279 protein-coding genes, 6 pseudogenes and 2 other annotated features (1 of these 287 cut by a window edge) are annotated in these 227,798 nt (G+C 35.2%); of the genes and pseudogenes, 48 read left to right on the top strand and 237 right to left on the bottom strand.

The window, feature by feature from the left end; all coding sequences use genetic code 11:
- Nucleotides 1-157 precede the first annotated feature (157 nt).
- Nucleotides 158-673: a hypothetical protein gene (locus tag J2Z26_RS11620; RefSeq protein ID WP_193538854.1), complete on the top strand. Its 516-nt coding sequence runs from the start codon at nt 158-160 to the stop codon at nt 671-673.
- 251 nt (nt 674-924) lie between these two features.
- Here J2Z26_RS11620 and J2Z26_RS11615 read toward each other — a convergent pair whose 3' ends face one another.
- The 31 genes from J2Z26_RS11615 to J2Z26_RS11470 all read right to left on the bottom strand — a co-directional run bounded on the left by J2Z26_RS11615 (nt 925) and on the right by J2Z26_RS11470 (nt 20,986).
- On the bottom strand, nt 925-1,206 hold the full coding sequence (locus J2Z26_RS11615) for a hypothetical protein (protein WP_193538856.1): 282 nt from the start codon (nt 1,204-1,206) through the stop codon (nt 925-927).
- 53 nt (nt 1,207-1,259) lie between these two features.
- Complete coding sequence (locus tag J2Z26_RS11610) at nt 1,260-1,487, bottom strand: hypothetical protein (RefSeq protein WP_193538858.1); 228 nt, start codon at nt 1,485-1,487, stop codon at nt 1,260-1,262.
- Between the two features lie 49 nt (nt 1,488-1,536).
- Entirely contained in the window at nt 1,537-1,719 is a 183-nt protein-coding gene (locus tag J2Z26_RS11605; protein WP_193538860.1) for a hypothetical protein, read from the bottom strand.
- Between the two features lie 177 nt (nt 1,720-1,896).
- A complete protein-coding gene (locus J2Z26_RS11600; protein WP_193538862.1) occupies nt 1,897-3,408 on the bottom strand; it encodes a malate:quinone oxidoreductase in 1,512 nt (503 codons plus the stop codon).
- 589 nt (nt 3,409-3,997) lie between these two features.
- Complete coding sequence (locus J2Z26_RS11595) at nt 3,998-4,387, bottom strand: VOC family protein (protein ID WP_193538864.1); 390 nt, start codon at nt 4,385-4,387, stop codon at nt 3,998-4,000.
- Between the two features lie 75 nt (nt 4,388-4,462).
- On the bottom strand, nt 4,463-5,437 hold the full coding sequence (locus J2Z26_RS11590; protein ID WP_193538866.1) for an alpha/beta hydrolase family protein: 975 nt from the start codon (nt 5,435-5,437) through the stop codon (nt 4,463-4,465).
- A gap of 143 nt (nt 5,438-5,580) precedes the next feature.
- Nucleotides 5,581-6,036, bottom strand: coding sequence for a GNAT family N-acetyltransferase (locus tag J2Z26_RS11585; protein WP_193538867.1), 456 nt, complete (start codon nt 6,034-6,036; stop codon nt 5,581-5,583).
- Between the two features lie 138 nt (nt 6,037-6,174).
- Nucleotides 6,175-6,618, bottom strand: a complete 444-nt coding sequence (locus J2Z26_RS11580) for a DUF3888 domain-containing protein (RefSeq protein ID WP_193538869.1) — start codon at nt 6,616-6,618, stop codon at nt 6,175-6,177.
- A 101-nt stretch (nt 6,619-6,719) separates the two neighbouring features.
- Entirely contained in the window at nt 6,720-7,550 is an 831-nt protein-coding gene (locus tag J2Z26_RS11575; protein ID WP_193539721.1) for a cupin domain-containing protein, read from the bottom strand.
- A gap of 249 nt (nt 7,551-7,799) precedes the next feature.
- Nucleotides 7,800-8,204, bottom strand: coding sequence for a hypothetical protein (locus J2Z26_RS11570; RefSeq protein ID WP_193538871.1), 405 nt, complete (start codon nt 8,202-8,204; stop codon nt 7,800-7,802).
- A gap of 126 nt (nt 8,205-8,330) precedes the next feature.
- The gene (locus J2Z26_RS11565; protein WP_193538873.1) at nt 8,331-8,801 is read right to left on the bottom strand and encodes a GyrI-like domain-containing protein; all 471 of its coding nucleotides are present in this window, start codon (nt 8,799-8,801) and stop codon (nt 8,331-8,333) included.
- 26 nt (nt 8,802-8,827) lie between these two features.
- The gene (locus tag J2Z26_RS11560) at nt 8,828-9,133 is read right to left on the bottom strand and encodes a hypothetical protein (protein WP_193538875.1); all 306 of its coding nucleotides are present in this window, start codon (nt 9,131-9,133) and stop codon (nt 8,828-8,830) included.
- Between the two features lie 60 nt (nt 9,134-9,193).
- On the bottom strand, nt 9,194-9,754 hold the full coding sequence (locus J2Z26_RS11555; protein ID WP_193538877.1) for an AAA family ATPase: 561 nt from the start codon (nt 9,752-9,754) through the stop codon (nt 9,194-9,196).
- Nucleotides 9,755-9,797: 43 nt separating this feature from the next.
- Entirely contained in the window at nt 9,798-10,559 is a 762-nt protein-coding gene (locus J2Z26_RS11550) for a GNAT family N-acetyltransferase (protein ID WP_193538879.1), read from the bottom strand.
- 137 nt (nt 10,560-10,696) lie between these two features.
- Nucleotides 10,697-11,383: an SRPBCC domain-containing protein gene (locus J2Z26_RS11545; RefSeq protein ID WP_193538881.1), complete on the bottom strand. Its 687-nt coding sequence runs from the start codon at nt 11,381-11,383 to the stop codon at nt 10,697-10,699.
- Nucleotides 11,370-11,696 (bottom strand): metalloregulator ArsR/SmtB family transcription factor, encoded by a 327-nt coding sequence (locus J2Z26_RS11540; protein WP_193538883.1) that lies wholly within the window; start codon nt 11,694-11,696, stop codon nt 11,370-11,372. Before J2Z26_RS11540 ends, J2Z26_RS11545 begins: the two co-directional genes overlap by 14 nt.
- Nucleotides 11,697-11,864: 168 nt before the next feature.
- The gene (locus J2Z26_RS11535; protein ID WP_193539722.1) at nt 11,865-12,662 is read right to left on the bottom strand and encodes a phosphotransferase; all 798 of its coding nucleotides are present in this window, start codon (nt 12,660-12,662) and stop codon (nt 11,865-11,867) included.
- 72 nt (nt 12,663-12,734) lie between these two features.
- Nucleotides 12,735-13,238: a DNA topology modulation protein gene (locus J2Z26_RS11530; protein WP_193538885.1), complete on the bottom strand. Its 504-nt coding sequence runs from the start codon at nt 13,236-13,238 to the stop codon at nt 12,735-12,737.
- Between the two features lie 100 nt (nt 13,239-13,338).
- Nucleotides 13,339-14,151, bottom strand: a complete 813-nt coding sequence (locus tag J2Z26_RS11525) for a PP2C family serine/threonine-protein phosphatase (RefSeq protein ID WP_193538887.1) — start codon at nt 14,149-14,151, stop codon at nt 13,339-13,341.
- Entirely contained in the window at nt 14,144-14,596 is a 453-nt protein-coding gene (locus J2Z26_RS11520) for an HIT family protein (protein WP_193538888.1), read from the bottom strand. Before J2Z26_RS11520 ends, J2Z26_RS11525 begins: the two co-directional genes overlap by 8 nt.
- 64 nt (nt 14,597-14,660) lie before the next feature.
- Nucleotides 14,661-14,890, bottom strand: a binding site (T-box leader).
- A 160-nt stretch (nt 14,891-15,050) separates the two neighbouring features.
- Complete coding sequence (locus tag J2Z26_RS11515; RefSeq protein ID WP_193538890.1) at nt 15,051-15,830, bottom strand: class I SAM-dependent methyltransferase; 780 nt, start codon at nt 15,828-15,830, stop codon at nt 15,051-15,053.
- 196 nt (nt 15,831-16,026) lie between these two features.
- Nucleotides 16,027-16,404 (bottom strand): hypothetical protein, encoded by a 378-nt coding sequence (locus tag J2Z26_RS11510; RefSeq protein WP_193538892.1) that lies wholly within the window; start codon nt 16,402-16,404, stop codon nt 16,027-16,029.
- A 189-nt stretch (nt 16,405-16,593) separates the two neighbouring features.
- Nucleotides 16,594-16,950: a hypothetical protein gene (locus tag J2Z26_RS11505; RefSeq protein ID WP_193538893.1), complete on the bottom strand. Its 357-nt coding sequence runs from the start codon at nt 16,948-16,950 to the stop codon at nt 16,594-16,596.
- A 105-nt stretch (nt 16,951-17,055) separates the two neighbouring features.
- Nucleotides 17,056-17,250, bottom strand: a complete 195-nt coding sequence (locus tag J2Z26_RS11500; protein WP_193538895.1) for a DUF3951 domain-containing protein — start codon at nt 17,248-17,250, stop codon at nt 17,056-17,058.
- A 73-nt stretch (nt 17,251-17,323) separates the two neighbouring features.
- Entirely contained in the window at nt 17,324-18,304 is a 981-nt protein-coding gene (locus J2Z26_RS11495; protein ID WP_193538897.1) for a DUF2268 domain-containing putative Zn-dependent protease, read from the bottom strand.
- Between the two features lie 47 nt (nt 18,305-18,351).
- On the bottom strand, nt 18,352-18,477 hold the full coding sequence (locus tag J2Z26_RS22300; protein ID WP_264467123.1) for a hypothetical protein: 126 nt from the start codon (nt 18,475-18,477) through the stop codon (nt 18,352-18,354).
- 261 nt (nt 18,478-18,738) lie between these two features.
- Nucleotides 18,739-19,197 (bottom strand): hypothetical protein, encoded by a 459-nt coding sequence (locus J2Z26_RS11490; protein WP_193538899.1) that lies wholly within the window; start codon nt 19,195-19,197, stop codon nt 18,739-18,741.
- Nucleotides 19,198-19,378: 181 nt separating this feature from the next.
- Nucleotides 19,379-19,777, bottom strand: coding sequence for a hypothetical protein (locus J2Z26_RS11485; RefSeq protein ID WP_193538901.1), 399 nt, complete (start codon nt 19,775-19,777; stop codon nt 19,379-19,381).
- Between the two features lie 46 nt (nt 19,778-19,823).
- On the bottom strand, nt 19,824-20,075 hold the full coding sequence (locus J2Z26_RS11480) for a hypothetical protein (RefSeq protein ID WP_193538903.1): 252 nt from the start codon (nt 20,073-20,075) through the stop codon (nt 19,824-19,826).
- Nucleotides 20,076-20,152: 77 nt separating this feature from the next.
- Entirely contained in the window at nt 20,153-20,647 is a 495-nt protein-coding gene (locus J2Z26_RS11475; protein WP_193538905.1) for a hypothetical protein, read from the bottom strand.
- 81 nt (nt 20,648-20,728) lie between these two features.
- Complete coding sequence (locus J2Z26_RS11470; protein ID WP_193538907.1) at nt 20,729-20,986, bottom strand: hypothetical protein; 258 nt, start codon at nt 20,984-20,986, stop codon at nt 20,729-20,731.
- A 118-nt stretch (nt 20,987-21,104) separates the two neighbouring features.
- Here J2Z26_RS11470 and J2Z26_RS11465 point away from each other — a divergent pair, with 118 nt between their 5' ends.
- Nucleotides 21,105-21,284, top strand: coding sequence for a hypothetical protein (locus J2Z26_RS11465; protein ID WP_193468586.1), 180 nt, complete (start codon nt 21,105-21,107; stop codon nt 21,282-21,284).
- Nucleotides 21,285-21,807: 523 nt separating this feature from the next.
- Here the strand turns inward: J2Z26_RS11465 and J2Z26_RS11460 are convergent.
- From J2Z26_RS11460 to J2Z26_RS11320, 29 genes are all read right to left on the bottom strand, one after another.
- Nucleotides 21,808-22,563, bottom strand: coding sequence for a hypothetical protein (locus tag J2Z26_RS11460; protein WP_193538909.1), 756 nt, complete (start codon nt 22,561-22,563; stop codon nt 21,808-21,810).
- Between the two features lie 289 nt (nt 22,564-22,852).
- Complete coding sequence (locus J2Z26_RS11455; RefSeq protein WP_193538911.1) at nt 22,853-23,149, bottom strand: hypothetical protein; 297 nt, start codon at nt 23,147-23,149, stop codon at nt 22,853-22,855.
- Between the two features lie 81 nt (nt 23,150-23,230).
- The gene (locus tag J2Z26_RS11450) at nt 23,231-24,019 is read right to left on the bottom strand and encodes an NUDIX domain-containing protein (RefSeq protein WP_193538913.1); all 789 of its coding nucleotides are present in this window, start codon (nt 24,017-24,019) and stop codon (nt 23,231-23,233) included.
- Between the two features lie 210 nt (nt 24,020-24,229).
- Entirely contained in the window at nt 24,230-24,727 is a 498-nt protein-coding gene (locus J2Z26_RS11445; protein WP_193538915.1) for a DUF4825 domain-containing protein, read from the bottom strand.
- Nucleotides 24,728-24,852: 125 nt separating this feature from the next.
- Nucleotides 24,853-25,113, bottom strand: coding sequence for a hypothetical protein (locus J2Z26_RS11440; RefSeq protein ID WP_193538917.1), 261 nt, complete (start codon nt 25,111-25,113; stop codon nt 24,853-24,855).
- A 297-nt stretch (nt 25,114-25,410) separates the two neighbouring features.
- Nucleotides 25,411-25,905, bottom strand: a complete 495-nt coding sequence (locus J2Z26_RS11435) for a DUF3267 domain-containing protein (protein ID WP_193539723.1) — start codon at nt 25,903-25,905, stop codon at nt 25,411-25,413.
- A 223-nt stretch (nt 25,906-26,128) separates the two neighbouring features.
- Nucleotides 26,129-26,557, bottom strand: coding sequence for an RDD family protein (locus J2Z26_RS11430; protein WP_193538919.1), 429 nt, complete (start codon nt 26,555-26,557; stop codon nt 26,129-26,131).
- A gap of 53 nt (nt 26,558-26,610) precedes the next feature.
- Complete coding sequence (locus tag J2Z26_RS11425) at nt 26,611-26,862, bottom strand: hypothetical protein (protein ID WP_193538921.1); 252 nt, start codon at nt 26,860-26,862, stop codon at nt 26,611-26,613.
- Nucleotides 26,863-26,954: 92 nt separating this feature from the next.
- Entirely contained in the window at nt 26,955-27,332 is a 378-nt protein-coding gene (locus J2Z26_RS11420; RefSeq protein WP_193538923.1) for a hypothetical protein, read from the bottom strand.
- Between the two features lie 115 nt (nt 27,333-27,447).
- Nucleotides 27,448-27,648, bottom strand: a complete 201-nt coding sequence (locus tag J2Z26_RS11415) for a DUF6366 family protein (protein ID WP_193538925.1) — start codon at nt 27,646-27,648, stop codon at nt 27,448-27,450.
- 125 nt (nt 27,649-27,773) lie between these two features.
- Nucleotides 27,774-28,142: a hypothetical protein gene (locus J2Z26_RS11410; RefSeq protein ID WP_193538927.1), complete on the bottom strand. Its 369-nt coding sequence runs from the start codon at nt 28,140-28,142 to the stop codon at nt 27,774-27,776.
- 54 nt (nt 28,143-28,196) lie between these two features.
- Nucleotides 28,197-28,334, bottom strand: a complete 138-nt coding sequence (locus tag J2Z26_RS11405; RefSeq protein ID WP_193538929.1) for a hypothetical protein — start codon at nt 28,332-28,334, stop codon at nt 28,197-28,199.
- Nucleotides 28,335-28,765: 431 nt separating this feature from the next.
- Complete coding sequence (locus J2Z26_RS11400) at nt 28,766-29,701, bottom strand: GNAT family N-acetyltransferase (RefSeq protein ID WP_193539724.1); 936 nt, start codon at nt 29,699-29,701, stop codon at nt 28,766-28,768.
- Nucleotides 29,702-29,752: 51 nt separating this feature from the next.
- Nucleotides 29,753-30,628 carry a GNAT family N-acetyltransferase gene (locus J2Z26_RS11395; RefSeq protein WP_193538931.1) on the bottom strand — a complete coding sequence of 292 codons (876 nt, stop codon included), beginning with the start codon at nt 30,626-30,628 and terminating at the stop codon, nt 29,753-29,755.
- A 206-nt stretch (nt 30,629-30,834) separates the two neighbouring features.
- A complete protein-coding gene (locus J2Z26_RS11390; protein ID WP_193538933.1) occupies nt 30,835-31,017 on the bottom strand; it encodes a hypothetical protein in 183 nt (60 codons plus the stop codon).
- 134 nt (nt 31,018-31,151) lie between these two features.
- Entirely contained in the window at nt 31,152-31,673 is a 522-nt protein-coding gene (locus J2Z26_RS11385; RefSeq protein ID WP_193538935.1) for an NUDIX hydrolase, read from the bottom strand.
- A gap of 169 nt (nt 31,674-31,842) precedes the next feature.
- Nucleotides 31,843-32,367, bottom strand: a complete 525-nt coding sequence (locus J2Z26_RS11380; RefSeq protein ID WP_319638088.1) for a dihydrofolate reductase family protein — start codon at nt 32,365-32,367, stop codon at nt 31,843-31,845.
- 159 nt (nt 32,368-32,526) lie between these two features.
- Nucleotides 32,527-33,126, bottom strand: a complete 600-nt coding sequence (locus J2Z26_RS11375) for a hypothetical protein (RefSeq protein ID WP_193538936.1) — start codon at nt 33,124-33,126, stop codon at nt 32,527-32,529.
- 147 nt (nt 33,127-33,273) lie between these two features.
- Nucleotides 33,274-33,714 carry a hypothetical protein gene (locus tag J2Z26_RS11370; protein WP_193538938.1) on the bottom strand — a complete coding sequence of 147 codons (441 nt, stop codon included), beginning with the start codon at nt 33,712-33,714 and terminating at the stop codon, nt 33,274-33,276.
- Nucleotides 33,715-34,157: 443 nt separating this feature from the next.
- A complete protein-coding gene (locus J2Z26_RS11365; protein WP_193538940.1) occupies nt 34,158-34,574 on the bottom strand; it encodes a hypothetical protein in 417 nt (138 codons plus the stop codon).
- Nucleotides 34,575-34,762: 188 nt separating this feature from the next.
- Complete coding sequence (locus tag J2Z26_RS11360; protein ID WP_193538942.1) at nt 34,763-34,975, bottom strand: hypothetical protein; 213 nt, start codon at nt 34,973-34,975, stop codon at nt 34,763-34,765.
- Nucleotides 34,976-35,091: 116 nt separating this feature from the next.
- Nucleotides 35,092-35,517 (bottom strand): hypothetical protein, encoded by a 426-nt coding sequence (locus tag J2Z26_RS11355; protein WP_193538944.1) that lies wholly within the window; start codon nt 35,515-35,517, stop codon nt 35,092-35,094.
- 158 nt (nt 35,518-35,675) lie between these two features.
- Nucleotides 35,676-35,852, bottom strand: coding sequence for a serine kinase (locus J2Z26_RS11350; RefSeq protein WP_193538946.1), 177 nt, complete (start codon nt 35,850-35,852; stop codon nt 35,676-35,678).
- A 529-nt stretch (nt 35,853-36,381) separates the two neighbouring features.
- Nucleotides 36,382-37,092: an alpha/beta fold hydrolase gene (locus J2Z26_RS11345; protein WP_193538948.1), complete on the bottom strand. Its 711-nt coding sequence runs from the start codon at nt 37,090-37,092 to the stop codon at nt 36,382-36,384.
- 39 nt (nt 37,093-37,131) lie between these two features.
- Nucleotides 37,132-37,557 carry a GNAT family N-acetyltransferase gene (locus tag J2Z26_RS11340; protein ID WP_193538950.1) on the bottom strand — a complete coding sequence of 142 codons (426 nt, stop codon included), beginning with the start codon at nt 37,555-37,557 and terminating at the stop codon, nt 37,132-37,134.
- 225 nt (nt 37,558-37,782) lie between these two features.
- Complete coding sequence (locus tag J2Z26_RS11335; RefSeq protein WP_193538952.1) at nt 37,783-38,211, bottom strand: NUDIX hydrolase; 429 nt, start codon at nt 38,209-38,211, stop codon at nt 37,783-37,785.
- A gap of 39 nt (nt 38,212-38,250) precedes the next feature.
- Nucleotides 38,251-38,718: a GNAT family N-acetyltransferase gene (locus J2Z26_RS11330; protein ID WP_193538954.1), complete on the bottom strand. Its 468-nt coding sequence runs from the start codon at nt 38,716-38,718 to the stop codon at nt 38,251-38,253.
- 266 nt (nt 38,719-38,984) lie between these two features.
- The gene (locus tag J2Z26_RS11325) at nt 38,985-39,497 is read right to left on the bottom strand and encodes a GNAT family N-acetyltransferase (RefSeq protein WP_319638089.1); all 513 of its coding nucleotides are present in this window, start codon (nt 39,495-39,497) and stop codon (nt 38,985-38,987) included.
- Between the two features lie 154 nt (nt 39,498-39,651).
- Nucleotides 39,652-40,194, bottom strand: coding sequence for a ribonuclease FAU-1 family protein (locus J2Z26_RS11320; RefSeq protein WP_193538957.1), 543 nt, complete (start codon nt 40,192-40,194; stop codon nt 39,652-39,654).
- A 395-nt stretch (nt 40,195-40,589) separates the two neighbouring features.
- On the opposite strand from J2Z26_RS11320, the pseudogene J2Z26_RS22515 reads away from it, so the two are divergent.
- A pseudogene (locus J2Z26_RS22515) lies at nt 40,590-41,742 on the top strand (IS110 family RNA-guided transposase).
- A 325-nt stretch (nt 41,743-42,067) separates the two neighbouring features.
- Here J2Z26_RS22515 and J2Z26_RS11310 read toward each other — a convergent pair.
- A pseudogene (locus tag J2Z26_RS11310) lies at nt 42,068-42,295 on the bottom strand (helix-hairpin-helix domain-containing protein).
- A gap of 178 nt (nt 42,296-42,473) precedes the next feature.
- Between J2Z26_RS11310 and J2Z26_RS11305 the strand changes: the two are divergent.
- From J2Z26_RS11305 to J2Z26_RS11290, 4 genes are all read left to right on the top strand, one after another.
- Entirely contained in the window at nt 42,474-43,964 is a 1,491-nt protein-coding gene (locus J2Z26_RS11305; RefSeq protein WP_193538959.1) for a spore germination protein, read from the top strand.
- Nucleotides 43,965-43,978: 14 nt separating this feature from the next.
- The gene (locus J2Z26_RS11300; RefSeq protein ID WP_193538961.1) at nt 43,979-45,064 is read left to right on the top strand and encodes a GerAB/ArcD/ProY family transporter; all 1,086 of its coding nucleotides are present in this window, start codon (nt 43,979-43,981) and stop codon (nt 45,062-45,064) included.
- On the top strand, nt 45,061-46,152 hold the full coding sequence (locus J2Z26_RS11295) for a Ger(x)C family spore germination protein (protein WP_193538963.1): 1,092 nt from the start codon (nt 45,061-45,063) through the stop codon (nt 46,150-46,152). The genes J2Z26_RS11300 and J2Z26_RS11295 overlap by 4 nt, the downstream gene beginning before the upstream one ends.
- 359 nt (nt 46,153-46,511) lie before the next feature.
- Complete coding sequence (locus tag J2Z26_RS11290; RefSeq protein ID WP_193538965.1) at nt 46,512-46,691, top strand: hypothetical protein; 180 nt, start codon at nt 46,512-46,514, stop codon at nt 46,689-46,691.
- Nucleotides 46,692-46,894: 203 nt separating this feature from the next.
- On the opposite strand, the gene J2Z26_RS11285 is transcribed toward J2Z26_RS11290, so the two are convergent.
- From J2Z26_RS11285 to J2Z26_RS11250, 8 genes are all read right to left on the bottom strand, one after another.
- A complete protein-coding gene (locus J2Z26_RS11285) occupies nt 46,895-47,065 on the bottom strand; it encodes a hypothetical protein (RefSeq protein WP_193538967.1) in 171 nt (56 codons plus the stop codon).
- A gap of 160 nt (nt 47,066-47,225) precedes the next feature.
- Nucleotides 47,226-47,654: a protein-tyrosine phosphatase family protein gene (locus J2Z26_RS11280; protein ID WP_193538969.1), complete on the bottom strand. Its 429-nt coding sequence runs from the start codon at nt 47,652-47,654 to the stop codon at nt 47,226-47,228.
- Between the two features lie 47 nt (nt 47,655-47,701).
- Nucleotides 47,702-49,474, bottom strand: a complete 1,773-nt coding sequence (gene arsA / locus J2Z26_RS11275) for an arsenical pump-driving ATPase (RefSeq protein ID WP_193538971.1) — start codon at nt 49,472-49,474, stop codon at nt 47,702-47,704.
- Nucleotides 49,475-49,489: 15 nt separating this feature from the next.
- Nucleotides 49,490-49,855, bottom strand: a complete 366-nt coding sequence (gene arsD / locus J2Z26_RS11270) for an arsenite efflux transporter metallochaperone ArsD (RefSeq protein WP_193538973.1) — start codon at nt 49,853-49,855, stop codon at nt 49,490-49,492.
- Between the two features lie 99 nt (nt 49,856-49,954).
- Nucleotides 49,955-50,374 carry an arsenate reductase (thioredoxin) gene (arsC, locus tag J2Z26_RS11265; protein ID WP_193538975.1) on the bottom strand — a complete coding sequence of 140 codons (420 nt, stop codon included), beginning with the start codon at nt 50,372-50,374 and terminating at the stop codon, nt 49,955-49,957.
- 21 nt (nt 50,375-50,395) lie between these two features.
- Nucleotides 50,396-51,694, bottom strand: a complete 1,299-nt coding sequence (locus J2Z26_RS11260) for an arsenic transporter (protein WP_193538977.1) — start codon at nt 51,692-51,694, stop codon at nt 50,396-50,398.
- Between the two features lie 15 nt (nt 51,695-51,709).
- Nucleotides 51,710-52,054 carry an ArsR/SmtB family transcription factor gene (locus J2Z26_RS11255; protein WP_193538979.1) on the bottom strand — a complete coding sequence of 115 codons (345 nt, stop codon included), beginning with the start codon at nt 52,052-52,054 and terminating at the stop codon, nt 51,710-51,712.
- 184 nt (nt 52,055-52,238) lie between these two features.
- Nucleotides 52,239-53,741, bottom strand: a complete 1,503-nt coding sequence (locus tag J2Z26_RS11250) for an aminotransferase class V-fold PLP-dependent enzyme (RefSeq protein ID WP_193538981.1) — start codon at nt 53,739-53,741, stop codon at nt 52,239-52,241.
- A gap of 147 nt (nt 53,742-53,888) precedes the next feature.
- Here J2Z26_RS11250 and J2Z26_RS11245 point away from each other — a divergent pair, with 147 nt between their 5' ends.
- Nucleotides 53,889-54,071, top strand: a complete 183-nt coding sequence (locus J2Z26_RS11245) for a hypothetical protein (RefSeq protein ID WP_209794348.1) — start codon at nt 53,889-53,891, stop codon at nt 54,069-54,071.
- 13 nt (nt 54,072-54,084) lie between these two features.
- Here J2Z26_RS11245 and J2Z26_RS11240 read toward each other — a convergent pair whose 3' ends face one another.
- Together J2Z26_RS11240 and J2Z26_RS11235 are read right to left on the bottom strand one after the other, a co-directional pair.
- On the bottom strand, nt 54,085-54,306 hold the full coding sequence (locus J2Z26_RS11240; RefSeq protein WP_193538987.1) for a hypothetical protein: 222 nt from the start codon (nt 54,304-54,306) through the stop codon (nt 54,085-54,087).
- The gene (locus J2Z26_RS11235; protein WP_193538989.1) at nt 54,303-54,632 is read right to left on the bottom strand and encodes a hypothetical protein; all 330 of its coding nucleotides are present in this window, start codon (nt 54,630-54,632) and stop codon (nt 54,303-54,305) included. The genes J2Z26_RS11240 and J2Z26_RS11235 overlap by 4 nt, the downstream gene beginning before the upstream one ends.
- A 182-nt stretch (nt 54,633-54,814) precedes the next feature.
- On the opposite strand from J2Z26_RS11235, the gene J2Z26_RS11230 reads away from it, so the two are divergent.
- The gene (locus J2Z26_RS11230; protein WP_193538991.1) at nt 54,815-55,864 is read left to right on the top strand and encodes a M42 family metallopeptidase; all 1,050 of its coding nucleotides are present in this window, start codon (nt 54,815-54,817) and stop codon (nt 55,862-55,864) included.
- Between the two features lie 108 nt (nt 55,865-55,972).
- Here J2Z26_RS11230 and J2Z26_RS11225 read toward each other — a convergent pair whose 3' ends face one another.
- Nucleotides 55,973-56,155, bottom strand: a complete 183-nt coding sequence (locus J2Z26_RS11225) for a hypothetical protein (protein WP_193538993.1) — start codon at nt 56,153-56,155, stop codon at nt 55,973-55,975.
- Between the two features lie 297 nt (nt 56,156-56,452).
- Complete coding sequence (locus J2Z26_RS11220) at nt 56,453-56,644, bottom strand: DUF4177 domain-containing protein (protein ID WP_193538996.1); 192 nt, start codon at nt 56,642-56,644, stop codon at nt 56,453-56,455.
- Between the two features lie 141 nt (nt 56,645-56,785).
- Between J2Z26_RS11220 and J2Z26_RS11215 the strand changes: the two genes are divergently transcribed.
- Complete coding sequence (locus tag J2Z26_RS11215; RefSeq protein WP_193538998.1) at nt 56,786-57,262, top strand: GNAT family N-acetyltransferase; 477 nt, start codon at nt 56,786-56,788, stop codon at nt 57,260-57,262.
- A 244-nt stretch (nt 57,263-57,506) separates the two neighbouring features.
- Complete coding sequence (locus J2Z26_RS11210; RefSeq protein WP_193539000.1) at nt 57,507-58,106, top strand: YdcF family protein; 600 nt, start codon at nt 57,507-57,509, stop codon at nt 58,104-58,106.
- A gap of 120 nt (nt 58,107-58,226) precedes the next feature.
- Here the strand turns inward: J2Z26_RS11210 and J2Z26_RS11205 are convergent, their stop codons facing one another.
- The 3 genes from J2Z26_RS11205 to J2Z26_RS11195 form a co-directional block, all read right to left on the bottom strand.
- The gene (locus tag J2Z26_RS11205) at nt 58,227-58,652 is read right to left on the bottom strand and encodes a hypothetical protein (protein ID WP_193539003.1); all 426 of its coding nucleotides are present in this window, start codon (nt 58,650-58,652) and stop codon (nt 58,227-58,229) included.
- 93 nt (nt 58,653-58,745) lie between these two features.
- Nucleotides 58,746-59,417, bottom strand: coding sequence for an HAD family hydrolase (locus tag J2Z26_RS11200; protein WP_193539005.1), 672 nt, complete (start codon nt 59,415-59,417; stop codon nt 58,746-58,748).
- Nucleotides 59,418-59,973: 556 nt separating this feature from the next.
- On the bottom strand, nt 59,974-60,696 hold the full coding sequence (locus J2Z26_RS11195; protein ID WP_227413829.1) for a toast rack family protein: 723 nt from the start codon (nt 60,694-60,696) through the stop codon (nt 59,974-59,976).
- A 363-nt stretch (nt 60,697-61,059) separates the two neighbouring features.
- On the opposite strand from J2Z26_RS11195, the gene J2Z26_RS11190 reads away from it, so the two are divergent.
- Entirely contained in the window at nt 61,060-62,979 is a 1,920-nt protein-coding gene (locus J2Z26_RS11190; protein ID WP_193539007.1) for a DUF294 nucleotidyltransferase-like domain-containing protein, read from the top strand.
- 1 nt (nt 62,980) lies between these two features.
- Nucleotides 62,981-63,685: a 3'-5' exonuclease gene (locus J2Z26_RS11185; RefSeq protein ID WP_193539009.1), complete on the top strand. Its 705-nt coding sequence runs from the start codon at nt 62,981-62,983 to the stop codon at nt 63,683-63,685.
- Nucleotides 63,686-63,717: 32 nt separating this feature from the next.
- Here the strand turns inward: J2Z26_RS11185 and J2Z26_RS11180 are convergent, their stop codons facing one another.
- The 20 genes from J2Z26_RS11180 to J2Z26_RS11085 form a co-directional block, all read right to left on the bottom strand.
- On the bottom strand, nt 63,718-63,981 hold the full coding sequence (locus J2Z26_RS11180; protein WP_193539012.1) for a DUF2087 domain-containing protein: 264 nt from the start codon (nt 63,979-63,981) through the stop codon (nt 63,718-63,720).
- Between the two features lie 109 nt (nt 63,982-64,090).
- Entirely contained in the window at nt 64,091-64,711 is a 621-nt protein-coding gene (locus J2Z26_RS11175; protein ID WP_193539014.1) for a CAP domain-containing protein, read from the bottom strand.
- Nucleotides 64,712-64,907: 196 nt separating this feature from the next.
- Nucleotides 64,908-65,474: a DUF4256 domain-containing protein gene (locus tag J2Z26_RS11170; protein ID WP_193539016.1), complete on the bottom strand. Its 567-nt coding sequence runs from the start codon at nt 65,472-65,474 to the stop codon at nt 64,908-64,910.
- Nucleotides 65,475-65,533: 59 nt separating this feature from the next.
- Complete coding sequence (locus J2Z26_RS11165; protein ID WP_193539018.1) at nt 65,534-66,376, bottom strand: hypothetical protein; 843 nt, start codon at nt 66,374-66,376, stop codon at nt 65,534-65,536.
- Nucleotides 66,377-66,393: 17 nt separating this feature from the next.
- Nucleotides 66,394-66,927, bottom strand: coding sequence for a histidine phosphatase family protein (locus tag J2Z26_RS11160; protein WP_193539020.1), 534 nt, complete (start codon nt 66,925-66,927; stop codon nt 66,394-66,396).
- Nucleotides 66,928-67,131: 204 nt separating this feature from the next.
- On the bottom strand, nt 67,132-67,299 hold the full coding sequence (locus tag J2Z26_RS11155; protein WP_193539021.1) for a hypothetical protein: 168 nt from the start codon (nt 67,297-67,299) through the stop codon (nt 67,132-67,134).
- Between the two features lie 58 nt (nt 67,300-67,357).
- Complete coding sequence (locus J2Z26_RS11150) at nt 67,358-67,708, bottom strand: ASCH domain-containing protein (RefSeq protein WP_193539023.1); 351 nt, start codon at nt 67,706-67,708, stop codon at nt 67,358-67,360.
- A gap of 47 nt (nt 67,709-67,755) precedes the next feature.
- Nucleotides 67,756-68,211, bottom strand: coding sequence for an NUDIX hydrolase (locus J2Z26_RS11145; protein WP_193539026.1), 456 nt, complete (start codon nt 68,209-68,211; stop codon nt 67,756-67,758).
- A 210-nt stretch (nt 68,212-68,421) separates the two neighbouring features.
- Nucleotides 68,422-69,003, bottom strand: a complete 582-nt coding sequence (locus J2Z26_RS11140; RefSeq protein WP_193539028.1) for a GNAT family N-acetyltransferase — start codon at nt 69,001-69,003, stop codon at nt 68,422-68,424.
- A gap of 91 nt (nt 69,004-69,094) precedes the next feature.
- Nucleotides 69,095-69,373, bottom strand: coding sequence for a hypothetical protein (locus J2Z26_RS11135; protein ID WP_193539030.1), 279 nt, complete (start codon nt 69,371-69,373; stop codon nt 69,095-69,097).
- Between the two features lie 31 nt (nt 69,374-69,404).
- Nucleotides 69,405-69,920, bottom strand: coding sequence for an AAA family ATPase (locus J2Z26_RS11130; protein ID WP_193539727.1), 516 nt, complete (start codon nt 69,918-69,920; stop codon nt 69,405-69,407).
- A gap of 52 nt (nt 69,921-69,972) precedes the next feature.
- The gene (locus J2Z26_RS11125; protein WP_193539032.1) at nt 69,973-70,143 is read right to left on the bottom strand and encodes a hypothetical protein; all 171 of its coding nucleotides are present in this window, start codon (nt 70,141-70,143) and stop codon (nt 69,973-69,975) included.
- Nucleotides 70,144-70,560 carry an NUDIX domain-containing protein gene (locus J2Z26_RS11120; protein ID WP_227413830.1) on the bottom strand — a complete coding sequence of 139 codons (417 nt, stop codon included), beginning with the start codon at nt 70,558-70,560 and terminating at the stop codon, nt 70,144-70,146.
- A gap of 89 nt (nt 70,561-70,649) precedes the next feature.
- The gene (locus J2Z26_RS11115) at nt 70,650-71,276 is read right to left on the bottom strand and encodes a hypothetical protein (RefSeq protein ID WP_193539035.1); all 627 of its coding nucleotides are present in this window, start codon (nt 71,274-71,276) and stop codon (nt 70,650-70,652) included.
- A 54-nt stretch (nt 71,277-71,330) separates the two neighbouring features.
- Nucleotides 71,331-72,137, bottom strand: a complete 807-nt coding sequence (locus J2Z26_RS11110) for a serine hydrolase domain-containing protein (RefSeq protein ID WP_193539037.1) — start codon at nt 72,135-72,137, stop codon at nt 71,331-71,333.
- A gap of 97 nt (nt 72,138-72,234) precedes the next feature.
- Entirely contained in the window at nt 72,235-72,981 is a 747-nt protein-coding gene (locus J2Z26_RS11105; protein ID WP_193539039.1) for a hypothetical protein, read from the bottom strand.
- Nucleotides 72,982-73,050: 69 nt separating this feature from the next.
- On the bottom strand, nt 73,051-73,569 hold the full coding sequence (locus J2Z26_RS11100; RefSeq protein WP_209794346.1) for a hypothetical protein: 519 nt from the start codon (nt 73,567-73,569) through the stop codon (nt 73,051-73,053).
- Between the two features lie 86 nt (nt 73,570-73,655).
- Nucleotides 73,656-74,072, bottom strand: coding sequence for a hypothetical protein (locus J2Z26_RS11095; protein WP_193539043.1), 417 nt, complete (start codon nt 74,070-74,072; stop codon nt 73,656-73,658).
- Nucleotides 74,073-74,101: 29 nt separating this feature from the next.
- Entirely contained in the window at nt 74,102-74,500 is a 399-nt protein-coding gene (locus J2Z26_RS11090; RefSeq protein WP_193539045.1) for an NUDIX domain-containing protein, read from the bottom strand.
- Nucleotides 74,501-74,605: 105 nt separating this feature from the next.
- A complete protein-coding gene (locus J2Z26_RS11085; RefSeq protein WP_193539047.1) occupies nt 74,606-75,337 on the bottom strand; it encodes a class I SAM-dependent methyltransferase in 732 nt (243 codons plus the stop codon).
- Nucleotides 75,338-75,691: 354 nt separating this feature from the next.
- Here J2Z26_RS11085 and J2Z26_RS11080 point away from each other — a divergent pair, with 354 nt between their 5' ends.
- Entirely contained in the window at nt 75,692-75,916 is a 225-nt protein-coding gene (locus tag J2Z26_RS11080; RefSeq protein WP_193539048.1) for a hypothetical protein, read from the top strand.
- On the opposite strand, the gene J2Z26_RS11075 is transcribed toward J2Z26_RS11080, so the two are convergent.
- From J2Z26_RS11075 to J2Z26_RS11015, 13 genes are all read right to left on the bottom strand, one after another.
- Entirely contained in the window at nt 75,917-76,249 is a 333-nt protein-coding gene (locus J2Z26_RS11075) for a hypothetical protein (protein WP_193539050.1), read from the bottom strand.
- Nucleotides 76,250-76,487: 238 nt separating this feature from the next.
- Nucleotides 76,488-77,189 (bottom strand): class I SAM-dependent methyltransferase, encoded by a 702-nt coding sequence (locus J2Z26_RS11070; protein ID WP_193539052.1) that lies wholly within the window; start codon nt 77,187-77,189, stop codon nt 76,488-76,490.
- A 456-nt stretch (nt 77,190-77,645) separates the two neighbouring features.
- The gene (locus J2Z26_RS11065) at nt 77,646-78,065 is read right to left on the bottom strand and encodes a YhfM domain-containing protein (protein WP_193539054.1); all 420 of its coding nucleotides are present in this window, start codon (nt 78,063-78,065) and stop codon (nt 77,646-77,648) included.
- A 460-nt stretch (nt 78,066-78,525) separates the two neighbouring features.
- Nucleotides 78,526-79,164, bottom strand: coding sequence for a hypothetical protein (locus J2Z26_RS11060; RefSeq protein ID WP_193539056.1), 639 nt, complete (start codon nt 79,162-79,164; stop codon nt 78,526-78,528).
- 68 nt (nt 79,165-79,232) lie between these two features.
- A complete protein-coding gene (locus J2Z26_RS11055) occupies nt 79,233-79,763 on the bottom strand; it encodes a hypothetical protein (protein ID WP_193539058.1) in 531 nt (176 codons plus the stop codon).
- Between the two features lie 341 nt (nt 79,764-80,104).
- Nucleotides 80,105-81,160: an iron-containing alcohol dehydrogenase family protein gene (locus tag J2Z26_RS11050; RefSeq protein ID WP_193539060.1), complete on the bottom strand. Its 1,056-nt coding sequence runs from the start codon at nt 81,158-81,160 to the stop codon at nt 80,105-80,107.
- On the bottom strand, nt 81,160-81,810 hold the full coding sequence (locus tag J2Z26_RS11045) for an MtnX-like HAD-IB family phosphatase (RefSeq protein ID WP_193539062.1): 651 nt from the start codon (nt 81,808-81,810) through the stop codon (nt 81,160-81,162). The genes J2Z26_RS11050 and J2Z26_RS11045 overlap by 1 nt, the downstream gene beginning before the upstream one ends.
- 242 nt (nt 81,811-82,052) lie before the next feature.
- Nucleotides 82,053-82,364, bottom strand: coding sequence for a hypothetical protein (locus tag J2Z26_RS11040; RefSeq protein WP_193539063.1), 312 nt, complete (start codon nt 82,362-82,364; stop codon nt 82,053-82,055).
- Between the two features lie 96 nt (nt 82,365-82,460).
- Nucleotides 82,461-83,084 (bottom strand): hypothetical protein, encoded by a 624-nt coding sequence (locus J2Z26_RS11035; protein ID WP_193539065.1) that lies wholly within the window; start codon nt 83,082-83,084, stop codon nt 82,461-82,463.
- Between the two features lie 173 nt (nt 83,085-83,257).
- Entirely contained in the window at nt 83,258-83,731 is a 474-nt protein-coding gene (locus J2Z26_RS11030; RefSeq protein WP_193539067.1) for a DinB family protein, read from the bottom strand.
- 146 nt (nt 83,732-83,877) lie between these two features.
- Complete coding sequence (gene clpP / locus J2Z26_RS11025; RefSeq protein ID WP_193539069.1) at nt 83,878-84,459, bottom strand: ATP-dependent Clp endopeptidase proteolytic subunit ClpP; 582 nt, start codon at nt 84,457-84,459, stop codon at nt 83,878-83,880.
- Nucleotides 84,460-84,493: 34 nt separating this feature from the next.
- Nucleotides 84,494-85,198 carry a sigma factor-like helix-turn-helix DNA-binding protein gene (locus J2Z26_RS11020; protein ID WP_193539071.1) on the bottom strand — a complete coding sequence of 235 codons (705 nt, stop codon included), beginning with the start codon at nt 85,196-85,198 and terminating at the stop codon, nt 84,494-84,496.
- Between the two features lie 157 nt (nt 85,199-85,355).
- Nucleotides 85,356-87,377 carry a prolyl oligopeptidase family serine peptidase gene (locus J2Z26_RS11015; RefSeq protein ID WP_193539073.1) on the bottom strand — a complete coding sequence of 674 codons (2,022 nt, stop codon included), beginning with the start codon at nt 87,375-87,377 and terminating at the stop codon, nt 85,356-85,358.
- A 252-nt stretch (nt 87,378-87,629) separates the two neighbouring features.
- Here J2Z26_RS11015 and J2Z26_RS11010 point away from each other — a divergent pair, with 252 nt between their 5' ends.
- From J2Z26_RS11010 to J2Z26_RS11000, 3 genes are all read left to right on the top strand, one after another.
- Entirely contained in the window at nt 87,630-88,925 is a 1,296-nt protein-coding gene (locus J2Z26_RS11010) for an MFS transporter (protein ID WP_193539075.1), read from the top strand.
- A 165-nt stretch (nt 88,926-89,090) separates the two neighbouring features.
- On the top strand, nt 89,091-90,905 hold the full coding sequence (gene pepF / locus J2Z26_RS11005; RefSeq protein WP_193539077.1) for an oligoendopeptidase F: 1,815 nt from the start codon (nt 89,091-89,093) through the stop codon (nt 90,903-90,905).
- Between the two features lie 241 nt (nt 90,906-91,146).
- Nucleotides 91,147-91,587 carry a cell wall hydrolase gene (locus tag J2Z26_RS11000; RefSeq protein WP_193539079.1) on the top strand — a complete coding sequence of 147 codons (441 nt, stop codon included), beginning with the start codon at nt 91,147-91,149 and terminating at the stop codon, nt 91,585-91,587.
- Between the two features lie 50 nt (nt 91,588-91,637).
- Here the strand turns inward: J2Z26_RS11000 and J2Z26_RS10995 are convergent, their stop codons facing one another.
- Both J2Z26_RS10995 and J2Z26_RS10990 read right to left on the bottom strand, forming a co-directional pair.
- Nucleotides 91,638-92,375: an HAD family hydrolase gene (locus tag J2Z26_RS10995; RefSeq protein WP_209794341.1), complete on the bottom strand. Its 738-nt coding sequence runs from the start codon at nt 92,373-92,375 to the stop codon at nt 91,638-91,640.
- 168 nt (nt 92,376-92,543) lie between these two features.
- On the bottom strand, nt 92,544-92,951 hold the full coding sequence (locus J2Z26_RS10990) for a DUF4181 domain-containing protein (RefSeq protein WP_227413866.1): 408 nt from the start codon (nt 92,949-92,951) through the stop codon (nt 92,544-92,546).
- 140 nt (nt 92,952-93,091) lie between these two features.
- On the opposite strand from J2Z26_RS10990, the gene J2Z26_RS22295 reads away from it, so the two are divergent.
- Nucleotides 93,092-93,223 carry a hypothetical protein gene (locus J2Z26_RS22295; RefSeq protein ID WP_267912254.1) on the top strand — a complete coding sequence of 44 codons (132 nt, stop codon included), beginning with the start codon at nt 93,092-93,094 and terminating at the stop codon, nt 93,221-93,223.
- Between the two features lie 94 nt (nt 93,224-93,317).
- On the opposite strand, the gene J2Z26_RS10985 is transcribed toward J2Z26_RS22295, so the two are convergent.
- Complete coding sequence (locus J2Z26_RS10985; protein ID WP_193539082.1) at nt 93,318-93,581, bottom strand: hypothetical protein; 264 nt, start codon at nt 93,579-93,581, stop codon at nt 93,318-93,320.
- 301 nt (nt 93,582-93,882) lie between these two features.
- Between J2Z26_RS10985 and J2Z26_RS10980 the strand changes: the two genes are divergently transcribed.
- Nucleotides 93,883-95,259 (top strand): MFS transporter, encoded by a 1,377-nt coding sequence (locus J2Z26_RS10980; RefSeq protein WP_193539084.1) that lies wholly within the window; start codon nt 93,883-93,885, stop codon nt 95,257-95,259.
- 86 nt (nt 95,260-95,345) lie between these two features.
- Here the strand turns inward: J2Z26_RS10980 and J2Z26_RS10975 are convergent, their stop codons facing one another.
- Together J2Z26_RS10975 and J2Z26_RS10970 are read right to left on the bottom strand one after the other, a co-directional pair.
- Nucleotides 95,346-96,167, bottom strand: a complete 822-nt coding sequence (locus J2Z26_RS10975) for a serine/threonine-protein kinase (RefSeq protein ID WP_193539086.1) — start codon at nt 96,165-96,167, stop codon at nt 95,346-95,348.
- Between the two features lie 42 nt (nt 96,168-96,209).
- A complete protein-coding gene (locus tag J2Z26_RS10970; RefSeq protein ID WP_193539729.1) occupies nt 96,210-96,743 on the bottom strand; it encodes a GNAT family N-acetyltransferase in 534 nt (177 codons plus the stop codon).
- Between the two features lie 626 nt (nt 96,744-97,369).
- Here J2Z26_RS10970 and J2Z26_RS10965 point away from each other — a divergent pair.
- On the top strand, nt 97,370-97,756 hold the full coding sequence (locus J2Z26_RS10965) for a hypothetical protein (protein WP_193539088.1): 387 nt from the start codon (nt 97,370-97,372) through the stop codon (nt 97,754-97,756).
- A 62-nt stretch (nt 97,757-97,818) separates the two neighbouring features.
- Here J2Z26_RS10965 and J2Z26_RS10960 read toward each other — a convergent pair whose 3' ends face one another.
- Nucleotides 97,819-98,358: a DinB family protein gene (locus J2Z26_RS10960; protein WP_193539090.1), complete on the bottom strand. Its 540-nt coding sequence runs from the start codon at nt 98,356-98,358 to the stop codon at nt 97,819-97,821.
- 161 nt (nt 98,359-98,519) lie between these two features.
- Here J2Z26_RS10960 and J2Z26_RS10955 point away from each other — a divergent pair, with 161 nt between their 5' ends.
- Complete coding sequence (locus J2Z26_RS10955) at nt 98,520-98,690, top strand: DUF3896 family protein (protein WP_193539092.1); 171 nt, start codon at nt 98,520-98,522, stop codon at nt 98,688-98,690.
- A 96-nt stretch (nt 98,691-98,786) separates the two neighbouring features.
- Here the strand turns inward: J2Z26_RS10955 and J2Z26_RS10950 are convergent, their stop codons facing one another.
- Nucleotides 98,787-99,962, bottom strand: coding sequence for an LL-diaminopimelate aminotransferase (locus tag J2Z26_RS10950; RefSeq protein ID WP_193539094.1), 1,176 nt, complete (start codon nt 99,960-99,962; stop codon nt 98,787-98,789).
- A 144-nt stretch (nt 99,963-100,106) separates the two neighbouring features.
- Here J2Z26_RS10950 and J2Z26_RS10945 point away from each other — a divergent pair, with 144 nt between their 5' ends.
- A complete protein-coding gene (locus tag J2Z26_RS10945) occupies nt 100,107-100,616 on the top strand; it encodes a hypothetical protein (protein WP_193539095.1) in 510 nt (169 codons plus the stop codon).
- Here J2Z26_RS10945 and J2Z26_RS10940 read toward each other — a convergent pair whose 3' ends face one another.
- Entirely contained in the window at nt 100,617-102,548 is a 1,932-nt protein-coding gene (locus J2Z26_RS10940) for an endonuclease MutS2 (RefSeq protein WP_193539097.1), read from the bottom strand.
- 534 nt (nt 102,549-103,082) lie between these two features.
- Here J2Z26_RS10940 and J2Z26_RS10935 point away from each other — a divergent pair.
- Nucleotides 103,083-103,523: a cupredoxin domain-containing protein gene (locus tag J2Z26_RS10935; protein ID WP_193539099.1), complete on the top strand. Its 441-nt coding sequence runs from the start codon at nt 103,083-103,085 to the stop codon at nt 103,521-103,523.
- Between the two features lie 40 nt (nt 103,524-103,563).
- Here the strand turns inward: J2Z26_RS10935 and J2Z26_RS10930 are convergent, their stop codons facing one another.
- Nucleotides 103,564-103,776: a cold-shock protein gene (locus tag J2Z26_RS10930; protein ID WP_193468798.1), complete on the bottom strand. Its 213-nt coding sequence runs from the start codon at nt 103,774-103,776 to the stop codon at nt 103,564-103,566.
- 330 nt (nt 103,777-104,106) lie between these two features.
- Here J2Z26_RS10930 and J2Z26_RS10925 point away from each other — a divergent pair, with 330 nt between their 5' ends.
- Nucleotides 104,107-104,817 (top strand): hypothetical protein, encoded by a 711-nt coding sequence (locus J2Z26_RS10925; protein ID WP_193539101.1) that lies wholly within the window; start codon nt 104,107-104,109, stop codon nt 104,815-104,817.
- A 360-nt stretch (nt 104,818-105,177) separates the two neighbouring features.
- Here J2Z26_RS10925 and J2Z26_RS10920 read toward each other — a convergent pair whose 3' ends face one another.
- Nucleotides 105,178-105,375 (bottom strand): DUF6501 family protein, encoded by a 198-nt coding sequence (locus tag J2Z26_RS10920; protein ID WP_193539103.1) that lies wholly within the window; start codon nt 105,373-105,375, stop codon nt 105,178-105,180.
- Nucleotides 105,376-105,585: 210 nt separating this feature from the next.
- Between J2Z26_RS10920 and J2Z26_RS10915 the strand changes: the two genes are divergently transcribed.
- Complete coding sequence (locus J2Z26_RS10915) at nt 105,586-106,035, top strand: PNPOx family protein (RefSeq protein WP_193539106.1); 450 nt, start codon at nt 105,586-105,588, stop codon at nt 106,033-106,035.
- A gap of 37 nt (nt 106,036-106,072) precedes the next feature.
- Here the strand turns inward: J2Z26_RS10915 and J2Z26_RS10910 are convergent, their stop codons facing one another.
- The 17 genes from J2Z26_RS10910 to J2Z26_RS10835 all read right to left on the bottom strand — a co-directional run bounded on the left by J2Z26_RS10910 (nt 106,073) and on the right by J2Z26_RS10835 (nt 124,411).
- Nucleotides 106,073-107,692, bottom strand: a complete 1,620-nt coding sequence (locus J2Z26_RS10910) for a thiamine pyrophosphate-binding protein (RefSeq protein ID WP_193539108.1) — start codon at nt 107,690-107,692, stop codon at nt 106,073-106,075.
- A 107-nt stretch (nt 107,693-107,799) separates the two neighbouring features.
- Entirely contained in the window at nt 107,800-108,069 is a 270-nt protein-coding gene (locus tag J2Z26_RS10905; protein ID WP_193539110.1) for a Parvovirus coat protein VP1-like protein, read from the bottom strand.
- A gap of 91 nt (nt 108,070-108,160) precedes the next feature.
- Entirely contained in the window at nt 108,161-108,562 is a 402-nt protein-coding gene (locus J2Z26_RS10900) for a hypothetical protein (protein WP_227413831.1), read from the bottom strand.
- A 99-nt stretch (nt 108,563-108,661) separates the two neighbouring features.
- A complete protein-coding gene (locus J2Z26_RS10895; RefSeq protein ID WP_193539112.1) occupies nt 108,662-109,279 on the bottom strand; it encodes a TetR/AcrR family transcriptional regulator in 618 nt (205 codons plus the stop codon).
- Nucleotides 109,239-110,519, bottom strand: a complete 1,281-nt coding sequence (locus tag J2Z26_RS10890; RefSeq protein ID WP_193539114.1) for an MFS transporter — start codon at nt 110,517-110,519, stop codon at nt 109,239-109,241. The genes J2Z26_RS10895 and J2Z26_RS10890 overlap by 41 nt, the downstream gene beginning before the upstream one ends.
- 126 nt (nt 110,520-110,645) lie before the next feature.
- On the bottom strand, nt 110,646-111,173 hold the full coding sequence (locus J2Z26_RS10885; protein ID WP_193539116.1) for a hypothetical protein: 528 nt from the start codon (nt 111,171-111,173) through the stop codon (nt 110,646-110,648).
- Between the two features lie 379 nt (nt 111,174-111,552).
- Nucleotides 111,553-111,681: a hypothetical protein gene (locus J2Z26_RS22290; protein ID WP_264467125.1), complete on the bottom strand. Its 129-nt coding sequence runs from the start codon at nt 111,679-111,681 to the stop codon at nt 111,553-111,555.
- 19 nt (nt 111,682-111,700) lie between these two features.
- Nucleotides 111,701-111,916: a hypothetical protein gene (locus J2Z26_RS10880; protein ID WP_193539118.1), complete on the bottom strand. Its 216-nt coding sequence runs from the start codon at nt 111,914-111,916 to the stop codon at nt 111,701-111,703.
- 140 nt (nt 111,917-112,056) lie between these two features.
- On the bottom strand, nt 112,057-113,244 hold the full coding sequence (locus J2Z26_RS10875; RefSeq protein ID WP_193539120.1) for an MFS transporter: 1,188 nt from the start codon (nt 113,242-113,244) through the stop codon (nt 112,057-112,059).
- A 145-nt stretch (nt 113,245-113,389) separates the two neighbouring features.
- Nucleotides 113,390-115,306: a vWA domain-containing protein gene (locus J2Z26_RS10870; RefSeq protein ID WP_193539122.1), complete on the bottom strand. Its 1,917-nt coding sequence runs from the start codon at nt 115,304-115,306 to the stop codon at nt 113,390-113,392.
- A gap of 7 nt (nt 115,307-115,313) precedes the next feature.
- Nucleotides 115,314-116,204, bottom strand: a complete 891-nt coding sequence (locus tag J2Z26_RS10865) for an ATP-binding protein (protein ID WP_193539124.1) — start codon at nt 116,202-116,204, stop codon at nt 115,314-115,316.
- A 114-nt stretch (nt 116,205-116,318) separates the two neighbouring features.
- Nucleotides 116,319-117,545, bottom strand: coding sequence for a DHH family phosphoesterase (locus J2Z26_RS10860; RefSeq protein WP_193539126.1), 1,227 nt, complete (start codon nt 117,543-117,545; stop codon nt 116,319-116,321).
- Between the two features lie 796 nt (nt 117,546-118,341).
- The gene (locus J2Z26_RS10855) at nt 118,342-119,556 is read right to left on the bottom strand and encodes an MFS transporter (protein ID WP_193539128.1); all 1,215 of its coding nucleotides are present in this window, start codon (nt 119,554-119,556) and stop codon (nt 118,342-118,344) included.
- 142 nt (nt 119,557-119,698) lie between these two features.
- A complete protein-coding gene (gene pepF / locus J2Z26_RS10850; RefSeq protein WP_193539130.1) occupies nt 119,699-121,510 on the bottom strand; it encodes an oligoendopeptidase F in 1,812 nt (603 codons plus the stop codon).
- A gap of 67 nt (nt 121,511-121,577) precedes the next feature.
- Nucleotides 121,578-121,904 carry a hypothetical protein gene (locus J2Z26_RS10845; RefSeq protein ID WP_193539132.1) on the bottom strand — a complete coding sequence of 109 codons (327 nt, stop codon included), beginning with the start codon at nt 121,902-121,904 and terminating at the stop codon, nt 121,578-121,580.
- A 42-nt stretch (nt 121,905-121,946) separates the two neighbouring features.
- A complete protein-coding gene (gene argS / locus J2Z26_RS10840) occupies nt 121,947-123,638 on the bottom strand; it encodes an arginine--tRNA ligase (RefSeq protein WP_193539134.1) in 1,692 nt (563 codons plus the stop codon).
- A gap of 46 nt (nt 123,639-123,684) precedes the next feature.
- Nucleotides 123,685-123,885 (bottom strand) — a binding site (T-box leader).
- A gap of 64 nt (nt 123,886-123,949) precedes the next feature.
- Nucleotides 123,950-124,411, bottom strand: a complete 462-nt coding sequence (locus J2Z26_RS10835) for an NUDIX domain-containing protein (RefSeq protein WP_193539136.1) — start codon at nt 124,409-124,411, stop codon at nt 123,950-123,952.
- Between the two features lie 120 nt (nt 124,412-124,531).
- On the opposite strand from J2Z26_RS10835, the gene J2Z26_RS10830 reads away from it, so the two are divergent.
- Nucleotides 124,532-125,899 carry an MATE family efflux transporter gene (locus J2Z26_RS10830; protein WP_193539138.1) on the top strand — a complete coding sequence of 456 codons (1,368 nt, stop codon included), beginning with the start codon at nt 124,532-124,534 and terminating at the stop codon, nt 125,897-125,899.
- A gap of 181 nt (nt 125,900-126,080) precedes the next feature.
- Here J2Z26_RS10830 and J2Z26_RS10825 read toward each other — a convergent pair whose 3' ends face one another.
- Nucleotides 126,081-126,281 carry a hypothetical protein gene (locus J2Z26_RS10825; protein ID WP_193539140.1) on the bottom strand — a complete coding sequence of 67 codons (201 nt, stop codon included), beginning with the start codon at nt 126,279-126,281 and terminating at the stop codon, nt 126,081-126,083.
- A 576-nt stretch (nt 126,282-126,857) separates the two neighbouring features.
- Nucleotides 126,858-127,691, bottom strand: coding sequence for a deoxyribonuclease IV (locus J2Z26_RS10820; RefSeq protein WP_193539142.1), 834 nt, complete (start codon nt 127,689-127,691; stop codon nt 126,858-126,860).
- 102 nt (nt 127,692-127,793) lie between these two features.
- Here J2Z26_RS10820 and J2Z26_RS10815 point away from each other — a divergent pair, with 102 nt between their 5' ends.
- Entirely contained in the window at nt 127,794-127,946 is a 153-nt protein-coding gene (locus J2Z26_RS10815) for a hypothetical protein (RefSeq protein ID WP_209794340.1), read from the top strand.
- Nucleotides 127,947-127,969: 23 nt separating this feature from the next.
- Here J2Z26_RS10815 and J2Z26_RS10810 read toward each other — a convergent pair whose 3' ends face one another.
- The 6 genes from J2Z26_RS10810 to J2Z26_RS10785 all read right to left on the bottom strand — a co-directional run bounded on the left by J2Z26_RS10810 (nt 127,970) and on the right by J2Z26_RS10785 (nt 134,559).
- Complete coding sequence (locus J2Z26_RS10810; protein WP_193539146.1) at nt 127,970-128,830, bottom strand: GNAT family N-acetyltransferase; 861 nt, start codon at nt 128,828-128,830, stop codon at nt 127,970-127,972.
- Nucleotide 128,831: 1 nt separating this feature from the next.
- Nucleotides 128,832-129,908 carry an undecaprenyldiphospho-muramoylpentapeptide beta-N-acetylglucosaminyltransferase gene (locus J2Z26_RS10805; protein ID WP_193539148.1) on the bottom strand — a complete coding sequence of 359 codons (1,077 nt, stop codon included), beginning with the start codon at nt 129,906-129,908 and terminating at the stop codon, nt 128,832-128,834.
- A gap of 19 nt (nt 129,909-129,927) precedes the next feature.
- Nucleotides 129,928-130,683 carry a class I SAM-dependent methyltransferase gene (locus J2Z26_RS10800; protein ID WP_319638094.1) on the bottom strand — a complete coding sequence of 252 codons (756 nt, stop codon included), beginning with the start codon at nt 130,681-130,683 and terminating at the stop codon, nt 129,928-129,930.
- Nucleotides 130,684-130,764: 81 nt separating this feature from the next.
- On the bottom strand, nt 130,765-133,113 hold the full coding sequence (locus J2Z26_RS10795) for an FdhF/YdeP family oxidoreductase (RefSeq protein ID WP_193539153.1): 2,349 nt from the start codon (nt 133,111-133,113) through the stop codon (nt 130,765-130,767).
- An 87-nt stretch (nt 133,114-133,200) separates the two neighbouring features.
- Complete coding sequence (locus J2Z26_RS10790; RefSeq protein WP_193539155.1) at nt 133,201-133,824, bottom strand: TVP38/TMEM64 family protein; 624 nt, start codon at nt 133,822-133,824, stop codon at nt 133,201-133,203.
- Nucleotides 133,825-133,842: 18 nt separating this feature from the next.
- Nucleotides 133,843-134,559 carry an endonuclease/exonuclease/phosphatase family protein gene (locus J2Z26_RS10785; protein WP_193539157.1) on the bottom strand — a complete coding sequence of 239 codons (717 nt, stop codon included), beginning with the start codon at nt 134,557-134,559 and terminating at the stop codon, nt 133,843-133,845.
- 109 nt (nt 134,560-134,668) lie between these two features.
- Between J2Z26_RS10785 and J2Z26_RS10780 the strand changes: the two genes are divergently transcribed.
- The gene (locus J2Z26_RS10780; protein WP_193539159.1) at nt 134,669-136,249 is read left to right on the top strand and encodes an alkaline phosphatase family protein; all 1,581 of its coding nucleotides are present in this window, start codon (nt 134,669-134,671) and stop codon (nt 136,247-136,249) included.
- Nucleotides 136,250-136,281: 32 nt separating this feature from the next.
- Here J2Z26_RS10780 and J2Z26_RS10775 read toward each other — a convergent pair whose 3' ends face one another.
- The 5 genes from J2Z26_RS10775 to J2Z26_RS10755 all read right to left on the bottom strand — a co-directional run bounded on the left by J2Z26_RS10775 (nt 136,282) and on the right by J2Z26_RS10755 (nt 138,910).
- The gene (locus tag J2Z26_RS10775; protein WP_193539161.1) at nt 136,282-136,461 is read right to left on the bottom strand and encodes a hypothetical protein; all 180 of its coding nucleotides are present in this window, start codon (nt 136,459-136,461) and stop codon (nt 136,282-136,284) included.
- A 128-nt stretch (nt 136,462-136,589) separates the two neighbouring features.
- Complete coding sequence (locus tag J2Z26_RS10770; RefSeq protein WP_227413832.1) at nt 136,590-136,859, bottom strand: hypothetical protein; 270 nt, start codon at nt 136,857-136,859, stop codon at nt 136,590-136,592.
- Between the two features lie 96 nt (nt 136,860-136,955).
- On the bottom strand, nt 136,956-137,771 hold the full coding sequence (locus tag J2Z26_RS10765) for a TerC family protein (protein ID WP_193539165.1): 816 nt from the start codon (nt 137,769-137,771) through the stop codon (nt 136,956-136,958).
- A gap of 111 nt (nt 137,772-137,882) precedes the next feature.
- Nucleotides 137,883-138,542, bottom strand: a complete 660-nt coding sequence (gene bshB2 / locus J2Z26_RS10760; RefSeq protein WP_193539167.1) for a bacillithiol biosynthesis deacetylase BshB2 — start codon at nt 138,540-138,542, stop codon at nt 137,883-137,885.
- 23 nt (nt 138,543-138,565) lie between these two features.
- Nucleotides 138,566-138,910 carry a YojF family protein gene (locus J2Z26_RS10755; RefSeq protein WP_406565567.1) on the bottom strand — a complete coding sequence of 115 codons (345 nt, stop codon included), beginning with the start codon at nt 138,908-138,910 and terminating at the stop codon, nt 138,566-138,568.
- A gap of 468 nt (nt 138,911-139,378) precedes the next feature.
- Between J2Z26_RS10755 and J2Z26_RS10750 the strand changes: the two genes are divergently transcribed.
- Nucleotides 139,379-139,612 (top strand): hypothetical protein, encoded by a 234-nt coding sequence (locus J2Z26_RS10750; protein ID WP_193539171.1) that lies wholly within the window; start codon nt 139,379-139,381, stop codon nt 139,610-139,612.
- 43 nt (nt 139,613-139,655) lie between these two features.
- Here J2Z26_RS10750 and mutM read toward each other — a convergent pair whose 3' ends face one another.
- Nucleotides 139,656-140,465 carry a DNA-formamidopyrimidine glycosylase gene (mutM, locus tag J2Z26_RS10745; protein WP_193539173.1) on the bottom strand — a complete coding sequence of 270 codons (810 nt, stop codon included), beginning with the start codon at nt 140,463-140,465 and terminating at the stop codon, nt 139,656-139,658.
- A gap of 128 nt (nt 140,466-140,593) precedes the next feature.
- Here mutM and J2Z26_RS10740 point away from each other — a divergent pair, with 128 nt between their 5' ends.
- Entirely contained in the window at nt 140,594-140,803 is a 210-nt protein-coding gene (locus J2Z26_RS10740) for a heavy-metal-associated domain-containing protein (RefSeq protein ID WP_193539175.1), read from the top strand.
- A gap of 45 nt (nt 140,804-140,848) precedes the next feature.
- Here J2Z26_RS10740 and J2Z26_RS10735 read toward each other — a convergent pair whose 3' ends face one another.
- The gene (locus J2Z26_RS10735; protein WP_193539177.1) at nt 140,849-141,337 is read right to left on the bottom strand and encodes a spore coat protein; all 489 of its coding nucleotides are present in this window, start codon (nt 141,335-141,337) and stop codon (nt 140,849-140,851) included.
- Between the two features lie 115 nt (nt 141,338-141,452).
- Here J2Z26_RS10735 and J2Z26_RS10730 point away from each other — a divergent pair, with 115 nt between their 5' ends.
- Complete coding sequence (locus tag J2Z26_RS10730; protein WP_193539179.1) at nt 141,453-142,262, top strand: EcsC family protein; 810 nt, start codon at nt 141,453-141,455, stop codon at nt 142,260-142,262.
- 242 nt (nt 142,263-142,504) lie between these two features.
- On the opposite strand, the gene J2Z26_RS10725 is transcribed toward J2Z26_RS10730, so the two are convergent.
- Entirely contained in the window at nt 142,505-142,660 is a 156-nt protein-coding gene (locus J2Z26_RS10725; RefSeq protein ID WP_193539181.1) for a hypothetical protein, read from the bottom strand.
- Between the two features lie 149 nt (nt 142,661-142,809).
- Here J2Z26_RS10725 and J2Z26_RS10720 point away from each other — a divergent pair, with 149 nt between their 5' ends.
- Nucleotides 142,810-143,367, top strand: coding sequence for a hypothetical protein (locus J2Z26_RS10720; protein ID WP_193539183.1), 558 nt, complete (start codon nt 142,810-142,812; stop codon nt 143,365-143,367).
- Between the two features lie 29 nt (nt 143,368-143,396).
- On the opposite strand, the gene J2Z26_RS10715 is transcribed toward J2Z26_RS10720, so the two are convergent.
- The 9 genes from J2Z26_RS10715 to deoD all read right to left on the bottom strand — a co-directional run bounded on the left by J2Z26_RS10715 (nt 143,397) and on the right by deoD (nt 150,923).
- Entirely contained in the window at nt 143,397-143,636 is a 240-nt protein-coding gene (locus J2Z26_RS10715; protein WP_193539184.1) for a hypothetical protein, read from the bottom strand.
- Nucleotides 143,637-143,741: 105 nt separating this feature from the next.
- Entirely contained in the window at nt 143,742-143,936 is a 195-nt protein-coding gene (locus J2Z26_RS10710; RefSeq protein WP_193539186.1) for a hypothetical protein, read from the bottom strand.
- A complete protein-coding gene (locus tag J2Z26_RS10705; protein ID WP_193539187.1) occupies nt 143,929-144,465 on the bottom strand; it encodes a QcrA and Rieske domain-containing protein in 537 nt (178 codons plus the stop codon). Before J2Z26_RS10705 ends, J2Z26_RS10710 begins: the two co-directional genes overlap by 8 nt.
- A 32-nt stretch (nt 144,466-144,497) precedes the next feature.
- Nucleotides 144,498-145,040: a 4Fe-4S dicluster domain-containing protein gene (locus tag J2Z26_RS10700; RefSeq protein WP_193539188.1), complete on the bottom strand. Its 543-nt coding sequence runs from the start codon at nt 145,038-145,040 to the stop codon at nt 144,498-144,500.
- Nucleotides 145,041-145,063: 23 nt separating this feature from the next.
- Nucleotides 145,064-147,187 carry a formate dehydrogenase subunit alpha gene (fdhF, locus tag J2Z26_RS10695; RefSeq protein WP_193539189.1) on the bottom strand — a complete coding sequence of 708 codons (2,124 nt, stop codon included), beginning with the start codon at nt 147,185-147,187 and terminating at the stop codon, nt 145,064-145,066.
- Between the two features lie 16 nt (nt 147,188-147,203).
- Nucleotides 147,204-148,361, bottom strand: a complete 1,158-nt coding sequence (locus J2Z26_RS10690; RefSeq protein WP_193539190.1) for an MFS transporter — start codon at nt 148,359-148,361, stop codon at nt 147,204-147,206.
- A gap of 202 nt (nt 148,362-148,563) precedes the next feature.
- Nucleotides 148,564-148,725 carry a hypothetical protein gene (locus J2Z26_RS10685; protein ID WP_193539191.1) on the bottom strand — a complete coding sequence of 54 codons (162 nt, stop codon included), beginning with the start codon at nt 148,723-148,725 and terminating at the stop codon, nt 148,564-148,566.
- A 110-nt stretch (nt 148,726-148,835) separates the two neighbouring features.
- Nucleotides 148,836-149,735: a M15 family metallopeptidase gene (locus J2Z26_RS10680; RefSeq protein ID WP_193539192.1), complete on the bottom strand. Its 900-nt coding sequence runs from the start codon at nt 149,733-149,735 to the stop codon at nt 148,836-148,838.
- A 483-nt stretch (nt 149,736-150,218) separates the two neighbouring features.
- A complete protein-coding gene (gene deoD / locus J2Z26_RS10675) occupies nt 150,219-150,923 on the bottom strand; it encodes a purine-nucleoside phosphorylase (RefSeq protein ID WP_193539193.1) in 705 nt (234 codons plus the stop codon).
- 181 nt (nt 150,924-151,104) lie between these two features.
- Between deoD and J2Z26_RS10670 the strand changes: the two genes are divergently transcribed.
- Entirely contained in the window at nt 151,105-151,248 is a 144-nt protein-coding gene (locus tag J2Z26_RS10670; protein ID WP_193539194.1) for a hypothetical protein, read from the top strand.
- 40 nt (nt 151,249-151,288) lie between these two features.
- Here the strand turns inward: J2Z26_RS10670 and J2Z26_RS10665 are convergent, their stop codons facing one another.
- The 4 genes from J2Z26_RS10665 to J2Z26_RS10650 form a co-directional block, all read right to left on the bottom strand.
- Nucleotides 151,289-151,435 carry a hypothetical protein gene (locus J2Z26_RS10665; RefSeq protein WP_193539195.1) on the bottom strand — a complete coding sequence of 49 codons (147 nt, stop codon included), beginning with the start codon at nt 151,433-151,435 and terminating at the stop codon, nt 151,289-151,291.
- Between the two features lie 83 nt (nt 151,436-151,518).
- Nucleotides 151,519-151,824: a hypothetical protein gene (locus J2Z26_RS10660; protein ID WP_193539731.1), complete on the bottom strand. Its 306-nt coding sequence runs from the start codon at nt 151,822-151,824 to the stop codon at nt 151,519-151,521.
- 198 nt (nt 151,825-152,022) lie between these two features.
- Nucleotides 152,023-152,793, bottom strand: a complete 771-nt coding sequence (locus J2Z26_RS10655) for a sporulation protein (protein WP_193539196.1) — start codon at nt 152,791-152,793, stop codon at nt 152,023-152,025.
- Between the two features lie 146 nt (nt 152,794-152,939).
- The gene (locus J2Z26_RS10650; protein WP_193468865.1) at nt 152,940-153,116 is read right to left on the bottom strand and encodes a YozD family protein; all 177 of its coding nucleotides are present in this window, start codon (nt 153,114-153,116) and stop codon (nt 152,940-152,942) included.
- 164 nt (nt 153,117-153,280) lie between these two features.
- Here J2Z26_RS10650 and J2Z26_RS10645 point away from each other — a divergent pair, with 164 nt between their 5' ends.
- A complete protein-coding gene (locus tag J2Z26_RS10645) occupies nt 153,281-153,472 on the top strand; it encodes a hypothetical protein (protein WP_193539765.1) in 192 nt (63 codons plus the stop codon).
- 65 nt (nt 153,473-153,537) lie between these two features.
- Here the strand turns inward: J2Z26_RS10645 and J2Z26_RS10640 are convergent, their stop codons facing one another.
- From J2Z26_RS10640 to J2Z26_RS10630, 3 genes are all read right to left on the bottom strand, one after another.
- Complete coding sequence (locus J2Z26_RS10640; protein ID WP_319638095.1) at nt 153,538-154,194, bottom strand: hypothetical protein; 657 nt, start codon at nt 154,192-154,194, stop codon at nt 153,538-153,540.
- A gap of 203 nt (nt 154,195-154,397) precedes the next feature.
- Nucleotides 154,398-154,622: a YozE family protein gene (locus J2Z26_RS10635; RefSeq protein WP_193539197.1), complete on the bottom strand. Its 225-nt coding sequence runs from the start codon at nt 154,620-154,622 to the stop codon at nt 154,398-154,400.
- Nucleotides 154,623-154,673: 51 nt separating this feature from the next.
- Nucleotides 154,674-155,735, bottom strand: coding sequence for a M42 family metallopeptidase (locus J2Z26_RS10630; protein ID WP_193539198.1), 1,062 nt, complete (start codon nt 155,733-155,735; stop codon nt 154,674-154,676).
- A gap of 674 nt (nt 155,736-156,409) precedes the next feature.
- On the opposite strand from J2Z26_RS10630, the gene katG reads away from it, so the two are divergent.
- Nucleotides 156,410-158,593, top strand: coding sequence for a catalase/peroxidase HPI (gene katG / locus J2Z26_RS10625; RefSeq protein WP_209794338.1), 2,184 nt, complete (start codon nt 156,410-156,412; stop codon nt 158,591-158,593).
- Nucleotides 158,594-158,974: 381 nt separating this feature from the next.
- Here the strand turns inward: katG and J2Z26_RS10620 are convergent, their stop codons facing one another.
- From J2Z26_RS10620 to proV, 5 genes are all read right to left on the bottom strand, one after another.
- The gene (locus J2Z26_RS10620; protein ID WP_193539200.1) at nt 158,975-159,358 is read right to left on the bottom strand and encodes a VOC family protein; all 384 of its coding nucleotides are present in this window, start codon (nt 159,356-159,358) and stop codon (nt 158,975-158,977) included.
- Nucleotides 159,359-159,464: 106 nt separating this feature from the next.
- Nucleotides 159,465-160,901, bottom strand: coding sequence for an NADP-dependent isocitrate dehydrogenase (locus tag J2Z26_RS10615; RefSeq protein ID WP_193539201.1), 1,437 nt, complete (start codon nt 160,899-160,901; stop codon nt 159,465-159,467).
- A gap of 549 nt (nt 160,902-161,450) precedes the next feature.
- Nucleotides 161,451-162,341: a glycine betaine ABC transporter substrate-binding protein gene (locus J2Z26_RS10610; RefSeq protein WP_193539202.1), complete on the bottom strand. Its 891-nt coding sequence runs from the start codon at nt 162,339-162,341 to the stop codon at nt 161,451-161,453.
- Complete coding sequence (locus tag J2Z26_RS10605; RefSeq protein WP_193539203.1) at nt 162,341-163,189, bottom strand: ABC transporter permease; 849 nt, start codon at nt 163,187-163,189, stop codon at nt 162,341-162,343. Before J2Z26_RS10605 ends, J2Z26_RS10610 begins: the two co-directional genes overlap by 1 nt.
- A gap of 1 nt (nt 163,190) precedes the next feature.
- Nucleotides 163,191-164,432 carry a glycine betaine/L-proline ABC transporter ATP-binding protein ProV gene (gene proV / locus J2Z26_RS10600; RefSeq protein WP_193539204.1) on the bottom strand — a complete coding sequence of 414 codons (1,242 nt, stop codon included), beginning with the start codon at nt 164,430-164,432 and terminating at the stop codon, nt 163,191-163,193.
- A 258-nt stretch (nt 164,433-164,690) separates the two neighbouring features.
- On the opposite strand from proV, the gene J2Z26_RS10595 reads away from it, so the two are divergent.
- On the top strand, nt 164,691-165,233 hold the full coding sequence (locus tag J2Z26_RS10595) for a GbsR/MarR family transcriptional regulator (protein WP_406565568.1): 543 nt from the start codon (nt 164,691-164,693) through the stop codon (nt 165,231-165,233).
- Nucleotides 165,234-165,305: 72 nt separating this feature from the next.
- Here J2Z26_RS10595 and J2Z26_RS10590 read toward each other — a convergent pair whose 3' ends face one another.
- The 3 genes from J2Z26_RS10590 to J2Z26_RS10580 all read right to left on the bottom strand — a co-directional run bounded on the left by J2Z26_RS10590 (nt 165,306) and on the right by J2Z26_RS10580 (nt 167,237).
- A complete protein-coding gene (locus J2Z26_RS10590; RefSeq protein WP_193539205.1) occupies nt 165,306-165,893 on the bottom strand; it encodes a cell wall hydrolase in 588 nt (195 codons plus the stop codon).
- A 199-nt stretch (nt 165,894-166,092) separates the two neighbouring features.
- The gene (locus J2Z26_RS10585) at nt 166,093-166,677 is read right to left on the bottom strand and encodes an AAA family ATPase (protein WP_193539206.1); all 585 of its coding nucleotides are present in this window, start codon (nt 166,675-166,677) and stop codon (nt 166,093-166,095) included.
- A 50-nt stretch (nt 166,678-166,727) separates the two neighbouring features.
- Nucleotides 166,728-167,237: a hypothetical protein gene (locus J2Z26_RS10580; RefSeq protein WP_193539207.1), complete on the bottom strand. Its 510-nt coding sequence runs from the start codon at nt 167,235-167,237 to the stop codon at nt 166,728-166,730.
- A 244-nt stretch (nt 167,238-167,481) separates the two neighbouring features.
- On the opposite strand from J2Z26_RS10580, the gene trmL reads away from it, so the two are divergent.
- Complete coding sequence (trmL, locus tag J2Z26_RS10575; RefSeq protein WP_193539208.1) at nt 167,482-167,952, top strand: tRNA (uridine(34)/cytosine(34)/5-carboxymethylaminomethyluridine(34)-2'-O)-methyltransferase TrmL; 471 nt, start codon at nt 167,482-167,484, stop codon at nt 167,950-167,952.
- 89 nt (nt 167,953-168,041) lie between these two features.
- Here the strand turns inward: trmL and J2Z26_RS10570 are convergent, their stop codons facing one another.
- Both J2Z26_RS10570 and J2Z26_RS10565 read right to left on the bottom strand, forming a co-directional pair.
- On the bottom strand, nt 168,042-168,998 hold the full coding sequence (locus tag J2Z26_RS10570; protein WP_193539209.1) for an ABC transporter permease: 957 nt from the start codon (nt 168,996-168,998) through the stop codon (nt 168,042-168,044).
- A 4-nt stretch (nt 168,999-169,002) separates the two neighbouring features.
- Nucleotides 169,003-169,908: an ABC transporter ATP-binding protein gene (locus tag J2Z26_RS10565; RefSeq protein ID WP_193539210.1), complete on the bottom strand. Its 906-nt coding sequence runs from the start codon at nt 169,906-169,908 to the stop codon at nt 169,003-169,005.
- A gap of 306 nt (nt 169,909-170,214) precedes the next feature.
- Here J2Z26_RS10565 and J2Z26_RS22285 point away from each other — a divergent pair, with 306 nt between their 5' ends.
- Both J2Z26_RS22285 and J2Z26_RS10560 read left to right on the top strand, forming a co-directional pair.
- The gene (locus J2Z26_RS22285) at nt 170,215-170,340 is read left to right on the top strand and encodes a hypothetical protein (RefSeq protein ID WP_264467126.1); all 126 of its coding nucleotides are present in this window, start codon (nt 170,215-170,217) and stop codon (nt 170,338-170,340) included.
- A 139-nt stretch (nt 170,341-170,479) separates the two neighbouring features.
- Entirely contained in the window at nt 170,480-170,746 is a 267-nt protein-coding gene (locus J2Z26_RS10560; RefSeq protein ID WP_193539212.1) for a hypothetical protein, read from the top strand.
- Between the two features lie 199 nt (nt 170,747-170,945).
- Here the strand turns inward: J2Z26_RS10560 and J2Z26_RS10555 are convergent, their stop codons facing one another.
- The 20 genes and pseudogenes from J2Z26_RS10555 to J2Z26_RS10460 all read right to left on the bottom strand — a co-directional run.
- Nucleotides 170,946-172,052, bottom strand: coding sequence for a glycosyltransferase (locus J2Z26_RS10555; RefSeq protein WP_193539214.1), 1,107 nt, complete (start codon nt 172,050-172,052; stop codon nt 170,946-170,948).
- A gap of 59 nt (nt 172,053-172,111) precedes the next feature.
- Nucleotides 172,112-173,641: a phytoene desaturase family protein gene (locus J2Z26_RS10550; protein WP_193539216.1), complete on the bottom strand. Its 1,530-nt coding sequence runs from the start codon at nt 173,639-173,641 to the stop codon at nt 172,112-172,114.
- Between the two features lie 80 nt (nt 173,642-173,721).
- Nucleotides 173,722-175,119, bottom strand: a complete 1,398-nt coding sequence (locus J2Z26_RS10545; RefSeq protein ID WP_193539218.1) for an aldehyde dehydrogenase family protein — start codon at nt 175,117-175,119, stop codon at nt 173,722-173,724.
- Complete coding sequence (locus J2Z26_RS10540) at nt 175,112-176,608, bottom strand: phytoene desaturase family protein (RefSeq protein ID WP_193539220.1); 1,497 nt, start codon at nt 176,606-176,608, stop codon at nt 175,112-175,114. The genes J2Z26_RS10545 and J2Z26_RS10540 overlap by 8 nt, the downstream gene beginning before the upstream one ends.
- Before the next feature lie 144 nt (nt 176,609-176,752).
- The gene (locus tag J2Z26_RS10535; protein WP_193539222.1) at nt 176,753-177,640 is read right to left on the bottom strand and encodes an alpha/beta hydrolase; all 888 of its coding nucleotides are present in this window, start codon (nt 177,638-177,640) and stop codon (nt 176,753-176,755) included.
- Between the two features lie 227 nt (nt 177,641-177,867).
- A complete protein-coding gene (locus J2Z26_RS10530) occupies nt 177,868-178,137 on the bottom strand; it encodes a MerR family transcriptional regulator (RefSeq protein ID WP_193539224.1) in 270 nt (89 codons plus the stop codon).
- A gap of 126 nt (nt 178,138-178,263) precedes the next feature.
- Nucleotides 178,264-179,304 (bottom strand): type 2 isopentenyl-diphosphate Delta-isomerase, encoded by a 1,041-nt coding sequence (fni, locus tag J2Z26_RS10525; protein ID WP_193539226.1) that lies wholly within the window; start codon nt 179,302-179,304, stop codon nt 178,264-178,266.
- 41 nt (nt 179,305-179,345) lie between these two features.
- Complete coding sequence (locus J2Z26_RS10520; RefSeq protein ID WP_193539227.1) at nt 179,346-180,209, bottom strand: phytoene/squalene synthase family protein; 864 nt, start codon at nt 180,207-180,209, stop codon at nt 179,346-179,348.
- Entirely contained in the window at nt 180,206-181,651 is a 1,446-nt protein-coding gene (locus tag J2Z26_RS10515; RefSeq protein WP_193539229.1) for a phytoene desaturase family protein, read from the bottom strand. The genes J2Z26_RS10520 and J2Z26_RS10515 overlap by 4 nt, the downstream gene beginning before the upstream one ends.
- A complete protein-coding gene (locus J2Z26_RS10510) occupies nt 181,642-183,189 on the bottom strand; it encodes a phytoene desaturase family protein (protein WP_227413834.1) in 1,548 nt (515 codons plus the stop codon). The genes J2Z26_RS10515 and J2Z26_RS10510 overlap by 10 nt, the downstream gene beginning before the upstream one ends.
- A 720-nt stretch (nt 183,190-183,909) precedes the next feature.
- Nucleotides 183,910-184,428 (bottom strand): hypothetical protein, encoded by a 519-nt coding sequence (locus J2Z26_RS10505; RefSeq protein ID WP_227413835.1) that lies wholly within the window; start codon nt 184,426-184,428, stop codon nt 183,910-183,912.
- The gene (locus J2Z26_RS10500; RefSeq protein WP_193539231.1) at nt 184,425-184,766 is read right to left on the bottom strand and encodes a hypothetical protein; all 342 of its coding nucleotides are present in this window, start codon (nt 184,764-184,766) and stop codon (nt 184,425-184,427) included. The genes J2Z26_RS10505 and J2Z26_RS10500 overlap by 4 nt, the downstream gene beginning before the upstream one ends.
- Nucleotides 184,767-184,774: 8 nt before the next feature.
- The gene (locus J2Z26_RS10495; protein ID WP_193539233.1) at nt 184,775-185,053 is read right to left on the bottom strand and encodes a hypothetical protein; all 279 of its coding nucleotides are present in this window, start codon (nt 185,051-185,053) and stop codon (nt 184,775-184,777) included.
- Between the two features lie 162 nt (nt 185,054-185,215).
- Nucleotides 185,216-185,449: pseudogene (locus tag J2Z26_RS10490) on the bottom strand (lysine 2,3-aminomutase); the annotation flags it as partial.
- A 152-nt stretch (nt 185,450-185,601) separates the two neighbouring features.
- Complete coding sequence (locus J2Z26_RS10485; RefSeq protein ID WP_193539235.1) at nt 185,602-185,961, bottom strand: hypothetical protein; 360 nt, start codon at nt 185,959-185,961, stop codon at nt 185,602-185,604.
- Nucleotides 185,962-186,145: 184 nt separating this feature from the next.
- Nucleotides 186,146-186,373 carry a hypothetical protein gene (locus J2Z26_RS10480; protein WP_193539237.1) on the bottom strand — a complete coding sequence of 76 codons (228 nt, stop codon included), beginning with the start codon at nt 186,371-186,373 and terminating at the stop codon, nt 186,146-186,148.
- A gap of 24 nt (nt 186,374-186,397) precedes the next feature.
- Nucleotides 186,398-187,162: an erythromycin esterase family protein gene (locus J2Z26_RS10475; protein WP_193539239.1), complete on the bottom strand. Its 765-nt coding sequence runs from the start codon at nt 187,160-187,162 to the stop codon at nt 186,398-186,400.
- Between the two features lie 227 nt (nt 187,163-187,389).
- On the bottom strand, nt 187,390-187,806 hold the full coding sequence (locus tag J2Z26_RS10470; RefSeq protein WP_193539240.1) for a hypothetical protein: 417 nt from the start codon (nt 187,804-187,806) through the stop codon (nt 187,390-187,392).
- 312 nt (nt 187,807-188,118) lie between these two features.
- Nucleotides 188,119-188,400, bottom strand: a pseudogene (locus J2Z26_RS10465) (YokU family protein).
- A pseudogene (locus J2Z26_RS10460) lies at nt 188,401-188,835 on the bottom strand (lysine 2,3-aminomutase); the annotation flags it as partial.
- A gap of 273 nt (nt 188,836-189,108) precedes the next feature.
- Here J2Z26_RS10460 and J2Z26_RS10455 point away from each other — a divergent pair.
- From J2Z26_RS10455 to J2Z26_RS10445, 3 genes are all read left to right on the top strand, one after another.
- A complete protein-coding gene (locus J2Z26_RS10455; protein ID WP_227413837.1) occupies nt 189,109-190,137 on the top strand; it encodes an alpha/beta hydrolase in 1,029 nt (342 codons plus the stop codon).
- 142 nt (nt 190,138-190,279) lie between these two features.
- Nucleotides 190,280-191,467: an ATP-grasp domain-containing protein gene (locus tag J2Z26_RS10450; RefSeq protein WP_193539244.1), complete on the top strand. Its 1,188-nt coding sequence runs from the start codon at nt 190,280-190,282 to the stop codon at nt 191,465-191,467.
- Entirely contained in the window at nt 191,458-192,198 is a 741-nt protein-coding gene (locus J2Z26_RS10445; RefSeq protein ID WP_193539246.1) for an esterase family protein, read from the top strand. Before J2Z26_RS10450 ends, J2Z26_RS10445 begins: the two co-directional genes overlap by 10 nt.
- Before the next feature lie 95 nt (nt 192,199-192,293).
- Here J2Z26_RS10445 and J2Z26_RS10440 read toward each other — a convergent pair whose 3' ends face one another.
- From J2Z26_RS10440 to J2Z26_RS10390, 11 genes are all read right to left on the bottom strand, one after another.
- Nucleotides 192,294-192,521, bottom strand: coding sequence for a hypothetical protein (locus J2Z26_RS10440; RefSeq protein WP_193539248.1), 228 nt, complete (start codon nt 192,519-192,521; stop codon nt 192,294-192,296).
- Between the two features lie 32 nt (nt 192,522-192,553).
- Entirely contained in the window at nt 192,554-192,757 is a 204-nt protein-coding gene (locus tag J2Z26_RS10435; RefSeq protein WP_193539250.1) for a hypothetical protein, read from the bottom strand.
- A 152-nt stretch (nt 192,758-192,909) separates the two neighbouring features.
- Entirely contained in the window at nt 192,910-193,302 is a 393-nt protein-coding gene (locus J2Z26_RS10430; RefSeq protein ID WP_193539251.1) for a hypothetical protein, read from the bottom strand.
- 354 nt (nt 193,303-193,656) lie between these two features.
- Complete coding sequence (locus J2Z26_RS10425) at nt 193,657-194,229, bottom strand: hypothetical protein (RefSeq protein WP_193539253.1); 573 nt, start codon at nt 194,227-194,229, stop codon at nt 193,657-193,659.
- Between the two features lie 301 nt (nt 194,230-194,530).
- The gene (locus tag J2Z26_RS10420; protein ID WP_193539257.1) at nt 194,531-194,761 is read right to left on the bottom strand and encodes a hypothetical protein; all 231 of its coding nucleotides are present in this window, start codon (nt 194,759-194,761) and stop codon (nt 194,531-194,533) included.
- A 93-nt stretch (nt 194,762-194,854) separates the two neighbouring features.
- Nucleotides 194,855-195,073 carry a short-chain dehydrogenase gene (locus J2Z26_RS10415; protein WP_193539259.1) on the bottom strand — a complete coding sequence of 73 codons (219 nt, stop codon included), beginning with the start codon at nt 195,071-195,073 and terminating at the stop codon, nt 194,855-194,857.
- Between the two features lie 242 nt (nt 195,074-195,315).
- Nucleotides 195,316-195,759, bottom strand: a complete 444-nt coding sequence (locus J2Z26_RS10410; RefSeq protein ID WP_193539261.1) for a hypothetical protein — start codon at nt 195,757-195,759, stop codon at nt 195,316-195,318.
- 145 nt (nt 195,760-195,904) lie between these two features.
- Nucleotides 195,905-196,246: a hypothetical protein gene (locus J2Z26_RS10405; protein WP_193539263.1), complete on the bottom strand. Its 342-nt coding sequence runs from the start codon at nt 196,244-196,246 to the stop codon at nt 195,905-195,907.
- A 118-nt stretch (nt 196,247-196,364) separates the two neighbouring features.
- Nucleotides 196,365-196,859, bottom strand: a complete 495-nt coding sequence (locus J2Z26_RS10400) for a hypothetical protein (protein WP_193539265.1) — start codon at nt 196,857-196,859, stop codon at nt 196,365-196,367.
- A 158-nt stretch (nt 196,860-197,017) separates the two neighbouring features.
- Entirely contained in the window at nt 197,018-197,254 is a 237-nt protein-coding gene (locus J2Z26_RS10395; RefSeq protein ID WP_193539267.1) for a hypothetical protein, read from the bottom strand.
- A gap of 848 nt (nt 197,255-198,102) precedes the next feature.
- The gene (locus J2Z26_RS10390) at nt 198,103-198,420 is read right to left on the bottom strand and encodes a hypothetical protein (protein WP_193539269.1); all 318 of its coding nucleotides are present in this window, start codon (nt 198,418-198,420) and stop codon (nt 198,103-198,105) included.
- A gap of 354 nt (nt 198,421-198,774) precedes the next feature.
- On the opposite strand from J2Z26_RS10390, the pseudogene J2Z26_RS10385 reads away from it, so the two are divergent.
- Nucleotides 198,775-199,146 (top strand): annotated as a pseudogene (locus J2Z26_RS10385) (tyrosine-type recombinase/integrase); the annotation flags it as partial.
- 95 nt (nt 199,147-199,241) lie between these two features.
- Here J2Z26_RS10385 and J2Z26_RS10380 read toward each other — a convergent pair.
- From J2Z26_RS10380 to J2Z26_RS10275, 22 genes are all read right to left on the bottom strand, one after another.
- Entirely contained in the window at nt 199,242-199,577 is a 336-nt protein-coding gene (locus J2Z26_RS10380; RefSeq protein ID WP_193539271.1) for a HepT-like ribonuclease domain-containing protein, read from the bottom strand.
- The gene (locus J2Z26_RS10375) at nt 199,574-199,870 is read right to left on the bottom strand and encodes a nucleotidyltransferase family protein (RefSeq protein WP_325168880.1); all 297 of its coding nucleotides are present in this window, start codon (nt 199,868-199,870) and stop codon (nt 199,574-199,576) included. The genes J2Z26_RS10380 and J2Z26_RS10375 overlap by 4 nt, the downstream gene beginning before the upstream one ends.
- Before the next feature lie 243 nt (nt 199,871-200,113).
- The gene (locus J2Z26_RS10370) at nt 200,114-200,656 is read right to left on the bottom strand and encodes a SurA N-terminal domain-containing protein (protein WP_193539275.1); all 543 of its coding nucleotides are present in this window, start codon (nt 200,654-200,656) and stop codon (nt 200,114-200,116) included.
- 187 nt (nt 200,657-200,843) lie between these two features.
- Nucleotides 200,844-201,764 (bottom strand): aminoglycoside phosphotransferase family protein, encoded by a 921-nt coding sequence (locus J2Z26_RS10365; RefSeq protein WP_193539278.1) that lies wholly within the window; start codon nt 201,762-201,764, stop codon nt 200,844-200,846.
- Nucleotides 201,765-202,023: 259 nt separating this feature from the next.
- Nucleotides 202,024-202,455, bottom strand: coding sequence for a hypothetical protein (locus J2Z26_RS10360; protein ID WP_193539280.1), 432 nt, complete (start codon nt 202,453-202,455; stop codon nt 202,024-202,026).
- A gap of 275 nt (nt 202,456-202,730) precedes the next feature.
- The gene (locus J2Z26_RS10355) at nt 202,731-203,159 is read right to left on the bottom strand and encodes a hypothetical protein (protein ID WP_193539284.1); all 429 of its coding nucleotides are present in this window, start codon (nt 203,157-203,159) and stop codon (nt 202,731-202,733) included.
- A 365-nt stretch (nt 203,160-203,524) separates the two neighbouring features.
- Nucleotides 203,525-204,136 carry a hypothetical protein gene (locus tag J2Z26_RS10350; RefSeq protein ID WP_193539286.1) on the bottom strand — a complete coding sequence of 204 codons (612 nt, stop codon included), beginning with the start codon at nt 204,134-204,136 and terminating at the stop codon, nt 203,525-203,527.
- Nucleotides 204,120-204,644 (bottom strand): RNA polymerase sigma factor, encoded by a 525-nt coding sequence (locus J2Z26_RS10345; RefSeq protein ID WP_193539288.1) that lies wholly within the window; start codon nt 204,642-204,644, stop codon nt 204,120-204,122. Before J2Z26_RS10345 ends, J2Z26_RS10350 begins: the two co-directional genes overlap by 17 nt.
- 282 nt (nt 204,645-204,926) lie before the next feature.
- The gene (locus J2Z26_RS10340; protein ID WP_193539290.1) at nt 204,927-205,379 is read right to left on the bottom strand and encodes a hypothetical protein; all 453 of its coding nucleotides are present in this window, start codon (nt 205,377-205,379) and stop codon (nt 204,927-204,929) included.
- A 403-nt stretch (nt 205,380-205,782) separates the two neighbouring features.
- Nucleotides 205,783-206,199, bottom strand: coding sequence for a hypothetical protein (locus J2Z26_RS10335; RefSeq protein WP_209794336.1), 417 nt, complete (start codon nt 206,197-206,199; stop codon nt 205,783-205,785).
- A gap of 209 nt (nt 206,200-206,408) precedes the next feature.
- Complete coding sequence (locus J2Z26_RS10330; protein WP_193539294.1) at nt 206,409-207,008, bottom strand: hypothetical protein; 600 nt, start codon at nt 207,006-207,008, stop codon at nt 206,409-206,411.
- On the bottom strand, nt 207,005-207,319 hold the full coding sequence (locus J2Z26_RS10325; protein ID WP_193539296.1) for a hypothetical protein: 315 nt from the start codon (nt 207,317-207,319) through the stop codon (nt 207,005-207,007). The genes J2Z26_RS10330 and J2Z26_RS10325 overlap by 4 nt, the downstream gene beginning before the upstream one ends.
- A 251-nt stretch (nt 207,320-207,570) precedes the next feature.
- Nucleotides 207,571-207,852 carry a YokU family protein gene (locus J2Z26_RS10320; RefSeq protein WP_193539298.1) on the bottom strand — a complete coding sequence of 94 codons (282 nt, stop codon included), beginning with the start codon at nt 207,850-207,852 and terminating at the stop codon, nt 207,571-207,573.
- Nucleotides 207,853-207,861: 9 nt separating this feature from the next.
- Entirely contained in the window at nt 207,862-209,292 is a 1,431-nt protein-coding gene (gene kamA / locus J2Z26_RS10315) for a lysine 2,3-aminomutase (protein WP_193539300.1), read from the bottom strand.
- A 275-nt stretch (nt 209,293-209,567) separates the two neighbouring features.
- Nucleotides 209,568-210,974, bottom strand: coding sequence for a sigma-54 interaction domain-containing protein (locus J2Z26_RS10310; RefSeq protein WP_193539302.1), 1,407 nt, complete (start codon nt 210,972-210,974; stop codon nt 209,568-209,570).
- A 33-nt stretch (nt 210,975-211,007) separates the two neighbouring features.
- Nucleotides 211,008-211,895, bottom strand: a complete 888-nt coding sequence (gene ablB, locus J2Z26_RS10305) for a putative beta-lysine N-acetyltransferase (RefSeq protein ID WP_193539304.1) — start codon at nt 211,893-211,895, stop codon at nt 211,008-211,010.
- 139 nt (nt 211,896-212,034) lie between these two features.
- A complete protein-coding gene (locus J2Z26_RS10300) occupies nt 212,035-213,309 on the bottom strand; it encodes a peptidase (protein ID WP_193539306.1) in 1,275 nt (424 codons plus the stop codon).
- 50 nt (nt 213,310-213,359) lie between these two features.
- Nucleotides 213,360-214,025 (bottom strand): 3-oxoacid CoA-transferase subunit B, encoded by a 666-nt coding sequence (locus J2Z26_RS10295; RefSeq protein ID WP_193539308.1) that lies wholly within the window; start codon nt 214,023-214,025, stop codon nt 213,360-213,362.
- Nucleotides 214,010-214,705 (bottom strand): 3-oxoacid CoA-transferase subunit A, encoded by a 696-nt coding sequence (locus J2Z26_RS10290; protein WP_193539310.1) that lies wholly within the window; start codon nt 214,703-214,705, stop codon nt 214,010-214,012. The genes J2Z26_RS10295 and J2Z26_RS10290 overlap by 16 nt, the downstream gene beginning before the upstream one ends.
- 16 nt (nt 214,706-214,721) lie before the next feature.
- Complete coding sequence (locus tag J2Z26_RS10285) at nt 214,722-216,074, bottom strand: aspartate aminotransferase family protein (protein ID WP_193539312.1); 1,353 nt, start codon at nt 216,072-216,074, stop codon at nt 214,722-214,724.
- A gap of 191 nt (nt 216,075-216,265) precedes the next feature.
- Complete coding sequence (locus tag J2Z26_RS10280) at nt 216,266-217,180, bottom strand: NAD(P)/FAD-dependent oxidoreductase (RefSeq protein WP_193539314.1); 915 nt, start codon at nt 217,178-217,180, stop codon at nt 216,266-216,268.
- 112 nt (nt 217,181-217,292) lie between these two features.
- Nucleotides 217,293-218,300 carry an NAD-dependent epimerase/dehydratase family protein gene (locus J2Z26_RS10275; protein ID WP_193539316.1) on the bottom strand — a complete coding sequence of 336 codons (1,008 nt, stop codon included), beginning with the start codon at nt 218,298-218,300 and terminating at the stop codon, nt 217,293-217,295.
- 195 nt (nt 218,301-218,495) lie between these two features.
- Between J2Z26_RS10275 and J2Z26_RS10270 the strand changes: the two genes are divergently transcribed.
- Nucleotides 218,496-218,951, top strand: coding sequence for a VOC family protein (locus J2Z26_RS10270; protein ID WP_193539318.1), 456 nt, complete (start codon nt 218,496-218,498; stop codon nt 218,949-218,951).
- A 518-nt stretch (nt 218,952-219,469) separates the two neighbouring features.
- Here J2Z26_RS10270 and bioB read toward each other — a convergent pair.
- The 3 genes from bioB to J2Z26_RS10255 form a co-directional block, all read right to left on the bottom strand.
- A complete protein-coding gene (gene bioB, locus J2Z26_RS10265; RefSeq protein ID WP_193539320.1) occupies nt 219,470-220,471 on the bottom strand; it encodes a biotin synthase BioB in 1,002 nt (333 codons plus the stop codon).
- A 181-nt stretch (nt 220,472-220,652) separates the two neighbouring features.
- Nucleotides 220,653-220,778 (bottom strand): YjcZ family sporulation protein, encoded by a 126-nt coding sequence (locus J2Z26_RS10260; protein ID WP_193539322.1) that lies wholly within the window; start codon nt 220,776-220,778, stop codon nt 220,653-220,655.
- A gap of 99 nt (nt 220,779-220,877) precedes the next feature.
- Nucleotides 220,878-221,492 carry a LysE/ArgO family amino acid transporter gene (locus J2Z26_RS10255; RefSeq protein WP_193539324.1) on the bottom strand — a complete coding sequence of 205 codons (615 nt, stop codon included), beginning with the start codon at nt 221,490-221,492 and terminating at the stop codon, nt 220,878-220,880.
- A 53-nt stretch (nt 221,493-221,545) separates the two neighbouring features.
- On the opposite strand from J2Z26_RS10255, the gene J2Z26_RS10250 reads away from it, so the two are divergent.
- Together J2Z26_RS10250 and dat are read left to right on the top strand one after the other, a co-directional pair.
- The gene (locus J2Z26_RS10250; protein ID WP_193539326.1) at nt 221,546-222,595 is read left to right on the top strand and encodes a DmpA family aminopeptidase; all 1,050 of its coding nucleotides are present in this window, start codon (nt 221,546-221,548) and stop codon (nt 222,593-222,595) included.
- 16 nt (nt 222,596-222,611) lie between these two features.
- A complete protein-coding gene (gene dat / locus J2Z26_RS10245) occupies nt 222,612-223,439 on the top strand; it encodes a D-amino-acid transaminase (RefSeq protein WP_193539737.1) in 828 nt (275 codons plus the stop codon).
- A gap of 38 nt (nt 223,440-223,477) precedes the next feature.
- On the opposite strand, the gene J2Z26_RS10240 is transcribed toward dat, so the two are convergent.
- The 3 genes from J2Z26_RS10240 to J2Z26_RS10230 form a co-directional block, all read right to left on the bottom strand.
- On the bottom strand, nt 223,478-224,407 hold the full coding sequence (locus J2Z26_RS10240) for an ArsA family ATPase (protein ID WP_193539328.1): 930 nt from the start codon (nt 224,405-224,407) through the stop codon (nt 223,478-223,480).
- Between the two features lie 25 nt (nt 224,408-224,432).
- Entirely contained in the window at nt 224,433-224,699 is a 267-nt protein-coding gene (locus J2Z26_RS10235; protein ID WP_193539330.1) for a cory-CC-star protein, read from the bottom strand.
- 75 nt (nt 224,700-224,774) lie between these two features.
- Nucleotides 224,775-226,520: a carbon starvation CstA family protein gene (locus tag J2Z26_RS10230; protein WP_193539332.1), complete on the bottom strand. Its 1,746-nt coding sequence runs from the start codon at nt 226,518-226,520 to the stop codon at nt 224,775-224,777.
- A gap of 228 nt (nt 226,521-226,748) precedes the next feature.
- Here J2Z26_RS10230 and J2Z26_RS10225 point away from each other — a divergent pair, with 228 nt between their 5' ends.
- Together J2Z26_RS10225 and J2Z26_RS10220 are read left to right on the top strand one after the other, a co-directional pair.
- Nucleotides 226,749-227,237, top strand: coding sequence for a GNAT family N-acetyltransferase (locus J2Z26_RS10225; RefSeq protein ID WP_227413839.1), 489 nt, complete (start codon nt 226,749-226,751; stop codon nt 227,235-227,237).
- A gap of 63 nt (nt 227,238-227,300) precedes the next feature.
- Nucleotides 227,301-227,798 carry the 5' end (the start) of a M20 family metallopeptidase gene (locus tag J2Z26_RS10220; RefSeq protein ID WP_193539334.1) on the top strand. The gene runs 672 nt beyond the window's last position, so 498 of the gene's 1,170 nt are visible here — the first part of the coding sequence; the start codon lies at nt 227,301-227,303; its stop codon lies off the right edge, out of view.

Here is a 227,798-nt window from a genome sequence, read left to right as displayed (position 1 = left end):
TCGTAAATTCTAGTTACTCTTTCCTCACCTACAGTTTCACTTGCCTTCTTATCTAGAATTACATAAAATACAAATAGTTCACAAACGTTAAAATATGCTATTCTTATAGGAAGAATTGGAGAATGATAGAGAAGAATATTGCACAAGGAGTGTTAAAATGACTAAAATAACTCTTGCTGAAGCGGTAAAGTTAAAAAGCGTCATGTCAAAAAGAATACATGAGCTAGAGGCTGAAATGGATCGAATTGCATTCATCGAAATAGAAAAAGGAAGTAAAGTACCTAGTCAGATTAGAACACTTCACGACGTTGAAGTAGAAATAGATGAAACGCGAAAAGATTTTCGCATCCTTGATAAACTTATGTACCAGGCCAATGTTCAAAATTCAATTGCGTATAATGATGAAACCATAACAATTGTCGAAGCGATTGAGTTAGCAACTCAACTAAGAGCGAAGGCGAGAAAATATAAACAATATGGTACTTGCACAAAAGAGGAGTTTCATTACTCATTCGGTGATTCTGTACCACGTGTGAAAGTGGCATTATTTGAACCAGAGGACTACCGTATAAAGGGAATTGAAACCGAAAAACAAGCGAATAGACTATCAAATCTAATAAATGCAAAAAATTATTCCGTCGAACTAGACTTCGATGGAGAAAAGTATTTCTAACACCTTGAAGTGGTGAGACTCCATTTCAAGGCATAGAAGGATGAGCTTTCGTTCCTTTAGTTAGGATAGTGATAATTGAAATGGTAATGGTACAACCAATAACCTATTACCAATTCCAATGTTACTCTTTACCCTTAACCAATGATGGCAATGGAAGGTCGACGACCAAATATAGTAATTATATTTTCTCCTTCTATGAGTCCCACGACCTTTTAGTCGTGGGATTTTTGTATTTACCTTCTAATGTTCATCTAGTAAGTACAAGCACTTACTAATATTGCTAGGAAGAAGCCTATTACTATGATTATCAACGAAGCTTTAGCGAAGTTTTTAAGATTTTCATTATAATCTCCAAATGCCAAAATCAGATAAACAATAATATTAATGATTGGAATAGCCAATATTATCAAAATTATAATCCAAGTTCCAACCGATACAACATCATCACTACCTCCACCACTATGGTGGTACGTTCCTTGAGATTTATAACCCTCATGGTACTTGCTGTCATGTTCAATTCTGTGATAATCCAATGTATGTACCCCTTCCCCTACCTTCTTAATTAATTTTATTTAACCCTAGTTTTCTATTTATCTTCTTCTAAGTTATTTAAAACAAATCTTACAATTGTAATCTTTAGCACATCAATGATCAAAGGGATGCCACAGATCACAAGTAAGATAAACCCAATGTAATGAAAGATTGCAAAAACATGCTCCATTACACCTTTCCAGAAGAAAAATCTTGGAATCGGCAGGACTAGCATAATGAAACCTAAGATTAACCCATAAAAAAACGTTCTCTGTTTATCCATTTTGCTTTAACCCCTTCTACAATAAGTCTGAAGAACAACCACACTTTTACTAGTTCAACAATGCAGTTAGTGCTACGAAAACTATCGGTCCCACTACACACACACCAAACACTAAAGCGACAAATTTCATTGGTGTTGAGAGTCCTTGTTCTTTTTCGCCCTCTATCTTATCAAGTTTTTCGTTTATCTTTTTTAACTCGTTTAATATTTCTTGATTTAGTTTATCTGACATTTTCATTCCTCCAACAAGTACAGACCACCCTGTTATTGTATTCCTATTACATTTTAGCATTTTTACCCACTAATTTGTGGAATTTTCTGTATTTACTTGCCTGATTAAAACAAAAAAGCCTGTGTCTTTGATTATAAGAATAATCAATGACACAGGCTGTATTATTTAAGTGGCAACTTAATTATAGACATAATCCTGTTCTTTTACTTCAGTTAATCCAAGCGTGTTAGCCGTAGACTCGTGAACATTCTGAAGAAGCTTTTGATTGTTCATAAGTGACTCACCATAGGATGGAATCATTGTTTTAATCTTCGGTTCCCATTCATCTATATGTTCCGGGAAACATTTTTGGATTACTTGAAGCATAACGTGTACGGCAGTTGAAGCTCCTGGAGAAGCCCCTAGTAATGCAGCAATTGATCCATCATTAGCAGTAATAACTTCGGTACCAAATTGAAGAGTTCCTTTGCCCCCATCTTCGGTATCTTTGATTACTTGAACACGTTGGCCAGCTACAACAAAATCCCAATCCTCTGATTTTGCATTCGGGATAAACTCGCGTAACTCTTCCATACGCTGTTCCTTCGATAACATAACTTGTTGAATCAGATATTTTGTTAATGACATCTCTTTTGCACCCGCAGCCAACATCGTTAAGAGATTGTTAGGTTTTACGGAAGTAACTAAATCAAATATTGAACCGTTTTTCAAGAACTTAGGCGTAAATCCGGCAAATGGTCCAAATAGCAATGATTTTTGATTATCAATGTATCTTGTATCAAGATGTGGTACAGACATTGGTGGAGCACCAACTTTAGCTTTCCCGTACACCTTAGCATGATGTTGAGCTACAACTTCCGGATTATTACACACCATAAATATTCCACTCACCGGGAATCCACCAATATTCTTCCCTTCAGGAATACCTGATTTTTGAAGTAAATGTAAACTTCCTCCTCCGCCTCCGATAAAGACGAACTTTGCAGTGTGTCGATCAACCCTACCACTGAAAAGGTTACGTACATTCACTTCCCACAGACCTTCACTTGTACGTGTAATATCTTCAACACTATGGTTGTAGTTTACAGCAACATCTTTACTTTCTAGATGGTCGATCAACATGCGCGTTAAAGCACCGAAGTTCACATCTGTTCCTGTGTCAATCTTGGTTGCAGCTATCGGTTCATTATGCACACGCCCTTGCATAATAAGCGGTATCCATTCCATTAACTTTTTAGGATCTTCGGAAAACTCCATCCCTTCAAAAAGTGGATTATTTGATAGCGCTTCAAATCGCTTCCTTAAAAACTCAACATTTTGTTGCCCTTGAACAAAACTCATGTGAGGCAATGGCATGATAAACTCTTGCGGATTATTTATCAACTTGTTCTTTACTAGATAGGACCAGAACTGCATTGATACCTGGAACTGTTCATTAATACTGATCGCTTTACTAATATCAACAGATCCATCAGGTTTTTCAGCGGTATAGTTAAGCTCACATAATGCAGCATGCCCCGTTCCAGCATTGTTCCATTCGTTAGAACTTTCTTCCCCCGCATTTTCAAGCTTTTCAAATACTTTTATTTCCCATTCCGGTACTAATTCTTTTAAGATCGTTCCTAAAGTCGCACTCATGATCCCTGCGCCAATTAAAATGACGTCTGTTTTCGTTTCTCTGTTGCTCATTATAACCAACCTTTTCCCCTAAGATTTGCACAAAGATATAGGTACGACACTAATTAAGTCACACCAAATCCCATACCTTTTCGCACGTTATAACCTATTATCAAATTTACAATAAATTAATTCTAACTTAACATATCTACTATTATATGATAATTATAAGTTAATTAACAATCTTTTAAAAAGAGAGAAGTTGTGCTTGTACCTGAAAATCGACAAAAAATGCTAACTTATCCTTTAGAGTTCAGCGAATTCTAGGTTGATTTCTTATTTTATGAGCCTATATTCTTTAGATTTCTTCAAAATATAGATTGATAAATCATTTTATCGGAATACTTTTTCTAGACTTCATCAAATTATAGGCTGATAAATCATTTTATCGACCTATTTTTTCTAGATATCATCAAATTATAGGTTCATATAGCATTTTATCGGAATGTTTTTCCTAGACTTCAATAAATTATTGCCGATAAATCATTTTATCGGCCTATTTTTTAAGATTTTACCAATTTCTAGGTCGATAAATCACTTTACCGACCTATATATCAGGACTTCCCTAAACTTTAATGTCGATAACCAACGGTATTACGTTCTATGAATTTGGACCACTCCATACATCGAATTTATTGCCATCTAAGTCGTAAAACACAAAATTCCTTCCAGCGTGGCCTCTATTTTCTATTTCTCCGACTCTAATTTCCTTTTCTTGAAACGCTCTATGTATTGCCTCTAAAGCACTTAATCCATAAACCTCGAATGTTAGGGAAAAACGTTCTTCACCATATATATCTATAAAATTAGAAGTTTCATTTTGAGGTGATTTAACAAGAAAGAAACTTTGGTCTGCTAGATTAATAATCGTTTTGTCGTCATCTTTATAACTTAGTTCTGCACCTAAATTATTTACATACCATTCAGTTGATAAATCAACATTGTTTACTGGGATATATGTAGTTCCAACTCTAACTAATTTCCCGCTCACTAAAAATCCACCTTTCCTAAGACAAAATTGGGCATCAGTACATATATGCCTTAACTCCCGAACAAGCATTTATTCTTATACAATGAATTCTGACTCGTGAACTTTTACATCTCTACTCTTCCAGTTTCTTAACCAAGTAATAATTATATCCTTTAATTCTGAATCAATTGGCTGTTTAATTGATTTTTTGTAATCATTCATGATTTTGCTCATGCTATTTGCAACATCTGTTTTCCGAAGCATATGGGTCATATCTTGAATAATGTGTGTTTCACATTCACCTTGAACGAGTGCCTTGATTTTTTCTAAGTCACTCAGCTTTACATTAACATCCTTAGTTCCTGTTATAGCAAGAACAGGACAATTTACCTTTTGCAAAGGTTTCGAAACATCAAATTGTAAATGCTCACGATTCCATTTGGCATTCATCTTTTTACCTTTATACCTAATCACCGCTTTGTCTGTTTCTGATATAACCTTAATTAATCCATCGTTCATTTTTGTGATTTTCTCATCTAGCTTAATTAAACGTGTAACCCAGCCCTCAAATCCTTTTAACGAACGAATATCATTTATCATTTCCTGACGTTGCCATTTCATTGTTTCAGCTAAAGGTTCAGCTGTACCTGAAAGAAGAATCATCCCATCTACTGAAATTATTTCGTTAACAAATGGTGCAAGAATACTTCCTTCACTATGGCCTAGTAAGATGACCCGATTCCCATCTATGTTCTGATGTTTTTTAGCATATTCCAAAACAGCTCTTGCATCGTCGATTAAATCATATACACCGGCTTCATAGTAGTCCCCTTTGCTAGCTCCAATGCCCCTCTTATCATAACGGATGCTTGCAAATCCTTCTTTCGCAACAACCTCACTTATTTCCTTAAATATATTTAGCGGCATGCCTTTTGCGTTTGAATCTCGATCTGTCGGCCCACTCCCATGTACCATAACCACTAAGGGAAATTTCATATTTCCCTCAGGTAAAGTCAGTGTTGCTGCCAGAGGATAAGTTCCTTCTATTATCACTTCAATTTCTTTACTCATCTATGTACCCTCCAAATAATCTAGTTATGTACTTTTAACCATTTTTTTAGTTATAGATTATACGTTTATGGTAGGAAAAAAGTTCAGTTAACTAATATTACAAATTAAATGGAGGGTACAATTAAGTTGTCGTTAACTATTTATCACCTATGACCATCTTTCCGAGCTTGGATGTATCCATAATAAGCACAAGTCCCATTTTGAGCTAAATCCTTAACTTCAAAACCACATTTTTCATAAAAACTAAAATTGTTAGCTGAAGTATGAGCAAACCAGTCACCATGAGGAAGTTTTTGAACACAAAGCTCCACAAGTTTTTTCCCGATTCCCTTCCCACGATATTCAGATAAAATAACTAGATCCATTATGGTTGCAGCCATTATTTTGTCAGATAGTACGCGTACCATGCCAATCATTTTGTTTTGGTCCCAAACTGTATAAGCCCAAGTAGAGTTTTCAAATATTAAAGAAAACTTTTCCTTTTGCCAAGACGGAGTATTTCTGGCCCAACCCGCATCTTCAAAAAGTGCTTCTACATAATCAGCCGGAACGCCTTCAGTCCCTTCCCTAATGACTAATCCGTTAAAATACTGATACATTCCATCTCCCCCTTGTTAAATAGTATATATTACTACATAAAAGGGCCATTTCCTTCTGTTAACATGTAAAAAAGTTAAAAGAGTTAGAAAAAAAGCAATTACCCTCTTAGAAAGTAATTGCTTTAGTAAGATATAATATCAATCAACTTTTTTCTTAATAATATGCTGCCAATTTGGAGGTAGCTCATGTGTCTCTAAGTGCTTATATTCCTTAAGTCTTATTTGACCAGCTAAGGTCGGTGATATTTCAAAGGTTAATTTATCTTTTCCTACAGACACATGTGGACCAACTACAGGTGTTACTTCAATAGTAATCTCAAAATGAAAAGTCCGAAACCCACCTATTCTTTTAGTATTCACCACATTTATTTGATACGGGTAAACTAAGGGGGTGGTATCATAGAAATCCGAATAGTAATCAGAAACTTCCTTGTCGATCGCGGGGCTCAGTAAGAGCATGAACATATCTTTCATCTGTAATTCAGTGGAATCTTTTGTTGGCAATGTGTCTGCATGACTATGTAATTGCCAAGAAAATGCGAGTAACAAGGAAATTAGAATTGGCACTGTTTTTTTGAACAACGTCCATACCTCCAATTTAGTTAATTGTTTATAGCATTTTCTTGGCTCTATTTTTAATTAGATGAAAATAGTGTACGAATTACCACATTTACCCTTTAGAGTTAATGGTTATGCTCTTCTTCTGCAGCCATCGCTATCTCCTTCGTCTCATGAACGGTACCAAATGGATGCTGAGGCGGTGCATAGATTGAGTACAATTTAATTGGCTCATTACCAGTATTAATTAAGTTGTGCCATTTTCCAGCAGGGATAATTATTGCAAAATCATCAAACACTTCTCTTTCGAAGTCTAATCTGTCTTTGCTATCGCCCATCCTGACTAGTCCTTGACCTTGTTCAATACGTAGAAATTGATCAAGGTTTGGATGGTTTTCTAAGCCAATGTCTTCACCAACATCAATACTCATTAATGTTAATTGTAAGTGACTTCCTGTCCACAGAGCTGTGCGAAAGTTATCATTTTGTACGGTAGCTTCCTCAATATTAACGACAAATGGTTCGGATCCAAAGTCAGTTAACGAATTTAAAACATCCCCATTTAACGAACTAAATCGGGCTGCATTTTCCTGTTCACCTGCTAATGCCCACATAAATACATTTTGAATGTGAGGATGTTGAGCTCGCAGACAATTGCTATGATATTCGTGATAACCTTCCACCTCTGTTTGATACGCCTTTTGCAAACCATCTCTGTATCCTTGAAATGAAACTACATCAATTTGATAATTAGGTTGAGCACCAGTAAGCTGAGTATATAAATTCGTAAAGTGTGACAAATGAGCTCTTTTTCGTTCTAATGCATGAAGAATGTGAGTTTTATGATTTTCATTAGGTGCTTCATTTGCTAAGCGACTATACAAGTCAATTGCTGAGGCCTCTCTCTTTATACCATTAAGTATCGAATCATATGACTCTTGATGATTTCTAAGCATAGAGGTTGGATAATACACGGATGAATTAAAGTAAGGATAAGAAGTTGTTTTTGAATCAAAATACACTTTGTTCAATCCCTTCACAGGTTTAGTTACCCAATATCATATGCCTATGCATAGGAAACGTACTTAAAATTTTCTTGCACTTGAGTCCGAAGGATATAGTTACTACTACAAAAAGAAGCTATCCTCCATCATGAAGATTAGCTTCTCCTGTTAACCAATTTGCTTTTTCTTTTAGGAATAAAGCTAATTGATACGTTCTTCCGTTTCTCTAATAATCATCCACTTCTCATTCGAAAGTTGCCAGTATTCAATAGTAAATAATCGAGCCAGTACTTCCTCTTTTTTTACAATCAATTGCTCGTAAAATACCACTGCATTTTCATTATCCTTTAGACGTATCACTCTATTTTCAAACCTCTTATTTGCCCCCTGGAAGTGCAAAACAGATTGTTTCATACCGGCTAAGGCATCTTCTTTGTTATAAAAGACAGGTTTATCCTTTGCACCATCAAAAAAAGCAACATAATAATCCTCAGCCATTCGCTCTAGCTTAGTTGTATCTCCAGAAATCATCGCCAGGTTCCAATCAGAGATAAACTCATCATGCATCATAGTAAATTCACTAATGCTTTCTTTTAACAAGACCATTCATATTACCTCACTTATATTTAAACATCTAGTAATTATTTCCGAACGTTTTTACATGCAATTTTGTTTCTCTCTTGAACAAAAAAACTAAGAACCAATCCACTGAAGTTGTTACCATTTCTTTTACTACTTAATCGTATCAAATAGCTCCACTTCAACCTTCTCAGTATTAGTCCAACTATAAAACTTTTCTAAATGCCATTTTTCTTTTAATCTTGAATAGTTGTTTTCATTAATCCATTCATGTAACTGACTATATGAGTCCATTATTTGATAATTAGCCCCAATATGTCTTGTTACAGCATATCTTTGAGATGGGATTGTTAGTGTTACCATGTTAGAAGGAATCTCATCATACTCTTGAACTTCAACACAAACCCAATAACCATTCTCTTCATGAGTTTCAGGCTCAACGACAAATGCACCATATTGTATTAACGGGTTGACCACCTGTTTAATTTCACTTATACTCTCTTGCAAACACTTTGATGCTTTTGGTATTTCAACTATGTATTGATCACCAGCACACAAAACTCGAAATCCTACTAACTTAAGTTGATTAAGTTGTTTAATCGTGTATTTCATTGATTCGTTCATTTTACTTCATCCTTCTATTTAGTTAATTATATTTTTCTTTCAATAAAATCCTCTTCACTTATTTTCATCTGGCTTACTAGTAATGATTGAAATGCATTGAATAGTTCTTGTATTTCTTCAGATTTGTTAATCAAGTCAATACATTTTTTATACTCTTCCTCATCTTTATACTTTGTGATTTCCATCCATTTAGTATTATCTTCCTTGCTTTGTAGATAAATAGTTTGAAAATCTAAATATCTATTGTAAATTTTGAATGCTTTTTCTTGAATAGCTAAATATTCGGCCACTTTGTCATGTTGAATATGGTATGTATATACTTTAACAAACATGTTGCTTCCCCATTTCCCCGTTCTTATAGACCAAAGCGAGTTGTAAAACCATTTATATTTTTAAAATTGAAATCTATCTTTAATAACTCTCGCAACTTCAGATGCGCTTAAATTTGTATTATTTATCTTTATGTAGTTTGAGTATTCAATTTCGCCTTCTAAAGAATTCAATCTGTATTTCTCCATTGAACTTTTCAAATCACGATCTGACCATTCAATATCCCTTTTAGAGGGTTTGTGTTCCAGTCTATTAGCACTTCTATTTCTCTCAAGTCTTTCTTCAATATCTGCCTCAAGTTCGACATAGTAAACAGTACCTCCTCTAGACTCAAATAGCTGGGAGACTTGTTTAACATAATCCCAATCAGATTGCATATTAAATGCCCATACATAAGTAAAGATCAATCCATTCAAATTACTCTTTGATACTTCTTCGAATATTTCCTGTCGAAACAAACCAACTAATCGCTTTCCTTCTTTTGTACCGTAATCAAAAAAGTGGCTTACCAAGTCAATTGTCATATGATTATGAAAAAGCTTAAAATCTGTTAATCTAGCTAATTCCTGTCCAACAGTCATCTTCCCTACTGCCTGGGGGCCAAATATAAGAACAAATTTCATAAATTACATCCTCTCATCCCACTTCTTTATATTTTTTCACTAATTACATAATCTCCTTTAGACGTTTTATGACCGAATGTACAGTTAACCTATGAAAAGAAATAAGTTTCCCCTTAAAAATAACTGAATAAATTCCATAAGGTGTTGGGGATAACTCCATTAACTCCTCTCTGTTTTTCAAGTCGATTATGTTGGCTTGAATGCCTAATCTGCTTGCACCTTCAATAATATTTTCTGTCGCCACTTCTACATAAGGACATTGAAATGACCGTAAAATAGTAAGTTCATCGAACCTATTAACTCTTTCATCCCAATTGGAAGGAAAGAAAGGTAGTGAAGTGCTATCTTCAAACTGATAAACAAGCAGACTAAAATTATAGGGTGCTTCATCTATTAACTTAAAACCATTCTTCACAAAAATATCCTTACTTGGTGTCCAAGAGGTTTCAGGGTTTGTTACAACAACAACACCTTTTTTAGAATTTTCCCTTGCATCGATAAGACATTTATTTATAAGTTTTGTACCGTACCCTTTACCAGTCTCGCTAACCCATAAACAATGAATAACCAAATAATCATCGGCGTGAACTACTCTGGAAGAAAAAGCAGCGTCACTGTATTCAATGAATCCTACTTGTTTTTTATTTTCAAATAGTTGAATATACTTTAACCCTTCTTCGAACCTTTCGTTAAGCCACTTATTTTTGTTTATATAACCAAGCGAATTTTTCTTACTTCTTAGGCAGTAGCTCCCTATTCCTTCAAGTGTTTTAGAATCTACTTCTATTAATTGAGTATCTATCACACGAAACCACTCCTCTTCCCTATAATCTAAAATTCTACTATATGTATTAATTAACATATTCCTATATGATGCCTTTCTTATAGATAAGTATTTCCATAGGAGATGAAAGGGCTACTATACTAATTGATTAAGGTATATTAATAGGGTACTGGATAGGCATCTACAATACAGTTCAAATTCATTTTTTCACTATTTCTTACAATGGTGAAGGTAACATGACAGTTAACAGTTTTCTTATTCAATATTCTTTCAAACGATTCATAACCTACAATTTCTTCTCCATCTATTTCAACAATAATATCTCCAGGTCTAATGCCAGCCTCTTGTGCAACGGTACCTTCCTTTACCTTTATAACCCTTGTGCCCCTTCCACTCTCGTCAGATGTATGTGTAATACCAATCCATGCTTTCCACAACGTAGAGCGAATATCAGTACCACTTTCAAAAACACTCTTCAGATTTTCTAAAAATTGACCAGTACCAAATAACATATTTTCCTTCGTATCCTGACTCATTTCACCAATAAAGGAAGCGTGATATTCAATACTAACTAGCGTACCAGTCTCGACCTTTTCTAAGGAAGTAATGGTAGTAAAATCCCCATCAGAACTCTGAAGTACAAAGCGTTTCATTTCATCAATTTCTGTATAAACACCCTCAGAGGTTGCCCCCCAGCCATGATTCAAATAACCTCTTCCACCTACTCGAAAATCTATTTCAGCACTTTTGGTATACCATCGGTTTAAATGCTCTGACTTGGTTAACGCATCCCAAACTTGCGTCAAAGGAGCATTAACTACAATTTCTCTTTTAATCTTGTTCATCTTTAAAACCTCCTTTTTCAACATAATTTTTAAGACTGACGAGTTGATCATCAAGTAGATCTCCGATGTAATGAAGCATTTCATTGTAGGCATTTTGAAGGGAGTTCAGATTTAATGAATAAATTCGATATTTTCCTTTCACGCTTTCCGATATAATTCCCTCCTCCATTAAAATATCCAAATGCTTCTTAATGGCTGGTTGAGAGATTTCAAATGATTCCACTATCTCCTTTTGGGTTTTATTTCCTTGTTTAAGAATGCTTAGAATACGTCGTCGTGTTGAATCACCTAAAGCACGATAAACATCTGGCATCATTCTTCCCTCACTTCTTCATATAACTATGTGGTTATATATAATGTATACATATCTAAAAATGTTGTCAATATTAACCAGAAAACAAATTTAGATAATTGTAAATTTCTATTACCCTAACCTTCTAAGTAGTGAAAAGACGATCCTTCTTTATGTAAAATCCGTGTCTTAGATCCACTCTTCTCCATGTTGCCGGATGAATTCAATATCTAGTTGGTAATGGTCCAGGTGTCCTTCATCTATCATTTTTTGAAAAGCCTTGTCACCTTCACCCGCTTTTCTTTTCATATATTTACATAACCCTTCTAACCGTAGCAATACCATCTCCAAATAATCGTCTTCCATTCCCTTAACACCGTACGTTTCAAAGAATAGTTCAATTCTACGTTTTATACGCTCAGCATCAAGTGTACTATTATAGTAAACTGCTTTACCGGTTTCAGTATGATAAAGTCTACTTAAAGGAATACAAGTGTACAGGGTATAAGCTATATCCCATAATCTAGGACCCGGAGCAGCAACATCAAAGTCTATAATACCTACTGGTTTTTCATGGTTAAAAATAAGATTATAGATGGCAAAATCATTGTGACACACAACCTCTATTTTGTTGGGAGTATTGTCTATTGGTTTCCATTCATCTGATAATGGAAAGTCACGCACAGCATCATGGTATTGCCGGAGTATCTTTGCAATTTCTTTTAGAACTTCATCAGACCACATGTACTCTTTTAAAGGATAATTGCCGGCCTCCCCTTGAATAAAAGATAATATTTCTCTATTTTTGTCATCAATTCCTAAAAACTTCGGTGCATACCAAAATCCCTTATTTTCCAGATGCTTCAGCAGCTTGTGTATTTTGTTGCTGTCTTGCTTTAATTCTCTTCGGACAGTATCTCCCAAACGGATAACGTTTGAAACATTCCCTCCTGCTAAGGTTTCTTCCTTTTTGTCTAGGTTTTCTATTCAAATCACCCCCGATGTAATTAAAACAATGAAGATTGTACTTTTGTTATTGATTTACATTGATCAATAACTTTATAAGTTATCTAAGAATCGCTGTATTTCCTTTGGACTCTTCAATACAATGATCTCTTTATTGGTAGATAGCTGTTCTAGCTTTGTAAGAATATAGGGTCTTTGAGTCTTAGGAAACTTCCAAACCCATTTTATAAACCTCAAGTCAATCTTTTCGTTACATCCTTCATTCATATCAGGCCGAGTGCTATTTCTGAATTTAATCATTCTCTTTACTACACGAGTAACACAAATAACCTTTGAAATATCTAAAAAAAGAATAGTATCTGCTGCATTTAATCTAATATCTAGGGTTCTAGTATAATTGCCATCGATAATCCATTTGTCTTTAGCAATTAGTTCATTTTGTATCTCCCTTTGTTCTTCTCTAGTTGTTAACTGCCAGTTTGGCTTCCATAATAACCGATCTAAATGCCAAACTTCGAGGTTTAACTTATCTCCCATCTTTCGTGCTAATGTTGATTTCCCTGAGCCACCCGATCCAATTATGGCAATTCTAATCATTGTTTTTCTCCTATCAAAATCTTTTAAAATGAAGCTTACTTCCGAGTGAAGTATGTAAATGTGTTATTCTCCAATAGAGATTGATTACCTTTTAATTTACTCAATTACTCGGTCGACTCCCTTCCAATTCAATATCAACAAACCATGATACTATTGTTGTGCTATCACGGACATTATTTTGCTTTATTTCCTTTAATAGCTTTCTTACACTCTCATCATTTGTAAAACGTTCAAATGGTTTGAATAGTTCAATTGGATTATTATAATTTGTGTTAGGACATTCTATAAGACCGTCAGTCGTTAAAAATAGCTGATTTCTTCCTTTTCTAAGTTCCTTTGTTCCTGAACTAAAGCAAGGTACTTCTAACTCAAAAGTGTTTACTTGCCCAATCCATTCATAAAAGCTGCGATGGTTTTGTTGATATTCATCCAAAGCAACTAGGTCGGGATGATTTAAATAGAGTACACAATCACCTACCGAGAACCACCATAGGAATTTATCCTTTCTCACAACACATAGAAAGGCTGTTTCTCCTTGTACATTTCTACAAGCCTCTTTAAAATAATCACTTTCAAAAGTAGTCAATAACAGCTCATATAGACAAGTAAAAGATTTTCGCGGTGTATAACTTAGTAAGTATTTGATATTTTCTTTTAAAGACTTTATGGTAGACACAATTAATTCAGCACTTTGAGCTGTTTTATGTGCATCTAAAAGCACCACAAACTCATAATTTAACTTTTTATTAGCCCATACAATACATCCATCTTCATTTTTATACTGGCCTGCAGATGAATTTCCTCCAAAGCGTCCCAAAACCAAATGACCTATCTTACATATATTTACTTCATCTACGAAACTTTCTTGGCTTCCTACCCAAATATGTTCTAAGTCAATACCATATTTATTCATATGGATTTGTCTCTAAATGTACTCTTATTCTAGAACATAACTCTACTACATCAATATCATTTCCAATTCTAGCATTAGGAGAGTCATAGACGGCAAAAGGACCCCAATATTGTTCAGGCGTATTTGGGTAGCGAGCAACCAGGTGCATATGAAGATGAGGAACATTATTCCCCGAAACAAGAGCATATACATGATCAGCCCTTTCAACTTCTTTAAGGGCTTTACTAACTCTCGCCATGATAACCCCAAATCCTTTTGCTTCTTCTGGATTCATTTCAGCAAGTGTTGGCACATGTCTCTTAAGGTCAATCATAAGATGTCCTAAATAATTTGGTTTGCCGTTATTATCAATATGTCCAACATAAACATATTCGTCCTCGTAAATGACAGTTCCAGCTACCTTTATACTTCCAATATGTTTAGTACAAATAAAGCAATGTTCCACCATAAAAACCCCTCGTATTATTTTTTTGTAGTTCTTTTATATAACAAAAAATCCTATCATCTCATAAAGAGACGATAGGATTAACCCTAACGCGGTACCACTCTTCTTGATTTGCCTAAAAGTTATATTAGAACAAACCTTCTCAATTACTACATGACGGTAGTAAACCGTTTAGACCTACACGTTCAGTCTAACCACTCATAGGCGAGTTGGGGAATTTATTGACCACCTTTCAGCAAACGGCAGCTCTCTGAACAATAAAGATTCCTTAATACTCCTAATCATTGTGTTTTAATTATGGATTATGTAAAATTTTTTTAATCATACAATAGACTTAACATTCAGTCAATGTTTTTTATATAGTAAATGAGGATTTCAAACAGTTCTCTTGTTTAAGCACTTTTATTATAAACTTAAAATTCTCATATTAAACTCTGAATATCGATAGACACTATCATCTTGTTGCCTTAATAATCATGGTAGTTGGAAACTTCCTGGCTTTGAACAAGGAATAATAACGTTCAGAAGCCTCCTCACTTACACTATCAAAAACACTTGAAACATCACTTTCAATGACAGCCTCAATTGTAAAACCTGTTCTTATTAATTCATTTATATAGGTTGACATCTTCCTTGTAGGAATTGTAACAGGGGCTTCTTCTCCCTTAAAGTTCGGATAGTTTACTACGCCTTCTTCCTGATATGACCCTTCAAGTAATATTTGACCTTCTCTGCTTCTCAAATGTACGTAAAGAGGATGATCCCAACTAAATATAAAGCTACCGCCAGGCTTTAAATATGAATATAGTAAATCAAACGTGGCAGCAAGATCTGTAGTCCAACCGACAGCATATATCGAATAAACAACATCAAAATATTGCTTAGGTATTCCAATGTCTTTTTCCATTGGTGAACAGAATAAATTAGCATTTAAATCCTTGAGAGTTTCTCTTGCTATTTCTATTTGAGTCTCTGACAAATCAATTCCCCAAAGTTCAATGGCACCTTTATCTGCCATGTATCTTAAGGAATGGCCACTCCCACAACCAATATCAAGAATTTTTTTATTTTTAATTTCATTAAATAGTTTTAATTCATCTTCAGTTTGTGCAAAAGGTCCATAACTAGGTAGTGCATCCTTTCCATTAAAATGATATGCTACTTTATCCCAGCTTTTCTTGTTTTGTTCCAGTATATCAGTGGACAATCTGAATCCCCCATTTATATGTTTCATTGTCTATATTAAACATTAACACATTATTCCAATAATAAATTCTATTTCCAGAACTACTAGTAAATTTACTCCTTAAAAGGCACCACTCAAAAATCGTCTTTTCTTTAACACTACAAAAATAAGCTCCAACCCTTTTATGATATCTAACCTATTTTTAAAATCTACTATATTTGAATCATTTTCAATCTCCATAGAATTATTTGTATTTTAATAAAATAGTTTCTGAGTTATTGTTCCACTCAATTGTAATAATAAGCTCTGCTTTTTCTGATGTTTTTCTCTCATTAAGACTTACACCTTCACTTTTATAGACCCCTGAATTATTTAGCTCTACTCCCTCTTGTCCAGTTCCCCACCTTGGTGCTTCTAATTTATATTTAATACTACCGACGTCCTCAAAGTTATCATCCTTATATTTAAGTATTATATCTTCACTTTCTTTTCCAGATGTTTGATGCAAGATTACCTCCGCTGACCAGCTTTCACTCTCTCCAACAAAAGTTAGCGTATCAGACATCTGACAGCCTGATAAAATGACAATAGTGAACAATAACAATTTTATATAGTTTTTCATAAGCATCTTTTCACCCCTATAAAAAGTTTATCATCCCTAAATAGTCTATAAACATCAATCTCTTTTCCAAATAACGTTCATTGAGAATAGTTTAGAAATCAACCCTGTTACTTTTTTCATTGCATCTCCTCTATGGTTAATAATTTTTGAAGAATCTATTAACCTACAACATCCCTTAATTAGGAACTTTTATCTAAATGTAATTAAGCTATACACAACCACTTTTTCAGCTATGTTTTCATTGTCAGCATTTCCTCCGTACCACACTCTTACCTTTTGACCCTGTTTCAAGTCACCTACATTATGTATAAAGAGAGATTTAAAACCCAATGCTGTTATTTTTGTATTATCTGTGATTTTCACTTCAAGGGGCATATAGGATGCATCCGGCTCAATCTTTAATACATGTAAAACTACAGTTTCTTCATTAACTTCACCTATTATTTTCTTCACATAGTAATCATTGCTATGCCTGAAAGAATCGACTGCATACCAAAGAATGTTTAATAAGAGGACTATAATGACTATCCACTTTATATATTTCAAGTTAATCCTCCTAGGTAAGTGGTAGGTCTTTTTAAGAAAGAGCACTTCCTCGTTGTTGAAGAAATGCCCTTAAATGGAGTAAATATTAAATAGTTTTGTCTTTATTCACTTCTTTAGTTTGTATGAATTTTGTTTATTATCCTCAACTAGACTATCATGTTGTTTCGCATCAACTTTGTTCCCAGTTGTAATGGTATCAAAAGGAGTATATCTGTTAGATGGTGTTACTTTCTTCTTCATCATTCGATACATTACAAATCCAATTACAGAAATAACGAATAATGTGTAGACATACGCCATTTTATCACTCCTACTATCTACTTCATTACTTATCTATTCTAAAAATAACCCTAAAATTCCTTTTACATAGTAATTAGTCTATAAACTTATCCTCATATTTGCTTTTTGATAGTATGTCTGCGGAAGACATTAAGGTCCATTCTAAGACGTCTACATTAGGATTTTGTTCTAAAAATGACTTCATAATTTGGTAGCCCACTTTGTAATTGGACAAAGGAGGTATATGTCCATCTCCAAGAAGAAACTTATCATATAGTTTATAGTCAGCTGAGTTAAGATCCTTTTTCACTTCTTCCCATACATGTTTCTCATCCTCGTATGGTATTTCCTCTAGCATTGGCTTAGCTATATCAGGATATATCATTTTGGCAAAAGCAACAGCTTTTCCTTCTAAAAGAATGTTGCTAATTAGTGAAGGAAGAACTTGATTAACTTTATCCTCATGCTCCATAAAGATTGTATGATGATATTCATGTGCAGCCACATTTTTAAGATCGTCTTCTTGGAAAGAAGAGCCTATTCGTAAGAGCACTACTTCTTCATTGAATGTTCTACCCGCTGAGGTTCTTGAGAACCCATTAGTGTTAAAAGGAATAATATAGATCCTTTTTTTACCTCCTGGAAGCATGTTACTTGATTTTATTAAAGCCTCGGAAATAGCACTGTTGATAAGGTCTTGTTTTTCACTTAGAGCGAGAATGTCTCGTTCGAATTGATAAATATCTCTTGGGACACCAAAATAGTCCTCATAGGCAGCTGTATAAATATAATAACCGTCATTTTCACTAAATGCCTTTTCCCTAAAAGGATCTAAAAAAAACTCTTTATATTTATTTTCATCCTTAACATTTCCTTCTTTCACATAACTAACATAATACATTAATTCCTCATACAATGGGATGATTTCAAATTGTTGGTTGTTATGTGTAAATGTGTAGGAAGAAGGTGGGGTATAGGTCTTGTCTTCATCAACTTTTGATTCGATGACACTGCTTGTACAGCCCGACAGAATTAGTAAGCTACTTAAAATAAAGATGTGAATCTTGCGCTTCATCTTAACCTCCTGATTAGAAATTATTGAAAAGGACATTAGTTTGATATTTACATATTAGGAACGGACTCTATTTTTAATAACCCAAGTTCAACTGATGTTTCTATATATCCAATGATTTGATTAAAAGTAAATACATTAAGGTCTTTATGTATTACTTCCTTTTCGTACTCCATATCACCTAGTACATAAGGAACAAATTTTTCAACATCTTGAGATTTAACTTCTTGTAAATCTGGAACTGCAGGAACGTTGCTAAGTTGTTTTTTGAATTCGTCTGTATAACCATAGTGCTTTAATTATTTTCCATTTAGTAATCGGAAATGATTATGATAATATCTAATCCCCTTGTATATGAATACAGGCATTATTTCACAATTTTTGATTATCTATCTCTAAATGATTTGCAACTCTTGCACCAGCTTAAAAATCCTCTCTCAATTATATTTCCAAATAATTGGCGTATACTCAATTATTTCCCAATCCAAGTCTTCTTTCACTAGCATCATAAAAATTGGATTCATCACTGGAGTCGTTAAGTATCTCTCCGTTCCAATCATTATGCTATTCTCTCTTAAGCCAATTTTATATGAATCTTTATCAGTATTAATCACTAAGGTACTCATAACTGGTGGTAAGTCCCTCGTGTCAATCTTTTTAAGCTTTATTTGTTCATTTATAATACTAAATATTAATTCCGAGTCATTAATGGTAACTGAAGCAGTTTTTTTAACAAGTGGTATTTGGCTATAAACTGTGATGTGCTCAACCTCTTCCTCATTAATTAATTGAGCCATAATTTCTTCATATGTGGTTTCCTTTGATTTTTCATATAAAAAGTAACCCACTATAATGATCAATAATACACTTATACGAACAATATCTTTTAAGTTCATGTCCAAACTCCTCCGATCTCCATATACCTTTTTATAGTCTTCTTCGGAATTTTTCGAATGGTCAGTACATTTTCACCTCATGCTAATTTTAACATAATATTCCAAAAATTAATCAAAAATCCAAATAAAAAAGACGATCATGTAAAATCGCCTGTTTCACTCCGGTTACCTTTTCCTTACTCTACCCCTCTAATAACCTCATGTAATATAAATCTTCTCCATCATGTTCAACAATCAAAATAAAAGAAAGTTTTACATCATCATCATCAGTAGAGAATACGTTCGTTCCTTCAGGTAGTTTAGTTGCATATAAGTCTTTAAACCAAAAACTACTTTGCGTTTGTTTTATAACTTTACCAACTAATTTTTTCTTAGTATACTTACTTTTTTCATCCTGAAACCATTCAAGCTCAGTAACATTCGAATAAACATTACCATTATTGTACTGAATAATATCAGCTTCCGAATTCTGTTTTAATACATCCTTAGCAGTTACCCTTCCTCCATCAGCATAGCAACCAGTAGTAAACACAACCGTCACAATAGAAACAATTATTAACCAGAACCAAGTTGTTTTCAATGTAACCTCCATTATTAATTTGATTTAACCCCATTACCATTTCAGGTTAATTAATCTTTCTCATACCTATAAGAGAAAAAACTAAACCCAACCAAACAATTGTGTACTCAAACCCCTTAAGATCTATATTGTTATCAAGGACGAGTATTCCTCCAACTATAGATATATGTAACCCAAAAATCATAAACTTTTTACCTGAATCTGTCTTTTTTATAGTTACAAAAATGAAATATAATAAATAGATTGTTAACGGAATTCCTATAAAAACCAAAGCAAACAAACTAACCATTGGGCTCACTTTCATTCCCCCTTTACATCTTGCTACTATAGTTGAATATAAACAGGCACTTTTTCCTTATGGATTAGTGCCTGATATTATTCTATACTTTCCTTCGCAATCCCTACTACCTTCCAATCACTTTTAATATTTTGCATTAGTAAGATGATATTCCTTACTCCAATTTCTTCCCCATTATCCTCATCAAATTCAAAACATTTCAGGCTTATTGAACGCATATTATCTTTATAATATCTTTCCATGACATTCAAAGTAGCTTTTCCATTTGGATATGATAACGAGTACGTAGGCCGTTTACATTCCTGGACAAATTCTTTAAATGCTTTCCAATCTAAAGGTTCTCTAATTATGCGATATACAGAATCATGTGAAATTACCCTCCACTCCTTTTCACTCAGAACATGGTTACTAAAATTCTTATCTTGTTCAGCTTCCTGAACTAAATTTTCTACAATTAAATATGGCTCCTTATATGAGTCTTTCATTTTTGAATAGGTAATATATTTATCTCCATAAAAAATGGCTGCAGTTAGAAATAGGATCACTATAAACAAACCAACTATTTTTTTCATAAACTCTCCCAGAAATAAATTATATTAAGTGTTTATCATTTCAGTAATAGCACTACTCAACGTATAATGTTTCTGTTTAAGTTACATTGATGCCAAAGTAACTAAATACATAAAGAACAATAGGCATAAGCTAGAAATTACAGTTAAAGTAGATAGCATAAACATCCTTATTTCTTCCTTATACTTTAATACCCCACTGAAACCAAAGAATAAGCCAATGATAATTAATAAAATCCAGGTTAATCTAACCGTTTGAAAAGAGAATATAGTATAGAAATCGACAAATAACAGTAGAAAACCCAGCAATTGCAGCAACATAATAATAAGAAAAAGCTCCATTTAACACCCTCATTTACTTTTTGAAAGTAAATTTCATGAATAATTTAAGTTACAAAATAATATAAAAGAATAAAGACAACCTCTTTACCTAATATGTTTCTATAAGGTGCTGATTTTTTTGCGTAGAAATAAGAACGTAGATTTAGTTATTTTCTTGCTATTTTGCCTGTTAATTATGCTAATTGTACATGTAATTCTTCATGTAAAGGTTTTTGTCGTTTACAGTGCAAGTCTAGGGTCTATCTTCATGATTGGTCTAATCATTTTCCTAATTGTATTACTTTATTTAAAAGCTTAATAGCTTAGCATACTTCATTCTACAGAAGCATGAATATTACCTATTTCGCTATCTAAAAAAGTGGGCAATAACAGGCAGTAACATCAGCACCACTAAACTTTGGATGAATGTTATGATTATATCTCTTTTCCAATTATTATTAGGGTAACGATAAACCAGCCTTTGCCACACAAAGAATAGTAACCACCAGAATAACAATGTATAAATGGCTCCGCTAAAACTACCATAAATCATTATTCAGTCCCCCTGACATATTCTTGTTGCTTTCACAAGAGTATCTTTATACCATCTGCCTTCCAATAACAAATCTATTTTATCCTCAATTCTGTTAAGTACTGTCTCTTTTCCAAAATATTCAATCTTTTAATAATAGAGTACACTGAAATCACAAATTAGATCCAGTTTAGGTTACTAACTATATTTTCTCGATACCTCTGTTTCTTCACTAACCTTTGTTGCACTAAAAATTAAAATTGAATGCGGTGTTTGTTTCTCTTTTAGAGTAAATAATAAAAGTCTCCATTCAATTCTCTACAATCAATCGACCTTTATGTTGGTCGACATTCAACGTGAACTCCTCACCATTTTTTAATTGAAAAGTCACTGTTTCTCCTTGATAGCGTTCATGGATATAGACAAAAACATAACCATTTTCTTCAATAGAAACGAATCCTTCATGATCTCCTTTTCGCAATTCCAATAGGCTATAACCTTTACTTGAGTAATTAAATAACGCAATGGTAGGCATATCATCAATGGTCAATGCAAATGCTGTTAGCTCACCATCTATCCATTCATCACGTTTGATTATTTCTGAGATTTCTTTATTTAATGTATAGGTTTCCCCATACATAAATTCAATTTCTCGCCACAGTTCTAGTTGTGTTGGATATTCTTGATTTGACCAAGTGCCTATCTGTGTCACTTTTCCTTCCTTGTCAACACGTAATGTCACACCCATCGTCGGATTTTTTATATCATTAACATCGAACTGACCGACCGTATATCCTTCTTCATAATGTTCCGGTAAAATAGTAAATTCTTTATCTGGGTAATATTCTCCTAAATAGGCGACAAGTCGTTCATATCGATCTTCATGCGTGTTCACTTTTAAAGTAGGATAGTATACATAGTATCCTACATACCCAATCACAACCACACTCGTTAACGCGATTGCCCATTTTTTGCGTTTTCTAAATATAAGCCACACAAAAATAATAATAACAATCAATACGATAGCTCCAATTAGAAAAAAATATATATTTTCACTAGGGCTCATGTAATTCCTCCCCTATTAACCCTTAGTATTAAGCAACTACATCTACTTCCTTATTTCTACAAAAATAGGCATCTATCCTGATTGGGTCAACGCCTGCTTTTTTCAAAGTAAAATTCCCTTTTACCTAAATAGATTTACTCTTGATTTATCTCTACAACAATCTCATTAAAATATTCTCCATCAATATAAACCTTCAACTTCCACATCCCTGATGATGGAAACAATACAGACGAACGCGCATGTCCGCTTATGACAGCACCACGTGGGATTAGTTGCTCATCCTTAAACCTTATTGGATTAATAACTTCTTCTTTTCGCCTTGCTTAAATGCTTTTACTTCCCAATCTTTGTAGGAAATATCTTCAGTTCCCCAAAAATGCCACATCCACTTTTGGCCAGTTTCTGTAACAGTTTTAGAACCGATAATTCCTATACTTCCTTCTTCACCAAACATTTCACCATATTCAGTCGTAAAATTTGAACTATTATCGTCCCATTTTTCTCCTTTTATTGATTCGACTGAAATACAGGCCGTCATAACACATAAAATACAAAACAAAATGCACACCAACATCGTTTTCGGCATTGAACATCCCCCTTGATGGTTCTCCTCTCTATTAAAATAGGCGTTAAATCTTTTAGAATTAACGCCCACTTAGTTGCATCGCTAACTACTAAACTCCTTTTTGACTTCAAACCTTTTAATAAGTTCGTAAGGTATTGCTTTGAAAGCTTCATAAGGTAGGTAGTTTGGTTCCATAGCATCAAGAGTTCTGCTTCTGAAGTGTGGTCTAGTAATTAGTTCATTTATTCGTTCCTTAGTTAATTCAGTAAAAAATACTTCTGATGTTTCACCTTCAGCAGTTCTTATTTCACCTGATTCATAGTGCCCTCTAAATACTACACAAATTACTCCGTTGGTTATGTTTTGATAAATACCTGTTATTCCTTGCAATTGGACTTTAACTCCAGTTTCTTCTAGTATTTCTCGGTGAATGGCCTCTTCTAATGTTTCACCTTCTTCAACTTGACCACCTGGCATTTCCATCGTATCTGAACGGTGAAAATTACGAACAAGAAGCACCTTTCCCTCCTCATTAGTTATATATCCACTGACAGAAACAATATGTTTAGGGGGATGATATGTGGCAGGGGATGCTGTAGAAGTTAAGAAGTCTTGGTTGTTCTCTATGTAGAGTTCCCCTATTTCCATTCTTTTTTCTTTTGCTTTTTGGTGTAGTTCACTATTTCTAATGAGGTTTTCTATACCTTCGTAATGTTCTATACTTTTATATTCCCATATTGCTAAAATCTCGTCTTTATCTTCATTGACCCAGCGACCAATTAATTTTGCGCCGTGCTTTATTTGGTTTGGATATAAGTAAGAATGAAAGAATTGATTAAAATCATTTAGTTTTTCAGGTTTAATTTTATACGTTTTTCTTCTATATATCATTGTTCAACATCTCCTTTCCTTTAATTTCCACAAACTAATATAAAATCCCTCCTCTAATTTTTTTAATAGATACCTATTCATTCAACTCGTCATACTTCTATCAAATTATAGTCTTCATTGGTTATTCTATTTTCAAATTCTACACATTAACCAATATTCAAATAAAGAGACGACCAATCAATGGCCGCCTCAACTTAGTTCTTGAACACTTTATTTAAAAAACTGAAGAACTTTATTCTCATCCTCTAATTTCTTTTGCATAAACATTCTTAATTCTTCTTCGGTGTTAAATTCTCTGATATCTTTTCCGTAAAATTTTTGTAAATCCTCTCGCCTTACTTCAAACTCTTGATTGATGAAATTGAAGTTAACCCAATCAGCATTTTTAACTAATGAAAGTATAATTGTAGCATTATATATAGCTAGTTCACTGTAGTTTGTCTCGATATCCTCACTATGTTCCACAGCAATATAATTCAAAATAATACCATAAGGTTCTTCTGAAGTTTGCAGTTCCATTCCACTGATCTGCTCCCCACTCGGTTTTGGAAGTTGTCTGGTGATATTCCCAACAGCACCTGCATCTCCTACATACGAATCTTTGAATTCAAATAAATTTTCGCCATCAATAACTTCAATTGAATTACAACCATTTAGGAGAAGTAACATCAACAAAGAAAAGAAGGAAAACATTATTAAATTTCTCACCATTATCCCTCCTAATAACAAGTACATTACCGTATACATTAATATCCCAAATAGCATATCAATACTATTTAAAAGTACTTTACATTTTTTTCTTTACCCACATTGATTATTGGGAATTTAAACCATTATAGAGCTGCTGCTCTTACATATAAAACCAAATAGTATATGATTGGAATGAACGTTATAACAAACCCAATAACTCTTGTTCGTTCCTTAAACTGTAATGTAAAACCAACTGCCCATAAAATGAATAATAACATAAAGTACCATCTGTTAGTTGGTGTGTTACCTTCTCCAATGCCTGGTCCACTCAACCAAATTGAAAATAACAAAACAAACACTCCAGAAATAGCATTCCAAGTATGTCTTACTATTTTTCGGTTCATTTCCCCATCCCTTTCGGTTATTTACGTAAACTACAATTGATTATAAACAAATATCAATAAATTTACCATTAATTACCTTTTATTCGAGTAAAAAACAAAAAAAGCCGCAAGATTGAATTAATCCTACACACACCTATCTTGTTACAAAAAGCGATTTTTCTTACTGAACAATAAATAAACCCAGCCATTGAAGCACTCTTCCTAATTTCTTCAACTAGCCGACCCCTTTTATATAGAACATTTTTCTTTTCAACTAATCTCGTTAACTTTTTAACTTCCATAGAAAAGGTGGGTTATTCATTTCATCCTGTAATACCCTCTGCAAAAAACTGTGTTCTTGGGTTTAAATGCAATTAAAAATGAATTAATGATATCTGAGGAAGAAATCAAAGTGTTGAACCAACCAACAAATAATAGTATTAATTTGATATTTCCAGATACATAGAATGATATAATAACTGGCACCACCGATAATACAATAAATGGCAAACTCATAAAGACCCAGAACCTACCTTTGGAGAGGCTTGCATTTGTATTTATCCAAAAAAATATACCACTAAACGTTATGCTAATATCACCTTTTTTGGTTATGACCAAAATATGTAGCCATTCGTGAAAGACGAAGACGAGGATGCCTACAATGATGAGTAAAAATAGATTAATATTTGTGAATTCTGCAGTATAGAAATGTGGTATAAGAAAAATGATGATCTGAAGTAAGTATACAAACTTCATGTAATGTCTTCGGTACCAATTATTTTTTATGAAAGGAGTCCATTCTGACAAATCCATACTTTTCTGTGGTAAGTGCCGAAACCAAACTATCATAAGCTTTCACCTCCGTCATTTTTATGGATTGTGACATTTTTTTAATGAAACTTTATTACTTGTATCTAAACCATCATATTCTCCAAATCATCCGAAGTCTCTCATAATAGTCAATCTAAGGAACAGGATGAGGACAATTAAAACAATTTGATGGTGACAATAGTCCTTCATATTGGCATTAATGCCCTTACTCTAGGTATTTTTCAGGCTCAGGCTCATCATAAGTAACGTAAGTCCCTGCAATAAAATCATGGATAGCACGCTTATCTTCTCGTAGACCCACCATGAAAGCACTAACAATAATACCGATCCCTAATGTTAAAACATACACTAAACCGGCAACTAAGTTACGCATAAGCATTGTTCCAATACCTACTCTTTCACCATCTTCACGCGCGATACGTATCCCTAATACTTTTTTCCCAACAGTGTATCCATACCAAAATACAGGTAACAGTAAATAATACAACGTTTCTAAGATAGAAGTTATAGGTTCGTTTTCCATAAAGAATTCCTGATAGATGATGGTTGTAATAATTCCTGATGCTAAGAACAGAAAAATCATATCAACTATAGCTGCACCTAACCTAACACCAAAACCAGCAGGGTTGCTCATTATTCCCCCCCTAACGTATCACCTTACTTTTGAACTTATAACCTTACAAACTATTAAGGGTGATTCCAAAAGAAAGTAGTAACCAAAAATGGAACAACAATTGTAATAATTATGATAATTCCGTTGCCAAATAGACCAATAATTTTATAAGTACTTTTTCCTGCAATTAATGCTAGAATTAATCCAATTGCAGATACAATAACTGCACCTAGTAAAAAACGATCATTACCCATAAATGCTAAACAGTATAAAAGTAATCCTACAAAAAATAAAACAGTTGAAACCCCACCTATTTTGCTTTTCATATTGTTTTCACTCCAACCTACACTTATTTTAACATTATTTCCCTATTCGTTGTGGTAATTAATGGCTTTTTCCCTGGTCTAGGAAACGAAAGTCAAACTCCCTCTTTACTTAATAACTTTTTTCTTACAGAGTCGGCATAAAATATTAACAGTAAAGTAACTCCTAATACAGACAGTTGGACATACAGGTAATTAGAATTTTCATTATCAAAATGAAGTAATATCCAAATTACATTAAATACAAAAGAAATACTAAATCCCATAATCAGAGTATAGATTTTAACCTTTTTATATTTTTCCTTCCCCTTTAAATATTTGATATAGATATACGTGAGTGTTCCGACAAAAATTGTTGGTTGTATCCATTCTGTAAGATTCCACGCAATTCTTTCATCTTGAGAACTATCTAACATAAAACTTCCAAACGACAACAAATGAAAAACGAAAATATAGAAAAACAATAATAACATAGCTAATAGATCTCCAAAGAATAATAACAAATTAAATGGCTTTCTTTTAAATTTAACCACCACCTGCAGTTAATTTCCTTAATATTTTCAGCAAGGGGGAAACCCCTGTTCTATTCTAACCTCCGTTAGCAAAAAATACGGCATAAATTATAACCCCTAATACTACCAGGATAATAAGTATTCCAGTACCCCTCCAGCCTAAACTACCTACTAAATCAGAAAGATTGCTCCCACGTAAACTACTTGGAGGATTGTTTAATTCTTTACGTCGTAAGTCCTCTCTCCTTTGTTCAGGTGTTTGTTTTTCCTTATTCATTCAAATCCCCCTATTTTATACTACGAAATCACACCATATAGAGTTTTGCTCTTTCTTAATAACTCTTGCTTGTAAGTAAAAAAGCGACTGCTTCCTGTTCAGCACTCGCTCCCCGTTGCCTATAATTAATCACTTCCTACATATTCAATATTATATTCACTAAGCTTATCCATAAATTTATAGAACACTGAAGAAAAATGCGAATCCCTAGCTATAATTACACTGTTGCCATCAGAGAATTGAAATTCTAAGTTAGAAAATCCCCCTCGTTCCTCCGTTAAATGATAAACTACCTTTTCTACTTTATCCCACTCATAAAAATTGTGGTTGGTGATTCCTAGCTCACTAAAATATATGCCATCATTACTCATTTGTTTGTAATGTGTAGCACCTAAAATAAACGGATAAATACTACTTATAAAGAGCAAAAAGCCTATTAATATGCTGAATTTTTTTAGATTAAATAAAAAGATAATTAGTGTTCCAAGTAACAATAGGATTAATCCAGCTCCATACAGGAAATATGAATTTCTTGGAATTTGTATAAACTAGGTATCTGATGTTGCATATAAGAGATCGTTAACCATATAAGGAATTAAAGGTATCGCCATAGGAGTTATTAGTGCTAATATAACTGCTATCACTCCAACAATATGTCTCTTTTCATAGTTTTTAATAAGTTCCATATTACTTCCTCCCTTATTTTATTATATGGATTTATACGAATCAGGATATTTTAAGTTTCATAATATTAAGAATTTTTTCTCCAACCTTAACTTCTAAACAATCGTAGTAGTTGCAAACCATCAGACGGATAACCGCTATATGCTCCCATACAACGTGGATAGGTTATAGGAATTATTGTTGCAAAGAACTGCATAAAGTTAAATATCATTGCCCCCCGCAGAAATGAACCAAATTCACCTTACAGCACCATCACCGCTACTATTGCAAAGATAAAAGGTTTCAATCACATTTGTTATTTTTCAAAAAGTCTGCTCATAGATTAACGATAGAAGCTCTGATCCTTTGTTAATACAATGGTGCTACTGGTTCCATAAAAAAAGCTTATCCCTCTTAAAGATAAGCATCCATTAATTTAATAGGAAAGTTAACGTTACTTCTTTTCATTCATTTGATAATAAGCATCAAGTAAATCTTTAACTGCTATATTATCTATTTTCATTCCTGATAAATCACTATCTATTATTTCTAGGTTTTTTAAATTACTATTACTTATTTTTGAACCTTGTAGGTCACATCTTTCAAATGAAATAGGTTGTTCTTCAACTCCGAGATTGGTATCTATAAAAGAAACGCCACCCAACGTAACAAATTTCATTTTACTGTGAGAAAGGTTTAAATCAGCAAATAGAGAATGTCTAAGATTTATATTTCGGAATTTAGAATAGCTGAGGTTACAGTTACTTATATTTGTATTCATTAAATTACTGTTAGTAAAAGAACATCCTTCTAAATTCACCTGATAACACTCTGTTTTTTCCATGTTGCAATTCTCGTACTGTACATTTGAAATATTTTTTTCTTCCACAACGTTTTCTTTTGATAGAAAGTTAGCTTTTCTCTTTATATAATAATACTCATCGTCTGTCATAAAAGTAGTTTTATAACCCATTTTCTCATAAAAATGGTGATTATTAACTTGTCTTCTTGATGTCTCAAGATCCCAAGTTCTTACATTAGGAAATTGCTCCTCAATTAAATTTATTACTTGCGAGCCTATTCCTTTCCCCTGGTAATTTGGTTCAACGAAAATGCGGTCTATTCTGCCAAAAGACTTTCCAGTTACTGTTACTATAATTCCTCCAATTACTTTTTCATAGTATTTAATCTTAAAGTACTCTAATTCTTCAATCATATATTTTGTCATTTCGATTGATGCATATCCTGGTGGTTGTATATTAAAATCAACTACACCATCTTGATTTGAAAGCCACTTCCTAGCTTCTTCATCAAAGGTTTTTTTCTTTATTTCTGTTAGAATTTCAGCATCTTTAATGACAGCTTTTTCAATTGTACTATTGACATATATGTATTTCCCCTTTTATCTATTGCCTTACGTGTAATCAAATTAAACAGTCTATTATTTACTCTTAGTAAAAAAACATAGCTCATGTATCAGTTGGAATCCAACTTTCTTATATAAGTTTATAGCATTTTGATTATCTGAATTGACACATAGTGTAATAGAATTGATACTATCAATAGTGAAAAGCCATTTTAGAGCAACAGTTAATAGTATTCTTCCTATTCCTTTCCCTCTCTCACTTTCTCTAACAGTGAAAAATTCAATACTAGCTTCTCCATATGATGGTTCAGCTTCTACATAGATATAACCGCATAATTGACCGTCATTTACAATAATAAAAACTTTTCTATAATCATTTAGTCTGTTAACAATTTGTTGACCACTATAATAAGTATTAGGGAAAGAGTTATCATGAAGTTGTACCAATTCTAAGTAATAATCTTCCGTTAATTCTATAATACTAACCTCTTCTAATTCCTTTGTTCTTTCTCGGTTAAAATTCAATATTGTTTGATCGCTGTGTCTATTAAAAGAAAGGTCATTAGCTAGTTGAAGGACTTTTCTGTTTTCTTTATTTGGAAACATACTTATAGAGTTTATTTCATCTGGTATTAATTCAATCATCTTTTCCCATAAGCTAGTCACAATATCCCACTTATCTTCTTTAACAAATGGTCCCCAGACTTCAGCACTATTGCTCTCAAGGTCTGCGTCAAATCCTAATACGCCAATCAGTTCTTCATCATCATATACAGTCAAAAAACTGTTATTGTAAGGAATATCAGTAACGTCCTCGCTTAAAGAGTGAGCGACTTCTAAATAATCTTTTCCACAATAGCCAATATGTGATTCTTCAATTCTGTTAATTTGTGAAATAAATTTAGCAACACTAACAACTTCTTCATTTTTTATCGTACTTATTTTTATCATGCGTTAATCCCCCTAAAAAACCGAGTTCCATTTCCATTGTTTAGTAAATCTTCAATATACATTTTATAATTTTTCATGAACACTATTTATCATATTTACTTTACCATAAAACCCCATTTTACTTTCACGACATTTAAACCTTTTCCATAACAATAAGCGTTAATCCAAAATGGGGCTAACGCTTCATTACACCTCAACAATTTTGTTTAAAAAGGACCCTGTTGGTTTTTATTAGGATGATTTTGTTTCTGGTAATCATCTTTAATTGTTTCGATACCTTCTTTAATGTTTTTATCCTCTATTGACTTATAGCGGTCTGTTTTCCTGTCTACTAACAAGCCAAATACTAAAAACGAGGCAACAACAAGGATAACAATTATCCACCCCATAAAACCCCTCATTTTTAAATAATATTACACTAACAATTGGAATATATTTCTAAGTATTAACTCAAACTGACGATTACACTACTACGTAAACGGTGCAACTAATATTCAACATTTTAGAAAAAGTTTTATCATTGTTATACCTTTGAAATAGTTCCACGCTTGTTTCGGCAATCAAATAGTAAATGGATAAGACTTTCGTAGTATGGGAGAAATTCTTCATTTTTGATCATCGTTAAAATTTCTTCCTTGCTTGCCCACTTCACATTTTGAACCTCTTCATACTGTAAAGTAAGCATATGTAATTGCACATCTTCCTGGATTAAATAAATGTCATCAAATCCATTATCAAAGTTAATTGTTAAGTGAGGTCGTAAATGCTGAAAGTCTACCTTCAAACCAATCTCTTCATGCAATTCTCTTTGTGCAGCAGTTTGACTTGTATCCCCAGCTATGGCACTCCCTCCTGCAGTGAGATCCCACAGATTAGGCCAACCCTCTTTGAAGGACTGCCTTTGTTGAATGAGCATTTCCCCGTTTGAATTAAAAATACATACATGAATAACTAAATGAAAATCCCCAGGATCAAGCTCTGTACCTCGAACCCATGTACGTTCTGTTTTGCTTCGATTTATATCATACACATCCCATAATTCCACTAGCGAACCTCCAACTTTCAGTAGTCATTATTTAAAGAGTAAATATTATATGTAAATACCTTAGTTTTCAGTGATTTTATTAAGACAATTGCACCCTAAATTAACCTGCGTTGGTTCAAAGTTAGACTTCTTTTATTCAAAACTAGCACCCTATAATTTAAAAAGATAATTAATTTTTTACTGTGTAATGTAATTCAACAAATTGATTAAAGGTTCTAGTACCTTTTAACGAAAGGTCGAGTTGATAATCACCTGACTTAAATAAAGGAATTCCTTCTCCAATAATCTTTGGAGCAATTGTCAACATCAATTCATCAACAAGCTTTTCTTTTAAAAATGTATGTAATAAGTCTCCACCACCAACTATCCAAATACTTTTCCCTTCCTCATTTTTCAAGTTATTTGTAAAGCTAATAATGTCTTCATTGATAAACTTGACGTGTTCGTTATCTTGATATACTGTTCTCGAAAAGACATAACACTGCTTATTTTTATATGGAAAATTGCCATTTTCGTGCTTCATAATCCAATCATATGTCCTCTTACCAATCAAAATTGTGTCAACATTGCTAATAAACTCAGAGTAACCATTGTCACCTTGTCCTTCAACGCAAAATAACCAATCTAAAGAGTCCGCTTTAGTTGCAATATAGCCGTCCAAACTCTGAGCGATAAACAATACTACTTTCCTCACTTTACTCTCCCCCTGTATAAATTAGACATAAATGAAGGTTTCATTCTAGCAAAATAATCTTAACACAAATTCCCAGTTTTTTGGCTCCACATCCTTCTCTTTAATTAAAAGAGACCGTCAAGTGACGATCTCCGTTGTTGTATTTAAGCACCATTTAGTTTAAAATGATTTCTCTGCCCATAAATTTATATATAAGTTTGTAACTGTCACATCAATCATTCCTTCTTCTTCAAAATCAGGAACTAACTCTTCTGGTAACTTCAAATAAAAGCCAAACTCATCTGCATCACTGTAGTTTAAGCCTGAATATTCAGAAGGAATTAGTTTATAAGTATCACCTCTATACGTTGCTTCTGCTTTCGCTTGAAATTTACTTATTAAACCTTCATTATTATGTTTGTGTTCAACACCTGATATTATTGTTGCACCACCTAAACTAGAACTTCCACTTGACCTAAAGAACAATTCATATTCATTAGTATTATGAGCGATTACTTTCGACACATAAATTTGGTTTTCTCCATCATCAAAAAGCACTTTTCCTTTGTTATTATCCAAATTATTTAAATCAATCTCGATTGTATATTCTCCTTCAATAGGGTGTGCATTATTGTGATAATTTTCATTGTCATTAGTAAAATAATTTATCCCCTGTGTCCGAAGGTTGTATATATCAACTGCTCGAGGTATGAACAAAACACCAAGAACTATTAATGCTGCAACAATATATACCGTATTTAGATTTAAAAATCTTTTCATTAAACTCCTCCCATTTCAAATTGTATGTTTTTCGGAATAAGCCATCCTTCTTTCACTAAACTGCTCTATACTTCAATAAAAAGCTCTAATCCTTCTTGAATTAAAGCTCAATAGTTAAACAAAAAAGCACTGTGAAGGTGACCAAAATTAGTGCTTTTCTTGTTGCTTATGTAGCATGTCATAGATAGCTTGGATCACTGAGGTTTGTTTGACAAAGTCTTCATTCTGTAATAGTTTCTTTTTCTCTCTTGAATAGGCATCCCAATCCACGCTGATTGTAGCTGTTCCGTAATCAGATATTAATATGACTTCATCAAACTCTTCATAGATTTGGATATGCAAATCATATTCGTGCTTACTATCTGTTTCCTCGCCATATAATAGAACCCTCGGCTTAGGGCGAACCGTTGTAGGTATGTCATCATAAATTGTGGCATTATTGCTCTCAAACGTTGCTGCTTGCGATGAAATTTTAAACGTTGATAGATTTATAACATCAATTTCTTCAAGTTTACTTATTAACTTTCCCTTTTCAGAACATCCTGAAATACTTAACAACACAATAAACACAAGTACAAGCTTTCTCATACATTCCCCTGTCCATATCATATTTGGAAACCGCACCTTTACTTCAATAAAGAACTTTTTTTAACTTTCCTAAATTCATTTATAACACAAGCAACTAGTGAGACTAATACTCCAAAAGGGATATAAATAGACCAACTGATGATGGCCCACCACCTGCTGAAGCCAGAAAAATAGCTATTCCAAATAATGATATTGATATGCCTAAAAGTGATAAATTCATTGGTTAAACTCCTCTCTAACGACTCACCACTCATTATCAAGTTACCTGCTTCTATACTTCCTTATTAACTAGTTATTCTAGTTATTCTCCTTCTTCTCCACAATAAAATAAGACCAGCACCCTGCCAGCTGATCTGTCATCTTTCTTATTAAAGTAGCGCTACCTTTAATTTAAGTATACAAATTCACAAAGCTGTTGATCCCTTACTTAAAAGGATTTTAATTTATTCTACCTTAACTTTCAAATAATGAAATACTCCACCATTTGAATATTCTGCAGCGATATTAAAAACGTAGATTCCAACTTCATTTGGTAGATTGAAAGAGAAGTTATCCACTATTATTTCTTTATTCATATTATTACGGTCATAAACCTTCAAAGATAAAGGAGTCTTATTTATAAATTCCAGTGTAACAACATCATTTCTAGAAGCTTTAAGTATTTGGGCATTTTTATCTAAGTAGTTAGAATCTCCAAGTGATTCCTCTCGTCTACCACCAATTTTAAGAGAAGAACCGCCATTTAACACTTTTACTTTATGATTAACAGAACTTGCATTTACACAAGGAATAAATACATTTGTACAGTTTTCTTCTGTGTATACATCCTGAAGACTACATCCCGAAAGAAAAATAAGCAAACAGAAAAAAACCAACAAAACAAATTTGCATAAAGAATTTTTAGTCTTCAAAGTGACAATCACTCTCCAGGATTTTTTTCAATAGTCTTTTTCTATCTAATTTCTTTACTTAATATGTAAGTTACACAAAAAAGAGCACTTCTCCTTCTTTAAGAAATTCCCCCATTACTAAAAGGAGGTATTAGAAATTAAATTGTTTTGTCATTTTCAACCTTTTCTTCGTATTGAATAATGTGCTTTGAGTCTTCTATAGGACTATCGCGTTTTACATCAATTTTGTTCCCCATTGTAATATCATCGTATGGTGTATATCTATTAGATGGTGTGGAGTCCTTTTTTAACATTCTATAAATTTTAAATCCAATTATAGAGATTACGAATAAAGAATAGACATATGCCATTTAATCACCCCTTATTTACTTATATTCAAAGAATCACTGTTAAATCCCTACTTCCACTAACCTGCACCGTTAGGACCATAAGCGACTGACATACGCCCCCTCGTTAAATAAATCCCTTACTTAGGATTAATGTTCCTTTCAAATTCCTGTATCCATTTATAATCCAAAGGAGCATTCAATACCTTGTAAACACGGGTTGATACAACAACGTCATGTTCAATGGTAAATCTATCTGATTTTCCATTTTTGTATCCAAGGAAAAGTTCAAATCGTTCATTTTCATATTTGGAGACCCACCCATGCACATTAGTTAGTTTTACTTGGTATTGATTTAAAAAGTCAGTTAGTTTATTAATATATTCTTGATCTACTTCTTTAAGTTCAAATTGAAAAGAGCCTTTATGCTGAGTAATAATATGAACCTTATTAACATTACCTATATCTAATAGATCACCCAGGTTTTGCTCACGGTACTTATAAAAGTAAATTAAAATAACAGCAATAATGATTAATAACAGAGAAATGAATAAATATTTCTTCAAGAATATCCCCCTAACAATCCTTGTACTAACTAAATATGTAGATATAGAACAATCTCATACTCATACCCATATTAATATAATATTCCAACATCAGACCCAAAATTTTAAAAGAAATAGACGATCAAATTATTGATCGCCTTGTTTAACTCTCGCACCCTTTAGCATAAGAGCTTCTGTTTCTTCTTTTTACCGGTCCCAATAAAAACGCCCAACAAAATAAAGCCAACACCTATTATATTTAGAATAATATTACATAAATTGCCGATGTTTTCAATTCTAAGTCCAAACAAAATCGCACCCAAAAGAATAAGTGGAATAACCAAAAACATCCTCATTATTTCACCCTCCGTCCAACATACTCTCCTGAATTAACCTGAATCTAAAACGAAAGAAGCGACTGCTGCTTGTTCAACAATCTCACCACGTTAGCAGAATCATGAACGTCTAAAATAACCTAATTTTGTTTAACTTTTCCTCATAGGTAGAACTAATATCATTTACTATATCTATGGATTCTTCAATGTTCAGTAGCTCTGCTTCAGATGTAGTTAATGCTCCAATTGATTCAAATAGCTCTTCTAATACTTTTATGTACTCAATATCCCTCTCTGAAAGAGGAACACTTTCAATATTATCTTGAAAATTACTATTTAAAAATTCTCTATAGAAACTTTGGACTTCCCCTGCAAGTATATTAGCGTTTTTTGGATAATTTTCTTTTGAGTAGATGTCAAAGTGGTTGGCAAAGGTTAAAGAGTCGTCTATACCAAATAAAACATTATTAGATGAGTGCCAGATATTATCAAATTCTTGTCTTGAGATTTCCTTCCTTTTTTTTAATCTTTTATTTCCCTACTTCGTCGCTCATTCTTTATCAATTTTTTCTAAAAACTGCCCAATCTTGTTCATAAACCTATCGTAATCTGGAATCCATAATTCGTGTCCTGAATCAGAAAACTCTACTATTTGAACATTTCTCAAATGACTCTTATATTTTTCAGTAGCATCATTTTTTAAGAGTGACTGTTCTGTACCACCTTTAATAACTAAAACTGGACAAGTTATTTTTTTTAATTCATCCATTAAATATGTTTCTTTTGAATCTAGTTGTATTCCTCTCACTACATGGTGACGGTCTTCTTTTATATAACCTCTAGATATAACTCCTTCTACCCACGACTCTGGAATTGAAGGATACCTAGCTTGATAATCACATAATATTAACCCTTTTATTTGTTTTGGGTTTTCTGAAGCAAACTTAATAGCATAAGGAACCCCCATAGAATAAGCCATTAAATAATATTCTTTAATTCCGCTATTCTCTACTACTGATTTAATATCTGAAACGTGTTGTTCTAAATTATAGCCTTTAAGTGGTGCATCACTTTTCCCTCTTCCTCTTAGTGAAATACAACGTCTTGGAGTAAGAACTTTCATTTCATCTTCAAATTGTTCCGCAAAACCCAATACCCCTGGAACATAAACTAGAGGGATTAAGTCAAAATTTAAATCCATAGATTCTAAGTAATGAATAGAAATATTATTATTCTTAGCAAAACGCTCTAATAAAACCATATTTTCCCCCAAATAAATTTTTAGTATTATATATAAATTTTATGTTATAATTTTTCGCAATACAATGTGATCCTTTTTTATATAATTTGATTGTTCATATGTTTTAATTGCTGCATCGTTATTTTTTCCAGTGATTATTTTTACGCTTTCGACCCCTCGTATACGAAGTTCTAGTTCCAAAAATGATATCAACAATGAGGCTATGCCCTTTCTTCGGGCTGTTTCTTTAATATACATTTCAGTTATTTCACCTTGCAAATTAGTATAACAAAACGACTTGAAATATTGAGCACAGGCAAATCCAACTGGTTCATCATCCAGAATTGCAAGTGAAATCAATTCGTTGGTTTTATCAAGGCTTTCTTTTACTTCATTTGTTGTAAGTCCAATCCCATTAAACTCATTATTGAGAGCAACAAGAATTTCTACATCATTTTCATTTGCCCATCTAGTACATATTCTCATTTTGTACCATCCTTTTATTATTCTACTTTAAATAGTTTTGTAGTTTTCATAACAAGAATCATGAATTTCTTCTCTTCACAAGCTTGTTTTATTTGTTACAGGAATTCTGCTCTTTAGTAAAAAAGCGATGCTCTTATTGAACAATCGCTACTCATTTGTTTAGATATATCCTCACTCCACAATGAAAATTATATTATTTTGAAATAACTTTGAGTGAATACTAGCTTATAATTTATGAAGCAACAAATCTGCACGTTTGATACTTTCCTTGGTCCAAACTGGAGCTTTAGTATGGTTCATCACATCTTCTGTACTTAACCAATAGATATTTGCAACTTCTTGCGGACTATTTCTAAAAGGCTCACCATTTTTATGTTCACAAAGAAAAACTATATCAATAACCTTACATCCATCATCAGCTAAAAATGAAGAACTGTGAACATATTTCAAGTTATCTTTTACTTCGATACCAACTTCTTCAAGAATCTCTCTCTTTAAAGTATTTTCAATAATGTCATAGGTATTTCCTTCATCTTCAACTTGTCCACCTACTAAAGAGAGTGTCCCAGCAGCATGTTCTAGGTCTGAACCTCGTTCTATAATTAGCCATTTGCCATCCTTTAAAATAGCTCCCTCAACATTAACAACAAACATTTGTATCATCCTCCTGCTACACTATGTTATTTTACTTTGTTATTTATTACTCTGTTTCGTTTTTGTTAAAATGTAGCTTACTGGTTCAAAATCAAACTTCTTATAAAACTTCATTGCACTTTCGTTAAAATAACTAACAAACATTATCATTCTTTCAATATTGTTTTCCTCAAACCATGCCATTGATCTATTCATAAATAATTCTCCAATGCCTTGGCTTCTATATGGTTCCAGTATAAATAAGGAATCCAACTCACCTACATTTTGTTTTGAAATAGTCGAAACGGAATAGCCGACATAAGTTTGATCTGCTATATCAATCGCTACAAGTATTTGGATCTTCCCCCCGTCTTTCACTTTTTCTTTAAGCTCTTTCGCTCTTTGCTGAAATGTTTTATTTGTTGCTGCTTTTTCAGACAAAGAAGTGTGGTAATCTCTTAATCCTTCCCATAAAGATTTAATCAGTACAATTTCAGATAAATCACATTCAATAATTGAAATACTCATAAAATCTCCCTCGTTTGATTAAATTAGTAGATGTTTTTATCCATCTTAAAGGTCTATTAAAACAGGCACCAATCCTGCTTGGTGCCGGTTGAATTACCGATGAAGAACTATAATCATATTTACAGCTACAATAAATTTTTGTGATATGCACTCAGCTCAATAAGCACTTATGTTCAAAATGAAAAGAATGATTGACTTCAACTATCGAGCATGCCAATAATAACAGCTTTATTTGGAGTTTGGGTTGTCTGAGTTATTCATGTTGTTCAAATTTCTATCCAGTATCGCTGAACAATCTCATCCTTGTCTGAGGAAATTACCTCATTCTCTAATATCCCACCAACTTTTTTTATGGTTTTGGAGGAAGCAATATTTGATTTATCACACGTTACCAATACTTTTTCTAACCCTATGATTTTTGCTTCAATTAAGCCAAGTCTAAGCTGTTCAATGGCATATCCCTTTCGTCGTTCATCTGGGTGGATGCTATATCCGATATGTCCACTCTCCATCAGTAATTCAGGTGTTAATCGGTGGCGAATATTAATTAAACCGATTAATCTTCCATTAACAATACTCAAAAATTGAGTGGAAGGAACACTATTTTGTGGTAATTTGTCTCCTTGTTCTTGGTATATGACTTTGGTAAGCCATTTATTAAAGTCGTCAAATCTTCTTAAAGAAGAACCACCATATGGCTGTTCTCCTATATTTAAGAATGTTGTCCTATAAGCCATTATTTGTTCTCTGTAATGTTGTGTTGGTCTTACAAGTTTCATAGTCAACCTCTTTCTTTTCTCAAAGAAAATAACATTTAATCTTATTCGATACCTAATGGTAATTTCCCTTCATGTACTAAGCATCCCCAATAGAAAAAAGAGTTGATAATCCATTTTGATTTTCAACTCTTGCTACCCTCTAATTAAATAATAGCTACTTCAAAATATTAGATAAGATCTCTTTGTGATCGTTTGACAACTTTATCAAATCAAAGTTTCCTGTACTTATTAAAATTTTAAGGTTTTCTACTTCGTTCCACGCTAAATCGTAAAGAGGTTTATCAATAGTACCTTTTGTTAACGCATCTTCAAGTTCATTGGCATCTTTTTCAATTAACTCTCCAGACGGTAAAAGAACAATATCTAAAAATAAATCGTCCATCCAGGGAATAGCATTTTCTATTCCATTACGAAAGCATATATCAATATACCATTGAACTATTTCTCCTCTAGCATCAAACATCGTAGTTACTGAATGGTTTTTCTCTATAGGGAACTGTTGAAGCCACATATAACCATTATCCACAATACATACTTTTGTTTCTCCATAGCTTGCCGATAATGGTTCTGTTACTTCTATTGTATTCAGTAAAGATATATAGCCCTTGAATTCTTTAGTATCTAAATACGACTGTGAATATTTCCTTTTAATAACCCGTTTCCATTCTGAAAGGTCTCCATACTTACGTTTTAACATCCTTATCCCCCAAACTTTTCTCCTAATTATGCCATCTTACTAAATTTAAATAGTCGTTTCTATTAAACTAAACAACCATACAAAAATTGAAAGGGATCAGCATTTTCTGATACAAAGTTTGTTCAATAAATGCACCCTTTAGCCGCCCATGCAGCGCAAAAATCGGCGCTGCACCACAGAGAATGAAAATGTACTAAACCCGTCAATACTTGTTCTACGGCTGGGAGAGGAAGGTCGATAAACTATGGTGCGTTAGAGCCCATCCTTTAGTCTGACTCCTTCGACCACGGTGCACCACTGAATGTTGCTCCCTTGCGGGAAGCACTCATAGTAGATTAATCCTGTTCTGGTTGTTGCACCAGCCTCCATAATCTGTCGTAGAAAGGATGTTTACAATGGATGTAATCATTGAACGAGCATGTGGTATGGACGTTCACAAAGATTCTATCACTGCATGTATTCTTACACCAGAAGGAAAGGAGATTAAAACTTTTTCAAACAAAAACGGTGTTCTTTTTGAAACTATTAGATTGGATTAAAGAACACAATTGTTCTCATGTCGCAATGTAGAGCACAAGCGTATACTGGAAGCCAATTGTAAATCTACTAGAAAGTGAGGGAATTGAATTTTTAGTAATAAATGCTCAACACATCAAGGCTGTTCCTGGGCGAAAAACAGATGTAAACGATGCTGAGTGGATTGCGAAACTTCTTCATCATGGATTAATAACAGCCAGCTATATCCCTGACCGAAACAAAAGAGAATTACGTGAATTAGTAAGATACCGTCGAAGTATCATTCAAGAACGAGCTAGGCAACAAAATCGAATTCAAAAAGTCTTAGAAGGAGCTAATAACTTGGCTCAGTTGTATCACAAATCAAAGGTGTTTCCTCTATGGCAATGCTTAGGGCAATTGCCAACGGTGAGGATGATCCTGTAAAGCTCGCAAACTTAGCTCGAAATACATTAAAAAAGAAAAAAAGACGACCTAGAATTAGCATTATGTGGCTATATTAGCCAACATCAGAGAATGATGCTTAAAACGATTCTAGCTCACATGGATTTTCTAAATGATCAAATTGAGAACCTTGATAAAGAAATTGAAGAAAGAATGAATGCATATCAAGATGACGTTGAGCGATTAGATTCGATTCCGGGCGTAGCTACAAGAATGGCTCAACAGATTCTAGCCGAGATTGGTACTGATGTAAAAAATCAATTTCCAAGTGCTTCTCATATGTGTTCATGGGCAGGTTTGGTTCCTGGACAGAACGAAAGTGCTGGCAAAAGAAAGTCTTCTAAGACAAAGAAGGGGAATAAATATTTAAAGTCTGCCTTACAAGAAGCAGCTCATTCTGTGAGAGGTTCAAAAAACTATCTTGGGGCATTATATCGACATACCGCAGCCCGTAAGGGAACTAAACGAGCCGCAATAGTAGTTTCTCATGCCATATTGTGAATCTGTTATTATCTCTTAACAAGAAAAGAAATATATGTAGACTTAGGTGAAGACTACTTTGATAAACACAAGGTAAAAAAGATATAAAAATTACAAATTGCACTTGACAAGCAAAGAATTCTTTACATTCCACCGAAGATTGTCTTGTAAAACCGCATTTACATCGTTTAGTAAAATTCATGAGTCGGTTGCCATCCTTTGGAACCTACTCATGTTCTGCTAAACACCCTATAAAAGCAAAAGAATCAGCCGCAGCTAACCATTCGCATATTCAATAATCGCTCTTTTCAATTTTTGAATAATAATCCTTATCCCAATATTTTAACAATTATCCGAATAATTATGGATGTTTAGTTTCGAAAGATAAACCCTCTTCCTCCAAAGCAACCCTAAGTTTAGATAAAGATTTTGGTCATATTCCGTGTAATTGCGAAATCTCTTTTTCTGTAAATGTAGATAGTTGCTCCAATGTTGTAATTCCACTGTTTTCTAACGCACGTCATGCTGGTGTTCTAAGTCGTGAAAGAAAACCACTGTCAGGTTTACATTCTTTCTCACAAGTCGGGCAGCTTAGACAATTGCTACTTTTATAGAATCGTTGCCCCTTGTCGCAAGTTCTTAAAGTTTTTGAAGTTGTCATCGTACACAGCCCCTTATTTAAAGAATCATTATAAATTATTTAAACTTTATCAATGGATGTATCTTCAGGTACTTACCTCTTTTAATAAAACTGTTGAATTTATCCATTTTGACCATTTCATGAATGATATTTCAAATTTTTTAGCAAAATAAAAAAAAACAGATTGAGGACATAAGTTATGCAAATGAATGATACAAAGTTAACAGATCACATACCCTCTGATAATCATAACACCTGGTATCAAAACCTCGCAAAATCAAATGACTATGTTGATTATCATACGTCTCTTGATTCATCCCAACCTTTTTGGATTTCATACTATCGGACATTAATTAAATCGGAAATATTGCATCGAGATGTTCTTCCGTATTTGGATGCTAACTTACCTCTTAATCAATTAGTCGCTAGTATACCGATCCAGGATATTGTATTAACGGAAGATGACCAAGAAATTATAGATAAAATTCTCACTGGCCATGTTGCCATTCGCAAACAAAAACAAGATAAACCATGTCTCCTTGTAAACATTCCTGAAACAGAATTCCGTACAGTTGGCCCCCCACTCAAAGAGCCGTCTGTACTTGGTCCACAGGTAGGGTTTATTGAAGAGTTGGATACGAACGTGAATCTTATTAGGAAACGTCTCCCAGTTCAAGAACTATTAGTTAAGGAAGTGAATGTTGGGGCATTTACAAAAACGAAAGTGGCTGTTTTGTATATGGAGAATATTGCAAACAGTGAATTTGTAAACGACATTTTGTACAGGATAAGCAATATTGAATACGACCAAATATTGGATAGTTCATACATAGCAGCAATGATTGATGACAATTCCAACTCCCTATTTCCACAATCTATTGTTACGGAAAGATGTGACCGAGTGGTCGGAGGATTAACAGAAGGAAAGGTTTCAATAGTTGTTGATGGATCCCCTGATGTAATCATTCTACCTATTACGTTACTAGAGTCGTTTATCTCAATCGAAGATTACAGTTATCCGTGGATGGTGTCTAGTTTTTTCAGACTTCTTCGGTTTTTTGCCTTTTTCTTTTCGATTTTGCTTTCACCTATGTATGTCGCTGTGTTGACCTATCATTACGAACTAATACCTTCTGAGTTATTTTCAGCCCTGGCTTCTTCCCGGATTACAGTACCGTTTAGCCCTTTTATCGAAGCCTTGATGCTGGAACTGTTGATTGAATCAATAAGAGAAGCAGGGATGCATTTACCGTTCAAAGTAGCGCAGACTCTCGGAATTATTGGAGGAATTGTAATTGGCCAGGCAATTGTGGAAGCCGGATTAACAAGTAATATCCTGTTAATAATCGTAAGCCTTGGTACGGTTGCTAACTTTGTTACACCTATATATAAGACAGGAAACAGTGTTCGACTTATCAAATTTCCACTTCTATTTTTGGCTCAGTTACTTGGTGTACTAGGAGTGTTTATCGGGTTCTTGTTTACTCTGATTCATGTGGTTCGATTATCTTCTGCGGGGAATCCGTTCAGTGGGTTATATCCGTTTCGAAAAACTAATATTCAGGATATGTGGATTCGTCTTCCCTTTTCTAAACAGAAAGAAAATCCTACTTTACTGAAACCAAAGAAAAAGAATAAAACAACCCGTCGTGTTTCTAAAAACAAACGGACAACTGACTTCGATGAATAGAAAGTAGGGTTACTGTGTCCATTCCTAAGAACTATCAAGTATCACCATATTTTGTATTTTTCATCATTATTTCTTCTCAGGTCGGAGTAGGAATTTTAAGTTTTCAACGTGATCTTGCAAAATATGCAGGCTACGATGGTTGGATAAGTGTTCTTCTAGCAGGGGGCATAGTTCAAATCATCATGTTTACTATGTATAAACTGATGACTACACTGGACGGGGACCTCCTCCATGTTAACCGTATCATTTTCGGTAAATTAACTGGAAATGGAATCAGTTTTCTGTTTGTCATATATTATGGGACTCTAGGTTTTTCTGTCTTGCAATCATATATTGAAATTGTTCAGGTTTGGATGTTTCCAACTCTTCCTGCTTGGATTTTATCACTTCTCATTATGGGCCTTGTATATTACATCGTGTCCGGTGGATTTAGGGCTGTGGTTGGGATTTGTTTCTTTTCAACCGTCTTCCCTTTATTCAGTCAAGTGACAGCCTTTTCATCCCCTAGCAAATACTATCACCTGGACAATTTACTTCCTGTAATGGATCACTCGCTTCTTGAAATCCTTATGGGAATAAACGGAACCATCTATACGATGGCGGGATTTGAGGTGATTTTAATGATCTATCCGTTTATCAAGAAAAATAAACCGTCTCAAAAATATGCACACTACGCTATAATTGTCACTACTTTACTTTATACGTGGTCAGCAATTGCCTGTTTTTTATTTTTCAGTGAATCACAGTTGAAACTCCAGAAATGGCCAGAACTTACCATTACAAAATTAATACAATATCCGTTTCTGGAACGGTTTGAATATGTCTATATTTGCATATACATGCTTGTCATACTATCACTTCTCTCACTATTGCTCTGGTGCTCTAGCAGAGGATGTAAACTTTTGTTTGGAGTCAAACAAAAATATCCTCTGCTACTCTGGATTATTCTTTTTGTTATAGGGAGTCAACTTTTATACGGAAGTGAGCTGAGTGTATCTTTCAAAAAATATGTAAGTTACCTTCATATTGTTCTAGTCTATGTGTACATTCCCTTGTTATCCGCCATTGTTATGATTTGGAAAAGGAGAAAGATATCATGAAACAATTCAGGCAATTCTTCCTTCTTCTCCTGGTTTTCTTAACCGGTTGTGAGGCTCTTATTCCCTCAAAAGTGATTAATGAGATAGATATAATCCAAGGAGCTGGATATGATCTTACGGAAGAACAAGAGATTAAAAGCCACTTTATGTTTCCTATTTATAAAGGCAGAAATGAGCCACCGTCTACCAAAACCATTACAGCAACAGGAGATTCAAGTAAAGATACAAGAGATAAAGCCAACCGTAAAACACGATACCAAATTATGAGTGGTCAAATCCGTGTAATGCTTTTCAGTAAAACATTTTCAGAGAAAGGAATATTTACAGTACTTGACACCTATAACCGTGATCCATCCGTCGGGAGAATCGCTCAATTGGCAATAGTAGATGGAGATACGAGTGAGGTACTTGATAGAAAATTTAAGGAAGTTGACAATATAGCTCTTCACCTACAGGAAATGATAGAACAGAATATCAAAAACGGAACACTCCCAAGGACTGATATTAATACATTTATGTATCAATATCATCAGGAAGGAATCGATCCATATTTGCCTATTATAGAGGTAAATGGAGATGAAGTCGTCATAATTCCTAGCGTCGGAATTATGAAGAATGACAAACTAGTTTTCCAAGTTTCGAAGCACAGTACCTTTATATTCTGTAGTATGGTAGAAAAACGTCAAAAGGGAATCCATCAAACAACACTTGAAAATAATGATAATCTGGCGATTGAAGTTATCCGTTCCCGTCCCATCTATGATGTAGAAATGAAAAATGGAGAACCAACAATTACTATCCAATTAAACATAAAAGCAAGGGTCATCGAATATTCTTCCTCCAATGGAGAAACGTTGTCAAACGACAAAAAAGAAATAGAAAAAAATTTAGAAAAACATTTGAAAGATGAAGGTACAGATCTAATTAAGCAGTTTCGTGAACTAAATGTTGATCCGTTGGGACTTGGTGCTAAATATGAAGCGCAAGTAAGAAGTTTTGATTCTGAAAAATGGAATGAGCAGTATCCAAATACTCAAATTAATTTGAAGGTAGATGTTAAAATTATTGAAACGGGTATCACTGAATAGAGGTTCACCCCTTGCAAATAGCAGTGTGCTGTTATACTGCTATTTGTGATATCCTTCATAAACTTACCGATCCATTTAAGTAAAGTACTTAATAAGGACCTCAAATCAAAAAGGATTTATTGCGTAGTAAATTTCAACTGTGTACTAAGAAATGATCACTTATTTATTCAACTAACCTTCCCGTTACTTTAAGTGAAATTCTTCACAAAGCCCTCTAAATCCAACAACTTTTAGCTATAACATAGGGTTAAGAAAAGTGAGACCACAAACAGTTGTAGGTATAGTTTATTTTCTAAATCATGGAGAATAACTTCTTCCTCTTTTACATAACATAAGGCTGCTCAGGAGGTGATTGTAAAATGGCTAATCGAGATAATAATCAAAATGTTTCAGAAAACATTAAAGACAAAGCTGGGGCTGCATTCCATTCTATTCATCGAGGATTAGAAGTTACGGAGGATGCCGCAATGAATGCTGTAGACGCAACTGCAGAGGCTATTTCAAATGCAACAGATAATGATAACAGACGAAACGACTAAATAAACGCCATTATTTGGCGTTTATTTTTATCTATCTCTCCTAAAAACGCGCCATACAAAAATAGTATCTAGAACCCGAATTTTAAAAAAGAAAACACATAAAAGGCATAACCATATTTTATATGACAAACATGTTATGCCTCTTCTTTTCTAATATAAATGAAGATACACCTCTATTAAGCAGGTATATCACCATTTTTGTTTTAACAACAGTCTGATTCGTTTCCTACTAAAACAAGTCCATTGGATTCTTGATCAAAATCTAAAACAAGATTATCCGTATAAGATTCAATGTTAGAATCTATTGCTACCAAAATTTCATTGATGGTAAGAACTTTATCATTTTCCTCCGGCTCATCCAGAGCCAGTCCCACTTGTGGCTTTCCTCAGCCAAAGCCTGCAAAATAGACACGTAAGTTTTTGGCGTCGTGATGTTGTAGCATATTCTTTAATACATCACGAGCCTGATCTGTTATATTCATAGATTTCTCCTTTTTAACTGTTTTACTTAATTATTTTACTTCATTTTCCCTTTTAATTACTAGGGAATAATCGTAGTAATGCTTGTTTCATTTCAGGCTTCACATTTACTTTTGGACGGATTGACTTAGCCATTTCTTCTGCTTCATCTATTGTGTGTGCTTTACCTAATGTCATTAGTGTACCAACTGCAACCGTGCCTGCACGGCCGCTTCCACCACCGCAATGAAAATAGACCTTTTTCCCTTCATTATAAGCGTTTACCACATGTTCAATCGACTTTTTAATTGATTCGTCTTGATTTGCGGCATCATCAACAATCGGACTATGGACACGGTCATACCCTGATTGGTTCTCATGTGACTCTGCGCGCAAGTCGAAAATAACATCAGCTTTTTCGTTCGCCATCATGTCCTTCACATCATCTGCTCCACCAAAATAAATACGGTCTTTAATTAATTCGTGATAGTTCTTTGTAGTCATCGTTTTTATTCCACCTTCCTGACAATTTACTCTACTTCACATCTTGTTCAATAATTAAGTAATCTTTTAATCTGTTCAAATCCAGGGCTTTCATGACTGATTAAAGGAACAATAGCACAATCATTGGAATATTCATTTGTTACCTTTTGAATCCAATCTACTTCAGCCAGTGCTCTCCCCTTTAAAACTGGGTCAATTGTTTCTGTCGCGTAAAGACTTTGATTTATTACCCACCATTTTGGAACAATTTCTGCTCGCTTGAGATCTTCCTGTAAACGACTAGCTTCTAAAACGGGTGTTGCTTCTGCCAGTGTTACAATCACGACGCTCGTTTCTTTTGGATTTCTTAATCGAGGTAGCAATGTTTTTACACTCTCTGGAACCTCACCAGTAGACCGAGCCAATTCTTTATGATAAGACTGAGCTGCATCTAAAAGGAGCAATGTGTGTCCGGTCGGAGCAGTATCAATTACAACGATTTCATCTTCTGATTTTGCAACAACCTCAGCAAAAGCGCGAAAAACTGCAATTTCTTCAGTACAAGGTGAGTTTAAATCTTCTTGAATATAAGCCATTGCATCATCATCAAGCTCATTACTTACCTTAGATAATACTTCTTTTTTGTAAGCCTCAACTTCTTCTTTCGGATCAATACGACTGATGATTAAATTTTCATTCATTTCACTTTCTTTAAAAACAAATTCTAGATGTGCTGCTGGGTCTGTTGTTGTTAAGTGGACTTTATGACCTTTTTCCACTAATCCTACTGCAATAGCAGACGCCATTGTCGTCTTTCCGACTCCACCCTTCCCCATCGTAAAGATAACTCTCGTTTCGTTAAGAGAAAAGTTGTTAATCACTTTATTTAAACCAGGTAGACTAATTGTTTGTCTTTCAACCTCTACTTGAGTAGCTGGCAAAGAATAATTCTTAAATAAATTACGCAGGTTCTCAACACCGGTTAAAGAATACGAAACAAATGGCAACGAGTAGGTGGAAACTTGTTGTAAATCACTTGGCATTTGCTTTATTGCATTCTGTTGACGATTATAAAATGATGAGGAAACGTTATCTTCTGGTATATAGGTTTCCATTAATCCATTAATAATCAAGGATTGGTTTACAATTCCTATTTCTTTTAATTCTCTTGATGCCCGACTCGCTTCTAGTAATGATGATTCATCCGGTCTTGCAACCAAGAACAATGTCGTTTTGGTTGAGTCAGAGAGTACCTTCATTGTAAAAGAATATATCTCTTTTTTTTCAGATAACCCAGAAAGTGGACCAAGGCAAGAGGCACCATGTGTACTTTCATCCAAAAATCCACTCCAAGCTGAAGGTAACTGTAATAATCGTAGGGTATGACCTGTAGGAGCCGTATCAAAGATGATATGTTCATATGCATCTACAACAGTAGAATCAGCTAACAAGTTTGTAAATTCATCAAATGCTGCAATTTCTACCGTACATGCCCCTGACAATTGTTCTTCCATTGTTGCTACAACTCCATCTGGGAGCTTTCCACGATATGGTCCAATAACGCGCTCTCGGTAAGCTCTTGCTGCTTCTTCTGGGTCTAGGTTACAAGCATATAAATTCGGTTCATTTGGAATTGCCAATGGAGTATTCGTTAACCTAACTTCTAACACGTCCTGGAGATTAGAGGCAGGATCTGTACTAACAAGCAGCACCTTTTTCCCTTCATCAGCTAAAGATACAGCTGTCGCACAAGCCGTCGAAGTTTTTCCTACCCCACCTTTTCCGGTGAAAAATAAAAATTTTGTTTTATTAACTTTTTCTATATCGAAAGATTGGAACATGATTCTCACTTCTTTCTATTTCGATGGGCTAAGGTCAATTTTCAGACCAACCTTAGGTTTTGCCTTTAGTTCATCAGTAGTTACACCAAACAACTGGGCAAACTCTTCGTTCGTAGGGTAAGAGCCAATTTTAACGACCTTACCATCAACAAGGGTTAATGGAAGTGAATCTGGACCTTTTTCATGAAGAACCTTATTAACTTCATTATTTTCAACAAACATACCAGGTTCAGTTCCTAAATTATATCGTTTGATATCTAACTCTTTTTTTTCTAATAAAAAGATAGCAGTTGCTACTCTTGTTAATTCAGGATCCACACTGGGACCACAGACACCAGTCGGACAACATAATGCTGGGTCGAAGATCTCAACTTTAATCAATTGGTATAACCTCCTAAAGATATCAATATAAGTATTAACCTATATATTTATCAAAGTTTAAGCCAAGAGTAATTTAACTCTTGGCTACTTAATTTTTTCTTACTCGCCAGTTTCACCAAAACGTTTAATACGGTCTCCGATTTCATCACGAACACGCTCAAAGAATGCCCACTTTTCTTCTTCTGTTCCTTCTGCTTTTGCTGGGTCATCAAATCCCCAATGAACACGTTTTACATGTGGGGGTGTTACTGGGCAGTGGTCTGCTGCGTGACCACATAATGTAACAACTAGGTCAGCTTTATTTAAAATTTCAGGATCAATCGTGTCTGATGTTTGATTTGAAATATCAATTCCAGCCTCATTCATTGCTTTTACGGCATTTGGATTTAATCCATGTGCCTCAAGACCCGCACTTTTCACTTCCCACTCATCACCTAAGTGTTTTTTTGCCCATCCCTCAGCCATTTGGCTTCTGCATGAATTTCCTGTACATAGAAAGTAGATTGTTTTTTTAGACATGGTTAAATTCTCCTTTATTGTTTAATGAATTATCAGTAACCAAATGTATAGACCAACTAGTGTAATAAACAAAGTTGGGATGGTTAGAATAATTCCTACTTTAAAATAGGTACCCCATGATATCTTTACCCCTTTAAGAGATAAAACATGTAGCCACAGTAAGGTTGCAAGTGAACCGATTGGTGTGATCTTTGGCCCTAAATCAGAACCAATGACATTTGCATAGATAAGTGCTTCTCTAACAACACCAGTTGTATTTGTATCTGCAATGGCTAAAGCATCGATCATTACGGTTGGCATGTTATTCATAACAGATGAAAGGATTGCCGCAATAAAACCCATACCAATTGTGGCAGCAAATAATCCTTGGTCAGCCGTTACTTGAATAAGATCTGTTAGAATATTCGTTAACCCAACATTCCTTAATCCATAAACGACAACATACATACCAATCGAGAAAAATACAATCGCCCATGGTGCTCCTTTAATAACGGTTTGTGTATTAACTGCAGTACTTTTTCTTGCCATCATCAAAAAGAAAATAGCGACAATACCTGCCACAATAGATACCGGTACTCCAATAAATTCACTAGCGAAATAACCAACAAGTAAAATACCTAGAACATACCAAGAAAGACGGAACATCTTTTCATCACGAATGGCCTCTACTGGTTTCTTAAGGTGTGACAAATCATACTGTTTTGGAAGGTTATTTCGGAAGTATAGATATAAAACCAAAATACTCGCTCCTAATGAGAAGAAGTTAGGAATAATCATTCTTGAAGCAAATTCAACAAATCCGATTCCGAAAAAGTCAGCTGAAACTATATTAACAAGATTACTAACTACTAACGGTAAAGACGTTGTATCTGCAATAAAACCACTAGCGATAATAAATGGAAATACCATTTTTTCTTCAAACTTTAAATTCCTAACCATCGCTAAAACAATTGGTGTCAGGATTAGAGCTGCACCATCATTTGCGAAAAAGGCGGCTACAAGTGAACCTAAAATGGCTACGTACACAAACATGCGAACGCCATTTCCTTTTGCTGCTCTAGCCATATGAAGAGCAGACCATTCAAAGAACCCAATTTCATCAAGAATAAGCGATATTATAATAATTGCGATAAATGCTAAAGTTGCATTCCAGACGATGGATGTTACGTCAATAACATCTTTAAAATCAACGACCCCTACTAGTAAAGCAAGAATAGCTCCTCCACAGGCAGACCATCCGATTGATAAACCTTTAGGTTGCCATATAACTAAGACAAGTGTTGCTAAAAAAATCAATGATGCTACGATTACCGATGTCACTTCATATCCCCCTTATTAATCACACGAGATGCGTAATCCCTGTTCTGCTAGCTCCTCTAACCTGTAATCCTGATTAGGGAGATGATCTAGTAGATTTTGAACAAACGGATAAAGCTCGCTTTCTTTATTTAACGAATAGATGATCCATTGTCCTCTTCGCGTTTCACGAACAACTCCTGCATCCTTTAGCTTACGAACATGTTGACTGATTGCAGGTTGGCTCGTTTTAAAGATTTCTACAAACTCACAAACACAACAATCATGTGAATCCAAAATTTTCACCATCGTTAAACGTGTTTTATCACCTAATAATTTTAAGATTGTTGCAGCCTTTTCTACTTCAAGTGTTGAGTCTTCCACGAAAACACCTCCTCTAGCCAGAGAATATAATATCAACATATAACAATTTACTTATATAATAGTTTACTTATATATTCATTTCAATCTTTTTTGCGTAAATTTTATGTAAAGAATTAATAATCCCTATTTATTGTGTGCTAAAAATAAAAAAGCATTACTGGTTACCAGTAACGCAATTATTTAATCAATTTACTCTAAATAATCCTCTTGTATCTACCTTCTCTTGGTCTATATAGTAAAAATCATTTGTTGTTGAATTATAGACATAATCTTTTTTCCATGTCTCAGCATTCCTTACAATATCCCTTATTGCAGTAATAAAGAGGTAAATCTCTTCATTTGTCATAGTTGGATGAATAGAAAACCTTACCCACCCAGGCTTAGTTGATTGATCACCTAGATCAACGAGGTCGGTAATCTTTTTTGAGTCTTCCTTAGTAATTGAAAATAGATAGTGTCCATATGTCCCCGCACAGGAACACCCACCTCTAACCTGGAAACCATATCTGTCATTAAGGAGCTTAACAACCAAGTTATAATGTAGATTTTCAACACAGAACGATACAATTCCTAAACGATTTGTTTTATTAGCCTCTAACACTAGAAGGCCAGGAATACGGTTTAGTTCCTTTAACAGCAATGAAACGAGTTCATGTTCCCGCTGGAGTATTTTCTCTTCACCCATTTGTTCTTTTAATCTGATACATAAAGCAATCCTAATTGCCTGAAGAATACCTGGTGTCCCACCATCCTCACGTTTTTCAATATCCGTAATATACTGCTTCATTCCCCAAGGATTCGTCCATGAAACTGTTCCACCACCAGGATGGTCTGGTACTTTAGTTGAATACAATTTTGAATTAAAAACTACTACACCACTAGTACCAGGACCACCTAAGAATTTATGAGGTGAAAAGAATATTGCATCTAATGATTCCACCTCATTCTCAGGATGCATATTTATTTTCACATAAGGGGCCGAAGCTGCAAAATCAACAAAACAATACCCTCCATGCTTATGCATTACCTTAGCTAGTTCATAGTAGGGTGTTTCAATACCTGTTACATTCGAGCAAGCTGAAAAAGAGCCAATTTTCATTTTGCGATCGTTATATTTAAGTAGAAGGTGATTCAATTTTTCTGGACAAACATTTCCCTCTGAATCAGGCTCAACAACACAGACTTCACCAATTGTTTCTAACCAAGAAGTGTGGTTTGAATGATGTTCCATGTGTGAAACAAAAATAATGGGCTTATCCTGTTCATCTAGTTTTATTTTATCTCTTAATTGCTCTGGAATCTTTAATCCTATAATTCTTTGAAGTTTATTAATGGCAGCCGTCATGCCAGCTCCTGCGAAAATGAGACAATCATCATGATTGGCATTTACATGTGCTTTGATGACTCTTTTTGCTTCCTCATAAGCCTCGGTCATAAAAGCCCCTGTCAAATTTGAATCGGTATGTGTATTGGCCATAAACGGACCAAACTCATTACAAATTTTATCCTCAATTGGTTTATATAATCGTCCACTTGCCATCCAATCAGCATAGATAATTTTTTTCAGACCATACGGAGAGACAAATTCCTGATTGTTTCCAATAATCCCATTACGAAATTGTTGAAAATAGGTTTCTAGTTCCCCATACATTTCATAATTGTTACTCCCTATCCTGGCCTTTAGCATTTTTGATGTCACCTCTTATAAAGGGTTTCTTCTGTAATATATGTAGGAAAAGGCTAAAGTTGAGGGGACTTATTTCATAAAAATGTTGTCTCATGTGTTATGAATGTATAGTTCTTTTTGATTTGGGTTAATGATAGTAGAAGAATTATGAAAGTTGATGAATCTGGTAAAGGGGATATTATGAAGGAATTTAAAATTGGAAATGCAAAATTCATGTTCGTTTCAAATCTACCTGGTTTCACTGACAAAAAAGATGAACCAACTGTCCTTGAATTCGAAAGAGCGATCCGGGATTGTTATGACAGGTATAAAAATTGGGAGCAAAAGTGATGCTCCCCTATCTCTAAATATAAAATCTTTCAACTGTTATTGAAGCTTCATTAGGTGGCATCAGTTCTCCATCATCAAACCGATAATCTATTATGTAAACCTTATATAGAAAACTCCCCACCATAAACAATACAAGACCCACTAAAAGAATACATAGATATAGAACACTCTTTAAACTCATTTTAAAAGCTTTTGATTGCATAACTTTATCTGCTCGGTCTATAAATTTACTCATTTTAGGCTCTCATCTCTTTTTACAAGTTCACTATCAGAAAAGTAATTCACTGATTTACCTTTCTTCATTGCATAATCAATCTCACTTCTTGTACTTTCTCCAATATAACCATCAACATCAATCACAAAAATTTCATCTGACATATCAATTTTTTTCAAATGTATTTTTGCAAACAGTTCAGCCTGCTCATCTGTTATTACTACACCCACACTTTTCTCAAAAAAACCTAAACTGATTACGACATTCCCTTTAAGAGTGAGATATGCATTAGCTTGTTCAAATTGCTCTTTAAACCTAGTAGACCCACATAGAGTGATTGTTTTCATAGGTATCTCCTTACTGTAAGCTCTGCTTTTACTCATTTGTTTATATATAGTTGTATTCGTTTTAACACACTCAATTTCCTTTAATATCCAACCGATTTAACTTCTAATCTAGAAATCTACTCTAAACATGATATAATTGGAAAATAAAGATAGCAACCTATCGTTTGAGAGGAGTTTTACTGTTGAGTTATCCAAATACAGGAGAAACAATTGATTTATTAAAAAGCTTAGTGTCAATTCCAAGTCCTTCTGGAAATACAAATGAAGTAATTACATATGTTGAGAACTTTTTATCTGAGTTTAATGTTGAGACAAAGAGAAACCGAAAAGGTGGATTAATTGCTACTTTACCAGGGAAAGATGACAGCCAGCACCGTATGTTGACTGCTCACGTAGACACTCTAGGAGCAATTGTGAAAGAGATTAAGCCGAGTGGAAGATTAAAGTTAGATCTAATCGGTGGGTTTAAATATAACTCCATTGAAGGTGAATATTGCCAAATCGAAACATCTTCAGGTAAAAAATATACAGGTACGATTCTTATGCATCAAACCTCAGTACATGTATACAAAGATGCTGGAAAGGCAGAACGTAATCAAGATAACATGGAAGTTCGAATCGATGAAGTTGTTAAAAATGCAGATGAAGTTCGTGCTTTAGGTATTGAAGTTGGGGACTTTGTTTCCTTCGATCCAAGAGTGCAAACAACGCCTAACGGCTTCATAAAATCTCGTCATTTAGACGATAAAGCAAGTGTGGCAATTTTACTTCAATTAATTAAACAGATTAAACAAGATAATATAGAACTACCATATACAACTCATTTCTTAATTTCAAATAATGAAGAAATCGGATATGGCGGTAACTCGAATATTACTCCTGAAACAGTTGAATATTTAGCTGTTGATATGGGGGCAATGGGGGATGGTCAGTCAACTGACGAATACACAGTATCCATTTGTGTGAAAGATGCAAGTGGTCCCTATCATTATGAGTTTAGAAAAAAACTTGTTCAATTGGCAGAGGAAAACAAGATTGGTTACAAACTTGATATATATCCTTACTACGGTTCAGATGCATCTGCAGCTATCCGCTCAGGACACGACATCGTTCACGGCCTAATTGGACCAGGAATTGATTCATCACATGCATTTGAACGTACACATGAGTCATCGATTGAAAATACGGCAAAACTACTTTTCCACTACGTGCAATCAGAGATGGTATTGTAGATTAATTTAAAGACCAAATCCGAACTGGATTTGGTCTTTAGTTATTCGGGCAATTTCTATTTTTAGAAACCAGGAGAGTTTTAACCGAATCATATCTTTACAATAAGTTTAATGCCTTTTATGTTCGTTTATAATAGTATTTGCCCCACGCTGCGCATGTACATCTCCCAAATCTTTTGCGCTTTTTTGTTCATCACCTAATCTTTTCTGTTTTTTACGCCTTCGAATGTCAACAACCACTGATACAAGTAAAACTGAAATGACAGGAACACCTATGAAATACCACATCATTACGTATCACACCCCGTTTTCATTGAGCTTTGTATTCTATTAACTAGTGGGTTTTCTCCGACGGGATACTTCGTCGGTAAATCATCTTCATTTTCCCAATTATATTCTGGGGCAGCAGCTTATATCATCACGGGTGGTTCTTTTTAATTGGATTCTTCCGTTAACCCACAAAAAGATGAGGGTATTAGCAATATGCATTATTTTATATCATTGTATGTAGCAATAAATTTGCTACTCCCTAACATTATTTCTTCATTACGAACCTGTCTAAAATGGTGCGATTATATTTCTCTCGATTCAATCGATCATTTCTAATCTTCTCTCAAAAATAATCTCATATTCCCTAGGCTTTCCATGACCGTTATAATTCGTTGGCAAAACTTGTACAAGTCTCCACCCATCCTTTGCATGCTCCATGATGGTTTCTCTATGGCTTGCCTCTGTAAAAAAGCCACCTAGTGTTGTCTCAACAAACTTATATTCGTACATTGTTAACCTACCTCCTCTATTTTTATATTCTCGATTAACTAAAAATCCCCTTTTAACAATTGGAAAAAAGGAGGGATTTTTTAATAAGATGTCGAATCACTGGTAAGATATTTAACTTCATAGTTTTAGAGAGGTATACTAATGATTCAATTAAAAGAGATTACAAAAGAGAATTGGTTTGAAATTATCCAACTTCAAAGTGCTGAGGATCAAAGAAATAAAATCTTTGAAAGAGATATTGCTTCAAATTGCTTTTCTCTAGCACAAGCGAGCATAGAAGGAACTTGGAACGTTAAAGCAATCTATGATGAAGATTTACCGATAGGATTTACGATGTACGGATACTCCGAAGAGCTCTTTAGTTATGAGATTTGCAGGATTATGATTGACTATAGACACCAAGGAAAAGGTTTTGGAAAGACAGCAATCCAACTTGTTATCGATAATATGATTAAACAGTTTGATTGTGATGAAATTTTATTAGCCTTCCACCCTGGAAATGAGAAGGCAAAAAAACTATACGAATCGGTAGGCTTTAAAGATACTGGGAAAGTAATTACTCAATTTGTTGATGAGTTGATTTATTCCTATAAAGTTAACGAGAATACTTTGAAATAGCCAATTCCTGGAACAATCCCTTCATTGTATTGGTCCTTTTGTTCTACATAAAAGAATTTTTGTTCTTATTCAAATATCTAGAGTTAATTTGCAAGTATTTTAGATAGTTTCGCAAGTATTGGATAAAAACATGCAAGTATTTCAACTGATATCGCAAGTATTTTAATATTTTTTGCAACTATTGTAAAATATTAGGACATAAAAACCTACATAAATTCACTCAACTAAAGGCGGTGACTCAGAAATGACCAAAAAAGCGAAGTATAGCACACTCTTACTCTCCTTTTTCCTTATTATTGCCTTTATTGTCTATACCGCCTATAGCATCTGGTCTTTTAGTAAAGTAAACGAGCTAAAAAAGTCTGATGCCGCAATTGTTCTGGGTGCAGCTGTATGGAATGACGAGCCCTCACCAGTCTTTCAGGAACGAATTAACCATGGAATATGGCTCTATAAGAATGGATACGTTACTAAACTTATTTTTACTGGTGGAAAGTCTGGAGAAGATTCATATGCCGAGTCTGAAGTGGCACGAGTTTATGCAATTGCAATGAATGTACCCGATGAAGATATCTTAATAGAAACAGAATCAAACATAACTGAAGAAAACCTCTACTATGCTAATATGATAGCATCTAAAAACAGCTTAAAAACCTTTATCATCGTAAGCGACCCATTACACATGAAGCGAGCCATGTTAATGGCGGAAACCATAGGGCTAGAAGCACATTCTTCACCCACACCAACAACCCTTTATCAATCTATGGAAAGCAAAGTACCTTTTTTCTTCCGTGAACTCTTCTTTTATATTGGCTATCTAATAAGCTTGCCATTCCGTATGTAATAAGAAATATCTCTATATTATTTTTTAGTGTCATTTTAAGGGCCACTTCTTGAAGTAAACTGCATCGTTCAATAAAATATCACTATCATCTACAGTAGATACCGCTAATTGAAGAAGAAATTAAACAGTATAACGAATATTCCAGCTTTTTGGAAACTTAATTTTATTAGCATAAGCAAAGCGAATTAACTGCCCGTGATGCTGAACCTCATGTTCTAGTAAATCAATTAGTAAATTATTATTAATTTCACCTATGCAATTATCTTGTAGAAAGTTCTCTATGTTTCTATGAGTTTCTTCCAATTTGCTACTTATTAAAGTTTTATCATTAGTTTGAATTAGACTGCAATCAAATCCTGCCCATTGACCTAGTTTTAAAGCCTTTAAATAGCTTTCTCTTGCTCCAATAATACAATATGCTTGTTCTCCAAATGTATTTGAGGGTACGTCTGAAATTTTTAATCCTAAACAACCTTCGTTTATATGATTATAAAAGTCATCTGTTAAACCCAATGCTTGTAAAACCCTTTGTTTTAGTATTTCCATTCATATTTCCTCCATCTTTCACCTATTTACCTAAACTTGCTCTTTACTTCAATAAAAAAGTTGTGATCTCCTTCTTATAAATACATAACTATTCTAAAAATATTTATCATCTATAAAATAACTTAACAATCTATCAAAGGAATCAATCTCGTCAAATGGTTTTATCTCGCTATCATTTTTGAGCTTATAAGGATTAAACCATATGCCCTTCATATTAGCATTCTGAGAACCACCAATATCCTTTTCTAAGTCATCTCCAACAAACAATGTGTCTTCTGGCTTCACATTTAACTTATTTAATGCCAGTTCAAATATGCGTTTATCTGGTTTACTAAATCCTGCTTCTTCGGAAATGATGATTGTGTCAAAACAACTATTTAAATTTGTATTCCTTATTTTGGCTTTTTGTCTTTGAGTTGAGCCGTTTGTGATCATTGCAACTTTAACATGCCTCTTTATCGTATTAACAATATGTATAGTATTTGGGTCAATAGAAAAACAAAGAGGAAAATGTTCATTCCAGAAGTCTTGAACCTTATTACGTAGTATTCTAGCTTTAGGTGGATACTTATCAAAAAATGATTCCAAAACTATCGCTTTATCATTAAAGCCATAGCCTCTTTTATCATATACCTTAAATTTTTGCAGCATTTCGTTTTTAAGTGAAAGATTTACGTCTCCGTAGCATCTTTCTAAAACAATCAAAAATAAGTTTTCTACTGCCTTATCTCTATTAAGTAAGGTATCATCCATGTCAAATAGCATCGCTTTATAAGCTCTCAATAACTTCACAGCCTTTCACCAATAAATGCACCTACAAAGTAATTTATACAGTATTATATTTATCTTCTAGTTTAGCAAATGCGTTCACAAGTTGAGAATACTTTGTTGTTGTTCAATTGACTTATTTATAATACCCCTTACCAATTAGATGACATGTCCTTAAATACGCAACCAGCGATAGTAAAATAAACGGAGATTTTCCGGTTAAATACAGAATGGAGCTCTTTTGAGGCTAAATATGGGGACGATTTCCGGTTATGCCAAGCAAAATTCACTATTTTCATGTTTTTCGAGTCAATAGGCGGAATCTCTCCGTCTATTTAAGCTATTTTAAATGGTATTTTCGATTTAAGCGGAATTTTTCCGTCTATTTATCAAATCGTGTTCTTATCTGATCTCCCAACGGATAATAGTAGGAAGCGAAAAAGCATGATGATTAAATTTCAAATCACCATGCTTTTTACTATGTTATTAGTACTGTTATTAATGATTTTGCACTCCAAAAGAGAATCCCTTACAATCCATAACTAGTAGCTCTTTATTTCGTCTCAAACGTTGCAGATCCAACACCTAAATCTGTCTTTATCGTGATAATAACATCTGCATTATCATATGCTTCGTTTACATAAACTCCATTTCCTTCTGAAATTAAGCCCTTAAAATTTGTTTCACCAATTCCTTTTGAAGCGACAATTTTAACACCCACATCTGTTGGTAACAGAACTCTTGCACTTCCTACCCCCATGTTAAGGTCTACATTAAAGCTTTCCTTCCAATCGCCACTTAAATCGATTGTTATATCACCAACTCCAGCATCCACCTGAAGATCATTTAGTTGAAGACCTTGTAAATTAAGTACTGTTTCTGAGGCTCCAGTATTGACTCGCAGGTCCAATGGAATTTGATCTGTTAATTTAACATCCCATTCATTCTTAAGACTACCCTTTGTAATATTTCCAAATTTCTTATCTGGCTGATCAATCGAAACGTGCCCAATGTCTCTTTTTAACTTATAGGAAACTTCCGAATTAAGTTTTTTGTCACTGATTTGAACAATACCCTCTACCCATTCCTCAGTTCCTTGAGATACTTCCATTTTACCTGCCCCTAAATTTAACTCGACTTCTAATTCTTTTGCTTTGTCTTTTTCAATCGTAAATCCATCTTGTTCTGAACTCAAATTTGTAACTGTAAATACATTACATGCTGTTAAAAAGCTAAGTGCTCCTGCTACCATTACTAGTGCTGCTATTTTTTTCATTTTATAAGTCCTCCTTAATTTTTCCATCTGAGTTAATCATAAGGTAAAATATGGTTTGGTTATACTGTCTAGAGAAATATATTTATCTAAGACCTAAGGCTTATTTCCTATAATTGGATGCGAAATCTTACTTGTATAAATCCCACACACGTGTTATATTAATCTAGCGATGAGCTGAATTGTGTAAGTCGAAGGACATGCCTTTTGGCACGAACGATGTGGCGTTCGGTCCCTCGCCTCAATACGCAAAGACGTCTGTTTTTTAACAGGCGTCTTTTTTATGTTCTCCTAGTCCCAATTTCCCCATATCCCTTTTAATCTACTTTTATCCATGTTACGGTTAATAATAAGGTGGTGGTATAGATGAATCATCAAGAATTACAATCTCTGTTTAAAACATTATATCCCTTCAATTTATTGACTGAATATGAGCTTGATAAATTAATCCATCAATCTTCTAAAAAGACATTTTCCAAAAATGAGTACCTTTTTCATGAAGATGAGAAGGTGGAAGATTTAGACCTTTACTTTTTAGTGAGCGGTCTTGCTAAAAATATTTTACATCGTCCTACTGGTGACCAAGTATCTCTCCGCTATTACTATCCCGGAGATTTAATGGGCCTAATGATCATGGTGACAAGCGGTGAAATGACGTTCTCTGTTCAGATTCTTGAAGAAAGTACAGTTATCCGATTTAACAAGACTGACTTTTTTGAAGTGATGACAAAAAACAAAGACTTCTCTAAAGTTATGTTTGAAAGCATCGGTGAACGGATGAAGACTTTATACGATGAAATTAAATATAAATCTTATAAAGACGAATCAACAAGCAATTTTCTGTTTCGCACTAGAATTAAGTCAATTATAGAAAAAGCCTATTTCATTAAACCTGATGAGTCGATTAGGACTGCTAGTGAAAAAATGTTAGGCTTAGGAGTAAAAGGACTTATTGTCAGTCAAAATGAGAAAACGCTAGATGGAATCATAACGCAAGAAGATCTTTTACGTTATATTACCAATGGATCACCTATCGAAAGCAAGGTTCGAGACTATCAAATCACTAACCCAACTACCCTTCTTGAGGATGGATTTGCATATGAAGCTGTGTCCTTTTTAAAGGTACACAAAGTAAACTTTATTCCGATAACAAATAACCAAGATATCGTTAAAGGTACAATCACAAAGGGATCTTTTGTTGAAGTACAAAACTCTAGCATTGTAGATTTAACATACAGCATTATTAAATCTAGTTCTTTTGATGAACTGCACTCGTTTTCTCCTGAAGCAAATACGCTCTTCCAAGATCATATTGAACATTTGCATGAACAGGATTATTTTGCTTACGAAATTTCAGAAACAATTACAAACCATAATGATCACATTTATAAACAAATCATTAAATTAACAGAAGAAGAAATGAGAGAGGAAGGATATGGACTCCCTCCTGTTACGTATTGTTTTATAGTTATGGGCAGTCAAGGTCGCAAAGAGCAAGCCTTCCATACAGACCAGGATAACGGAATTATCGTGAGTGATTATAATCATCTTGCCAATCATTCATCGATCACAACATACTTTGAAATTTTCACCTCCAAAATTAATAACCGATTGGCAGCCTGTGGTTTTACAGAATGTACTGGTGGAATTATGGCTAGAGAGAAAAAATGGCGTAAAACTCTTTCAGAGTGGAATACCGAAATTCTCAATTGGTCAAAAGAAATGGATGCTGAAGAGATTCAAAGCTTTACAATGCTTTATGATTTTAGGCCTCTCTATGGTGACTTTACTCTTGCCGAAGAGATAAGAACAGTCATTGCTGATAAGGTAAAAAGGTCATTAAATCTACAACAACTTTTAATTAGAGATTCTTTAAGATTCCGTATACCTGTTAATCCGCTAGGTAAGATTCATTTTTTAACAAAACAGAAATCACTTGATTTAAAAAAATCTGGACTTATGCAAATCATAAATGCGGTTCGAATTCACTCAATGAAATATGGCATTAAAGAAGTTAACACCATCAGAAGACTAAATGAGTTAAAAAAATTAAAAGTGTTTCACCCTAGAGATATAGAAAATGCAAAAACTGCACTACACCATTTCATCACTTTAAGGTTAAAGCAAAATCTTATTGAGTTACATGATGGTATCCCAACATCTAATGTTGTTAGTTTAAGTGGACTGTCAAAAGAGGATAAGGATAAGTTAAAAGAAGCATTGCAAGTTGCAAACCGAATGCAGCAAGCGCAAAAAATCAGTTTGAATAGAAACAGGGTGATTTAGCTTGCCTGTCGATTTTCAAATCATTGAATACTACTTATATAAACAATTTATCCAAAAATATAAAATGAATCAGGCAATGCTTCACCCATCCTACTCAAGCTTAAACCAAGCACTAGAAAGCTATCGACAGCCAGTGATGGATCAAAATAACTTCACAACAAATGAATTTACCGTATTTGACTTAGAAACAACCGGTTTCTTTCCTGATATCGGTGATGAAATTCTTTCAATTGGTGCAATTAAAATAAAGGAAGGTCATGTTAAGTACGACAAAACTTTTTATAAGGTTGTAAAGCCCATTCATACTGTATCCAAGGCTACTAAAAAGCTGACAGGTTTATCAACAGAAGACCTAGCTAAAGGTGCTTCACTTCCAGATGCCATTCAAGATTTTTTAAAATTTAGTGAAGGCTCAATTCTAGTAGCCCATCCTGCGAGCTTTGATATGAGTTTCTTACGAAAAGTACTCCATAAATGGGAGTTACCTCCTTTTGAAACTGTTTATGTTGATTCCTTTTTAGTCGCTAATTCACTTTACCCGGATGAAAAAAACTTTCTGGATCAGTTAGTTACAAGGTTTAATATACCTAAACGGATTCGTCATCATGCTCTCTACGATGCAATTATGACGGCAGAGATTTTCATACAATTACTTAAAGATATAGAACATGAACAGATTGCACAACATCTGCAATCTAACACATAAATTAGGGGGGATTCCCCCTTTTTTTTATGCTTTTAAAGCCAATATGAACTACCATCATCATTTCTATTTAAAAACTTATAATCGATTAAATCCCTTCTCAATGTAACAAAATCACCGTATACACTTTTTAAAATCTGATTGATGTCTTTCTCTGTATACTCTAAATCCTCTTGAAAATACTTTTCTCGAATGTACTTCAATATAATCAGTTTTTTCTTTTCCTTTTTTGGTAGAAGTGATAATCTTTCATTATTTTTAAAATAGGTTGTAATGATTTTTTCTTCTTCATTCAACATAGTTTAATTCCTCCAATCAATTAGATTATTATCTAATTAGATAATAATCTAATTTCTGGTGTTTAGTCAACAAAAAATCCAACCCATTTTATGAGTTGGATTATTAGCATTATCTTGCTTTGATAAACATTTGTACCCATGCACCGTGGTAAAAACCGACACCAATCGTATCGTACTCAGGCTTTAAGATGTTCGCTCTGTGTCCAGGAGAGTTCATCCACGCATTCATTACTTCCTGAGGTGTTTTTTGTCCTTTTGCGATATTTTCACCCGCTGCTTGATAGTTGATACCAAATGTTTTTAGCATTTGAAAAGGTGATCCGTAGTTTGGACTAGTATGAGAAAAGTAATTAGAGTTAATAAGATCCTCTGCTTTCTTTTGTGCAACATTCTTCACGTCAGCTCTGTGTTGAAGTGGCTTTAGTCCATGCTTTGCTCTTTCTTGGTTAACTAACGTTGCTACTTGATTTTCGAAAGTACTTGGGCTAGACGCAGTAGCTTTTAAACGAATAATTTCCCCTACATGCATATTTCTAGGCTCTACGTTTGGGTTAAGCTCCATTAATTTTTTGTAATCAAGACCATACCTTTGGGCAATAAACCAAAATGAATCACCTTTTGAAACCTTATAAAACTCAAATGGTGGTTCTTTAAACATAGTGATTGCGCCAGTAAAGGCTGGAAGTGAAAACAATAAAATGAGAGTTGCTATTAAAATTCTCTTTAACATCTTCATTCCTCCATTGGATAGATATATTGCTTTAACACTTCCATAGTTTGTCTTTATTTAAACGTAACATGTATTTTATTTTTAACTTTTTGAATCAAAATGTCCTTCATCAATGGAATGAAGGACAGCACAATACTATGCTCCTAATCAAAATGTCTAGAAAGGAGCAATCTATTTAATAGTGTCTTGGCAAACTTTAAACCCTTAGCGAACCTCGGAAACCTCTTGCACCATAGTAGGAATCTGCCCCATTATGGTACATAAAGACAGTGTCGTAACGACGATCACAAAAGATGGCACCACCGAGTTTTCTAATGGCTTCTGGTGTTTGCACCCAGCTCGATGTTTTCATATCAAAATGATCAAGTTTCTGAAGCTCCCTGTATTGTTCTTCTGTTAAGAGTTCGATGCCCATTTCAGTTGCCATATCAATAGCACTATTTTCAGGTTTATGTTTCTTCCTTGACTCAAGCGCTTCACGGTCGTAACAAACACTTCTACGACCTTTAGGACTTTCTACTGAACAATCATAAAAAATGTATTCTCCTGACTCGTTATCAAGGCCCACAACATCCGGTTCACCTCCGGTTTCTTCCATTGCATTGAGTGACCATAGCTTTTCAGGATTATTCTCAAGCCTAGCTTGTACTTCAGCCCATTCAAGACCTGTATGCCGGTTCATATTCTTCTCAAAACGGGTCTTCAATGTATTGAGTAGCTGTTCTCTTTGTTCTAGGGATAACCCTTTGAGTTTATTTGTCATATTTCTTTCGCCCTCTATTCCTAATTTTTTCTTATAACTGCCCAAATGCAATTATATTCTCAATCTTGATATAACCAACTTTTAATTTCTTCTTCAAACCCATGTTCTTTCCATAAGATTATTGCATTCTTCTCACCCTTCATAAGGACTAAATGCTGGAAAAGCATGTCACCTATAAAATAGGCTAGTCTGTTGTACCCATATCGCTTGCCTCCATTTATCGAAAACCACTCACGAAACAATGATTGTGGATTCTCAATAGCTAAATCTTTTACGAATTCCTTTTTAATCTTTTCTTTATTTGATTCGCAAAATTCAAGCCATTCATCCCCTTCTTCGTTAAACGAAAAATAAATAGCTTGGTCAAGATTAGGAGCTATCATTCTTGAGAAATGTGTAGCTACCCCCTCTTGAAATAGCCAAGTAAGAGGATTGGTCCATTGAACTTGTTTCCAATCAGTTCTAGCCTCATCTGATAGTATGTTGTGTGTGGCATGACCAAATTCATGTGCAACAATGGTCCTTAAATGGTCGGTTTCAGGAGACAACTTTTCTAATGCAAAAGTTATATTAGGAATGATTTGTCTATGGTTATAGGCATTTGAACCAAAGCCGCCTACGATTAAATTTACCTCTATTGGATATGAAACCTGATATATTCTGCTATATTCATCAGCCACTTCACCGATAATAGGTACAATATTCTCGTGTACCTTTTTTATAGTAGAAAATGCATCAGAGTATTTTGAGATTGATTGATGGTGCCTTTCTTCAGTGTCTTTACAGTGATAAGCAAAGTATTCTTTAAATATTTCTGGATATTCATTGTAATAACTTTTAAGAAAAGTTAATGTAGGCTGGTAGTTATTAATAAAAAAAGGAATAGTATCAATTATTCTCATATGAATGCTCCTTTTTTCTATGTAAGTCTAAAATTAAATGTTTTAAAATCACCAGTATCTGAGGAGAATTTTACTATATTGCCATCCTTTGGTACACCTTCAAAATAAGCACCAATACAACCGGTTGTACACCTATGACCTGATATAAGAATATTTAGTTCTTGCTTTCCATATTGGATTTCAAGCTCCTTCATAAAGCTAAACACTCTTTTAACAAATTCACTTGTTTCTTCAACCCCTTGATAGACAGATGAATCGGGTAATGGGCCAACCTTCTTTACTTCATTAACATATAGTCTATCAGCTTCACCCAAATCAAACACATCTAGTCTATCATCTAAAACAGCACGAACCCCTGTCACAATTTCTGCTGTTTGCACCGCTCTTTCTTGAGGCGAAGAAAATACCAAATCAAACTTGATGTTCTGTAATTTATCTCTTAAAGCCTTTGCTTGATTTATCCCAAAATCGTTTAATGGCAACCCCATTCTCCCTTGCATTTTACGTTCTTTGTTTAAGTCTGTTTGTCCATGTCTAATGACATATATCATGTACATCCCCCTACAAAAAAAGAATTATTGCTTCTTATTAATCTCTATTAATACTTTGCTTAATTTTTTTATCTCTTCTGTCTGGTCTAAGATATTATTATTCACCTTTCTTAAAGCGTCAAATATCGCAAATAGAGCCGAAAATATTAAAATACCAAAAAGTAAAATCATGTTTAACCCCCACTTTGATTTTTTCTTAGAATACTATATCTTTGAATTCCACCTTAATAATTTTATAGTGAAAATGATAATGAAAAGCAAAGCTATAGCTGATAAAAAGCTGTACCATTTAGGTTCTCCTGTTAGTAACCAGTATGTAATTACGACTATAAAGCCACCGATAATGAATTTAATCAGTTCCTTTATTTTCACAAAAGATCCTCTCCTTTTAGAGGGTGATAAATACGTTCACTAACACAATACTTTATCCTCAGCTATCTTTTACGTAACTAATTGTAATAGCCACTACTCCGTACTCCTTTTCTTGCTCATGTGTGTATATTTCATACGTTCCCTCCACCATTTCTTTCATCGTCCAACCTTTACAACCAAAATATTTAAACGGAATATCCTCATACATGGCTTGAAACGTGTCGTATATCTTCAGTTCTGATACTTCCACTTGTAAACTTTCATCTTGTTCTGGAACCTTAATAAATTGAATAGAATCGCCAACTTTAATTTTTCTTCTTTTTTCATCGTTTAATCGTACTTCAACTACTTTCTTACCTTCTTTAATTAATGAGAAATATTCTCCGTACAAACCCATTTGATGTATCATTCATAACACTCCCGTGTGCAGAAACTTCTTCATCTTCGCTAATTGCTTTAGGTGCATTTAATAAAATCTATGTATTGCTCAATAAACCCTCTATACTCATCAGTTAATGTAGCTGGTAAACGATTTAATGGAAAATACTGCATTTTTTCTGACTCATTATAGTCAATGTTCATTTCCCCACTGACATCACTTGAATAATAAACTGCAGTCACAGAATATAATTCATCACCATTTGGTACTTTTAAATAATATTCAGAGCCAGAGTACACATTAACTAATTTTAAGTTTTCAACCACTAATCCTGTTTCCTCAAGGACCTCTCTTTTTGCTACTTCCTCAAAGCTTTCTCCTAAATCCATTAATCCACCTGGTAATCCCCAACATCCATTATGTCTTTTTTGAAGTAATATTTCATTTTGATCATTCAATATAATTACGACAGAACCAGGTAAGATAATTGGTCTTTGTCCTACAAACTGTCTCAGATATTTATAATATTCCACTAATTCTTCTCCTTAAAACTAGATAAAATCTATAAATCAGGTTAAAGGTGATAGTAAAAATGCCTATTCAGTATCAATGTTAACATAATATTCCAATATTTTATTCACTTTTTATAAAAGTAAATAGACGATTAATTTTCTAATCGCCTTGGAAAACACTTGTATCATCCATTTTTATCAGTTAAGTTAATCAAGCCTCAGTTTTTTATATCAGCCAAGTATATTATGCTGCTTCTGAAAATCTTTCTTTAATATCGAATATACAGCCATATCTCTAAGCTTACCCTTAATAAAATATTCATCTTTCAATATACCTTCTAAAGTCATTCCAAGCTTTTGCAAAACTCTCGCTGATTGTACATTTTCTACCATACATGGTGCCTTAATTTTATTCAAATTCATCCTATCGAAACCAAATTCAATCACTTTAGCTGCAGCTTCAGGAATTAACCCTTTCCCCCAATGCTCTTTTGATAAAATAAAGCCTAATTCCGCACGGCGATGTTGAGGATACCAAGCAACAAAATCAATTGTACCAATCACTTTTTGATTTTCTTTTAATTCTATAGCCCAAGGAGCTAGTTTACTATCTTCATATTGTTTTAAAATGTAATTTATGAAACCATAAGAATCTTCAATAGATTTATGTGTTTCCCAAGGTACGAAATTCGATACATCAGGAATAGAAGTATATTCAAACATATCCTTAACATCATCAAGGTTGAATTTCCTTAATAATATTCTTTCTGTTTCTAATGTTGGTAAATCATCAAATACATCTGAAATTTTCAATTGAACAAACCCCTTTCTAATGTTCCCTAAGACTATTCTGTATTATACTTTGCAAGTAAAAGGCGATAACCTTTATATAGTTATCGCACGTTTAACTCAATACATATTTGTCTATCATGAGACTCCCGTTTAGTAATAATAGTGCCAAAAATGCAAGGAGAAATAAAAACGTCCCTCTCTTCTGATTCTTTGACTTAAAATGTAGAATACTATTTAATGCTAAGAAGAATCCAAAAATGGAACAGATTATATATGCGCTATTTAACCCGCTATAGTTATTGAATCCTTGAATAAGAAAATATAGTCCTTCTAGTATTGCTATAAACATTAGTAGCGCTGCAAAGAAAAATAATGGTGGTGCTTGTTTCATAGTGCCCTCCAGTGCATTTAGCTTACTCTCTTTAATTAAAATAATTATTAAGGTTCTTTGTATTATTAATAATTGCTATCTTATCTTTATGTAATCCATATTTGTTGAAAAAATTAACCCTTCCAACTTCCTCGAAATGTCGATTCCACTTAAACATTTTAAAAAATATTTCTAATGTTGGTCTGTAATTTGATTTTTCCAACCGAAGTTTTTGTTTTATAAACCTCTTAATTATTCGATAGGTTCTTATTTGATAGTTTGGATCTAAATAAATGATTAAATCTGCATTTTTAAAACAATTGCTTACCCAATCCTCATTGTGTACACCTTCAATAATCCAATTTTCAGATTGTACAATAGTATTTAGATACTCTTCTCTCTCTTGGTCAGTTCTTCTTATATCTCCATACTTATGCCTTATCCAAACTACATTATCCAGTTCATAATAAGGTATACCTAACCTCTTAGATAATTCTTTTGCTAGAGTTGTTTTACCACTTGCGACTGAGCCAATAATATGTATTCTTTTAGGTATTGTTTTTACCACAAAATCACCTAATTCTATTATAATTTCCGCCACCAGAACATTGAGTTACAAATTATTTTTCTCTTAATTTAAGGTTTTGCTTGTCGTTAAATACCGCCACTACACTAACTGAAACACCAATTAATATAAATTTCAATATTCCTTTTTCAACAAAAGTATCAATTATCCCAATGGCAATAATCAATAAAATGACACTTAACATGATTCTGATTGCTACCTTCATTTATACTCTCCTCTTTATTGTCTCATTGTCACTTAGGCACGCTAGAAGTTGCTCCAAGTCTTCAGGATAAACATGTGAAATAGCTTTCATCTCTGAGGAGGACATCCATTCTGTCTCAACAATTGTCTTATCAGGGTCATCTATGCCGTTACTCTCTCCTAATTTTTTCACTTTAAAATAATATGTCTTAACATCTATACCCTTAATAACGGTCTCTTTAATGAATAACCTTTCTATTATTTCCACTTCATACCCTGTTTCTTCTCTCACTTCCCTTACACAACATTGTTCCGGTGTTTCCCCGTCTTCTATTCCGCCTGAGGGTACTGCCCAAGAATATGTATTTATACCTCTTACCATCAAAATCTCTTTATCCTCATTTATGCATATTGCAGCAGAACCCATCCATTCTCTCAATCTATTACACATCCCTTATTAATAAACAACGATTATTATGCAAATTACTTCAACAATAAAAGTCCCTAGACCTTCTGAATAAGAACTTATTAAAGATTGTGTTCATGGCTTTTGATGAAATCGTAAGGTTTTTTAATAAAATTAATTCTGGTAAGTAACACTATTAAAAAAAAACTGTACACCACTGAAAAAACTATTATTGACGTGACAAGGTCCGGTTCCTTCTGAAATGCAAGGATTGTGGGTACTCCAATAGTAAAAGGGGCATAAACATGAAGGTAGTATACTACCCCAAAATAAATTAAAACAATAATACTACTAATAACAAATTCTTTAAAGCTAGATTTCATTAAAGAGAATTTTCTTTTCTTCTTCATTAATTGAAACAATGTAACCCCTACAATAACGAGAGTAATAATCGAAAATACAATCGACATATAAAGGAGAAGTTGAGCATCGGAATTTAGTTTTGAATATTGCGATTCCAATAATGGCACCGGTTCTTTTCCTTCAATTATCCTAAAAATATTAAATCCAATTTCTAGTGTTATTGGTTGTTTAGAATTTGATAAAAGTACCAATCCAAACGATTTATCTGATGATATAACCATTGTTGAAGTAAAGCCTGGTAAACCACCTTCCATATACACATTATGAGGATAAACGTACCAATTGTAAGCCATTCTTCCTTGAACAGGCTGGAACATTTGGTTCATACTATCCGTGCTGATTATAGAACCATTATGACTGTTTCCATAGTTTAATAGAAGTTAGATGAACTTCGATAAATCATTACCATTTGAAGATAAGCCTGCTGAACCAGAGGTGGCATACACTAACTTTTCATCATAAGGTTTTATCTTTCCCCAATGATAGCGATGTCCCATAGCTGTATTGGATAAATGACTACCATTAAAAATAAAATATCCAGTACGACTCATATTTAATGGATTAAAAATATTTGTTTCCATATATGTCGTAAATTTCTTACCTGTGACTTCTTCAATCACTAGCTGCAACAAGTCAGTGTTCATATTTGTATACTCGTATGTATCACCTGGTGTTCCTACTAGCTTAGCATTTCTTAGTTTCTTTTTGATTTGACTAATAATCTCTTGTCTATCTGTCTCTTCAATTTCATGAACATTAAGCCGACCCGGCAACCCGCTAGTATGGCTTAATAAATGCTTGATCTTGATTTGTTTTGATAATTGTTCATCCTTTGTTGAGAACCAGGGGAGGTAATCTACTACAGGTTTTTCTACACTAATTTTCTTCTCTTCATGTAGTTTCATAATTGCTAAGGATACAAAAACTTTTGACAATGAACCGATATGAAAGTTAGTATCTTCATTTATTACTAGAGTGTCGTCTCTTGAGTCTAACGTTCCATACCCTTTTGAAAATACAATACCATCCGCATTCACTAATGCAAATGACATGCCTGGTATATTATGTCTAATCATATTTTGTTCGATCTCAGATTCTATTTTTATTATTTTTTCATTTTTATTATCTATAGCTGCATGGATTTCATTTTGTATAAGCAAGGAAGAAAGAATTACGACTACAATCATTACTATTATATTGTTGTATGGAATTGCTCTCCCTCCTAAGATATTACATCTATAATTCTAGACATCCTCTTTCACAATGATTATTCAGATTTTTTCATTAATCCCAATCAGGATTATTCAACTTATCTGCTGCATCATCTATTCTTGTTTTACTGTCTATCTTAATACATTCTAATTGATTGTTAGCTAAAAGAGCCTCTATTAACTCTCTACTACCACCTATTAAGGAGAAACGACAATCAAAATCTGTATGAATACACCAACCTCTATCCTCTGTCCACCAATAAGTAGGTGACCCCAATCCGACTAAGTCTCCCATATCAAATAACTCATTAACATCCTCGAGATTTCCATAATATAAATGTCCATTTGTACAAATATCTTGAAACTCATTGACGGTTTTTAATAAATCGTAATGAAAGTAACACTGCTCACCTTTTATAAAGCGAGACAAAACAGAAATGAGTTCTTCAAGGGTTCCCTTGTCTATACTACCTTCATCTGAAAGAATTAAGTATCGTGGATATCCTCCCAATGCATGATATATTGTTGAACTACTAATTTCCTTTGTATATTGAAGTTTGTACCTTTTGGCTAGGTCTTTTAATAGTAACCTTTCACCATATTGAAACTGAACAGGATCATTTGGGTCACATTGACTCCACAGTAGATTCTCGTCTTGAATATTCATATCACGATAAATGGGGTGGATAATTTTACAATAATGTTCATATCTATTGGGAATCAAATTTGAAACATAGCAACCGCTCCAATTATTGAAATCTATGCGCTCTGTTTCCTCTTGTATCCATTTAAATTGGTTGAAATCTATTAGTCGCTTCAAACCCTCACCCCACTCAACTAGTTTGACTATCTTTTATTTTATAAACCAAATCATTACCTATCTTGTATGTCAGTAAAAAGGCCTATTTAATTTAAAAACCTTACCAGTTATTGGGTCAACTGAAAAAAATTGTTCACTTGATAGATGTGCAATCTTATAATAATAGTTTAAATTTCTGTATAAAAATTGATTATTATCCGTTGTTGGAACTGTCTTATAATCTACTTCTAAAAAATTTAAATTATCCTGCCCAACTTCTTTTTCAATTAAGTTTTTACCTTCTTCATAATCAAACGAAGGAAAGATACTCAGATACACAACTAGAAAAGTTAATATAATTGTAGTATTTAATATTAGTAAGCCAATAGTATAGTTTCTTATTTTATAAAACAAAACTTGCATGATGATAATAAAAGGAAAATAAGTACCTAACGAGACAACACCTGCATATAAGACAAAATTAATTGTAATTAGTGAAATTAATACAATTACCGAAATCACAAGGCAAATCCAAGCTACTTTATTGCTGTTCATCCAGCCCCTCCAATCCATACAATTACTTGAAAAAATCCTTCCATATTGAATCATCGAATTTGCCACCTGTGACCTTAAAAAAATGTCAGTTCTTTTGCAAAAGAATCAACCATCTTGACAACTCCCTTTTAGATTAATAGTTACATGTTATATTTCTTGTAATTGTTCTTCACAACAAGATACATTATAGAGCCGTAAAAACTACCTCCAATTACCATAGCTGATAAAACTGTAAAGACGAACAAAGCTGTATTTCCCCATTCTTCAAGAGCAGTAAATACACCTAAAGGGAACCCAAATAGAAGAATTCCATAAACAAATATGAATTTCCATACTCCCTTTTGGAGCATTCTTGCTTGTTTCTCTTTAACTTCTTCTATAGTCTTTCTTCCTTCTCTTAAGATTAAAGGGAAACCTACGATCAGAACAATACATATTACCCAAAAATTAGGAGGTATTATACCTAGCAATAAACCTATAAGTAGAATAATTCCAAATACCCCAAATAGCCATAAAGTCAATTTCATCTCTTTTTGATGCTGTTTAGTTGTTTTCAAGAAAACACCCACTCTTAATTTTATATTTTTTATACCTTTAGATTCAGAGCTTCAATAACCTTTGAAACATGTAAATCCTCTCGAACGTTCGTAATCGAATGCCATTTTACTTCCTTTAATTCTTGCTGGTGCCTGGGTAGCTCGGGATCGTAACCTAATGTGGGTATTGATGCTTTCTCTATCTCTTCAACCAAAAAACACTTTTCAATACCACGTTCATATGTCCCAGTAAATAATTCTTTAACTACCTTCACCTTTAAATTAACTTCTTCCTGTACCTCACGCACAACAGCGTCCTCAAATGTCTCTTCAGCTTCTAACCCCCCACCTGGTAACGTCCAAAAGTCTTTTGAACCGGTTACGACGTGTACCATTAGAATGGAATCACCTTTTATAAGTGCTGCAAACGCTCTAGGTCTATTTTCCATAATTCTCCCCTACATATTCGATTAATATTTTTATAGTTTAATAAAATCATTTATTTATATATATCCTTCTTAATCAGAGGTCCTGTTAAGTAACTAAATTTCAGATTACTTCTTACAAGAAAATGCTAGCACGACTGGGATTCTTAGTCTTCGAGCAAACTCTTCTTCATTACTAAAATGTTCACGCTTAGGCATTCCTTCACGTAAATCATTGACTGTAAAGCCGGCTTTAGTAAGTGCTGTATAGTAATGTTCTATAGTTCGATGGTATTTTACGACTGTTTTATTTATCCAGGGTTCTTTTCTTTCTCCTTCGATAAAATAATCATCAACTACCCAGTTCTCCCTCTTTTCACCTGATTGTTTACTGAGAAACGATGAGGTAGTGAGAGGATGTTGTATACTGAAAATAAATTTACCCTTGTCTTTCAACGTTTTATGTACGTTTTTAAACAGTAAATGAATATCTGAAACATAGTGGATCACAAACCTAGAAGTAACAAAATCAAATTTATTCATTGGATAACTAAATGTTTCCACTGTCTCGTGGAGAATTGTTGCATTTTGATTAATTAGATTAAGTTTTGCGGAAGCTGCCATAAGTTCAGAACCTTCTACACCTATGTAAAGATTTGCACCGTGGTTTAGTAATTCCTTTCCAAACGAAGCATCACCACAACCTAAATCTAATATATCTTTATTTTGAAAATCTCCTATAAGTTCATAAATGATAGGACCTTCAATTGCATTGTTAGGACTATCCTTTCTAGATCTCCTCTTCATATAATTCGAAAGAAAATCCTCCTTTTCATAAACCTCTGGTCCCCTATAATCCATAACTACATAGCCCCTTTCAAAGTCTTCCGCTTCACAATATTTACATTGTAAATTTTACCATAAGTGTTTTATAAAACAGAAGAGCGCAAGAAAGAAAAGTCTTTATTCCCAATAACAAGACAGACAAATTATAAAGAAAACCAATCAGCTAGTATAACGCTAATTGGCGAATAAAATTTAAACAGTTTAATCAATTAATTCTTTACCAAGATCCTGCGTATAAATAATCGCCACACATAGTATCACAAAAACTGACAATACTAATAGTAAGACTTTATTGTCTAAAGTACATTCAACATTAATTTCTTACTGTTTTTACGAATAAATAGCTATCAATTTAAAGGAGATGAAATAATGAAAAATATTGCTAACGTTGTTCATATTGGTGAATTGATAGCAGTATCTAAGGTTTTCCAATTAAACCCTTTTCGAATGGTAACATTAATAGAAGATGGTTTAATGGAAGTATTTCAAGACAAAGAATCCTTTATAGATAAATACGGAAATAAAGACATATATGACGAGTTGGACGATTGGTGTGAGTTAAATAATGGCAAAGTTTTTACTAAGCCAAAATAGTTACTGAACTAAAAAGACCAGTAAGGAAACAACAGCTCCCCCAATAGTTACTATTGCAGAACCGAATAATAATGGATTCATATCAATGCTAAATTTTTCTGTCTTCATATTATCATAACCAAGAGTTCGCCCTAGTGCGATAAAGGCACTGTGATTTGTTTTTTTTTCATATATGTCACCCTTGCTTGAAAAGAAAAAAACAACTGCACACGTTAATGCACCAAACATAAATACAGCATCGTAATATGCTAGGTTAAACATAGGAGATAAGAAATAAAATATAACTAGTTGAATGGCCACAATAACAGTTGTACTTAATAAATATCGCAACATTTTTTCATCACCTTCAATACAATTGATAAAAATAAAATTATGTAAAGAGACACTATTTGATTTAATACGGACAACTCAATAAAAGGTTTCAAAATAATGGAATTACAATGGTTTTTTTCTCCTACTATAAGCCCTGCGCTTTACCCTTTACCTAGTCCATATTCTTTTCCACTAAAATTAATATGGTACTACTCCTTCACGGAACAGTACCACAGCTAGTTGTATAGAAAACAGTCATCTAATTTTTAATTTGCATTAAACTCGTCCATAGGAAGTCTTCTCCAAATAGTTCATCCGATTGGAGCATCTTATTCATTCTTCTAAAATCGATTATATTGAAATCTTCATTAAATATTTCTTTTAGTCTTTCTTCTGTATAACCTATGCCCCCTTTTAGACTTCTTTCATTATAAATATCCCAATCTGATGTAGCTAGAGCACCTTCTGTATTAAAGCAAACAATTCCAAAAAGACCACCATTTTTAAGTGCTTTTTTTAGGATTTCAACGTAAGTTAAACGACGATGAGGGGCTATGTGATGGAACATCCCACAATCATATACAAAATCATACGAATGAGGCTCAAATTCAAAATCAAATAGAGAGGCACATTGAAAATCTATTTCTACTTCAACTTTACTAGCTCTCTCTCTTGCCCACTTAATCGCCTTTTCAGATATATCTAATGCAGTTACGGTACATCCTTTCTGTGCCATATAAATCGCATTTCTCCCAGGTCCAGAACCAATTTCCAATACCTTCTTAGGAGCAAGTCCTTTACTGAAATACTCAACTAAATTCTCATCAGGTCCCTTAACCTTAAAAAATGGAATATCCTTTGATCTATCTTCATAAAAAGTATCCCAGAATTCTTTTGGTTCCCTTAAAAAATCATCCAGCATAACTAATAGATCTTCATAATTTAGTATTTTTTTCTCCATAGTTAATCCCTCCATATAACGCTACTACTATTTTACTAAAACCTTGCATAAAACTTGTTACAGCAACGTTAAAATACGTTTATATTGTAGATTCATAATAGAGGTTAACAGTAGTTTAAATAGTCTTAAAAGATAATATATTAGCTAAAATTTCACCTTAAATCTACACTGCAATACTAAACCATTACTTTCCATAGTAGACGGTTTAATTGTTAATATGACAATGTTTAACCCTATATGTAATTTATAAAACCTATAATTCTGTAATAATTGTAATAAAGGTGTAACATTAAAACCCTTAAGTTAGTACATTTGGCTTCGTTTTTATAAAAAAAAAAGTGCCAATCTCATTTTGAAGAGCAGCACCTTTTTATAAAACAATTATTTTTATCAGACATAAAACAAACTACTTTTTAGTATTAGCATCAACAAGTTTATCGGTTTGCCCATATCTGATTACATTCCTCCAGTCAATATCCCTAACAAAACAGCTGAATCTTTCTCATTTAATTGCGCATATTTACTTTCACCATTTATTACAAGCTCCACCTTATCTTTATTAGGACTGATCCAAAGTTCATATAATATGCCTTTTGCTTCAATTTCTGGATTCTTATATTGAAATGCAAACCGATAATCAGCAGGACGTACCATACTCACTTTTGCATTTTCCCAAACAACATCTTCTACTATCTTCTTAACCTTTTGAACTATAACATTGTCAGTAACCTCTTTAAATTCTCCATATTTATTTTCTTCACCAACACGTTTTTGTACTACTATTTTTTGTTCTTCGTTTGTTATTCCTTTTACACAACCAGCAACTACAAATAAAAACATTGTAAACATAACTATCCCAGTTTTATAAAATTTCATATATATCACCCCTCAATCAATTAGTCGAGTATGTATTTAAAAAGTTCCAATAACCCTTCCTTGATTAACGCTTCAATTCATAAAATTTAAATGATTATAAATAAAATATGTACGAAATGATACCCAGAGTCAGTATGCTAAGAATTGATTTTATCCAAATTAGCTTCTTACTGATGCCAGCCTTCTTTTCTAAAGTATAAATGTAGTTATTAACCAAGGCATAACCTACTACAGAAAGGAAATAACCTTGAATGTCATATATTAAAGTAAAATAGCTAACGAAGCCTAGTCCAATCATAATCATACCAATTGAACCAATAACCATATTTGTATAAAGAGCAGCCCTTTTCTTGACAGTAATTGTAATCCCTCCCCGTCCTTTATCCGTTTTCAGAAGAATTAAAGCCTTCCTTTCTACCTATAGAAGCAAGTTAGTAACCTTCTAACCTAAAAATATAAATTATAAACAAAGCTCATCATCTTCACTCAGACCCCTTGAGCAACGGGATCGTTCTTCAACATCTACAATGTACCAAAAGCCATTTTCTTTTTTCATGGTTATTTTTATATCGCTTCCATCAATGGAATCATCAAAAAAACCAAAACTCAATATATAACCCTTTGCACTACTTTCATCAGAAAATTCGATTCTAGTATTTATCTCCCATACTTCTTGACCCAACCAATAGGTGGCTTCAACATCAGTCATCCACGCCAGCATTAACAAACCTGGCGTTTCCCATGATTGATTAGGGGCTGATAATGACGGATCAAATTCACCATCCCATTTTCTCCAATTTGTACTACCACGCTTCCAACCATTTTCTTCAGCGAAGGAAAAATTCAATACATTTTCCCATATTTGAGCATCAGGATTACTCCATAATTTAGGAGCTTCATTTTTAGGAATTTTGATATATTCCTGTTCCTTTGTTTCTTCTAGTTGCTGATATAGTGCCTTTAACTCACTCTCCTTCTCCTCTAAACGTTCAGACATTTCATCTAAATCCTGTGTTAATTCTACAACTTTTTCGTTGTTAGAACATCCACTTAGAAACAATGCTAGCAAAACTAAAATGAACAATTGTTTTAATAACATACTATAACCCCCAAGAGAGTAATTTTAGTTGTATCAAATAATTTAAAAGGCAAATATCTCGCTAATCTTTATTCCGAAGATACGTACTCGAATTCTTTATTTTTTCCGAAGTGGAAATGTATATCATACTTTCGTTCACTGTCATATAGGAAGTAACCAACTTCTGTAAATTCAGGTTGATGGTTATAATACGCAAAATACATAGGCAATCCAGCTATAGCTATTGGAAATGCAGGTGCTGTTGGATAATCACGAAGTTTATTGAAAACAAGACTTTCATCACTAACTTCAAAATCAACATTAAACTCATTTGCTAATTTATCAAAATCTTTCTCTGTTATTAGGCTCATAATTCTTCTTGCTTTGTGGTCGTAAATTTGTAAATCAACGCTACTTTCTTCTAGTTTCTCCTTTTCTTGTTTCAATTCGTCTTTCGTTAATCGTAGCTCTTCTTTTAATTTATTAATCTCGCCATTTTTCTCTTCAATCTTTGTTTCGTATTCCGAAGCTAAAACTTCCATGTCTAATTCATTATTTGAACATGCGAACAAAAAACTTAATGCTACAGCAATTCCAGTCAATATAAAATACCGTTTCATATTTCATCCCCTTTATGAATTTAATTTGTATTCACTACCTTATGACCTTGTGAAATGAGTATTAATATCCAGCTTCTTTAATTATTCTAATCTTTAGTACCCTATCGCCTAGCCTTAATGTTAACATAATATTCCAAAAATTTGCCCTGTTTTTAGGTAAGAAAATGCAATCAGAGATTAAACTATTATCCTAATATGTGACACTTAATAAAATAAGGGAAATCACAAAAAAAAGCTTGGGATCAGATTAGATACCAAGCGGCTCACTACTTTTATGAAGAAAATACTCTTAAGTGTTAAGAAAAATAGTGGACACAACCTTAACAATCAGTAATGGACTATCATTGGAAAATTTCTTGCAGGATGGAGTCTTCTTTCACTACTTTTAATGCTTTTTCTCGATACCTTTCTTCGTGTATGAAAGTATAACGATCAGGTTTAATAGAAGGACTCATTATAATAGCCTCACAGTATTCCTCTTTTTTTAACCCTAACGTTTTAACATAATCGAAGAAGCCTGTTCGTGTAAAAACTTTCTCCATGCGCATGGATCTATGTTCTTGGACATGTGACATGATGTATGTAGCTATACCGACCTGAATACCATGCATTTGTGGCTTCGATGAAATGATATCAAGGCTGTGAGATATAAGGTGTTCAGAGCCACTTATTGGGGAACTATTCCCGCTAATTACAGTCGATATGCCTCCCATAGTTAGAGAACTAACTAATTCTTTTAAGAGAAGTTCATTTTTAATATCGTCCATTGGTGTCCGAATGAAGCTATTTACCGCTTTTTTACTGAGCATATAAGCAAACGCGTTGACCTTGCTTACTTCATGTCTTTGCTCAAAATCCCAATCATATAATGCGGTTATATTAGACATTAAGTCACCAATACCTGCTAGGATAAAGCGTTCAGGAGCATTACGAATGATATCAAGATCAGCAATGATTCCATAAGGAACTTTTGCTGGCACGGTTGTTTTTTTTCCGTCAACATGTAACGAGCAGTTACTACTGGCAAAGCCATCGTTTGAAGGGGCCGTTGGAATACTAATAAAAGGACTTCTCCTTGAAAACGCAATGTATTTTCCATAGTCAACAACCGTTCCTCCACCAATAGAAATGACGACATCATAGCGGTCCCAGGAAAACCCAAGTGAAACAAGCTCATGAATATCAAGTGAATCTGACATCTCAACACACTTTACCTTTAAGGATGATAAACTGTGTTCAATCTGTTGTTTTAACGTTGTATAGGAATAGTCATCAAATAGAATAACAGCAGATGTAAAAGCGTGTTTTTTTAATATCTGATCAATTCTTGTAAGAATACCAGAACCAATTTCAAGTATACCTGGGATGGGAATGTTTGTGACTTGATTCCCTACCATCAGGAGAGCACCCCTCTAGCTTTTAAGTCTTGTTCAATTTCTTCAAATGATTGAACAGGTACAAAGGAAATGCCTTTTTCTCGCAATAGGTCCTGTAGTGCATCCTTGGCATAGGTCACATCCGCATATTGCGCCGGGTGTGAGTCTGGCTCACTATCCCCCGCAAAATAAAGAGTATCATATTGTTCCTTTAACTCTAAAATAACCTTGGACTTGTCAATCCCGTATCTTTCTGAGTAGTGGGGGTGCTTTTTGTCAATCTTCATATGGATATTTTTTTCATGATAGTATCCCTCGTTTGAGAATACCTTAACATCTTTGATACCATATTGTTGTAAGATCTGATAAATATAGTAGTCCGTACCTGCACTCAAAATATAAAAATCTCCACCCTGATTCTGTACATGATTTATAAACGTCGGTACATACTCATCAATTGGGATGGTAAGGATATCACTTAAAATTTGCTCCTCTTCCTGATCAATTGAGGTAAATACATCACTCAGGAACTCTATATCTAAAATTTCTTCGTTTTTCCACTGCTTATATCGTTCTTCTCCTTCAGAATAATAACGATTCATCACCATTTTATAAAAATCTTCTTTTGAGATCGTACCGTCAAAATCAGAGACAAAAGCCCACTTCTTCATTAAAGAAACCTCCAAGTTATTTCGTCTTGACATTACTATAATTTTACTTCTTTATCTTTAACTTATTTCTATATCATTAACCACCAATTTCATTATTAAAAGCCATACTTCAAGAAGCGAAGAATGGCAGCGTTTGTCTTTATTAAGTTGTAAATCATTATAGAGTACCTAGTGTAATTCCAAATCGAGATTTTACAATAACATATGTGTCCGTTTGGTAACTTTACTTATTTTTTTATTTCTCACCAATTGAGAGCAAACATTAGAACTACAGTAATTAGAAATACCACAATAAAGAATTCGATGTAATACGTTTTTTTCTTTTCTGTTTTATTTTTTCTTTCATAACTCTTCCATCCAATTAACAATCCAACAAACATTCCAATAATCCCAAAACGTAAGATAGATACTATATATTCAAATATAGGTTTATAAGTAGTCACAGTACCATTATGACCAAGCCGTGAAACGTCCTTATAATCAACTAATAAAATAGCAATAGCCAATCCAAGTACTAATCCATAAATACCTGATTTTCTCAGGATAATTTCCATCATATAACCTCCTTGTTGCATGTAATTCATACTTTCAGAGTACAGATAATAAGACTTTAATAGTGATAGAAAATTAAATAGCTATAATTGGCCTTATTATAATGAGGCACTTTTGTATTTATCTTCAAAATACTCCATCAAATGTAAGATATCCATCTTCCAAATATCATTTTGTTTTTTCAGCCCATAAACGATTGTTGCTTGAAAAATCCCCAAACTTACATTCATTTCGACAACAACTTCATTTTCTGTTTTAGTATCTTCTTTCACTTTAATTGAATTGTAGTATCTATAATCAACTGTGGATTCTTGCTCACTTTTACTCAGTCCTTCTTTATAATACTTCTCTCTAAAAGTAGATAAGTCTGGTAATGTACCATCGTCATATGTTAGATAATAAATTGCTTCAACATCACCGAGTACTACTGAATGGTAATAAATCAACAGTATTTTTTCAGGAGAAAAGCCTAATAGGTGTTGTGGATTTTTATCTTTTACAAACTGTTCATATGATTCTATTTCCTCTTTTGTAAAATCTCTTAAATAAGAAAACTCTTTATTTTGGTTATTTATTACTTTTTCCTGTTCCTTGACTATTTCTTTAAGATCAGCAATCTGATTCTCTAATTCTTTCAATTGTTTCTGCTGTTCTTCTATTAACGTATCATTATTATTACAACCAGATAAAAACAAGATAAATACCGTAAGAATAACACTCATTAATTGCTTCATTTTAACGTCTCTGCCCCCAACTATTTTCCCTAATTATACCATATAATTGAAACTTGTTTCGTTTGGCTACTTTTCACAAACTTTTATGAAATAAAATAGACCAAATCAACTATTAAATCGACTTAGTCTATTAATCAAATTCACAAGTATTAAGTTTTCTGCTAGTTTGTAATGCTTTGTGTTGAAATAACTCGTTGGATTGTATGTATTTGTCCTAGATGATGGGCTTCATGGAATAATGCCATTTGGGCTAATTCCCCATATGTTTCAAGGCCTAGGAAAGGTTTTTGAAGGACTTGCTCAAAACTCTCTACCGGGATTTCTTTTAGGCGAACCACTTGTTCTTTGAGTTGTGAGATTAGCTCTTCAATTTGTGGCACTTCTTCCTCAATCCAATTAGACGGTTTCGAACCATTTCCAAATAACTCAACATAATTTTCTGGTAAAAAGGTTGTTTTCTTTGGAAATCCGAACATAAATTGTTCAGTTACCGTTAATACATGGCCGATGTGCCATAGGATATTGTTATTAAACCCTTCCGGCTGCACTTCAAGAATGTCGATAGGAAGTGCTTCAACCTTTTTCAGAAAAAAGTTTCTCGTCATTTCAAACTGCTTTAGAATTGTTTGACCCATGTATATTCCCCCATTTTAATTACTCAAAATCTCTTTATTATATTCGGTAAGTCCTACATAATTCCTTTATTTTGAAGTAGTTTCCTTTATATAAAACTACCCAGTAGTACCTTACATAAAGGTAGCTTACTGGGTAACTTTATTACTCATTTTCCACTAATGATTTCATCAATAATCCCGTATTCTTTTGCCTCAAGTGCAGTCATAAAATAATCACGATCTGTATCCTTTGCAACCTTTTCAACAGATTGACCTGTTTTATCAGCAATTATTTTATTAATGTCTTCTCTTAGTTTAAGAATTCTTCGTGCCGAAATTTCAATCTCTGTCGCCTGACCTCGTGCCCCACCTAGTGGCTGGTGAATCATGATTTCACTATTTGGAAGAGCATAGCGTTTCCCCTTGGTCCCTGCTAATAATAACATTGCACCAAAGGATGCAGCCATCCCAATACAGATGGTTCTAATGTCTGGCTTAATGTATTGCATGGTGTCATAGATGGCAAAACCTGCAGTGGTTGAGCCACCTGGACTATTAATATAAAGGGATATATCTTTATCAGGATCATCTGCAGCCAAAAACAGCAACTGTGCTACTACACTATTTGCAACATGATCATTAATCTCATCACCGATCATGATAATACGATCCTTTAGAAGCCTTGAATATATATCATAAGAACGCTCACCACGATTTGATTGCTCAATTACATAAGGAATTGTCGTCATTTATATAGCCTCCCGCTAGTAATTAGCCATTACTCTATGCAGCGATAGAGTAAAAGCTGTTTGTAGGAGAATGTGCTTTCCGAGTGAATGGTTTTTGACTAACAAGCTTCGGAGAATGACCAACATTAAATAAAGCAGGTATCAATCGGATCTGTGTAATTAGAGTACTTGGATCATTTAGATACAAAGCCTCGTATATCACAGTTGAAAGTAGCTCCTCATCAACCTCTTCCCAATATAAATCAGACGGCTCTTTTTCGTCTTCATCTTTTCTTTTCTCAAGCTGTTTTCTTGCTCGGAAAAGAATAGATTTTACAGCTGTCTCACTTATATCCAGTAGATCTGCAATTTCCTTCGATTGATATTCAAATCCCTCTTTTAGTACATAAATAACGAGCTGCTTTGGAGTGAGACCTTTCATTAAGTAGTCCCTTATCGTGAAAATTGACTCAAACCCAGATTCATTGGCCTTATCTGGTATTTCATCTAAAAGGACATTTTTCTTCTTACGAGTTGTATCAATCCATTGATGATATGCAATCTTTTTTAATAAAGGTTGAGTAATTTCCGACTGATAATGCTCCAAAGCTTTAAGGACCGATTGTTGGGCAAGGTCCTCTCCGTCCCACTTATTTTTAGAAAGGAAGTAACAATATTTCTTAAGATTTGTATAAAGTTCTTCTAAGCTGAATTGTTCCTTACCTGTTTGGTTCGTACCCTCTCTTAACTTGCTAATCATATTCTTCACTCTTTAACACCTCTCTTACCTTACTAACGATTTACCCTATGTGAAAAGATACGGGGCTATCAAATATTTTTATATTTACTTTCATATTATTCCCAAATTTGATTTTTAGCCAATAAAAAGCGAGGAAGACTCCTCGCTTTTATTTCATTTAAACTAATTCTTTATCGAGGAAATCGTAAAAGTCGACCCACTCATCGATTAACTTAGATGTTGGTTTGCCAAGCCCATGCCCCGCTTTCGATTCTAACCGAAGAATAACACTGGTTGATGGGTCAGCCAACTCTTTTAGGGTTGCTGTAAATTTTTTAGCATGAGCAGGAACAACTCGATCGTCACTATCTGCTGTTGCTATTAAAATGGCTGGATATTTTTCTCCTTCTGTAACATTATGAAGTGGAGAATAAGCATACATATATGGGAAATCACTCGGGTTTTCAGCATTTCCGTACTCAGGAATCCAGTATCGACCAATGGTAAATTTATGATAACGTAGCATATCAATAACTGGAACTCGACAGATAACAGCTCCAAAAAGGTCAGGACGTTGGACCATACAAGCTGCTACCAACAGACCACCATTTGAGCCTCCCATAATTGAAAGCTTATTGGTTGACGTGTACTTGTTTTCAATTAACCATTCTCCAGCAGCAATAAAATCATCAAACACATTTTGCTTTTTATCAAGCATACCAGCTTTATGCCAAGCTTCTCCGTATTCTGACCCACCACGAAGATTTGCTACTGCATATACTCCACCCTTCTCTAACCAACGAAGAATCGCAGGATTAAAGGATGGTGACAAGCTAATATTAAACCCTCCATACCCATATAAAATGACTGGGTTTTGGCCATCTAATTTCAAGCCTTTTTTATGGGTTAAAAACATTGGAATATTTGTCCCATCCTTGGATCTATAGAAGATTTGTGAAGTTTCATAATCCGAAACCTCAAATGGTAGATTGGATTGTGCAACCACACTTAATTGATCGATTGTTATATCATACTTAAATACTGTTGTTGGATGTAAAAATGAAGTCAATCCAAAGTACATTTCATTCTCTTCTTTATTAATGGATAGTTCAGTTAAAGAACCGATAAATGGAACGTTTATTTCCTTGTCGAAGGTTCCATTTTCATGAAAAAGTTGAACCACATGATGTGCATCTTTTAAGAAACCAATAATGAATCGCTCATTTACAAATTTAATATGGTCTATTACATTCTCTTGTTCTGGGATAACTTCAGTCCAATTTTCTCTCCCAGGTGAATCTAGGTCAATCACGATTACACGACCCTTTGATGCATCAAGGTCTGTTTTAAAGTAGAACCTTTTACCTTCGTTAAAAATATAGGAGTACTCTGCATCCTGGTCATCAAGTATTCTACTAAATCCCTCTTGAGAATCTAGTTTCTTCACATAGAAACGATTTTCTGCTGCTGTGCCATAGCTTACATGTAAACAAAGGTATTCTTTATCATAGGAAAGAATAGTTGAAAACATTAGCTCTTTATCCTGCGGTTGATCATGAATCAGAAAATCTGCTGATTGTTCGGTACCTAGTTTATGAAAATATACTTTATGATGATTACTTTCATCTTCTTTACTGACTGTTCCTGGTTCTGGAAATCTACTATAAAAGAAACCTTCCCCACTTGGATGCCACGTAATTGAAGTAAATTTCACCCACTTAATAAGGTCAGTTAAATCATTCCCTGTTGCTATATCTCTAACCTGAATTTGCTGCCAATCACTTCCGTTGGCAGATGTTGCATAGGCTACATAGCGACCATCGCTATCAAATGAGTAGTTAGTTACCGCAACGGTACCATCCTCAGAAAGAGCATTTGGGTCAATAACGACTTTTTCACCTTCATTATTTTTCATCATTAAAACAGCCTGGTTTTGTAACCCATCATTCTCTTGATAAAACAATCTTCCTTTAATTTTTTTAGGAACAAAATATTTCGGAAAGTTCCAAAGCTCAGTTAAGCGCTCTTTATCAGTTGTTCTTGAAGAAGATTGACAAAAGTATTCTGTACATTCAACTCCCATCGCTCTTTCCCACTCCGCTGTATCAACCGAATTTGTATCCTCTAACCATCGATACGGATCAGCAACACTCGTGCCATGAAAATTTTCTACTATGTCACTCTTCCTTACAGTAAGCATCGACATTCCTCCAATTAAAAAATATATATACTATTTCGACAAACGAAATAAGTTCTCCTTCTGAAATCATTTTTTTCACTACATTTTAGAAATGTTACAACTTTATGATAATCAGTAGTGGACAATTATTTTCCACCTAGAATTGTGATAAACCTCACATTTTGTTTTTGAAATAAAAAGTATCATGAGTGTAGTAATAATTCTTTATAAAATTTTAAAAGAGAAAGAAGAAACAATTAGGAGGAAATCATCATGGCAAGAATTAGTGAATGGAACCCTGAAGATAGTCACTTTTGGGAAACCAAAGGAAAAAAACGTGCAAGAAAAAACTTGGGACTTTCTGTATTCGCTTTAATTTTAGCATTTTGCGTATGGCAACTTTGGTCAGTAACCGCAGTAAGATTAAATGATGCAGGGTTTAATTTTACCCAAGAACAGCTATTTACACTTGCGGCATTACCAGGATTAACAGGGGCTACTCTTCGATTACTTTATACATTTTTACCAAGCTTAATTGGAGGTAAAAAAACAACACTCTTAACAACAGGAGTATTATTAATCCCTTCAATTGGAATTGGATTTGCTGTTCAAGACACAAGCACTAGTTTTATGACAATGGCAATCTTAGCAGCACTATGTGGTTTAGGTGGAGGTAATTTAGCTTCATCAACAGCAACATTAAACCCATTTTTCCCTAAACAGTCAAAAGGAACAGCAAATGGAATTAACGTTGGTCTTGGTAACTTAGGAGTAAGCGTTGTTCAATTATTAACTCCAATTGTAATTGGATTAGGCTTTATTGGAGCTTTAACAGGCGGTGCACAGGTGATGCCTGACGGAACAGAGGTTTATATCCAAAACGCTGCATTTATCTGGGTTATTCCAATCGTTGTATCATTTATCTTAACACTATTCTTCTTTGATGAAATTCCAGTAGCTAAACCAAGTATTAGTAGTCAATTGTCTGTAATAAAGATGAAGCATTTTTGGGTTATGACTTGGTTATATATCATGTGTTTTGGTTCATTTATTGGCTTCGCAGCAGCATTTCCGTTGTTAATTCGTTCAGAATTCCCAGAAATCAATGTAATGAGTTATGCATTCTTAGGAGCGTTTGTTGGAGCATCTATACGTCCTTTCGGAGGTTGGATTTCTGATAAAGTGAATAGCGGAGCAAAGGTAACTTTTTGCACGATTATTTTAATGATGCTAGCAACATCAAGTGTTGTTTATTTCTTAAATACAGCTAATTTTGTAGGTTTCTTATTCTCCTTCTTAGCATTGTTTGCTGGTGCAGGGATTGCTAATGGTTCAACATTCAGAATGGTACCATTTATTTTTGAAGAGAAATTTGCCGCTCCTGTATTAGGACTAATCGCAGCTTTTGCAGCGTATGGCGCTTTCTTCATTCCAAAAATTTTCGGTTGGTCAATTGCAACAACAGGCACTGCAAACTTAGCACTATATTTATTCTTAGGATACTATGCAATCAGTTTGATAATCTGTTGGTATTTCTACACAAGAAAAAATGGAGATGTAAAGTGCTAATAAGTACTGAATCACCCCTACTCCCAATTTGGTAGTAGGGTATTTCTTTATCATCTTAAAAAGTCAGAAAATTCCTACCCAATTTCCTCTTTATACTATATAATAAAAATTGTTAGTGTTTCGAAATAATTAGTATAAAATCTACTAAAAAAAGGAGAATTCTTTATGCAAAACGTTAAACAAAAGCGTCTAACACGCTCAGAGGTTCCTACTGAATTAACTTGGAATTTAGAAGATTTATTTAAAACAACAGAAGAATGGGAAGTAGAACTAGAAGCTATTCAAAAAGAACTCCCTTCCGTAACACAATATAAAGGAAAATTAGCAGAAGGACCTCAAACCCTACTTGCATGCTTAACTGCACAAGAAAAATTGTTTGAGAGAATCGTTTTAGTTGCTACTTACGCAAACCTACGTATCTCTGAAGATGGTTCAAGCCCAGAGAATCAAGGAAATGCAGGTAAAGTAGGATCAGTTCTTGCTAGTATTAATGCTTCACTATCATTCATTGAGTCTGAAGTCTTAGCCTTACCTGAAGGAACACTAGAAAGATACATAGAAGAAGAAGCAGAACTTACTACTTTTAAAAAGACCTTAAAAGATTTACAAGACAAAAAGCCTTATACTCTTTCTGCTGAAACGGAGCAAGTATTAGCGGCACTTGGTGAAGTACATAGCTCACCATATATGATTTATTCTCGCAGTAAATCATCTGATATGGAATTCGATTCATTTTTAGATGAAAATGGTGAAGAACTACCTCTATCTTTCGCTTTATTTGAAGATCGCTATGAATTATCACCAAATACAGAAACTCGTAGAAAAGCATATGAAGGCTTTGTTAAAACCTTAAAGCAGTACAAAAACACGTATGCTGCAACCTATGCGACTGAAGTTATAAAACAAGTAACAATTTCAAAACTTCGTAACTATGAGTCTGTTACACATATGCTTTTACAGCCTCAACAGGTTACATTAGAAATGTATAATAATCAATTAGACGTTATTCAAAACGAACTTGCACCACATATGCGCCGTTTTGCTAAGCTTAAGCAAAGAGTCTTAGGATTAGAAAAAATGCAATTCTGTGATTTAAAAGCTCCACTAGATCCAGAATTCAACCCTTCTACGACTTATGAAGATGCATGTAAAGTAATTTTAGAGTCATTAGAAGTGATGGGTCCAGAATATATGGAAATTATGGAAAAAGCGTTAAAAGACCGTTGGGTAGATTTAGCTGAAAATGTCGGGAAAGCAACTGGTGCTTTCTGCGCTAGTCCTTATGGATCTCACCCTTATATCTTGCTTACATGGACAGATACGATGAGAGGTGCTTTCATTCTAACTCATGAGCTTGGCCATGCAGGACACTTCTATTTAGCGAATAAAAATCAAAAACTATCGAATACTCGTCCTTCCACTTATTTTGTTGAGGCACCTTCAACAATGAATGAGTTATTACTTGGACAGCATATCTTATCAAAAACAGATGACAAACAGATGAAGCGCTGGATCTTATTACAGTTCCTTGGCACATATTATCATAACTTTGTTACTCACCTACTTGAAGGTGAATTCCAACGTCGTGTATATGCACTTGCTGAAGCTGGTAAACCACTAACGGCTACATCACTTTGTCAGCAAAAAGCTGAAACACTTTCTACATTCTGGGGAGATGCAGTAGAAATTGATGAAGGTGCAAGCTTAACGTGGATGCGTCAACCACACTATTATATGGGCCTTTACCCATACACTTACTCTGCAGGATTAACAGCTTCTACTGCAGTGGCACAATTAATTAAAGAAGAAGGTCAACCGGTAGTTGACCGTTGGTTAGAAGTATTAAAAGCTGGTGGAACAATGACACCACTAGAACTGATGAAATATGCAGGTGTAGACATGTCTCAACCTGAAGCAATCAGCAAAGCTGTAGCTTATGTAGGTTCATTAGTGGATGAGCTTGAAAAGAGCTTCGAATAGTTATTAATGCACTTACGAATCGCTAGGAAACTATGTTCCTAGCGATTTTTTGTATTTTCAAAGGTAGATTCCAAGGTTTATCGGTCTATTTTTTTGGGCTCTATTTTTAGGTCGATAAATCATGTAATAAACAAAAGAATATAAAGCTATTAGATTTAATTTAATATTTTTGCCTCTTAAAATGAACTGGTTAACATTTTTACAGGAATTTTATAATACAATTCTTTAGAGGTGATGAAAAGTGGCGAGAGTTGCGTATACCGATAAAGACATCGAGTTAATTGCAAGGATGATGAGGGCGGAAGCCGAGGGTGAAGGACGACTAGGTATGCTTATGGTTGGTAATGTAATTGTAAATAGACGAAAAGCCAATTGTGGTGATTTCGAAGGTTTAAGGTCAATACGAGATGTCATTTTTCAGATTCAAGGTGGAAATTATTCATTTGAAGCTGTACAAAAGGGAAATCTTTTTTATAACCCAGCAAGAGAGGTTGAAAAAAAATTAGCCAAACAAACCTTAGACTTTTGGAGAGAACATCCATCTAAGTATGCTCTTTGGTATTTTAATCCGTATGCTCCATGTCCCCCTACATGGTACGGTCAACCATTTTCAGGTCAATTTAAACTACATTGTTATTATGAACCACAAGCTAATACATGCGAAGGTGCTTATCGATGGTAGTAAAAAACCCCCGAATCATGGGGGTTTTTTAGTTTAGCAGAAATGTATAGCTAATCAAATTGTATCGTGTTCGTTTTAGGATTGATTTGATAAATAACATCTTTTCTTTCAATGACTATTCGAGTTTTCTCTCGTAAGTCTTCTTGTTCTGTAATTGCTGTTAACAATTCTTTTGCAGGATTAATTGCAACAGGGTTACCAACACATTTAAACATCGTTAAATCACCATTCGTATCACCATATGCGTAACTTTGTGTTAGATCAATATTATGTTTTTCCACCATTGCTCTTATTGTTTTCTCTTTGCTAACTGAATCCCACATTGGTTCAACTTGTCCTGTAAAAAAGCCCTCATCATCTATGTGGTAGGTAGAACCACAAAAATCAGTTGCACGATACTTCTCAGCCATCTTAGAAACTAGAAAATCTGGACTACCTGAAATAAATATCACTTTATAGTCATTGTCTAAATGCCACTCAATTTGTTGTCTAGTGTATTTATACACTCTATCTGCTTTAAGGCGAATAACCTGTTTAGCAATGAACTCAATGTCTTCTTTAGATACATTGGTTAAATGCTCAACATAGGTCTTACTTACATCAAGTAAGTAAGAATCGTAATTTCCTTGTCGTTTATCCCAATCTTGAAAAGTATGCTTCACCTTTTCATGCCATACAGATGGCGAAATGACTTCATGTTTAATTAGTCTTTTAAAATGTTCAATTAATAATGAGTCACGGTAAAAAGTGCCATCAATATCAAAAAACGCTGCTTTATTTTTAATCATTAATTCTCTCTCCCTAACCTAAATCTCCAATCCACATCTTCTTCTCTTCTATAGCTACTTGGAAGCTCATGTGGTCATTAATTTCTTAGAGGTATTCCTTTATAGATTTTAAAGAACAAATCCAGGATAGGCAAATTCTAAGAATTTTGAAGTCGTAAAAGTACGTTTTTAAATAGTGGTTAGTCCAAAAATACCAAACTGCCAGATCACTATTCCAAAAGTGATAAATAATAGTTCATCTCCAATACATAACACAAAATACCTTGATTCATTATCCTCCTTCCACCAGAGAAAGGCTTCAATAAATAAAGGAATAGCTAAGTGAACAAAGCATAAACCCAAAAATAACATCTGTGAAATAATATTTAAATGCTGAAGGTAGTAAAAGAGCAGAAGATTAATAATAATGAAAGCTACAACAATCATATTAATTTTTTGATGTTTGTTGTTAACAAATTCCATATGATAAGGCTTTTTATCAACCTTGAATACATCTATAAGTACAATCTTTAATAAAAATTTAGTAGTGTACAAAGTTAAAACGAATAGTATTAGTTTTTCACCGTCAGTGACCATTCCACTCACATCTCTGCTCTCTCTACTTTATAATTACTTTTTTTATTACAAAATGCATGATTTTGCTATTTAAACTAAAAATAAGATAAATCATAAACGAAGATACTATTTGTTATCCTGATATAGAAAGGAATAATTATATGGGTTATATGGATCAAGATGCTCAAAATCAACAAGGCAGAGTAGAAAAAGGAAATCGTTTACATTGGCTTTATGCGATTATCGTTGTAGCTGTTTTAGTAGCAGTTCTGATGATTATTCAGTTCTCTTAAATTATATCTAATCCTCAGTTTAGGCAAGATAACTATACGTTAGGTCAAACTTAAAATTGATTTCGCTACATAGGTCTTGCCTCTAAAAAGATTCTCACTTTACGTTTAATATCATAAAAGAAGTAACGAGAGTAGTAACCAGTCCTATCCCTAAAAGGATACCGCCAGCAACTACAAAGTTAGTAATATAGCTTTCTATCATGATATGAAATAGTGCAGTATCCGCTCCCCCCTGTTTCATTAGCCAATTTTCAGCCATTGATGTGCCAAAATAAGTACTGAAAAACAAAAGTATAAATCCTACAATCGTCAATATAGAGCCTATAGTTATAAAACGTATAAGATTATTGTTTGTCATATCTAACCCTCCTATTTAAGTTACTAACCCTCTCATTCCGTGTTCTCTCTTTTAAACGTAACATACATCCCTGATAAAATGGAGGAATTTACAATTTATTCTAGCTGTTCCCCCCACCAACTATTGTTGCTTCAATCCCAAATAATTTTTATTGATTTTAGAATATATACAATTATCTAATAATTAATGTATACTATAACTATACTAACCGGTTGGTATATAAAACTTTGGGAATTTTAAATTCTATAAATTGACAGCGTTTTCATATTGAACCAATTACATATTGAGAGGGGTTAACAAGATGTTAGCAGAAAAGCAACAACAAGAGTGTTCGGCCAGTTCCTTACAGGTTGCAACTCCAGGACATAAGGAAATGTTGAATTATGGATTGGGGTTTTTTGGTGTTATTTTAGTCTGGACACTAGTGGGTACCTTTCTACCCTACTATTATACAGATGTAGCTGGAGTTTCCGCCGGTGTGGTTGGAACGCTTATGCTAGTTGCTCGTCTTTTTGATGGAGTAACAGATCTTGGGATGGGTACTTTAGTAGACAGAACGAGGTCAAAGCATGGTAAAGCACGTCCTTGGATTTTATGGATGGGAATCCCCTTAGGTATCTCCACTATTTTACTATTTTCTGTACCAGACTTTGGAAATACAGGGAAAATCATCTATGCATATGTTACTTATATATTGCTCATTTTGGTTTATACGGCTGTATCAATACCTTATAAAACCTTACTAGGATTAATGACGCAGGAGCCTTATGGAAGATCTGTTTTAAATATTTACACAGGTGTGTTTACGATGTTAAGTACACTTGCTATCATGATCTTTGCTCAGCCTGTTGCAAGTGCAATTGGCGGTAAGCTAGGCTGGACTATTGTGGCAGTTGCCAGTGGAGTAATTATCATGATTACAAGTTACATTGCTTTTCGTTCAACAAAGGAACGTGTCAGTGCTTCTGTTGTTAAAACCAATGATATTATACCGTTCAAAGTTGGTTTAAAGGCATTATTCACAAATAAGTATTGGCTAATTATTACTTTATATTGTGTAATTGCTTATACGCTTAACGCACTTCTAGCCGGAGCAGGACTATATTATACTTCTTATATTCTCGGTAATGCCTCTTATTTTTCCCTAGTGGGGTTACTGCTTTTTTTACCTACCATTATTTGCTTCTTTTTCATGGCAAAATTAGTAGCAAAGTTTGGAAAACGAAACATCGCTTTAACTGTTTCTGTGATAGGTATTTTAGGTCCCATTGTAAAGCTGATTGACCCATCCAATGTAGCTGTCTTCCTAGCTGGCACAGCTATTCAGGGGTTTGGTTTGATACCAATTATTATGTTTTTATATGCTATGATTAATGACACTGCAGAATACGGTGAGTGGAAGTTCGGCATTAGAACAGAAGGACTAGTTAACAGTGCTGCAAGCTTTGGCATGAAGGTTGGGGCGGGTCTTGGTGGAGCTTTAATCGGCTGGCTATTAGCTTTTGGTGGTTATGTTGGCGGACTTGACGAACAAACAGCATCTGCAACGACTATGATTCTAGCACTCAATATTTATATTCCATTTGTTTTAGCAGTTTTACAAACTGTACTTATGTGGATGTACAAACTTGATGAACAATATCCGCAAATCTTAGCAGATCTAAATAAGAAAAGATAATAAACGGAATGTCCTTTAGCGTCAGGGACATTCCTTTTTTTCATTCTTGTTAATATTGAGTTAAAATGACATCTGTAATCGTTACATTAAGTAACTGCGCTATTCCACTTTTCGAAATACTCATCTAATGTTTGATAACGATCCTCTTTTTTAAGATTGACAGCTTTTAAAGCAACTGCGTGCAACTCTTCATTTGCTTGCCACTTATCCAAAGATCGATCAAGTCCACCACCTAATAACTGAAAAGCTGTTGCTGCCATTAAAAATACATTTGATCTCTCATCAATCTGTGCGCCAAGTTGGAACTCTTCTGGAGACATAAATCGACTTGACCCCCACATCCGTCCTATAGTATTGATGACAGGTTTTTTAGCATATAATTCTACATCACAAATCATTGTTTGTTTTATAGCAAAATCATACATTATGCTCCCATCATAAAAATCAAGCGCAATATAACCACATTTGTTCGTATGTAGATGAAATATCAGAATCTCTTTATAAATACTTAACTTTTCTTCTAGTGGCAAAGCTATGAATTTATCAAAAGAATCATATTGTTTACCCATACACTTACCTTCAAACCACTCAAAGACAGTTAGGAATCCATCTTTAGTTTCTCTATATTCAATTATTTCAATGAGATTGGGATGTCTTAAATCTTCGTATATAGATATAGTTGATTTAAGGGTTGTTATTGCTTTATCAGGAGATACATTGCTTCTTAGAGTTGATGCTCCAGCCATTTTTAAGAACAGCTTTTTGTTTTTATTTTGAACACCAAAACATAAATATCCAGAATCCTGATTGGCAAATACCTTAAAAACCTTGCCATATTCAGATAAATAATTAAAATCGAAATCTTTTTTAAGCTCGAATGAGACATTATCGATTGTTTTTGTTATCATTTCTAACCTCCAAAACCCATTTAACGACTTTTTCTATTTTACTTAAAAGAAAGCACTTGAATACTCTACTTTCCCAGATACATTGGTAAGTGCGTTTTCACGTAATTCTAGTGCCATGAACAATTCTTCCGGCACCTCAAAAGGAACTTTTATATTCCATAATGAAGCCTTTTTGAAACCGAATTTTGGATAATAATTTGGATGCCCCAAAACTATGACAGAGTCATAATTTAGTAATTTTGCCTTTTGTAACGATTCCTTGATTAAGGTACTACCTACCCCTTTATTTTGAAACTCTGGATGTACTGAAACAGGAGCAAGTGCGAGCGCTTGAACATATTGGTTAGGATTTACGATTTGACATTTTGAAAGTAGAATATGTCCGATTATTTGTTTACTAACACTTTCTATTGCAACTAATGATAATTTTGGCACATATTCAGTTGACTCTCTAAGTCTAGAAACTAATTCTTGCTCCTTTTTATCACTGAACGGCATAGTTGCAAATGCACTTCTTATTACTTGTTCAATTGTTAAATAATCTTCTTCTTGTTCTTCTCTAATTACTAGGTTCATTTTCTTTTCCTCCATCATTCTTTTACCCACTAAAAGACCTCCGTACAAATACGTTTTTAAAAATAAAAAAGCAGAAAATGAACAATCGTCATTTTCTGCCTACATACAATAAAAGAGCATACAAAAACTGCATGCAAGTTCACCATAATAGGTCTGTTTAAAACGATGTTCTTAACCCTGGTTACATAGTCTGTAAAAATGGAATAAGCATAATAAAATGCAACTTATTTCAAAGACTAAATAGCACAAATAGAATAATTAGTTAAGAACAACAACTTTCAAACAAACATCCCCTATTCGTATCTTTTCCATATTAATCCTAATTTACATTTTTAACTAAGTCAATAATGAAATTCATTAAAACTCTTCTACCTTCTTAAATAGCTAAGTCTGCTAAGTGCTTAAGGCCATTCATTTTATAATTATCATTCCTTTTTTAGAAATATCTTATTCTAAATTGTAATCTTTTTTAAATCTGACTTTCCCCCTTTTCACCGTTAATTTAACAATTTTTAAAGGCATTGCAAAAAACTAACATTTTAAAATTTAGATATTAAGACAACCTATAAACGAGCGCTTAAAAACATTCCTTTTTAGGCGTTACATTTCAATGGGGGGTTTTACGTTTGAGGAAATCACTTGTTTCTCTTTCAGCAGCAGCATTAATGGTCGTGGGTCTAACTGGTTGTGGAATGAACGATAATAATGTCGATACGTTTAATAACGATCGAGATGCTCGTATATTAGACCGTGGGTACCACGATAATAATGACTTAAACTATCGCCGCGGAGATACAATTGATAACGAGGGTCCTATCACTGAAATGATGGATGACGATAACGGTCGTGGAATTTTGAATAACAATAACGATAACGACCTTGATATCCTTGATAACGACGATAATAATCGTAATCGTAATATGCTAGGTGGTAACGACAACGATCGAAATCCAAGAGGAACTAGACCTGGTGGTAACAACGCCGGAGGTACTGGTACTGGTGGAACTCGATAGACGACTGTCCTTTAGAATCGAAAAATCCTCCTATTGGAGGATTTTTCTCTTTTTTATACCCTCTAATTCCCTGTCTTGTTCCTTCTCAATATCCCTAAATATTCCTTCCATGGTCCTACGTCTTCTCTGTATCTCTCAGCCATTATTCTAGTTACTTGATTTAGGTGTGTTAAGTCATGTACAACCCAGGTTGATAATAATTCCCTTATGTGGACTTTCCCAAAGGCAGGATGAATGCCGCTTAATTCCAGATCCATCTCAGCTTTGATAAGCGTCTTCAATTTAGATAAACTTTCTGCTCTGCAGGTCTTAAATTCAATCATTTTATCCTCAATTGATCTGTTATTGCCATCGGTTAAATGTGAATAACGATCAAAAACCGGGAATGGCCTGCTTTCTCCCTCGTTAAGAATAATTTCTATTCTCGGTATCCAGTTGGTCTTTTCACCCTCAATTAAGTGATTCATTACTTCAATAATGTTCCATGTACCTTCACCTTCGTTACACAATAACCAGTCTTTATTTAATCCAACTAAAAAATGCTCCAATGTTTGCGGTGTTCGCTCTAACACCTCAATGGCTTCATTCAGCTTAAAATTCAATTTACATGCTCCTTTCTTTTTCTCACCTATAAAGTTTCACAATATCTCAATATTTCTGATAATAAAAAATTCACATTCTCATTTATACTAAAAATAGATAAGAAAGCGCTTTAATTTATTAAAAGTGCACTTATCCTACTTCATTAAAAAGGGTGACAAATATGGATTACAAACAAGTTAAAGAAAAATTAGAGGCATCTAAGATGGAGTTAATTCATAAGTTACAGAAACCGAATTTATCTCATGAGGAAAAAGATAATCTCGAAAAATCAATTGCTAATATAGATTATATTATTGAACTAACTGATATGAACCATTATGAGCGTGGTTGAGGTTTAACGAGTTATGGAGGCGAAAACGTCGCCTCCTTAAAAATTTGGTTACCTATAGTATAAATTTCAACTACGATTTTCTACTAAAATTTAGAGCTAATCGTTTGTAAATAAACCACTGGATTTAATTTGGCTTATAGCTCTCTCCAATGTCACTTCATCTTGAACAAGAGCGATCCGTACATACCCTTCCCCTGACTCACCAAAAGCGTTACCTGGTGTGACAACCACTCCAGCTTTATCTAAAAGATCATAAGCAAATTTCGTCGATGTAGTACCATTTGGTATTCTTGCCCATACAAACATAGACGCACTCGGACTTGTAACCTTCCACCCTAATGCACTTAATCCGTTAACTAATTTGTCTCTTCTTTTTTTATAGGTCGCTCGTAATTGGTCACTAAAATCCGTTTCTACTGTCAGTGCAGCAATGGCTGCCTTTTGGACTGGTAAAAATACACCGTAATCTAAGTTACCTTTTAGAACATTTAAAGAATGAATAATCTCTTGATTTCCTACTATGTATCCAATCCGGCAACCAGCTAAATTGAAGCTTTTTGAAAGAGAATTAAATTCCACTCCGACTTCCTTTGCCCCTTCAACTGATAAGAAACTTATTGGTTTTTCCTGCTCATAATATAGTTCGGAGTAAGCAAAATCATGAACAACGATAATATTGTATTTTTTTGCAAAAGAAATGACTTCCCTAAAAAAATCCACAGTTGCTAACGCTGGAATTGGGTTTCCAGGAAAGTTCAGTATCATCATTTTAGCTTGATCCGCAATATTTTTTGGAATCGATGACAAATCTGGCAAAAATTCATTCTGCTCTAATAAAGGCATCGGATAAGGCTTAGCACCTGCCATTGCTACTGCAGTTGCATAGGCAGTATAGCCTGGATCAGGTACTAAAATAAAATCACCTGGATTCGCAAAAACCATCGGTAGATGCACAAGCCCGTCTTGCGATCCCATTACCATTAATACTTCACTTTGTAATTCTAAAGACACCTGGTACTTATTATTGTAGTAAGTACAAACTGCCTCCTTAAATTCTTCAATTGCAGTTAATGTATATCCATAGGATGTTGGCTTATTTACGTAGCTATTTAGCTCATCCATTATGTAATTTGGTGGTGGTAAGTCTGGGCTACCCACACTTAAATCCACGATGTCTCTTCCCTCTGCTAGTAGTTGTTTTTTAAATTTCAATAATTCATTAAACACACTTTCCTTGAAGGCATTCATTCTAGTCGCTACTGTAAACTTCATAAAGCATCCCCTTCAAACAAATTTCTTATTATTTCGAAAAATATAAGTGATATAATACCGTACTTTTTTCATTTTGTCATGTAGAACATAATTATCACCGTAATGGTTTAAGCTAAGTAGAAACGATAATTATGAGGTGATTCCTTGAAAAAGAAGATCAGTATTCATTTTTTGTTTCTTCTTTTACTTTTTACAACAGCATGTGCAGGACCAACTGAGTTGTTTAGTGGAGTGAAAGTTAAATCTGAACTCAATAGCTATATTGAAGAAATTGGCCAATTAAACGAAGTTCAAAATACTCTACTCGCGGAATATGAACAAGGGTTTGTAGAAGAAACAGATAATGAGGTCGCATTGAATCATTTGAACGAGGAAATTATCCCCCCCTTTGAAACCTTTTTACAAGACACTAGAAGTGTTCAACTAGAAACGGAAGAAGTAAAAAACCTCCACGCTATCTATATAGAAGCAATGGAGATTCAGTTAGAAGTTTTTACTGATTTCAAGCAATCTCTTGAAACAGACAATGATGCTTTATTTGACGAAGCAAATAACAAAGTTGATCAAGTAAATGAATTACTTGACCAGCATGAAAACCAATTTAAGGACCTAACGAAAGAATATAACATCAATCTAGAGTTCGCTGGGGAATGATTACTCATTCCTCTCTATTTTTAATCCTTCTACATGCTTTTTAGAAAGCAGCTTATCAATCCTTCTATTTTCTTTGGTTTCAAAGATAATGCTCATATCATAATCCTCAGGATAAAGCTCCTCAGCCTTTATATAGAGATTTACTCTTTTTTGGTTTATTACTTGTTTTTCTCCTTTTACGAGTACAATTAAATCTCCTTTTTCATTAACCGGTTTAAATACTATACCAATCTCGTTCAAAGAAGGAATTTTGACATTATCTCCTATGCTAAATTCAAATATATCTTTTTTCTGTTCTTCCTTTACTTTGTGTTTTTGGCTTCTAATATGCTTGTTTTCGGAACCCAATTGACGATCTAACTCACCTTTTCTAAAATCATCAGAATAACCATATTTCTTTTCTTCTTTATACGTAATTTTATGAGCATTTTCAATAATTTGAGGATGTATGCCTAGTTTCAATGAAATCGCAAAAGCTTGGCTTTTCCCTCCTTTTCCAACAATTAAACGATAGGTTGGCTTAAGGGTTTCAATATCAAACTCCATCGACCCATTTTGGAATCCTTCTGTATTGGTTGCATAATCCTTAATCTCACTATAATGCGTTGTTGCTAGTATAGTCGCCCCTTTTTTATAAAGCTCCTGTAAAATAGCTGTAGCTAGACCCATTCCTTCAGCTGGATCTGTTCCAGACCCTAATTCATCAAGTAATACAAGCGTTTGGAAGGTTGTTTCCTTTAAAATCTCAATGATATTCTTAATGTGTGATGAAAACGTACTAAGCGATTGCTCAATACTTTGGCCATCCCCAATATCCACTAAGATTTGATGAAAAATCGCAATCTCACTTTCTTCTTCTACCGGAATATGGATACCAGATTGTGCCATAAGCGTTAACAACGCGACTGTTATAATGGTAACTGTTTTCCCACCAGTGTTTGGACCTGTAATCACAAGAGCATCATATTCTTCACCAATAACCAATGATAATGGCACAGCCTGTTCATGTAATAATGGATGCTTAGCACCTCTTAACTTAATCGTATGATGTTCATTGATTTGAACCGAACGACCACTAATGGCATGACTATACTTCGCTTTTGCAAAAACAAAGTCATAATGGGCCATTGTATCAACAGATACCTTGATTTCTTGTTCATGTTTTTCTACTCTGCCGGTTAACATCATTAATATTTGATGCTCTTCCACTTCTTCTTCAAATTTCAATCCACTAATTTCATCTTGTATAATGGAGATTTCCTCTGGTTCAATATAGACTGTAGACCCAGAAGCAGAAGCATCTAACACCGTACCATTTACATTTTTTCGATACTCTTTTTTAACAGGAATAACATACCGTCCATTTCTGACACTAACAATTGCATCCTGCAAATATTTAGCATACTTTGTTGACTTTACTACTTTATCGATTTTATCCTTTATCCTTTCTTCAAGGATTGCAATTTGCTTTCTGATTTTCAAGAGTTCCTTAGAAGCATAGTCATCTACCCTACCATTTCGAATACATCTTGCAATTTCACTGGCTAAATCTTGTAAATCAAATAATGAATAAACAAAAGTACTAATCTTAGGTGCAATTCCCTCTTTATCTTTCATAAACCTTCGTAGTTTTTCAGCACAATCAATTAAATCATAGACCGCTAGTAGTTGGTCTGGTCGTAAAGGTACACCTTTGTTCATGTTATTTAAAATAAGTTGTACACCTTTTAAGCCATGAATAGGAACACTAGAACTTTTTCGTAAAATTTCCTTTGCTTCTGTCACCTCTTCTAGCCAGGAAAGAATTTGCTTTTTATTTGTAGACGGCGACAGCAAATCAACCTTCTCTTTTCCTAATTCAGAAATACAGTATTTCGAAATTGCATCTTTAATCATTTGAAATTGTAATGTTTTCATTGTATTTTGATTCAACAGTTTTTCCTCCAATATTTTTACTCTTGTTTGTTTTTTCCACTCTATGATTCATTCATTTATCTCTAAGAACGCAAAAAACCGCAAAGAACACATCGTTCCTTGCGGTAAACTTCAAAATTCAACGTTAGTAAGAATAGATAAGCCTAAATAATAGTATTCAAATAAACCAAGAGAATAGTCCTTCTCATGGAATCTTATTAAAATACAAAAAACTGTACATCAAGCACAGCGTCTCATCTAATTCTTTATCGAATGTTTTACGCAATGTGTTCTTAACAATAAACTTTTAACCATAGCAAATAAGACGACCCTAGGACGTTATTTGTGGAAAAATAGTTTATTTATGAAATTACTTAGTTAAGAACGACTCCCTGCATACAAACATTCTCCTTTTAATTTTATTCATTCATAATATAACCTACCTATTAACTATTTGTCTAGATTTTTTTCCTAAAATAGACAAGTTTTCCAATTGTACATGCATATACATACTAGTAAGAAAGTTAAGACATGCTTAGGGGTGATTTTTAAATGAAGCTGGTGTACATAAGTAAAAAATGGATTATGTTTGTTTCATTCTGTTTTCTAGCCGCCATTACAAGTTGGTATGTGGTTGATCGTGAAACCTTGCCTACTGCCCAAGACCAAAACCAAGAATTTGTCATTAATATGGTGACTGGGGAATTTAAGAGTAAAACTGAAGACGGAAAGGAAATAGAAGCTTATCGATGGGACCCAGGAACAATCTATATTCCAAAGGGACAAAACGTAAAGTTAAGTATTTACGGAGTGAATGGCAAGGAACATCCATTCATCATTGAAGGCACTGACATCAAAGGGACAGTAACAAAGGGTAAGGAAACCATCCTCAATCTAAAGTTTGATGAAGAGGGAATTTATCGCTTAATCTGTCTAACACACGAAGATATTGCACACAATGGACCAATGATTGCTTATATTGTTGTTGATTAAATAGTAAAAGCTCGGACAAGAGTATCCGAGCTTTCCTTTTTTAGCTTGTAGCTTTATTAATAGCACTATGGTTTGTAAGCGCTTGGAGCTCTCGAGTAGCTTCTACCATCTCACTGTTACACAATGGACAAGCTGGAATTTCCGTGCTTTTAAAATTATCTCGCAGCCAACATTTACACTCATCCGAAGAACATTCCCAAACTTTTGTTTCAACTTTTACTACTTCTTCTTCAAATTTTCTACCAAATGCCATAATTAATCCCTCCAAGCTACCAAAAAAACAACGTTGGATAGCAACAAATTTAATACCAGACCCATGGCTACCTACATTACCAAATTTGTAAAGAAAAAAATTCACACATTATAAAAAGCCCAAAACTATACTTTTTATAATAAGTGAATCTGCTACAAATTTATTTTAGTTAATTCGATAGATATTTATACATATAACTATACAGATAATTCACAAGCTAGTCAAACAATTCGTTTTCCAAATGTTTCTATTTGACATTTTCAGAATGAGAATAGTAGAAATTGGGCAAAATGGAGAACGATACATATCGTAACTTAAGGAGGAGTGTTCATGAGTTTAGAGTGGTTTTCAAGAATGGAAAATGCAGTAAGAGTAAGTCTACCAGATGTATGTGAAGGATTTGAGGATTTTGAGCTTCTATTTGATACGGATACAACTGAACAGCATCCTTCTTTTATTTTCTCTGTTGATTTAGGAGAAGAAACTTATGAGTTTTGTGTCATCAACTTTGACACGATCAATCAAGAGTTTTATTCCTATCATTTTGACGAAGTTGCGGAACTACACGCGAAAGTATTATTTTCAAATCTCGATGAAATGTTAAGTTTCATCCATGCAGCCTTCCATGAGTACTTAGACGAATTCGATGATGAGTACGAAGATCTTCTTGAAGAAGACGAGGATGATGTTCTAGATGATGATATGTTTGGTGATGTTATTTACGAAGGTGATTCTGTTTACGAAGGCGATGTCTTTGATGAGCAAGATGAGGATTTTGAAGACGAAATTGAATGGATTTCAAATGACAAATATATTCATATTGAAGACAACAATCCATATCAAAACGTCGAGCATGCCATTTCTTATCGTTTAGGCAAACTAACAGATACCGGTGATGGTGTTCTCTTAAGAAACACGATTACTAGAGAAAACGGAGAAGAAACGGAAGAGGAAGTCTTGCTTATTTTTAAAGAAGAAGAAGCTTCCTATATCATAGATTTGGTTAGTGAGTATTTAAGTAGTATGAATACACGGAAATAAGCTTTTAGGTTAATGGTGGCCACTTTGAGGGTGGCCATTTTTTGGTTTTTGACCTATAGACCCTGGATCTTCAAAAATATTTGCTGATAATTTGAATTATCGAACTATAAATCCTAGATTTTCGAAAATACTTGCCGATAAATGGATTTATCGAGCTATAAATCCTATATTTTTAAAAATATTTGCCGATAAATGGATTTATCGACCTTATAAATATTGGCTGTTAAATGAATTTACCAACCCGCCCTATCTATAAACTCAGTAAATAAAGGCTCATAAACTGGATTTACGTGACCCCAAAACCAAGTTTTTCACTTTATCAGGGCACATAAAAAGGCAGCCACCCAGGCTACCGCACAACTAAGCAAAATATTCTTTATAATACCCGCCAACTTTACCAGTGTTATCAACGATAAAGTAAAACTCCTCTGTTTCATTTTTCAAATCATACTCTTGCCCTGCTGTTAAAGCACGATCTACCATATATTTTGCTGCATTTGTATGTACACATTTCACCTTACGAATGGTTGGTTTGTCTAACCAATTTTTATGAATCATGAATCCCACTCCTTCGTTATTATTTTACTATTGATTCTATACTATTTGTCCATAATTTTAAAGCGTTATTCCGCACACATTTTATTGATTTGGGGAAGTCTAAATGTAGGAATGCAAATCACTTTCTATTTTCACAATATTTTATTACAATAGAAGCCATTAGTGTGACATAGGTAAGTGTTACCAATTTTGATCAGGAGGTTTTACATTTTGAGTAATAATAATACAACTACGTTAAGCCCAGAATTAGTAAATTTACTTCAAGGAGAGAAAATTGTTTCCTTGGTTACAATGGATGCTGAGACAAAAAAGCCTAACTTAACTATTGTTTCTTGGTTAGTAGCTCATGAAGGCGGTAAAGTTATTAAGTTTGCATTAGGACATAAAGGCACAAGCGTTACCAATATTCAAGCAAACCCTGAAATTACCCTTGGTGTCATTGGTGCAGGTAGCTGCTATTCCATTAGAGGAAATGCATCAATTTCCGAGATTATTGAAAAAACAATGAAATATCGAGTGGTAACTGTTGAGGTTGAAGAGGTTGAAGATATTATCTTCTACGGTGGTCAAATCACGAGTGAGCCAGAGTATGTAAAAACGTACAACGAAGAGCTTGCTAAAAAGCTTGATGCCGAAGTATATGAAATGCTAAAACAATAAGAAAAGTAGGCAACAAGTTAACCTTGTTGCCCTTTTTCTAACTTTTTGTTTCTGGATGAACAACAGCGGCTGTAGTCACATCGATTAATGCAGGACCTTTATGCTGTAATGCTTCACTAATAGTATTCTCAAGATCACTGTCATTTTCGACCTGATACCCCTTAAGTCCGCAAGCCTCAGCAATTCCCACAAAGTCTGGATTTGTTAAATCCACCCCTTCTTGCTTATAGCCACCAACAATCATTTTATCTTTCTCCATCTGTAGCGCATGGTTATTAAAAACAATGATCGTTATATCTAAGTTATATCTTACAGCCGTTAGCAAGTCTGCTAAGGTCATTTCTAATCCGCCGTCACCTACTATCGCAACTACCTGTTTATCAGGCTGAACTAGTTTTGCTGCTAGTGCTCCTGGAAGTCCAAACCCCATCGTTCTCCACTTTCCGGAAAATAAAAAAGTTTGATTCTTAGGTCTAAAGTTACGATTCATCCAAACCGTAACATCACCTGTATCGATGGAAAGAATTGCATCGTCTGCCACACATTTTTCAATTGCCCGTACAATTCTAGCTGGGAAGATAGGTGTTCCTGTTTCCGAACCTTCTTCTTCATTTTTAATATCCCATTGTTGTTTTGCTTTTAAACATGTCTGTATCCAATCTTGATTCGGAGAGTTGCCAGCCATCTCATTTAACAAAAGCGTAAGTGTTTCTTTTGCATCACCAAGAACACCAATTTCTACTGGAATTCCTTTTCCTATGTTCTCTTGTGCTAAATCAATTTGGACTATTTTAGCCTCTGCTGGGACATACCCCTCAGGCCACCATGTATCCCCTACTAAAAGAACGACATCAGCCTGTTTAAATACTTCATCAGCATATGGGTTACCCCCTTGACCGATTCCACCTAGAAGATGATCTGTAGCATTTGCAAAATACGTTTTTGCACCTAAACTAACGAGTATTCCCGATCCCCATTTAGCAGCCAAATCTTGAATTAGTTCCTCTGCGCCTTTTGCTCCGACACCCGCAAGAATCATAGGCTGACGCGCTGACGAGAGGATAGAGAAAACTTCTTGCAGATCGTCAGCATTGACTTGAGGGCTGCTTCTCACCAGTTTTGCTTCATTTTGAACGTAAGCCTTTGTAGGAAAAGAAAACATATCTTTTGGAATGGAAATATGAGTGACTGCTCCCAATGTCAATGAAGTATGTACAGCTTTACAAACAATATCTGTAATTGCATCTGGATGTGAAAGTAGAGTAGTATATGTAGCTAAAGGCCTAATGAACTCTTGTTGGTCTATGTATTGCTTGAAATCTGTTCCAATTTTTTTAGTAGGTGCTTGTCCAGTTATGGCTAATACAGGTGCCTTATCCATATGCGCATCAGCTAAACCGTTGAGTAAATTACCAAGGCCTGGTCCCATAGTTGCTGTGCATACAGCAAGCTTTCCTGTTAGCTTAGCTTCAGCTGATGCCATCATTGCAGCTACAGACTCATGCTTAACAGCAATGAACTGAATATTATTTTGTTTGGCGATAGCATCCATGAATCCTAGGATGGCATCACCTACTACTCCATATATTCTTTTTACACCTCTGTTAGCTAATTGATCCAATAATACCTCTGCCACATTTTTCGCTGTTTGACTCATCGATTCTCTTCTAGCCCCTTTTCATTAAAACTTTATATATTTAATGTCTCTAGTAAAAAATAAGATATACGATAAATAAAAAATAAAAGGGAGTCACGATCGACTCCCTATCTACAGTTGAACATGTATTTTAATTTCATAAATTCATAAAACAAACGGGCATCTCTTCCTTCTCTACTTCGTACATGTTGTCTTGAGCGCAAACAACCTAGTAGCTCTTTATCACATCTACATGAAGGCCCATATCTTTGATAGCATAGATCATGTTTATGACAGCATGAATCAACACCATTTACTGGTGCTCCGGGACCATGACAACCAGGTCCACACCATCTATATCCTCCTAAGCATAGACCTTGTCTTCTTCTCCTATGCATTCGTTAACCCTCCTAAAAAAATCCTACTACTATTAAGTTATGTTTAAAAGTAGGAATTGGAAGGGCTATTAAACTACTAAATTATCTAAAACTATTTTTGCCTTACTACAATTGCCTGAGTGATTTTATGATTTACACAATCACTTAAAACATTGCTATCTAAAAGTCCCAAAGTAATGACAGCTTCAATTTTTTTCGGGTCAGGCTTCTTTACATATTCAATACAATCATTTAAGTTTAATGCTTCTAATTTCTCAACTGTCTTCACATCATCATAGCTCTCACTATTGCGTATTTGCCTGGTAATTTTATAATCCCCTAACGTAATTTCACCTTTTTCATTCACACCGACACTTTCATCAAAATACAAATTAATACGCTGTTTTAACTCCTTTAATTCCTTATCAATTTTCTTAGCTTCTTCTGTAAGCTGGCAATATCTTCCGATTGACTCTTCAGATAGAATTGTATTACTAGAATTTATTTTACTCAACTCCAACCACCCCATTACTGTCATTTCTTCCATCTTATGAACGAGTATGGGGAAATATACGTTCGCATAAAAAAAAAGCTGTTAATGAATAAACAGCTTTTAATCCTCTTTAACTTGTAGTACATTTTTTAAGTAAAACAACAATGCATCAACCTGCCCATCAACATCTATCTCACTTGCTCCTGCTAAATGGTGGTGTAGAATTAGACCATCAAAAACATTAGTCATAAAATCCACAATTGCTTCTACTTTTTGAACTGGGTGAAACTCTCCTCTTTTTACACCTTCATTTATCAAGTCGACTAAATTCTTACGCCAGAACTTTAATCTATTTAAAATATAATCAAATCGGTCTTCACTATCGCTTCGCCAGCTTATTACAGCAAACTCAAATTGGACAATCGCAAAATTAGTAGTAGGAACTTCTCGATAACCGTTCACTGAATCCTTTATCACCTTCCAAACCGAGTCTGAGGCACCTACTACTTTAGATAATTCTTCTCTTCCAACCTTATCATTTCGATCAATAATATCTCTAAACATTTCCTCAGTACTTGAATAATATTGATATACCCCACCACGACTCAATCCACTTGCGTCCACAATATCCTTCATCGTAGTCGGTTCAAATCCCTTTTTACAAAAAACTTCAAAGGCTGCCTTTAAAATCTCTTTCTTACGTTCCTCTTTGTATTCCTCCGTCACTTTCGGTGACATGACGATCCCTACTTTCAATTTTCTTCTTATATACTATAGTAATACAACCTAGTAGAAATAAGCTACATCCTGAAATGATATATGTCTCGACAACACCAATTAGTTGTGACAAAACACCACCCAGTGTCATTCCTATAATCGTAGCAAGAGTTGTAAAACTGCCTATTGTACCGAACACTCTCCCTGTTTTCGTAACCGGTGTTTGTGTTTGAACAGAGATTTGAAATGGTATGGATGCCAATCCAAATGATGAGCCACCAATAAAACCAAGAGTTGGAATAAGCCATATCAAAATTGATTCATCAAATGGAGCTAATACTGAAATGAGTGCAAATATTAGACCAACCCCCATGCCTCCTATCGAAGTTGTTACGATAACTGAAGGTAATTTTACCTTTGTAATAACAATCGAGCACACAATCATCCCAAGACCACTTGCAGCCATCGTAAAACCAGTAACCTGTGTTGGATCTATAAACATCTCTCTTAGTAGTACGATTATCTGGGTATCGGCCATTTGTAGAACCAACATCGTTAGACTAAATAGAAACAAGCTTAGTAATAATGATGGGAATGTTTTAAGAAATAAATAGCCCTCCTTTATCGAGCTTCCCATAGACTCTTTCGTCTTTAGAACATTATTCTCTTCTTTTAGTAAATGAATCGTTTTTGGTACCCCGTATAAAAGTATTGCTGATAGTATAAATGAAATGGCATCTAAGTAAAAAGCCCACTGAATTCCTACAGATGCTACCAAAACCCCGCTAAGAGTTGGTCCAAGGATTTTTGCACTATTGTCGATTATGCTACTAATACCCATTGCTTGCTGTATTTGTTCATTTGGAACAATCTCTTTTAACTTCCCGTTTTTAGCAGGCATAAACAGTGCTACAAAACAGCTTTTTAGGAAGACTAGAAGATACACCTGCCATAAGGTTGAAGAAAAGGCCACTCCCAAAACTAGTACCGCACATGCAATGTCAGAAATTATCATGATCTTTTTTCGATCGTATTTATCCGCTAGACTCCCAGCAAATGGCCCTAATACGATCATTGGTCCTACGAAACAAAGCATTAAAAATGAAACGGCCATTGGTGAAGCATTCCATTTTACTGCCACTAAAGTTAGTACGGCTAAGATATCTAACCAATCACCTAAAGCTGATATCGTTTGAGAAGCAATTAAACTTAAATATGCTTTGTTTTTCCATAGACTTTGGGACGGTTGATCTACTGTCATAAATATCTTCCCCCCTGGTTTTAACTGACACGTATGTCGTTTTTTATTATTATAAACGACACGCGTGTCAGTTTCAAGCCCAAAAATAAAAAAAAAAGCCTGAGAATATTCTCAGACCTTCACTTTCTATTCATTCGTTTCCCACTTAATTTCTTCATTTTCCTCCAAAGATTTAATTGTTTTCAGATGCTCAGTTTCACCTAGTATTTTGTAGTCCTCGAGATAATGTTCATCAACTTCTAAATATATATTTTTAGTCACTAATAAATCTGGCTTTACTTCATTTGTAACGAGTAACTTAATTTCATATTCTCTAACCTGTCTTCGTGCATCTTCGTCTCTTTTCAATTTCAAGCCTGAAAAATCTTCTAATACTGCGTTTATTGTTTCCTGATCTTTAATTGTTACCCAGGCTTTTCTCTCTGGAAAAAAGTCATCTTTTTTAGACATGTCATATATCCGAATTGTCATACTTTCAATGATTGTATCCTCATGTAAGGATTTAGCAACACGTTTCTCGAAGGAAGAGTATTTATCCCACTCGAATATCAAAAAAGTTCCTACGATTAGAAAACCTATAATAAAAAAGGCCTTTCTCTTTTTAATAAAATGGAGTAAATCGGTAAGTATCCAGATATCATTATTAATCTTCAATTTTATCCTCTCCTTACTATTTCTCTTCCATAGTACCATCATCATAAAACCTAGTCTTACAATGTGGACAAACATACGTATAATTAAAATCGTTATATTTGTCAAATCTTAGTGGTAATCTTACTTTACATGAGGGACAACGCCAAAGTATAAACGAGATGATTAGAAATACAGAAATTAGGAAAAATGAAATGATGCTAAGAAGGTCTAAACTAAACATTGTTCCAAATAAACTTAGAACTAACGAAATGAACAAACAAATAAGGGAAAAAGTCCGAAACCTAATAATATTACGTACTTTACGAGTCAATACTATCCCCCCTTACTTTATTTACGACCGATTCTATGAAAAGTTCCTAATAATAACATCACGGTTCGCTTATCTTTCCGATTCTTCTGTCGGGTTCTCAACTTCATCCGTACAGACGCAGTCGCTTTCAAAGAAAGCACAACCTGAAAGCAATGTTATTATAAGACTACCTAAAATGAATAAACGTAAACTCTTCATAGCGCCTCCTAAATTCTAATTATAACTTTCCTTCTGATATCCATTTTAAAATACGAAAACTTCCTTGGACCGAAACGATTGAGAATAGAATAATGAAAACGATATAAACAACTAATCTATTTATCTCCTGCAATCCTTCAAAATTAATGTACACCAATACTGTTAGGCCTAGGGTAATTAAATAACAAAACACATTTGGAATAATCCATACTACTCTTAGGATATTTCGCTTCAAAAAAATCACCCTTTCTATAACCAAAGCCTTCAATATTTATACTCTAGCATATTTTTCCTTTTTAAAGGTCTATTTATAAAAAAAACAAGTAAAACCATTATAGGTTCTACTCGTTTCACACAGATTCAAAGCTTATAAGACTAGCCTTCTACTTCTCTTCCTTTAATAGTTACAGGCTGCCTTTGTATTGCAAAATAGAGTAAGACTGCAGCTACAATAAACAAGCTACTTGTTACAAAAAACACAGATGATATTCCCATAAACCCGGCTAGAATTCCTCCCATTGCTGGTCCTATTACATTTCCAAAGAACCTAAAACTCGCGTTATAACCTAACACTTCTCCCTGTATTGAAAGTGGAGCAACCTGGCGTATATACGCTGTTCTACAAGGTATCAAGCCCCCGATGACTGTTCCTAAAATAAATCTTAAAATAACTAATTGCCATATATTCGTTACAAACGCTTGTGGTAAGTAAATGAGTGCAGACAATAGTAATAAAAGCATCATTACTTTCTCATAGCCGATCCGGTCTCCAATTTTACCCCACTGTCTAGTGAAAAATAAGTTTCCCAGACCGGTAGCTGAAAATGCGACACCTGATAACAATGCAATATTTGTAGCCACTCCATTTAACCCACCTACATATAAAGCAAGTAAAGGCTGAATCGCAAAATTAGCAATTTGAATGATTGATGAGATTAACATGATCATTAATAACATCGGAGTTGTAAAAATATAGCGTAGTACTTCTTTGCCTGAATATTTCTTTTCCTTGGCTTCCTTTGGATTTTTTATTTCTTGCACTCCGAAGACAACAAGTGTTGCAGCAATACCTGTCGTAACCGCAGTTAAAAGAAAAGTGTATTGAAATCCAACTGAATCTGCCAGCAAACCACCAATTAATGGGCCAAATAAACCTCCTGATACATTACCTGTCTGCAATGTACCTAGCACTTTACCTGCAATGTGCCTGGGAGTTTGAGTTGAAATCAATGCTTGAGACATCGATATGAAGCCAGCAAACAACCCCATAAATAAGCGAAGAATTAAAAGCCAAAATACAGATGACACAAATCCCATTAATAACACACACAGCGATAATCCAAATCCTAAAATGATGAGGACCTTTTTCCGACCATATTTATCACCAATTCGGCCCCAAATTGGCGAGAAAATAAACGCAGTAACAAATGTAACGCCAAACACCAGACCTGACCATCTCTGTACATACTCACTTGAAAAGTCTCCAAAGGTTTCAATATACAGAGACAAGAATGGTAGAATCATAGTTAAACTACCAGCAATGAAAAAATTTGCTGTCCACATGATGACTAAATTTCGTTTTGAATAATCGATGAGGCACACCTTCTTTTAATATTTCGTTTTCCTAAATATTTATCATTATACCGAAATATCCAAAAATTTCAAAGGTCAATTACAGAAAAAAACCTAGACAAACAGAGTCTAGGTCTTAAATACTCTTCAATAAAAGCTTTTTCAAAAGAGGAAACAATACATCAGAAAGTTCATTTATATCAGGTACAACAATACTGTATTTCCCATAAATATTTTGAATCGTTTTTTGTTGACCTTCATCAATCTCACCGTTTGCTAGGAAAATATTGATTACCTCTATTCCCCGTTTTCTCGCTTCTACTACAGCTTCATGGGTATCAACAATTCCATTTTGCTCATAGCCAAAGGCAGCCGGTTCACCATCTGAAAAGACTAATAAAAACTTTTGCTTCTCGTTTCTAAGAAGCAATTTTTTAGAAACAACTCTTATTGAGTAACCATCACGATTATCCTCTTCTGGTTGAAGTTGCATAATTTCCGGGCCACTTGAGGTTTTTAGGGACGATTGAAAATCAATGGCATGATAGAAATAATTCGGCTGTTTCGTTGCAGTCGCATCATTGGTATCTTCCCAAAAGCCAACAACCTGATGAGGAACAGATATTCCTTTTAACGCTTCATGAAATAAGGTAATACCGAGTTTTGTTTCTTCCATTTTGTCATACATAGATGCAGAACAGTCTACTAATAGTGAAAACACAGCGTCGATTTGCGGTGATATTTGATCTTTTTTATAAAATAGTCTTGGATTATCATCTGTTAACATTCGGATTAACTTTTTACTCAACCTACCAAAATGCAGGTCACCACGTGGGTGATTCTTTTTGTGCTCCAACGTTTTTTGGATCATTTGCTTTAATTTCTTCTGATAAGAAGAAACACTTGCCTTTTGATGGTCATATTGCTTCATTTCTTCAATCGTCGGCTTTTCAGGGTACTTATTTACTGTAAAAGCAAATTTATTTTCTTTCCCATGCTCCCCTGAAGATTGACCATCCTTTGCTTCACGGTTACCTTCAAGGGCTTCCATTTTTGAGTAATCATTCCGAGAGGTTTTTTGAGAAGACCCCTGAACCATCCCTAGAGCTTGATCTCCTGTATCACCTTCACGAACTCCTTCACCTAAAAGGTCTGTTTGGCTTCCCTGTTCGAGGTCAAATTGTAGAAAACTTTTTGTTGTTGTTTCCGATTCTTGATGCCAAGTCGGGAGTTTTTCTTCATGTATATCTTCATCTCCCTCCTTTACATTCTCCAAAATATCATTGTTTTTTAACTTATCTTTTCGTTTTAACTCATCAAAAGTAATCCCTAACTCAACTAAGTCATACTCAAGCTCAGGTAAATGAAAATACATATTGAGCATGTCTTCTGTTAGTACTTCATCAAGAGTTTCGATTAGATTTATACAAAGTCTAGTTACCTCTCTTGTTGAATTGACCTCAAAAAACTTTGTCACTTCATTTCTAACAAAAGGAAGTACAAGGTCAATGTCTTCATTAATAGACGGAATTTCTTCAAGAGGTGAATCTGAAGTAAGTAATAAGAAGATTGCATTAAATAAGGAATCTGTATATACCGCCTTTTGTATGTTAACATTCAACTGATCCCTAAAATATTTCCGATAAATTCCTCTTCGAATCTGGAAGGTCTGCTTTGTTCCTGGCCGTTCTCGCTTACAGATTTCCTCTAGTCGTAAATCCTCACTAACCATGAATAGTTGCTTTGCAAAGCTTTGGATTTTATAGTTTTTAATGCTAGATATATATCTATCTATTTCTAAAAAGTCAGAGTGATTTTTACTTCCAATACTTCGTAAATATATATCACTTTTCAGTCCATTTACCATGTCATGGTAGGGGCGATTATCCCAAAAATGACTGATAAAAAGCTTGTTTTGTATAGGATCATAATAGGATTTGAAAGCATACTCAACCTCTAAATCCTCTATCTTTGAAAGAGTAACTGCCAAATCAGATAACTGCATAAAGAGAAACGAGTCTATTTTTTTATCGTTAAATTGAATAAATTTCATAAGTTACTCACCCGAATAATGTCTCGGCTATGTTCATAATGGCAGACTTCTCTCGATCATCCTCTAGTTTGTCGACAATTCCTCGCTGAATTGCACGTACTGGTGGCATAAAAACAGCTAAATCACATGTATCAATTAATGCACGGATAGATGCCGCTTCTTCTGAAATTTGTCCACTACGAACTTGAGTGATTAAATCAGACGATAAGGTTACAAAAGCATTTATTAATTTTTCATCCTTTAGCTGAGTTTGTTCCTCAAGCACACTTTTTAAAGCAGCCCCTTGGATATAAGGAACATCTATGACAACAAAACGATTTTTCAATGCTTCATTTAACGGAACCGTTCCAACATATCCCTCATTAATAGCTGCAATTACGCCAAAGCTATTTTTCGCCCGAATTACTTCACCTGTAAAAGGATTTGTAATCATTTTTCGATAGTCTAATACCCCATTTAAAATAGGAAGGGTTTCTGGCTTTGCCATATTAATTTCATCGATGTAAAGAAGATGTCCGCTTGTCATTGAATTAATGACCGGACCAGGAATAAATTCTATTTCCGTTTTACCTTCTGTTTGGTTAAGCGTTTTAAATCCTAATAAGGCTTCAGCATCCAAATCTACCGAACAATTTATACTGTGCATCGGCTGATGAAATAGGTTAGACAACGTTTCAGCCAATTTCGTTTTCCCAGCACCAGTTGGACCTTTTAAAAGTACGTTTTTTCCAAGAGAAAGTGCAATAATTGCATCGAAAATAACAGATGGCTCAGCTGGAGTGTATCCTCCTGATCCAATTAGCAGTTCATCTTCCTTTGATATGGTTCCTGTTTTTCTGTTTTTAATTAAATCTACTATATGGTTAGGTAATCCTAATGATTGTATTGTTACTGTCATCTATAAAAACTCCTTTAATCACATTTGCCATCTGTTAATTGTACTCAAATCCTTTATTTTTCGCAAAAGAAAGACCGTGCTGCATATACAACGCCGGTCTCTTTCTGTACATTACTAGTGTTTTTCAAGGTATTCTTGATAGCTCTTTCTTACATCTTCTTCGCTTACTTTCAATGATTCCGCTAATAGTGAAATAACTTCATTATCAAATGCAATTCCTGAGCCATAGTTCCTTTTTACATAATGCTCCGCTTGGTCAAACGTCTCAAATGATCCCTCAAGTAAATTGTTGTTGTGAAGTACAGCCCAAGGTTGTTCTGACACTTTATGAATTTTACTAAATTCACGTTTACGATTCACATAGAACGTACCTTTTTTATTTTCCTTAACATTTAGCTCATTATTAGGAGCATCTCTTCGAATGGCATGCTGATCAAACACGTTTACAACAAACATTTCAAACGTTTCTTTAGTAAGAGTAGCGCCAGATGCCTTTGGATGGCCCCCTCCACCAAATTGTTTTGCAAACGCTGACACATCTACATGATCATAGATTGTTCTAAAACCAAGCTTTTTTGTTCCGACATTTACTAATGTAATTAAATCAATATGTGGATTTAGCTTTGCCAGTGCATTACCTAATTCAGATAGGTATCTTTCCGCATGAACAATCCCCACACAATAGTCACCAACAAAGGTTTGAACTAGCTGCCTGTTCTTCGCATTTATGTACCTTTCAATTTTTTCTTCTTCGATATCTAATATCATATTCTCAGTGTCATTTAACGAGAAAGACTCCTGAGTTTTTAATCTTTCAAGCATTTCGGTTTCAAATTGTTCCATGCTGATAATAAAAAATAAGTCATTTAAACGTTTTGCATTCGTGTTTTCGTTTACTTCCCATTCCCATGTATCATATTGGCGAACAAGTTCGATAAACTCTGCTAGAGCCGGGCTAGATTTTATTAAATTTTTCTCAAGTAGGAACTCATAGTAGAGAGATGTTGCAGACGTCTTACGTCCGTCCTCATATTCAGGCTGAACAAAGCCCCACTCATATTGGTTAAAATGCATGGCTGTGACATGGTGATCAACCATTTGCACATGACTCCCGTTTTTAAAACGTTTGGCAAGCTTTTTCTCAACATCCTCATTAACAGCAAGATCGGTTATGTAAATTTTAGCATCATTATTCTCTTGATCATCAATAAATCGTTCCACTCTTTCATTAAGATTCCGGTACGAGCAATATGCCACATCAACCTCATCTCCAAAAGCAAGCTTGGCTACTAACCCACAGCCGATTCCATCTAAGTCACTATCGGTAAATAATTTGATCATCGTTAATCCCCTTCCTTTACTATCTATTTTTTTAATAAAGCAGGTTTTTCATACTATTGATTATATAAAAGTAGATACGGATATAGTTTATGTGACCTCACTTTGATAAAAACCGCAGTTTGAGGGCTCATTAAAATGTTTATGTGACCTCACTTTCATGAAAACCGCAGTTTGAGGGTTCATAAAACTGTTTATGTGACCTCACCTTCATGAAAATCGCAGTTTGAGGGCTCATAAAACTGTTTATGTGACCTCACTTTCATGAAAATCGCAGTTTGAGGGCTCATAAAACTGTTTATGTGACCTCACTTTCATGAAAACCGCAGTTTGAGGGTTCATAAAACTGTTTATGTGACCTCACCTTCATGAAAATCGCAGTTTGAGGGCTCATAAAACTGTTTATGTGACCTCACTTTCATGAAAATCGCAGTTTGAGGGCTCATAAAACTGTTTATGTGACCTCACTTTCATGAAAATCGCAGTTTGAGGGCTCATAAAACTGTTTATGTGACCTCACTTTCATGAAAACCGTGTTTAGAGGCCTCATAAAACTGTTTATGTGACCTCACTTTGATAAAAATCGCAGTTTGAGGGCTCATAAAACTGTTTATGTGACCTCACTTTCATCAAAATCGTGGTTTGAGGGCTCATAAAACCATATATGTGACCTCATTTCCAAAAATCTCACCTTTCGAGGACTCATAATCCTGGGGTTATGCAACTTTTCTTCTGTGGCTGCAATCTTCATAAAACTAAAGGCCGAATAAAAAAAGGACTATTTCTAGTCCTTCTAAAATCATGCTTGTTGATTTGTATGATCTTGTGTAATCATAGGAGTTTTACTATTCCTTACAGTATAGTATAAAACTAAAGCCAACGAAAGGCTACCAAAAACCAGGACCATGTTTTTAAGCCCAATCGTATCTAAGAACAACCCTGTTCCTAATAATACGACTTGGAAAAGGACACGGTCAAGCATCCCTCTGAACGAAAAGAAACGTCCGTGGTATTCTTTTGGAATCTTTGTTTGAAAGATAGTCGCTGCAATTGGGAAGAAAAAGCCTAATGCAAGACCGAATACTCCAAATGAGATTAAGGACATAATTTTTATATCTGCAAAATACAATGATAACTGCGAAATTGAGACAACAAACGTAAACAAAAGCATTAGCTTCAACTGGTCTTTCCCATCTGCTATACGTTTTACAATAAAAGCACCCAACATAAAGCAGATACCTTCTGCTGTATAAAGAAGTCCTTTAATTGTTGCATCATCCTGAAGCTCACTGATATTTATAACCATGAGGTTGAAGCCACCGAGAAATAACATTGGCACAACGGTTAAGATGAGAGTCATTAATACAATTGGATAACCTTTAATAATAGGAATAACTTCTTTAAAGCCACCCTTCGTCTTCTCTCCAGGGATTTTAGGTTTCTTAGGTACACTTTCCTCATCTATTCTCAGCATAAAAGTAGCCACTAATAATAATGCATACGCAATTAACGATGCTAGGTAAAGTGAATGTAAACTCATAATAAGGAGCATTGCCCCTGCTAAGGCAGTACCAATTACTCTGGCAATCGTAGCAATGTTCATATGAACACCATTCATTTGCAACAAATCTTTTTCACGTACAATCATAGGAATTAATGATTGTAATGCAGGAAAATAAAAGGCTGCAGAAAGCTGGATACTAATCATAAACAAAACCATCCACCAAATTGATTGATATTCTAGTGCTAAAAACATGAATAACACACTTACCATTCTTCCTATTCCTGCAGCGATAAGAACTGGCTTTTTCTTATAGGAATCTATAATTCTACCTGCTAAAGGGGCTACAAACACACCTGCAAGTAGTCCTGTGAAGAGGATTAATGATTTTAAGAAATCAGAAGGTACGTGCTGCTGAAGGAATTCTAGATTCCCGATAATTCCCATCCATAAGCCTAACCCAGCAATCAATTCCCCGCTAAGAAGAATCCAAACATTTCTATTTTTCCACATTGTTGTTCCTCTTTCCTCGAATATATTACCTTAACCTACTATACCAAGTTATCAACTATTTCGCCACTCGAAATTTATATTTTTTGGATATTTTTTTACAAATAAAAAAAGAGCTTGCAAACTCCAAGCCCTTACTAAAATGTTACTTCAACAAAATACTTTCCATATATTCTAATTTTTCTTCGAAGACTTTTAATGCTTCTTTTATTGGTTCTGCGGTTGTCATATCTACTCCTGCTTTTTTCAGTACTTCGATAGGATAATCTGAGCAACCAGCTTTTAAGAAGTCTGTATAGCGTTCAACTGCTGGAGCACCTTCTTCTAGGATTTGTTTTGAAAGTGCCGTTGCAGCACTAAATCCAGTTGCATATTGGAACACATAATACGTCATGTAGAAATGTGGAATTCGTGCCCATTCAATTTCTATTTCTTTATTTACATTAATCTCATCCCCAAAGTACTTCTTATTCAGGTCATAATATAATGCTGATAGAGTATCCGCTGTTAATGGCTCGCCATTTTGTGCAAGGATATGGATTTTATGTTCAAACTCAGCAAATAGAGTTTGACGGAAAACAGTTCCTACAAAACCTTGAAGGTAATTGTTTAACAAATAAAGTTGCTTTGTTTGATCTGTTGTTATTTTTAAAAGGTAGTCATTTAGCAAAGCCTCATTCGCTGTGGAGGCCACCTCTGCCACAAAGGTCGAATATTTCCCATATGCAAACGGCTGATAGTTTTGCGTATAATAACGATGAACATTATGCCCAAGTTCATGAGCAAGGGTAAATACGTTACGGATATTATCCTGCCAGTTCATTAAAATATAAGGTTTCGCACCATATGCTCCAGTTGAATACGCACCACTTCTTTTCCCTACATTCTCATACACATCTATTCTTCTGTCAGAGAAAATTGTTTTTAAAAGCTCCCCGTATTCCTCACCTAAAGGCTTCATACCTTCGATTACTAAATCTTTCGCTTCCTCATATGAAACTTCCATCTTCACATCCTGAACTAGTGGGGTCGAAAGGTCAAACATATTTAGTTCTGCAACACCCAAGATTTTCTTACGAAGAGAAATATAGCGCTGAAGCAGGTGTAGATGGTCACCAACTGTTTCAATTAGCGTATCATATACACTTTCAGGGATGTTATGCTTATGAAGCGCCGCTTGTCTAGCACTTTCATAGCCATGGACAGTTGCAAAGAAATTATCTTTTTTAACCTGACCACTTAGCGTACTTGCCAATGTATTTCGATGTTTATTGTATGTACTGTTCAGACCAAGGAAGGTTTCTTTTCGAATTCTACGATCCGTGCTTTCCATTAATCGTCCATATCTTCCATGGGTAATCTCTACCGTGTCTCCATTCTCTGTTTCAATGGATGGAAATTTTAAATCCGCATTATTTAACATACTAAAAGTCGTTCTAGAACCACTTGTTACATCAGCCACTTGAGCTAATAATGCTTCCTCTTCAGCAGATAATACATGTGGACGAGCGCGATTAATATCTTTAATTAAATGCTCATAAACCTTTAATTCTTCATGACTGTCGATATAGTTTAATAGAGTATTCTCTGGAATAGACAATAACTCTGGGACCACAAACGAGAATGCAGCCGAGAACTGAGAAACTAAACTATCAATTCTTGCTTTAAGTCCTTGATAAAGACTGTTCGTCGTATCTTGGTCATTTCGCATAAACGCATAAGTCGCTAGCTGACCTAATTTAATAGACAAGTCATCTTGTAATTTAAAAAGATTAACAATATTTTCAGCAGAATCTTTTAGCGTGCCTTTGAACTTAGATACAGACGGAAGTGCGTCCTTTACAAGTGTAAATTGCTTCTCCCACTCCTGATCAGTAGCAAACATATCCTCTAATCGCCAAGTATACTCTTCAGATATTTCATTTCTCTTTGGTAATTTAGTAAAAGTAGTCGACATGTGTACCTCCTATGAAGCTATTTTTCTAAAGTTTACAGTTTTCTGGATGTTATCGCAAATAATCCACCTAAGGCTCCAAATACCTTTCATACATAAACCAAGCTAATACACGATAAGTAGGAACTATCAGCATTAAGATAGCAAGAATATTATAAATTGGACTAAAAATGAAAAATAGTACAGCAACTAAAAATAGAAAAATAGAGTAAGTGGTGCCCGCTACACCGTTAATCGGTGAATTACTAACAAACAACGTTTTTAAACCCTTTATAGATTTTGAAAAACATGCATCATGATAGCAAACTAATGAAAAAAAGATTGTAGTTACAACCAGTTCTTGTCTAGACTTGATTTCACGATTACAAGCCTCACAATATACCTCTCGCTTTTCCATTCACTCACCTTCTTTCTTCAGTTTTACAGGAACTCAGTGCACCTACATTTCAGCAGGCGCACTAATTCCTAATAATCGTAAACCTTCTTTTATCACCAACGTAACACAATAAACTACTGATAATTTAGCGTTAAGGTTTTCCTTGTCATCTAATATTTTTACATTCCCATAAAATTTGTTAAATGCCTGTGAAAGATTGACGACATATTTAGCGATCTGCGATGGGTCATGCTGATCAAACGATTTCTCAATAATAGCTGGGAAATCTTGAAGTTGTTTGACCACTTGCCAACTGTAGTCATCGTTTAAGCCATTAAAGTTACCTTCACCTGAACGATACCCGGCTTTTCGTAAAATAGAACATGCTCTTGCATGAGTGTACTGAACATACGGCCCTGTTTCGCCTTCAAACTTCAACATTTCATCAATTGAAAACTCAATGTCATTCATACGGAAGTTCTTTAGATCATGGAAAACAACTGCCCCAACCCCAACTAGCTCCGCAACCTCATCTTTATTTTCAAGACTTGGATTCTTCTCTAAAATAATACGTTTCGCTGAAGAAATAGTTTCATTTAATACTTCCTCAAGTAGTACAACCTTCCCTTTTCTAGTTGACATTTTCTTGCCATCTTTCAGAATCATTCCAAATGGGATGTGCACCATTTCGTTAGCCCAATCAAAGCCCAGTTTTTTTAATACAGCAAAGACCTGCTTAAAGTGTAAGGTTTGCTCATTTCCAACTACATAAAAGGCTTTTTCAAACTGATACGTAGATTGACGGTACATTGCTGCAGCTAGGTCTCTTGTTGCATACAGAGTTGCTCCATCAGATTTTTTGATTAAACAAGGAGGTAGTTCTAGCTCCCCTAGCTCTACAACCTCCGCCCCGTCCGAAGTTACAAGCAAGTTTTTCTTAGCCAATAGCTCGATGACTGGCTCCATTTTATCATTATAAAAAGCTTCACCATGATTTGATGAAAAATGAACACCGAGAAGTGTGTAAATTTTCTCAAACTCTTTTAAAGATTCATCTCTGAACCATTTCCACAGTCTTCTAGCTTCTTCATCTCCATCCTCTAGGCGTTTAAACCAGGCTCTTGCCTCATCATTTAAACTTACGTCCTCATCAGCTTTCTCGTGAAAAAGAGTATAAAGAGTGAATAGCTCCTTTATAGGATTTTGCTGTACTTTTTCCTCGTTACCCCAATTTTTAAAAGCCACAATAAGCTTTCCAAACTGGGTACCCCAATCTCCAATATGGTTAATTCTTACACTTTCATACCCACATTTCTCGGCAATAAGTGCAAGTGAATTTCCAATCATCGTTGAACGTAGATGTCCCATTGAAAATGGCTTTGCGATATTTGGGGAAGAAAAGTCAATTGTGATTTTTTCGCCATTCCCTAACGCTACTTTTCCATAGTCTTCATTGGCAGCTAAAATCATTTTCAAAATTTCTTTGCTGACGTATTCACGGTTAAGATGAAAATTCAGATAAGGTCCAACTGGTTCAATACTCTCGATTAGTTCACCTTTTATTTCCCCACTTAATTCCATCGCAATCATTTGTGGTGCTTTTTTTAGTGTTTTTGCTAAGACGAAGCACGGAAAAGCATAATCACCATGTGCTTTGTGTTTTGGTACTTCAATAAGTGATGCGATTGCTTCTACCTCAAGTTCAATTGTTGTTGATGCTTTAATCATCTCAGCGACTTTTAATTTAAAATCCATCGTAAACTCTCCTTTTTAAAAAATAAAAAAAATCCCGTCTCTATATATAAGAGACGAGATTTACCCGCGGTACCACCCTAATTGTTCTATTGAACCACTTTCATGTAACGGCTGAAGACCGGCGTACTCTACTATTTTCAAGCAGCATCTCAGAAGTGCGGTTCGTTCTATAAATTGGATCAGGCTCCCACTATCCCTGACTCGCTTTACGCCTTTATAAAACTACTCTCTTCATCACTGACGATTAATATCCATTTTTTACAATTATAGATGAATTAAAGAAGAATGCAAGAGCGAATTGTTGAATTTTTCTAATTAATATCGCCCAAATAGATAGGAGCTTTATGAATATCCCCTTTTAACCATTGTTTTAGTGCTTGGGGATATACTCTAAACCTGTCAATTTCACTTAAAGGTAACCACTCAGTGCCAATTTGGTCATCATCAGGATTTGAAGGTTCAATCTGTGGCACATCTTTGTTCAGATGGCAATGAAACATATACTCATTTTGATGGACATCTTGATCCCATTCGGCATGCTCATGATTTTTACCAATGTACTCACGGATGAACGTTAAGTCTTCAATCATAATTTCACAACCAAGTTCCTCGAGGCATTCACGTCTTAGTGCTTCATGCATCGTTTCACCATGTTCCTGACCTCCGCCTGGAAACAGATAATAATAACCTTCATCATCCTTCTTCTTAATTAACAGTATGTTTTCATTTTCAATAATCAATGCTTTAATTGATGTTCGAATGGTTCTATTCATCGTTACCTCCAATTTATCTCTGAATCTCCTAAAATATGTATTACTCCAATTGCTAGTGATTTTCCAATTCATATGTTATAATTCATTGTTTAATTTATCAAGTAAGTTGAGGTCTTAATAATGGAACAAACACATGGTTATCGTCAAAAATACAAGCAGTTTTTAATTATTTTAATACCTATCCTCGTGACACAGCTAGGACTATTTGCAATGAACTTCTTTGATGTTATGATGTCTGGTCATGTAAGTGCAAGTGACCTTGCAGGTGTTGCAATCGGATCAAGCCTTTGGGTTCCGGTCTTCACAGGATTAAGTGGGATTTTGTTGGCGATAACACCAATTGTCGCTCAACTAATCGGGTCAAAGGAAAAGAAACAGGTACCTTTTATGGTTATGCAAGGAATCTATGTATCTGTGTTTGTCTCAATTCTAGTTGTCATTTTAGGTTTTATTTCATTAGATTTCTTATTAGGAAGAATGAGTTTAGACCCTGAAGTACATCGAATTGCTAAAGAATACTTAATTGCATTATCTTATGGGATTATCCCTTTATTTGTCTATTCAGTATTGCGTTCTTTTATTGATGGATTGGGTCATACGAGAGTATCGATGTTCATTACCCTTCTGTCCTTACCTATCAATGTTATTTTTAACTATTTACTGATTTTCGGTAAATTTGGTTTTCCACAATTAGGTGGTGTAGGTGCCGGTTACGCAACAGCCATTACCTACTGGTGTATCACTCTTATCTCTGTCTATATTATTGTAAAACAGGTACCCTTTACACAATACAAAGTTTTTGACAAGTTACAGTCTGTATCCTTTAAAGCATGGAAGGAAATTTTAAAAATTGGTGTTCCTATTGGATTCGCCATCTTTTTTGAAACGAGTATCTTTTCTGCAGTGACTTTGTTAATGAGTACTTTTGATACAGTGACAATTGCTTCTCACCAAGCAGCACTAAATTTTGCATCATTTCTATATATGATTCCATTAAGTATTTCAATGGCACTAACGATCGTCATTGGATTTGAAGTGGGAGCAAAACGTCTGAAGGATGCAAGAGAGTACAGTATATTAGGTGTTGGAGTTGCAGTAGGTCTATCGGCGGTTTTAGCAGCATTTATCTATCTCTTTAGAGATCAAGTTGCTGCAATTTACACGAAGGACCCAGCTGTATTAGCTTTAACCAAACAGTTCTTAATTTACGCGATTTTCTTTCAGCTGTCTGACGCAATTGCCGCTCCAATTCAAGGAGCACTTCGCGGTTATAAAGATGTAAATACAACCTTGGTTATGGCCCTTATCTCTTATTGGGTAATTGGTCTTCCAGTTGGAGTCGTATTAGCAACGTATACATCACTTGGGGCTTTCGGCTATTGGATTGGACTAATCGTAGGTTTAGCGGCAGGGGCAATTGGTTTATCGAGTCGATTAATGATTGTTCAAAAACAAGTGAGGTTGGAATTGAAAAAATCAGCCAGTTAAAAACTCAAATTTATTAGATTTTCGATTGACCTATTTAAATAAAACCTTGATTCGGACTTGTTTTGCTGGAGTCTCGCTAAACCTGTCCGAATTACCTTTGGATTCGGACTTGTTTTGTTAGAGTCTCGCTCAACCTGTCCGAATTACCTTTGGATTCGGACTCGTTTTGTTGGGGTCTCGCTCAACCTGTCCGAATTACCTTTGAATTCGTACTTGTTTTACTAGAGTCTCGCTCAACCTGTCCGAATAACCCTTGGATTCGGACTTGTTTTGTTAGTCTCTCGCTCAACCTGTCTGAATTACCTTTGGATTCAGACTTATTTTTCTCACGTCCCGCTAAACCTGACTGAATTAACCCGGGATTCGGACTCGTTTTGCTCACGTCCCTCTAAACCTGTCTGAATTACCTTTGGATTCGGACTTGTTTTACTGGAGTCTCGCTCAACCTGTCCAAATAACCTTTGGATTCGGACTTGTTTTACTGGAGTCTCGCTCAACCTGTCCGAATAACCCTTGGATTCGGACTTGTTTTACTGGAGTCTCGCTCAACCTGTCCGAATAACCTTTGAATTCGGACTTGTTTTACTGGAGTCTCGCTCAACCTGGCCGAATAACCTTTGAATTCGGACTTGTTTTACTGGAGTCTCGCTCAACCTGTCCGAATAACCCTTGGATTCGGACTTGTTTTGTTAGTCTCTCGCTCAACCTGTCTGAATAACCTTTGGATTCGGACTTGTTTTACTGGGGTCTCGCTCAACCTGGCCGAATAACCTTTGGATTCAGACCTGTTTTGCTCACGTCCCTCTCAACCTGTCTGAATTAACCTGGGATTCGGACTCGTTTTGTTCATGTCCCGCTCAACCTCTCCTAATAAGTCAAAAATTCGGACTCGCTTTCTCTTTCGCCCTCATTCCATCCAAAACAACATTCAACATTCTACCTTTATACCCAGCAAAGACTACCCTCCAACCAATTCCCACAAAAACTCAATCTCATCTTTATGAGTAAACTGAGCAGATGATGGAGTCTCTAACACCATCGGCAATTCCTTTACTGTCCTCGCTAAGATAAACTCTTTCATTTGCCCTACTGTAATACAACCATTATGGATGTTCGCATGACGGTCTCTCATCGATTTTGTCGGATACATCGAGTTATTCAAGTGAATTGCGTGGAGGTTTGTAAAGTAATCTAGCTCAAGTCCCTTAGACTCTAACTCACTCCAGTTATCCCCACTCCAAATTCCGCTTGCAAATGCATGACAAGTATCTAAACAAAATCCAATCTTTTCTGGAAAATCAGTAAGAGATCGAACCTGGACAAGCTCTTCTAACGTTGTACCCATTGGTCCACTTTTCCCAGCATTATTTTCAATCAAAATCTTACTCTTCCCCTCCCACTTAGAAAGAACCTTATTAAGAATATTGATCATCCACCGATACCCCTCTAAAGGGTCATTTTCATTTTTGGACACGCCAAAATGAACAACTACACCAATTGATCCACATGCATTTGCAATATCTAAATCATTAAAAATAGCAGCCACCATATCATCCGCTTTATGTTCAGGCACAGCTAAATTCGTTGCATATGGTGTATGTGCAATCGACTCTATTCCGTTTTCCTTGCAAAAGACAGCACATTGATTGGCATCCTTCTCATCAAATGCTTTGACGGATAAACTACGAGGGTTTTTAGGGAAATATTGAAAAGCTCTCGCCCCAATTCGAGAAGCTTCCTTTGCCGCTTGAAAATATCCATTCCGAATGCTGATATGACTTCCAAACTTCATTCTTATTCCTCCATTAATCTTCTAAACAATAGAGTGCACGAAAAACTATTCAATATGTATAATTCAACAAAAATGGAAAAAACTATCTCTGAGGTGACATTCTTGGAAGCACACACAAATAAGCAAAAATTAGAACAACAAAACGTGTCGATAAAACAACTTGAAAATGAACTTGGGGTCTACTTCACACGTATGAAAAGCAGTACCCAAGACATGAAAGAAGATTATAATATGGTGGATGATGAACCGATATAATAAAAAATAGCCTAGCATAAACGCTAGGCCTCTTCATGGTCATATAAAAAACCATACACTACTGAATCAATAATTGGTTCATATCCTATTTTCATATAAATGCTATTTGAAGTTGGATTGGCTAAATCTGTATACAAGCTACAAAACGAATACCCCTCATTCAGTAGCTGTTGGCTAACATATGCTACACATGTAGTTGCATACCCTTTTCGTTGGAACTCCTGCGGGGTGAACACTAGATTTACAACGATACCATTTTTCGTTGGTCTTGCTTTTTTAGCCATCGAAACTGGTCCATTATCATCCCAGATAAAAATAGAAGATTCCTCGATACCCCGCTCTGCAAGTTTTCTTGCTCCTTCTATGGATAGATGCTCAGGGGTCACCAATGAAAACTGATACGTCCAATCCACAATTAACTCCAAGTCATCCTTTGTTGCTAACCTAAGTTTCCCATTGCTTAGAGGAACATTATTTACCTTTTCAAGCTTGTAAATTCTTTGCTCCATTTTCACTTCAAGCCTACAACCTATCTGTTGTACCCATTCTCCTGAAAACTCGGCAGCTAACGCTTTAGGTCCTAAAACGCCTGGAAGGATTACTCCAATATCTTTTATAGATGTAACCGCCACCCCAATCGCTTCATTTACGTCTTCACCAACTCCATAAACAATTAGATTATGTGGAGGTGTCATAACCATTACTAAAACAGGAGTCTCATTCTTTTCTACACATGCTAAAAAAGCATCCTTATAATGAGAGTTAGGTTTAGTTAAAGTGTAGAGCAGCCCTAAAGCAAGATTGTTCACAACCTCTTCCTTTAAAAGAAAATCCTCTACCTTCTCTAAAAATTCGTTTGGACTTTCATATACTTTTAGGTTCATACTATTCTTCCTTCTTCCCCACACGTTGTATCAGAGACAATACGTTATTCAGTGAATCCGATTCTGTTACAGTCATCATGTTCTCTATATATTTATCTTTATTTAAGAGAAGGTTATTTACTTCTATCAAGAATCTCTCATCTGTCAGCTCTTCTTCCTGAAGCACCTCGCAAAATCCAGATTTATAAAAGGAGTCTGCATTTAAGATTTGATCTCCCCTACTTTGGGCTTTCGATAATGGAATAAGAAGCATAGGTTTTTTTAATGCCAAAAACTCAAAGATTGAATTCGAGCCTGCTCTAGAGATTACGATATCAGCCATTTGCATGAAATGTGGCAACTCACTCCCAACATATTCAAACTGTTTATACCCTTGTCTAGCTAAAGATGGGTATAGATTCCCCTTACCACATATATGTACTATCTGAAACTGTTTGACCAACATATCCAGATTATTATGTACGGCTTCGTTTATCCTTTTTGCCCCTAAACTTCCACCCATTATCAATAAAACTGGTTTTACACTGATAAAGTCACACAGTTTCAACCCCTCAGACTTCTTCCCTTTAAAAATTTCTTCACGAACAATTGGACCAATTGATATAGCTTTTTGTTCTGGAATATGGCTAATTGTTTCTGGAAAAGTGACACATACCTTAGTCGCAAATGGAATTGATATTTTATTTGCCAACCCGGGCGTAAGATCTGATTCATGAATGATAACGGGTAGTTTATTCAACCTCGCACCAATAACCACAGGGACCGACACAAAACCCCCCTTTGAAAATATAACATCAGGCTTAATGTTAGAAAGAATGCTCTTCGCCTGAAAAACACCTTTTAGCACTTTTAACGGGTCTTTAAAATTTTTCACATCAAAATACCTTCTTAACTTACCAGTAGATATTGGATAATACGTTACTGATTTAAGTGTTGAAATTAACTCCCGTTCAATTCCACTCTCAGACCCAATATAGCTAACATCCCAGCCAAGTTCGAGAAATTTTGGAATTAATGCAAGGTTAACTGTCACATGGCCAGCTGAGCCTCCACCCGTAAACACAATTCGTTTTTTCACTAACTCACCCACTTTTTTACTACTTATTTTTTATGGCAGTTATAATAAAGCGATGGCATGTGCTTTTGAAAGGACCATTTTCTGTAATTAATTGATGAACTTTATGTAATTGATCCTTATAGTTTTCAACTGAAAAATCAGGAATTTGCCAAGGGATCGCTTTTAGGTAATAAATGATTGCCCCCACATCTTGAAAACTCGTATATACCTTATCTTCATGTGCCATCTGTATGGATAAGCCAACTTCATCACATTCTTTTAGAGCATACTCCAAGTTCCAGTATCTATATTCACTTTCAGGTACATTAAACCATTCATTGAATTCCTTATCATTCTCCCCACCAACCTGTTGGGTAATGAAAACTCCGCCAGGTTTTAGAATTCGCATGATTTCTTTTGGAGAATAGGCTTCATGCCTATTTATAATTAAATCAAAGGTATCATTTTCGAATGGAAGGGAATTGTCATCAATCACCTGGAACACTTTAATCCCAAGTGGTTCTAGTCTATTTTTAGCAATTTGCACATTTGGTTCATACCCTTCAGTAGCACAAGTAAAGGAAGGTAAGTCACTAAGTGATGATAAATATTCTCCCCCACCGGTTCCCATATCTAGTAGAGAAGTTGAATTTTTGATTGCTTTTTGTATGAGGTCTGTATAATCCCAACTTATTGGAGAGTCTTGCATTCTTCCATTACTAGTAATATATGAAAAATCCCATCCTTCAAATGCCTTTTCTGACTCTTTAAGATAGTGTTCAAATGATTGGTTCATGTTCATGCTCCTTCTAACAATTAAATATCATAAATTATTCCAATCGTAACACAAAAAATCCCCATATAGGGGATTTTTTCCTTACATCGTAACCTCTTCTAATTCTTCTATTCTTTTCTCTACATAACGAATGTCTTTTCTTGCATGGAAGGTTTCAGCTTTTTCTACGATTGCCATTGTGTTGTACTCAGGAATTTTTGCGTATTTTTCATAAACCCCTTTAGGAATTAGAACATTTCCCTCAGGCCAATATACAGCGATGTTTCCTTCCTTCGTGTTATCTATTTTTGCTCGACCTTGTAAGGTTCCATTTTGATTATACACAACGATTGCATCACCATTCTTAATTGCTAACTTTCTAGCATCTTCAGAATTTAAGATAATATCATAACGATCTGCATTATTAAACGGATCCGTATTAGAATAGATCATCGAGTTGAATTGCTTTCCTCTTCTTGTCGTTACATTGAAATGACCTTCTGTTTTGCGTAACTCTGGTAATTCGATTGGAAGCAAATTCCCTTTGCCATCCGCTGTTGGGCAAACGCCACCCTCGCATAACCAAGCGCCACCCCATTGGAAAACATCTCCTCTATTTTTTAACTTTTGGATTCCATCATAGTTTCGATTTGCTACAGCAATCTCGTTTCTAATTTCTTGAGTATTTTTAAAATCAATGAGGTGTTGTTTCTCAGGATAACACCTTTTCGCTAAATCAACATAAATTTCCCATTCAGCTCTTGCTTCTTCAATTCTAGGTCCCTTAATTTCCGGACTAAAATAAACCATCCGTTCTGTACTAGTTGATGTTCCGCCACCAGATTGTTCATATCTTGTCATCGCTGGTAGGATGATAACTTCCTCCTTGGCGTCTAAAAGAGTAGACGTGTTTAAGATAATATCCTGGTGTACCCTTAACTCTACACTTTCAAGTGCTTCTTTTATAAAGTCAGGGTTAGGCATGGTTTCTACGAAGTTTCCTCCACTTGTAAAAAAGACTTTAATTTTACTAGGATGGTTTGGGTCCAATATCATGTTTTCAATCGTATTACCAATCGGATCACCTTGCCATCTTGGAACCCGAAAGCCCCAAATCTCTTCCATCCTCTTGCTATTTTCTTCATCAAAGTCACTTCCAGGCAGGACAAATGGATCTGCTCCCATTTCTCCCGCACCTTGTACACCACTATGACCTCTAATAGGCATAACACCACATTTCTCCCGGCCTATAAACCCTCTCAGCATGGCAAGATTCGCAACCTGAGAGATATTATCTGTTCCAAATCGGTGCTGTGTTAATCCCATACTCCAAATAAACACACCAGATTTAGAGTTTGCTAGAAGTTTCGCGAATTCTATGATTCTGTCTTTTGTTAGGCCTGATGATTTTTCAATTTCAGCCCACTTCTGTTTTCGAATATGATATTTTAAGTCCATAAATCCCTTCGTATGCTTATTGACGAAGGCATGATCGATAGCAGAACCTCTTGTTTCCTCTTCCATGTCAAACCAATGCTTCATGACTCCATTCATAAAGGCAATATCTCCACCAATATTGACCTGATATGTGTCATCAACGAGTTTCGTCCCAAACAATGCACTTTCTGGAATTGAAGGAATCCAATACTTCTCCATTGACGGCTCTGCATATGGGTTAATCATAATGATTTTCGTACCCGCTTTTTTGGCTGCATACATATATTTTGTTGATACTGGCTGATTATTCGCTGCTACAGATCCCCAAAAAACTAAAACATCAGTACCGATCCAATCTTTGTAATTACAGCTTGAAGCACCAATGCCAAGTGAACGTTTTAACGCCGTTTTACTAGGTGAATGACAAATACGTGAGGCATTATCAATGTGATTCGTTCCTAGAAATCTAGCTACCTTTGCCGCAGCATAATAGGACTCATTTGTGATTCCACGTGAAGTTAAGTAGAAAGCAAGTTGTTTAGGATCAACACTTCGAATTTTTTGAGAAATTCGGTTTAATGCTTCATCCCAAGATATTCTTGTAAACTTATTCTCCCCTTTTTTTCTAGACAAAGGATAAGGAATTCTCCCTAGTTTCCTAAGCTCTGTACTTGAAAGTTTCTTTAATTCTTCTAATCTAGTAAACCATTTTGGATCAATACTAGACATCGTATTTAATCGTAAGACATTTAATCTTGTTGTACAGATATGAGGACCAAGCAAGGTTTGATCCTGCAGCCCTGAAACTCCAAGAGCACAACCGTCACATACACCTTGCGTTAAAATACGGTATGCATATGGAAGGTTGTCTTTATTTTCAATCGCTACTTTAACTGTATCTTTAATATGGTGTGGTTTTACCTTACCAACTCCCATAGGTGCTAAACTGGCCCATAATGATGGCTTAATTGACTTATCCAGCTTAACTGGTCCTGTATGTTTCGTATCTCCCATGATATAACCCCCTACATGGTAAAAATATATGTACATTTTGTTACAATTAATACTAACATGAAAGCGGTTACACCAACAATGGAAAAGTCAATTCTTATTTGCTTTTGTCCATAAAAAATAGATGAGCAAAATGATTAATAAGAATAGAACATAAAATACTAATCCATAAATTAAATCATGAATCGAAGAGAATAATCGGTCACCAACAAAAGCATACAGTACCATTCCGGGCAACTTCCCTATTACCGTTGCAATTGTATATGTAGCAAGGTTTATTTTAATAAGTCCGGAATAAACATTGACTACAGGTGGTGGGACAATCGGAATTAGTCTTGTAAAAAGGATGGCTATAAAGGCGTTTCGTGTAATTAATTCATTAAACCTGGAAATCCCCTTAAAACGCTTTAAATAATTTGTAAAGTAATCAGAAAATCCATATCTTGCTAAAAGATAAATAATAACGGATGCTGCAACTGTACCAAACCAGTTAATAGAAGCACCAATAACAAGACCGTACTTACTTCCCATCAGCCCTGAAAATACACTAAATGGAATTACTGGAATTACACCAAAAAGGGTGGACAATAAAAACATAAGCGGAAGTAATGATGAATCGCTTTCTGTAATCCAATTTAAGATTTCCTTATGATTGGTATATACAAAGTATAGTAAACCTAAGTAAATCACAATAAATGATAGTGTTTTTTTCAAGTCCACACCCCCTGCTTCCTATTCATCAATAATAATTTTAGTCAGTAATGGTAGATGATCAGATGCTACTGGATCCATTGTTACTACTTTCGACTCTACTACAGTAATATCACCCTGTATGAATATATAATCCAGCTTTTTACGAGGTTTATTGGCAGGGTATGTATAGCCACTTTCTGTCTCAGATGAATCTTTCAAAATTTTACCTATATACGAATGATTTCTACTTACTGGACTCATGTTAAAGTCACCCATTAAAATCACATTGCTTTTCCTTTGGACGATAGTTTCAATGTCCATGATCTGTTTTCTTTGTAAAAAGGGATTAATACTTAGATGGGTTACAAATGCGGAAATTACTTTCCCCGAAATTTCAAAATTCACTTCTAATAGCCCTCTTGGTTCAGCTAAATATGAATGTGAGTAAAGTAAATGATTTTCATGGCTTCTCATTTTAATTCGAGATAATAACACATTTCCATACTCACCTGTCGTTTTATCAGACTTTTTTCTAGTAATTACTGGACCAAAAACAAATTCCATTTCCAGTTGTTCTGCTAAAATGGCTGCTTGATTAAGAAATTGACTACGTTTCCCAAATGAAACATCTACCTCGTTTAAACCAATAATGTCTGCCTTACTCCTTTTAATAATGTTCGCAATACGGCCTAGATTTACTCGTTTATCTAACCCTTTACCATGATGAATATTAAAAGAAAGTATCTTTAGTTCCATGTCCCACTCTTCCTTTTACTGATTTTTTCCTTTTCCTAAATAAATCGAAATCATTGTTGTCATACTAAGGATAGAATAAATGATTGCTAAGATTGGTGGAGTTTAGAGAATGTTGAGAGTTTCTATTATTACTTCAGTTATTTTAATCGCACTTATTTTGTTCATAGGTACAAATATTAATGCCTCCGTCACAATTGAAGACACATCAAAAATAAAGGAATACACACAAACTGATAACCAAAAACCAATCGTCCTATTAATTGTTGATTCTCTTATGTCAGAGCCCTTAGAACAGCTAATATCTGAAGGCAAGGCACCTGCGTTAACATTTCTGAAAGAAAATGGACAATACTATCCCGAGTTAGTTAGCTCATATCCTACTATGTCAGTGACAATCGACAGTTCTTTACTCACAGGTACATATGCTGATATTCATAAACTGCCAGGTCTCGTTTGGTTCAGTACTGATAAGCAGCAGCTTTATAATTATGGTAGCGGTAGTAAGGAAGTGTTAAAATCAGGTCTGAGCAACACATTGTTTAATAGTCTTTATACACTTAATAATGAACATTTAAGTAAGGGTGTAAAAACAATTTTTGAAGAGTTTGAAGCTGAAGGAAGGTCATCTGCAGCGATCAATGCCCTCATTTATCGAGGTGATACAGAGCATACCTTAACCTTCCCAGAGGTTGCATCACTGATTAACATTTTGCCTAAGGAAATAAAAACGATGGGTCCTCCACTTCTTTCTTATGGAAAGATTAATCAATTTGACCCAGAATATACGAAGCTGAGTTCTTGGAAGAATGTTGGTTTTAATGATAAGTTCTCCACAAATGAATATAAATTTTTAAAAAATCAAGGTACACTTCCTAACTTCACTATGATCTACTACCCAGATTTAGATAAAATCATCCATGAAAAGGGGCCAAATGATGTAAACGGGATTGAAAATGTTGATAAGGAGCTCCAATCTCTTTTGAATATGTATCCTTCATGGAATGATGCAATTGAAAACAGTACTTGGATCATTATAGGTGATAGCGCACAATCTGGCATAAACAAAGAGAAAAATGCACTTATTGATTTGCGAAATGTATTTAATGACTATCGAATTGCACAGTTAGGTAAACCAATTACGAGTGAAGATCAAGTCGTGCTGGCTATTAATGAGCGCATGGCATATATTTACGCAAACAATACAGACATCACACTACAAGAATTAGCAGATCAACTGAAGGAAGACAGGAGAATTGATTTTTTTGCTTATATTGATAAGGAGTTAATAAGGGTCCACAATGTTGACACAAATAAAAGTCTAACTTTTACTTCCAGAGGACACTTAGTGGATGAGTACGGTCAAACCTGGAGTGTTGCTGGAGATTTATCTATACTAGATTTAAAGGTCCAAAATGGCAAAATTGAGTATGGAAATTACCCAGATGCACTGGCTCGTTTATATGGTGCTCTCTATTCACACCAAGGAAGATTCATTGTTACAGATGCAAAACCTGGCTATGAGTTTATTGGAGAAGGTTCCCCAACTCACCTTGGTGGTGCAGGTCATGGTTCTTTACATAAGGTTGACTCTGTTTCCCCAATGATTATTACTGGTACTGATATAACTCCTGAAACAAATCGAATTGTGGATTTAAAAGACTTTATCCTTACATTAACAAAAAAACAGTAACGATTTTATAGAGTCGTTACTGTTGACAATTTTTAATGAAAATAAGTGATTATAGATAGTGATCGCCAAATGATCACTAATAAAATGACACTAATCGTGCTAGCAATCGAAAACTTGATAAATCGTTTCGTTGTCGTTTTTAATACAGTATAAACTGTCGTGAGAACTACAAATGAAAATAGAATGATGGATATATCCATATATACATTCATTAGAATATCCTCCTTTTTTAGGCCTCTAAAGAATAGATATATTATACGGAACAGATAAAGGCTTGTATAGGAGTTTAGAAAATGTTACATTTTTCGCAACTTTTTACCTACTCAGAGAAGTTTTCTAACTAGGAATGATCCAACCGTTCTACTATTTCAATATGTATATCAATTAAACGTAATTTCTCTTCATCAGATATAGCACCTTGTCCAATTCGTTTCGTTGCCCATAAAAATTTAGTATGAGGAGATTTCCTAACACGTGGATGTGCATTTTCATCTTTTAAATCACGTTCAATTGCTTCAATCAATGTCTCCTCCTCATCACCTTCAACCGTCTTAAGTTCACGGTTAACCCACAAAGAGCGATAAGCAGCTAACAGTTTTTTATAATCCAAACAGATTACCCCCATGATCTTAATTACTATTTCCCATTACAATATAGCAGTTCTTAGCAAAAAGGGGAACGCCTTTTTATTGCGTTCCCCTTCATTTTAAGGTGCTTTTTTCAACATTTTCTCTTCCTGGTTTAAGCCTTCTTCTGTTTCATCTTCTAATGGAAGTGGATGTTCTTTCGATAGGAACCAACCACCTAGCGCTATTCCGACCAACACGATCCAGAAGGAAATTTTCCAGGCTGGCAGTTTTGGAAAGCCCTTATATAAAATCCCTAGTGCTGGATGTGCTAGTGTATACACAGCTAATTTGACACCGACCCAACCAACAATTAGAAAGGCTGCAGTTTCAAGACCTGGTTTACGCTTAAGCAATTTAACAAAGTACGTAGCTGCAAACCTCATAATAATTAATCCAATTACCCCACCTGCAAGAATGACTAGAAATTGACCTCCGTCCATTCCTCCAATTGGTGGAAGGTTAGTAGTAGGAAGTGTTACGGCTAAAGCAACAGCTGCTAAGATTGAATCAACTGCGAAAGCTATATCAGCCAGTTCGACTTTTAAGACTGTCACCCAAAAGCCTGAACCCTTGGCTCCCTTTACATCTGTATGTTCACCTTTTCTTAGGACAAACTTCTTAACTAAATGGTTTGTTGCAATGAAAATTAGGTACAGTGCACCTAATGCTTGTACTTGCCATACATCTACTAAGAACGAGATAGCAAATAATGAAGCAAACCGGAATACGAAAGCACCTGCTAATCCATAAAATAGAGCTTTCTTCCGCTGATCTTCGGGTAAGTGCTTAACCATTATTGCCATTACTAAGGCATTGTCTGCGGCGAGTATACCTTCCAGTGCTATTAGGACAAGAAGAACCCAGCCGTATTCTAAAATAAGACCGTAATCCATAGTGAATTGTCCCTCCTTAGAACTGTCCTTAGTATTAGCTAATTAGAAAATAAAAATAACCTTTATCGGTAGGATAAAGGCTTAGAAATTATATTGAATTTAAGGTCTGTTTTACCATTTATAAATCCAAAAAGACTCTTTTTTAAGCCAGCCCATAATATCTGAGTCAGCAGAATTAAGATTATCTTTCATGCGTGATAACAGCCCTTCTGTTTGAGAGCGGTGCGCCTCCATGGCAGCAATTTTAGTATCTAATACATCAGATACATCAACGACTACATCCGGTTTGCCTAACACTTCAAAAACATCTTTTGTAATCGCTTTACAATACACAGTCGGTCTCTTTTGTGCAGGTATTCTTGATAATGCATCAATCACAGCTGCCCCAGTTGCATCATGATCAGGATGAACACCATGTCCTGGATAAAAAGTAATAACCAAAGAAGGATTAATTTCGTTTATAATCTCCTCAACGGAAGAGCTTAATTTACCTTCTTCTTCGAATTCTAATGTTTTATCTCTAAAACCAAGCATTCGCAAATCTTGAATACCCATTACTTTACAAGCATCTTCAAGCTCTTTTTTTCGTATCCCTGGTAATGTTTCACGGTTAGCAAAAAAAGGTTTACCCATGTTTCTTCCCATTTCACCTAATGTCGCGCAAGCATAGGTTACCGGTACACCTTGTTTTGTTTGCTTGACAATAAAGCCTGCTGTCCCAAATGCTTCATCATCAGGGTGTGGAAAAACCATTAAAATGTGACGTTCCATCTAAAAGTACCTCCCTTTTATCGTTAAAATGGATTAGGACTTAATTGTAATGACACCGTAAGTCTGCCTTCGCTATCATGTCCGGTTAAAAGTAATCTTCCTTTATCATCAAACTCCCAATCAGTTACCCCTTCAGCATAGATCCACCCAAGATCCATCTTAAGACCAACTCGATAAGGGCCGTCTCCAGTAATTTTTCCGTGGTTATAAATAACTTTTGCATTTCGTATGTATGCACCAACAGCTACTTGAGAATCATCATTATGTGCAGCATAGGCACCCTTTGTCGTTTCAAGGTGAATGTATAATTCCTGATTAACTAAGCCGTTTAATGTTGCTTGTACTTCGTAAACATCAATTGCTTTCAAAGCCATTCCCCCATTCTTTTCTGTTTCATTTTACAACCTTTTTTGATGAACTTCCATAAATACGATTTCTTAATTTACCTCATAGGATTGACTGATGCACTTAATAAGAAAATAACTTGAATTGAGCTTTATTAAAGGTACCGATAAGTGCACCTGGTTGGAAATAACTTGAATTGAGCTGCTTCAAAGATACCTATTAGTGCACCTCATTGGAAATAAGTTGAATTGAGCTGCTCCAAAGCTACTGATTAGTGCACCTCATTGGAAATAGCTTGAATTCAGCTGCTTCAAAGGTACCGATTAGTGCACCTGGTTGGAAATAACTTGAATTGAGCTGCTTCAAAGGTACTGATTAGGCACCGTGAACCCCATGGAAAAAAACAACAATACATACAAATATTTGGTATAGTTTTCCTTTAACAAGGAAAAAATATTGTTAATGTTTGTATATACGGAGGGCAAAAACAAGTGGACTTAAAAGAAAATATGGTATTTGATATTACAAAAAAGTTTGTACCTAATTTTTGTAAAGCTAAAACATTAAAGATTCTCAACGTTAATCAGTCAACAGTCTGTATTGAGATGGAAGAAGCAAGAAGTAGAGGCGTTTTCCCTCTTCAGCAATTTCACTCCCTTATTCGCACTGGGGCCCTTATCTACAACGAAAACATATTAAATGATAATCATGAAGATACTGCGTGATACATTAACAATCAGTGGGTAAAACCTACTGATTGTTTTTATGTTACTTTTGGCATTTTAGACAAAAGAACATTTTTCGAGAAGAGATTATTTCTTTCTTGATTTGTTCTTTACATCTAGGACAAGGTTCACCTTCACGGTCATATACCATACAGTTATCGTTATAACCACCGGTTAAACTGTCTGAATTGAAAAGCTTCATCTCCATATAACCACCTAATCGTATGGCCTCTTTTAGCACACTTTGAATCGAAGTGTATAAGGATTTAACTTCCGAACCCTCTAGCTTATTAAATTTCCTGGTAGGCAATAACCTTGCATAAAAGCAAATCTCGTCTGAGTAACAATTTCCGATTCCTGCAATGAACTGTTGATTAACAAGAGTTGTCTTTAGCATTCCCTTTTTTGATAAAACAAGCTCTTCAAAACGCTGGTATGTAAATTCCTCACTTAAAGGATCTGGACCAAGGTCAGCTAGTTCAACTTTTAGGTTAGTTTGGTTGTATAAATGAAGATACCCTAATCTTAAGCCTATAAAATATAAACGATTTTTTTCAAATACAAGTTCAATTTGCTTGGTTCTGTCTGGACTGTCTTGTTCGTTACCTATATACATTAACCCACCTAACATTAAGTGAAGTAATAGACTTTTACCATTATCTAAACGAAAAATGAGTTGTTTGGCAGCCCTCTCAACTTCGATTATTCTTGTGCCAGTCACATCACTTATAAATTGAGAAACTGGGACATTGATCGATTTTTCTCTATTAATAACTACATCCTTAATCAACATCCCTTTTAACTTCTCATTCAACAAATTCTTATAAGTTTCCATTTCAGGCAGTTCAGGCATCCTATCCCTCTTTTCTTACGTAAAATTATTCTTAGCATAGTCTTATTTCGTAGTATCATGTATTGTTTTCATAATTCTTCCTAAATGAGGCAATATTATTACTAAATAGATAAGGAGGAGTGTTTCAAATGTCAGAAACAACCTTACATATAAAAGGAATGACTTGTGAGAAGTGTGTAGAAGCTATTGAAAATTCTCTATTAGCGATAAATGGCGTTGAAAGAGCTTTAGTTGACTTAAATGAAGAAACGGCGGTTGTACAATATGATCAAAATCAAGTGAAAGAACAACAACTTAAAGACGCCGTCCAAAACACAGGTTATCAACTAGGCCAATAATTTAAAAAGGCTGCCCCATAATCTTCCAAGGACAGCCTTTATGTGCTATGAATTTAGCGAGATTGCTTTATTTGCAAGTTTTATATCGTTAGCTAAAAGCTTTGACAAATCATAAGAAGGGTAATAATCCCTTTCATACATGTAGTTATACACAGATGCATGTAATTTAATCGCTACTTGAAGCTGTTTTGTTAAAACATCCCTAAGTATAGGAGTGGCTGTTTCCGTGATAGCTATGGCATAATTTCTTACTGCAGTTTTCGCAAAAGCTAACAGGTCTCCAGAATAAAATGCCTTATCATAGGCTCTCCAATCATCAAGGTTCTCACGGGCATCTGGAGCCATAGGATAAAATTTTAATAATTCCTTTAAATTTTGTTCAAGTTGTGCAATAGTTGTGATATACAATTTTTGAAGAGTAGGACATTCTACCTCGTTTACAAATTTCTTTAATTTCATTAACCCTACCGATTGAAAGACAACTAATTCGTGTAGTTCTAATGTTTCATGCCAAGCTAAATGATTATGATCCATCTTGATCCTCCTAGATTTTATTCAACATACCTTATTCATATAAAAGCCGATAGGTTAATGTCTAAATAATAAATGGGCTCCAACATTTTATTTACTAAATAAAGGATGAGCATAGATGCAAATGGAATCGAATGAAGAACTAAAAGTAAAGCTTGTGGAAATTGTTAGATGGGAAAAGGATCAAAAGGATCTGTGGTTTTGGGAAAAATTAAGTAGACTCCCCTTTAAGATTATTGATAAAGTGACACCGAAATTTATCCACGATAAACTTGGCGCGGCTATCGACGAACTAGGAAATTATATTCAAACAGGTGGGCAGTATTTGGTTAACCAAGATCAATTCCTAAAGAGGTTTGATAAGAAAACACCTCAACAGTTGCTCACGCTTCAGGATGTTCAGTCACTTCCTCTTAACGTAATGGATGATGTCGCAAGAGGTATCGGTGAATCCCGTACAACGATTGCTGGAATACAAGGAGCAACAACAGGAATCGGTGGAATCTTTACATTGGCTATTGATATCCCGGTATTATTAGGACTATCCCTAAAAACGTTACAAGAAATTGCGATGTGTTATGGCTATGATCCAGATGATAAGCAAGAGCGAATCTTCATAGTTAAATGTCTTCAATTTGCTTCGTCAGATATCGTTGGAAAGCAAACAATATTAGAAGATTTAGAAACTTTTTCAAAAGGAAATAACCATGCTCACGTTTTCTCGGAGATTCAAGGATGGCGTGAAGTAGTAACAACCTATCGTGATAACTTTGGCTGGAAGAAGCTATTTCAATTAGTCCCAATTGCAGGAATAATCTTCGGTGCTCTAGTCAACAAATCAATGATTCAGGACATCGCTGAAGTGGGAATGATGTTATACAGAAAACGAAAAATTCAAGAGAGACTAGCTGAACAACCAATTTCTTGAATTGGCAAATTAACTAATTGAATTTGAAGAGTGGATTTGAGCGGAAGGCACTTGACTCCTGCGGGAGATAGAGGAAAGGTCGAGACCCCACAGACGGAACGTTGAGGAGGCTCGACTTCCTCCCCGCGGAAAGCAAGTGCCTGCAGCACAAAGGAACGGTCTATATTCGAATTGGACGTTCAATATACTTTCTTAATAAGAAGAGAACATGTCCTCAATCTCAGACATGTTCTCTATTTTTATTACTTTTTATTAACTTGTCTACCACTTTTCTTCTGGCTTTGGTGATCGCTATTTCCTACTTGAACATCTGATCCAAGTTCCACATCATTTCTTCCTTTTTGCATAGCAATTTGCTGGCCATTCTGATTTGGATTGGATGTACCTTGTTTAGACATTCCATTCGCCTCCTATATAATAGTCTCTTTACTAATTTGCACAAGGAGACTTGTTTTCACTCAAACAAATGTGATAAATATCATATCTACCTTTTCAATAGTTCGATATCATTTAGTTATGTAATAAAGAACACGGGAGGGTTATGACTATGCTATCTACGACAATTTTATATAATAAAGATAAAGCTAACAAAATTAATGAAATACTAGAGGATCATCAGTTTTTTAATAAAGCTGACAACTCATTCTCTTACCGTACAGAGAACTTTAAAGAACTAGCCACTGCAATAAATGATGAGGCTACAACGGCCCTTACCATCCTTTACGCTGGAACACTGACATTCAAGGAATATGAGCTTTTACATCACCTAATCCTTTCAGTAAATGCAGGCATTAACGGTAAGATTGACGATTCAAAAAGCTTGCTAGGCTATCTTGAAAATGGAGAACCAGCCTATATTATCACGAATTGGGATAACTGGACGGTGTTTTTAAATAGAGCAAAACATGTATCAATGGAGGGCCAAAAGGTAAAGGTCTATAATGAGATAGGATTAGAAGTTGCATCTGGACTCCTCGTTGGTTATGAAACAGACCAAACAAACCAAGAACAATTTATAATTACTAGCTGTACACTTGTAACACTATTTGGAGAAAGAACGTATACAGGTAAACAATTAGCCATTGAACCAACCGGAGAGATGTAACACACCAAAAAAATGCAGTAGAGGCCACTCTACTGCATTTTTTCAATTTCATCTTGTAGTTGTTTTGTTCTCTTTGAATTTCCTTCAGCAAAATTACGTAAACGAAGCTTTAACTCTTCATCATCATGTATGCGTTCAGCAGCAAGGATATATCCACGCATTAATTCATTTTCTACTTCGTATGAACTTTCTAGAACCTCTTTTAATTCCGTATCTGTATACGTATCATCTTTAGAATAATCTCGATCATAATCACGCTCATGATCCATGCTTCTCACCTACTTTCACTACTTAAGTTCTACTACTTTAATTAAAATATTCCCTTTGCTAAACATAAAAAAGCCACTTTATTAGGTGGCTTTTTGGGGATATAGTTATTTTTTATACTCTTCTTTTTTCCAAAGAATAAATGTTATATATGCAATAATTGCTGACAGTACTCCGACTATTGTAAATTTGTATACATCCTCATATTCTTTCCCAAAATAAGATTCTGCTGTCAATTGAATCATAACAACATTTGTTGCAAGCGTTATAAAAATGATGATCCAGTATATTTTTTTATCCATGACGGATCTTCCTTCCTACCGCGTAAATCACATCATCGATAACTTCAAGCTCGATTAATGGTAATTCACGTTGTGGAGGACCAGCCATTGGATGACCAGTTGATACGTTGAAGTATCCTTTATGACACGGGCAAAGCAGTACGTCTTTTGTACTTTCATAAAAAACTGGACATGATAAATGAGTACATTTACTATTATATGCCTTTAATTGACCATTCTTTGTATGAACCAGCAAGGCCATGTCATCTTCAGTTGGATAACCAAATTTAAAGGATTCACCCTTTGGGACATCGGATAATTTAGCAATTTCTACACGATTCACGTCTTTGGCACCGTCGTCCATCATTGCTTTAATCGAGAACGGTAATGTTGCAAGTCCCAATGTTACCGAAGCACCTACAGTTGCTTTTAAAAATGAACGACGGTTATATTTTACATCATCTTGTCGGTTTAAATTATCGACCAAATTTATCATATCGTCATTAGAATCTTTTTTATTACGACCAATCTTTTTGTTATTTTCATCCATGGTTAATACTCCTTCCTCTACAGAACTCTAGTCTAATCTGAATATACCCCAAAGAATTCAGGTACATACTGCCACTTATTCCCCTCTTGTGGTTTTTTACCTTCAACTAAGTTCATTTGAGTTCTGCGACGGCGTAGAGCCTGCATTTCTTCAAAATCGATAAATCGAATAGCATCACTTGGACAAACAGATGCACACATTGGTGCAATGTCATATTTTGAACGGTCATAACACATATCACATTTATACATCTTATTCTCTTCAAAATCGAACTTAGGAATACCAAAAGGACATCCGAATGTACAGTTACGGCAACCGATACACTTTTCTTCCATTGCAGAAAGAACGACACCCTCTTCAGTTATTTGGATTGCATTAGCTGGGCATACACGGGCACAAGCAGGATCCTTACATTGCATACACATCATTGGAAACGTTTGTCTGCTTTCCATGAAGTCTACATATTCTACATAGTTACGTTCTTTCGCATCATGGTCTCCACATTCACGACAGGCTGCTTGACATGAGCGACATCCGATACACCTTTCGAATTCTAAATACATAATCTTGTTCATCTATTAGTCTCCCCTTCTGAGTTTTAAGCCTTCTGTAGTTTCACTGCGCACACTTTAAATTCCGGCATTCTTGAAACTGGGTCTAAAGCAGGATTCGTTAATTTATTTACTGATAATTCTTTGCCCCAGTGGTATGGTATAAAGACTGTGTCTTTGCGAATGGCTTTTGTTAGCTTAACATCTACTGTCATTGTTGATCTTGGTGTTGTAAGTCTAACTTTGTCTCCATTTGAGAGATTATATTGACTAGCAAGTTCAGGATGCATTTCCGCATAAGGTACCGGACATTGCTCCATTAGGAAATCTACACGTCTAGTTTGTGTTCCTGATAAATAGTGGAATACAACACGACCTGTTGTTAAAATGTGTGGGAATTCCTTTGTAGGATTTTCATCAGGTTCTTTCCAGTCAACAACAGCGAGATTGGCTTTTCCATTTTCAGTTGCGAATTTTTCTTTAAACATTGTCGGTGTTCCTGGGTGGTCTTCTGATGGACATGGCCAGAACACACCATCTTCTTTATCAATTCGATCCCAAGTAATTCCGTAATAATCTGCTTTGCCACCCTTTGTTGCAATACGGAATTCTTCGAAGATTTCACTTGCATTTTTATAAGGGAAATGTTTTCCTTTCCCCATACGCTCAGCTATTAAACTCAATATTTCCCAGTCAGTTTTTGATTCACCTAGTGGTTCTCTAACTTTACGAATATGAATAACGCGTCCTTCGAGATTCGTCGTTGTTCCTTCATCTTCAGCCCAACTTGTTGCAGGTAATATAACATCTGCAAATTCTGCTGTTTCAGATAGGAAGAAATCACTTACTACAAGGAAATCTAATTTTTTAAAGCCTTCCCAGATATACTCAACATTTGGTGCAGATACAGCTGGATTACTACAAATAACATGCATCGCACGGATATTCTCATTTTGAATTTCATCAAACATTTCATAAGCTGAAACACCTGGCTTTGGCATATCTTCAGGGTCAATTCCCCATACACTTGAGATATATTTTACTGCTTCAGGATCTGTAATTTTACGGTATCCTGGTAATAGATCTGATTTTTGACCATGCTCACGACCACCTTGACCGTTTCCTTGACCTGTAAAAGTTGCAACACCTGATGCAAACTTTCCAACCTGACCACGAAGTAGTGCCATAGAGGTATAAAGTGTAACATTGTCTACACCCTTTGATTGTTGCTCAACTCCACGAGCAAACATGACAACAGAGCGCCTGGACATTCCAAAAATATGAGCAGCTTTTTCGATTTTTTCAATAGATACACCTGTAATTTGTGATGTATAATCTGGAGTCCAATGTTTTACCGACTCTTTTAATTCCTCATAATTGTTACAACGGTTTTGAACATACTCTTCATCTACATAGCCTTCTTTGACTAGAATGTGCATAATTCCATTAGCTAGGGCTGAGTCTGTTCCTGGTTTTAAATCTAAGTGAACATCAGCTACCCTTGCAGTTGGAGTTTCACGAGGATCGGCTACGATTAATTTAGCGCCTTTGTCTTTTGCTCTCCAGAACCACTGAATACTTGTAGGATGACATTCAGCCGTATTTGAGCCTGCGATAAAGAAGCAATCAGAATGCTCTAATTCAGTCCAAGGTAATGTTGATCCACGGTCCATACCGAATGTTTTTAGGAAACCTCCTGCAGCAGAACTCATACAGAAACGACCATTATAATCGATATAACGAGTTCCTAATGCAACACGTGCATATTTCCCAACTAAATAACATTTTTCATTTGTCATCGAAACGCCACCGAATACACTAACTGCATCTTTACCATGATCTTTTTGAATTCGCTTGAAATTCTCTTCAATTAAGTCTAGTGCTTCTTCCCAACTAGATTCTACAAATTCACCATTTTTCTTAATTAGTGGCTTTAAGATACGATCCTTATGCTCAACAGTTTGATAGGCTGTTACACCTTTAGGGCACATTTTCCCCATTGTAACCGGCCAATCATAGCGAGGTTCAACTCCAACTACACTTCCTGTTTTTTCATTCACTCTTATATGCATCCCACACTGCATACCGCAATAGCAGCAGTGTGTAGTTATTAATTTTTCACCAGGTTTAATTAAGTTTTTCACGCCGTCTTTTACTAAATATTGACTCATAGTTGTTCCCCCTCGACTATTTAACTATTTTTTCTTTTTCATCTTTTTTTGGTAATTTATAAAATTCTTCAGATCTTTGCTTTCCAAAACCTGAGATGTGTATATCGTTCATCGTGCTAATCGGCCCGTATGGATTCCCTATCGGTGTTTCCATATTCATTTGTTTCATTGCACGGATTCGTCTTCTACAGCCTGGGCAGTAGTCTGCAAGATATGAACCGTCATCTAATTTCAAGTCAAAGCTTTGTTCAGCCAAAATTGTTTTTACATCCGAAATTTGATCATCACTACTGTAATTTGTTCCGCATTTCTTACATGCCCTCGTATCAACTTTAAGAACTTCCTGATAGTTCATAGGAACAGCAGCTGCTAACGGTCTAATTGGTAAGTGAAACAGCTTTCCGAAAGGGAAATAAATAAGCATAACAACTACTGTTACGTGATGAACTAGTGCCATTGGGTGGTGCATCCAACCATCTAAAAACTTATAAGATACCGTTAGTAACAAGCCAGATACTGTCACAGCTAAGAGAATAATTAACGGTAATATATCAAATTCAAATCGTTGCGTTACTCGAACATCAGGATCCGTCATTCTTCTAAATAACGCCATCGCAAGTCCTAAAAGTAATAGCAGAGAGAAAATGTTTAGCGCGTTATATGTCATTGAAGCAAGTAAGCCATTAGGGTGCAATGTAATTGTAGGAATGTTGAAAACCACCATTTGGTATAGTTCAGGTGTGACTAGATCAAATCTTACCCATCCAAAAACTAACCCAAAAGTAACAGCAAATGACCCAATACAGCCCCATGCAATCAACCAGTGCTGAATACCTCGATAAATACCGCGTTTAAAAATAAACTTTTGTAGAAAGATGTTGTTAATTGCAGTTAGTAAAATAGATTTCCAATTTCGTTTAAAGCGCTCAAGCGATTTTAAATTTATTAAACTTCTTTTCACCATTCTATTAGTAGCTGTTCTATACATCCAAAACGCCATACGAATGGATAGTCCAATAGCGAAAATAAGCGAACCGATGATATACCCCATCTGAGTCGGTTTTAAGTATTTTAAGCCGTCGGTAGCTATCCACATCGATAAAAGCAATCCAAGAACGACTAAGAATGAATACATGCTTGCTTTTGAGTAAAACGAACGTTCTAGCTGTTTCATAATGCTCACTCCATTTTTAAAAATAATTTTATTTCGTTTTTACGTTTTCAACACGTATAAGTTGTTTTCATATGTTCATTGTAAAGGACGTAGATTTATAAGACTGTGAAGTACGTCACAGTAAATTTGTCGATTCAGTGAAGAGTGATTTACTGTAGAAAAAAAGACAAAAAAAAGACTACTGATCTGCTAAATCAGTAGCCTATTGTTGAAAGTTTATAGGGAAGTTTTTATTAATGAGCTTTTCGGTGTTATGTAAATTATGTAAGATTTTGGCCCGGGACTTAGAAGTACTAACATTGATTCCTTTGCTACGAAGTTGTAAGACAAGTTCTTTAATACCTTTCCGACGAATCTTATCCATACTAATCAGCTCCTTTAAAAGAATCATATCATTTTTCAAGTCATTTTGAACTACCTTTTTTCGAAATTAGTACGAAACTACTGAGAATAGTATGGATTACTAGTCAGTCTCTAAATACCTTTGACCTTTTCAAAATATTCTTCCAAGGTGATATCATTTTCATAAATTACTTTCGCAATCTCTTTACCTACATAACGAAGGTGCCATGGCTCATACTGATATCCTGTAATTTCTTCTTTTCCTTTTTGATAACGTACAATATATCCAAATAAATGAGCATTTTCTTGGATCCACTTGCCTTCAGGAGTATCCCCGAATTGCTCCTCAAGTAAAAAGCCTGCACTTCTACTTGTTACATCCATAGCCAAACCAGTTTGGTGCTCACTCTGACCAGGTAAGGCTACTGCATGCATAGCCATTTCTTCTCCTACTTTTCGAACTTGACTGTCGAATATATAAGCTTGTGTTTCGTATGCCCTATATCCAGAGACCGCAAACAAGTATATACCTTCACTGTCGGCTTTAGCAAACATCTCCTCAAGTGCTATAGCTGCTTCCTTGCGGATATATCTTTTAGGAACATCTTCATCTCCAAAAGAAAAACGAACATTTGGAGCTACCATGCCTTCTGGTATATATGAAGATGGTAGGCTATGCTCTTTATTTACAAGGGCGAGTAAATTTTCAGGATTTAGAATTACTAACAATCCATCTTGTTCTTCGACTTTATTAAAATACACTTCCTCAAGGACCCAATCGCTATTTTGTGGCGTATCAGGAGATTGTTGTTCCATTTCTTCTTCGTTCGATGAATCTTTATCAACTACTTTAGGTTCATTATTGTCAGTTTTTGCTTTAGGATCTGTATTTTCTTTTTGTTCATTTGAGTTATTTTCCGTCTCGCTTGCATTTTCAGGTGGAAGATTGTTGTTTGAATTCTTACATCCAACCAAAAGTATAAACAGAACCATAAGAGAAACAATGATTATTCGATTTGACTTTATAAACATGGCTCCACCCTTCTATTTCTTGATGTTAGTTTCATGAACAAACTATCCACTATTTATTTTACCATTTTAAGAATAACTTGTCCTATATGGAAGAGATTTATAATTGTTTGGGTAAGGTTTGTGTTTACGTGACTTTTTACGTTACCTCATTTCCCAATATCCGTCATTTCCCAGCACGTAAATCCTTTTACGTTACCTCATTTCCCAATATCCATCATTTCCCGACACATAAATCCTTTTATGTGACCTCATTTCCCAATATCCGTCATTTCCCAGCACGTAAATCCTTTTATGTGACCTCATTTCCCAAAATCCGTCATTTCCCGGCACGTAAATCCTTTTACGTTACCTCATTTCCCAATATCCGTCATTTCCCGGCACGTAAATTTGGTAACAGCACTTCACTGATCCTAGAACAATAATAACCCCACACTATCAAAAAACACAAAAACCCCAAGTCTCCACAACTCAGGGTTCCCTCTACTATTTTGCAATTGCCGCATCCAATGCTACTTCAATCATATCATTGAAGGTCATTTGTCTTTCTTCTGCTGTTGTTTCTTCACCAGTTAGTATATGGTCACTTACTGTAAGAACAGATAAAGCTTGGCGGTCAAATTTAGCTGCTAAAGTATAAAGGGCAGCTGTTTCCATCTCAATCGCTAAGATACCATAATTAGCCCATTTCTCAAGTTCAGCATTGTCATTATAAAACATATCTGCTGTGAAGACATTACCTACTTTTAAGTTTAACCCTTTTTGAACCCCTGCATCATACGCTTTCTTTAATAATGGGAAGGATGCAGTTGGAGCATAGTCAACTCCTCCGAAAGTAAGGCGGTTCATTTGTGAATCTGTTGAGGCACTCATCGCAATAATCACATCTCGTACTTTTACATCTTTTTGAATAGCACCACATGTTCCTACACGGATAAGATTTTGTACCCCATAACTTTGCATTAATTCATTTATGTAGATAGAAATTGAAGGAACACCCATTCCAGTTCCTTGTACTGAAATTCTCTCACCTTTATATGTCCCAGTAAAACCAAGCATTCCACGTACTTCATTATAACAAGTTGCACCTTCTAAAAACGTTTCTGCTATATATTTTGCACGAAGTGGATCTCCTGGTAATAAAATCGTTTCCGCTATTTCATTTTGTTTAGCACCAATATGTACACTCATAATGAACCTCCAGTTAAATCTTTTTTATAGTATTGACTACAATTAAACAATATAGCATACTTTTTTGTTCATTTGAAACAAGTAGTTGTTTAATATAGGAACTTTCACCATATAAATGAAAAATAATAACCAATCAAACAGGAGATATTATAGAAGAAGAATTGTTAAGGAGGAAATCATCATGGGAAAAAAGCATCGCGCAAGAATTAATAGTCCTAAAAAGAATAACCATATTCCCCCCGAAGTAATAGAGGCTGAACATATTGCCCACGATAAAGAATACTCTGCAAGTGGAAGAAAAAATGGTCCAGGGCATAATAAATAAGCTAAACTAAAAACCCTTTTTTAGGGTTTTTAGTGTTGTGTTAAGAAGGATCTACTTCATCATAAGATAATTTAGTTACCTGAGTAAATTCACCTTTATCTTTTTCCTGCTTAGATGCTGAACGTTCTAACTCTTCATCATCATCAATTCCAGGTGCAACAGAAGGTATGTTTTGTTTTTTATCCATTCATCATCGACTCCTTTCAAAGTATAAATTTTCCGTCTACTCAACAAATTATGCAGCTTACTCTATTAATCACGTTTACAGATCTACCTAAGAATCACTCGGTTTACTTTCTGCCAGCCACCGACACATAACTTGTAATAGGTTTGCCCCTTTCTTCCTTCATCAAACAAAAGAATATCACCTGTGTTTAAATAGCGAGCTTGATAATCTTTAGGGATTAAATCATTTACATTAAACATGCGAAATACGTTTTTAATTGCATCTTTATGATTAATTCCTTCTATAGTTACACGGTATACCTGTCTATACCCTTTCAATTCACCATACTTCGGAGTCTGAAAAATGGTTATATCGTATTGCACTTTTTCTCTTGTTTTAAAAAATAGCATTTTATGTACCACTGGTATCCCCGCCTTATCCAGAGTTACCCTATTATTTAGACCTATCCTCTGTCGATTCCTTTCTCACAATTCCTCTTCTTTTGTCGAAACACCTTAACTTCGTAAAAAGCTACAAAAGTACTAGAATCTACACTTTAAAATTCCATAAAAAAGACTTGAGCATTTAATAGCTCAAGTCACATATTATTAACTATATCGGTTTATGATTGAATGAATTTTATCCTTTAACTGAGGAAGATCCGTTGTCGAAACAGTGAAGCGTACTAAAGATTCATCCATTTCTAGCGCTTCAGCTAAAAAGCTTCCTAGTCCGCGAGCTCGTCGATCTACTTCCATTAAGACTTCGACTGAGCTGTTTGATTGCGGGAAAAATACAAGCTCTAACTCGTCAAGCTTTCCACGGAAGCTACCACTCATTGGAACAAATTCAAACTCTTGAATGAATGGCAGTCGTCTTCTAAATTTATACGGTGCCTCTTCACAATCTACTTTTCTTAAACGAAATCCTAAATCGCTAACCGTATCTAACACGGCTGTCATCAACTGAGAAGCTCTAACTTCGATAAAATCTCTGTCTGTTGGGTCAACTGCATTTTTTATATCTAACCCTGTTTGTAACCAAACCCTTGTTTTTCCCATTGTAACAGGAATATCTAATGGTAAAGAATAACTAAATGGGATTTCTTTTTTCTCATTAGCTTCAATTGTAAAGCTTTCAGAAATTCTAAACTTATCAATAATCGCATGTTGATTCATTTTAGAATCATTTCTTTCTTTTATATACGTTGTGTTTAAGGTAATGTATATTTCATCTATTTGCTGAGCGATGTTCCCTCCGGTGATTTCTACAACCCCTTTAATTTCCTCGCCAGCTGTAAATGTTGTTTCATAAAGCTTTGTATCCACTCTTGCCGCTCCAATTCCAACACTTGCAAAAACCTTATTAAATAAAGACATTTCTCTACCCCCAGTACTCAATATACTTACTACATTTATTATATACGAACCTAACAATTAGAGGTTTCAATTATTAAGACAAATTAGTTAATTTTCTACCAATTTTTTCATATAAAAAAACAACGAGTATTTCTACCCGTTGTTTCTTAGTCATCTTCTTCTAATTCTTCATCAATGATGCTCTTTTCAAGTAAATATTCAAAGGTTATGTCCGCTATTTGCTCAATTTCTTCCTCACTTGGTGCATAGCCGCGTTTGATCAGCTCATTGTAAAAGAATTCTGCAATTTCCTCCGTATCGATTACAACGTCAATTTCTTTCACAATACCGCCCCCCTTTATTAAGTTTTATGAGCAAGCACTAAAACTTATGTCAATTGAATAGGGTATCGATATTTTGTCTTTTAATTTTTTTGGAATGATTGAAGTTTTTTCGGCATAGTATGTAAGCAAGTGGACAAGCTTTACGAAAATAAGGGGGAATTTGTATGTTAGCAAAGGTGTATAAAATGGAGGCAATCCGTTCTAAAACAGAAGTAAAAACGAACCGTTTTGTATCAATACTAGACAGTGAAAAATTTGATATACTTTTTGAAAAAGCGCTACAGGCAATGTTCTCTGTCATTGTAATTGTTGGCATTCCTTATTTCCTCTATATTATAGCGAAAGGGTTATTCTAATGAACACCAATAAAAAACTCACCTCAATCAAGAGATAAGTTAATAACCTTAAATTGTAGTCGTGATTATTGTTTTTGATCACTGGACTTCATGCTTGTGAGCTTTTCTAAGTTTTTTAAAGCCAATTCCATCACATCTTTATATTGATCATCCTCAAATAATTCATAAAGGAGTTTGTAATCATTGTATACATCCAATAGCCCATCAATAATTTCTCTGCGCTCATTTTCTTTTTTTAAGTGTTCCTTTTCAGATTTGCGAAATTCTTTTTTCATCCCGTGCATCTCCAAACTTGTAGTCTCTTTCTTCGCTAAATACAATTGGGAGATTTTTTGTAAAAATGCTTCTGCATGTTGATGGTCTGCTACAAGGGTTAGTTCCTCCTCACCGGCTTCTAGCCATTCCCCATCTTTTATTCGCGTTAGTTCATAGATGACTTCCTCCCAAGCATTGTCCTTATATCTCCAAATTTCTGTACGTATTCCGATGACCTTGAAGAACTCACGTCCATACCCTGCAACAAGTACCAAGTCACCAAAGTAGTAATTAAATTCAATTTCAATATTTTCAGATTCAAGTACTTTACCCTCATATTCTGAGAGAAGCTTTAATGTATCCTCAAGGTAAAGGGCTTCAGAATGATGGTTTACTTCATATGTCCAGAGATCATTCATTTTTTTTATATCTGTAATCGTGCCAACTGTTCCATATACAATAATCACGACTACATCTCCTACTTTATACTTTGGTTTATTTTTTCTATCCAGAATAATCATCCCCTTTGAAGAGTCGTGATAAATAAAAGTTACAATATACTATGCAAGTAAGGCTTGTATCGCTAATGAAATGAGTATTAGGATTAATCTCAAAAAAAGCGCAAAAAAGACGAACCCTTATTGGTTCGCCTAAAAATTCATCATAATAGTTATTTTATTTCATCTGAAAGATAAATCTCCCATGCCTCATCGAATACTGACATACTCGATAGATACTGGCCGTTTAATTCTAGATAGGAACTAATTTCATGATAATCACTAGACCCTTTAGGAAAGCTATGATCATCATATACGTCATTAGCAAACTTACTAATTTCATCACGTACCTTTACAGCGCGATATTTTAAAATAAAATGATAAAACGTTTTGTTCATGGTCATCCCCTCAAACTAAGTGTTTACTCATTTTATCATATTTTATACAAATTAAAATGAGAATGAGCTATCGTTTGATAAAGAAGTAATAAAAGTATAGATTAGTTGTTGTGTAGCAACCATGTCTTCTAAATCTACGACCTCTACAGGTGAGTGAGCGTAACGTGAAGGAATGGAAAGAACTCCGGTTGGAATTCCCTTGTTACTTAACGAAACAGCCCCACCATCAGTACCAATTCCCGGGAACACTTCATATTGGAACTTAATTTCATTTTCTTTCGCCAAGTTAACTAAGCTTTCTTTTACAGTTGGATGTGCAATTAGGCTAAAATCTATAATCTTGATTCCAGTTCCAGCACCTAAGGCTAACGTTTGGTCCATTGTTTCTTCAGGTGTATCACTAACAGCAGTAGTGTCTACTGCAATGGCAACATCCGCTTCAATATTATGAGAAGCTACCTTCGCTCCTCGGAGTCCGACTTCCTCTTGAACGGTGAATAGGAAGTGAATTTCACCTAAAAAATCTTTGCCTTGTAATTGTTCTAGAACTGCTATTAGAACAGCACAACCAGCACGATCATCTAACCCTTTTCCAACCACTCTGCCTGTTTTAGAATTCCCGAGTAACTCCAACTCACTTGCCCAAGTTATCGGTAATCCTATTTCGATACCCATTTCAATCGCATCTTCTTTTGATTTTGCTCCTATATCAATATAAAGATTTTGGTGTTTTCTTACTTTGGTTGGGTCATCGAATTTGACATAGTGAGCCGACATGGTCCCAATAACACCTAACAATTCCTCAGTTCGTGTTCTAACTTTTACTTTCTGTGCTAAAAGGATACGGTCATCGTGTCCTCCTAATTTTTCAAAACGAATCAAGCCATTATTTTCAATCTTTTTGACGATAAAACCTACTTCATCCATATGCGCAGTCAAAATCACCTTAGGTCCTGAACTTGTCCCCTTTTTAACGGCAATCACATTACCAATTGGATCGATTTTCACATCATCCACTAATTCCTTTATATAATCTCTAATAAAATATGAAATCGGCTGTTCATAACCACACGGGCCATGAAGACTCGTTAATTTCTTTAAAAGTTCAAACATACGAATTACCCCTTAATAATAATAGATTCGTCACTTTAACCAATTAATGTAGTAACACAATTTAGTATAAGCACTTTTTTCAAAAATTTCAAATAAATAGAGAAACTATCAGTATAAATAAAGAACTATTTACATATTTTTAGCTATGAAGGACAAGAAAATAAAAAAATGGAAAAGGTCTCTTGGGCTATTTGAATCATTTAAACCCTTTTAAACTTATTGTGGGCATCTAAATATTTAAATAGAGTGGATTGGATTGGAGAACGGAAGGCACTTGACTCCTGCGGGAAGTAGAGGAAAGGTCAAGACCCCGCAGACGGAACGTCGAGGAGGCTTGACTTCCTCCCCGATGGGAATTCGCCCTTGAAAAAGCCAGCAGTTGTGCTTTTTCATAATTCCCCGCGGAAAGCAAGTGCCTGCAGTGAAAAGGAACGGTCTATGTTCAAAATGGATATCAAGCTATTTAAAAAATTGTTTATAAAAAGGCCCTATTACAAATAAAACCAACTATAAATCTACTAAATGAAAACTTTTTTCAATATCCCAAGTAATAATTCTTTCATTTTATTTAATAGTTTATTATAATGATGACATAATAATAATTATTATTATTTAACACTGAAGTTTAAAAGCATACTTTTTGCTACTTATATACTCAAAGGAGGAAATTAATTATGGAAACTAAAGACACAGCAAGCGTTGGGAAATGCCCTTTTAATCACGGTGCTACTACTACTCCAAAATCTAGTGGGACGACAAATAAAGACTGGTGGCCAAATCAATTAAACTTAAATATTTTGCACCAGCATGACAGAAAATCTAATCCTATGGGAGAAGAGTTTAATTATACTGAAGAATTTAAAAAACTAGATTACCAAGCTCTTAAACAAGATCTTCACACTCTAATGACAGACAGCCAAGAATGGTGGCCAGCTGACTATGGTCATTATGGTCCTTTCTTTATCCGTATGGCTTGGCACGCTGCAGGTACATACCGTACAGGTGATGGCCGTGGTGGTGGTGGTACTGGAAATCAGCGTTTTGCTCCACTTAACAGCTGGGCTGATAATGGTAACCTTGATAAAGCTCGTCGTCTTCTTTGGCCAATTAAGCAAAAGTATGGTAACAAGATCTCTTGGGCTGACTTATTGCTTCTAACTGGTAATGTTGCGATTGAATCAATGGGCGGAAAGACATTCGGCTTCGGAGGTGGACGTGCAGATATCTGGCATCCAGAAGAAGACATTTACTGGGGTTCTGAATCTGAAATGCTAGGTGATAACCGTTACACAGGTGATCGCGAGCTTGAGAATCCACTTGCGGCTGTGCAAATGGGTCTTATCTATGTTAACCCAGAAGGTCCCAACGGAAAGCCAGACCCTGTTGCAAGTGCTAGAGATATTCGTGATACCTTTGGACGTATGGGAATGAACGATGAAGAAACAGTTGCTTTAATTGCTGGAGGACATACATTTGGTAAGGCACATGGTGCTGGTGATGCGGCTCATGTTGGTCCAGATCCAGAGGCTGCGCCTATTGAAGCACAAGGCTTCGGTTGGCAAAGTACTCACGGCAGTGGTAAAGGCCGTGATACGATTACTAGTGGTATTGAAGGTGCATGGACTGCTAACCCAACACAGTGGGATAATGGTTACTTTGAACTATTATTTGGATATCAATGGTGGCTTACAAAGAGTCCAGCAGGTGCATGGCAGTGGCAAATTGTTGATCCAAAAGATGAGCACCTAGCACCAGATGCTGAAGATGCATCTGTTAAAGTTCCGACTATGATGACAACTGCTGACATGGCATTACTTCATGATCCAGCATACGAAAAGATTTCTCGTCGATTCTATGAGAATCCAGAAGAGTTTGCAGATGCATTTGCTCGTGCATGGTTCAAATTACTACACCGTGACATGGGTCCTGTTTCAAGATATTTAGGACCAGAAGTTCCAACCGAAGAACTAATCTGGCAAGATCCTGTTCCTACAGTTGATTATGATTTATCAGATGAAGAAGTAGCTAATATCAAAGTATTAATCCTAGACTCAGGTCTTACAATTGGCGAGCTAGTTACAACGGCTTGGGCTTCTGCTAGTACGTTCCGTGGATCAGACATGCGTGGTGGTGCAAATGGTGCACGCATCCGCCTTGCTCCACAAAAGGAATGGGAAGTAAATCAGCCTGAACAACTTACAAAAGTACTTTCAGTTTTAGTAGATATTCAAAATCATTTAGATAAAAAAGTTAGCCTTGCAGACTTAATTGTACTAGGTGGTAGTGCTGCAGTTGAAAAAGCTGCACAAGATGCGGGCTTTGATGTAACTGTTCCTTTTGCTCCTGGTCGTGGTGATGCAACACAAGATCAAACTGATGTTGAAAGCTTTGATGTATTAGAGCCAGTAGCTGATGGGTTCCGTAACTATCAGAAGAAGCAATTCAGTGTAAGCCCAGAGGAGCTTTTAGTAGATAAAGCACAGCTACTAAACCTAACTGCACCAGAAATGACAGCACTTATTGGTGGTATGCGTGTTCTTGGCACAAACTTCGGTGGCACAAAGCACGGTGTATTCACTGACCAAGTCGGCACGCTTACAAACGACTTCTTTGTGAACTTACTTGACATGGGAGTTCAGTGGAGACCTGTTGACGGTAGCGTGTATGAAGGACGTGATCGTAACACAGGTGAAGTAGTGCGCACTGCAACTAGAGTTGACCTAGTGTTCGGTTCAAACTCAGTTCTTCGTGCTATTGCTGAAGTGTATGCTCAAGACGATAACCGAGAGAAATTTGTACGTGACTTTGTTGCTACATGGGTGAAAGTAATGAATGCTGATCGTTTTGATTTAAAATAAATTAAGTAGTAAAAAGCATGGTGATTAGAAATCTATCATCATGCTTTTTCACGTCTGAATTTTATCCGTGATAATTCAAAGTTGTTATAACTGGAATTTAATTTCAGTTTAAGATGGGAGTTTTCAGATTAACATCCGATCTGCTAAATAGTCGGAGAAATTCCGCCTATTGACTTGAAAAACATTAAATTTTGGGATTCTGCTTGGCATAAGCGGAAAAACTCCTCTTATTTAGCCTAGAACGTGCTCCATTCTGAATTTAACCGAAAAAACTCCGCTTATTTCACTTTCGCTGGTTACTTAATTTAGGACAAGACTTCCTTCTCCCGAATGCATCTAGTCGGTCTTCTTTATTTATATATGAAACACCATTAAATCAACCTACTTTTGAAAAAACTCAATCCATTCTCCATCTGGACCATGAAAGAAAAAGTATTTTGAACCATTTGGTAGGGTTGTAATTTCTGTATCGATTAATTTCACATCTAATGACTTAATCCTGTTCATTTCTTCTTCGATGTCATCAACTGTTATTGCAATATGGTGTACTTTACCTTCGATAGGTAAGTTATCATTATATCCTTCAATTAATTCGAGTTCGGTTTCCCCTTCCTTATCAAAGCCAAGGAAAGCCAGTCTTATAACTCCATTTGTATGTACTAACGTGTCCTTTAGTTTCATTCCTATTATGTCTTGGTAAAATTCAATTGAATTTTCAAGATTTCTTACCATTACCCCTACATGTTCGAGTTTTAGCGTTGCCATATTATTACCTCTTTTCACTTTTGCTAAGTATCAATAAATATAGTAGAGCATAACCATGAAAAGGTCCAGGCTATTGCAACCTGGACCTTTTAAGAACAATTTTTTATTATCCATGTACTGCAGAAAATCCAGCCTCACCATTGAAGTTGTAAAGATTTTCAGTTTTTATACAATTAAATCCAGCGTTCACCAGTGTAGTGTAAAGCTCCGCAACTTGACTTGGAGCGATAGCTTCACCATTTTCGTCTAAGAAGCGACAACGCCAGTGGTCCGTACAAAATGTCTCTGGAAATCCTCCTGGAAACACTTTAACCCCTCTATTTGTAATCACATGTAGCTTTAAGCCACTCACATTAAATTGTTCAAGTTCAGCACCTAAATCATGCGGTGCTCCTTTCTCCCAATCCAGAAAAACATCAACACCTACCAATTCTTTCTCTTCCTTTGGAAGTTCCTTTACTTTAATACTAACTGGCAATGGTTTTTCATAAGAAATCGGAGCAAGAGTTTCTGGTAGCTGACCTAGTCTCTCAATGACTGCCTCTGCAAATTCCTTTGTCCCTACTTTTTCTTTGCTCGTTCCTTCTTTATAAATATCATACGTGTGAATACCATCTTCTAATGTTTTTAGCCATGCATTGTGTACCTTTTCAGCTATCTCTGGTTGACCGATATGTTGTAGCATTAATATTGCCCCTTGAAGAAGACCAGATGGATTCGCTAAGTTTTGACCCGCACGACGTGGTGCAGATCCGTGAATTGCTTCAAACATTGCGCATTGATCTCCAATGTTTGCAGACCCTGCAATCCCAACCGATCCAGAGATTTGTGCAGACACATCCGATAGTATATCTCCATATAAATTAGGCATTACAATCACATCAAATAACTCTGGACTATCTGCAAGTTTTGCAGCCCCAATATCTACAATCCAATGTTCCTTTTCGATATCTGGGTATTCTTCTCCAATTTCGTTAAATACTTTTGTGAAAAGTCCATCCGTTAATTTCATAATGTTATCTTTTACAAAGCAAGTAACTTTATTACGACCTTGACTGCGTGCATATTCAAATGCATAACGAACGATCTTTTCTGTACCTGGACGAGATATTAGTTTTAAACATTGGTACACTTGATTAGTTTGTCTATGCTCAATCCCAGCATACAAATCTTCCTCATTTTCACGAATTATGACAACATCCATTTTAGGATGCTTTGTTTCTACAAATGGGTAATACGATCTAGAAGGCCTTACATTTGCATATAAGCCCAGTGCTTTTCGTGTAGTTACGTTTAAGCTCTTGTATCCACCACCTTGAGGTGTGGTTATTGGTGCTTTTAAAAATACTTTTGTTCTTCGTAGTGAGTCCCAAGCATTAGGTTCCATTCCAGTTGTTATACCACTCTTGTAAACTTCCTCACCGATTTTAATTTCTTCAATATCGAGTTGTGCTCCTGCAGCCTCTAAAATATTCAGTGTTGCCTTCATGATTTCTGGGCCAATTCCATCTCCATAAGCTACTGTTATTGGTGTTTTTGTCATCACTAATTCCTCCATTTCATTGTTATTAATCTATTAATTTACTAAATAACCATAATTCATAAAGAAACTTATAAAACTAGGGAGTTCTCCATTCTTATGCAATTATGACAACCGAGAGCTTGTCACCTCCTATTATATATATTTATAGTCATCCTAATTTAGGACAACTCTAGTAACCTGAACATAAAAAAAACCGACAACTTCAAAGAACCAATGATATAAAAATCATTGAAACTTTTAAAATTGTCGGTTTCACTTCAACTAGCCTCACTGAAGCTTTTTAAAGGGCTACCTTTTTTGGTATATTAATATGTATAAAATACACTTATCTTCGAAATTTATAAGATATTACTTTTTCATCCGGTCAATAGATACTATTGAAAGAATGCTAAAGTACTTCTTATTTATGAATCTTCTATATATTTAAAGTATATCTTTTTGTAAAAAATGTCAACAAAAAGTCCTCTTATAATCCTTCTCTTTGTATCAAAAATCAGAATTAAAGAAAAGATAGCTAATTATTTCAGCTATCTTTTCGTTGGTAACTATTTATTCCCCTTTTAAATCTTCAATTGAGTCAATATCCATGTATGCTGGTACAACTAATCCTAACTTAGTTCCAGTAAGGTTAGGCCCTAGGTCTTCGAACTTCCCATCGTACTCAGCGTAGTAGTCAGCGTGAGTTGTTGGTAACCATGCACCTACCATTGCATCACCGCTACCATCTGCAACACCAGCCCACATTGGACCTGCATCAACTTGAACTAATTTTACTTCGTATCCAACACTTTCAAGAACATTTTCTACAACATGTGAACTTGCGATAACATCATCCCATGCTACATAAAGAATAGTAAGTTCTGCACCGTCAACCTCACTAACACCTTTAGTCCAAGCACTAACTAAATCTCCATTTTCACTTACCCACTGTGTTGCTGCATCAGCTGGTTCACTACCTGCTTGAATTAAATTCATAACTGTCTCAATATGTTCAGGCTCCCAGTTGAATTGATCAAGAAGTTTATAAGCATCAGGATGATCCTCATTTAAACCTTGACGAACAATCGTGTTAACATCTTCAGCTCCACCGTAGATACCTTTTGGATCTTCTAAATATTTCAAGTCATAGCTTGCAAACTTCCAGTGTGGACTCCAACCTGTTACAATGATTGGTTCTTCTTTGTCATATGCTTTTTTCAAAGCCGCTGCCATTGCAGCACCTGAACCTTCTACTACATCCCACTCATCAAGACCATATTCAGGTAAAACATTATTGATCGTTAAATTCATTAATCCTGCACCTGGGTCAATTCCTACAATTTTGTAATCAACCTGTTCACCGACAGTTCCAGCTGAACCTCCTGTTTGCTCTCCTCCACAGGCTGCTAAACCAAATGTTAGTGCTAATGCTGATGTGACGCCTACTAATTTTTTTAACATTACACTGTTCCCCCTTGTTTTTTCTTACCTATATTTTGTGTGATGCGGTCTAGTAAAATAGCAATTACCACTATTGCTAGACCAGCTTCAAACCCAACACCTGTTTTAATCTGTGTCACGGCACGATAAACCTCTGTACCGAGTCCAGGAGCCCCAACCATGGATGCAATTACTACCATTGATAAAGCTAGCATGATACTTTGATTAATTCCTGCCATAATCGTTGGCATAGCTAGTGGTAGCTGCACCTTTAAAAGTCTTTGTTTTGTTGTAGAGCCAAATGCTTCTGATGCCTCAATTAAATCTGCTGGTACCTGTTTAATTCCTAGTACAGTTAAACGGATCGTTGGTGGCATTGCAAAAATAACAGATGCAATAACCCCTGGTACCACTCCAATACTAAAAAAGAAGATTGCTGGCAGTAAGTATACGAAAGCTGGCATAGTTTGCATGAAATCAAGAATAGGTGTAACCACCTGTCTTACTCGTTCACTTTGTGATGCCCATATGCCAACTGGAATCCCAATCATGATTGAGATCAAAACTGCAGTCAAAACAAGCGACAGTGTTTCTAGCATTTCTTCCCAATACCCTAAATTATCAATTAGAAATAAACCGAGTAATGCAAATACACCAATTCTCCAATTACAAACCTTCCAAGCTAGTAAGCTTACAAGAACAATTAATAGAATAGAAGGTACAATGGCCAAACTTGTGACGATTCCTTCAACAAAGAATTTAAGACCAGTAGATATACCATCAAATAATCCACCAAAGGTTGCAGTCATCCAATCAACTAACACATCGATCCAATCTGCTAAGGGAAGTCTTGGTAAAATTCCTTCCATCTTACATCACCTCCTTAGCTGTTGCTGCTTCAGGCACGGCAACCTCATTTATATATTGCTCGTTACCTGTTAGTGCACCAATTACTGCACCTTTAATTAGGATACCTTTTAATCGGTTGTTCTCATCTGTCACTGCAACTGGAATATTAGCTGATGAAACTTTATCAAATAAGTCAATTAATAAAGTATCTGTTCCAACCACATTTATATCCTTGTCTAAGAAGGCACTTATTGACTGATTTTCTTCTGCAGCCTTTGAAGCATCTTTTGCGGTAATTGCACCTAGTAGAATTTGCTGCTTATCCACAACATAGATTGAAGAGATACCTAAATCCTTCATTAATTTAAGTGCGACACGCGGACCTTTATCCACTTGCACTGTTTCCGCTCGCTTCATAACATGATGTGCAGTAAGTACCTTTGAAAGATCAACGTCTTCTACGAATCTCTCAACATATTCATTTGAAGGATTCATTAATATTTCTTCAGGTGTTCCTATTTGCACGATGTTACCATCTTTCATTAGAGCAATCCTGTCACCAATGCGAAGAGCTTCATCTAAATCGTGTGTGATAAATACGATTGTTTTTTCCATCGTGGATTGTAACTCTAGCAACTCATCCTGCATATCTTTTCTAATCAATGGATCTAATGCGCTAAATGCTTCATCCATTAAAAGAATATCAGGATCATTTGCCAGTGCTCTCGCTAGTCCAACACGTTGCTGCATTCCACCACTTAATTGACTAGGGTATTGATTTTCATATCCTTTTAGCCCTACTAATTCGAGTGATTCTATAGCTTTTTTACTTCTCATATCTTTTTCAACACCTTGGATTTCCAAACCGTACTCCGTATTCTCAAGCACTGTTTTATGTGGAAACAAGGCAAACTTTTGAAAGACCATGCTAATTTTCTTTCTTCTTACTTCCCTTAACTCTTCTTTGTTCATCTTTACTACGTCTTTACCATCAATTTGGACTTGACCTATTGTAGGTTCAATAAGTCGGTTAAGTAATCGAACTAAGGTAGACTTTCCACTACCTGATAAACCCATGATAACGAATATTTCTCCAGCATTTACTTCAAAGGATGCTCGATTTACACCCACTGTTGAACCGGTTTCCTTTAAAATCTGCTCTTTGGATTTACCTTCCTTAAGTAACTGTAAAGCCTTCTTGGATGACTTACCAAAAATTTTGGTCACATCACTGACTTTAATCTTTATATAATTTTCATTCATTCTTTCACCTCATTCAATTTGTCACTTTGGACTTTTTAATTATATCCTTATTATCATTTATAGTTCAAACTGTATATTCCGTGTTTATCGTTTGTATTGTACGTACAGAAATAACTGTACGAAGTTAATGGCATAATTGCTTACAAATGCTCTTTTTTCCTCCAATTTCCATAATTTATGCATACTTTACATTTCTTTAAGGAATATGTAGTCTAGTATCTAAGATAGTGAAAACTACTTATATAGGATGTGGAATAGTTGAAAGACACTGAAGCTTTAATGAGAACCAGAAATATGGTTATAGATGCACTTGCCCAAAATATGAACCTATATGGAATTACCCCCTCAGCTGGACGGCTATACGGTCTCCTTTTTTTCTCAGATAAACCACTTACACTGGATGATATGAAAGAAGAGCTAGGTATGAGTAAGACGAGTATGAGTACTTCGGTTAGAAGCTTACTTGAATTAAATATGGTGGAAAAGGTTTGGGTAAAGGGTGAAAGGAAGGATTTATATACGATTAAAGAAGACTGGTATCAGTGCTTTTTTGACTTTTTCACCATCAAATGGCGAACAGCTATAACGACCAATACCAGTGCGATGGAAAAATCCATTACAAAATTACAAGAACTAGCTAATGACCCGAAAACTTCCGAAGACATCCGTGAGCAAGCAATTATAGATATTAAAAAACTAGAAGATAGACTCGAGTATTACGAATGGCAAAATAGGCTGATCGACAGTTTTGAGACAAAAGACATTCTAAATTTCATTCCAATTGACAACAAGAAGGATTAGTTTATATCTGGTTTTATCAACTAAAAGAACTCCTCTATTTAGAGGAGTTCTTTTAATTGAAGAAAGAGGTCTTTATAATGCAAAGACGTGGTTTCCAATTTGTTGGATTATTTTTCTATCTCTTATCCAATTATCTGAGGCTGTTTCAGGATTATAAAAAAACAATGCCTCTGTCTCATGCTCTTTTTCAATCAAAGCATCTTCAACTGCCTTTACTGAAGTTGAATCAGCAGGTTGTTGAATTGAATTATTTTGTACAGGTTGAAACGCATTTTTTTCGTATATTACTTCCTTAACGGAATCCGGAAACCGCTCGTCTTCAACTCTATTTAATACCACTTCTGCTACTGCTACTTTTCCTGCATACGGCTCTCCTTTAGCTTCAGCTGTTACGAGACGTGCAAGTAATTCCTTTTCTTCAACTGTAACTATAACATCTTGTTTTTTTGATTCTTCCATATTAAGATGCTGATTTGATAATTCTTCTGTTAAGAACTGGTATGTGGGCATTTCTTTTCCCGATTTATCTTGTTCATGTAATTCCTTTAATGACTTTTTAGTTATATTGTCTAGTCTTGTTTCATTTCCGTTAAGACTGACTGGACCGTTAAGGGCGAATCCCATTGTAAATACAATGATGAAATGAATAATTATGTTCATCCTAAATACCTCCTGTTATGTTTTTCTCTCGCAGACAAGGCCTATAAATAGGGTAACAAGGATTGTTAACCAAAACCTTAGTAAATTATTGGTCGTATTATAACAGGAGTGTTACAAAGATTACTTACATAGTTACAAGATCTTCCGAACATAAAATTAAAACTAAGGCCATCCTATGTTGGGTTTTCTAAAAACATATTTAAATTTGTTTTAATTGAGTTGTTATACGATCGAATTTCTTTTTGAATATGTTTCGGTTATCAGGAAGTAAAGTGATACCTACCTCTGATGCTATTGTTTCTACAACACTATCAATCGTCATATGATTAGTGTCAATTAGTCGCTGAAAGATTTCTTCATTTAAGCCTTGCATACATCTATCAATTTGGTTGTATGCCCATGAATTTTTACATTCTCCCCTGCTTCGTAATCTCTTTTTTAAGGTTTCCTTAGATGCCCACAAGACAAAGTGGTTAACCGTAACACCGTCATTTCTTAATTTAACAATAATCTCGTCGAAATACACAGGATTTACAATTGTCATAGGCACAATGATTATTCCTTTGTATTCAGAATTTATGTTTTTTAACATTGTGTAATTTATTTCTCGCCAAATTGGATAATCTTGAAAATCTGCCTTTTGAATTTCTTTAGGAACATTCTTATTTATATAAAATCCTACGTTTTCAGGATCATATACACATGAATTAGGGATTCTTCTATGTAATTCATAGGAAGTTTGTGTTTTCCCTGACCCAAACGCCCCGTTAACCCAAATAATCAATAAGAAACACCGACCTTTCCATTCTGAACTAAACAAACATTAAGTACCTACTAATCTAATGGTGATTCGATTTTTTCAACTAATGCCTCTGCTTGGCCAATAAAGGAATTAATATTGGCACTTATAGTAATATTCAGTCCTAACCCCACTTCACGAAGTTTATTCCGTAGGTCTTCAAAGTTCTTTTTATCCTCATCTGTTAAATCAGCGAAGCTATATAATTCATCCCTAGGATATTGATATAATTTGTAATATAAATCTTCTAGAATCTCTTTGTCATCCTTTGAAAGCATGCCTAACTGCTGTCCAGTCGTCATCCCAAGCCAAATTCCGCTTAACACATCCCCTAATTCACTTGTGACCAAGTTAGGATCAGACCAATTATTCCTAATCTGATGGGAAATCAAACCTTCTAATTCCACTAAATTTCTTTGTACTTCATTAACAAGAACTTGCTCCTTTACAAAGTTCATTTTTATCATTCCCCAGGCTGCAAATCCCAAGAGTAATAGATTCAAACCTATTGAAACTCTAAATAGCAACTTTCTTTTTTTTGTCAATTTTGCTCCCCCTTAAGACTGAACGGAGTATCTGGTCATTAACGACATTTGACCACCCACTTAATATCTTTATGTACTGTCTTATTCAAATAATTTAAATCTATCATTACACATTTACCCAATAAGTTCCATTTAATAAGTCATTTCTCCTTCTTATAGGAATCTTTAAACGTGACCTAAGTACATTTCTTTACAATCTATATGCTATAATCTATAGGGTAAAATGAAGACAGAGGTGACATTCTTGGCAATCCATGTTGTACTATATCAACCTGAAATCCCAGCCAATACTGGAAATATTGCACGTACTTGTGCCGCAACAGATTCAAACTTACATTTAATTCGACCAATTGGCTTTTCAACTGATGAAGAAATGATAAAAAGAGCAGGGTTAGATTACTGGAAGTTTGTAAATATCACATACTATGACTCATTGGATGAATTCTTTTCAAAAAATCAAGGTCAGTTTTACTATATTGAAACATTTGGAAAAAAAACATATTCAGATTTTGATTTCAGTGATGTTTCAAAGGAACATTATTTTATGTTTGGAAAAGAAACAACGGGTTTACCAAAAGATTTACTAGATCAAAACAAAGATCACTTTTTAAGAATACCAATGAATGATAACGTCCGTTCTCTAAATCTTTCTAATACAGCTGCTATACTTGTGTATGAGGCTTTGAGGCAGCAGAGTTATCCAAATTTAAAGTAAAAACTCTTCCGTCTTGGAAGAGTTTTTGTTCAATTTGCTCTTACTATGAATAGCTTTTTGTATCCACTCACTCTGGCTCCCACGCTAGCCTATGCAGCAACATCTCTTTTACTAAACACACTAAAAGCAAGTAAATGAAATACAACGAAGTAAATGATTAAAATAATGATGGAGAAAGTAAGTGTCATTCCTTCTATTGGTGGCACACCGTCAAAGTAAACTGTCAGGTTGGTGTTAGCAAATAAGATATATTTTGTCCATTCAAATTTACTTGCAAGTAGCATGGTAGCTGTTCCACCCATGAACATGAGGAACAATGAGATACCAATCGCAAGAGAACTGTTTCGGAAAACTGCTGAAATCATGAACGCCATAGTTCCAATCATTAAAATATCAATTGAGCCTAAGAAATATTGCCCTATTAAGTGGAATGCAATATTTCGTTCAACCACCTCTCCGTTTACATAGGCTAGATGAGGTACTTCACTTGATGGCATACCAAACAGCAAAAGTCCAACCAGAGTTGAAAGTATGTAAATTATCGAAAGTAAAAGTAAACCAAACAAGCCAACTGTGAGATATTTTGATAATAGTATTTTCGAGCGACTTAGAGGTCTGATTAAAAGTAATTTCACCGTACCCCAGGAGAACTCGGAAGCAACGATACCTGCTGCAATTATTATCGTAAATAATCCCGCAAAGCTTATGGCTGCCTGTGCATTGGTAACAAATGACCACACATGACTTTCCATTTGTGGAGCCATGTCATGTTCAAGCTGGTATTCTTTAATCGCAATTTCGCGCTCATAAAACATTTTTAAATTTGAGTTTGTTTTGCCCATCTCACTTAAAGCTTGTTTATCACTTGCTATCTGCGTTTCTAACTCCTGCTTCCAATTGGGGTTATTGATTGGTGCTGATTTTGACTCTTCATATTTATTAATTCCAGCAAAAGCGAGAATGAAAAGAACTACTATCCCAATCATGACATACGTACCAGGTCTTCTAAAAATTTTCACCCATTCATTTATGATTAATTTACCCAATGCTCTATTCCCCCTTTTCCGCTGTTATCTCTAAGAAGCGATCCTCTAATGATTTTGAAACTGGCGTTGCGCTATAAACGTCTACATCGGAATGTATTAATTTCTTCATGAGAGCCGGAATATCAGCTTTACCAACCTCAATCGTAAAACCCTTCTCTAAAATTGTTGCGTTATATTCTTCTTTTAACCAGTGTGCAGCATCTCCGAGATTTCCAGTTTCAAACGTATGTATTAATTGATCATTTTGAATAAAATTACGTACCTCCTGTACATCAACTAAACTACCATTTTGAATAATGGCAATTCGATCACACATCATTTCCATTTCAGATAATAAATGACTAGATACAATCACACTCAATCCCTTTTCTCGAGTAAGCATGCGCAAATGGTCTCTAATCTCTCTAATTCCTGCAGGATCCAATCCATTCGTTGGCTCATCCAAGATTAAGAGCTTTGGATTATGTAATAAACATTGCGCTAAACCAAGGCGCTGTCTCATACCAAGTGAATAAGTTCTTACTTTATCATGTATTCTATCCTTTAAGCCTACAAGCTCAACCACTTCATTAATTTTTTCATTTGTTATTGCATTATGCATTCGAGCATATTGTAGAAGATTTTGATACCCTGTTAAAAACTTATACATTTCCGGATTTTCCACAATCGCACCGATATTACTGACTGCTCCTTCGAAATCCTTTTTTATACTTTTACCACAAACAACGATATCTCCTTCTGTAATTCCCATTAAACCAACAATCATTCGAATGGTCGTTGTTTTCCCTGCTCCGTTTGGTCCCAAGAAACCAAAAACCTCTCCTTCTTCAACCGTAAAACTAATCCCCTTAATAATGTTCTTTCCTTTTATCGTCTTTTTGACGTTATCTAACGTAAGAACCGGTTTCATCATCTGCCTCCTATTTTTCATTTTTTGTAGATATGTGTCAAAGCCCCTTCCATGTTATCAATCTACTATTTTTCACCTATGTATGCTTACGTCTAACCTCCCATTTGGTTTCATAATTTTGTTTTTGGATTCTAGGTACTCTGTTATCTCATGCAAAAAAATCTTAATCACTACTTTATTTATCGCATTTTGGAAATAAAGTAATTCTTATACTAAATAATTGTCTAATACAAAAATTAAGATTTGATAAAAGAATAATACTCCTACCTTAGTACAAAATATCTATGTTCAAAAGGAGGTGTATTCATGCCGAATCTAAATGATAATAAGTTCAGAAAAATTCAATCTGAAAGTCAGAAGCAAGGAAAATCACAAGAAGAATATGCAGCTGAACTTGAAATGAATAAAATGAAGAGCCAAAAAAGAAAGTAATTGAAAAGGAATGATTAAAAGGCAGGAATTATTCCTGCCTTTTAAAAACGCCATTTTTAAATACTATATATTCAAGCTATAGCCTATACATACTCGCTCCTTTTGGCATAGCCTATTATTGTAAAGGAGGTTGGCACCCATGCCAAAGTATAGAAAAAAACCCATTATTGTTGAGGCTGTGAAGCTTAACAGATCTATCACAGTTGAAACATCAAATGGTACATTGAAGGGACTTCCTGGAGATTACCTAATCACTGATAAGAGCGGTGAACAATTCCCTTATGATAGGGATCGATTTGAGACAGAATATGAGCTCGTAAAAGGACAGATTGATATAAGAGAAATTGTTCGAAAATGCCTTGGATTAGTAAAAACAAAGATGTATAAACCAAAAACAGAAGATTAAAGCATTATGGACCTATTCTCCATCTTGCTTTTTTTTTAGCTATAAATCTTGCTCAAATATTGCACAATTTACAATGGGCACTGTTCTAGTTCTTTGCCCTACATGTAAAGAAGTCCTGGATCCATCCCCGCGCTTCTCTCTTAGATATTTTATGACCCTGTGCAAAATCGACGATCGCTCACGCAAGAATTATGGATGTTCAGACCTTAATTTTACGACCCTTCCAACTCACAGAATGGAAAATATTCACCCTGATGAAGGAATACAGATAGATCCCTACGAAAAACAAAAACAATATCGGATAAAAAGGGAAAACTGCCCATCTGAAATTACCGACCCTGCTGGCAAACCATGCCGTTTGAATCGTATATAAGATATACAATATTCCACTGAACAGCATTGCGGCAGGGTTCCATTCAATAATGGAAGAGACCAATGCTCCCGCAGCAATGAAACTGCCGGAAATCCAGAAGATAACCATCAGCATGACAACGGGATGAGTTGACTTGGAACCGACGGCAAAACTTTTGCACCAGCCCTCGATCAGGCTTCCCACGCCTTCTGGGTACATGCGCAAAGACATAATTCCTTTGCCGCCCAGGCAGCGAACCGGTAGATCATGTTCAAGAAATGCCTCTCCCAGTGCCAGATCATCCATGATGGCTCCTTCGATTTTTTTATGCCCTCCAGACAAAAAGTAATCATCTCGATTACATAGAATGCATGGACCGAACGAACCAGCGGTTTTAAACCGCGATCCCCAAATCGTAAATAGATTCATCCCTACCACGACGATGATGTTGAATATAACGGAGATGTGTTCATACAAGCGCTCAACTGTATGAAATGGCTGTAATGCTGTAATGCCTTTGGCTCCCTTTCCCTGATAGAAATGCAGCAGATTGCTTAACCCATCCACACTGGTGAATCTCGTATCTGCATCTAAAAATAATAACCAGCCCCCTTTGGCATGTTCGGCACCATGCCAGCAGGCTGATGATTTTCCTGCCCCTGCATTCTGCAGAACCTTTGCACCATAGCTTTCCGCGATAGCCACAGTATTGTCGGATGAATCGTCATCAACAACCAGAATTTCAAATTGTCTGAAACGCTGCTCCTGCAATGATTGCAATAACGGTGAGATCCTGCCTTCTTCATTCCTAGCTGGAATAATGATGGACAGAAACGGAAGACCAGCCGTAGGTCTGGAGGAAAAAACAGGAACCGGCAAAGACCAGAACATGATGAAGCCAATCACAACTGCTACAAATCCAATCGCGAGATTAATCACTTCTACAGCAGACATAAAACCTGCCTCCTTCCGCTGTGTGTAAGCACACAGCTTTTATGATCCCTGAAAAGTCTTTATCTTACTGAGTAATCAAACAAATTGCCCGTATCGTCTTGTATCAGTTCCTGTGCTGTTATTCTGGCTGATAATAGCACGATTGGGACACCGGCGCCGGGATGTGTACTGCTTCCGGTAAAGTACAAATTTTCACAATGGCTCGCCTTGCTTTGCGGACGATAGTGGTTGCTTTGTTTCAGGATTGGCTGCAGACCAAACGTGGCGCCATTATAAGCATTGAATTTCGACCTAAAATCCAATGGTGTTGTATGCGTTTCGGTGACAATCTCATCTTCAATGTTTTCAAAACCACGGATTTTCTTTAATTCATTTAAAATGTAACCTCGATAATAAGAAATGGTATCCTCGTCCCATTTATAGTTTGCTGTAGCTATATCTGATACGGGCATTAGTATATACAAACCATCCTTTCCCTCAGGCGCAAGGGAAGGATCCATTTTTGAAGCGATATATACATAGAAAGAGGCATTCGTCAGTTTCTTCCCATCAAAAATATCTTTAAGATTCTGATCTAGGTTTTCGTTGAAAATAAAATTATGTACATGGTCAATTTCTTCATATTTCCGGTCCATACCGAGATATAACAGAAAACATGAACAAGAGTATTTCATGCTGTCGATTTTCTTATCGGTATATTTTCCTTTGGAAGTTTTGTCATTTACCAAGTGCTTCATCGCATATGGAAAGTCTGCATTACAAACAACATAATCCGAAGAGATTTTCTGTCCATCCACAACAATCCCTTCCGCTTTGCAATTGTGAATGGCTATCTCCTGCACATCCTTGCCATAGTGAATGGTTCCTCCAAGTTCCCCAAAAAGCCTCTCCATGGCCAAAGCCATCGTATACATTCCGCCTTTTATAAACCATACTCCATATAAAAATTGAATCATAGGAATCATGGTGTAAAAAGAAGGACTTTTAAGAGGGGAAATACCTATGTATAACGTTTGAAAACTGATCAACTGTTTCAGCCGTTCATTCTTAATATATTTTCCTATAAACGCATCTGCAGTGTCATAAGGTTTCAGTTTCAATGCTTTCTTCAACATCGGAAGGTTATAAAAATCAGTCCTTTTGCGAAAAGGTCTTTGAAGTACGTAATGCTTTGCAATTACAAATCGTTTGTAAATTTCATGCAAATATTGAAAAAAACCTGCCGTGTCCTCTTCGCTAATTGATTCAATTGTCTTTGTTAATTCTGTAAGGTCAGAGGAGATATCAAAAGGCTTGTCGGGAATATCACTGAAATAAGCCCGATAAATTGGGTCCAATTTTTCCATTGGAATGTAATCATCAGGGTCGCGGCCGCATAGTTCAAATAGTTCCCGATATAATTCTGGCATCATAACGATGCTTGGCCCCAAATCAAATGTGTACCCCCCGTCCAGTTCAATACGATTCATTTTTCCTCCGGGTGTTAAACCTTTTTCATATATTTCTACCTGATAGCCTTCATGCTGCAGCCTTATGGCACTGGCAAGCCCTGCTACACCCGCCCCAACGACAATCACCTTCTTCTTCATGTAAATTCACTCGCTTCCAAAAAATATTCTGCTTCATTCTTAACAAGTCCTAAAAGTAATGGCAGTGTACAATAATCCTATTAAAGCAGCCACTTTCTTAATTTTTTCAATGCTTTCATATTTTGGTCGGAATACGGCGGGAATTTACCTTGAAAACGCAGGTAATGATACGTTTTGTAATCTGTTTTTTCATAACTAAAAGCTAGAAAACCAGCTTTGCCATGATAAGCACCGTATCCACTTCTTCCAACCCCTCCAAATGCGATATGGGGGCTCGCGGCATGATGTATCACTTGATTGACACTGATGGTTGGTGAACGCATATGTTCCTTGAACAGTTGAATTTGATTCTTGTTTTTACTAAATATATAACCCGTAAGTGTATCGCGCTGAAGGCTGCCACTGGATAATAACGTTTTTAAGTCTGTATAGGGAATGACAGGAAGAACCGGACCGAAAATTTCTTCCTGCAGAATCGGACTTTCTGGTTTGATATCCGTTACCACGGTCGGGGCGATGAACCGATCGTTTCGATCATGCACACCTCCATGCCGGACAATTCCCTGCCCGATAAACTCAACCATCTTTTGAAAATGTGCAATTGTACAGATCCTGCCATAATCCCTGCTTGCCTGAGGCTGTTCTCCGTAAAAAGCTGAAACCGAAGTAGAAATTTCATTCAGTGCTTTTTCATAAATGGAATGATGGACAAAAAGTGTATCCGGTGCAATACAGGTTTGCCCAGCATTAAGGAATTTACCCCAGACAATTTCTCTAATGGCGGTTTTTGAATAGCCTGTTTCATCCATAATACATGGGTTTTTACCACCTAGTTCGAGTATCACCGGTGTGAGCTGTTTAGCTGCCTGCTCTGCCACAGCTTTCCCAGTCTTTCCGCTGCCTGTAAAAAAAATTAGGTCAAAAGGGGCTGAAGTCAACAGGCTCGCGGTTTGTGCATTTCCTGTCACAACGTGTAATCGTTCGGGAGGAAATGCGCGATTGATGATTTCTTTTAACAGTTCAGCTGTTGCGGGTGCATGTTCAGATGGTTTAATCACGCAGCGGTTTCCGCAGGCAATTGCACCAATGGCAGGCATCAAGGTAAGCTGGACCGGGTAATTCCACGAACCGATGATGAGTACACTCCCATATGGATGCCTCATTCTTTGGATAGCTTCCACATATCCCAATTTAAGGTGCCGGGACCGTACAGGTCGGTTCCATTTTGCTATATGCTTGCATACATACTCGATTTCATTCAATAAAACGGCGATTTCAGATGAAAAGGATTCGAATGCCGGTTTTCCTAAATCTGAATGAAGGGCCCAGGTAAAGGCTGCTTCGTGCTCCAACAGAATGGATTTCAGCTTCAGTAGTTGTTTTTTAACTTCTTCAACCGAAGGCCTCCCCGTTGACAACAGTTCCTCCCTCTGCCTTGTCGGTAATGTCTTCAGAAAATGAAAATCATTGTCAGGCATGGGCTGAATCCCTCTGAACTATTTTCTCGCTTACAAGCTGACCGCTTAAGGTAACCATCGGCATTCCGCCGCCGGGGTTTACGGTTCCACCGACAAAAAATAGATTGCCATAGCGTTCACTTTGTTTCGGATGCTTGAATCCTTTATTTTTCTTGCGGTCTGACACTGTTCCATAAATTGCACCCCGGTCAGAGCCATACATCCGCCTAATATCCTCCGGTGTCCATAAATCCTTTGTAACGATATGATCTCGCAAATCGTCTAAACCCATTTTTTCTAATTTGATCAGAACCCGCTCAGCGAATTGTTCATAGTCCTGCTGCGTGAAAGGTTTCTGATCACGAATATAAGGAATATGGGGCAGTACCTTTATATTTTCATGTCCTGCAGGAGCCTGCGCCGGATCTGTTTTATTGACGTTGACCAAATAAATGACCGGATCTTCCGGCAGTTCATGACGATGGAAGATGGATTGCATTTGCTGCTTCATATTTTCTGCGAAAAAGAAATTATGATGGCGCAGCTGCGGATAGCTCTTTTTCACGCCCAAATGCATGACAAGACCGGAGCTGGCCGGTTCGAATTTCTTCTTTAATTTATTCACATAATGGCTGTCTTCCTCCAGTAATCGTTCATAAACCGGTATGACTTCCATATTGGAAACATAATAATCTGCTGTTAGCTTTGTACCATCCTCCAAAACGGCACCCGTGATTTCGCCGTTCTTTTTTTCAAGCTTGACAATCTTCCTGCCCAGGTGGAAGCGAACACCCACATCATTAGCCAGCTTCACTAGGCCGTCCGCCAGTTTATGCAAACCGCCGGGCACATACCATACACCTTGGTCATGCTGCATGTAGATCATCATGTTCAAGACCGCTGGTGCATCGTAAGGGGACGAACCCACATACTTGATAAAATACGAAAGCATATCGCGGAACTGATCATTACTTATCCGTTTATCAATGGCTCCATGAACTGTAGAAAACAGATCAAAGTTCTTTAAAGCAGTGAATAGGCCCGTATGTTTCATGATTTCTCTCGTCTTATCAACGCCATGCTTAAAATAGGTTTGATCCGTCATATCATAAAGTCTTTTTGAATAGTGAAGCAGATCCTGATATTCACGCATATCCTTTTCACTCAGGGTTGGGTTCTTCTCTTGCATTTCCTTCAAATCTTCATATAAGTCTATGATATTTCCATCAGGGAAAAAGGAGCGCCATTGATGGTCCAGCTTTTCAATCGGAACGTAGTCCTTCATGGATTTCCCACTGGCAGAAAACAATTTTTCAAAGATCTGGGGCATCGTAAGTATGGATGGGCCCAAATCAAAACCGAAACCATCCTGTTCGAGGCGGTTCAGCTTTCCTCCAATATGTTCATTTTTTTCATATAAGGAGACATCGTATCCGGCCTGCGCAAGTGAAATCGCAGCCGACAGTCCACCGAGTCCGCCTCCGATAACTAGTACGTTTTTATTTTTCAACTGTTATTACATCTCCTTCTCGCAAATCATCATAAATCGTCGATTGGCTTTGTATTCTATTTTTCTACTGCTATAAGTCTGGAATCTTACAATCACTTTACCCGTTTAAAAACTTGAATGTAGAGGTATAACGGAAGAGGTATTTCAATTTCCATAGGATTCGGCCGTTGCCCTGATTTTCCATGCGACAAGCTTCCAAGCCTCTTCTGCTCTTTCTTTTGGGCCTAGATGGGTAAAAGCATGTTTACAATCTATAAATATCTCTTCTTGAACGTTTACCCCAGATGCTTTTAATTTCTCAGAATAGCATTCGGCTTCCGGCCTGAAAGCATCGTACTCCGCTATGAGAATAAGGGCAGAAGCTAAGCGGCCATTCACCACAGCACGAACAGGGGAAGCGAGAGGATGCTCCGCTTGTCCTTTGTCTGGTATGTAGCACATGTTTAAGAAATGTGCTACTTGAGGATATCGGGCACGCCACTTATCCGGTTCCGGTTTTTCTGCATGCGGGGTGGCAAAGTCCAGCATCGGGCAGGATAGCACTTGGAGCAGCGGCTGTTTTTCCCCTTTCTCTTCTATGTATAGACAGAGGGCTGCTGCTATATTTGCCCCTGAACTTTGTCCGCCAACCATCATTTTTTCCGCATCAATATTCAAATCATCGGCTCTTCTCTTTATCCATTGAAGAATTTCATAACCCTGTTCAATCGGCTTAGGAAAAGGGTACTCTGGTGCTTTCGCATAATCGACATTAACAACTACACATTCTGCCTGATTGGCCAGGTAGCGGCAATAAGGATCATCCATCTCCTTTTCATGCATGATGAACGCTCCACCATGAAAATTAATATAGACAGGGAACTTGTTCTGTCTTGCTTCCAAGGGATAGTACAAGGAAATGTTAGTAGGTTTTACAGATGTCTCAACTTGCACATCTTTTTTCATTTTCACTTTCTGTAAGGGAATCATAGGTGTCTTTTTTGCTTGATTAGGTAGGAGACGAAGTAATCTTGCGATCATAACAGTGAACATTAGTGTAACCTCACTTTTTTACCATTTTAACTTTAATGAAACACATTTATACTCCAAAGATCACTACTATTTTCCAGGAAGCAAAAATGGTAATGATGGCACTCTCTCCATTGTTTTTTGATAGATTATATGATCTGCCCGACCAAAAAATCATTTTATTTCTAACATATGAATAGGCGCCATACTCGCGTATCTTCCTGATTCTCCTCCAATTGAGACTTCGTTTGTCAATCAGGAATTACCGGTGTTGGTTCTGGTTTTGTTTCAATCTTGTCAATGAAAAAGGCAGCCTGCTTCACCGAGTAACCTTGGTCGGTTAAATCTTTTACTGAAAGAATTTTGGTTACATCAGCTTCTGTATAGACTCTGTATCCATTGTCAAGTCTTTTTGGAATGACAATTTGATACCGTTCCTCCCATTTTCGAATGACGAGCTTGGACAAACCTGTTATTTCAGAAACTTGCTTAATGAAATATAAAGGTTTTTCTATCTTCATGGTTAACATACCTTTCTTTAGAGCATGGGAAAGGATATTTTAATTCTATAAACCATCCCTTTCGGTGCACCGGACATCTATCTTCTTCTAAACACCATCAAACTTCTCGAAAGAGGTCTTTTAAAACTAGTATCTCACTCGCTTTATGTATGAAGTGTTCTTCAACTCGTTTATGGAAGCAGCTCCAATGCTAAACATCGCAGCCTTTAATTCGAACTCTGTTTGAGTAAAACGCTCGATTAACGCCTTTTCCGACGTTACGGCTTCTGCAAGAATAGACCTGCCAAAGCCAGCAAGATCAGCACCTAGCGCAATAGCCTTTGCAGCCTCTACTCCATTGCCCAGCCCGCCACTAGCAATGAGCGTACCGGTACCTTCATTTTGCTTTATATCCAGAAGACACTCCGACGTTGGAATACCTAAGCCACTAATCGCATCAGCTACAGCTCGTTTTAACGGATCGGTGGAGCGAAGTTTTTCGACCTGACTCCAGTTCGTTCCACCTGCACCAGCCACATCTATAAATGAAATGCCCACATCAAATAATCGCCCAGCCAATTCACTATTTATTCCCCACCCTACCTCTTTCACACCGATTGGAAGGTGGAAGGATTTACATAGCTCTTCAATTTTTTGAAATAACCCACGGAAGTTTGTATTTCCTTCAGGCTGAATTAATTCCTGCAGACTGTTTAAATGTAGAACTAACGCATCAGCCTCCACTAAATCTACAATTTTTTTGCATTCATCAACACCGAAGCCATAATTAAGTTGCACAGCCCCCACATTCGCAATAATCGGAATGCTGGGTGCGTACTTTCGTATTCGAAAGGTATAGGCTCTTTCAGGATCTTCGACTGCAGCTCTTCCAGATCCTACGCCAAATGACCACCCTTTTTCTTCTGCTGCGATGGCGAGGTTTTGGTTAATTGTCATCGCCTTTTCGGTTCCTCCGGTCATCGAGCTAATTAGAAATGGAGTAGCCACTTTCTTTTCAAGAAAAAAGGTCTCGACGTTAATTTCTGTAAAATCCAAATCAGGAAGAGCTTGATGGATAAATGAAAATTGCTCGAAGCCTGTTGTAATTCCTATCCCGTTCACATCGTCATTAAGACAAATTTGGATATGATCTGCTTTTCTTTTGTTCACATCATCACGTTGATTCAATGATTTCCCTCCTTCTCACTATGATTGAATAAATCAAATAATTAAGCTTCAATCGATTGGACATCACCCTCTAAAGCACTTTGTAGCGTCGTTAAATAGATTGCTTTTTTCTTTTTATCACTCACGACAGCTCGTTTTGTATAAACTTGATATTCATTTAGCTTGACAGCTTCCATAATGGCAGCATAATAGTTGGATGCCAGTTTAATTGAAAAAGCACTTTCAGTTGGGTAGGATTCAATGTCTGTCAATCCTTTTTCAAACCAACTCCACGCAAGGTCCATCAGTCCATTGATCATTTTCTTAAACCTAAAATTGACCGTCATCTCTTCAAATTCAGTATGGGTATATTGATATCTAGCCATCCATTCATCCGGAATATATCGGCGGCCTCTATTTAAGTCCTCTCCGACATCCCTAATAATGTTTACAATCTGCATTGCTTTCCCGAGCTGAATTCCTGCCTTTTGCACATCTACTGTCGGCGAGTCATGAAGAACGGGTAGAAGCATTTCTCCAACAGAGCCAGCTACTTTTTCACAATAAACTTCTAATTGATTCATTGATTGATAGTGTGTTAACGATAAGTCCATTTGTTGACCCGATATTTGCTTTAAAAATGGCTCTTTATCAATAGGAAAGTTGTCAAACAGCCACCTTAAAGAAGGCCAAATAAAGTGTCCCTCTGCTTTCTCAATATGTTTAAACTGATTTTCTAGTTCTTCGAGTGTAAAAGGTGAATTTTCAGGCTCGTCAATAGAGTCATCTATTAATCTACAAAATGCGTAAATGACAAACACTGCTTCTTTTCTTGGAGAAGGAAGAAAACGAAAAGCCTCGTAAAAACTAGCAGAGCCTTTCTTCATCATTTTTTCACACTCTAGTATCAGGTTAGATTGAATCATGCACCCAGCTCCTTTTTAATTAATTCGCTTAAAATACGTGCCCCTTGTAGCACAATTGGAACCCCACCTCCAGGGTGAACAGAGGCACCCACACTATACAGTCGTTCAATGTTGTATGGAGATAGTTGAGGTCTAAATCCTCCTGACTGAAAAAGAGTCGGCGCAATACCAAAGCTTCCGCCTTGAAACAGACCATCTTTTATGGCATCGTTTGGCGTACGAATCTCCATCCACCTGATCGATTCTCGTAACCCGCTAAAATGTCTCTTTTCAGCCTTTTGCATCACCTTTTCGACAAGAGCAGGTGCTTCCGTTTCCCAATCAATGTCATCTCCAGAAGGTACCGGAATGAGAAAGTAAAGAACACTTTCTCCAGGAGGTGCTGCCTTTTCATCTAAGACCACAGGATTAAAGATATAAAAGGAAGGATCATCAGGCAGCTGTTTTGTTTTAAATACTTGCTCCATGTTCTTTTCAAAATGTTCAGGTAAGTAAAATTGATGAGCTTTCATCGATGAAAACCGTCTCTCGACTCCTAGATAAACTAGAACACAGCCTGATGAAGGTTTATAGGTTTTCTTCCGTTCACGCGTATTAATCATTGGATATAAATTGGGGAAATCACCATTGAAAACGACTGCGTCAAAGCGGTAATCCTCTTTGTTCACAACTAACCCTTTGCACACTTTCTGTTCAATCTGAAGGCGCTCTACCTTTGCTTCGACATGAATCGTGATTCCCATTCGTTTGCAGGCTCTCTCTAACACTGGTATTAGACTGTAATAACCGCCCTTTAAATACCAAATACCAAAAGCATGCTCACTATAGGCGACTAATCCATACAGTCCTGGTACCTCTAGGGGAGAACCGCCAATGTATAGAGATTGTAAGGAATATGCCTCTTGAAGCTTTGATTGTGAAAAGTAGGAAGCATTGAAACTTTTCAGGTCTTTATAGGCCTTTGAATCAACTAATAGCTTCATATTTTCAAAGGTAAGAAATTCTCGTTTTCTTTTAAAGGTCTTGCTTAGAAAGGCTTTCATTCCTAGACGATAGACACGAGACATGTCAGAGAGATAACGAAGAAAGTGGTCGGACTCCCCTGGGAACAGTCGCTCTATTTCGGCTAGTTGGGTAGGCAGATCCCTAAACTTGGTATAAGTAGTTCCATCATTAAAATGAATATCGTAAAGTGGGTCACATGGAATGAGCTCCAATTCGTCTTCTGGTATCCCAGCCTCCTGAAGGATTTCCTTCAATAAATCTGGCAAAAGGACAATGGTTGGTCCTTGATCAATTCGATACCGTTCATTTCCTTGAGACGTTAGTCTACCTCCCAAGAAAGCTTCCTTTTCAAAAATGGTGACAGAGTTTCCTTGTTTAGCAAGCAATAGTGCCGTTACAAGTCCACCCACTCCTGCTCCTACAATTCCTATTTCCATAATGGTGTCTCCTCTTTTTGTAACCCCTCAACTTGTGTGAAGTAGACTTCTTTCATTCCATATTGCTTGTTTACTAGGTTTGCACTAATTCGCGCTGATTCAAAAATAGTTGGCAAACCGCTACCGGGGTGGGTTCCTCCTCCAACTAAAAAACAATGCCTAACATCTTCAAATTGATTATGGGGTCGGAAATACATCATTTGATCGAGGCTGTGTGCCATATTAAACGTCGCTCCCTTGTATACATACACCTCGTTTTGCCATTCAAGAGGAGAGATTACTTTTTCAACTTCAATATGAGAACGAATATCTTGTAGTTCTGGCTCTTGCTCCAAGATTGATAGCATTTGCTCTCGTACCTTCTCTTTTTCAACGTTCCAATCAATTTCAGCCGTTAAATTCGGCACTGGCATTAATACGTAAAGAGATGATTTCCCTTTTGGAGCCAGGGTTGGATCAGATTTAGATGGATTGTGAACATAAATGGACGGATTCTCCGATAATTTCATCGTTTTCGTCATGTCTTCAACGTTTTTCTTATAATCATCTGCAAATACAATCATATGATGTGGAAGATTTAGCGGTTTGTTCACGCCTAAGTACAGCATAAATGTAGAACAGGATAGCTTCTTTTTTTCTACATTTTCCTTTCGATATTTCTTCAAATCTGATTGATCAAAAAGTGTCGTAACTGCATGACCAAAATCAGCATTTATTATAACGTCATCACTAATCACGGTTTCTCCATTTTCTAACCTAACTCCTACAGCTCTTCCTCTTTCAACTAGCACTCTTTGTACACCGGTTTCTGTATAAATCTTTCCACCATATTCTTCGATAACAGTAGCCATTGCTTTACACAGCTGATTTACTCCACCAATTGGGTGGAAAAGCCCGTACCGATGCTCAAGGTAGGAAAGAATGGTAAAGGTGCCAGGACATTCCCAAGGGGACATCCCCAAATATTTGGCCTGGAAGGAAAACGCCCATTTAAGTCGTTCGTCTTTAAAATATGTAGATAAACGGTTATACACTGTATCAAGCGCATTTAACTTAGGTAATGCTCTAACCATATTTCTTGTGATAAAATCAGTCAGCTTCGTAAAGGGCTGCTGAAGTAATGGGGTGACGCGGTCAAACTTCTCCCCTTCTACCCTCATAAATTTCTCATAACCAGAGAAGCTACCTGGGAACTTTTCTTCCATTTCTGCTATCATCTTTTCCTTATTTCTCGATGGAGAAAAGGTCAATTCTCCAAATTTCAATGTATATAACGGATCAATTTCCTGTAGTTCCATATAATCCTGTAAACGACGTCCACTCATCTGAAATAATTCTTCAAGGATGGAAGGCATCATAAAGAAAGTGGGACCTAAATCAAAGGTGTAATCACCTAGCGTGAGTTTTGACGTCCTGCCGCCAATGATTGATTGCTTTTCATACACATTTACTTCATAGCCCTGTGCGGAAAGAAGCATAGAAATAGCTAGCCCACCAGGACCTGCACCAATCACTGCGACCTTTTTCCTCTTTGTCAAATTAATCAATCCTCCATCATTATTATACAAACATTATACACATTTGTATAATGTTTGTATAATGTTTTCTTCTTAACATTTGACAAATATTTTTTATTTTGAAAATAATCCACTTATAACAACATATTTCTACGAACTTTGAATAGAACTTTGAACTTTGTACAACCCTCTTCTAATCTGTTTCAACTGCTGAGATACTCTTCGATACAAGGGCAACTCAAAGGGGACAGGGACTTTCTCCCAATAAAAAAACAGAGGGACAGAGACTTGAAAAGGAGTTGTTATGTTCTAGAAAAAACAAAAAATCACCTGCACATAAGTGTCAGGTGATCTTTAGGTTTCTTCCTCAAGCAATGTATGAGATTCATTTGCTTGTAGCTCTTTCTTTTCCTCTACTACTGGAGAAAAAGCATTTGTAAAGCTTCAAGCAAATTTTGTTGTTCCTTCTTTAGTGAAGAAATTCTATAATCCTTACTGAAAGACAAGAACATATAGATTTATTAGAGAATAAACTGAAAGGTTTTGCTCATGAATAGTTTCTTTTATTATAGCACTTATATATTTGGAACTATATATACCCATGAGAAATCAATAACTACAGACACCAATTCAGTTTTCATGTCATGTTAAAATCTAGCTCCCGACATAATTGCTTCAATTATTAAATAATAACGGGCAATATTCATTTCACTATATTCAAGAAATGCATCCGTTCATTAACTAATCGTACCAAGTCTCTATCACATTACCTTGTTTATCATATCCATAGACTTCTTTAACTTCACTCATAAACCGTTCTTTATTTACATGCTCAGGTAGGACCGTTATAAAGGTATTATTTTTGGCATTAATTTTCTGCGTTTCTCCATTTTTATACTGAATAACGAAATTGTCAACTACATGATTATCAGATGAAATTGCACCGTAAACTATATCCCCTGAACCTTCAAAGTGATCATAAGCTATATAAAAGGGCAAACCTTTTTCAGAAGAGAAGCGCATCCCCTTACTTTGTTCATTGTTATAAAAATACTTCTCATTTTTATATTCATAAACTCCAACAACATGTTGATTTTGATCTAGGTAATAGACAATTTTTTTCTCTTCATCTTGATTGACTACTTTAATATGGGAATCCCATTGGCTTTGCACTGCTTCTTCTAGAGTTTCATAACCCCACATAGTACAACCCATGTTAAAGCACAAAAGGAACAATAAAACAATTGAACTTTTCTTCATCCGTTTCCCCTCCTCTTATCTACTACCTGAAAGCTACCCGTTACTTCAACATCTAATCTTTTAGTATAGAATATAAAATCGCCAGATTCAGAACTCCCTTTAACGTTAATAGGTAATAACGTTGGTGCTTCTGATTTTAAAAAGAAGAAACGAGTCTCACCTGTATCAATAATTATCGCATTTTCAAAGATGTCTTTATCTATTTCAATCATAACATTAAATATTTGTAAAATAATGTAATTCGTTATATCCCCCAAAGAGCGCACATATTTTATTATTCTCCCTGTTAGCACCATAGCAGTCGCTTCTGTTCTTCCACTAACGATACCCGTTCGCATAACCTCTATCACTTTATATATTTGTAATAAAGATTCACTGATGAAAAGTAAAGAATTGATGAACCGAAAATAAATAATAAGTACTCATTTATCTTTTTCTTTCCCATTATTAAATCTTCATTATAAAAAAATTGCATATTTTCATTTATAGAAATAGCAGTCGTAAAAGTTGATAATATTAATGTAAGAGCAGCGAAAACCCCATATATATTTAACACTTTTCTTATAGTAATTTCCTTTTTTGTAACTATTTCAATATTTCGAGACGTTTGTGGATTTGTTTCCAAACTGCTATACCCCCCATTATTCATTATTCAAATTACTATACGAATAAACACTAAGAAAGTTTCTCAACTGCAAGGAGTTTTTGAACAATCCTGCTCTATAGTTTAAGTGAAGTAGTTAACAATAATTGCATTCAAGTATAGACTTTCCACATAACAAAGGATATCGTTCATAACCGCAGAAATCCCAACATTAGATTTATATTTTTCATAATCAGGATACACATTTTTGAAGTATCCTTCCGCTCTACCCACTACATAGTTTTGTGGCTCTGGATAGGATGTTATTACCCCTTCAAAATTCCGCAACACTACTTTTTCTACACTTTGTGAAATTATATAGTTTGGCTGGACCGCAATCATACCACCCCCACCAGGTGCGTCGACCACGAAGGTAGGACTGCGTTTTTTAAAGTAAGTATGAATACTCTAAGTTCACTTATCAAAAGTAATCTCAATTAAAATCGGTCATATGCTCAGTATATTTGTACTGTGCATAGATCAGGACATTTTAGACAGGCTTGTTGAACGAAAGCACCCGTTCGTAAAAGTCATTCATAATTTGAAAGTTGCTTTAATTTCGTCACTGCTTCTTCTAGGTTATAAGTTTTAAACTCTAACATCGTTAGGACTGCACCACCCGTTTCAAAAATCAATACTGCCGGGGCTTTTTCTATCTCATATTCTGGATATGTTTTTTGAGCATCTTCTAAACTCATAAGGAATTTTATTTCGTGAAATCTTCCTGTCGATACATCTATTGCATCTGTAATAATTTCATCCGTATTATCATCTCCATTTTGCACTACTAAAACTGAATACATTTTTTCGTCGCCATTATCAGTAGCACATCCAACTAATAAGCTGAAAATGATAATTGCCGTTAAGAAGAGAACCAGATTACCTTTCACAATTACCACCCCTTTTAAAACTTCTTTCTACAACACTCGCTTCGTTAATGCAATAGGCACTAAGCCTTAAACGTCAGGTGATCTTAAACCAAAAATACCACCAAGGAAACAATAGCTCCTCCCAAAGTAACAACCACGGAGCCTAACAATAATGGGTTTAAATGAATACCAAATTCATCCGTCTTCATATTTTCATAGCCCATTGTTCGCCCAATAGCAATAAATGCACTATGATTTGTTCTTTTTTCATACATGTCACCTTTACTAGAGAAAAAATAGACAATGCAGTCGTCAGTGTACCAAACAGAAAAACTGCATCATAGTATTTTAGGTTAAACATAGGAGATAAGTAATAAAATATTATTAGCTGAAAAATCACAATGGCAGTTGTAATTAATGTAAAACGCAACATTTTATCACTCCCTTTCAATGGTTACTATTTTAGAGTTCTAGGGGATACATTCTTGATAAACATTAGACCATCGTATTGTTCCTTAGGCATTAACTGATATGGGTATATCCCCCAATAATACGCTGTATAAAGCTTTTCATCATGATTCCATTCTTTCAAATCAAGAAAAACATAATCACTGCTATTTTGTTTCAATATCCACTCTAAATCGTCTTCCTTATCTTTTACCGGCAACTGGATGGTTTCCAAACTGGTACTTAACCCTGTTTCCCCTTCCCCCATATACAAACCAATCGTATATGTTTCTTTTTTGATTGATTCACTCATAATTGAACCCATTGTTAGAGGCATCGGCTCAAACATGTCTTTAAGCCCTTCATCAATCATAACTAGATTGTTTGTATTTTTCATTAAGTGCATATTTGCAAACCATAGAATTATTTTTTTATCCTTAAACTTTTCATTAACAAGAAAGTCTAACCGTTCAGCCATGTACTTATCTCTTATTGAAAATTCCTTATGGTAATCATTAAAATTATCTATGTTTGTTGTTTCTAAGTAATCAAGGGTATGGACGTTTTCTATAATATGAATTCTCTCATTTATAATATCGATATTTTCCTCTACAACATTTTTATTCGGGTATGTCTCGTCCAGATTTACAGCATTTTCTTGCAAAAATGCTACTACTTTATTGTATTTTTCAACCAAGGATTTCTTTTCTAGCTCATTGCTTCTGAAATTAATTTTCGCATAATCGTCTTCTGCTCCAGCAGCTAATTCAGCCATCTTTTCAACCAGGCTGCGTAACTATGATCAATGCTCGTTCGTAATATATTCTGTTGTGCAAAAGAACCCGTTCGTAATATAAGGTTAGCCAGTATTTTCTGGTTGACCTATTTTTATATGGTCTTATTATAACGGTAGTCGAGTTTCAAGCATTTTTAGATAAAGGGAGACCTTATTGTAAGAGCTTTGTATCAAACACATTACTGAAGGTGATGTAAAAGTTGTACTTAATCTTCTAATAAAGATTTATATACTTCTATATCATCAAATTTTGTTGAAAAATGTACTGGAGTGTCATCGATATTCTTCATTTTAATTGGTTTACCATCATTTAGTCTTTTTACGATAATATCAAAGGTGTTATCGTTATTTAACGTAATTTCAAATTCTTGTATATCTCCATTAATTTTATATACACCATTTTTTAAATCTTCGTAGGTTCCTTTATCTACTTCCCTGTTATTAATGTATTCCATAAAACTATTATTATCTGGTTGAAATGACATTTGAACAAAATATCCATTTACATTTTCACTTTGATAGCCACCTTTTAATGAAGGGGATATGTTAGATGATACACATCCTCCAAATATTAAAACAAATACATATCCTAAAAATAACATACAAAACATTTTTTTGATCATAAGAAGTTCCCCCTAAATTAAATGAATATCTTAACAAACCTTTAAGATGGAAAATTTGGAACACTTGTTGAACTATTCTGCTCGTAGTTTAAGTGAACGACTTCCCAATGCCACGTATCTTCTTACAAAAATCATAACAGAAGATAATGAATTGTTTTTCATTTTTTTCACAGTTTTGGCAATCATTGTTAAGCAATATCAAGTCTACTAAGCAAGCACATTTCTTATTCCATATGCACTTAATTAAGTAACAGGGATAGATTTTTAACATACCTAAGGCACCCATCACTGAGTGCCAAGAAAAAAATAACTCTAAGAAGAAAAATCAAAATAATTCCTCTTCAACAATCTAGGTAATTCCAAAAGTTCTTTAAAACCTATCGAACTACCAATCTTTTTTGTGTCAACTAAAAACAACTGATTCTCAATTTCCTTAATTACGTCCTCATTTTGATACACCATCTCACATTCATTGCACACAACAGCTGGTGTCATGGTAATTTCAATTGCCCTTGACCCATCATTTAGCTCCCAATAAACTGTGTTATCTCATTTACTTGCTTTGCCTCCACACCACTCACAGTTCAAAGACATCTACTCATTCCCCGCTGGTGCTTTATCTTGTTCACCATAACCAGTAGATTTTTGCTGCTCCGATAAGAATTTCTTCTCCTTAAGTTCATCGAGCTTTTCACGTTTATCCTTAAGTGAAGCGTGGCTTGGATCTTCCTCGTACTTATTTCTTCTATCTAAATGTTTCAGACCTTCTGGGACGAGATTAAATTTACTATCATTCATAACTGCTGATATTCCAACATTGGATTTGTACTTCTCATTCTCAGGATATACACTCTTGAAGTAACCTTCCGCTCTACCCGCTACATAGTTTTGTGGCTCTAGATAGGATGTTATTACCCCTTCAAAATTCCGTAACACTACTTTTTCCGCACTTTGCGAAATTATATAATTAGGCTGCACCGAGATCTTACCTCCCCCACCAGGTGCATCGACCACGAAGGTCGGGACTGCGTTTTTTAAAGGAAGTATGAGAAACACTAAAAAACTGCAATTAAGATGATATAAATCATCTTAATTGCAGTTGCAGTGCAGTATCCATTAGGCATAATTCTAATTGGGTCTTTTCCCATTTTTCAATTTATTCATCAGAAGGAACGGTGAATACCATAATAATTACAAGTTTGAAATGTGAACATAATATACTATTGATTATCGATTTTTGTTCAATATAGTTTAAGGAATGCATAACCTATTGTATTAAAAACTAGAAATGGGGCGATTTTATTGACAAAAAATAACCTGGATTTCTTTGGTGAAGTGTTAATGAACCGAGTTCGTTATGAAGCTATTGACGACTGTGAAAGAATTATAGATGGAAAAATGAGAGATGAAGAAAGTGTGAAAATTCATGTTACATTATCAGAGAAAGAAAAAGAACTGACCAGAATTAAAATTGTGGATACCACTTTAAATCATTTATTGTGGACATTAGAACATGAAAAATCATTAGAATTAGTAACACATCAATTACATATGACTTATAAAAATGTTAAACGTCGCGTACGTGTTTTATTGCCGAAAAATTATGATAAAGATTTGACTAAAAACTTTCCGGTCGTCTATATGCATGATGGCCAGAATGTTTTCTTCTGTAGTGAAGCTTATAGTGGATATTCATGGAAAGTTATTCATGCAATTAAACTAAACCCAGATTTACCGAAGATGATTGTTGTTGGGATTGATAACGGTGAACATGATCGAATTAATGAATATACGCCTTGGAAAATTACTGAAAGCCCACTTCCCGAAGATATTGAACTAGGCGGAAGAGGCATGGAGTTTGCTGAGTTTGTCATGCAAGTCGTAAAGCCCTTTATCGATAAACATTACCGAACTAAATCGGATAAATACCATACAGCGATGATTGGCAGTTCACTAGGAGGAAATATTTCGGCCTATATGGGTATTAGGTATAAAGATAAAATTGGTGGTTTAGGGATTTTTTCTTTAGCCAATTGGATAACAAGTAAAGCCTTTGACAGTTATATTGCTAGAGAAGAGTTGGATCCTGAGCAACGCGTGTACATTCAAGTTGGGACTCAAGAAGGCGATGATACCGATCGACAATTGATGAACGGGAATATGAAGCAGGCATATATCGATTGCTCGCTTAAGTATTATAAACAACTGATAAAAGGCTCTGTTCCAATTGATAGCATTCATTTAAATATTTTTGCGGATGAAGAACATGATGAAAAAGCTTGGGGAAAACACTTGCCAGAATGTTTACGTTTCTTAAGTGAGAAATGGTAATAAATAATCTGAATATTCATATTTATATGATTTAGGTAATAGAGGAATCTATTACTTTTTTTTGAATATATTTTGGAAGTTTAGTTTTATTTTAAATTGATATTTTGTAACTTAGTTGTGGAAATAGGAAAGGAGCTTTTTTATGAATTTTATTTTGATATCACCATATTATCCAAGTAATTTTCAGGCATTTGCTCATCGATTAAAAGATGCAGGTGTCACTGTTTTAGGGGTTGGTGAAGAGCCATATGACCAATTAGGTCCCTACTTACAAAACGCTTTAACAGAATATTATCGTGTGAATAATTTAGAAGATTTAGATGAAGTGAAACGTGCTGTTGCCTTTTTATTTTATAAACATGGTCCAATTGACCGCATTGAATCCAATAACGAACATTGGCTAGAACTTGATGCCGAGTTGCGTGAGCAATTTAACGTGTACGGCAATAAAACGAATGACTTGAAAAAAGTTAAGTATAAATCTGAAATGAAGAAGCTGTTTAAAAAAGCAGATGTGCCTGTTGTAGAAGGAAGAATCGTTAAAACTAATATTGAGTTATATAAAGCCATTGACGACTTAGGACTGCCTGTTATCGCTAAACCGGACAATGGAGTTGGATCAGCTGCAACCTATAAATTAAGTTCAGAAGAGGATGTACGTTATTTTGAAGAAGAATGGAGAGAAGCAAAAGTGTACTTCTTAGAACCATATGTCGAAGGAGGCGTGCTTTGTACATTTGATGGTTTAATAGACCAGGAAGGGAACATTGTATTCCAAACAAGCTTTACATATAATATGCCAACTCTGGAACTCGTTAAGGGTCAGTTGGATATGGCTTATTTGATTCAGAAGGAAATTGATCCAAAGCTCGAAGCTTATGGAAAGAGGATTGTGAAAGCTTTTGGCATGAAAGAACGCTTTTTCCATATTGAATTTTTCAAATTAGAAAATGGGGATTATGTTGCACTCGAATATAATAACCGCTTGGCTGGCGGCTACACGATTGATATGTACAATTTTGCATACTCCATTGATTTATTTGCTCAGTATGCTTCTCTTGTGACAGGAAGAGAATTTAAGAAGTCCGATGCCGAAAACCAGTTTTGTGTCGGTATAACACAGCGTGATGCTTATGAGTATCAACATGATACGAATGCCATTTATGAACGATTTGGCGACCGTGTAAAGTTTGAACAGCGCATGCCTGATGCATTTGCGGAACTCCAAGGAAATCAATTCTATGCGATTAATGCAGAATCGCATGAAGAAGTCGATGAAATTATCCGTTTTGTACATAAGCGAAAAAAGGAGATTCTCCTATGGATATAGAACAGTTAACCCATTGGAGTGGCGAACTAGGACGTGAAATGCTGTTGATAAGATATGGACACAGTGGCATGCCAATCGTAGTGTTTCCTTCATCTGGTGGGACGCATTCTGAATTCTATGATTTTGGAATGATTGATGTGTGTCATGATTTTATTGAATCAGGAAAAGTTCAATTTTTTTCATTGACTAGTATAGATAGCGAAAGTTGGCTACACGATTCAAAACCGGCACATGACCGTGCATTAGCTCATGAAGCATATGACCGTTATGTGATTTCAGAAGCTATACCATTTATTAAACATAAAACAGGTTGGTTTGAACCAATGATGACAACTGGGTGTAGTATGGGGGCATATCATGCGTTGAACTTTTTGTTGAGACATCCGGATGTCTTCCAAACAACCGTTGCACTTAGCGGTGTTTACGATGTACGTTTCTTTTCTGGTGAATACGGAAATGATTCCCTTGTATACGAAAATTCACCGAGTGATTATATATGGAATCAAAATGATGGTTGGTTTATTGATCGATATCGTTCAGCAGATATCATTATTTGTACCGGTCTGGGTGATTGGGAACAGGATGGGCTGCCTTCATACCTTTCATTAAAAGAAGCCTTTGAAGAAAAACAAATTCCAGCCTGGTTTGATGAGTGGGGCGAAGATGTTTCGCATGATTGGGTTTGGTGGCGACGCCAAATGCCGTATTATTTAGGAAAGTTATTTTCATAAAATGTCAAAAAAACATCAGTCAGTTGAGTCGCTGGTGTTTTTTTACAGCGGATTTTGATTGTTAGAGTATTAGATCGTATATTACCCAATGATTTTTACAGCAGGTCATACTCTACATCTAAGCTGTTCGGTGATTTTTCTGTGAAAGAAATCCAATACTCAATATCATCCGAGTATCTTACACGTTTAGCACCTTCTCCAAAAACTTTAACTTCCTTAACAGCTTTCTCTTTCGGAATAATAACATTTACAATAAGTGGTTCAAAAATAAACGAGCCACCTCCTGTTAATTCTGGATCCCCTATACCAATTTCCCACTCCAATTCACCGTTATTTGACTTAATAAATCCAATATTTAGTTGTAATTTCTACTTTTATAGATTACAACTATATATTCATCCTTAATATCGTAGTCAATTACTTTTTCAAAGTCTTTACCCTCACTACTTTTTAGAACACCAATAATATTCTCTTCCAATGTGGCATTATCTATAAAAGAGCAACCTACTAATATGAAAAAAAGCAAAGTGACAATAAATCCTTTGTTTATATAATTCATTTTATACCTCTCTCCCATCAATACTGCTACCATAAAAACCCATGCCCCTTACTGAATTAACCTGCCCCTATAACGAAAGAAGAGAATACCTTTTGTTAAGCATTCGCACCCGTTTGTTGAACAAAAAATTTTGGATTTATTCAAATAAATATTCAATCAACTACCTTATACACTTTACCATGTGCATAAATAAATTCGTTTATATCTTCACCTTTTATGGAATAAACACTTGTTCCTTTACTAACAAATGTTGCCTCACCGTCTTTCAACTGATACTCTGGATTGTCGACTTCCTCACTTCTGGTAACAGAGAAAGTAATTTCACCTAATTTTTTTTCAATATCACTTTCAGTAATTATGGCTGTTTTCTCCTCATTTAAGTAATATTTGTTTCCGTTCCAAGCAATAGCATCAACCCACTCCACTTCCACATGCATCTCTTCGACTTCCTTTTCACTTTCAACGGATTCCTTTTCACTTTCAACGGAACACCCAGCTAGAAGAAAAACACTAATAGAAAATAATGTGAATAGTATTTTACTCAAAGTCCCTCATCCTTTTTTTAATTGACATTGTAATGTAAATGTTGTTGTGTTAACCTGCTCAATAGTGAAATAAGCGTATCTGCTTCTTCCAGATAAGCTCCCTTTACTATAATAAAAATGTTTCAACAAATACTCTTAATAGAATATTTATGACTGCTATCCCAAAAGCAAACAAAAAAACATTAAATATTATTTTTTGTCCTCTATCTTTTGGAAACATTGAAGAAAACCTTAAATTCAAAATGAAAAGGATGATTGCCAACGTAAATATCATTACAATCAAAAGAATAATTTCTATAAGCATTTAGCAACCTCCAACTAGGGTAAAGCTATGCGTTAATTCAAGAGCATTTTCTATTTTATTTGGTAATTTAGGAGATACAAACCGCTTATCTCCAAAAACAATTCTTTTCTATTTATTAAGTCTTCCTTTTCAAAAGTGTATGAGAGGAACTGTCCGTATTTACCTTCGTTATCCCCACTTCCACTTGCGAAACCCTTAAATTCTCCATTTTCGTCAAAAGCTCTAAGTTTAACTCTACCAACGGTATAAGTATTATCTTCATTTAGTCTAAAATGACTTAGCATTGTTCCCTTACTTGAACTAACATGGCTATCAAGTCCTATGAGAATATCTATTTCTTTGTTATCGTTTTTTTCATATGTTTTTATAATCCAAACTTCTGTATCGTAGATTGAGTTGATTTTTACTGGTTTAGGTATTCCGTTTAGGATTTCCTCAGTAGAAAGCTTAATTGATATTTTTTCTTTATAAGGAGTTGTTGATGCGTAGTAATCTTCCAAGTTGGATCGGACAAATTGTATATCTTTTTCCTCAAGTAATGTACATCCAGCTGTTATCAATATAAGGAGTATTAAAAAAGACACTTTACATAATAACGTAAAATTAAATAATTGTTTTTTCAAAAAATCACTCCCAGAACTTTTTCAAAATCTAACTTAACATAAATTACCAATTAAGTGAGAAAAAAATTTCTTCTTCAACTAACCTGCTCGTTAGTCAAAAGCGAATGCTCTTGTTGAACACTTGCTCTCCTTTGGTGAAAGAGTAGCAATATCCAATTATTCTCTTGTTGAAGATAAAAACTTTTCAAGTTCATTTGAGGAATAACTACGATTTACAATACCTTCTGAAGAAAAGACAAGAATTGTTGGATATTCAACTATGTCAAAGTATTTAGCATACGGTGTCTCTAAGGAATCGATATTAGGAATAGACGCTCTCATCAATCTGTTGGTTAAAATTAGAAGGGATATTTCCGCCTTTTCCAAATACATATATCATGTATATCTCTTCTTCGTTTGTGTTCGAAATTATGGTTTCAATCAGTTCCTGTTTCCGTTGCAGAAATACATCTTTTTTAATACCATCCATAATTATTATAAATACAATAATGAGACTTATAACAATTGCTATTTTCATTCCTTTTTTCTCCAAAATTGGCCCCCCTATTAACCAATTATCTAATTCTACTAATGCCTCTTTAGTTGAACAATCAATTACACATAACCGAAATATTACAGTAAGCCTCTATTTATCTTGGTTACTATAATCTGTTTTTTTACCAAGAAATGACTCCTTATAGGCATCTACTACCCATTCATTTTTCTCCAAAATAAAATGACTAACTATCATTGAAAGAAAAAAAGCAATGGTCGGGTCATTTGTTTTCAACAAGCTTCCTACGAACCAAAAAAGTACAGTAGAAAGAATAATTAGACTAATAAAATAAAATATTCCAGATTTCATTTATCCACCTCTTGGTAAAGATTATCCATTCAATACTTCAACAGTAACCATCCTTAATCCTTTATAACACTTAGAACTCTTTTTTGACTGAACAGCTATAACAGAAAAGACAATTACCTTTTCCACGGATGCTTCTCCACTGTTCAACTTATTCCTACAAACTTTATTGTTAAATCCAAATTCCAAACTAAGTTAGAATAGTCCTAACTTAAAATACGCCCCTTTATCTGAAGAAGGTCCTTTTACTTTTTATCAAGAGTTTGAATCTCAGATTTCACTTTATAAAAACTAGTAATTAACCCGTATCCAAATATTAGTCCAAATATAGGGTAAGGTCTTGAAGCTATAATAGCTATTGCCAAGAACTCAGGCAATTTCAGATACGGTATATAGTGAAGATAACTATAAAACAATAAATATATTGAAGGAATACACATAAATAGGAAGTATCTTAGTTTAAACTTCCATTTCCCGTTAATTGTATAGTTTTTAAAGCAACCTAAGTACCCTAGAAGAATACCTATAGGTATATAAATTAACCCAACATAAAATACATGAGGATAATACCTCCAGTGCTCCCTTGCATTAAGTGTTATTTCTCCATGTGCCCATAATGTTAAGATTAAGCATATAAAAATTAGAGCTATTAAATGTCCCTTTGAGAATCTTAGAATTCTTGAAATCATACCCTCTCCCCCACCCATTTTACCTACCAGTATCGTCTTACACTAATTTTAACATAATATTCCAATACTTTATGGGTTCTTAAAGTAAAAAAGACGATCAATTTTTGATCGCCTAGTTAAACTCTTGCCCCCTATAGTTGAAGCGCTAACCTGAATTTCCCGAATTAGATGCTTTTTCTGATTGATGTTCCTTGAATAACCATATTTGATCTACTACAACTAAAACCAGGCTGGATATTATTAAAACTTTGTAAATTAACCTTTGTTCAACATAGAAGTAAGTTATTACCGCCAATAAAATTAAACACAGAGCAATAATCCCTATCTTCCTTGTTTTATCCAGCAAACTCCCTAACAATCCAAGAGTTACACCACTTATCAAAAGAATAGGAATATAATTCATATAGGATTCATCTGAAGAATAAAACGGAAATAAAACTATAAAAACAACACCTAACCCTTTAAGTACCCTTCCAAATTTCTCCAACTTGATCCTCCCTTTTATTTAACACTTTCTTCCTCAAATAAACTGTCGTATAGGATAATAAATTCCGCAAAAAAAGGGACTTATCCTTCTTTAAGATAAGCACCACTTTAGTTACATATTATTTTCTATCCACTTCTGGTTCTTGTACATTAATACCTGAATCTTGTACAAATTGTTTAATCTGATTAAATACTTCTTTCCCTTGACTATTGATTATTTTATACTTCGTCTTTTCAAGGTTATAGACTATTAATAAGCCATTTTCATTAACTTGAATTTTAAAATGTCCAATTTCTTCTGAGTGTGTTCTATAAAAAACAGTTACACCGATAAATTGGTAGGGATTTAATATATCAACTGATTTTGAGATTCTTGAATATTCAACCCCATTAAGTATATTTGAAAACCTTGTTAGTTTATCAGAATCCTCTATCGGGATATTTTCGAATGAATAAAATTCGCCATTGTCTCCTCTTAAACCATCAATATAGATTCTTTCTATGTTTTTTGTTTCTGGAAAAACCTTCCCAGCAGACAGTGGAGTAAAGAAATATACTAAAACTGCACTAACAATTAAAAGGAAAAGAATCAGTAAAATGCAATATTTCTTCATTGCTTCCCCCTATTGTAATCTTAGTTTTTTGCTTAATTTTATTTCAAAGCCCCAGATATTCCATTATTTTACTTCTACAACTAATCCTGTTCGTTACTTAAACAAAGAAAGGCGAATACCTTGTTCAGCATTCGCTACCCGTTACCTTCACATCTAAATTAGATTTTGTCCATAAAGTTCGGAATGAAATAAATGCAAGAAATGACAATCACTGCTGATGATATTCCTACCCAAAGATAGTTCTTTGTGCGAATTGAGTATATTAGTTGAATAAGAAATGCTGTAATCGGGAACATCAAAAATAGAAATAGGTGTGCCCAAATAGATTTTGTAGATAAAAAGAGAATGACTGAAATTAAGAGTAAAATAATATATAGTGTCTTATATTTATTCATAAAAATAACACCCCTTATTAAAAATTTTACCATAAGATATAATACCCTTATTAAAGATTACTGCTCCAAGAGTGAAATAAGCGTTTCTGCTTGTTCCAGAATAGCTACCCTTTAGCCGCCCATGCAGCGCAAAAATCGGCGCTGCACCACAGAGAATGAAAATGTACTGAAGTGGCGATACTGGTTCTTAATCCAGTCAATCCAATCTATAGTTCAATGAATTGTAGCTCTCTCCATTTTTTAAAAACGAATAGAGATGGGTCTTCTTTGGTATTGTCTTTTTTCTGAGTTGTAGAAGTTTATTTACATAGTAGCTTAATTCAGCCTAAGGCTATCCGCTAATGAACTAAGAAAGACAATTATTGCAGCTATTCCAAAGAGGAAGAGAAAAACATTGAAAATAATATTTGAAGTTTGTCTTTTGGAAACATTGATTTAAAACTTTTTTTAACCCAAATCAACACAAAAAACTCAATGATAATTAGAAGAAATAAAATAATATTGAATACTGTATTGCTAGATATTCTTATCACCCCATGCATTTCAAATTTAGACTATTTCTATTAAGCTATTCTGCTCCAATAGTGAAAGAGCGTATCTACTTGTTCCAGATACGCCCCCTTTAGCCGCCCATGCAGCGCAATAATCGGCGCTGCACCACAGAGAATGAAAATGTACTGAAGTGGCAATACTTGTTCTTAATCCAGTCAATCCAATCTATAGTTCAATGAAGATTGAAGCTCTCTCCATTTTTTTAAACGAATAGAGATGGTTCTTCTTTGCTATTGTCTTTTTTCTGAGTTGTAGAATTTTATTACATAATAGTTTAACAGCTAATGCTTTTATTACTAACTCTTTTGGTTTTGGGTAGAGGTATTATGCAAAAATGCACCTAAAATCGATATTCCTATTACGTAAGGAACAATAAAGATGCCATAGCCAGTACCGTACTCCGTAATATCTGAGGTAGAGTGAAGATAGATTCCACAAAGAATATAAGCTGCATACCCTATAATCATTGTAATAAACCATGTCCATTTTTTAGTGAGAAGCGGTAAAAGCAATGGACCACCGATCAGAATAAAAAGAATAACCATTTGTGAAAAACTAACTGACATGATGTAACCTCTCTTTTCATCTACTAATTCATCGTAAACTGTGCACATGCTTGAGCTATCCATTCCTATTAACTAGACATTCTCAAACTCCTAAGAAATTAAGTGAAATACATTAATAAATAATTCTTTTATCTTTTCTGTAATTGTCTTCATCAGTCCGATGTTGCAACAGTATCTGTCCGTTATTCTCTATAATAATCGCGCATCCAACGTCAACAGAGTTTCATGACCAATATACTTTCTCATTTCTGCAATGTAATTCATCTGCTTCTCCTTGGTTAACATTTTCGACAAAATAGATAATTTTTCCTTTTTAATTTAACTACTCTCCTTATAAATAAAACGAAGAGGTATTAATCCATATTGGATCAATACCTCTTCGTTTTTTCACAATCGCATCCTATACTTCAATATGGTAAAGGGGATAAAGAACGTGAGGTATATTTTAATATTCGGTGCTAAATATGGCTAAAAAGGTATCTCGATGAAAGTAGTGATAAGGAATCGGCGATATTTGTAACGGAGCGCTTTCCGCATCGAATGAGTATTGCACAAATAAGATATATCATTAAGCGTATCTCAAGCCGTGCAGGGATCAACAAAAATATTCACCCCCATCAATTAAGGCACAGCTATGCAACCCATCTTTTAAATAATTGAGCCCCGATTGATGTTATTCAAAGTTTACTGGGACATGAAAAAAGTGAAACAACCCGTATCTATGCACAATTAAGCGGTAAACCTAGACAAGAGTTTCACCAAAAATGTTTCTGATAAAAGAAACGAGGAAACGTAACTTTTTCTACGTTGCTTCTATTTTCTTCCCAATCTTTTAAATTTCAAAAAGTATATATCCAATCTAACTTAGGTTAATTTTTCTTAAGTTCTATAAAGTATTGTTTTAAATCAGGAATGTTTTTTGTTGCAACTACCCAGACTATTGAAAGGTCTACCCCAAAGTATTCATGAATTAAAATGTTCCGAAGATCAATCATCTTTCTCCAAGGAATTTCTGGACTTCGTTCCCTTATTTCACTTGGAATTTTATTGGCAGCTTCACCGATTACTTCTAAGTTTCTGATAACAGCATCAACAATCAAACTACTATCTTCAAATCCTTCAAAAGTCAATCCATGAGTATACTTCTCTATTTTTTGAATGGCCTCTACAATGTCTTCTAAATAAAGTGCATAATCTCTTTTCATTGAAAGATTACCTCTTCGAGAATTCGGTCACGCAGTTGTGGTTTTAAACCATTTATAGTTACTAAATCAACAGAAACACCAAGTTTTTCTTCGAGATAATATTTAATATCAAAAAACTCTAATCCTATAGGCTTTCCTACCTCAATTAAAATATCTAAATCACTATTCTCATGATGTTCATTACGTGCAAACGAACCAAATATTCCTATTTTCTCTATACCGTATTGCTCTTGTAAGACTTTCTTAGAAGCTTTTAGTTGTTCTTCAATTAGCTCTCTTTGCAATTCATCCACCACCCATTTGAATAGATTACTTTAATCTTATTCTACATAACTTTACACAAGTCTGTACATCATTTCTTCATATTGATAACTTGTGCTTAACCTTAGTACCCGTCGAATTAAACATTTACCTTTGTTCCTTTGTACACTCTACTCACTCTACACTATTTTGTGTTAATACTTTATATAATAGGAGCTACCACCGTGATAATCCTTGTTCTACTAGTGCTCCCAATAGTTGAAGAAGCAATTCCATCAGTTACTAATTAGTATCTTAATCTCATCTTTATTTTCTTCAACTAATTCATTGAGATACTTATTTGCTTGTTCATCATACTTTTCATAATCATCCCTTGGTTCACCTAATACCTTTTGTATATAGGCATTAACATACGCACCCGTTTCAGTTGTTATCTCAATGTACTTTTTGTAATATGCTTCTGGAGCCAATCCAAGTTTTTCAGCTTGTGGTTCAACAAACTTACGAATTGAATTTGCAGCCTCAGTATCTATATGGTCAGGTGGATAATCCCCCAATGCCTTTATCGTATCGTTAACTTCTTTTGACACATCGATATTCATTTTCTTCGCTTCTTCTATTACTAATTTTGCTTTTATTGTCCCGTCCAACATATTAAATATTTCTTCATCAGGATATAAAAACCGTAATTCACCAATTGTTATCTCTTCTCCTTTAACTATTGCAGCAACATCTTCATCATTATATTTGGGTGAATCCGAGCACCCTGTTAAGAAAATTAAATAAATAACAATAATAGAACAAAAGATTTTATACATAACTTAAACACCTCTCTTCAAAACCGTAACTTGTTAGTAGTAGCTACGAATAACCATTACACAAAGTTTCATTCTCACACTATACTGCTCCTATAGTTCAACAAAAGAAACTCTAATCCTTCTTGAATTAGAGCCCCCTTAGTGTAAGTGTATTTATTCACAAGGTTATAATATTGTATAAGAGCATTTACAAATTTGAACTGTACCACTTAGGTTTAATACTGTTGAAATAATCATGGTCTTCTAAAATTATCTCAATTCTCTCTAACGCATCATCAAAGGAATTAGGGTCATAATTTTTGGTCCAAACTATGGTGGAAAATATATTCATTGCAGAATATAGTGAGTATAACTTCCAAAAATAGTCTTCTGGTTGAGCTGAGAAATAACCATTAATTTGTCCTATAACAAATGGTACGCTAATTCTTCTGCTAAATAAAGATAGATTATAGAAATCATGATACGGGTCCCCGTAATCGTATCCATTGAAATCAATAATCCCTTTATATTTATAATCTGAAAGTATTATATGTTCCAAATGAAAATCGTCATGTAGAAGAGTATTAGGCCTTTCAGTTAATAACTTTATATTATCTTCAATAAAACCAATGATTTTATTATCTATATTAAGTTTAAAATTGCCTTTCTCATATTCACTTAGGTAATATCTATATTTCTTACTTTGTCTTTCATCCCATTTAGATATATGAGCTGGGGCTTTTATTTGATGAATTTTATATAGTTCTTTTCCAGCCTCTAAGCCAATTTGATGTTGAATACTATTAGAACATTTTTTAAACGCTTCAATTGCAGGAATTCCTTCAATATACTCTATTACCATAAAACAAATGTTATCGTTTATTATCTCACCAAATAAGATAGGTTTTTGTGATTGAATTCTTCTATCTTCTAACTCTTGAAGTAACTTATATTCCGCTTCTCTTTTTTGGTAATATTTAATGTCTGAAATGCGTAAAAGATATTTATTTAACCCCTTTATAACTATGTATTTATTATCAAGTGAATAACCCTTCTCTACTTTCTCAACACTTGAATAACCATTGAAGAAAGATATTCTATCTATTACATTTTCAATAATGTTAAGCATTTTCTACCTCCCTGAATACCAGACTTAATTTAATTATAGTTGTTTATTTATTCTGTTCGTTAGTAGAATAGTTTTCCACAAGAAAAGCACTTCTCCTTCTTGAAGAAATGCCCCCGTTAACGCAACAAGAAAAAAACATATTTATGGAATTGTTTCAGAATTACAATCTGCTTCTAACAGTAGCTGTTCTTCTTCCATTTTCACGCACATTACTTTAAGTGAAGTACAACACATTTAACAAACCAGTAATCCTTGTTTTCTAATTATTTTCCAGAATATTTTTTAATATTTGAGCATCTTCTTTATTAAACGTTCCAAGGGCATTCTTCTCTCTATCAATAAACGTTACAGAATCATCGCCTTGATTAAACCAAATAAAGTATTCTAACAATCTTTCTGGCATATTCTTATCAAATGTGAAGAATAAAGTGGCTTTCACATCTTCTTTTCGAGTCATTTTAGCTTTTACATTAAATTCCCACTCAATCTTCCCAAGCATTTCTCTTAATGTTGTAATAGTCTTTTCATCTGTAATTATATTTTCTTTTTCATTATCTTCACCATCGAATATTTGTACATCAACTCTAGTTAGTTGATTCAAGTCAAAATCATTAGGTACTTTTTGGGAACATCCTAAGAGCGTAATTAGAAAGAAATTTAAAATAAATAACTTGATAATACCTTTTTTCAAATCCCCATCCCCCTTTATGACACAAAATGTGTCTTTTGAATCTTAAACTCTTGCTCCCGTTCGTAAAAATCTAATCTTCAACTAGATTTTCACCTGTTATTATTTCATATAAAATTGCCGACTCTTTTGCGGAGAGTCTAGTATATTGACTCTGACTTGGAATAACTATTTCTAGCATGTTCTTTAGAGGAGTTATCCAAATATCATATTTATAGTTAATTTTAAAATTAGGAGGGTAAGCCATTTTAACCTCTCTATTTTTCCAATTCGTTTTTTCAAGCAATAGTATTACTTTCTTCCCTGATATTATTAAGTAGAGAACTGGATAGATTCGGTAGTTCATTTTCAAATCCATCTCTTTTATCCAAAAGCTTTAAAGACTCAATAATAACAAAATAAATATTAGGTAACTCTTCCTTTATCTTCAATTTAGCTCGAATAAATGCTTTTGCATACTTATCAAAATGGTGACATTCGAACTCTTCAATACCTGTATAGAATGGAAAACCACTACCATCTTCCCATTCACATAATAATCCCCAAAAGTCAATGAGAGAACCAGCTTTAAGGACACGATTTTTATCATCAAAGTGCTTATAAAAGGGATATAAAAATTCTTCACACCAGCCTAAATCAAATATCCCTCCATCACGTACAATACATTCTTTAAGTATTCTCAAAGTCTCTTCTAATGTCTTGTCCATCACTTTCACCCTTTTACAATATATCAGTCAGATTTCCCTTATTGCGTAAACGCCCCCTTTACTTTAAGTATATCTTTTCACAAAGTTGTTCTTCTGTGTCAGATCGACAAGATAATACCAAATCATATAATCAAATAAAATACCAATATTTCTAATATAAACAGGGAGTAAACAGTATATCGTTTCCATTCTAATTGAATTTTCTTAATTAAAAAATATGATGGACCAAGGATTATTGGTAGCAATAATAAAGTAACCCATAGCTGCAAATTAAAATGCTTTATGACCATAAATAAAATCACCGTAATCGGATAATAAAATAGTAAATGTATTTTTATTTTCTTATTCATTTTTACCTCTTTATTTTAATTTATGGTTGGAATACGTCTAAGAACTGCTTGAAGTGTTTCTGAATTTTCAGCGGTTGATTTATAATATTTGTTTTCAGATACATCTTTAAGGAAAAACACTCCATCACTGAAATAGAGCTTAAATTTCAAGTTTGTATTATCACTCCATTTAATAAGCATGTCATAATTCGGTTCAGCAAAAGGGACAGCATCAATCTCTTCCAGTTGCTCCAATAGTAACATGAGTTCCTTGTTCCACTGATCATCGTTGTCGATTACAATCGTCCCCATCATTAAACCTGTTTGATTATTAATATTAAACGTTTTTTCCGACTTAGATTTAGCTAAAAATGTACGGTTTATCTTATTCTCTTTAACCAAGTCGGAAAAAGGACTGTCTTGAGATGTTGAGGAATTGTTGGTATTTTCTATCAAAGCCAATGAACCAACCATAAAGCCTACAAAAAGTGTAATAGTAATGAAACTTAACATTAATGAACTTCTCTTTTTCTCTTTCACCTCTAAATTTTCTTTGATTAGCTGATAGGAGCGTTGTTTACTTTGCTGAGTTCTTGGGATAGTGTCCAGTTCTTTAAAAAGATGGTCTAAATCAGAGTGCTTTTTCATTTGATTCACCTCTTTTCATGAGTTCCCTTTTTAATCCAGCTAAAGCTCTAGTAGATGTGTTTTTCACCTTTGTTTCATCCCAATCAAGAATTGTAGATACCTCTTTAATAGAGAATCCCTTAATCTTACGCAAGATTATTACTTCTTGGTAATTTAGCTTTAGTGATTTTATAGCATCATATAGTATTTTTACATTTTCATTTTTTAATAAAATTTCAGGTGGAGATGATTCATTTGATTCTAAACGAAATTGATCTATTCTGAAAAAGGCAAATCTATTTTTCCTTTTTAGATAATCGATTGTGGTGTTTCGTGCGATTTTTATTATCCAGGTATAGATACTTGAATCCCCCTTGAAATCTTCAAAACTCTTGTACACTTTAATAAAAGTATCTTGCGTTAAATCTTCTGCAACTCCATTATCTTTAACTAGTAAAAATATATAACTGAATATTTTATCGCTGTGTTCCATGTAAATTTGGTCAAACTCAGCTGAAAGTCTACTCATCTATCCTCACAGCCTCCTTTCACATATATAGACGATTATGTATAAAAAAGTAATCACTTATTTGAAACAATTTTTAATATTACAAAATTAGATGATTTAATATTAACACCAAAAGGATTAAAACACTGGTTTAAATAATTCAATTGTTTGTATTAATGCATAAAAAAAGAAAAAGTCTTCTTGGCTACAACATGCCAAAATGACTTCTTCTCTTCAAGTTATTGATTTTATCCATTTATTTCGCATAAGCTCCCCGTTAGTTGAACAAACATATTATTCTTTTCATACAGGATTTATCTGAATTTCTTTACAAATAATTATAATCCTGGTTTTGGAACATAAGACGATTTCATGTGAAAGCATATGGTCTTCTGTTTCTAAGATTTCATCATAGCCCCATTCATTAATACCACACATACTATTAGAAACAATTTCATTTGAATTGGTATAAACAGAGCGTGTAATATCATAATCAAAGTAAAATCTTCTTACTTTACTCCAGATTATTTCATAAAAAGATTCATCGTAATGCCTTACCATCATACGAATAGAGGTAGGGTCTTCTATTTCTTCATCAACATGATTAATAAGCTCTAAATGCTTAATAGTACCATCATGAAACGAGTTGGTAAGGATAAACTCAGAAGTAATATTGTCGAAAAGGTGTATAATACTTTTAAAATATTCTTTATAACCTATAATGTCCCAATTATCATCGTCTACTAAAAATCTCAAAATATCTACTCTCTCTCTATTTAAATTATTTATCTATTTACAACAGTTTTTATATTTCCTTTTTTACTAACCTGCTCCTATACTTCAACACCAATAGCCATACTTCCTTCTTGAAGTATGGCACCCGTTAACACAATAAGAAAATAAGTAAATTCGGTCACAAATAATTTCCAGCTGAATCATAATATGATTATTCCTTTTGTCTTCATTAACCCTTCGTCCTATCCGTAGATATTAAATTTGTTAAACACTTCCGTCACTTCAATTAGAAAAAGACTTTAACCCCTTTTATATAGACACAAATAATCTAATATTATTCAACAAACCTTCTCCAATAGTTCTATAAGTTCAATATAAATAAAGTAATCCTTCTGAATAAATGAAGATGTACTATAGTTGAGTTCTATCTATATTCTATCGCCATACGGAAGTTAGAGATGACTCCAACAAGTAATAAAAATGAACAAAACATTTTTTCAAAAGGTGTTCCTAACAATTGTTGTATAAATCCAAAAGACCAAAGTATAACAAAAAACCAACATATTACTGTTATTCCTCTTTTGTATTTAAATAGTGTTGTCTTGCGAACAACAATCGTAAAAACTCCTCCAATACTACAGATAATTATATTAATAATTGATATTGGTAGCTGAGTCGCAAAAGATTCAGATCTTCCTCCATTAACCCATGTAAATGGGATAACACCGCTTATAATTAAAACATGGAGTAACAATGTTAAAGAGTAAAAACAAGCCCCCATAAATACGGCCGTTTTCATATTAATTCTTCTAAGTTTTTCTAACATATAAATCTTTTCCAACTAATATTTGACACCCTAATTCCTCCATTATGTCTACTTTAACTTTCATTATTTACTTCCACAGGAAAGAGCATTAATCCTTTTTTGGACAAATACTCTACAATGTCGTATTCAACTAACCTTCCCGTTAGCTTAATAACTTCCACAAAAAAGAGACTTATCCTCTTTAAGATAAGCTCTCCGTTAATACATTCAATAATCTTGCGGATTTAATCAATTGTAATTAACTTTATTCTCCATTTTCCTAACTGGTCTAAGTATTCCCCTTTAGCTAAAATAAACTTATAATTACGTTTAATGTCTTCACTAGTATTGTATGTTAGATAAATTTTATCTCCTTCAATGCTAAATTCCTTTAATTCTTGTACAGCATTGGGAAACCATTTAAAGCCTCTTCCGTTAAACGAAATTTCACACGGACAACCATCATCACTCTTAGTGTACCCTAGACCATTGGCGAACAGTAAGTATTCTCGTGCCTCCTCAAATGTCTTAGCAACCTTGTATGATTCAACTGTACTTACCGCTTCGTGAAAGTCTTGATAATTGACAGATGTTTTTATAGTTTCGTTTTCTTCCTCTAGTTTGGAGATCTCCTCTGTTAATCGGTTATTTTCCTTCTCTAACTTCTCTGAAGAACTAGAATGTTTTTCTATTTCCATTTCTAAGGTTGATACCTGCTCTACAAACTTTTCATTGGCCACTTGTAGTTGACGGAAATCATCTTTTATCTCTTGTGCTCTCATAACCGATATTATTGTGATTGCCAACAAAAAAATGAGGGCGGGGTATACATATTCTTTTTTCACAATAAAACCTCCAAGATAACATATAGTATAAAACACAAGATAGAACCTAGAAGAAATGGACCTACGCGTAAAGATGCTTGTTCATGTTCTGGTTTATAGGCACCACCTAGTGATTCGAAGACAGCTAGCTGTCCACCTTTAGAAATGGCATCTCCTTTTGATCCTGTAATAAAAGCAACAAGAATAAATCCAACAGAACCAAAAAACATCGTACTTAACAAATTCGTATTTAGAAACATAAATATTCCAAAGAGTATAGCAAGTTCAATCCCTAAGACTAATAAGACAAACAAGACGAAACTTTTAATCAAAATCCCCTCCGTTTGTAAAGTTTATTATTACTTTACATACGAATGAACTAATCATAGGTTTCAGAATATTAAGTTTTTACTAAATGTAAAGCTAGAACAAAGATGAAGTTTTAACTATCCTATCCATTAACCTTGTTGCACTAAGTGGTGCTTTAATTTAGGTGAAATATTTCACAATAAGTACAATCTAGATATACTGCACAAATGACAAAAGACACCCATCACTGAGTGCCTTTACAACTAAGATTACTTTAAGAAGAAAAATCAAAATAATTCCTCTTCAACAATCTAGGTAATTCCATTAATCCCCTATAACCTATCGAACTACCAATCTTCTTCGTATCCACCAAAAACAACTGATCCTCAATTTCCTTAATTATATCTTCATCTTGATACACCATCTCACATTCCTTGCAGACAACAGCTGGTGTCATCCTAATTTCAATAGCCCTTGACCCATCAGGCAATTCCCAATAAACGGTGTTTTCTCCGTTACTTGCTTTTCCTCCACACCACTCACAATTAATTTCCATAACCTTCACCTACTCAGTTCCCGCTGGTGCTGCTTTATCTTGATCACCAGAACCGGTCGATTTTTGTAGTTGGGATAAGAATTTCTTCTCCTTAAGTTCATCGCGTTTTTCACGTTTATCCTTAAGTGAAGCGTGGGTTGGATCTTCCTGATACTTATTTCTTCTATCTAAACGTTTTAAACCTTCCGGGACGAGATTAAATTTGCTGTCATTCATTACAGCAGAAATTCCAACATTGGATTTATACTTTTCATAATCAGGATATACACTCTTGAAGTAACCTTCCGCTCTACCAGCTACGTAATTTTGGGGCTCTGGGTAGGATGTTATTACCCCTTCGAAATTCCGCAGCACAACTTTTTCCGCACTTTGCGAGATTATATAATTTGGCTGGACTGCGATCTTCCCACCACCTCCAGGACTATCGACCACAAAAGTCGGGACTGCATACCCAGATGTATGACCTCGTAGACCTTCAATAATTTCTAATCCTTTTGAAACAGGCGCTCTGAAATGTCCGATTCCTTCTGATAGATCACATTGATAAATGTAGTAAGGACGGACACGGATTTTGACTAAGTCATGCATTAACTGTTTCATAATCGGAACACTGTCATTGATTCCTGCTAATATTACGGATTGATTTCCAACAGGGACACCACAGTTTGCTAACATCTCACACGCTCGTTTGGACTCTTCAGTAATTTCAATTGACGTATTAAAGTGCGTGTTTAACCAAATAGGGTGGTATTTTTTTAAGATATTACAAAGGTTTTCTGTGATCCTTTGAGGAAATACAACCGGAGCACGAGTACCTATTCTTATTATCTCTACATGTGGTATGGCCCTCAGATTTTTTAAGATATACTCAAGGATATTATCGTTGATTAATAATCCGTCTCCTCCAGAAAGTAATACATCTCTGACCTCAGGTGTGTTCGCAATGTAGTTAATCGCCGCATCAAGTTGCTTTTTAGGTACACCCATTCCGATTTGGCCCGAAAAGCGACGTCGAGTACAGTAACGGCAGTACATAGAACATTGATTCGTTACTAAAAATAAAACACGATCTGGATAACGGTGAGTTAAGCCCGGTACTGGTGAATCTTCATCTTCATGAAGAGGGTCTTCTAAATCATATTTCGTTTTATTAATTTCTTTTGAAATTGGTACAGACTGCATACGAATCGGGCAGCGTGAATCATCTGGATTCATCAAGGATGCATAGTATGGTGTGATATTTAGGGGAATTGTTTTTGTAGATATTCTAACCCCTTCCTCTTCATCAGGTGTTAGATTCACTACTTTTTTTAGGTCATCTAAGGTTCTAACTGTATTCGTTAATTGCCAGATCCAGTCATTCCACTGCTCATCAGTGACATCTTTCCAAAGCTCTATCTCTTTCCAATGTCTTTTAGGTTTATAAAGATTATTTAACATAACTATCTCCTCCCTCGCTACTATATTTAATGCAATTTTCATGCCAAAGGCGTTATGTCCTTTAAAGTTTTAGGGAAAGTTCTCCTCGTATTAGACCGAAATCGTGCTGAGTTCGACTGATATATCAATTATAAGAACGATTTCACCTCATCAATAACCGATATCGACCACGACCCGACCGATAAACCCCATTCAGAGCATCTAACACCAAATAAAATAGTAAAAATTATACTAAACCACGACCAAATTTTAGACATAAAACAAAAAACTGCCAACTATTTGGCAGTTTCCAATTTACTTATTTTATATTGTAGTGTTTGTCTCGGAATTTTCAGAAGGTCAGCAGCCTGTTTGACGTTACCGTCTGTTTGAGTTAGTGCCTGATTAATAATGGACGCCTCATAGGCGCTAAGCAATTCCCGCAATGATTCTTCTCCTAAACTACCTTCTTGCTTTATTTCCCTCGAGTTGTTCTGCCCTGTTATATGAAAGGGAAGATCTTCTATGATTATGGTTTCACCCTCAACCATATTCATTGCATGCTCAATCGTATGTTTTAACTCACGAACATTACCAGGCCACCTATACCCAATTAGGACGTTAGTTGTCTCTTCATCGCACCCTTTTACTTCTTTTCCAAATAGTTGATTGTACTGATTAATGAAATAATCCACTAACAACACAATATCTTGAACTCTTTCACGAAGTGGAGGAATATGCAGTGAAAATACGTTTAAACGGTAAAACAAGTCCGGACGCAACCGGTTTTGTTGTAAACAATAGGTAGGTTCCTCATTCATTGCAACAATCACTCTCACATCGACTTTAAATTCCTTAGTGCTTCCAACCCGTCGGACGACGCCATCTTCTAGTACTCTTAGTAGCTTAGCTTGAATCTCAAGTGGCATGGAATTTATCTCATCTAAAAACAATGTTCCTCCATGCGCCAGTTCGAACAAGCCTGCGCGGTCAACAGCCCCTGTATAGCTTCCCTTTACCGTTCCAAATAGTAAACCCTCTAACAAAGATTCTGGAATAGAAGCACAACTTTGAGCGATAAATGCCTCAGAATTTCGACTAGAGCTATTATGAATGGATTGAACGAGTAGTTCTTTTCCTGTCCCTGTTTCTCCATACACGAGGACGGTTGAAGATGTTTTTGCAACCTTAAGAGCCTGACGTTTAACGATTTTTAACGAGTCACATGACGTTAAAATATCATTAATTGTGTACCTTGCCCCATTCACCTCTTGCGGTTTTTGTTTTTTCTTTTTAAGTTTTGTTTGTAAATCAATTAATCTATTGGAAAGTGTTTTTATTTGTGAATAATCTCGTCCAATCTCAACTGCACCTATTAATCGGTCGTTTACCATAATTGGCAACGTTGTATTTACTGTATCAATCATCTCTCCACGAACGTTCTTATAGGTTTGAGGTAGATGATAAATCGGCTCCATTGTTTCAATAACTTTTAAGAGAGTGCTAGTTTCACTAGTTAGCGAAGGAAAAACATCTAATATATGCTTTCCAAGTACTTCTTCAATTGCAACACCATCATGCTTTGCTGCCACTTCATTATAATAGATGGTGACACCCGTGTTATCCACTGCATGAATTGCTTCATCTATACTCGAAAGTATTGCTTTTACCATTTCATCTGACCCAACCTGTTGAAGGAACATTGATTACCACCTACCTTTTTACCATGCCGAATTTTAAGCACTTGATGATGAATTTTTAGCAGTTGACAGGTCCTTAACCCATACGTTCATATCCTCAAGCTTATCGAATATATAACAATTGTTTGCCAATCGACCTGTATACGTATAGCCAAGCTGATGGAAAGCTGCATTCATTCCAAAGGAAAGTGCTCTAGCAATAGAGTATGAGCAATAAATGCCCCTGCTTAGTAGCTCATCTTCTAATCTATTTAAAAGAAGCTTCATTAAGCCAGATTTACGAAAATCAGGGAGTGTTGCGCAATCAGTGAGTTCCGCATTATGATAAGTGAAATTCATCTCAGCAGACGCAGCACTAATAAGCTGCTCCTTCTCGTCTAACACCACAAAGAATACGGTATCTTGCTGCATGACTTCCTTTATATATTCCGGCTTGTTAAGAGGTGTGGGATAAATTTCAAACACCTTTGAATAGAGAGTTGCAAGCTGATCTGCATCCATATCTGTGGCCTGGCGGAGTGAGAAATTTTTTGGAATAGAAAAACTAGGGGTTGGTTTATCTAAAACTAACACTTTCTTTAAAATATCATCTTCCTTCACCCACTTATCACTGTTCCGACGAGTAGGTTCATAATACTTTGTCATGGCAATTGCATCATTGCCATTAAAATATCGTTTAAAGACAGCTTCTAAAATAAACCCTTCCTGAAGGAAAAAGGGGACATCCTCAAATCGTGTTTTAACAATTGCTTTTGCATATTTATTTTCTAGACACATATCATCAATAAAATCAGTAATACTTTTAATGTTTCCCAGGTAATCCTCTACTTTAAGACGTTGATTGAAATGATCCTTTGTAATCTTCAGATGAAAGTTTTCTCTATTTAACTCCTCTTGTTCCGAAAATATATAATCGGTTGTCATCTTCTCACCCCTATAAATACACACAATAAAAAAATAGAATTGTAAGACTCTTCTTCATTTTAACATAAGACCAGTTATTATAGGCTAACTATAGTAGAAACACCTAATCTCAGGCGACTAGGTGTCATGAATACTATATTCAACTGACATTTTCGACCCCACACCAATCAATAAGTGTTAAAGCAATAATTTCAGCATATTCAAAAAGGGTATCTAATACAATGTATTCATTTGGGTAGTGTGCGACTTCAGTGACACCAGGTCCAAATACGACAGTTGGCATATTCCCTATCTTCGTAAACAGACCACCATCTGTTCCCCAAGGTGATGCTTCAATTACTGGGGCTTTCTCTTTGACTTCTTTATAAACGGTAGATAATGATTTCATTAAATCATGATTTAAATCTATTTTACCCGGTACCCATTGTGCTCCAAACCATTCTACTTTTACTGGATGCTCCACAAACCAAGAATCTTGTGTTGAGATACTCGCCATCCAACCGGCAAACTCCTCTTTAACATCTTCAAGTTTTTCATCAGGTCCAACCCCGATTCGACCTTCTAGCACGATTTGGTCAGGTACTGAGGATGGCCAAGTTCCCCCGGTCATTTTCCCAATATTAATTGGAATTGGAATAGGGATGTCCTTATATAACGGGTCATTAATTCTTGCATTCCTTCTCATTTCTAGCTTTTCAATGTGTCTAATCACATGAATTGCCTTATCTATCGCACTAACACCTTGGTATCTTGTACCACCATGTGCAGAGCGTCCTTCCACTATACAACGAAACCACATTGAGCCTTGCTGCCTTGGGAATATCTTCATATTTGTTGGTTCAGGTATAATAACCCCGTCTGCTTTATAGCCTTTAAGAATGGCAGCTAATGTACCAGCACCGCCACTTTCCTCTTCGATAACACTTTGAAAAATAACATCTCCTTTTAGTCTGATTCCAGCCGAGATAATGGCTTCCATAGCTAAAAGTAATGCCACATTACCGCCTTTCATATCGGTTGAACCTCTGCCAAATACTTTACCATCCACTTCTTCTCCCGCAAATGGATCGAATTGCCACTGTTCACGGTCTCCTTCAGGAACGACATCTATATGACCGTTAAGTATGATTGAGCGACCAGCTCCAGATCCTTTCAAGACTCCAATTACATTCGGACTTCCTTTAAACTTTTCACGTGGAGAAACAAAGTAAGGATGGTTTACTAACGCTGTACCACCGGGTTCCCAAATATCTATTTCAAGGCCCATTTCACGACATTTTTCAATGATAATTGCTTGTGAGCTACCTTCATGACCTTGGGTACTTTTTTCCTGGACAAGCTGCTTAAGTAATCGCGTCCCTTTTGGACGGTTATTTGAGATCCACTTTTGAATCTTTTGCCTATACTCATTCAATATCCATCCACCCTTTCATATAAGATAATCAGAGGTGTTTTCACTATTTATCAGTTTGGTATTTTAATAATGTAATCAGCCAAAAGTAAATTAGCAGAGGTCTTACTAATCACATCTTCAACTGTATATGGTTCCATAATTTCTTTTAGTAACAAACCATTTTCAGTCACTTCAATGACAGCCATATCTGTAATAATTAAATGTACACAATTTTTGCTTGTTAAAGGAATAGAACATTCCTTTACAATTTTGGATTCACCTGATTTATTAACATGATTCATTAACACAATGACTTTTTTTGCTTTTTGGGCGAGTTCCATTGCCCCTCCCATACCAGGAACTCTCTTGCCTGGTACAATCCAATTTGCCAAATCTCCTTTTTCACTTACCTGCAATGAACCTAGAATGGTAATGTCAATATAGCCCCTTCTAATCATCCCGAAAGCTATCGAACTATCAAAATAGGATGCACCCTGTACGATGCTTACCGGATATCCCGCTGCGTTACATAAGTTTTCATCTTCTTCTCCTTTTCGAGGAGATGCGCCAATTCCGAGTACTCCGTTTTCTGCTTGTATCATGACATGAACATCAGGTTCTAAAAAATTGGGAACAAGTGAGGGAATTCCTATTCCGAGATTAACAATCATTCCGTTTTTTATTTCTTTGGCTGCACGCATGGCAATACGGTCTCTTATGTTCATTCCCATACCCATTTCCAGTTCACCCCATTACTTTTCACAATCATATCAATATAAACACCAGGTGTAATGATTTCTTCTGGGCCCAGTTCACCGAGAGGAACAATTTCCTCAACCTCGGCAATTGTAAATTTACCAGCCATTGCTACTAATGGATTCATATTACGGGCACTCTTATCATAGACAAGGTTCCCAAAAGGATCGCTCTTTTTTGCAAAAACAATAGATACATCAGCTGTTAAAGGCTTTTCAACTAGAAACTCCTTATCATCTATAACTATTCTCTGTTTGGACTGTGAAACGATTTCGTTATCCATTCCGACATCGACTAAAATTCCACCTAATCCTACCCCACCTGCACGAATTCTTTCTGATAATGTGCCTTGTGGGACAAACTCTACCTCCAATTTACCTTCTGTCATCAATTGCCCCGCTACCGGATTTGAGCCAATATGAGAAGCAATGACCTTTCTCGCGCGATGGTGACTTACTAACCTTCCTATTCCTATGTTTGGAAAGCCTGTGTCATTCCCAATAAGGGTTAAATTACAAACCTCTTTTTCAAGTATCCCTTCAATTAAAGAAGGAGGAGACCCAATACCACCAAACCCTCCAAACATTAAAGTCGTTTCATTGTTTATATGTGATAAGGCATCTTCTAAGCTAGCAATCTTATTAAATGTATTTTCTACCATAACCGGCCCCCAATACCTACGAGATTAACCCATTAACTTGTAAATCATTTTGCAGGCTTTTTACAGTTTGCTCAAAAATAGCAATAAGCTCATCAACCTGTTCTTCACTTATCGTCAGTGGAGGTGCAATAAGAATTGCGTCTCCTCCAACTCCTTCAATCCCTGTTGCAGATGGATATAACAGTAATCCATTTACTTGAGCTCTTTCTAGTATCAAATTGGTTAATGCCACCTCTCGTTTAAATGGCAGCTTATTTAGGAAATCAGAGACAAACTCAACCCCTATTAAAAGGCCTTTCCCCCTTACATCTCCTATAATGGCATATTTCTTTTGTAAATCTGTGAGTTTAGTAACCAAATAGTTCCCCATATCCTCAGCGTTTTGTACAAGATTATTTTTTTCAATATACTGTATGACCGAAAGTGCAACTGCTGTTGATTGTGGATTTGCGCTGTACGTATGGCCACTCATAATTTGTTTAGAACCCTTTAAAATTGGGGCCATTACTTTGTCACTTGCAATAGCAGCACCGATGGGGGTATACCCGGCACTCATACCCTTTCCTATCGCAAGAATATCTGGCTGCACCTGATAGTGTTCCATTGCAAACATCTTACCCGTACGACCTAACCCGGTCATTACCTCATCGGCTATAAATAGGATATTATTTTTATCACAAATTTCTCGAATAACTCGATAGTACTCCTCAGGTGGAGTAATTGCACCAGCTGCTGCTCCAACAATAGGTTCAGCAATAAATGCTGCAATGTTCTCAGGGCCAATTCTTTTAATGGCTTGATCGAGTTCAGTTGCACATTTTAATTTACAGAAGGGGTAACTCGAATCATACGGACAACGGTAACAGTATGGAGCCGAAATAGTAGGATAGTCTTCTAAAAGCGGAACAAACCTTGCTCTTCTGGCGGTATGGCCAGACATAGATAGTGCACCAATGGTAATGCCGTGATAACTCATCCATCTAGAAAGAATTTTATTTTTTGTCTTTATTCCTTGTTCTTGCCAATATTGTATGGCTATTTTCATAGCTGTTTCAGTAGCTTCTGAACCACTGTTAACAAAAAATGTTGAATTCAAATCGCCTTGTGTGAGCTGACTCAGCTTTGTAGCAAGCTGTTCTGCAGGTTCGCTTGTGAATTGAGATCGATAGACAAAACTGACCTTCTTAGCCTGTTCCAGCATGACATCAATAATCTCTTTTACCCCGTGACCTATACTCGCAGTTATTGCACCTGATGACCCGTCGATGTACTTTTTACCGGTTGTATCGTACAAATAAATACCATCTCCGTAGCTAACCACGGGATAGTCTTGATCTAAAACAGGTTTGATTAAATGGGAATAATTCATTCCGCTCCCCCCAGTCAAATCACAAGGCTTTAAGTAGGTAGTTGTTTTGTATGCCTATAATTAATCATATGTAAAAAACCTCGATACTTTCATTTAATGAAAAAATATCGAGGTGGATGTGTATTTATTTATGCTTAGGTACTACCTAGCTAAGAACAATACATAGGAGTTATTCGCTAAAATCCACTCGCTTATTTCATTTCAGATAAAATACGTTTGTGGATCCATATTGCTGCTTGGGAGCCGTCGCCCATTGCGATTGTTACTTGTTCGGAGTGTGCTAGGATGTCTCCTGCTGCCCAGACGTTGGCTATATTTGTTTCTTTTGTTCTAGGGTTTACGTTGATATGTTTGTTTTCTAAACGTTCGACTCCTAGTTTTTGAGCAAGGTCTGTTTTGACTTTATTGCCACCAAATCCGATAAACCCTCTGTCTCCTTCTATCGTTGTTCCGTCCTTGAGCTTAACACCCTTAAACTCATGGGCTTTTTCACCTGTTATAACACTTTCAATTTCTTGCTTTATATACGTGATGCCTTTTTGTTGTATATTGGATTTAAGTTCCTCATCTAAGTCCCTTCCATCATGATTGATATATACAATCTGTTTTGTCCAGTATGAAAGTGTTAGGGCAAGATTAGCTCCTGTAGAGCCACTTCCAAGCAATACAACCTTTTCATCCTTTACCTCATACCCATCACAATCTGGACAAACATAAATGGTTAATCCTAGGCACGGCATAATATTTGGAATATCAGGTATTCTGTCCATCACACCAGTTGCTAATAATATTTTTTTTGCCTCATACGTCTCACCTGATTTCCCGCGCAGTATAAAATTATTAGTAGTCTTCTCTGCATCCGTTACCTCATCTTCTACAAATTCTACTCCATAGCTCTCTGCCTGTAATTTTCCAAGGCTCCGTAATGTTCCTCCACTAACGCCATCAGGATAGCCAAGAATATTATGATAGCTTTTACAAATCGTAGATCTTCCATGGTTAGAATCAATCACTAAAATAGTGTGATTATATCTACCGAGCTGAATGGCTGCTTGAAGCCCTGCAAATCCTCCACCTATTATGATACAGTCAAATACTTTTGCCATTTTTACACATCCTTGTCATCTTTATCATGTGTATAGGTTATGTGTAATCTGATTAGCTATTCAAATTCAAAGAAAAATCACACGTTGAAAGAAACGTGTGATTTTTTGTTAATTAAAGTATTAACTCTTTTTCATTCCACTTCTTTAGAACCTCTGCTTCTTTTTGAGGAGAAAGCCCAGCTTTCCGATCATCAGCACTTATGTTTCTAGTGCGATCCCATGCTACAGTATCCTCAATAGTTACTGACAATGGCCTAATCTGCAACCCATCACTAATAGCTTTTTGAATTGGAACTGTCAGGAAGCTTTTCATATTTTCGTCTGATTCAGGAATGTATAGCGGAAGTTCCATCCAATAACCAACCTTTTGCTCTTGTAAAAAATCATTAGAAACTGCAGTGAATGTTGCGTCGCTCATTGTAGTACGTTTACATTCTTCTAGAAATTCTTTGAAACGTAGTTGTTCTTTAGGACCAGTAACGTTATACGTTCCCACTTTCTTTTCTTCCAACAGAGTTAAAGTAAAGGCTGCTAAATCTCTCACATCAATGAATTGAACTGGATGGTCCGAATCTGGCACCATCACATTGCCTCCATTAGCAACTCTAACCGGCCAATATGTAAAGCGGTCTGTCGGATCATTTGGTCCAACGATTAATCCTGGACGTATGATAAGTGCCCCCTCCGGAAAGAAGGATTTTACTTCCTTTTCACATAGTGCTTTAAGAGGGCCATATGTCTCTCCTGATACCTCTTCGACATTTTCATCCTTAAGTGTTCCTACCTCTGAGGCTTCGTCTATTTCTTTTGAAAAGTCATTATAGACAGAGATACTTGAAATAAACGCATATTGATCACATGCTGTAGATAATAATTGAGCAGACTGTTTAACAACTCTAGGTACATAACCACACGTATCAATAACAGCATCCCATTTTCTACCTTCAAGTGCAGAAAGGTTACCATCTCTGTCACCTACCAAATATTCTACTGAATCTGGTAGTAGTGTTGACGCAACGGTACCACGATTAAAAATGGTTACCTCGTGTCCTCTACGTATCGCTTCATTTACCAAATGAATGCCTAAAAATTTTGTACCACCAATAATTAAGAGATTCATAGTAATCCTACTCCCTTTTTTGTGTTTACTCTTTAATTCTCTACTCTATTTAAAAAATCCTCTCTACATCTAAAGTCTATGTTTTTAGAATAAATCCTAAGACTAAATCTATAGAAATAAATACAACTGTTCTATGACGATTAATATGAAACCAAAAACTATACTAAAAGTATCAAATTATAGGAGGAAATAAACATGAACGGATACTTGTATGAAACACATGTCCTTACGAAAAACTTAGAGGAAGCTGTCCAGTTTTATCAAAAACTAGGAATGCCACTAGCCTATTTATTGGAGGACAGAAGATCTGCATTTTTCTGGTTTCAGGAAGGTAAAGAAAAAAAGCAAATGCTTGGTGTGTGGGAGGTAGCAGAAGATCAGTGGGTTGCAAGACACTTTGCCTTTCATGTCTCGTATGAGGAGATAATGGGGACAATTGACTGGCTAAAAGAGCTAGAAATAGAATCAGTACCAAGTTTTGGCCTAGAGCCAAAAGAACCCTTGGTCCTCTGTTGGATGCCAGCTGCTTCTGTTTATTTCAAGGACCCAGACGGCAATTCACTTGAATACATTCATGTACTAGATGGAGAATCTAAGCCGGAATTAGGCGTAATTCATTATAGTGAATGGCAGAGGTCACATAGTGTTTAATAAAGAGGCTTTTTGCATAACAATTTATGTATTTAATATATTTGAAGAGTGAATTGAAGCGGAAGGCACTTGACTATTGCGGGATGTGTGGGAAGTATGAGACCCACAGGAGCTAAGTGAGACCAGTGAAAAAGTGAATTAAATGAGTAGTGTCTTATTCAGACTTCGATTCCATGTTTGTTTGAGTTGAAGTCTGAATTCAGGCCTCATTCAGACTTCGATTCCATGCTTGTGCGAGTTGAAGTCCGAAGTCAGGCTTCATTCAGACTTCAATTCCGCGCTTGTTCAACTTGAAGTCTGAATTCAGGCCTCATTCAGACCTCGATTCTGTGCTTGAACGAGTTGAAGTCTAATTCCATACCTCATTCAAACTTTGATACCAGAATACACAACTCTTTTCTAAGCGACGAGGTGGCTCGCATCCCTCCCCGATGGGAATCCGCGAAAGGAACAGCCAAGGTTCAAAGTAAATAATAAGATAATAACAACGAAGCTATCAGCTTCGTTATTTTTTACAATTACACCCCTACTCTATCATTAGTAGCGACATAATCAATCTCAAATCCTAAATCCTCCAGCATCTTATGATCTGCAGTACTTTCCTGACCTGAAGTAGTTAAATAATCACCCACAAAGATTGAGTTAGCTGCATATAAGCCAAGCGGCTGTAAACTTCTAAGATTAACCTCACGTCCACCAGATATTCTAATTTCCTTCGTTGGATTGATAAAGCGGAATAACGCGAGTACTTTCAAACAATAACGAGGGTCAAGTTCATTCACACCCTCTAACAACGTCCCATCAATGGCATGTAGGAAATTTACCGGTATTGAATCAGCATCAAGTACTTTCAAACTTCTCGCCATATTCACAACATCTTCTTTTGTTTCTTTCATACCAACAATAACACCTGAACACGGAGAAATCCCGGCTTCTTTTGCAATGTTTACCGTATTTACTCGATCATCATACGTATGTGACGTTGTTATATTTGAATGATGTTCTTTAGACGTATTGACATTGTGATTATAACGATCTACGCCAGCCTCTTTTAATCTAGTGGCTTGTTCTGGCTTTAATATCCCTAAACAAGCACAAACCTTTAATCCGTATTTTTCTTTTATTTCTTCAACAGCAGAAACGACATGGTCAACTTCTTTATCGCTCGGCCCTCTACCGCTCGCAACAATGCAATATGTACCCACTTTTAAGTTGTAAGCCGCTTCAGCCCCTCTTAGGATATTCTCTTTATCTACCATTCTATATTTTTCAATCGGTGCGGTTGAAATAGACGATTGTGAACAATAGCCACAGTTTTCAGGACATAATCCTGACTTAGTGTTAATAATCATATTTAATTTTACTTTGTTACCGTAATAATGTTTACGAATTTGGTATGCACCGTGTAAAAGCAGCAAAAGCTCCTCATCTGGACAATTTAAAATGGATAATGCTTGTTGATCTGAAATCTCTTTACCTGCGATCACATGATCTGCAAGTTCTAACCAATTTATGTTCATAGTTCCTACCCCTTTTTGGAATTATTTTCTTATTAATGGTAGTTTAGGTCACTTTATATGTCAACCAATTTTAAACTCAGGTTTACTAACATAAAAACTTATTTCATGGTCATGTCTTTTTTAGACAGAAAAATAAAAACTCGATAATCATAACGATTATCGAGTTTCAGACTATTAAAAGTTATCTTATATAAGAAGCTCCGACAATGATTAAAAGAATAAACAGAACGACAATTAACACGAAGCTATTATTGTATCCATATCCACCGTAGCCATAACCGCAGTAATCATGATATCCATAATGCATATCAAAACATCCCCTTTTTTAATGTTAACTACACTAATACGATATGTGCCTATAGTTAACTTTGTATGTGCGGATGCCTATTTTCCTATAAAAATATGGTTATGAACCTATTATTTGGATAAGTAGGTATAATGCAACACCCCAAATGATGATGGCTGAAAGTTTATTAATTTTACTTAACCAACTACCATCCGTATCAATCCTACCTACATAACGTCCAGCCGCAGCTAACCCTATAAACCAAATCCACGATACAGTGATGCAAGCCACTGTAAAAATGACCTTATCAGTATCTTCATATTGAAGTGAGTTTGTTCCGATAACTCCGATTGTATCTAATATGGCATGGGGGTTTAAAAGAGACACTGATGCTGCAAAAGCGATTTGTCTTTTCACAGACAGAGAACCTTGGACATCATCGCTTGGCCTTGGATCACTATTCCAAATTGTATATCCCATATAAAGTAAGAAGGCTATTCCTACTGTAAATAAAATAAATTTAAACCAAGCAAATGTTAAAACTAAAACAGATACTCCTACAACGGCAAGTAAAATCAGGATTGTATCGCATACCCCTGCTGTGATTACTGCAGGCAATGCATAATAGAAATTCCGCCCGCTTGCACCTTGATTAAAAACAAAGACATTTTGGACGCCTAGAGGTATAATAAGCCCAAAAGCTAGTATAATTCCGTTCAGTAACGCTTCCACCAAACAACCACTTCCTTATATAAACTAACGATTATTATGTAGATTAGGAGGTTAATATGAATCTTAAAAAAAGACTTAGAGATTATGGCTTGAAAGTTGGAAAAATGAGTACTGGACCCAAAAACACAATTACAGATGTGAAGGGTGTAATGGTTGGACACACGACCCTTAGCAATAACTCTGTCCAAACCGGAGTAACAGCAATTATACCACACACAGGAAATATCTTCCTAGAAAAATACATTGGTGCAACACATGTTATCAATGGCTTTGGAAAGACGATTGGCACCATTCAAATAGATGAGTTAGGAACAATTGAAACACCGATTTTGTTAACAAACACTTTGAGTATTGGAACTTGCGCAGATTCTCTTTTAAAGTATATGATTGATTCCAACAAAGAGATTGGCAGAATAACAGGTACTGTTAATCCAATCGTTTGTGAATGCAATGATATGTTTTTAAATGATATCCGCTCTTTTTCTGTTACAAATGAACATGTATTAGATGCACTCCAAAATGCTTCGGAAACCTTTGAGGAAGGAAGTGTTGGTGCAGGCACCGGAATGAGATGTTTCGGACTAAAGGGAGGTATTGGTTCTTCTTCCAGAACGTTTGAAATACATAGCAACACGTACACATTAGGTGTACTTGTATTAACAAACTATGGCAAGCTATCAGACTTCACTTTTTTAGGTACTCCTCTAGGTGAGAGACTTATGCCTCTTATTCCTAGTAAGGTAGAATCGGATAAAGGATCCATAATCATGGTTGTCGCCACAGATCTACCTGTTTCTGACCGCCAATTAAAACGTATTCTGAAACGGACAAGTGTAGGTCTTAGTAAAACTGGTTCTTTTATCGGCAATGGAAGTGGAGATATTGCCATTGGCTTTTCCACAGCCAATACGATCCCTCACTTCTCTAAGTCAGGGTTGCAAGCGTTGAGTCAACTACACGAAGACGAAATTGATCAGTCTTTCATAGCGGTTGCAGAAGCTACAGAAGAAGCAATTTTAAATTCATTATTAAGCGCAAATACTACAATTGGCAGAGATGGAAATACACTTTATTCACTAAGAGATTATATTGATCAACTTATATAAAGGAGAGATTGTGTTAATGGAGATTGGATTTTATAAAGATCAATTTGTCGATATTAATGAAAATGTTGTTCCTATTCAAGAAAGAGGTCATCAGTTTGGGGATGGCGTTTATGAAGTAATACGCGTGTATAACGGGAAGCCCTTTCTGTTAAATGAACACTTAGATAGACTTGTCAAAAGCGCTGAAGCGATTTATTTAGAACTACCTTATCCACCAGAAAGAATCTATGAAATTATTAGTGAAGGGTTAGAGAAATCGGGGCTAACAGAAGCTGAAATTTACATGCAAATTACGCGAGGGATTGCACCAAGAGCACATCTTTTTCCAACTACACCCTCAGTTATGTCAATGACAATCAAAAATGCTCGTGTGGTTGATAAAAAGAAACGTATCGATGGTGTAACCGTGACTCTTATGGAAGATGAACGCTGGAAGAACTGTTATATTAAGTCTTTGAACCTTTTACCAAATGTTATAGCAAAACAAAAGGCTGCTACAAACGGGCATGAAGAAGCCATTTTTATCAGAGATGGGTTTATCACTGAAGGTTCAAGTAGCAATATTTTTATTGTAAAGAACGGAACATTAATTACAACACCCGCAACAAATTTTATCTTACATGGTATTACAAGAGCAGCAGTTATCAAATTAGCTTCCAAATGCAATATTCCCTTTGAAGAAAGGAAGTTTGACCGGGAATTCCTGAATGAAGCAGACGAAGCATTTATTACAAGTACATCTGCTGAAATTTTACCTATTTCAAAAATAGATGACATTTCGCTTTCACCAAATAGACCAATAACTAACTTGTTATACAACGAATATTGTGGTCTTTATAAGTAAATAAACAAATAACCACAGCAATTGTTGTTATGCTGTGGTTATTTGTTTAACTTGTCTGCAAATTTCTCAAGCATTTCTACTGAAAAAATATCCGCTTCAAATAAAGGCACAGTTTTCAGAACTTGCTTTTCAAAGGTTGTCTCAATTAAACTCAAATACTCCTTCTCCTGCTCCTTACGCCTACGGAAAAAGTCACTATCAACCATATCGGGTAAGATTTTATTAATGATTAACGTTTTAACGTGAAGATGATGACTATCCAAAAGCTTAATAGCTCTTTCTGTTTCAAGAATAGGTAGTCTTTCAGGATTTAGCACAAATATAAATCTCGTTTGCTTTGAATCTAATAGTACTTCACGGACCTTTGCAAATTTTTCCTTTCTTTTTTGAAGAACTTCATAAATTGGATCTTCAACCGGTTCCCCATCATTCAGCAGCTGTGAATAGTTTTTATTAATCTTCTTTCTACGTTCAAGCATACCTTCAATCCAAACACTCATTAGTTCTGGAAGAGATAATAGTCGAACGGTATGACCTGTTGGTGCCGTATCAAACACAATCTTATCAAAATTTGTCCCATCCTTAAGAACAATGGACACAATCCGGTCGAACATAGCCGCTTCCTCTGCCCCCGGAGTTGAACTAGCCGTATCAATTTGACGATTCACTTCATCAATCATCGTTGATTTGACCAATCCCTTTAAATTACCCTTTACACTCTCTATGTATCTTTTAGACTCCTCAATTGGGTTTATCTCTAAAGCAAACAAATTCGGATATACATTCGTGATTTTGTTTCCAATGTTCTTATGAAAGATATCCCCTACATTGTGAGCAGGATCTGTTGATACTAATAGGGTTTTCTTTCCCTGCTTAGCACATAACAATGCTAGTGCCGCTGCACTAGTGGATTTACCAACCCCGCCTTTTCCTCCTACAAACATGATTTTTGCATCATCTAGGATCATACGGACCACTTCCTTTTCTCTCTATTTAGCAGCAACGAATCCCCGTTAATGGCGACTTTTCAAGCCCCATTCGTAAATGCCACTCATGAAACTTCTCTAATATATATGGGTATAATTCCAGGGTATAATAAAAAGCTGGATTAGGAATACCTAGCATTTCTGAGTAACATAAAAGCATAAATAAATCATCCTCATCTCTTAGTTCTCTCGCTACCTCAGCACGATGAGGCAAACTAAGAACTTGATCATAATATTCAAATAGTTTTTTCAAGGATAATTTTCTATCTCCCACGCTATCACTCCATTCTACCTCTAATTCTTGGCTGACTTAAAAAGGGAACAGACCAATCTGTCCCCTATCTTTCACTTACATGTTGTGGTTAATATTGGTTGGGTTGTCTTTTTTAGATAGAGCTGAGAAGGCCACGAGAATAATCCAGAGTGCGAATACAAGGATAACTCCACCTAAAATAAATAGCAGCCAATTCGCATCACTAGTCCCATATCCAGACCATTGGAAGACAACCTGTTGAACCATTGCCCATATGGTCATCACTAATAAGAACACCATTGGTATAAAGGTTACTAGGAAGTTCCTTCCTTGGCGCTTTAACCATATTGAAATCAGTAATAAACTTATTCCAGCAAGTAACTGATTTGAAGTACCAAACAACGGCCATAGTAGATAACCACCAGAACCAAAACCGTTAGGACCTTTTGGAAGTAAAACAAGTGCAGCACTTGCTACTACAGCAACTGAAGTAGCAACATGTGTTTTTGTTAGTGCCTTAACTTTATATTCCATGCCTAATTCTGAGATAATATATCTCATTAGGCGAACAGAAGTATCAAGTGTCGTTGCTGCGAAACTAACAACAATCACAGATACAATCGTTGCAGCAATATCAGCTGGTATTAACAATCCAGTCGCAAGCTTAGAGGCCCCACCAATAAAGGCTCCTAAACCTCCACCATTTGCAGCAGCAAAACTACTATATGTTTCTTTAAACTCTCCTGCAGATCCGAAGAAGGTAACTACTGCAATGATTGCAATGAGTGCTAAAGCCCCTTCTCCTACCGCTCCAAGGTAACCTACAAATCTAGCATCAGTCTCTTTATCAAGTTGTTTTGAAGAAGTTCCTGAAGAAACCAATCCATGGAATCCAGAAATTGCTCCACAAGCAATCGTAATAAATAATAGTGGGAACCATGATACATCAGTTGCATCTGGATTTGTTAACGGAGCAGTAATTTCAGGTTGCGTTAGTAAAAGGCCTGCATAAAGAATAAATAATCCTACTACTAATTGATGAGAGTTTATATAATCCCTAGGTTGCAACAGCTTCCATACCGGTAAAGTTGATGCAATATAGCAATAGACCATCAGTACAAGTATCCATACGAAAAAGGCCATTGATACACCATTTAGCCCAAACATTACTGTATTTTCAGCACCACCAAAATATCTAACAATGTCGATTTGTAGTGCGGGAACCTTACTTGATATCACTGCTGCAAAATACATAACAGCTAAAGCAATAATAGATGGGACTAACATGTTTGCTTTTCGTTTGTACACAGCATAACCTATCCAAATGGCTAATGGTATTTGAATGAAGACTGGAAACACACTTGCTGGGAACTTAATGAATAGATTTGAGATTACCCAAGCGAATACAGCGTTTACCATTAAAACTAAGATAAGGATAATAAATAAAAATAAGATCTTGGCCTGTTTACCAATTAACGTATTTGCTAACGTTCCAACAGATTGTCCTTTGTTACGAACAGATAATACGAGTGTTCCGAAATCATGGACACCTGCAGCAAATACAGTCCCTAGTATAACCCACAAAAATGCTGGTCCCCATCCCCAATAGACCGCAATTGCTGGACCTACTATCGGTGCAGCACCTGCAACTGAAGTAAAATGATGTCCCCACAAAACATATTTATTGGTAGGAACAAAATCTACCCCATCTTTATACCTATGTGCTGGAGTCACATAATTTGGGTCAAGGCGATAAATTTTTTCGGCAACAAACTTAGAATAATAGCGATAACCGAGAGCAAATACAATCATACCAACAATTGCTAACCAAATACCACTCATCAAACTCCTCCTTTTTCATAGCTTTCAACTTAAATAGTAGAAAATAATGGAAGCGTTGTCAATAAAATAACTGAAAATTTAGATTAAAATTTATTTTCAAATAAAACTATTTCAATAAACAATTTATTCTACTAGACATACTATTATGTCTCTACCTTTTTCCCATTGTATCCTTTATATTAATAAAGAATAGTTCTTTTAATTGACATATAAAAGGAGTAAATAAAGATGATTATCATTAGGGATGCCGTTGAGAAAGACTTGCCTGAAATTCTGTTCATTTATAATGAAGCCATTGAAAGAACTTTAGCCACATTTGATACTGAACCCCGATCACTTGAAAAACAAATAGCATGGTTTAACGACCACGGTCCTACTCACCCTATAATTGTTGCCGAGCAGAATGGTAAGGTGATTGGATGGGCCTCACTTAGTCGATGGTCAGATCGTGCAGCATATGACGGGACAGTAGAATTATCCTTTTATGTGTTAGAGTTACATCAAGGTAAAGGAGTTGGAAAAGCACTACTTCTTGCATTACTAGAGAAAGCAGATAACCTTTCCTTACATACCATCATTTCCCGAATAACTGAAGGGAATGAAGCAAGTATCCAACTCCACAAACAAGTTGGGTTTGAATATATTGGGGTTATGAAACAGGTTGGAAAAAAATTTGGAAGATTACTAGATGTTCATATGTTTCAATTTTTTATTTAACAATTACTAAAAATACTTTATAATGTATTTTTATACAGACCAAAAAGGGAGAGAAGCCTACTAATGAAGTCAATTATTGAAAATGAGATCACTAAATATAAAGAAGATTTTATCCGTATTAGCTCGTTCATTGGCGAGAATCCAGAACTGGGCCATGAGGAGTTCAAGGCGGCTGAGATACTTTCGGCGGAGCTTACGAAACATGGGTTTGCTGTCAGCTTAGGAACTGCTAATCTTCCAACTGCATTTGAAGCTGTCTTTGATAGCGGCATACCAGGCCCTACTATTGGATATATGGCTGAGTATGATGCGTTACCTGAACTGGGTCATGCTTGTGGACATAACTTAATTGGTACTATGGCCGTTGCTGCAGGCATCGGTTTAAGTAAGGTGTTGAAAGATTGTGGTGGAAAGGTTATCGTCTATGGTACCCCTGCTGAAGAAACAAAGGGTGGAAAAGTAACGATGGCTGAACAAGGAATTTTTGATAAACTCGATGTCGCTATGATGGTTCATCCGCTTAATCGTTATGAGAAAAGCGGGACATCTTTGGCAATGGAC

This window comes from Cytobacillus luteolus (assembly GCF_017873715.1).
GTDB lineage: Bacteria > Bacillota > Bacilli > Bacillales > Bacillaceae_L > Bacillus_BV > Bacillus_BV luteola.
Note: the sequence above shows the minus strand (reverse complement) of the source record. Positions and strands in the feature narration are given on the sequence as shown.

What these genes read in the sequence shown, in the direction of transcription:
- J2Z26_RS11620 (WP_193538854.1), top strand. Translation starts at nt 158, where the DNA reads ATGACTAAAATAACTCTTGCTGAAGCGGTAAAGTTAAAAAGCGTCATG.
- J2Z26_RS11610 (WP_193538858.1), bottom strand. Translation starts at nt 1,487, where the DNA reads ATGGATAAACAGAGAACGTTTTTTTATGGGTTAATCTTAGGTTTCATT.
- J2Z26_RS11605 (WP_193538860.1), bottom strand. Translation starts at nt 1,719, where the DNA reads ATGTCAGATAAACTAAATCAAGAAATATTAAACGAGTTAAAAAAGATA.
- J2Z26_RS11600 (WP_193538862.1), bottom strand. Translation starts at nt 3,408, where the DNA reads ATGAGCAACAGAGAAACGAAAACAGACGTCATTTTAATTGGCGCAGGG.
- J2Z26_RS11590 (WP_193538866.1), bottom strand. Translation starts at nt 5,437, where the DNA reads ATGAGTAAAGAAATTGAAGTGATAATAGAAGGAACTTATCCTCTGGCA.
- J2Z26_RS11585 (WP_193538867.1), bottom strand. Translation starts at nt 6,036, where the DNA reads ATGTATCAGTATTTTAACGGATTAGTCATTAGGGAAGGGACTGAAGGC.
- J2Z26_RS11575 (WP_193539721.1), bottom strand. Translation starts at nt 7,550, where the DNA reads ATGCTTAGAAATCATCAAGAGTCATATGATTCGATACTTAATGGTATA.
- J2Z26_RS11570 (WP_193538871.1), bottom strand. Translation starts at nt 8,204, where the DNA reads ATGGTCTTGTTAAAAGAAAGCATTAGTGAATTTACTATGATGCATGAT.
- J2Z26_RS11565 (WP_193538873.1), bottom strand. Translation starts at nt 8,801, where the DNA reads ATGAACGAATCAATGAAATACACGATTAAACAACTTAATCAACTTAAG.
- J2Z26_RS11560 (WP_193538875.1), bottom strand. Translation starts at nt 9,133, where the DNA reads ATGTTTGTTAAAGTATATACATACCATATTCAACATGACAAAGTGGCC.
- J2Z26_RS11555 (WP_193538877.1), bottom strand. Translation starts at nt 9,754, where the DNA reads ATGAAATTTGTTCTTATATTTGGCCCCCAGGCAGTAGGGAAGATGACT.
- J2Z26_RS11545 (WP_193538881.1), bottom strand. Translation starts at nt 11,383, where the DNA reads ATGAACAAGATTAAAAGAGAAATTGTAGTTAATGCTCCTTTGACGCAA.
- J2Z26_RS11540 (WP_193538883.1), bottom strand. Translation starts at nt 11,696, where the DNA reads ATGCCAGATGTTTATCGTGCTTTAGGTGATTCAACACGACGACGTATT.
- J2Z26_RS11530 (WP_193538885.1), bottom strand. Translation starts at nt 13,238, where the DNA reads ATGATTAGAATTGCCATAATTGGATCGGGTGGCTCAGGGAAATCAACA.
- J2Z26_RS11525 (WP_193538887.1), bottom strand. Translation starts at nt 14,151, where the DNA reads ATGAATAAATATGGTATTGACTTAGAACATATTTGGGTAGGAAGCCAA.
- J2Z26_RS11515 (WP_193538890.1), bottom strand. Translation starts at nt 15,830, where the DNA reads ATGAAACATATAAATGGGGGATTCAGATTGTCCACTGATATACTGGAA.
- J2Z26_RS11510 (WP_193538892.1), bottom strand. Translation starts at nt 16,404, where the DNA reads ATGAAAAACTATATAAAATTGTTATTGTTCACTATTGTCATTTTATCA.
- J2Z26_RS11500 (WP_193538895.1), bottom strand. Translation starts at nt 17,250, where the DNA reads ATGGCGTATGTCTACACATTATTCGTTATTTCTGTAATTGGATTTGTA.
- J2Z26_RS11495 (WP_193538897.1), bottom strand. Translation starts at nt 18,304, where the DNA reads ATGAAGCGCAAGATTCACATCTTTATTTTAAGTAGCTTACTAATTCTG.
- J2Z26_RS22300 (WP_264467123.1), bottom strand. Translation starts at nt 18,477, where the DNA reads ATGGAGTACGAAAAGGAAGTAATACATAAAGACCTTAATGTATTTACT.
- J2Z26_RS11490 (WP_193538899.1), bottom strand. Translation starts at nt 19,197, where the DNA reads ATGAACTTAAAAGATATTGTTCGTATAAGTGTATTATTGATCATTATA.
- J2Z26_RS11475 (WP_193538905.1), bottom strand. Translation starts at nt 20,647, where the DNA reads ATGAAAAAAATAGTTGGTTTGTTTATAGTGATCCTATTTCTAACTGCA.
- J2Z26_RS11470 (WP_193538907.1), bottom strand. Translation starts at nt 20,986, where the DNA reads ATGGAGCTTTTTCTTATTATTATGTTGCTGCAATTGCTGGGTTTTCTA.
- J2Z26_RS11460 (WP_193538909.1), bottom strand. Translation starts at nt 22,563, where the DNA reads ATGAGCCCTAGTGAAAATATATATTTTTTTCTAATTGGAGCTATCGTA.
- J2Z26_RS11455 (WP_193538911.1), bottom strand. Translation starts at nt 23,149, where the DNA reads ATGCCGAAAACGATGTTGGTGTGCATTTTGTTTTGTATTTTATGTGTT.
- J2Z26_RS11450 (WP_193538913.1), bottom strand. Translation starts at nt 24,019, where the DNA reads ATGATATATAGAAGAAAAACGTATAAAATTAAACCTGAAAAACTAAAT.
- J2Z26_RS11440 (WP_193538917.1), bottom strand. Translation starts at nt 25,113, where the DNA reads ATGAACCGAAAAATAGTAAGACATACTTGGAATGCTATTTCTGGAGTG.
- J2Z26_RS11435 (WP_193539723.1), bottom strand. Translation starts at nt 25,905, where the DNA reads ATGGATTTGTCAGAATGGACTCCTTTCATAAAAAATAATTGGTACCGA.
- J2Z26_RS11430 (WP_193538919.1), bottom strand. Translation starts at nt 26,557, where the DNA reads ATGAGCAACCCTGCTGGTTTTGGTGTTAGGTTAGGTGCAGCTATAGTT.
- J2Z26_RS11425 (WP_193538921.1), bottom strand. Translation starts at nt 26,862, where the DNA reads ATGAAAAGCAAAATAGGTGGGGTTTCAACTGTTTTATTTTTTGTAGGA.
- J2Z26_RS11420 (WP_193538923.1), bottom strand. Translation starts at nt 27,332, where the DNA reads ATGTTATTATTGTTTTTCTATATTTTCGTTTTTCATTTGTTGTCGTTT.
- J2Z26_RS11415 (WP_193538925.1), bottom strand. Translation starts at nt 27,648, where the DNA reads ATGAATAAGGAAAAACAAACACCTGAACAAAGGAGAGAGGACTTACGA.
- J2Z26_RS11405 (WP_193538929.1), bottom strand. Translation starts at nt 28,334, where the DNA reads ATGGAACTTATTAAAAACTATGAAAAGAGACATATTGTTGGAGTGATA.
- J2Z26_RS11395 (WP_193538931.1), bottom strand. Translation starts at nt 30,628, where the DNA reads ATGATAAAAATAAGTACGATAAAAAATGAAGAAGTTGTTAGTGTTGCT.
- J2Z26_RS11390 (WP_193538933.1), bottom strand. Translation starts at nt 31,017, where the DNA reads ATGGGGTGGATAATTGTTATCCTTGTTGTTGCCTCGTTTTTAGTATTT.
- J2Z26_RS11375 (WP_193538936.1), bottom strand. Translation starts at nt 33,126, where the DNA reads ATGAAAAGATTTTTAAATCTAAATACGGTATATATTGTTGCAGCATTA.
- J2Z26_RS11370 (WP_193538938.1), bottom strand. Translation starts at nt 33,714, where the DNA reads ATGAGAAAGCTTGTACTTGTGTTTATTGTGTTGTTAAGTATTTCAGGA.
- J2Z26_RS11360 (WP_193538942.1), bottom strand. Translation starts at nt 34,975, where the DNA reads ATGGCATATGTCTATTCTTTATTCGTAATCTCTATAATTGGATTTAAA.
- J2Z26_RS11350 (WP_193538946.1), bottom strand. Translation starts at nt 35,852, where the DNA reads ATGAGGATGTTTTTGGTTATTCCACTTATTCTTTTGGGTGCGATTTTG.
- J2Z26_RS11345 (WP_193538948.1), bottom strand. Translation starts at nt 37,092, where the DNA reads ATGGTTTTATTAGAGCGTTTTGCTAAGAATAATAATATTTCTATTCAT.
- J2Z26_RS11340 (WP_193538950.1), bottom strand. Translation starts at nt 37,557, where the DNA reads ATGAGAATATGTACTAGATGGGCAAATGAAAATGATGTAGAAATTCTT.
- J2Z26_RS11335 (WP_193538952.1), bottom strand. Translation starts at nt 38,211, where the DNA reads ATGTTTGTTGTTAATGTTGAGGGAGCTATTTTAAAGGATGGCAAATGG.
- J2Z26_RS11330 (WP_193538954.1), bottom strand. Translation starts at nt 38,718, where the DNA reads ATGAGTATTTCAATTATTGAATGTGATTTATCTGAAATTGTACTGATT.
- J2Z26_RS11325 (WP_319638089.1), bottom strand. Translation starts at nt 39,497, where the DNA reads ATGAAACTTGTAAGACCAACACAACATTACAGAGAACAAATAATGGCT.
- J2Z26_RS11320 (WP_193538957.1), bottom strand. Translation starts at nt 40,194, where the DNA reads ATGTTAAAACGTAAGTATGGAGACCTTTCAGAATGGAAACGGGTTATT.
- J2Z26_RS11305 (WP_193538959.1), top strand. Translation starts at nt 42,474, where the DNA reads ATGCAAATGAATGATACAAAGTTAACAGATCACATACCCTCTGATAAT.
- J2Z26_RS11295 (WP_193538963.1), top strand. Translation starts at nt 45,061, where the DNA reads ATGAAACAATTCAGGCAATTCTTCCTTCTTCTCCTGGTTTTCTTAACC.
- J2Z26_RS11290 (WP_193538965.1), top strand. Translation starts at nt 46,512, where the DNA reads ATGGCTAATCGAGATAATAATCAAAATGTTTCAGAAAACATTAAAGAC.
- J2Z26_RS11280 (WP_193538969.1), bottom strand. Translation starts at nt 47,654, where the DNA reads ATGACTACAAAGAACTATCACGAATTAATTAAAGACCGTATTTATTTT.
- arsA (WP_193538971.1), bottom strand. Translation starts at nt 49,474, where the DNA reads ATGTTCCAATCTTTCGATATAGAAAAAGTTAATAAAACAAAATTTTTA.
- arsC (WP_193538975.1), bottom strand. Translation starts at nt 50,374, where the DNA reads ATGTCTAAAAAAACAATCTACTTTCTATGTACAGGAAATTCATGCAGA.
- J2Z26_RS11250 (WP_193538981.1), bottom strand. Translation starts at nt 53,741, where the DNA reads ATGCTAAAGGCCAGGATAGGGAGTAACAATTATGAAATGTATGGGGAA.
- J2Z26_RS11245 (WP_209794348.1), top strand. Translation starts at nt 53,889, where the DNA reads ATGAAAGTTGATGAATCTGGTAAAGGGGATATTATGAAGGAATTTAAA.
- J2Z26_RS11240 (WP_193538987.1), bottom strand. Translation starts at nt 54,306, where the DNA reads ATGAGTAAATTTATAGACCGAGCAGATAAAGTTATGCAATCAAAAGCT.
- J2Z26_RS11235 (WP_193538989.1), bottom strand. Translation starts at nt 54,632, where the DNA reads ATGAAAACAATCACTCTATGTGGGTCTACTAGGTTTAAAGAGCAATTT.
- J2Z26_RS11225 (WP_193538993.1), bottom strand. Translation starts at nt 56,155, where the DNA reads ATGATGTGGTATTTCATAGGTGTTCCTGTCATTTCAGTTTTACTTGTA.
- J2Z26_RS11220 (WP_193538996.1), bottom strand. Translation starts at nt 56,644, where the DNA reads ATGTACGAATATAAGTTTGTTGAGACAACACTAGGTGGCTTTTTTACA.
- J2Z26_RS11215 (WP_193538998.1), top strand. Translation starts at nt 56,786, where the DNA reads ATGATTCAATTAAAAGAGATTACAAAAGAGAATTGGTTTGAAATTATC.
- J2Z26_RS11210 (WP_193539000.1), top strand. Translation starts at nt 57,507, where the DNA reads ATGACCAAAAAAGCGAAGTATAGCACACTCTTACTCTCCTTTTTCCTT.
- J2Z26_RS11205 (WP_193539003.1), bottom strand. Translation starts at nt 58,652, where the DNA reads ATGGAAATACTAAAACAAAGGGTTTTACAAGCATTGGGTTTAACAGAT.
- J2Z26_RS11200 (WP_193539005.1), bottom strand. Translation starts at nt 59,417, where the DNA reads ATGCTATTTGACATGGATGATACCTTACTTAATAGAGATAAGGCAGTA.
- J2Z26_RS11195 (WP_227413829.1), bottom strand. Translation starts at nt 60,696, where the DNA reads ATGAAAAAAATAGCAGCACTAGTAATGGTAGCAGGAGCACTTAGCTTT.
- J2Z26_RS11190 (WP_193539007.1), top strand. Translation starts at nt 61,060, where the DNA reads ATGAATCATCAAGAATTACAATCTCTGTTTAAAACATTATATCCCTTC.
- J2Z26_RS11180 (WP_193539012.1), bottom strand. Translation starts at nt 63,981, where the DNA reads ATGTTGAATGAAGAAGAAAAAATCATTACAACCTATTTTAAAAATAAT.
- J2Z26_RS11175 (WP_193539014.1), bottom strand. Translation starts at nt 64,711, where the DNA reads ATGTTAAAGAGAATTTTAATAGCAACTCTCATTTTATTGTTTTCACTT.
- J2Z26_RS11170 (WP_193539016.1), bottom strand. Translation starts at nt 65,474, where the DNA reads ATGACAAATAAACTCAAAGGGTTATCCCTAGAACAAAGAGAACAGCTA.
- J2Z26_RS11165 (WP_193539018.1), bottom strand. Translation starts at nt 66,376, where the DNA reads ATGAGAATAATTGATACTATTCCTTTTTTTATTAATAACTACCAGCCT.
- J2Z26_RS11160 (WP_193539020.1), bottom strand. Translation starts at nt 66,927, where the DNA reads ATGATATATGTCATTAGACATGGACAAACAGACTTAAACAAAGAACGT.
- J2Z26_RS11150 (WP_193539023.1), bottom strand. Translation starts at nt 67,708, where the DNA reads ATGATACATCAAATGGGTTTGTACGGAGAATATTTCTCATTAATTAAA.
- J2Z26_RS11135 (WP_193539030.1), bottom strand. Translation starts at nt 69,373, where the DNA reads ATGAAACAAGCACCACCATTATTTTTCTTTGCAGCGCTACTAATGTTT.
- J2Z26_RS11125 (WP_193539032.1), bottom strand. Translation starts at nt 70,143, where the DNA reads ATGAAGGTAGCAATCAGAATCATGTTAAGTGTCATTTTATTGATTATT.
- J2Z26_RS11115 (WP_193539035.1), bottom strand. Translation starts at nt 71,276, where the DNA reads ATGAACCAAATGTTCCAGCCTGTTCAAGGAAGAATGGCTTACAATTGG.
- J2Z26_RS11110 (WP_193539037.1), bottom strand. Translation starts at nt 72,137, where the DNA reads ATGATTGTAGTCGTAATTCTTTCTTCCTTGCTTATACAAAATGAAATC.
- J2Z26_RS11100 (WP_209794346.1), bottom strand. Translation starts at nt 73,569, where the DNA reads ATGATTCAATATGGAAGGATTTTTTCAAGTAATTGTATGGATTGGAGG.
- J2Z26_RS11090 (WP_193539045.1), bottom strand. Translation starts at nt 74,500, where the DNA reads ATGGAAAATAGACCTAGAGCGTTTGCAGCACTTATAAAAGGTGATTCC.
- J2Z26_RS11085 (WP_193539047.1), bottom strand. Translation starts at nt 75,337, where the DNA reads ATGGATTATAGGGGACCAGAGGTTTATGAAAAGGAGGATTTTCTTTCG.
- J2Z26_RS11080 (WP_193539048.1), top strand. Translation starts at nt 75,692, where the DNA reads ATGAAAAATATTGCTAACGTTGTTCATATTGGTGAATTGATAGCAGTA.
- J2Z26_RS11075 (WP_193539050.1), bottom strand. Translation starts at nt 76,249, where the DNA reads ATGTTGCGATATTTATTAAGTACAACTGTTATTGTGGCCATTCAACTA.
- J2Z26_RS11070 (WP_193539052.1), bottom strand. Translation starts at nt 77,189, where the DNA reads ATGGAGAAAAAAATACTAAATTATGAAGATCTATTAGTTATGCTGGAT.
- J2Z26_RS11065 (WP_193539054.1), bottom strand. Translation starts at nt 78,065, where the DNA reads ATGAAATTTTATAAAACTGGGATAGTTATGTTTACAATGTTTTTATTT.
- J2Z26_RS11060 (WP_193539056.1), bottom strand. Translation starts at nt 79,164, where the DNA reads ATGTTATTAAAACAATTGTTCATTTTAGTTTTGCTAGCATTGTTTCTA.
- J2Z26_RS11055 (WP_193539058.1), bottom strand. Translation starts at nt 79,763, where the DNA reads ATGAAACGGTATTTTATATTGACTGGAATTGCTGTAGCATTAAGTTTT.
- J2Z26_RS11050 (WP_193539060.1), bottom strand. Translation starts at nt 81,160, where the DNA reads ATGGTAGGGAATCAAGTCACAAACATTCCCATCCCAGGTATACTTGAA.
- J2Z26_RS11045 (WP_193539062.1), bottom strand. Translation starts at nt 81,810, where the DNA reads ATGAAGAAGTGGGCTTTTGTCTCTGATTTTGACGGTACGATCTCAAAA.
- J2Z26_RS11040 (WP_193539063.1), bottom strand. Translation starts at nt 82,364, where the DNA reads ATGGAAATTATCCTGAGAAAATCAGGTATTTATGGATTAGTACTTGGA.
- J2Z26_RS11035 (WP_193539065.1), bottom strand. Translation starts at nt 83,084, where the DNA reads ATGAGTGTTATTCTTACGGTATTTATCTTGTTTTTATCTGGTTGTAAT.
- J2Z26_RS11030 (WP_193539067.1), bottom strand. Translation starts at nt 83,731, where the DNA reads ATGGGTCAAACAATTCTAAAGCAGTTTGAAATGACGAGAAACTTTTTT.
- clpP (WP_193539069.1), bottom strand. Translation starts at nt 84,459, where the DNA reads ATGACGACAATTCCTTATGTAATTGAGCAATCAAATCGTGGTGAGCGT.
- J2Z26_RS11020 (WP_193539071.1), bottom strand. Translation starts at nt 85,198, where the DNA reads ATGATTAGCAAGTTAAGAGAGGGTACGAACCAAACAGGTAAGGAACAA.
- J2Z26_RS11015 (WP_193539073.1), bottom strand. Translation starts at nt 87,377, where the DNA reads ATGCTTACTGTAAGGAAGAGTGACATAGTAGAAAATTTTCATGGCACG.
- J2Z26_RS11010 (WP_193539075.1), top strand. Translation starts at nt 87,630, where the DNA reads ATGGCAAGAATTAGTGAATGGAACCCTGAAGATAGTCACTTTTGGGAA.
- pepF (WP_193539077.1), top strand. Translation starts at nt 89,091, where the DNA reads ATGCAAAACGTTAAACAAAAGCGTCTAACACGCTCAGAGGTTCCTACT.
- J2Z26_RS10995 (WP_209794341.1), bottom strand. Translation starts at nt 92,375, where the DNA reads ATGATTAAAAATAAAGCAGCGTTTTTTGATATTGATGGCACTTTTTAC.
- J2Z26_RS10990 (WP_227413866.1), bottom strand. Translation starts at nt 92,951, where the DNA reads ATGGTCACTGACGGTGAAAAACTAATACTATTCGTTTTAACTTTGTAC.
- J2Z26_RS22295 (WP_267912254.1), top strand. Translation starts at nt 93,092, where the DNA reads ATGGGTTATATGGATCAAGATGCTCAAAATCAACAAGGCAGAGTAGAA.
- J2Z26_RS10985 (WP_193539082.1), bottom strand. Translation starts at nt 93,581, where the DNA reads ATGACAAACAATAATCTTATACGTTTTATAACTATAGGCTCTATATTG.
- J2Z26_RS10980 (WP_193539084.1), top strand. Translation starts at nt 93,883, where the DNA reads ATGTTAGCAGAAAAGCAACAACAAGAGTGTTCGGCCAGTTCCTTACAG.
- J2Z26_RS10975 (WP_193539086.1), bottom strand. Translation starts at nt 96,167, where the DNA reads ATGATAACAAAAACAATCGATAATGTCTCATTCGAGCTTAAAAAAGAT.
- J2Z26_RS10970 (WP_193539729.1), bottom strand. Translation starts at nt 96,743, where the DNA reads ATGAACCTAGTAATTAGAGAAGAACAAGAAGAAGATTATTTAACAATT.
- J2Z26_RS10955 (WP_193539092.1), top strand. Translation starts at nt 98,520, where the DNA reads ATGGATTACAAACAAGTTAAAGAAAAATTAGAGGCATCTAAGATGGAG.
- J2Z26_RS10950 (WP_193539094.1), bottom strand. Translation starts at nt 99,962, where the DNA reads ATGAAGTTTACAGTAGCGACTAGAATGAATGCCTTCAAGGAAAGTGTG.
- J2Z26_RS10935 (WP_193539099.1), top strand. Translation starts at nt 103,083, where the DNA reads ATGAAGCTGGTGTACATAAGTAAAAAATGGATTATGTTTGTTTCATTC.
- J2Z26_RS10930 (WP_193468798.1), bottom strand. Translation starts at nt 103,776, where the DNA reads ATGGCATTTGGTAGAAAATTTGAAGAAGAAGTAGTAAAAGTTGAAACA.
- J2Z26_RS10925 (WP_193539101.1), top strand. Translation starts at nt 104,107, where the DNA reads ATGAGTTTAGAGTGGTTTTCAAGAATGGAAAATGCAGTAAGAGTAAGT.
- J2Z26_RS10920 (WP_193539103.1), bottom strand. Translation starts at nt 105,375, where the DNA reads ATGATTCATAAAAATTGGTTAGACAAACCAACCATTCGTAAGGTGAAA.
- J2Z26_RS10910 (WP_193539108.1), bottom strand. Translation starts at nt 107,692, where the DNA reads ATGAGTCAAACAGCGAAAAATGTGGCAGAGGTATTATTGGATCAATTA.
- J2Z26_RS10905 (WP_193539110.1), bottom strand. Translation starts at nt 108,069, where the DNA reads ATGCATAGGAGAAGAAGACAAGGTCTATGCTTAGGAGGATATAGATGG.
- J2Z26_RS10895 (WP_193539112.1), bottom strand. Translation starts at nt 109,279, where the DNA reads ATGTCACCGAAAGTGACGGAGGAATACAAAGAGGAACGTAAGAAAGAG.
- J2Z26_RS10890 (WP_193539114.1), bottom strand. Translation starts at nt 110,519, where the DNA reads ATGACAGTAGATCAACCGTCCCAAAGTCTATGGAAAAACAAAGCATAT.
- J2Z26_RS22290 (WP_264467125.1), bottom strand. Translation starts at nt 111,681, where the DNA reads ATGAAGAGTTTACGTTTATTCATTTTAGGTAGTCTTATAATAACATTG.
- J2Z26_RS10875 (WP_193539120.1), bottom strand. Translation starts at nt 113,244, where the DNA reads ATGTGGACAGCAAATTTTTTCATTGCTGGTAGTTTAACTATGATTCTA.
- J2Z26_RS10870 (WP_193539122.1), bottom strand. Translation starts at nt 115,306, where the DNA reads ATGAAATTTATTCAATTTAACGATAAAAAAATAGACTCGTTTCTCTTT.
- J2Z26_RS10865 (WP_193539124.1), bottom strand. Translation starts at nt 116,204, where the DNA reads ATGACAGTAACAATACAATCATTAGGATTACCTAACCATATAGTAGAT.
- J2Z26_RS10860 (WP_193539126.1), bottom strand. Translation starts at nt 117,545, where the DNA reads ATGATCAAATTATTTACCGATAGTGACTTAGATGGAATCGGCTGTGGG.
- J2Z26_RS10855 (WP_193539128.1), bottom strand. Translation starts at nt 119,556, where the DNA reads ATGTGGAAAAATAGAAATGTTTGGATTCTTCTTAGCGGGGAATTGATT.
- pepF (WP_193539130.1), bottom strand. Translation starts at nt 121,510, where the DNA reads ATGTCGACTACTTTTACTAAATTACCAAAGAGAAATGAAATATCTGAA.
- J2Z26_RS10845 (WP_193539132.1), bottom strand. Translation starts at nt 121,904, where the DNA reads ATGGAAAAGCGAGAGGTATATTGTGAGGCTTGTAATCGTGAAATCAAG.
- argS (WP_193539134.1), bottom strand. Translation starts at nt 123,638, where the DNA reads ATGGATTTTAAATTAAAAGTCGCTGAGATGATTAAAGCATCAACAACA.
- J2Z26_RS10835 (WP_193539136.1), bottom strand. Translation starts at nt 124,411, where the DNA reads ATGAATAGAACCATTCGAACATCAATTAAAGCATTGATTATTGAAAAT.
- J2Z26_RS10830 (WP_193539138.1), top strand. Translation starts at nt 124,532, where the DNA reads ATGGAACAAACACATGGTTATCGTCAAAAATACAAGCAGTTTTTAATT.
- J2Z26_RS10820 (WP_193539142.1), bottom strand. Translation starts at nt 127,691, where the DNA reads ATGAAGTTTGGAAGTCATATCAGCATTCGGAATGGATATTTTCAAGCG.
- J2Z26_RS10810 (WP_193539146.1), bottom strand. Translation starts at nt 128,830, where the DNA reads ATGAACCTAAAAGTATATGAAAGTCCAAACGAATTTTTAGAGAAGGTA.
- J2Z26_RS10800 (WP_319638094.1), bottom strand. Translation starts at nt 130,683, where the DNA reads ATGAACCAATCATTTGAACACTATCTTAAAGAGTCAGAAAAGGCATTT.
- J2Z26_RS10795 (WP_193539153.1), bottom strand. Translation starts at nt 133,113, where the DNA reads ATGGGAGATACGAAACATACAGGACCAGTTAAGCTGGATAAGTCAATT.
- J2Z26_RS10785 (WP_193539157.1), bottom strand. Translation starts at nt 134,559, where the DNA reads ATGGAACTAAAGATACTTTCTTTTAATATTCATCATGGTAAAGGGTTA.
- J2Z26_RS10780 (WP_193539159.1), top strand. Translation starts at nt 134,669, where the DNA reads ATGTTGAGAGTTTCTATTATTACTTCAGTTATTTTAATCGCACTTATT.
- J2Z26_RS10775 (WP_193539161.1), bottom strand. Translation starts at nt 136,461, where the DNA reads ATGAATGTATATATGGATATATCCATCATTCTATTTTCATTTGTAGTT.
- J2Z26_RS10765 (WP_193539165.1), bottom strand. Translation starts at nt 137,771, where the DNA reads ATGGATTACGGTCTTATTTTAGAATACGGCTGGGTTCTTCTTGTCCTA.
- bshB2 (WP_193539167.1), bottom strand. Translation starts at nt 138,542, where the DNA reads ATGGAACGTCACATTTTAATGGTTTTTCCACACCCTGATGATGAAGCA.
- mutM (WP_193539173.1), bottom strand. Translation starts at nt 140,465, where the DNA reads ATGCCTGAACTGCCTGAAATGGAAACTTATAAGAATTTGTTGAATGAG.
- J2Z26_RS10740 (WP_193539175.1), top strand. Translation starts at nt 140,594, where the DNA reads ATGTCAGAAACAACCTTACATATAAAAGGAATGACTTGTGAGAAGTGT.
- J2Z26_RS10735 (WP_193539177.1), bottom strand. Translation starts at nt 141,337, where the DNA reads ATGGATCATAATCATTTAGCTTGGCATGAAACATTAGAACTACACGAA.
- J2Z26_RS10730 (WP_193539179.1), top strand. Translation starts at nt 141,453, where the DNA reads ATGCAAATGGAATCGAATGAAGAACTAAAAGTAAAGCTTGTGGAAATT.
- J2Z26_RS10725 (WP_193539181.1), bottom strand. Translation starts at nt 142,660, where the DNA reads ATGTCTAAACAAGGTACATCCAATCCAAATCAGAATGGCCAGCAAATT.
- J2Z26_RS10720 (WP_193539183.1), top strand. Translation starts at nt 142,810, where the DNA reads ATGCTATCTACGACAATTTTATATAATAAAGATAAAGCTAACAAAATT.
- J2Z26_RS10715 (WP_193539184.1), bottom strand. Translation starts at nt 143,636, where the DNA reads ATGGATCATGAGCGTGATTATGATCGAGATTATTCTAAAGATGATACG.
- J2Z26_RS10710 (WP_193539186.1), bottom strand. Translation starts at nt 143,936, where the DNA reads ATGGATAAAAAAATATACTGGATCATCATTTTTATAACGCTTGCAACA.
- J2Z26_RS10705 (WP_193539187.1), bottom strand. Translation starts at nt 144,465, where the DNA reads ATGGATGAAAATAACAAAAAGATTGGTCGTAATAAAAAAGATTCTAAT.
- J2Z26_RS10700 (WP_193539188.1), bottom strand. Translation starts at nt 145,040, where the DNA reads ATGAACAAGATTATGTATTTAGAATTCGAAAGGTGTATCGGATGTCGC.
- fdhF (WP_193539189.1), bottom strand. Translation starts at nt 147,187, where the DNA reads ATGAGTCAATATTTAGTAAAAGACGGCGTGAAAAACTTAATTAAACCT.
- J2Z26_RS10690 (WP_193539190.1), bottom strand. Translation starts at nt 148,361, where the DNA reads ATGAAACAGCTAGAACGTTCGTTTTACTCAAAAGCAAGCATGTATTCA.
- J2Z26_RS10685 (WP_193539191.1), bottom strand. Translation starts at nt 148,725, where the DNA reads ATGGATAAGATTCGTCGGAAAGGTATTAAAGAACTTGTCTTACAACTT.
- J2Z26_RS10680 (WP_193539192.1), bottom strand. Translation starts at nt 149,735, where the DNA reads ATGTTTATAAAGTCAAATCGAATAATCATTGTTTCTCTTATGGTTCTG.
- deoD (WP_193539193.1), bottom strand. Translation starts at nt 150,923, where the DNA reads ATGAGTGTACATATTGGTGCTAAACAAAATGAAATAGCGGAAACGATT.
- J2Z26_RS10670 (WP_193539194.1), top strand. Translation starts at nt 151,105, where the DNA reads ATGGGAAAAAAGCATCGCGCAAGAATTAATAGTCCTAAAAAGAATAAC.
- J2Z26_RS10665 (WP_193539195.1), bottom strand. Translation starts at nt 151,435, where the DNA reads ATGGATAAAAAACAAAACATACCTTCTGTTGCACCTGGAATTGATGAT.
- J2Z26_RS10660 (WP_193539731.1), bottom strand. Translation starts at nt 151,824, where the DNA reads ATGCTATTTTTTAAAACAAGAGAAAAAGTGCAATACGATATAACCATT.
- J2Z26_RS10655 (WP_193539196.1), bottom strand. Translation starts at nt 152,793, where the DNA reads ATGTCTTTATTTAATAAGGTTTTTGCAAGTGTTGGAATTGGAGCGGCA.
- J2Z26_RS10645 (WP_193539765.1), top strand. Translation starts at nt 153,281, where the DNA reads ATGTTAGCAAAGGTGTATAAAATGGAGGCAATCCGTTCTAAAACAGAA.
- J2Z26_RS10635 (WP_193539197.1), bottom strand. Translation starts at nt 154,622, where the DNA reads ATGAACAAAACGTTTTATCATTTTATTTTAAAATATCGCGCTGTAAAG.
- J2Z26_RS10630 (WP_193539198.1), bottom strand. Translation starts at nt 155,735, where the DNA reads ATGTTTGAACTTTTAAAGAAATTAACGAGTCTTCATGGCCCGTGTGGT.
- katG (WP_209794338.1), top strand. Translation starts at nt 156,410, where the DNA reads ATGGAAACTAAAGACACAGCAAGCGTTGGGAAATGCCCTTTTAATCAC.
- J2Z26_RS10620 (WP_193539200.1), bottom strand. Translation starts at nt 159,358, where the DNA reads ATGGCAACGCTAAAACTCGAACATGTAGGGGTAATGGTAAGAAATCTT.
- J2Z26_RS10615 (WP_193539201.1), bottom strand. Translation starts at nt 160,901, where the DNA reads ATGACAAAAACACCAATAACAGTAGCTTATGGAGATGGAATTGGCCCA.
- J2Z26_RS10610 (WP_193539202.1), bottom strand. Translation starts at nt 162,341, where the DNA reads ATGTTAAAAAAATTAGTAGGCGTCACATCAGCATTAGCACTAACATTT.
- J2Z26_RS10605 (WP_193539203.1), bottom strand. Translation starts at nt 163,189, where the DNA reads ATGGAAGGAATTTTACCAAGACTTCCCTTAGCAGATTGGATCGATGTG.
- proV (WP_193539204.1), bottom strand. Translation starts at nt 164,432, where the DNA reads ATGAATGAAAATTATATAAAGATTAAAGTCAGTGATGTGACCAAAATT.
- J2Z26_RS10590 (WP_193539205.1), bottom strand. Translation starts at nt 165,893, where the DNA reads ATGAACATAATTATTCATTTCATCATTGTATTTACAATGGGATTCGCC.
- J2Z26_RS10565 (WP_193539210.1), bottom strand. Translation starts at nt 169,908, where the DNA reads ATGAAACCGGTTCTTACGTTAGATAACGTCAAAAAGACGATAAAAGGA.
- J2Z26_RS22285 (WP_264467126.1), top strand. Translation starts at nt 170,215, where the DNA reads ATGCCGAATCTAAATGATAATAAGTTCAGAAAAATTCAATCTGAAAGT.
- J2Z26_RS10560 (WP_193539212.1), top strand. Translation starts at nt 170,480, where the DNA reads ATGCCAAAGTATAGAAAAAAACCCATTATTGTTGAGGCTGTGAAGCTT.
- J2Z26_RS10555 (WP_193539214.1), bottom strand. Translation starts at nt 172,052, where the DNA reads ATGTCTGCTGTAGAAGTGATTAATCTCGCGATTGGATTTGTAGCAGTT.
- J2Z26_RS10550 (WP_193539216.1), bottom strand. Translation starts at nt 173,641, where the DNA reads ATGAAGAAGAAGGTGATTGTCGTTGGGGCGGGTGTAGCAGGGCTTGCC.
- J2Z26_RS10545 (WP_193539218.1), bottom strand. Translation starts at nt 175,119, where the DNA reads ATGCCTGACAATGATTTTCATTTTCTGAAGACATTACCGACAAGGCAG.
- J2Z26_RS10535 (WP_193539222.1), bottom strand. Translation starts at nt 177,640, where the DNA reads ATGTTCACTGTTATGATCGCAAGATTACTTCGTCTCCTACCTAATCAA.
- J2Z26_RS10530 (WP_193539224.1), bottom strand. Translation starts at nt 178,137, where the DNA reads ATGAAGATAGAAAAACCTTTATATTTCATTAAGCAAGTTTCTGAAATA.
- J2Z26_RS10520 (WP_193539227.1), bottom strand. Translation starts at nt 180,209, where the DNA reads ATGATTCAATCTAACCTGATACTAGAGTGTGAAAAAATGATGAAGAAA.
- J2Z26_RS10515 (WP_193539229.1), bottom strand. Translation starts at nt 181,651, where the DNA reads ATGGAAATAGGAATTGTAGGAGCAGGAGTGGGTGGACTTGTAACGGCA.
- J2Z26_RS10505 (WP_227413835.1), bottom strand. Translation starts at nt 184,428, where the DNA reads ATGAAGAAAAGTTCAATTGTTTTATTGTTCCTTTTGTGCTTTAACATG.
- J2Z26_RS10500 (WP_193539231.1), bottom strand. Translation starts at nt 184,766, where the DNA reads ATGCGAACGGGTATCGTTAGTGGAAGAACAGAAGCGACTGCTATGGTG.
- J2Z26_RS10480 (WP_193539237.1), bottom strand. Translation starts at nt 186,373, where the DNA reads ATGTTGCGTTTTACATTAATTACAACTGCCATTGTGATTTTTCAGCTA.
- J2Z26_RS10475 (WP_193539239.1), bottom strand. Translation starts at nt 187,162, where the DNA reads ATGGCTGAATTAGCTGCTGGAGCAGAAGACGATTATGCGAAAATTAAT.
- J2Z26_RS10470 (WP_193539240.1), bottom strand. Translation starts at nt 187,806, where the DNA reads ATGATCAAAAAAATGTTTTGTATGTTATTTTTAGGATATGTATTTGTT.
- J2Z26_RS10450 (WP_193539244.1), top strand. Translation starts at nt 190,280, where the DNA reads ATGAATTTTATTTTGATATCACCATATTATCCAAGTAATTTTCAGGCA.
- J2Z26_RS10445 (WP_193539246.1), top strand. Translation starts at nt 191,458, where the DNA reads ATGGATATAGAACAGTTAACCCATTGGAGTGGCGAACTAGGACGTGAA.
- J2Z26_RS10435 (WP_193539250.1), bottom strand. Translation starts at nt 192,757, where the DNA reads ATGAATTATATAAACAAAGGATTTATTGTCACTTTGCTTTTTTTCATA.
- J2Z26_RS10415 (WP_193539259.1), bottom strand. Translation starts at nt 195,073, where the DNA reads ATGAAATCTGGAATATTTTATTTTATTAGTCTAATTATTCTTTCTACT.
- J2Z26_RS10410 (WP_193539261.1), bottom strand. Translation starts at nt 195,759, where the DNA reads ATGATTTCAAGAATTCTAAGATTCTCAAAGGGACATTTAATAGCTCTA.
- J2Z26_RS10400 (WP_193539265.1), bottom strand. Translation starts at nt 196,859, where the DNA reads ATGAAGAAATATTGCATTTTACTGATTCTTTTCCTTTTAATTGTTAGT.
- J2Z26_RS10395 (WP_193539267.1), bottom strand. Translation starts at nt 197,254, where the DNA reads ATGAATAAATATAAGACACTATATATTATTTTACTCTTAATTTCAGTC.
- J2Z26_RS10390 (WP_193539269.1), bottom strand. Translation starts at nt 198,420, where the DNA reads ATGTGCACAGTTTACGATGAATTAGTAGATGAAAAGAGAGGTTACATC.
- J2Z26_RS10380 (WP_193539271.1), bottom strand. Translation starts at nt 199,577, where the DNA reads ATGAAAAGAGATTATGCACTTTATTTAGAAGACATTGTAGAGGCCATT.
- J2Z26_RS10370 (WP_193539275.1), bottom strand. Translation starts at nt 200,656, where the DNA reads ATGTATAAAATCTTTTGTTCTATTATTGTTATTTATTTAATTTTCTTA.
- J2Z26_RS10365 (WP_193539278.1), bottom strand. Translation starts at nt 201,764, where the DNA reads ATGCTTAACATTATTGAAAATGTAATAGATAGAATATCTTTCTTCAAT.
- J2Z26_RS10355 (WP_193539284.1), bottom strand. Translation starts at nt 203,159, where the DNA reads ATGGACAAGACATTAGAAGAGACTTTGAGAATACTTAAAGAATGTATT.
- J2Z26_RS10350 (WP_193539286.1), bottom strand. Translation starts at nt 204,136, where the DNA reads ATGAAAAAGCACTCTGATTTAGACCATCTTTTTAAAGAACTGGACACT.
- J2Z26_RS10345 (WP_193539288.1), bottom strand. Translation starts at nt 204,644, where the DNA reads ATGAGTAGACTTTCAGCTGAGTTTGACCAAATTTACATGGAACACAGC.
- J2Z26_RS10320 (WP_193539298.1), bottom strand. Translation starts at nt 207,852, where the DNA reads ATGGAAATTAATTGTGAGTGGTGTGGAGGAAAAGCAAGTAACGGAGAA.
- kamA (WP_193539300.1), bottom strand. Translation starts at nt 209,292, where the DNA reads ATGTTAAATAATCTTTATAAACCTAAAAGACATTGGAAAGAGATAGAG.
- J2Z26_RS10310 (WP_193539302.1), bottom strand. Translation starts at nt 210,974, where the DNA reads ATGTTCCTTCAACAGGTTGGGTCAGATGAAATGGTAAAAGCAATACTT.
- ablB (WP_193539304.1), bottom strand. Translation starts at nt 211,895, where the DNA reads ATGACAACCGATTATATATTTTCGGAACAAGAGGAGTTAAATAGAGAA.
- J2Z26_RS10295 (WP_193539308.1), bottom strand. Translation starts at nt 214,025, where the DNA reads ATGGGTATGGGAATGAACATAAGAGACCGTATTGCCATGCGTGCAGCC.
- J2Z26_RS10290 (WP_193539310.1), bottom strand. Translation starts at nt 214,705, where the DNA reads ATGGTAGAAAATACATTTAATAAGATTGCTAGCTTAGAAGATGCCTTA.
- J2Z26_RS10285 (WP_193539312.1), bottom strand. Translation starts at nt 216,074, where the DNA reads ATGAATTATTCCCATTTAATCAAACCTGTTTTAGATCAAGACTATCCC.
- J2Z26_RS10280 (WP_193539314.1), bottom strand. Translation starts at nt 217,180, where the DNA reads ATGGCAAAAGTATTTGACTGTATCATAATAGGTGGAGGATTTGCAGGG.
- J2Z26_RS10275 (WP_193539316.1), bottom strand. Translation starts at nt 218,300, where the DNA reads ATGAATCTCTTAATTATTGGTGGTACAAAATTTTTAGGCATTCATTTG.
- J2Z26_RS10270 (WP_193539318.1), top strand. Translation starts at nt 218,496, where the DNA reads ATGAACGGATACTTGTATGAAACACATGTCCTTACGAAAAACTTAGAG.
- bioB (WP_193539320.1), bottom strand. Translation starts at nt 220,471, where the DNA reads ATGAACATAAATTGGTTAGAACTTGCAGATCATGTGATCGCAGGTAAA.
- J2Z26_RS10260 (WP_193539322.1), bottom strand. Translation starts at nt 220,778, where the DNA reads ATGCATTATGGATATCATGATTACTGCGGTTATGGCTACGGTGGATAT.
- J2Z26_RS10250 (WP_193539326.1), top strand. Translation starts at nt 221,546, where the DNA reads ATGAATCTTAAAAAAAGACTTAGAGATTATGGCTTGAAAGTTGGAAAA.
- dat (WP_193539737.1), top strand. Translation starts at nt 222,612, where the DNA reads ATGGAGATTGGATTTTATAAAGATCAATTTGTCGATATTAATGAAAAT.
- J2Z26_RS10240 (WP_193539328.1), bottom strand. Translation starts at nt 224,407, where the DNA reads ATGATCCTAGATGATGCAAAAATCATGTTTGTAGGAGGAAAAGGCGGG.
- J2Z26_RS10230 (WP_193539332.1), bottom strand. Translation starts at nt 226,520, where the DNA reads ATGAGTGGTATTTGGTTAGCAATTGTTGGTATGATTGTATTTGCTCTC.
- J2Z26_RS10225 (WP_227413839.1), top strand. Translation starts at nt 226,749, where the DNA reads ATGATTATCATTAGGGATGCCGTTGAGAAAGACTTGCCTGAAATTCTG.